The following is a 217,334-nucleotide window of genomic DNA, read 5'->3' as shown; positions in this document are numbered from 1 at the left end:
GCCTGGGCTCGACGGCCTGGATGAAGAGCGTGGTCACCGGCTCCGCGGCTATCGCGCGGTCGCTCGGCTTGTTGGGCCAGGCGCTCGATTACCAGCCCCTGCCGTGGAACACGACCACGCTGGAATTCGCGGTGAGGGAGCCCTTCCCGAGCCGGGCTTCGCAGGCCAGCCTCGTCTACGGCCAGTTCGACAACCAGCGGCCGCTGCGCATCCGTTCGCGCATGCCGGACAACGGCGTGATTTTCTCCGACGGCATAGAAGCGGATTTCCTGCGCTTCACCGCCGGGATGGAGGCAGTCATATCGATCTCTCCTGTGGAGGGCCGGCTCATCACCTAGCCGCCTGCCCTTACTGGTCGCCCAGGCGAATGTTGTGGCGCTGCGCGATCGCTCGCCACACCCGCAGGTCTTCCGCCACCGTCTGCCCGAATTGGGCCGGCGTCTTCAACGGCATGTTGGCCAGATTGAGCTGTAGCAGGCGCTCGCGCACCTCGGGCGCAGCGATCGCAGCGTAGATCTCCCGGTGCAGCACGTCGACGATCGCCGCCGGCGTGCCCTTGGGAACGAACACGCCATACCAGGCGTCGGTGGTGAAGGGGATGCCCTGCTCCGCCAGCGTCGGCAGGTCGGGCGGTGCCGGCATGCGGCGCGACCCGGTCACCGCGATCGCCCTGATCCGACCGGCGCGAATCTGCGCCAGTGAGCTTGTCGCATCGACGAAGGCGATCTTGATCAGGCCGCCCTGCATGTCCTGGTAGATCTGCGACACGGTCTTGTACGGCACATGGCGCAGGTCGATGCCGGCCTCGGCCTTGACGACCTCCATCGCCAGCTGGCCGGTGGACCCGATGCCCCAGGTGGCGTAGTCGTACTTGCCGGGATTCGCCTTGGCCAGCGCCACCAGCTCCTTGATGCTGTGCACCGGCAGGTCGGGGTGCACGATCAGGTGGATGCCGCCTGAAGCGATCTGGGCCACCGGCACCAGATCGGTCAGCACGTCGAACGCCGGCTTGGGCTGTAGCGCCTGGTTGATGACCGTGAACGACGAGCTCGCGAACAGCACGGTGTAACCGTCGCCGGCGGAACGCGCCGCGTCCATCACGGCCAGCGCGCCATTGGCGCCCGGCTTGTTGTCCACGACGACCGGTTGCTTGAGCGCCAGCGCGAGCCGCTCGCCGAACACGCGCGCCAGGACATCCGGGCCGCTGCCGCCCGAGCTGGGCAGCACCAGGCGGATCGGTCGCGACGGCCAGGGGGCGGGCTGGGCACCGGCGCCCATGCCCGTGCCGGACAGCGCCGCGGCCAGGCCGCACAAGAGAGTGCGGCGGCGCACATCGATGGAGGTCTGCATCACTGGCTCCTTTTGTGAAAACGATTTTATAAATGAAAAGTTGGCCGAACTCCTGTCACCGTCGCGATAAGTCACGCTCGTGACAAGCCATTTTATAAAAACGTTTTTATAGTACGGTCACGTTTTTATCGAAGGAGACAACATGGCTCGACTTCCGCCCGTCGACATACAGACGCTGCCCGACGACCTGGCCCAGCTGATCAGGTCCAGGCCGCCGCTGAACCTCTACAAGGTGCTTCCGCACTCCATCCCCACGGCCAGGGGCTTCCTGGCGCTCGGCGTCGCCATCCTCAAGGAAAGCGCGCTGGACCCGCAACTGCGGGAGCTCGTGATCCTTCGGGTCGGCGCGCTCAGCGGCGCCTCCTACGAGGTCCACCAGCACAAGCGACATGCCGCATCGCTGGGCGTGGACGCGCAGCGCATCGGCGCCGCCGTGCTGGAGCGCGACGAAGGCTGCTTCAGCGAATTCGAGCTGGTCGTCATGCGATTCGTCGAGGCCGTGGTGTGGCAGGTCAAGGCGCCGCGCTGGCTCTACGACAAGGTGGCCGAGCGGCTCGGCCCGGCCGAGATCTGCGAACTGCTGCAGACCATCGGCTTTTACATGCTGGTGTCCCGCTTCCTCGAGAACCTGGAGATCGAGATCGAAACCCCCGCGGATGCGCCGCGAAATGCATAAGGAGCCACCCATGATCTCATCCGACCCCAAGGTGCAACTTTTCGGTTCGGCCATTGGCACTGATCCCGGACGCGGGCGCCTGGCGGGCCACACGGTCCTGGTGCTGGGCGCCGGGCAGCGCGATACGCCCGCGGGCGACCCCGTCGTCGGAAACGGACGCGCCATGTGCCTGCTGTTCGGCCGCGAAGGCGCGTCAGTGGCCTGCGCCGACAAGGACGCCGCCTCGGCGGAGGAAACCGCGCGCCTGGTGCGGGCCGAAGGCGGCCACGCGGTCGCCATCACCGCGGACGCCGGCGATCCCGATTTCGCGCGCGCGCTGTTCGCCGAAGCCGCGGAGCAGCTGGGCACCTTGACGGCCGCCGTGGCCAACGTCGGCATCTCCAATGGCAGATCGCTGCGCAACGAGAGCGCCGCCACCTGGAACGAAGTCATGGACGTGAATGTCCGGGCCCATATGCTGCTGGTGCAGCAGGGGCTGGCCGTGCTGGCGGACGGCGGCGCCATGCTGCTGATCTCCTCGCTGGCATCGGTGTCGCCGGCGGGGCGCAACCCGGCCTACGAAACCTCCAAGGCCGCCCTGGCGGCGCTGTGCCGCGCCGGCGCGCTGGAGGGCCAGGAACGCGGCATCCGCGTCAACACCATCGCGCCGGGCTTGCTCGACACCCCGATGGGTCGCGCCGCCAGCGCCCGATCGCCCGGACGGACCGCTCGGCCCCTGCCGTTCCGCAGACAGGGCACCGCCTGGGAGCTGGCCTACACCGCCCTCTTCCTCATCTGCCCCGAGTCGTCGTACGTGAACGCCCAGACCCTCTTCATGGATGGCGGTCTCGGCAGCGGCGTGGGCCTGGCGCCCAGGGAGCAATGAAATGACGCCTGGCTCCTTGCATCCGCGCCGGCGCCTGGTGCTGGCCCAGGCCGCCGCCCTGGGGGCGGGCTTGCTCGGCGGCAAGGCCTTCGCCCAGGAGGCGTACCCCTCCAAGCCGGTGCGGATCATCGTCGGCTTCGGGCCCGGCAGCGCGCCCGATCTGCTGGTTCGCCTGCTCGGGTTCGAGCTGGGAAAACGGATAGGCCAGCCCGTCGTCATCGATAACAAGCCCGGCGCCGCCGCCAACATCGCCGCCGATGCGGTTGCGAAGAGCCCGCCGGACGGGTACACGCTGTTCTACGGCACCAACACCACCCACGCGATCAATCCCTCGCTGTACCCCAAGCTGCCGTTCGACCACATCCGCGACTTCGAGCCCATCATCCTCACCGGCAAGGTGTGGAACGTGCTGCTGGTGAATCCAAACTCCACACTGGGCAATTTCCGCACCTTGGTGGCCATCGCCAAGACCCAGCCCGGCAAGCTGAGCATCGGGTCCAGCGGCAACGGCACCAGTCTTCACCTCACCGCCGAAATGCTCAAGCACAAGCTCGGCCTGGACATGGTGCATGTGCCGTACAAGACCAGCGAGGCCTCGATGATCGATGTGGCCGGCGGCCGTCTCGACATGGTGTTTGCCAACGTGCCGCCCGCCCTGCCCCATATCCAGTCCGGGCGCGTGCGCGCCATTGCGATCACATCGATGGAGCGCTCACCGCAGTTGCCGGCGGTGCCGACCCTGCACGAGTTGGGCCTCAAGGATTTCGAGGTGTCGGGCTGGGGCGGTTTCTTCGCGCCGAGCGGCATCGCCCGGCAGAAGATCGAGCTGTTGAATGGTCACCTCAAGGCGATCCTGCAAGACCCCGCCGTGGCCAACCGGCTGAGCGGCGCGGGCGTCACGCCCCAGACCAGCACGCCGAAAGAGTTCGGGGATTTCGTCAAGGCGGAAACGCTGCGTTGGCGCGAGGTCATCCGCGTCTCGGGTGCGAAGCTCGATTAGCGGCGAGTCTTCTTGACGACCGGCGGAGCCGCGCAGGAATTGCCGACCACGAGCTGGGTCGACAAGGTCACTTTGCGCCGCGGCTCGTCGATGCGCCGCAGCCGCTCCAGCAGCACTTCGGCGGCGGCGCGGCCATGGGCCTCGGCGTCGAAGCGCACTTGGGTCATCGGGGGCCACATCAACTCGGTGGCCTCGCTGCTGCCGATCGAGACGACGGAGATGTCGGCCGGCACCTTCAGCCCGGCCTCGTGGATGGCGCGCAAGGCGCCCGAGACGATCCTGCTGCTCATGCCGATCACGGCGGTGGGCGCCTCACCCATCTGCAGCAGGGCGCGCATGTCGTCGTAGGTGGTGTGGACCTGGTTGCTGATGCCGCGGATCAGCTTGCGGTCCACCGCCAGCTTGGCCGCCTTGTGGGCCTCCAGGTAACCGGCGATGCGCTCGCGCGCCGGCCTCATGCCCATGCCCGGCGTGAACAGCGCGATGCGCGTGTGTCCGAGCTCGGCGAGGTATTTCACGGCGCTCGCAACCCCGGCGCGGTGGTCGATGAGCACATAATCGGCGTCCAGGTCGAAGTCGCGATCCAGCACCACGACGGGCACCCGCGATTCACCCAGGACCTGCGACACCGGCGTGTCGCCATCGCCGACGGTGGCCACGATCATGCCGTCCATCCCGCGCGCTTCGAACAGCTTGATCAGCTCGTTTTCCCGCGCGGCGTCGTAATGGCTGCAGGCCAGCAGAAGCATGAAGCCATCCGCCGCCAATCGCGTTTCGATGGCGGAGACGCAGGCCGCGTAGAGCGGGTTGGTGATGTCGGTCACCAGGCAGCCGATCGTCCGGCTGGTGCCGCTGCGCAGGGACTGCGCCTTCGCGTCGGGCTGGTAGCCGAGCTTGCGGGCTGCGCTCGTGACGCGCGCCACCAGATCGGTGCTGGTGTAGCGGCCGCCGTTGAGGACGCGCGAGACGCTCCCAATGGAGACGCCGGCCTCGCGTGCCACGTCGTGGACCGAGATCTTCTTCGTGGGTTTGGCGGCGGTCTGCTTGTCGTTCATGGAGCTATCGGGTTGGGTGGCACGATTGGCCAAGCACCAGATCGAGCGGCAGCGTGACTTGCCGCGGCGGGCCGGAGTAGTTGTTGTTTATGCGATCAAGCATCAGGTTGGCGGCCGCAGCGGCTGCAGCCATGATGTTAAACCGCAGGCTGGTGAGCGGCGGGTCGGACAGCGCGAACGAATCTTCCGTGCCGATCCCGATCACCGACAGATCGTCGGGAATTCGGCAGCCGCACCGGCGGGCCGCCTTCAGCGCCCCCGACAGGATGCGCGTCCCCAGGGCAATGAGGGCCGTGGGCGGCTCGGGCGACCCCATCATCTCCTCCATTTCCGCCTCGCAGGAGTCGACGGCGGAGTGCAGCATGTGCACCAGGCCAGCGTCCTCCGCGATGCCGGCCGCAGCCAGGCCCTGCCGGTAGCCCAGGAGCTTGTCGCGACCGGGCCGGATCGACGGGCTGGGGCCCAGCATGGCGATGCGGCGGTGTCCCAGCGACGCCAGGTATTGAACCGCGCGGGCCACGCCGTCCTTGTGGTCCAACAGCACCCTGTCGCCGTCGCAGTCGTGATCGCGGTCGAAGAGCACGAGGGGCAGCGTGCAGTCCAGGAACGGCGAACGAGCGGCCGGCTCATCACGTGTGGCGGGCAGGGCAAATACGCCTTCGAGCCGGCGGTTCTCGAACAGGGCGAGCAGCTCGGCCTCCTTGGCGGGCTGCTGGTAGCTGCTGGTCACGAGCAGGTTGAAGCCGGCCACCTGCATGCGCATCTCCACCGCCGAGTACAGCGACGCCAGCAGCGGATTGCCCATGTTCGACACGATGAAGCCGACGGCGCGGCTGCGCCCGGTGCGCAGGTGCCTGGCGCTGAAGTCCGGCTGGTAGCCGGTCCGCTGCACGGCTTCATTCACCCGCGCCCGGACGTTCGCACTGGCATAGCCGGTGGCATTGAGCACGCGCGAAACGGTGGCGATCGACACGCCGGCGGCAGTGGCAACGTCCCTGACTGAAATCTTTGCGCTCATCGTTTACCCGAATGAAAACGTTCCATGCTTTGACATGGATCGGCGGCCTGCCTACTCTCACGTGTCAGCTAATAACGTTTTTATATTTTTCCAGATTCTAGGGCCGTCCGCGTCCCGCAACCAGAGGCACCCCATGAACAAGAGGCAATTTCTCGCTGCCTGCGCGGCCAGCGCCGCCGCCCCCGCAGCCTTCGCGCAAGCCTGGCCGTCCAAGCCCCTGCGGCTCATAGTGCCGTTTCCCGCCGGCGGCGCAGCCGACCTTTTCGCCCGCCTGATCGCCCAGGAGATGAGCCAGAGCCTCGGGCAAGCGGTGGTGGTGGACAACAAGGCCGGCGCCGGCGGGAACATAGGCGCACGCGAGGCGTCGCTGGCGCCTAACGACGGCTACACGCTGTTCCTCGGCACGGTGGGAACCAACGCCATCAACCCAACCTTGTACGGCAACCTGCCCTATGACCCGCGCAAGGCCTTCGTGCCGGTGGCGATGGTCAGTTCACTGCCCAACGTCCTGGTGGTGAACCCCGGCCTGCCGACCAAGAGCGTTGCCGAACTGACCACGCTCGCCAAGAGCAAGCCGGGTCGGCTCAACATGGGCTCTTCCGGCAATGGCAGCAGCATCCACCTGTCCGGAGAGCTGTACAAGCATCTCGCTGGTGTGCACATCGTCCACATTCCCTACCGCGGCGGGGCTTCCGCATTGACCGACCTCATCGGCGGACAGATCGACCTCATGTTCGACAACCTGCCGACTTCACTGCCGCACATCCGCAAGGGCCTGCTGCGTCCGCTGGCGGTGACGGGCAACCGGCGCTCGCCCCAGTTGCCGGAGGTGCCGACGATGATCGAGGCCGGAATACGGGGCTATGAATCCACGGCCTGGGCCGGCCTGTTCGTTCCGGCGGGGACGCCCGGCGGTGTCGTCAGCCGCCTCAACGCCGAGCTCATTCGGGCGGTTGGCACGGAGCGCATCAAGGCGCGCTACCGCGAGCTCGGCGCCGATGCCGCGCCGATGCGTGCCGAGGAGTTCAAGGCATTCGTCGAGGCGGAGTACGACAAGTGGGCCAAGGTCGTGAAGTTGGCGGGAGCGCGGGCCGAATGAAAGACACGCAGTTGGCAAGCAACCGGGAGAGCGCATGCGCCCGATAGATTTCCTGCTTCGAAGTGCCCAGGACGATCCCGGCAGGGTCGCCATCACCGGGCCCGGCGTGTCGCTGACCTACGGGCAGCTGGTGGCACAGAGTTCGGCCCTGGCCGCGGCGCTGCAGGCGTTCGCCCCCGATCCCAGGGCACGCATCTGCGTTTGCGGCGGCAACGACGCCAGCCATATCGTGGCGCTGATGGCGACGTTGATGGCGGGCCGCATCTGGGTGCCGTTGAACCCGCGCGCGGGCCGCGCGGAAATCCAGCGCATCGTCGAATTCACCGAGCCCGCGGTCATCGTGGTGGCGGCCGGGCTGGCTGCCAAGCTGCCGGACAGCGGCGCTCGCACGATCCGATGGTCGGACGAGGGTTCGACCGGCCCCTGCGAGCTCACGGAAGTCATCCGCCGGCATCCCGGCGCCGCGCCCCGGGAGCTGTTCCATCCGGCCGAGGAAACCCAGGCCATCAAGTTCACCGGCGGCACCACGGGCACGCCCAAGGGCGTGATGCAAAGCCTGCGCTCCTGGAACGCCTGCATCGTCTCGCTGATGCATGCCCTGAGGCTGACGCGGGACGACCGCTACCTGGCGGTCGCGCCCATCACCCATGGCACCTCGACCTTCCTGCTGCCCATGTTCGGATGCGGCGGCACGGTGGTGCTGCCCGGCGCCTCGCGTCCGCGCGACATCCTGGACACGCTGGAGCGCGAACGCGTGACGGCGGTGTTCATGCCGCCGACGCTGATCTACAGCCTGCTCGACGACGAGTCCGTCGGCCGCCGTGACTGGACCGCCCTGCGCCATCTGGTGTATTCCGCCGCGCCCATGCGACCGGAAAAAGTGGCGCAGGCGCAGCGGGTCTTCGGGCACATCGAAACGGCATACGGCCAGACCGAGGCGCCCGCCATCATCAGCTTCCTGCGCGCCGACGAGGCCGCCGATCCCGCGCGGATCAACTCGGTCGGGCGGGCGGGCTTGCTCACGCGCATCGCCATCCTCAACCCCTCCGGCGAACTGCTCGCCCCGGGGGAAGTCGGCGAGATCGCCGTGCGCGGCGATCTGGTCATGTCCGGCTACTGGCGCCAGCCGGAGAAGACCTCGGAAACCATGGCCGACGGCTGGCTGCGCACCGGCGACAGCGGCTACCTGGACGAGCAAGGCTACCTGTTCCTCAAGGACAGGGTGCGTGACGTCATCATCACCGGGGGCTTCAACGTCTATCCCGCGGACGTGGAGAACGTTCTCGGTCAGCATCCCGCGGTCTACGACTGCCTGGTTGTCGGCGTCGACGACGCGCATTGGGGCGAGGCAGTGCATGCCGCCGTGCAGTTGCGCGAAGGCGCCACCGTGCCGCAGGGCGAGCTCGTTGCCTGGGTCAAGGCGAAGCTGGACTCGGTGAAAGCGCCCAAGGCCGTCCATCTCTTCGACGAGTTGCCCCGCACCGCCAACGGGAAGTTGTCGCGGCGCGATGCCCGGCAGCAAATCGCCTCGCGACTTCAGCCCCAGGGAACGCCATGAACACCCCACGCAATCGGGTACTGGTCACCGGCGGTTCGGCCGGCATCGGCGCCAGCGTCTGCCGGCTGCTGGACGAAGCAGGCTGGCAAGTGCTCAACTTCGACATCCATTCACCGGTCGATGCGGCCCCCTGCGAATGGACAAGAGTCGACATGGCGGACCAGGACAGCCTGGCACGGGCGCTGCAGACCGCCATCGCGCAGGGCCCCTTGCTCGGCTTGGTCAATAACGTGGCCGCCATCCGGCCGGCAGCGCTGGAGGACACGCGCCTGGCCGACTTCGATTGGCAGGTGGGCGTAGGCGCCAGGTCCGCACTTCAATGCGCCCAGGCCCTGGTGCCGGCCATGCGCGCAGCGGGCCGCGGCCGCATCGTCAACGTGACGAGCCGGGCGGCGCTGGGCAAGGAATTGCGCTCCGGCTACTCGGCCGCCAAGGGCGCGCTGAACGCACTGACCCGGACCTGGGCGCTGGAACTCGGGGCCGCGGGCATCACGGTGAATGCCGTAGCGCCCGGGCCGATCAACACCGAAGCCTTCGCCGCCGCGAATCCCGCCGACAGCCCGCGCACGCGGCAGATCCTGGAAGGCATTCCGGTCAGGCGTCTGGGAACCCCCGACGACGTGGCACGAGCCGTCGCGTTCTTCATGGGCGAGAACAACGCATTCATCACCGGCCAGGTCCTGCATGTCTGCGGCGGCATCACAGTCGGACTCAGCCAGTAACGAAGGAATGGGCATGGCCGTCAAGACCGAAATCGGAACCACCACCGCCTCCGACATCACCGTGCGCGGGCGCAGCCTCTCCGGTGAGATCCTGGGCAAGTATGACTTCGTCGACATGATCTGCTGGCTGAGCTGGGGCCGGATGCCGACGCCGCAGCAGAAGAACATGCTCAACCTGTTGCTGGTGGCCGCGGCGGACCATGGGCTGACGCCCAGCGCCCTGAGCGCGAGGCTGACGTTCATGGGCGCGCCCGAATCGCTGCAGGGCGCGGTCGCGGCCGGGTTGCTCGGGGCCGGCAGCACCTTCCTGGGCACGGTGCAGAACGCCGCCGAGCTCCTGTCCCATGCCGCGGGCGAACTGGAATCGGATCCCAGCGAGCAAGCCCTTGAGCATGCAGCGGCACGCATCATCACGCGGCTGCGCGACGAAAAGAAATCGCTGCCCGGGTGGGGCCATCCCATTCATGTCAACGGCGATCCGCGCGTTCCGGTACTGATCGAAGTCTCCAGCGCCAACGGCTATTTGGGACGGCATTGGCGGCTGGCCCTGGCCATCGAGAGGCAGGTGAGCGAGTTGCGAGGCAGGAAGCTTCCGCTCAACGCCGCCGGCGCCTTCGGCGCCATCGTGGCCGACATGGGCCTGGACCCCATGTTCGGCAGGGGAATTGCGCTGGTGGCCCGGGCCGCGGGACTGGTCGCGCATGTGCTGGAGGAGCGGCGCAACCCCATCGGCCCGGACCTGTGGAACCTGGTTCTGAGCGAGGATCCGCTCAACGAGCTGCCGGCAGCCGTCGCCCGACGACAATAGCCCGGTGAAGATCCAGCTGCTGTCCGACCTCCATCTCGAAGTCCATCCCCACTACCAGCCCCAACCCGCGCCGGGCGCCGAGCTGTTGGTGCTGGCCGGCGACATCGGCTCCTACCAGGCCGGCAGCCTGCTGGCCGGCGACGATTTCGGGCTGGAACGCTTCTCGCCACAGCGGGGCTGGCCGGTGCCGGTGCTGTATGTGCCGGGCAACCACGAATACGACAGCCTGGATTTCGACGCGGCCCACGCGCGCCTGCGCGAGACCTGCGATCGCCTGGGCATCACCTGGCTGGAACGCGAGGTGCTGCGGCTGGGGCCGGTGCGCTTCATCGGCACGACGCTATGGGCCGACTTCGACGCGATGGTGAACGCCGACGATCTCGCCGCGTCCAGCCCGGCGCGCCTGCTCACGAAACGGGAAAAGGCATTCCGCGCCGCCAACTACTACCTGCGCAAGGCCGGCACCACGCGCCACGGCGAACCCATGCTGGCCGAAGGCTGGCGCGAACAGGCGCTGGTTTGCCAGCAATGGCTGCGGCAGGCACTGGCCGAGCCGTTCGATGGCACGACGGTGGTGGTCACGCACTTCGCGCCCAGCCTGCGCAGTTCCGATCCGCGTTACGGGCTCACGCCGGGCACGGCCGGGTTCTGCAATTCGCTCGACGAGTTGCTGCCCCTGGCGCAGCTGTGGCTGCATGGCCATCTGCATTGCCAGCAAGACTACCTGGCCGGCGGCTGCCGCGTCGTCGCCAATACCCTGGGCTACGCCGCCAAGGGCGAGCAGGAAGCGTTTCGCGAGCAGCTGCTGCTCGAGGTGCCGGTGCGCTGAGTCAGCCTGTTGGCCGATTGCGCGGCCGGGAACCTCATGCTAGGCTGAACCGACATCTTCCCTGGAGGCCGCATGAAGATTCTTCTCGCCGTCGACGGCAGCCTATACACCCGCAAGATGCTGGACTACGTGACCTCGAACCGCACCTTGTTCGACGCCAGCCATGAGTACACGCTACTGAACACACAACCTCCGCTGCCGCCGCATGCGCGGTCGGCCGTGGGCGCCAGCATGGCGCAGGAGTATCACCGCGAGGAGGCGGAGAAGGTGATCGAGCCCGCGCTGGCAACGCTCAAGGCCAGCAGCCTGCAGGCCACGTCGGCCTGGAAAGTCGGCTCGGCGGGGGAGACGATCGCCCGCTTCGCCGAAGACGGCAAGTTCGAAATGCTGATCATGGGTACGCACGGCCATGGTGCATTGACGCGCCTGGTCATGGGCTCGGTCACCACGCAGGTGCTCGCGCATTGCGGCGTGCCGGTGCTGCTGATTCGCTAGCGTTACCTTCCCCTACATCTGATCAATGGACTTTACAAGGCCGACGTAGTGCCGCCCGCGCCGACGTGGAACACTCTTCGCAGCAACGGAGGCGATCATGAAAAGCATCTGGACCCCTACCCTGGCATGGCTGGCCGCCGTGACCGCGGCGCTGGTGCTTGCCGTTGCCGCGCCCAACGAGTCCAACGTCATGGGGCGGCTGCCCGAGCTGACCGTGAAGCGGCTAGACCAGCAGCGCATCGTGCTGCCTCGCGGCCTGACGGCCGATCGCACGCTGGTGCTGGTGGCCTACTCCAAGTCCCAGCGCAATGAAATCGAAAGCTGGATTCGGGGGCTGCGGCTCGACCAGGACTCCAGCATCGCCTGGATCAAGATGCCGGTGCTCAACGATCCGGGGGACGAGGATGTGCGCAATGCCGTAGAGCGCAAGTTGCTGGCCCAGCATCCCGCGGACAGCGAACGGTCGCGGATCGTGCCGGTCTTCACCGACCGCCAGGCGTTCATCCGGGCCGCCGGCCTGTCGGGCCCCGAGCATGCTTCGGTTCTGGTGCTCAATCGCGACGGCAAGATCCTGGCGCGCGCCGAAGGCCGGTTCGACGAACAGAAGGCCCAGGCCCTGCGCGAAACCCTGCTGACGCGCGGCGACTAAGCGGGCGCGCTCGCCAGCGCGCCGTTGGCCGCTGCAGTCAGTGCGGCACTCAGCGAATCCAGCACTTCGGATTCGAGGTTCCAGCAATGCCAGTACAGCTGGATCGGCAGCGCATACGCAGGCGCAATGTTCACCAGCTGGCCCTGCTCCAGCAGCCCACGGGCCAACAGTTCGGGCACCACGCTCACGCCCCAGCCCGCGAGCACCGCGCGCACCTGGCCTTCGGAGCTGGGCACGAACAACTGGTTGAGCGAAACCCGCTTCAAGCCGAAGGCCTTGCCAACGAATTCGCTCTGCATGTCGTCCTTGCGGTTGAACGCGATGAACGGCGCTTCGCGGAAGTTGTGCGGACCCAGCCCCTTCGGAAAGTGCTGCCGGGCAAATTCCGCCTGGGCGATGGCGACGTAATTCATGGCGCCCAGCGGCACAACCTTGCAGCCGCGCAGTGCTTGCTTGAGCGTCGTCACGCAGCCCAGCACCTGGCCTTCGCGCAGCCACTCCTGCGTGAAGTCCTGGTCGTCGGCGATGATTTCCATTGGCAGGCCTTCACGGGCCAGTTCGTTGAGCGCCGGCAGCGCCCAGGTGGCGATGCTGTCGGCGTTGATCGCGATCGAAATCCGCTCATCGTCGCGCGCCCCGCCGGTGGAGCTCGGCGCCAGGTCCTTGAGGTCGCGCTCCAGGTCGGCGCGCAGCAGCCGCAGCTGCTTGGTGTGCTTGAGCAGCAAATGCCCGGCCGAGGTTGGCTTGAGCGGGCGGCTGCGCACGATGAGCACCGTTCCTACTTGAGCTTCGAGTGCGCGCAAGCGCTGGGACACGGCCGACTGCGTGATGGACAGGCGCTGCGCTGCACGCTCGAAGCCGCCCTCTTCCACGATGGCGGCCAGGCATTCCAGCGCGTCCGGATCGAAAGTACTCATGGGACCCTCATATAAGCAGATCTGATGTTTTCACTGAGAGTTTAATTTTTCTTTTAATCCGGCACAACTTGGCAGAGACTTGCCGTCATGAAAGTACTCGTCCTCGGCGCCGGCATCATCGGAACCAGCACCGCCTGGCATCTGCTGGAGCGCGGCCATGAAGTGACCGTGGTGGACCGGCAGCCGATGGCCGCCCGGGAAACCAGCTTCGCCAACGCAGCCCAGATTTCGGTGAGCTATTGCGAGCCCTGGGCCAACCGGCAGGCGCCCGCCAAGCTGCTCAAGTGGATGTTCCTCGACGACGCGCCCCTCTTGTTTCGCCCGCAACTGGACTGGCAGCAATGGCGCTGGGGCCTGCAGTTCCTGGCGCAGTGCAATGACGCCGCCTTCGAGCGCAACGTCAAGCAGCTGGTGGCGCTGGGCGCGTACAGCCATGCGGCGCTGAAGGATGTGGTGCGTGCTACCGGCATCGAGTACCAGCGGCTGGAGCGCGGCATCGCCCACTATTACACCGACCAGGCCTCCTTCGACGGCGCCGGCGAAGCAGCGCGGCTGATGCGGAAATACGGCGTCCAGCGCAAGGTGGTGAGCCGCGAGGAACTGCTGGCCATCGAGCCGGCGCTCAAGTCTTTCGCCCACCGCATCGTCGGCGGCACCTACACGGCCAGCGACGAAAGCGGCGACGCGCGCCTGTTCACCGAGCAGCTGGCCCAGCGCTGCGAATCGCGCGGCGTGCAGTTTCTCTACAACCACGACGTGGAGCGGCTGGTGAAAGCCGGCGGCGCCGTCGAGACGGTCTTCGTGCGCGAGCGCGGCAGCGAGAGCGCGCGCAAGCTCAAGGCCGACGCCGTGGTCGTGGCGTGCGGCTCCTATAGCGCGCCTCTGTTGCGCACCGTGGGCGTGGACCTGCCGATCTACCCGGGCAAGGGCTACAGCGCCACCTTCAAGCTGAAGAAACCGGAACTCGCGCCTTACGTCAGCGCCATCGACGACGAAGTCAAATGCGCCATGAGCCGGCTGGGCGACGATTTGCGCGTGGCCGGAACCATCCAGCTCTCGGGCTACGACCTGTCGCTGGATTCGCCGCTGGCCCGGGCGCGCTGCCGCATGCTGGCCAAGCGCGTCGAAGAAGTGCTACCCGGCGTGTGCGATACGCGCAGCGAGGAAGAAGGCGGCAACCCGCGTTTCTGGACCGGCCTGCGCCCCGCGACGCCCACCAACATCCCCTACATCGGCCGCACGAAAGTCGGGCGGCTATGGGTGAACGCCGGCCATGGCACGCTGGGCTGGACCCACGGCGCCGGCTCCGGCAAGGCGCTGGCCGAACTCATCGACGGCCGGCAGCCGGAGATGGACTTCGGTTTCTACGGCGTAGAGGCGCAGCAGCACCGCTTCTCGGCGGCCTGACCTCTCACCGCTGCAGCGCCTCCCACACCTTGAGCGGGGTCAGCGGCATCTGCAGCTGCGCGGCCTGTGCCTTGTGGCCGGCGCGTGCCAGGGCGTCGGCCACCGCGTTGACCAAGCTCGGCGTGGCGCCGATGGTGCCTAGTTCGCCCACGCCCTTGACCCCGAGCGGGTTGTTCAGGCAGGGAATGCTCTGGTCCAACTCGGTGACGAAGTCGCAGGCGAGGATCTCCGCCCGCGGCGCGCAATAGTCCATCAGGCTGCCGGTCACCGGCTGGCCGCTGCCGCGGTCGTACACCATGTGTTCGCACAGGGCCTGGCCGATGCCCTGCACGGCGCCGCCATGCAGCTGGCCGCGAACGATCATCGGGTTAACCACTCGGCCCACGTCATTGACGCTGGCGTAGGCCACCACCTGGATGTCGCCGGTGAGCGGATCCACTTCCACCTCGCTGATGTGGCAGCCATTGGGCCAGCTCGGTCCCGACACCGCCGTGGTGCTGTCCACGTGGATGCGCTGTTCGGGCTGGCGGCCGGCCAGCGCGAACAGGTCGATCTCGAGGTCGGTGCCCTTGACCTGGAATCGCCCCGCCGCATAGTCCAGGTCGCGGGCCGAGGCTTCCAAAGCCTGCGCCGCCAGCTGCCGGGCCTGGTCGAGCGTCTTTTCCGCGCCGACGCGCAGGGCCGAGCCGCCGGTGAAGAGAGAGCGCGAGCCGGCGCTGCCGAAGCCGTTGCCGCGATCGGTGTCGCCCATCACCACCTTGACCTGTTCGATCGGCACGTCGAACACGTCCACCACCAGCTGCGCCAACGAGGTCGCGATGCCCTGTCCCATTTCGTTGACCGCGGAGAACACTTCGATCGTCCCGCCGGCCTGTATGGTGACCGTCACGCTTTCCTCGAGCGCGTTACCGCCCGTCCATTCCAGGAAGGTGGAAATGCCCTGGCCGCGCAACAGGCCACGCGCCTGGCTCTGCGCCGCCCGGCCCTCGAAGCCGCTCCAGTCGGCCAGCACCAGCGCCTGGTCCATGATCTTTTCAAACTGCCCGGTGTCGTAGGTCTGGCCCATGCGGTTCTTGTAGGGCATCTGCTCGGGCCGAATGAAATTGCGCCGCCGCAGCGCGATGCGGTCGATGCCGGTCTGGCGCGCGGCCTCGTCCATCAGGCGCTCCATGATGAAGATGGCCTCGGGCCGGCCCGCGCCGCGATAGGCGCCGGTGGGCGCCGTGTTGGTGAGCACGCCCTTGAAATGGAAATCGATGGCCGGGACGTCGTAGACGCTGGTCTGCACCCACGGGCCGATCAGCAACTGGATCGCCAGGCCGGCGCCCGTCGCGTAGGCGCCGACATTGGCCAGCGAGCGCAGCCTGAGCGCGAGAATCCTGCCGTCGCCGGCCAGTGCGAGCTCGGCGTCGCTTCGCACGTCCCGCCCGTGGCCCGAAGACAGGAATTCCTCGCTGCGATCCGCGATCCACTTGACCGGCTGCTTCAAGGTCCAGGCGCACCAGGCCACCGCCGCATCCTCGGGGTAGATGCCGGTCTTCATCCCGAACCCGCCGCCCACATCGCCCACGGTCACACGCACCTTGTCCCGAGGCAGCCCGAGGATGTCCTTGCACAGGGAGTCGCGCACGCCCGAAGGCATCTGCGTGCTCATGCGCAAGGTCAGGCGGCCGTCCTCGGCGACCCAGGCCAGCACCGAGCGCGGCTCGATCGCCAGGGGGACCAGCCGCTGGTTGTCGATGTGCAGCTTGACCACATGGGCGGCCCGCGCGAAGGCAGCGGCCGTGGCAGCGGGGTCGCCATGGGCCATTTCCGCGGCGATGTTGTCGGGCGCTTCATCGCACAGCGCCGGTGCGCCCGGCGCCGTCGCATCGGCCGGGTCCGTGACCTGGGGCAGCTCTTCGTAGTCGAGCGCCACGGCTTCCGCCGCGTCACGCGCCTGCTGCAGCGTCCGGGCCACGACCAAGGCCACCGCTTCGCCGACGAACCGGACACGCTCATGGGCCAGCACGCGACGCGGCGGCGTGGCGCCGGCCTCGCCGCCCGCGCGCTTGAAGTCGCGGCTGCCGGGGATGGGTTTGACGCCTGCCGCCACCAGCTCCGCACCCGTCAGCACCGCGACCACGCCCGGCATTGCGCTTGCCGACGCGGTGTCGATCGAGACGATGCGGGCATGGGGGTAAGGGGAGCGGACAAACACCAGGCGCAGCTCGCCGGCCGGCATGACGTCGTCGGTGAACTGGCCCAGGCCCTTGAGCAGGCTTTCGTCCCCGAGCCGGCGAACCGCTCGTCCGCTGCCAAAGCGCTGCGCAATATCGGATGTGTCTGAACTCATGTCGAAACCCCCTTGGACGCGAGCAGTTTCGCCGATCTGGTGCCGTTCTGCTTGCGGCGCTACTCGTCCTTTTCGCCCGCCTCGTACAGCGTTTCGCGGCCCATGCGGTCGAGCACGAGCTCGGCTGTCCACGGCAGCATCAAGGAGCCGCAGCGGCTGTCGCGGTAGATGCGCTCCAGCGGCAGGTGCTTCAACATGCTCTGGCCGCCGCAGGTGCGGATGGCCAGCCGCGCGATGTCGTTCGCGCCTTCCATCACGCTGTAGTGAGCGGCATACAGGCGCATGCGCTCGTCCTTGGACGGATTGGGCCCGGCCTCCTGGATCGCGCGCATGAAGAGGCTCTTCATGGCCTCGAGCTGGATGCGCATCTGCGCCACCGCGATCTGCTTGGTCGGGTACATGCGGCGCACGGTCCTGCGCTCGCCGGGGCGCGACGGCTCGCCCGTCGCCTCATTGATTTCGCCGCGCAGGTAGCTCACCGTGAAGTCATAGGCAGCATTGGCCTGGCCGAGGTAGGTGGGCGCCAGCGTGAAGAACATGGCCGGCCAGGTTTGCGCGCCCTTGTAGTAGACGCCGCGCGGCATGAGCTGCTCGTCGTCGGAAACGAACACGTCCTTGAACGTGAGGTTGCGGCTGACGGTGCCGCGCATGCCCAGCGGGTCCCAGTCGCCGCTGATGGCAAAGCCTTCGCTGTCGCCCGGCACGGCCAGGTAGAGCGTGTCGCGCGCGTCGGGATGCTGGTCGCCCTTGTCCTCGGTGCACAGCACGCCGTAGTAGTCGGCCGCGCCCGACAGCGAGGCGAAGATCTTGCGGCCGTTGACGAGCCAGCCGCCTTCGACCTTGCGCGCCGTGGTGCCGAAGGGCGCGCGGCCCGCCGCGGCGGCGCTGCCCTCGGAAAACGGCTGGGCGTAGATCGCGCCATCCCGCACCACGCGCTTGAAGTGCAGTTCGCGCCGGCGGGCGTGCTCGGCGCGCTGCTCGTCGGTCATGGCGATGCCGTCGGCCAACACACCCGTCCACATCGTGGAGCAGATGTGCATGTTGTAGGTGAGCGCCGTGGCGCCGCAGAAGCGCCCGATCTCGGCCGCCACCATCATGTAGCTGGCGTAGTCGGCGCCCAGGCCGCCGTGTGCTTCGGGCACGCACAGCCGCAGCAGGCCGGCCTCGCGCAGATCGTCGTAGTTGGCGAAGGGGAAGCTCGCTGTTTCGTCCCACTGCGCCGCGCGCGGCGCGAAGCGGGTGCGGCCCAATTCATTGGCCAGCGACAGCAGCGAGCGCTGCTTGGCCGTGAACGCAAAGTCACCCACAGCGGGCGTGAAACCGAGGGCGGGCAATGCGTCCATGACAACTCCTTGTTGGGCGCTCAATGCAGCAGGGCGGGCGGCAGCGCCAGGAAGTTCAGCACCAGGCCGTCGAAATCGTCGGGCGCCTCCAGGTTCTGCAGGTGGCCGATGCCGCGCATCTCCATGAAGGTGCTGCGCGGGATCGCGTCGGCCATCTTTTTCATGACGGCCGGTGGTGCGTTGCGGTCGTGCTCGCCGGCGACCAGCAGCGTCGGCACCTGGATCTGCGGCAGATTGGCGCGGCGGTCGAAGGTGAGCATGGCCTCCAGCGCGCGCCGGTAAGTGGAAGCGGGCACCTGGCTCATGCAATGGGTTGCGAGCCGCACGCCCTCGGGCAGCGAGCCCGGCCCGACCATCTGCGGCACCAGCGTTTCAGCCAGTTCCGCCATGCTCTTGCCCGCATCCAGCGGCGCGGTGCGCTGGGCGATGAATTCGCGCTGCCAGTCGCCGTCGGGCTTGCCGAACGAAGGCGAGGTGCCGCACAGGATCAGCTTGTTCACCAGCTCGGGGCGGCGCGCCACCACTTCTTGCGCCACCATGCCGCCCATGCTGTGACCCAGCAAAGTCACGTCGCCGCAGTTGAGGCTCTCGATCAACGCGATGCAGCTTTGCGCCAGGCCCTTGAAGTTGTAGGGCTCGATGGGCGCGCTGTGGCCGTAACCCGGCATGTCCCAGGCCACGGCCCGATAGCCCGATGACGCCAGCGTTTCCACCTGGGGCGCGAAGGCCAGATGGCCGCCACCGATGCCGTGCAGCATGAGCACGGTCGGCCCGCCGCCCAGCACGGTGAAGGTCGGGATGTTCATGCCATCACCTTGCCGGCATTGACCACGGCGACGCCGTCCAGTTCCACCGTGCAGTTGCGCAGCGGCAGGTCGAAGTGTCCGCGCGTGTGGCGGCCCGCCACTTCGTTCGCCCCGGTGCTGTACAGAAAGTTGCCGGCAAAGGCCCGCAGTTCGGTGCCGTTGAAATCGCGCTTGTCGTACAGCGCCATGCTGTCCCAGCGCGCCGCGGCATTCAGCCCGTAGCCGACATGGCTCACGGCATAGGCCTCGCGGTCGCCCCAGGCCGCGATGTAGCTGCGCATCAGGTCGGCATCGAGGCCCTCGCCTTCGATGGCAGTCACGTAGTCGTTCTCGATTCGCAAGGTGATGGGGCGCTCGATGTAGCGCTTGAAGGTGAGGTTGACGTCGCCCTCTGCCAGCACCAAGGTGCCGTTGACACTGTTCGCCGCGGGGAACGCCAGGGCCAGCCCGCCGGGCCAATGGGTCATGGTGCCCGGTCGCGTGGTGTAGCCCCAGTTGCCGCCGCAGGTGGCGCTGGCCAGCGAGATGTTCAGATCGGTGCCCGCCGCGGATGTGACCCGCATGCTGCGCGCCGAGCGCAGGCGCTTGATGTGGTGCTTGACCAGCGGCTCGAGCCCGTCGTCCGGGACCAGCCGGGCCAGCGCCTCGGGGTGTTCGTTGCTGATGTAGATGACGCGGGCCCCGCCGCCCAGGATGGCCGGCAGCTCGGGGGCGTGCATCAGACCTTCGACGGTGCAATCCACGACCAGGGTGCTGGCACCCAGGGCGGATACGACGGGCGCCATCTGCTGCAACGCGGTGGAAGCGCCGGTGGATCGCACGGGCGGGCCCTTGGCCTCGAACAGCGTGGGAACCTGGATGGAAAAGGACTTGCAGCCCATCCTGGCGGCCGCCAGCCGGGCCAGCTCGACCAGCACGGGGCGGCTCTGGCTTTCGCTCAGAACGGCCACGGTGTCGCCGGCCCGCAGCGCGCAGCGCGCCAGCACGGCTTCGAAGGCATCGACCCAGGCGGGCTCCAGGACTTCCTGCAACATGATGTTTTGGTTTCGATCCATAATACATGAAAATTCATGCAAACGGCCATCGTGAATCCACCCCGTAAAGCCCAGCCACCGAGCTTCTCTACGCAGGAGTTCCGCGCCGCGCTGGGCATGTTCGCGACCGGCGTCACCATCGTCACGGCGCGCACCACCGGAGGCAGCGTCATCGGCCTCACGGCCAACTCCTTCAACTCGGTTTCGCTCGACCCGCCGCTGGTGTTGTGGAGCCTGGCTCAGGCTGCGGCATCGTTGCCGGCATTCCGCGGCAACTCCCACTATGCGATCAATGTGCTCGCGGCCGACCAGAAGCTGCTGGCCGAGCGCTTCGCGCTCAAGGGCGCGGACCGCTGGGCTGGAGTGAGCTTCACCGAAGGCATTGCCGGGGCGCCGCTGCTCACGGGTGCCGCCGCCACTTTCGAATGCTTCAACCGCAGCCGCTACGACGAAGGCGACCATGTGATCTTCGTTGGCGAAGTCGAGCGCTGCAGCTGGCGGCCCGGTGCATCCCCGTTGCTGTTCCACGGCGGCCAGTTCTATACCGAACACCCGTTCTAACCATGAGGATTCCACGCTTCGTGGACGAATACCTGGGTTACCTGCTGGGCCAAGCCAATCATGCCCTCTACAAGGACTTCGACGTCCATGTGAGGGCGGCGGGCCTGACTTCGATCGAGTGGCGGGTGCTGGCGACCCTGCACGATGGCGAGCCCCTCACGATCAGCCAGCTGGCCCATGAGGTGCTGTCCAAGCAGCCTACGGTGACCAAGCTGGTGCAGCGCATGAGCGAGCAGGGCTGGGTAACCCTGAAGGCCGACCCGGTCGATCAGCGGCGCACGATGGTGGCCGCCACGCTTGCCGGCAAGCGGCTGGTGCGCCCGCTGGTGGAAAAGGCCCGCGAGCACGAAGCCGCGATGCTCAGGACCCTGGTTCCTTCCGAGAAGGCGGCCCTGAAGAAGCTGCTGGCGAAATTGGCCCGGCGATGATCAGCCGCAAGGACCATCTCGACACGCTTGCCGTCTCGCTGCTGCTGGCCTGCTGCCTGTTCTGGGGTTTCCAGCAGATCCTGATCAAGACCACCGTGGGCGAGGTGCCGCCCTTGTGGCAGGCCGCCCTGCGCTTCATCGGCGCCACATTCCTGCTGTGGCTGTGGTGCCTGGCGCGCGGCGTCAAGCTGTTCGAACGCGACGGCACGCTGCGCGCGGGCCTGCTGGCCGGCGCCTTGTTCGCCGGTGAGTTCAGCTGCATCTACCTGGGGCTGCGCGATACCACCGCCTCGCGCCTCACGGTGTTCCTCTACACCTCGCCCTTCGTGGTTGCGATACTGCTGCCGCGGCTGGTGCCCGCCGAGAAGCTGCGCCCGGTTCAATGGGCCGGGCTGGTGATCGCGTTCATCGCCGTGGCCGTGGCCTTCAGCGAAGGGTTCTCGGGCGGAACGACATCCAGGCAATTGCGCGGTGACGCCCTCGCCCTGGCGGCGGGGGTGCTGTGGGGCCTGACCACGCTGGTGATACGCGCCAGTGCGCTGGCGACTGCCAGCGCGGAGAAGACACTGTTCTACCAGGTGGCCGTCACGGCCCTGGTGGCGCCGCTGCTGTCGCTGGCGTTGGGCGAGACCTGGTCGCTGAGCTACTCGGCCTATGCCTGGGGTTCGCTGGCCTTGCAGACGGCCATTGGCGCCTTCGCCAGCTACCTCGCCTGGATGTGGCTGCTGCGGCACTACCCCGCCACGCAGATGTCGTCGTTCACCTTCCTCACACCGGTGTTCGCCCTGGTGTTCGGGGTCGCCCTGCTGGACGAACCCCTGTCGGTGCAGCTGGTGCTGGCGCTGTGCGGCGTGGCCGCGGGCATCGTGCTGGTCAACCGCAGGGCGCCCGCCCCCGCGCGCCTCAATCGGGCGTGAAGCCGACGGTCTTGACCAGACCCGCCCAGAATTCGGTTTCGGCCTTGAGCATGGCTCCCAGTTCGGCCGGCGCCGTCGGCAGCGGCTCCATGTAGGCACCGGCCAGGCTGTCGATCACCTCCTGCGATGCGAGCGCGCCACGGATGCCGGCATTCAGTTTTTGCACCACCTCGGGCGACGCCTTGGCGGGCAGGAAGAAGCCGAACCATCCGACATAGGCGAGCTCCTTGAAGCCCTGCTCGGACAGGGTCGGCGTCTCGGGCGTGAACTTGCCGCGCTTGCGCCCGCTGGTGGCCAGCAGGCGGATCTTGCCGGCCTTCACGTTGGGCATGAACTCACCGACCGGCCCGACGACGGCGCCGATCTGCCCGCCGATCATGTCGGCCAGGGCCGGCTGCGAGCCGCGAAACGCGACATGGCGCAGATCGACACCCGATGCGCGGCCGAGCGCGGCGCCGATGAAGTGGGCCGCCGAGCCGGAGCCGGCCGAGCCGAAGTTCGCGAGGTCGGGATGGGCCTTGCACCAGGCCGCGAATTCCGGCACCGTCTTGACGCTGGCCGGCACCATCGGCCCGACCGCGAGTGCGTAGTCGAACATCGCCGCCCCGGACACCGGCGCGAAATCGTGGGCCGGGTCATAGGAAAGCTTCTTGTACGTGTACAGGTGCAAGCTCAGTGGCGAGGTGGGCGTCAGCAACACGGTGGCGCCATCGGCGGCGGCCGCCCTCACGGTTTGCACCGCGATCTGTCCGCCCGCACCGGTCTTGTTCTCCACGATCGCTGCCTTGGCGTAGGCCGGCTGCAGCCGGTCGGCGATGCGGCGGCCGGCCAGGTCGATGGTGCCGCCGGGGGCGAAGCCGATGATGACCCTGGTGGTGTCCAGGCCCTGGGCCCAGCCGGGGTTGCCGAGAGCCCCGAACGCGAGCGCTGCAGCGGTTGACTGGACGAGATGGCGGCGGGTTATGCGCATGAATAGTCCTTCGTTGAAAAAAGAGAAAAGGCCGGCTCAGAGGTCGAGCATCAGGCGTGGTGTCTTCGAACGCGAAACGCAGATCAGCATCGAACGCAGGCTGTCGCGCTGCGAAGGTGGATAGACGTAGTCGAGGTGTTCCGGCTCGCCCTCGCACACCGCGGTCTCGCAGGTCCCGCACAGGCCCTCGCGACACGAGAAGGGCAGCTCATGGCCGTTCTGCTCCAGTACCTCGAGGATGCTCTGGCCGGGCGGCACCAGATGGCTTTGCCCGCTGCGCTTCAAGTCGACCCAGAAGCCATCGGCAGCGGATTCCGGCGTGCCGGCGTTGGCGGCGGGCGCCGAAAACCATTCGAAGTGCAGCGCGTCGGCCGGCAGGTGGGCGCCGGCCTGCTGCACCGCCGTCATCAGCGGTGCGGGGCCGCAGCAGTACACCTCGGTGCCGGGCGCGAGTCCGGCCAGCAGCGGTGCCACGTCCAGCGGGCCCGCGGCCTGGTCATCGCAGTGGAAGTGCACCCGCTTGCCGTGCTCGCGCAGCTCTTCGTAGAACGCGAGCCGCTGACGGCTGCGGGCCGCATACACCAGGCGCCAGGACTTGCCCCGCGCTTCGCACCATCGAACCATGGAGAGGATCGGCGTGATGCCGATGCCGCCGGCGATGAAGAGGTAGTCCGTAGCCTGCCGCACCAGCTTGAAGTTGTTGACCGGCTCGCTGCAGCGCAGCTCCATGCCCTGGCGCAGCAGGCCGTGCACATAGTCTGAGCCGCCGCGCCCGCCCGTGGCGCGCCCCACCCCGAGGACGTAGCGATGCCGCTCGCGCCAGTCGCCGGCCAGCGAATAGTGGCGCACCAGCCCGCCGGGCAGGCGCACGGCCAGGTGCGCGCCGGGCTCGAAGGGCGGCAGCTGGCGCCCCGTGGGGTCGACCAGTTCCAGCCGCAATACGTCGCGCGCCTCGGCCTCGACTCGGTTGACGCGCAGAGTCAGTTCGGTCATCGGCTTAAGCCCCTACGCCGGCCTGATGCGGCTTGATCGGAATGGTCGCCGCCTTCTGGCTCGGCTCGGCGGCGCGCTCCTGTGCCGTCAGTTTCTCGAAGGTCCAGCGGAAGTGCGACAAGGCGGCGTCGGCGGCGACGGCCAGCATCTTGAATTCCGGGTCGGCGTCGAGGACCTTCTGCTGGGCCTCGATCAGGTGCTTGTCTTCCATGAAGCCTTCGATCAGGCTCTGGTACAGCGAGCGCGAGATGTTGTGATCGTCGCCCTCGAAGTTGTTGAGGTATGTCCAGAAGAAATGGGTGGTGCTGCGCGTCTCGGGCGTCATGAACTGGCAGTTGCGGTATTCGCGGCTGCCTTCGCGGTTGCCTTTTTCGGAGCCGCTGCCCGCGGGCGAGAACATCGACTCCAGGAAGAAGATGCCGGGGATGTGCATGTTGCCGATGTTGCGGCGGTCCACCGGCTGGTCCTTCTCGGCGGCGGGCAGCACCTTGCGGTGGAACGGCGGGGGCGCGGCGTTCATGTGCCAGCGCTCGACCCGGAAGCCGCGCGGCAGGCGCTCGACCGCCACCGGCTTGGTAACGTAGGCGTATTCCTCCGAGCCGCCCAGCGTCTTGGTGTGCACGAACGCGAGGTGGGCGAAGTCGCTCAGGTTGTCCACGATCAACAGCCAGTTGGCGTCGTAGTGCATGTAGTCGGGAACGCCCTTCCACTGCGGGTCGCGCAGGTAAGGAAAGTCGACGATCTCGGCCGGGTCGGCCTTGGCCGGATCGCCCATCCAGATCCAGACCAGGTGGTCCTTCTCCAGGACCGGATAGCTCTTGACGCCCAGCTTGGGCGGCACGACTTCCTGCCCGGGGATCTGGATGCACTTGCCGGTCGCGTCGAACTTCAGGCCGTGGTACATGCAGCGCACGCAGTCCCCCTCGCGCCGGCCCAGGTGCAGCGGCACCCCGCGATGGCAGCAGCGGTCCTGCAGGGCGACGACCTTGCCGCTCTCGCCCTTGTAGAGGAGCACCGGCTCCTCCAGGATGGTGCGCGCCAGCATCTTGCCGTCGATCAATTCGTGGTCCCAGGCTGCCACGTACCAGCAATTCTTCAAAAACATAAAGTTCTCCCGCGCCCACTGCGGCGCTGCGCTGTTTTGGATGGGACAATCGTAGGAAGGCGAGCCCGCTGGATCAATCACCAGCGCTGGCTTCTGTGTTCCGAATCCTGAACAATGAACTGGGACGACTTCGACGCTTTCTGCCAGGTGGTCGAGCACGGTGGCTTCACCGCGGCGGCACGCGTGCTCGATCGCCCCAAGTCAAGCCTGAGCGCCTCGGTCACGCGGCTGGAGGAGCAGCTCGGCACGCGCCTGTTGGAGCGCACCACGCGCAGCCTGCGCCTGACCGATGCCGGCGAGTCGCTGTATGGCGATATCTCCAAGCCCTTTTCCCAGCTGCGCGAGCTGGCCGTCGACGCCGTCGCCAAAGGTGCGAAGGTGCAGGGCACGCTGCGCATCGCCGCACCCTATGAATTCGGTGCGCACCATCTGGCGGAGGTGGCGTGCAAGATCATGGCGGCCCATCCGCAGCTCAAGGTGCACATCGACGTGGAACACGCCCGCGTCCCGCTGTTCGAGCGCCCCTACGACATCGTGTTCTCTTCCATCGAGCAGACGGTTGCGCCTTCCAGCGTCGTGACGCGAAAGGTGTTCTCGCTAGAGCGCGAGCTGTTCGCGGCGCCCGATCTGCTGGTCCGGTTTCCCGAACTGGCCGGGCCCGAGGATCTCAACGCGCTGCCGCTGCTGGCGGGCGCCGACGACACCGAGTGGGAGTTCAGCGCAGAGGACGGCAGCGCCACGAAGGTAGAAGTGCGCAACCCGCGCATGCGCTCGGGCAATGCGGGGGTGCGGCTGGAAGCGGCGCTCGCGGGTCTGGGGGTGGCGCGCATCACGGCCACCTTCTGCGCGCCCGCCGTTCAGCAGGGCCGGCTGGTGCCTCTACTGCCGGCCTGGCGCTGCGCGCCGCTGCGTATCTACGCCCTGCTGCTGGGCCGCCGCCTGATGCCGGCCAAGGTGCGCGAGTTTATGGATGCACTGGAGGCGCTGCCCACGCACCAGGGATAGCGTCGGTCAAGCCCGGGATGACAACCTCTGGTCCGCCAGGGCCACATACCAGTCCAGGCAACCCGGGTTGGCCATCGTGTCCCTGTTGACCACCTTCTCCAAAGGCTGTCCCAGCAGCAGCTTCTTGATCGGCAGTTCCTGCTTCTTGCCGGACAAGGTGCGCGGAATCTCGGCCACCTGGAATATCTCGTTGGGCACGAAGCGCGGCGACAAGGCCGTCTTGATGGCGCCATTGATCTTGGCCTTCATCGCATCGTCCAGCGCCACGCCCGGGCGCAGCACCACGAACAGCGGCATGTAGCTTTCGCGGCCCAGGTATTCCAGATCGACCACCATCGAGTCCAGCACTTCGGGCAGGGCTTCCACGGCGCTGTACAGCTCGCTGGTTCCCATGCGCAAGCCGTGGCGATTGATGGTGGCATCGCTGCGCCCATAGATGATGCAGCCGCCCGTTGGCGTGATCTTGAGCCAGTCGCCGTGGCGCCAGACGCCGGGGTAGGTGTCGAAATAGCTGGAGAGCAAGCGTGCGTTGCCTTCGTCGCCCCAGAAGTACAGCGGCATGGACGGAATGGGTTGCGTGCAGACCAGTTCGCCAACCTCGTCGATCACGGGCTCCCCGCGCTCGTTCCAGGCCTCGACGGCACAGCCGAGCAATCGGCATTGCATCTCGCCGGGCACCTGCGGCAGTTCGCGGTTGCCTCCGATGAAGGCGCCTGCGAAGTCGGTACCGCCGGAGATGTTGCACCACCAGATGCCGGGCGTTCCGATCTTCTCGAACTGCTGCGTGCCCCAGGCCTGCACCTCGGGGCTGAGCGGCGAACCGGTGGTGCCCAGCGCGCGCACGGACCGCAGATCGCCCAATGCCGCGAGATCGATTCCTGCCTTCATGCAGTTGCTGAAGAACGCCGCGCCGGCGCCAAAGAAGGTCACACCGAGTTCGGCGGCAAAGCGCCACAGCGCCGTCCAGTCGGGCTTGTCCTTGGAGCCGCCCGGGTTGCCGTCGTAGATGCAGCAGGTCGTGCCGTTGAGCAGGCCGCTGACCTGGGCGTTCCACATCACCCAGCCGGTGGAGCTGTACCAGTGAAAGCGCTCGCCCCAACTGTTGGGCTGGTAGCTGCAGCCTATGTCGTTGTGCAGCACCTTGAGCGCCAGGCCCACGATCACGGTGCCGCCGTGGCCGTGCACGATGGGTTTGGGCAGGCCGGTGGTGCCGCTGGAGTAGACGATCCACAGCGGGTGATCGAAGGGCAGCCAAGGCGGCTCGAACGCTTGCACGGCGCCGTCGTCGCGGGCCGTGATCGTCGCCATGTCGGCCCAGGGCGTCAGGGGCTGCAGCGCCGCCTCGTCCACGCCCAGATTGCGGTGCAGAACCAGATGCGTGACGGTCGGCAAGGCGGCGCGCAGCTCGGCCACGACGCCGGTGCGGTCGAAGTCGCGGCCGCCGTAGCTCACGCCGTCGCAGGCGATCAGTACCTTCGGCTCGATCTGCTTGAAGCGGTCCAGCACCGCGTTGGTTCCCATGTCCGGCGCGCAGATGCTCCAGACGCCGCCGATGCTCGCCACCGCCAGGAAGGCCACGATTGCTTCCGGGATGTTGGGCAGGTACGCCGCCACCCGGTCGCCGGGCTGCACGCCTTGCTGCTGCAGATGCAAGGCCAGTGCGGCGACCTGCCGCCGCAGCTGCGGCCAGCTCAGCTCGCGGTGCTCGCCCTTTTCGTTGCGGCTGATGACCGCGGGGAAGCCGGCGGCGTGCGCCTTGTCGACATGGCGAAAGACCTGGTGCGCGTAGTTGAACTGCGCGCCTTCGAACCAGCGCGCGCCGGGCATCTTGGGTTCGGCCAATACGGCCTGGTGAGGCGTCGGCGACTGCAGGTCGAAATACTCCCAGATGCTCTGCCAGAAGCCCGCCAGGTCGGTTGTCGACCAGCGCCACAGCGCGTCGTAGCTGTCGAAGGAAAGGCCGCGACTGTCGCGCAACCAGTCTTGGTAGAGGCGAATTTGGGGAACATGGGGTGCGGTCATCACGCAAGATTAGCAGCGGCGGGGCCTGCGCGCACCCCCCGTCCGGATAGATACTTTTATCGTCACTTGCACTTTCGCACGAGCGTGCTAATATTCTCTCCATGGATGCCAAGACCCAGAAGAGTGAACTGACCCGCGCCGCGATCGTCGGCGCCGGGCTCGATCTGGCGTCCGCCGAAGGCCTGGAGGCAATCACCTTGCAGGCGGTGGCCGACCGCATCGGCCTGTCCAAGAGCGGCGTGTTCTCGCGCATCGGTTCGCGCGAAGCCTTGCAGAAGGCGGTGATCGAGGAATTCGGGCGCCGCTTCCTGGCCGACGTGTTCGTGCCCGCCATGCAGCTGCCCAAGGGCCTGCCGCGGCTGGACGAGATCGTCCAGCGCTGGATCGTGCGCACCCGCGACGTCGAGGCGCGCAACGGCTGCATCTTCTCGGCCGGCGCCTTCGAACTGGACGACCGCGAAGGGCCGCTGCGCGACCTGCTGCACGGTGAAGTGACGCGCTGGCGCAGCGCGCTGCGCCGCACGGCACTGCAGGCGATAGAAGTGGGCCATTTCAAGAGCGACACCGATCCCGAGCAACTGGTCAGCGAGATCAGCGCGCTGATGCTGGGACTGATCCACGACGCGCGCTTCCTGCGCGACAACCGCGCGGCAGAACGGGCCCAGGCCAGCTGGCGCCGGCTGCGCGACACCTACAAGAAATAGAGAACCGAGACATGCTTTCCCTCCCGCAAGTTCGCCCATGTTTCGCACAACCGTGCGAAGAAAGGAACCCGAGATGTTGACCATCCTGATCCTCGCCGCCTGCTACGGCGGCTGGCGCGTCGTTCGCGCCGCACTGCAATCGCTGCGGAACCTGCCGCGCAGCAACGACGACATGATCTTTTTCTGAAGGAAGCGCCATGACCCGCACCGCACTCGAGGCCACCTCGGCCTTCTACCAGGCCAGCCCCGGCATCCGGCTGTTCCGCGTCGCCTTGGGAACCTTCCAGCGGCTCTGGCCTGCGCTGGCGGTTCGCGCCGCCTATCGTTTGTTCGGCACGCCGATGCCGCCCCGCTGGCTCAACCGCCGCGCCCGTTGGGACGCGAAGTGGCGCATAGAAGACTGGCGTTTCGAAAACGGCAGCATTGCCGTCTACTCGCCGGCCGTCGCTCCCCATGCTCCCGTGGCCTTGCTGGTGCACGGCTGGGGCGGCCATGCCGGGCAAATGCTGCCGCTGGCCGAGGCGCTGGCTCAGCAGGGCCTGCGGCCCGTGCTCATCGAGTTGCCGGCGCACGGCCGCAGCGCCGGCTCGGTCAGCAACCTGCCGCAGTTCGCGCGCGCCATCGAGTATGTGGTCGCGCGCCTGCAGCAGCAGGGGCACAGCCTGCGCGTGGTGGTCGCCCACTCGCTGGCGGCCAACGCCACTGCCTATGCGGCCAGCCGCGGCTTGCCGGCCGAGCGCATCGTGCTGCTCGCGCCGCCGGCCTCGCCGCGCGAGTACACGCGCCTGTTCGCCCATGTGTTCGGCCTGTCCGAGACCACGCGGGCCGCGATGCAAAAACGCATCGAGACGCGCGAAGCCGTGCTGATGCCGCAGCTGGAGCCCGAAGCGGTGGGGCCGCGCATCCGCGTGCCCACGCTGGTGGTGCACGACCGCGGCGACAGCATCAACCGCTTCGCCGACGGCATGGCCTATGCGCACGCCATCCGCGGCGCGCAGCTGGTGGCGACCGAAGGCCTGGGCCACCGCAAGATCCTCAAGGACGCCGAGGTGCTCGGCAAGGTCGCAATCTTCGCGGCATAGAGCGCCGCGGACCGAGCTCTTGTGCGGCGCGGATATTGCTCATAGCATCGCTCCACTTTCACAAGAAGGAGCGAGAGATGGGAATGTTCGACTGGACCGAGAAGCCGTCTGAAGTGCTTCGCCAAGGCGGCGTCATAGCACCCGATGAACGCCTGCCCTGGCCGCAAACCGCGGCGATGGGCGTGCAGCACGTGATCGCGATGTTCGGCGCCACGGTGCTGGCGCCCATCCTCATGGGGTTCGACCCCAACATCGCCATCCTCATGAGCGGTATCGGCACGCTGGTGTTCTTCATCATCACCGGCGGCAAGGTCCCCAGCTACCTGGGCTCCAGCTTCGCCTTCATCGGCGTGGTGATCGCGGCCACGGCCTATGCGGGCAAGGGGCCCAACGGCAACATCGGCCTGGCGCTGGGCGGCATCATCGCCTGCGGCATTCTCTACACCGTCATCGGCGCCATCGTGCAGGCCGTGGGCACCGGCTGGGTCGAGCGCCTGATGCCGCCGGTGGTCACCGGGGCCGTGGTGGCCGTGATCGGCCTGAACCTGGCAGGCATCCCGATCAAGAACATGGCGGCCAGCAATTTCGATTCATGGATGCAGGCCGTGACCTTCACCTGCGTCGGCCTGGTCGCGGTGTTCACCCGCGGCATGATCCAGCGCCTCCTGATCCTGGTGGGGCTCATCATCGCCAGCATCGTCTACGCCATCCTGGCCAACGGCCTGGGGCTGGGCAAGCCGCTGGACCTCGCGGGCATCGCCAACGCCGCCTGGTTCGGCGCGCCGGCCTTCGCAGCGCCCGTGTTCGATGCCGGCGCCATGCTGCTGATCGCGCCCGTGGCCATCATCCTGGTGGCGGAGAACCTGGGCCACATCAAGGCCGTCACGGCCATGACCGGCAGGAACCTCGACCAGTACATCGGCCGCGCCTTCATCGGCGACGGCGTGGCCACGGTGATCAGCGGCGGCGCCGGCGGCACCGGCGTCACGACCTACGCCGAGAACATCGGCGTGATGGCCGCCACCAAGATCTATTCGACCGCGGTGTTCGTGGTGGCCGCCGCCATCGCCATCGTGCTGGGTTTCTCGCCCAAGTTCGGCGCGGTGATCCAGGCCATCCCCCTGCCGGTGATGGGCGGCGTGTCGATCGTGGTGTTCGGCCTGATCGCGGTGGCCGGCGCCAAGATCTGGGTCGACAACCGGGTGGATTTCTCGCAGAACCGCAACCTGATCGTCGCGGCCATCACGCTGGTGCTGGGCACCGGCGACTTCACGCTCAAGTTCGGCGGCTTCGCCCTGGGCGGCATCGGCACCGCCACGTTCGGCGCCATCCTGCTCTATGCATTGCTCAACCGCGGCGGCGGAACCGCCGCGCGCCAAGCGACGCCGCAGAAAGCTGCCTAGAATCCGCGCATGCGTATCTGGAAAAAACCGATCTCCGTCGAGGACCTCACCGCCATCCACAAGGACACCGCGGTGGCCCATCTGGGCATCGAATTTCTGGAGGTCGGCGACGACTTCATCCGCGCCCGGGTACCGGTGGACACGCGCACCAAGCAACCCTACGGCCTGCTGCACGGCGGGGTCTCGGTGGTGCTGGCCGAGACGCTGGGGTCCTGCGGCGCCGCCTATTCCTGCGCCGAGGGAAGCCGCGCCGTGGGCCTGGACATCAATGCCAACCACCTGCGCGGCGCCACCCATGGTTGGGTCACCGGTATCACCCGCCCGGTGCATATCGGCCGCACCACCCAGGTCTGGCAGATCGACATGAGCAACGACGCAGGTGAGCTCACCTGCGTGTCGCGCATCACGATGGCCGTGCTGCAGCCGAAGTAGGCCCTACTCGCCCGCCGAGCGCGCCAGCCGCTCGCTCATTCGGAAGCTCGCGCAAGCCGCTCGCTCTTCCAGTACACGTCGTCGCCGCCGTTCATGCGGTTGAGCACGCGCGCCAGCACGAACATCAGGTCGCTCAGCCGGTTGAGATATTGCCTGGGTGTTTCACGCAGGGCCTCGGTCGCGCCCAGTGCCACGACGGCCCGCTCGGCCCGGCGCGCTACGGTGCGGCACACATGGGCCTGCGAAGCCGCGCGCGTGCCCGCCGGCAGGATGAACTCCTCCAGCTTGGGCAGCTGGCCGTTGTAGTGCGCCAGCGCTTCGTCCAGCGCCAGCACGGCCTCGCCCTTGAGCAATTCGAAGCCCGGGATGGACAGCTCGCCGCCCAGGTTGAATAGCTGGTGCTGAATCTCCACCAGCAGGTCAGCGACGCCCTCGGGCGTCGGCTCGCACAGCAACAGGCCGATATGTGAATTGAGTTCGTCCACATCGCCCATCGCGTGCACGCGCAGGCTGTCCTTGGAAACGCGCGTGTTGTCGCCGAGACCGGTGGTCCCGTTGTCGCCCGTGCGCGTGGCGATTTGTGTGAGGCGCTTGCCCATGGTCGGTCCCTTTTGTTTGCCCTGCCACAGATTGTGCGTTACGCGCAGGCACAGGATGTATCGCGGGCAACGTAAGGCAAAAGTGCTGGGCGAGCCGGTGCTCATGGGCTTCAATGCACTTTCCTCAACTTCAGGAGCAACCTCCGATGCATGTGAAGCGACGAATACTCCCCAACTTCGAAACTTGCAGCGTGGCACTGTTCGCCACATTGGCGCTGAGCGGCCACCTCCAGGCCCGCGCACAGATCGCCACCCCTTCAACCCCAACCACCCAATCAACCTCAGCGCCCAACAGCGGCGCCATCCCGCCGAACCGCTGGACACGGGAACAGCTGACCCAGGCCTACAAGCGCGTCGACACCGACGGCGACGGGCGGCTCAGCCGCCAGGAAGCCTCCGTCTTGAGCGGACTCTCGAGCCGCTTCGACCAGATCGATACCAACAAGGACGGCTCGATCTCCAGCGCCGAGTTCGACGAAGCGCTCAAGTAGCGCGTCCTGGTCCTACAAGGTTTGCCGCTTTTGCCGCCTGTGCGCGGCAAGCCGGCACCGCAAGATCGCGGAAAGGAATGCCCATGAATATCCCTTCCGCCTCATCACATCCGTTGCGCCTGGGCTGCACGCTGGCGATCCTCGCCGCCACGTGGCTCGCGATCCAGTCTGCGACCGCACAGACACTCCCGCCCGCCGCACCGGCGCCCGCGCCGGCAGCCCCGGCAGCCCCGGCGGCGCCCGCCGCCCAGCCGCTGCCGGCCGCACGCTGGACCGCGGCGCAGATTCGCGAGGCCTTCGCCATGGCCGACAGCGACAGCAATGGCGAGTTGACTCGCGCCGAGGCGCAGCGCCTGGCCATCCTGCCGCGCAGCTTCGAAGAGATGGACCAGAACAAGGACGGCGTGTTGGTGCGCGCCGAATACGAAGGCGCGTTCCCGCGTTAGCTTAGACTTGGGGCGCTGCCCTGGAGACAAGCAATGAACGCCCCTGCCGCCCTGTCCCATCTGGTTCCCGAGATCCACCAGCGCGAGGTCCCCGCCGCGCTGATCGACGCGCTGAAGGCGCGCTTCGGCACCAACTGTTCGACGGCCATGGCCGTGCGCGAAACACACGGCCGCGACGAGTCCTCGTTCCAGGCGCCGCCACCGGCCGCCGTGGTCTTCGCCGAAAGCACCCAGGATGTGGCCGATGCGGTCCAGCTGGCCAGCCAGTACAGCGTTCCGGTGATCCCGTTCGGCGTCGGCTCTTCACTGGAAGGCCATCTGCTGGCCGTGCAAGGCGGCATCAGCGTGGACGTCAGCCGCATGAACAAGGTGCTGTCCATCAACGCCGAGGACCTGACGGTCACGGTGCAGCCGGGCGTCACGCGCAAGCAGCTCAACGAAGAGGTCAAGAGCACCGGCCTGTTCTTCCCGATCGACCCCGGTGCGGACGCAACCATCGGCGGCATGAGCGCGACGCGCGCCAGCGGGACCAACGCCGTGCGCTACGGCACCATGCGCGAGAACGTGCTCAGCCTGGAAGTGGTGACGGCCAGCGGCGAAGTGATTCGCACGGGCAGCCGGGCCAAGAAGTCCGCGGCGGGCTACGACCTCACGCGCCTCTTGGTCGGCAGCGAAGGCACGCTGGGCGTGATCACCGAAGTGACGGTGCGCCTGTATCCGCTGCCCGAGGCGATCTCGGCCGCGATCTGCTCCTTCCCCAGCATCGAGGCCGCGGTGCGCACCACCATCCAGATCATCCAGCTGGGCGTGCCGATCGCGCGGGTCGAGTTGATCGACCACAACACGGTGCGCATGGTCAACGCGCACAGCAAGCTGGGCCTGCGCGAAGAGCCGATGCTGCTGATGGAATTCCACGGCTCGCCCAGCGGTGTGAAGGAGCAGGCCGAGCTGGTGCAGGAAATCGCCACCGATCATGGCGGCAACGCCTTCGAATGGGCGACCACACCCGAGGAGCGCACGCGCCTGTGGACGGCGCGGCACAACGCCTACTTTGCCGCGATCCAGTCCAAGCCGGGCTGCCGCGCCATTTCCACCGACACCTGCGTGCCGATCTCGCGCCTGGCCGACTGCCTGCTGGACTCGGTGAAGGAAGCCGACGCCAGCGGCCTGCCCTACTTCCTGGTGGGCCACGTCGGCGACGGCAATTTCCATTTCGGCTATCTGATCGATCCGGACAAGCCGGAAGAACGCCAGATCGCCGAGCAGCTCAATCACCAGCTGGTGGCGCGCGCGCTCAGCCTGGAAGGCACCTGCACCGGCGAGCACGGCGTAGGCCTGCACAAGATGGAGTTCCTGGTTACCGAGACCGGCGCCGGCGCGGTGGACATGATGCGCACGATCAAGCGGGCGCTCGACCCGAAGAACATCATGAACCCGGGGAAGATCTTTTCGCTTTGAAACTGTCATCCCGGGCCTGACCCGGGATCCACGCTACGTTATCTCCCACGCCGCATGGATTGCGGATCAAGTCCGCAATGACAGCTCGCCCCGCAGCTTGTCGATCAGCCCGTTGAGTTCTTCCAGCGATCCGAACTGGATCGCCACCTCGCCCATCTCCTCGCTGCGGCCGTTGCGCTTGACGCGCTTTTTTACGCGCACCTCGACTTCTGCCGTGAGCAGGTCCGACAGCTCCTCTTCCACCCGGCGCAGGTCGCGTGACTTCTCGGGCTTGGGCTTGGTCGAGACCAGGTTGAACTCCGCGCCGAGCTTCTTCACCAGGCTCTCGGCCTCGCGCACCGATAGCTTCTTCGCGGCGATCTGATTGGCGGCCGTGATCTGCGAGGCCCGCTCCAGCGCCAGCAAGGCGCGGGCATGGCCCATGTCCAGGTCACCGGCCATGAGCATGGTCTGCACCGGCTCGGCCAGATTCAGCAGGCGCAGCAGGTTGCTGGCCGCGCTGCGCGAGCGGCCCACCGCCTGCGCGGCCTCTTCGTGCGTGAGCCCGAATTCCTTCACCAGGCGCTGCAGGCCATGCGCTTCTTCCAGCGGGTTCAGGTCCTCGCGCTGGATGTTCTCGATGAGCGACATCGCTGCCGCCGCTTCGTCCGGCACGTCGCGCACCAGCACCGGCACGCTGTCCAGCCCCGCCAGTCTGGCGGCACGGAAGCGGCGCTCGCCGGCGATGATTTCGTACTTGCCCGCGTTGGCGCCGCCCCCGAGCCTGCGCACCAGGATCGGCTGCATGATGCCCTGGGCCTTGATGCTTTCGGCCAGTTCGTAGAGGGCGCCCTCGTCCATGCGCGTGCGCGGCTGGTAGACGCCGGGCACCATGTCGCCGAGCAGCAGCGATGCCGGCAGTCCCGGGGCGGTCGAGGAGGTATCGGCGGGCGTTTCGGAGGCGGTGGGGCCGAGCAGGGCTTCGAGCCCCCGGCCCAGGCCCTTGGGTTTTTTCGTGACCATGGGGTCGAGAATCCTTAATCTTTCATCAGGTCTTGCAGCAGCACGTGACCTTCGGGCCAGCTGGCCAGCCCCGAGTCGGCATTGATGTGGCCGCAATCGCCGTAGTCCATGAATTGCGCGCCCCAGGCATAAGCAAAAAGGCGCGCGCGTTCGAATTCGCAAAAAGTGTCGTTGCGGCTGGCCAGCAGCACGGTCGGAAAAGCCAGGGCGCTGAGGTCGATCGGCGACCAGCTGGGAAGTTGTTCGCGGATGTCCGGCTGCTCGACATCGCCGGGCGCGACTAGCAGCGCGGCCTTCACCCGGTGCGTGTTCATCGAGCGTGCCGACCAGGCCGCAGCCAGGATGCAGCCGAGGCTGTGGGCCACCAGCACCGCGGGCTCGTCGCGCGAAAGCACCATCTCCTCGAGCCGCGCCAGCCAGTCGCCGCGCAAGGGCTTGCTCCAATCGTGCTGCTCCACGCGCACATAGCCATGGCGCTTTTCCCACAAACTTTGCCAGTGCTGCGGCCCGCTGTTTTCCCAGCCGGGCAGGATCAAGACGTTGGATGGTTTCATTGCTACAAATTTAATAGCTATATCGCCAGCACTGGCGCGGGCCAGAGACTATGCGACTTACATTTTCTTGATTCGTTCCACCATTTCGTGGGCGAATTCCACGTACGCCTGGCTGCCGCGCGCCCCCGGGTCGAACACCACGCCCGGTAGTCCGTAGCTCGGCGCCTCGGCCAGGCGCACGTTGCGCGGGATCACGGTGTCGAACACCTTCTCGGCAAAATGCGATTTGAGCTGGTCGCTCACCTGCTGCTGCAGGGTGATGCGCGGATCGAACATCACGCGCAGCAGGCCAATGATCTGCAGGTCCTTGTTCATGTTGGCGTGGACCTGCTTGATGGTGTTGACCAGGTCCGTCAGCCCCTCGAGCGCAAAGTACTCGCACTGCATCGGCACGATCACGCCGTGCGCCGAGCACAGGCCATTGAGCGTGAGCATGGACAGCGACGGCGGGCAGTCGATCAGGATGAAGTCGTAATCCTGGGCCGCCGCGCCCAGCGCCTGCTTGAGCCGCTGGTCACGCCGCTCGACGTGCACCAGCTCCACTTCGGCCCCGGCCAGCTCGCGGTTGGCGCCCAGCACGTCGTAGCCGCACTTCTCGCTGCGGGCGCGTGCTTCGGCGACCGAGGCCGATTCCAGCAGCACGTCGTACACGGTCAGCGACAGCTTGCGCTTGTCCACGCCCGAGCCCATGGTGGCGTTGCCCTGCGGATCCAGATCGACCATCAGCACCCGCTGGCCGACCTTGGCAAGCCCAGCCGCGAGATTGACCGTCGTCGTCGTCTTGCCAACTCCGCCCTTCTGGTTGGCAACGCAGAATATTTTGGCGTTCACTTCGAGATCGCCAGTTTGATTCCGAAGCCCAGCAGGAACACGCCTGCCAGCTTTTCCAGGATCCGGCCGATCAAGGGATTGGCGCGCATGCGCTCGGCGAGGCGATGGGTCAGCAGGACCACGATGAGCCCGTAGCTGAAAGTCAATGCGGCGATCGTCGCGGCCATCACGCCGAAGGTGAGCAGGCCCTGGTGCTGGGCCGGGTCCACGAACAGCGGGAAGAACGCCATGTAAAAAACGATGGCCTTGGGGTTGAGCAGCGTGATCAGGCCGGCTTGCTTGAAGTAGTGACGCGGCTCGATGTTGAGCACCGGCTTGGCGCCGGGCTTGGCCAGCAGCATCCGCAAGCCCAGCCATGCCAGATAGGCGGCGCCCAGCCACTGCACCGCGTGGAAGGCTGCCGGATAGGCCGTCAGCAGCGCAGCCACTCCGGCGACCGCCGCCCACATCAGAACCTGGTCGCCGGCGATCACACCCATGGTCGCGGCCAAGCCGCCGGCGATGCCGCCCTTGCTGGTCGAGGTGATCAGCGCCAGGTTCCCGGGGCCGGGGATCAACAGGAAAATGATGATCGCGGCGACGAAAGCGCCGTAGTCTGCTACGCCAAACATGGAATATCCCCCGGGAATCTGAAGGCCGAGTTTACGTTACCCAGCAGCGCGTTTCATCCAGACAATGCAGCGCTCGGCATCCAATCCAGGCACCTCAAGCTGTTCCACGTGAAACAATTCCACGTTGGGCGGCAAGGCTGCGATCTCATCCGCGGGATGCTTGCCCTTCATCGCCAGCCAGACGCCCTGCTCTGCCAAGGCTGCCGACGACCAGACGACGAAATCCGCCAGCGAGGCAAAGGCCCGGGAGGACACCACGTCATAAGGCGCGCTCAGGTTCTCGACCCGGTCGTGCACGCCGCGCAGGTTCGGCAGCGCCAGCGTCGCTGCTGCCTGCTGGACAAAGGCGGCCTTCTTGGCGACCGTATCCACGCAGTCCACCCGGACCTCCGGGCAGCAGATGGCGATGACCACCCCCGGCAGCCCGGCACCCGACCCGACATCCAGCAGCCTGATGGGCCGGCTTTGGGTCTGCCGGCGCAACGGGGCAATCACCGCCAGGCTGTCGAGCAGGTGATGGGTCAGCATTTCCGCCGGCTCGCGCACGGCCGTCAGGTTATAGACCTTGTTCCACTTGCGGATCAGCTCCAGGTAGTCCAGCAACTGGGCCGTCTGCCCATCGGTCAGTGCCAGGCCCAGATCGTTCAGGCCGGAGCGAAGCCCGGCCTCCAGTTCCGCCCTCATCAGGCGGAAACTTTGCCGGCGGGGTCCGCGGCGAACCCTTGCGACCGGCTCTTCTTCAGATGCACCAGCAGCAAGGAGATGGCCGCCGGCGTCACGCCCGAGATGCGCGATGCCAGCCCCAGGGTTTCCGGCTTGTGCTTGTTGAGCTTCTGCCGGATCTCGATCGACAGGGCCGGAATCTGCATGTAGTCGAAGTCGGCGGGCAGCTTGAGGTCCTCATAATGAGCGGCCCGCTCCACCTCGTCCTTTTGCCTCGTGATGTAGCCGGAGTACTTGGCGGCGATCTCGATTTGCTCGACCACGGGCTCCAGCAGCTCACCGAGTGTTTCACGTGAAACGTCCGGATTCGTATACGCCCCGCCGTCCAAGGACATGAGGGCCGAATAGCTGACATCGGGGCGCCGCAGCAGATCGGCCAGGTTGTACTCATGGTCGATGGACCTGCCGAGCACTCGCTCCGATTCCGCCGCCGCCAGATTACGGGGATTGACCCAGATGGAGGCCAACCGCTGTGTTTCACGTGAAACAGCATCGCGCTTGCGGTTGAACATATCCCAGCGGGCGTCGTCCACCAAGCCCATCTGCCGCCCAGCCTCGGTCAGCCGCATGTCGGCGTTGTCCTCGCGCAGCTGCAGCCGGAACTCGGCACGGCTGGTGAACATACGGTAGGGCTCGGTCACGCCCTTGGTGATCAGGTCGTCGACGAGCACGCCCAGATAGGCTTCATCGCGCCGGGGCAGCCAGGACTCGCGGCCCTGGCATTGCAGCGCCGCGTTGATGCCAGCGAACAGGCCCTGGGCCGCCGCCTCTTCGTAGCCCGTCGTCCCATTGATCTGGCCAGCGAAGAACAGGCCGCCGATCGAACGGGTTTCGAAACTGCTCTTGAGCGAGCGCGGATCGAAGTAGTCGTACTCGATGGCATAGCCGGGCCGCAGGATGTGGGCGTTCTCCAGCCCCACCATGGACCGCACCAGGTCGTACTGGATGTCGAACGGCAGGCTGGTGGAAATGCCGTTGGGGTAGTACTCGTTGGTGGTCAAGCCTTCCGGCTCCAGGAAGATCTGATGGCTTTCCTTGTCGGCGAAGCGATTGATCTTGTCTTCCACGCTCGGGCAGTAGCGCGGCCCCACGCCCTCGATCTTGCCCATGAACATCGGGCTGCGGTCGAAGCCGGAACGGATGATGTCGTGGGTGCGCTGGTTGGTGTGGGTGATCCAGCACGGCACTTGCCGCGGATGCATCGCCGCATTGCCCATGAAGCTGAACACCGGCACCGGGTCCAGGTCGCCCGGCTGCTCCTCGCACTTGGAAAAATCGATGGTGCGGCCGTCGATGCGCGGCGGGGTGCCGGTCTTCAACCGGCCCTGCGGCAGCTTGAGCTCCTTCAGCCGGGCCGAGAGCGAAATCGCCGGCGGGTCGCCTGCCCGTCCGCCTTGGTAATTGTTGAGGCCGACGTGAATCCGCCCGTCGAGGAAGGTGCCAGCCGTCAGCACCACGGTCCGGGAGCGGAAGCGAATGCCTACTTGCGTCACGGCGCCAACCACGCGGTCGCCCTCGACCATCAGGTCGTCCACCGCTTGCTGAAACAAGGTGAGGTTGGGCTGGTTTTCCAGCCGGTGGCGGATCGCCGCCTTGTACAGGACGCGGTCGGCCTGGGCGCGGGTGGCGCGCACCGCCGGCCCCTTGGAACTGTTGAGGATGCGAAACTGGATGCCGCCCTCGTCGGTCGCAATCGCCATGGCACCGCCCAGCGCATCGACTTCCTTGACCAGGTGGCCCTTGCCGATGCCGCCGATCGAGGGGTTGCAGCTCATCTGCCCCAGCGTCTCGATGTTGTGGGTCAACAGCAGCGTCTTGCAGCCCATGCGTGCTGAAGCCAGGGCGGCCTCGGTCCCGGCATGGCCGCCGCCGACTACGATGACGTCGAATTCTTGGGGGTAGAGCATTTGGAAGGGCGGACGGCAATAGAACCGCAGGCCAACCCTCGATTTTACCGGCGGCAGGTCTGTCCTGCCCGCAGGGTCTCTGGCGCCGCCGGACGCAGAAATCTTGCGTGCGGTTGTGTTGCAATCGCCTCATGAAACTACTCGTCTTTGCGGGCAGCACCCGCCAGAACTCCTGGAACCGCAAGCTGGCCAAGGTCGTCGCGGTCATGGCGCGATCGGCCGGCGCCGAAGTCACCCACATCGAACTGGCCGACTTCGACGTGCCCATGTACAACGCCGACTTGGAGGCCCGCGGCACACCGGCCGACGTCATGAAGCTCAAGCAGATCGGCTACGAACATCCGGCCTGGATCATCTGCACGCCCGAGTACAACGCCAGTTACCCCGCCCTGCTGAAGAACACCCTGGACTGGATCTCCAGCCCGGTGAAGTCCGATCCCCTCTGGAAGGACGATATGCGTTCGACCCGGGGCAAGGTGGTGGGTGTGCTCAGCGCTTCACCGGGCGGGCTGGGTGGTCTGCGCTCGCAAAGCCATCTCGTGCCCTTGTTGCTCAACCTGCAATGCTGGGTTGCGCCCAAGAACTACGCCCTGGGCCGCGCGGCCGACGCCTTCGATGCCGAGGGGCAACTGGTCAGCGAACAGGCACGCAGCAATGTCCAGGGCGTGATCGACCAGGTGCTCTGGGCGGCGGGCCGGCTAACCGGTGCTGCCCAGCCGCTCCAAAGCTGAGGCCGAGGCGATCTCGATCCGGCCATACCCCAGCACCACGGCGCGAAGCTCGACCAGCACCTTGAGTTCCTTGCTTAGCGTCTGGCGAGTGATGCCCAGCATCATGGCCAGCGCCTCCTGCGACACCGGCACCACCGGCCGCGTGTCCTCAGCCTGCGTGGCGTCGCCATGGGCCAGCAGCAACAACCGCCGCGCCACCCGCGCCCGCGTCGAGCGCAGCGTCGCGTCTTCCACCATGCCGTAGAGCGAGCGCGTGCGCGCGGCCAGCATGCGGCAGATCGCTTGCGAGAAACTGTGGCGCTTCATCAGCTCGTCGAAGGCCGCTCGCGGCAGCGCCAGCACCTCGGCCTCCCCCACCGCCGTGGCGTCATGAGTGCGCGGCTGCTGGTCGATCAGCGAGATCTCGCCGAACCAGTTGCCGGCTTCCAGCACCACCAGAATGGCTTCCTTGCCGTCCTCGCGCAAACTGGAAATCTTGAAGCTGCCCGACACCAGGCCATAGAAAGCGCCCTTGCCCGGCGGCACGCGGTCGCCCTGGCGGAACAGCATCTCGCCCGGGCGCAGCCGCAGCAGCTCGGCTGCACTCAGCATCGCGCGGCGCTCGCGCAGCGGCAGCGCGCCGAACCAGGGGTTGGCGGACAGGCGGGGCAGCAGCTCGAGCGTGGATTTCATAGACGCGTGCGGGACAGAAGCACAGCCACATTGTCAAATTTTTGACAGTTGTCCGTCAAGCCCGGTCCAAGAATGCAGCCATGAACGCACGCGCCAACTTCACCCGCATGCAGGACAGCACCCAGGCCGACTGGCAGGTCATAGGGGGCGAGTTCATGCAGTTCAGCAAGGGCTTGCCGGATCGCGTCATGGCGCATCTGAAGATCCTGGAAGGCGACTACGGCGGCTTCCCGGTCGATCGCTACACCCATTCGCTGCAGACTGCGACCCGCGCCCTGCGCGACGGCCGCGACGAGGAGTATGTGGTGTGCGCGCTGCTGCATGACATCGGCGACACGCTGGGCTCGTTCAACCATCCCGACATCGCCGCCGCCATCCTCAAGCCCTTCGTCAGCGAGGCCAATCACTGGATGGTGCAGCAGCATGGCATCTTCCAGGGCTACTACTTCTTCCATCACATCGGCATGGACCGCGACATGCGTGAGCAATTCCGCAGTCACCCGCATTTCGCCCGCACCGAAGAGTTCTGCGCACTCTACGACAGCCCGGCGTTCGACGCGAAGGCCGAGACGCTGCCGCTGTCCCAATTCGAACCCATGCTGCGCCGCCTGATGGCCCAGCCGCGCAACAGCATCTACAAGTCGGCTCTCGACAACAAGGAACCCGCATGAACATCGCCTCTCTCAAGGAAGTCGTCAGCGCCGAGGAATGGCAGCTGCGCGTGGACCTGGCCGCCTGCTACCGGCTGGTGGCCCTGTACGGCTGGAGCGACCTGGTGTTCACCCACATCAGCGCGCGCCTGCCCGGCCCCGAGCACCACTTCCTGATCAATCCCTACGGGTTGATGTTCGACGAGATCACCGCCTCGTCGCTGGTGAAGGTGGACCAGCAGTGCAACAAGATCATCGACTCGCCCTTCCCGGTCAACCCGGCCGGCTTCGTGATCCACAGCGCCGTGCATGAAGCACGCGAAGACATCCAGTGCGTGCTGCACACCCACACCCGCGCCGGTGTCGCGGTGAGTGCGCAGAAAGGCGGCATCCTGCCGATCTCGCAGCAAGCCACCTTCGTGCTGGCCTCGCTGGCCTATCACGACTACGAGGGCGTGGCCTTCCGCGACGAAGAGAAGCCGCGCCTGCAGGCCGACCTGGGCAATGCCAACTTCCTGGTGCTACGCAACCACGGCCTCCTGGTCACCGGCAAGACCATCGCCGATGCCTTCCTGCAGATGTACACCTTCGAGAACACCTGCCGCATCCAGCTCGATGCACAAGCCGGTGGTGAACTGATCACGGTGAATCCGCAGATCGTCAAGGGCGTGGCCGAGGCGATGAGGGTACAGACCGGCGGCATGGGCGGCGCCTTTGCCTGGCCCGCGCTGATTCGCAAGCTGGATCGCGCGGACCCCAGCTACAAGAACTAAGCCACGCCGACCGCGGCCAGCTCCAGCACCGCCTTGCCGCTGTTCGGCGTCTTGCGCGGCTCGTGCTCCAGCACCGAGATGTCCTTGCGTGTCATCTCGACCGAACCGAAGAAGGTGCTGAAGGCCACGTCCTTGGCGTCGCGGCCCGTGCCGATTCGCACCAGACGATCGACCGGCGCCATGCCCGAAGGATCGAACAGCACCCAGCGCCCGCCGATCCAGGCCTCGAAGGTGGCGTGGAAATCCTGCGGCGGCTCGTCGAACCAGACATAGCCCACGACGATGCGCGCCGGAATGTTCAGCGCCCGGCACATCGTGATGCCCAGGTGCGCGAAGTCGCGGCAGACGCCCGCGCGCTGCACGAACACCTCCTGCGCCGTGGTCGTGGAGTTGGTGCTGCCCGGCCGGTAGGCGATGGAGTCGTGGATCCAGTTGACGATGTCGCGCACCCGCCCTATCCCCGGCGTCTCCTTGCCGAACAGCTGCTGGGCCGCGCTGCACAGCACGTCCGATTCGCAATAGCGCGTGGGCATCAGGTAGTGGAAGATTTCATCCGGCACCTGGCTCACCGGCGTTTCCGGCAGGTGCTCGTCGACATGTTCCGAGTACACCTCGACGTCCGCCTTGTAGTTCACCAGCAGCGGGCCGGGCGGTGCATCGAAGCGGAAGAAGCGGTTGCCGCTGACACCGTCGGTGTACGCATGCAGGGCCACGCCCGAAGACACGGCCAGCCGCTCGCTCACGATCTTCTGCGTGGGCCAATGGGCTGCTTCGATGTTGAAACAGAAATGCGTAGGGCCCGTGACCTCGTATTCGAGGACGGTTTCTACCGTGGAAAGATGCATGACGAGGTACCTCGCCACCATGGTACGGGCACGGCTGCGCCCATCGATCAGCTAGCGGCGCAGCGTGATGTAGGACTGAGCCGTCTGGCGCTTACTTGCCGAACAGGCCACGCAATTTCTCGCCGACCTTGTCGCCCACACCCGCCCCCGCGCCGGTGCCGACGCCCGGCGCGAGCACGGTGCCGATGGCCGCGCCCACCAGCGCACCCTGGCTCAGCGTGACACTCGGCGAATCGAGAGTGCCACCCACCACCAGCGGCACGCCGAGCTTTCCGCCGGCAGCGGCGGACGTCAGGGTGACCGTGACGCGCCCGCTCAGGTCGCGGCTGGGCGCCATCGCCACATTGCCATTGGCGGAGAGCGAACCGGAAGTCGCCACCAGGTTATTGAGCTGGACCGAGCGGCCTTGCGTGACCACGTTGCCGGCCAGCGTGTCCAGCCGCGTCTCGCCGCTGCGGTTCATGCCCACCGTCTTGACCGCCTGCGCCAGGTCGATGCCATGCACGACCGCATTGCGCACCGTGAAGCGGGTCTGGCTTTGCAGCGCATCGGCAATCGCGCCGGGCTCGCGGAACTCGCTGCGCAAGTTGGTTTGCGCCTCCAGCCGGCCGGTCAGCGTCTTGCTGGGCGCGGTGAGCGCCGATACCTCGACATTGGCCGTATCGAATTGCCCCTGCAGGACCGACGCACCCTTGGTGCCGGGTTGCAACCGGAGCTTGCCGACGACGGTGCCACCGCCGATCTCGATTCTCACGGCCCAGTGATCGGGCTGACGTTCCATCGTGGCCTTCGTCCCTTGCAGCCGGCCCTTGCGCACTTCCATGTGCGCAGTCCCCGGCATCCCGTCGTCGTCCAGCGTCGCCTGCGCATCCACGGTCGTGCTCCCACCCTTGGCGTGCACCCAGGTCACTTGCTCCAGCACGGTGCGACGCGGCAGCAGCGCCATGGTCCCGCGCGACTCCTTGGGCGGCGTGGTTCCGGCCTTGGCGCGCTGCGTTTTCTGGAACGCGGCGGCGATCGCAGCCACGGCGCGCTCGGGCACCACCGCGTCGCGCACCAGCAGCGTCTTGATCTCCAGGCGGCCCTGCAGCAACGGCGCCCAGGAGGGCCGCGCCTCGATGCGTTCCAGCGTGAGTGGCGGCTGGCTCTTCACCTGGACCTTGTCCAGGCCCACGGCCGGCAAAGGCCAGACGTCCACCGTGATCCCGCCGACCACGACCGGCACGCCCAGCGTCTCCGAAGCCTGCTGGTTGACGCGGCCGCGAAAATCCTCGCTGCCCACCCAATGCTGCAAGGCCATGGCGACGGCGCCGAGCAGGAGCAGCGGCAAAAGGATGAGGGCCAGAAGCCATTTCGCGAGACGTGTCATGGATGCATTGTCGCGAAACCACGCACGGGCGCCTGCAGGAAATTCCCTCCCCCGCTAGCATCGTGGTTCTGCTGAACGTCCCCAGCGAAGGATCTCTCCCATGAAGCTCTACTACTCGCCCGGTGCCTGTTCCCTCTCCCCGCACATCGCCCTGCGTGAGGCCGGCCTGGCTTTCGAGCCCGTGCTCGCCAGCACCAAGACCCACAAGCTGCCGGATGGCTCGGACTACTACGCCATCAATCCGCTGGGCTACGTTCCCACGCTCGAACTCGACGACGGTACGCGCCTGCGTGAAGGGCCGGCCATCGTCCAGTACATCGCCGACCTGGTGCCCATCAAGAACCTGGCGCCCGCCAACGGCACCTTGCCGCGCTACCGCCTGCAGGAGTGGCTCGCCTTCATAGGCACCGAAATCCACCGCAGCTTTTCGCCGCTGTTCAATGCCGCCATGCCCGAGGAAGCCAAGAAGATCTACCGTGACCGCCTGGCCTCGCGCTATCGTTGGCTCGACGGCGAACTGGCGGGCAAGCCATACCTGATGGGTGATCATTTCAGCGTCGCCGATGGCTACCTGTATGCGGTGACGCGCTGGGCCAAGCCGCCGAACGTGGACCTCGCCGCCTTCGTCAACGTCATGGCTCATCACGAGCGAGTGACTGCCCGGCCGGCGGTGCAGGAAGCGCTCAAGGTCGAAGGCCTGCTCGGCAAGTAGAACGGATCAGAGCGGCCGCTGGCGCCAGGCCAGCAGCGAACCCAGCCACAGCGCGGCGGCCGAAAACACCAGGCCGCGCGCCAACCCGCCGGGGCCGTCGGCGATCCAGCCGACGATCGTGGGCCCGGCGATCTGACCGGCCGCGAACACGATGGTGAAGGCGCTGATGCCCGCTGCCCATTGCGCTGGCGGCAGGTTGTGGCGCACCAAGGCAGTGGTCGAGGCCACCACCGAGAGGAACACCCCGCCGAACACCAGGCCCGACAGCAGCACCAGCGGCCAGGCCGCCGTCAGTGCCGGCACCACCGTCGCCACGCCGAGCAGCCCGCAGAGGATCGCCAGTGCCTGGCCGCCCTGGTAGTGATCGAGCAAGCCGGCCCAGATGCGCGACGAGGCCAGCACTGCCAGGCCCAGCAGCGCATAGAACAGGGTCACGCGCGCCGGCCCCACGCCCTGTTCGCGCAGCAAGGCGATCACGAAGGTCATGTAGCCGATGTAGCCCACGCCGAACATGGTGTAGCCGGCCAGGCCGGGCGCGAATGCACGCCAGCTGAACCGCGCCTTTTGCACCTGCGCCTGCTGCGGCTCGGCCGCATCGCCCAACAGGCGCGGCAGCACGCGCGCCGGCCACATCAGCAAGGCGGTAGCGATAAAGCAGGCCAGCGAGAGCACCCACCAGGCCCAGGCCCAGCCATGCGGCCGCTCGCGCGCCGCTTCGAGCAAGGCCGGCACCAGCAGCGCGGACAGCACGATGCCCAGGCCGGTGCCGCCGTAGTACAGGCCCAGCAGGAATCCGCTGCGTGCCGGGCGCAACGCACCCAGGCGCGCGGCCAGCAATCCGCCGGCGATGAACAGGAAGGCGCTGGCCACGCCGGCAAGCACGCGCTGCGCCAGCAGCGGCGCGGCCTCGGTGAAGAAGCCGCTCAGCCCCATGAACAGGCTCGCCAAGGCCGAACCCGCCACCAGCATCCGCGAGGGACCGTATCGATGCATCAAGCGCGGTGTCAACAGCGCACCGAGCAGGTAGCCCAGCGCATTGGCGGTGTTCATCGCCCCGGCCAGCGTATAGGACCACTGCAGGTCGGCGCGCATCGGCGGCAACAGCAGGCCGTAGGCGAAACGCGTGATCCCCAACGACACCGCGGCGCCAAGTGAGAGCGCTAAGGCAAGTCCCAGCAGGGACGGCGGCGAGGCAACGGGGCGCGGCATGGGCGCAATTGTCGGGCTAGACTTCGCGCCATGCCAAACACCCACCAAATCCTTCTTGCTTCCCTCCTAGGCTTGATGCTGGCCGCGCCCGCCCATGCCGGCCGACCGCTCACCGTGGACGACGCCAGCGTCAACGAAGCCGGCGCCGGCCATGTCGAGGCCTGGTACGCGCGCCTGCCGGGCCGCGCCCACACCTGGACGGTCGCACCCGCCTATGCGCCCATCGACGGGCTGGAGCTGGGCGCGGCAATCTCGCGCGATCGCACGGCCAATGCCACCAGCGGCGCCGTGCAAGCCAAGTGGCGCATCACGCCCTCGCAGGAATCGGGTTGCAACGTCGGCGCAGTGCTGGGCGTAGCGCATACGCGCGGTGCCGGGGGCAACACCCCTTATGTGAACGGCCTCGCCACCTGCAACAGCGGCTGGGGCGCCAGCCATTTCAATCTCGGCGCCGTGCACGCGCCGGGCGAGTCCACCCTGGGCACCTGGGGCATCGCGCACGAACGCGAATTCGGCCGGGTCACGGCCCATGTGGAAGCCTTCGGCCAGCGCCATTCCAAGCCCACCTTCCAGGTCGGCGCACGAATGGAAGTCGCCAAGGGCCTGCAGATCGATGGCACCGTAGGCCGCAGCGACCGCGAGAACCTGGTCAGCGTGGGGCTCAAGCAGTCGTTCTAGAAAGGCGTGGCGCGGCCCGTCCGGCGGCTACCATAGCGCCATGTTCAGCAAGCCGCGCATCCTGATCGTCGAGGACGAATCCGGCATCGCCGACACCATCCAGTATGTGCTGGCTACCGACGGCTTCGCGCCCGTGTGGTGCGCCACGGCGGAGCAGGCCTTGCGCGAGTTCGCGGCCCAGCCGCCAGCACTGGCCATCCTCGATGTGGGCCTGCCCGATCTCAACGGCTTCGAGCTGTTCAAGCAGTTGCGGGCCCTGCCCGGCGGCGACCAGGTGCCCATGCTGTTCCTCACAGCGCGCAGCGACGAGATCGACCGCGTCGTCGGCCTGGAGCTGGGCGCCGACGACTACATCCCCAAGCCCTTCTCGCCGCGAGAACTGGTGGCGCGGGTGCGCACCATCCTGCGCCGCAGCGTTCGGCCCGCCCCCGTGGCGAGCATGGCGCCGCCGGCCGCGCCGGTCCGGCCCTTCGCCCTCGACGAGGAGCGGCGCCAAATCCGCTATTACGGGCGCCTGCTGGAACTCTCGCGCTACGAGTACGGCATCCTGCGGCTGCTGGTGCAAAAACCCGGCCGCGTGTTCAGCCGCGACGAGCTGCTGGACAAGGTCTGGGACGGCAACAGCGACAGCTTCGATCGCACGGTGGATGCGCATATCAAGACGCTGCGCGCCAAGCTCAAGACGGTGGCGCCCCAGCTCGAAGCCATCCGCACCTTGCGCGGCTCGGGCTACGCGCTGAGCGAAGAGCTACCGGCGGTGATTTGAGCAAGCGCAACCGCATCTTCATCGGCATTCTGCTGATCTTTGCGGCGGGGCTGGCGTTCATGTTGTACCGGGTGGTGGCGGACCTGGATCCGCGCTACCGCGAATCGGCCGAGGAATCGCTGGTCGAGACCGCGCAGCTGATGGCCAGCCTGGTCGAGCAGGACGCGCGCAACGGCGCGATCGACACCAGCCGGCTGGGGCCGCTGTTCAAGACGGTGTACGCCCGCAACTTCGAGGCCCATATCTTCAGCGTCACCAAACGGCGCGTCGAATTGCGGCTGTACGTCACCGACCGCAGCGGCCGCGTGCTGTTCGATTCGCTGGGCCACGTCACCGGCGCCGACTTCTCGCAATGGCGCGACATCCGCATGGCCCTGCGCGGCGAGCCCGGCTCGCGCACCACACCGGACGTGGAGAACGACCCGGCCACCTCGGTGATGTACGTCAGCGCGCCGGTGCGATCGAACAACGATGTGATCGGTGCGGTCTCGGTGGGCAAGCCGGTGCAGAGCTTCGGCCAGTTCGTCGAGGCGGCGCGGCGCAAGACGCTCTACGTCGGGCTGATGTCGGTGGCCGGCGTGCTGCTGCTGGCCCTCATCGTCTCGGTCTGGCTGGTGCGCCCCTTCGGCCTGATCGGCGATTACGTGCGCTATGTGCGGGCCCAGCGCCGCTTCAGCCTGCCGCGCCTGGGCCGGCGCGCCCTGGGCGTCATCGGCGCCGCCTACGACGAGATGCGCGATGCCCTGGCCGGCCGCAACTACGTCGCCGACTATGTGCAGACGCTCACGCATGAGGTCAAGAGCCCGCTGTCGGCCATACGCGGCGCCGCCGAACTGCTGCAGGAGCCCGGCATGCCGCAAGAGCAGCGCCAGCGCTTCCTGGCCAACATCACCCGTGAAACCCAGCGCATCCAGGAGATGGTCGACCGCATGATGGAGCTGACGGCGCTGGAGACGCGCCGATCGCTCGAGCATGTGGAGAACGTGGCCCTGCGGCCATTGCTGCAAGAGCTCGTCACCAGCGCCCAGGACGCGGCGACAGCGCGCCAGATTCGCATCGTGCTGCAGGCGGCGGACGATGCCGAGGTGGAGGGCGATCCGTTCCTGCTGCGGCAAGCCGTCAGCAACCTGCTGGACAACGCCATCGATTTCTCGGCAGATGGCGCGCAGGTCAGCGTTTCGCTGGAGCGCACGCCGCGGGCCGCACGCATCCGGGTGCAGGACCAGGGACCCGGCATTCCCGAGTACGCCCAGGACAAGGTGTTCGAGAAGTTCTACTCGCTGGCGCGGCCGCACTCCAGCAAGAAGAGCACGGGCCTGGGCCTGTCCTTCGTGCGCGAAATCGCCTCGCTGCATCAGGGCCGCATCGAGCTGGGCAATGCGCCAGAAGGCGGCGCCGTGGCCGTGCTGTCGCTGCCGCTGGCCATCGCCTGACGCGCGGCCAGGCTTCACACAGACTTCACGAAACTCTCGCTGCACTTCAAATCGGCTTCGCCGTCGCTGGCGATCCTTGGCTCCGTGCACTGTCGCACTGCGCCCTGGAGAGCCCCACATGCAGCCCACCCTTTCACCCGCCCGCGGCCTGGCGCGCTGGCTATGGATAGCCGGCGCCAGCATCGCCGCCACCTGCTTCATCGCCCTGGGGGCGGGGGCCGCCCACGCCCAGGGCAACGATCAGCCGCGCCTGAAAACCGAGAGTCCGTACTTCTTCGTCAAGAGCGACGACCCGACGGTGGACCAGCTGCCGCTGAAGTCCACCAAGGTCGACGTCCGCATCTCGGGCGTGATCGCCGACGTCACCGTGACCCAGCACTACAAGAACGAAGGCCAGCGGGCGATCGAGGCCAAGTACGTGTTCCCGGGTTCGACCAAGGCAGCGGTATATGGCATGAACGTGCGGCTGGGCGACCGCCTCATCACCGCCAAGATCCGCGAAAAGCAGCAAGCCCGCATCGAGTACGACAGCGCCAAGAAAGAGGGCAAGACGGCGGCGCTGCTCGAGCAGCACCTGCCCAACGTGTTCCAGATGAACGTGGCCAACATCATGCCGGGCGACGACGTGATGGTGGAACTCAAGTACACCGAGCTGCTGGTGCCGCAGGCCGGCAACTACCAGTTCGTCTTTCCCACGGTGGTCGGCCCGCGCTACAACAGCCCGCAGTCCAGCCAAGCCCAGTCGCAGTGGGTGAGCAAGCCCTTCTTTCCGGCCGGGCAACCCGGCGGCGCCGCCTTCGACATCCAGGTCGCCATCGCCAGCCCGATCGGCCTGAAGGAAGTGCGCTCGGCCTCGCACACGATCGAGGTGACACAGCAAACCGATGAGCGCGCCGCCGTGGCCTTGCAGCACAGCACCGACGCGCAGAACAACCGCGACTTCATCCTCGACTACCGCCTGGCCGGCGACCGCATCGAATCCGGCGTGATGCTGTTTCGCGGCAACGACGAAAACTTCTTCCTGGCGATGGTCGAGCCCCCCAAGCAGGTGCCGGCCAGCATCATCAGCCCGCGCGAATACATCTTCGTGGTGGACATCTCGGGCTCCATGCACGGCTTTCCGCTGAACACCTCCAAGGCGCTGCTGCGCGAGCTGATCGGCAGCCTCAAGCCGAGCGACAGCTTCAACGTGCTGCTGTTCTCCGGCAGCAACCGCTTCCTGGCGCCGCATTCGGTGCCGGCCACGCGCGCCAACATCGAGCAGGCCATCCACACCATCAACCAGATGGGCGGCGGCGGCAGCACCGAGCTGATCCCCGCGCTCAAGCGCGTCTACGCCGAGCCCAAGGCCGCCGATGTCTCGCGCACCGTGGTGGTGGTGACCGACGGTTATGTGACGGTGGAGCGCGAAGCCTTCGAGCTGGTGCGCAGGAACCTGTCGCAAGCCAACGTGTTCTCCTTCGGCATCGGCTCCTCCGTCAACCGGCACCTGATGGAAGGCCTGGCGCGCGCCGGCATGGGCGAGCCCTTCATCATCACCAAGCCCGAGCAGGCAGCGGCCGAGGCGGCGCGCTTTCGCCGCATGATCGAGTCGCCGGTGCTCACCAGCGTCAAGGCCCGCTTCGAAGGGCTGGACGTGTACGACGTCGAGCCGGTCCAGCTGCCCGACGTGCTGGGCGAGCGGCCGGTCGTGGTGTTCGGCAAATGGCGCGGTGAGGCCCGCGGCCAGGTCGTCATCGAAGGCCAGAGCGCCACCGGCCCGTATCGCAACGCCATCGCCGTCGGCGCCCACATCGGCCAGGACACGGCAGCCCTGCGCTATCTCTGGGCGCGCCATCGCGTCGCCGCCTTGTCGGACCAGGAGTCGCTGGAAGGCGGGGACAGCCATCGCAAGCGCATCACCGATCTGGGCCTGCAATACAACCTGCTGACGCAATACACCAGCTTCCTGGCCGTCGACCACATCGTGCGCAACCTGGCGCCGCAGGACACACCCAGCGTCAACCAGCCGTCACCCATGCCGCAGGGCGTGAGCAACCTGGCCATTGGCGCCGAAGTGCCGGGCACGCCCGAGCCCGAGACCTGGGGCGCGATCGCCGTGCTGCTCTCGGTGCTGGCCATGATGGCGCGCCGCGCCCGCCGTACCGACGCCCGCCGCTTCACCGCCTGAAGGGAAACGCCATGGCCCACTCGTCCCTGCTGAGCGTCCCGGCCTTCGTGCGCTTGGGCATTCGGCTGGATACCGCCCCCTGCGGCATCTGGCTGGCCCTGCTGGCCGCTGCGCTCTGGCCCACCGCCTGGTGGATGGGCCAGCGCATGCTGGATGGCTCCGACGAGCCGCTGGGTGCACTGGCATTGGCCGCCCTGGCGCTGCTGCTCTGGGTGTGCCGGCGGCGGTTGCGCGCCGCGCCGCGTCTGGGGTGGCTCGCGCTCGCGCTGGTGGGGGCTGTGGCCTCCACTGCCGCCCTGGGACAGGTGCCGCCGCTCGTGTCATCGTTGCTCGGCCTGCTGGCACTGGGTGCAGGCCTGGCCGCGTTCCTGCCTTCTACCGTGGCCACTGCCCCGGTGCTCGGCTTGTCGATGCTCTCGCTGCCACTGCTGGCCTCGCTCCAGTTCTACGCCGGCTACCCGTTGCGCGTGATCACCGCCGAGGCCAGCCGCTGGCTGCTGGCTGCCGGTTTCGAGGTGGAGCGCAGCGGCGCCAGCTTGCTGGTCGATGGCCGGCTGGTCATCGTCGATGCGCCCTGCTCCGGCGTGCAGATGCTGTGGCTGGGCTACTTCACCGCCTGCGTGGTGGCCCTGCATGCCGGCCGCCGCAATGCCGGCTTCCTGGCGCGGCTGCCGGCGGTGAGTGCGCTGGTGCTGGCCGGCAACGTGCTGCGCAATGCCGTGCTGGTGGCCTTGGAGGCATCGGGCCGTCACTTGGCGGGTTGGGCGCATGACGCGGTTGGCCTGTTCGTGCTGGCCATCGTGTGCGCCGTCATTGCCCGGGTGATGCACGGACCTTTGGGAGAGCGCGATGTTTGACAACAGCTTCCTGAATCGCGTGCTGTTCAAGTCGCTCTGCGCCTTGCTGCTGCCGGCCTGCATGGTGTGGGGCGCCGTCGCGACCTGGGCCCAGCCGCACCCGGCCGTGACGCGCGCGGCACCCGGCTTCGAGCTGCCATCGCAGTGGCAGGGCCAGCCGTTGCGCCCCCTCGCCCTCAGCGAAGTCGAGCAGCGTTTCGCCCGCCAGTTCCCCGGCACGCTGGCCCGCATGACCGACGGGCGCGAGGTGCTGGTGCTGCGCGCCGTGCACCGGCCCACCCGCATGCTGCATCCGGCCGCCGACTGCTATCGCGGCCTGGGTTATCGCGTCGCCGGCGAGCAGCTTCAACTCGACGGTGAACACCGCTTGTGGCGCTGCTTCGAAGCGATGCGCGCGGGCCAGCGCCTGAAAGTCTGCGAACGCATCGTCGACGCCCAGGGCGCCGGTTTCACCGATGCTTCCGCGTGGTATTGGGCGGCGCTGCTTGGTCAATCGCAGGGTCCGTGGCAAGCTATCACCATCGCGAGTCCACTATGAAAAAACTGGCCATTGTTTGCGCCGCCACCCTCCTGGTCGTCGCCGCGCTCGCGACGGGCGCGTTCTATGCGGCGCGCGCCATCCTCGCGCCGCTGCCAGGCGAATGGTCCGTGCCCCTGAAGTTCGGCCCGCTGGAACTGCAGGCCGGCGTGCCCTCCGTGATTCGCCTCGCCACTTCGCCTTGGGGCGGGCCGCTACTGGATGGACATGAGTTCGCCACCCGCGTCGGCCGGCTCCATCTGGACTGGCAGTCATCGAACAGTACGCTGCTGCTGCGCTGCGCGCCTTGCATCCTGCAACCGCCCGGCCTGGGTGAGGAGAGCCTGCAGCTCGACCAGGTGCTGACCTCGGTGCGGCGCAATGGCGGACGTCTCTACGGCGAAGTGGTTTCTGGCCGCGTGCGCGGCACGTGGGAAGGCCGCCTTGCGCAAGGCGAGCTTCCCCTGCGCCTCTCGATTCCCGGCACGCAGTTGGCCGACGGCTACGCGCTGTTCGCCCGTCACATCCCCGAGGTAACGCAGGCGCAGATCGGTGGCGTCTTTTCCTTGCAAGCCCAGCTCAGCCTGCCGTCGGGCACTTTGACGATAGCGCCGCGCATCGAAGGCTTCGAAGTGAGTGGACTGGGCACGGAAGCCCTGGCCGGCGCGCGCAGCAGTTGCACCACCGGGCGGCGCACCAGCCGGCTCACGCCCGACAGCTGGCTGGCCCGCGCCGCCGTCGCGGCCGAGGACCAGCGCTTCTTCGAGCACCAGGGCTACGACTTGACCGAACTCGCATCGTCGCTCACCCGCAACCAGCAGATGCATCGCATCGAGCGCGGCGGCAGCACCTTGTCGCAGCAGGTGGCCAAGCTGCTGCTCACAGGCGACGAACGCAGCCCTGTGCGCAAGCTGCGCGAGTTGCTATATGCGGTGGAAATGGAGCGCACGCTGGGCAAGCCGCGCATCCTGCGCCTGTATCTGGACAACGCGCCCTGGGGCCCGCGCCTGTGCGGGGCCGAGGCGGCAGCGGTTCACTACTTCGGCGTGCGCGCGCATGAGCTCACACCGGCGCAGGCCGCTTGGTTAGCCGCCATGCTGCACAACCCCGTGATGGAAGCCCAGCGCTGGGCCGACACCGGCCAGATCAACATGGCCCGGGCGCAGTGGGTGGCAATGGGCATGCGCGGCCTCACGCGCAAACAGAAGCTGACGCTGGTCGAGGACATGGCCGCACGAGACTGGCCCGCGACTTGGGCCGAGCCGCCGCCGTTGCCCGCGCCAAGCACCACGCCGCGCAAAGGAAGGCAGGCGGTCGAAGACTGAACGGCCGCTACCTGGGAGTTACTTCTCGATCAGGCTACCGGCACCACGGTCGTGCAGGTTCACCGCTTCGGCTTCGCGTGCCTTGGCCAAATCGGCTTCCCTCTGCGCCTTCATGGTGGCGCGCAGCACGCCGCGGCCAACCGAGGTGACACCCGTCTGCGAACCGGACCGCTGAAAAGCGTTGTCGCGTTGCGCGCGCACCAGCGAGTTCTCCAGCACGATGGCGCCGGTGCTGGAGCGATCTTCAGCAGGAGGCGGGCCGACGTCGGTTATCACAGGGGCTGTCTGGGCAAACACGCTGCCCGTCCCCACCGCCGCCGCGAGTGCAGCGGTCCGCATCAGGTTGGGGTACTTCATGGGCTGCTCCTTCGCAGGTTCAACTTCCATGGTGGCACCTGCCCGGCCATTGCCTGTCGCTAATCCTGCGCATCTGTCGTAGGAATGCTCCCACGGCTTCGCACCTTTACACATCAGCTACGCCCGCGCAATTGGCGGGACACATGGCGCTTCCACACTTCGCATCAACCTGCAAGGTGCAGGCTTTCTCACCGAAAGGACCTACAGATGAAATTCGCACACAACCTGATCGCCGCAGTGACCCTGGCTACGCTCGGCTTGGCCGCCAGCGCGCAGATGGCGCCGCCCGCTCCGGCTGCTGCGCCCGCGACCACGGCCACCACGGCACGCGAAGGCCATGGCCGGTTCGATCCCGCCAAGATGCAGGAACGCATTGCCAAGCGCATGGCTGCGCTCAAGCAGAAGCTGCAACTCAGCAGCGCACAGGAAGGCAGCTGGACCGCTTACGTCGCCGCTATCACGCCCACGCGCATGCAACGGCCCGATCGCGCGGAGTTCGCCAAGCTCAGCACGCCCGAGCGCATCGACCGCATGAAGACTTTGCGCACTGCGCGCATGGCCGAGATGGACAAGCGCGGCGACGCGACGAAGACCTTCTACGCCACGCTGTCGGCAGAGCAGAAGAAGGTGTTCGACGCTGAAACCGCGCGGCGTGGCCACCATGGCCATGGCGGCCACCACCACAGGGGCTAATTACGCCTCTGCGAAGTTACTGCGGGGTGCCGCCCTGGAACACGGACGGCGTGCCCGCAGGCGCCGTGGCCGGCGTGCCGACCGGAACACCGTAGCGGGTATTGCCCATCGACTGGCCGGCCCGCGCCGCGTCAACCTGGGCGCGGTTCATGCCGATCTCGGCCTTCACTTCGGCCCGGCTCTTGCCCACCATGGGGCTGGCAGGATCGGCATTGGGCTTGCCCTGCACGCTGGTGCTGGCCTCGCCGGCCTTGGGTGGAACGCTCGAGGTCGCCGATGCGCCGCTCATGCCATGCGCATCCTGGCGAATGGCGTCCTTCGTGGAAATGGGTACCTCGGTGGCGGGCGAATTGGTCGTCGCAGCATTCGGTGCGCCCATCGTCTGGGTGCTGGCTTCGCCGGCCTTGGGAGGCAGGTCGGAGCTGCCGGCCGCTGGGGTGCTTTGGGCCTGGACGCCGGCGGTGGCCAGCAGGCCTGCCAGCAACACGGAAAGGTAGGCGTTGGACTTGTTCATATTGATTCCTTTGCTTGAAGCTGAGTCATACAGCCCCCGGTGCGGGGGCGTGCGATGCACCTTAGGATGGGCATGAGCGCCCACTTGCGGGACAGTCGCGACGGCGCCTGTAGGACATCGGGCTCCTGCCGCCGCCCATCTGGGCCCTCAGAACAGGGCCGCGTAGCGTAGCTGGAGGAAGTTCTCGCCGGGGTTGGGCTTCTTGATATCGGCGTTGGAAATATGCGCGATGCGCAGGCTCAGCTCTTGCCGGCGCTGGGCACCGAAGCTGCGCCCCACACCGGCCACATCCACGAAATTGAAGCGCGTGCTGAATTGCTTGTCCGAGGTGCGGTAGATCCGATCCATCACCGAGATGCCGATGCCCGCCTCCAGGAACCAGTCCGAGCGTCCCTGCGCGAAGCGATAACGCAGCAGCGGCACCAGCCCCAGCTGCGTGAACGACACGCGATCGCCGACACCACGGCCGCTCCAATGGCTCGCATAGGCCTCGGTGATCGCCGTCAACTCGCCGCCCAACGCCTCGTACCGCCATGACCAGGGCCAGATGAGGCCGGCGGTGGCGCTGTAGGTGTCGTGGTCGGCGATCCCGCCTTGCACGAATGCCCCGCGCGGCACCAGCTCGATGGCATGCGTGCTGAGGGGCAGCGCGCAAGCCCACGCCAGCACCAGGAGGGGTCGGATATTCATGGGGTTGAGTGTCGCCAAAACTGGCGCCGTGTCGCGTCAGGCGTCACCTGCTTGGTAGCAGGGCCGGGTCCTACAAAGTCACCTGGGCGTCAGCCCGTCAGTCACCTTGGCAACCTTCGCGCGGCACCAAGCTTTCTAAGCTGGTGGCTGCGCAAACAGAAGCGAAAGGAAAGACCATGACTACCACCACGCCCACCTCACTGGCTCGGCTGCAGCAACTGGTGCTGGCCATGCCGATGGCGCAGACCTTGGGCCTGCGCTTCACGCGGCTCGAGCCCGGCCGAGCAGAGCTCGAGATTCCGGTGGCCGAGCCTTTCACCTTCAAGCCCGGGCAACTGCAGGCCACACCCGTGTTTGCCATCGCGGACTTCGCAGCCGTGTCGGCGGCGGGCTCGCTGCTGCCGCCCGGCTGGGTCAACGCCACCATCGACGCAACCATCAAGCTCGTGGGACCAGCGCGCGGCCGTGCATTGCGCGCCCGAGGTCGAGTGATCGATGCCGGCAAGCTGCTCACCGTGTGTGCGGCCGAGGTCTATGCGGTGAGCGACGACGGACAGGAGAGCTTGTGCGCCACGCTGCTTGGCACCGCACGCAACATCGACGCCAATGCGCGGCGCGTGACGTAGCGACAAGAAGACTGCCTGCCGTCCTACACCTCTTGCAAAAGCCCGGCAGTACAAGAAAAGTCTCCCTTATCGCGAGACAATTTGATGACCGACACCGTGGCCACCGCCCCGCCGTTGACCGTGATGACGGTCAACATCCACAAGGGCTTCACCTCCTTCAATCGCAAGTTCATCCTGCCTGAACTGCGCGATGCAGTGCGCAAGGTCGGCGCCGACGTGGTGTTCCTGCAGGAGGTGCAAGGCACGCACGAAGAACATGGCAAGAAGGTCAACGGCTGGCCCGAAGCGCCGCACTACGAATTTCTGGCGGACAGCATCTGGCCGCAGTTTGCTTACGGCCGCAACATGGTCTATCCCAAAGGCCACCACGGCAACGCCGTGATGTCCAAGTTCCCCATCGTCCACTACCAGAACCACGACGTGTCGGTGGCCGGACCGGAGAAGCGTGGCCTGCTGCATTGCGTCTTGCGCGTGCCTGGCCAGCCCCAGGACGTGCATGTTATCTGCGTGCACCTGGGCCTGGCGGAGAACCACCGCCAGCAGCAGCTGGACCTGCTGTGCCAGATGGTGCGCGGCGAAGTCCCCGACAACGCGCCGCTGATCGTGGCCGGCGACTTCAACGACTGGCGCCGCCGCGCCAATGCCGTGTTGGAGCGCGAGATCGGCCTGCGCGAAGTGTTCGTCACGGCTTACGGCGAATCGGCCAAGACCTTTCCCGCGCGCTTTCCGCTGCTGTCGCTGGATCGCATCTACGTGCGCAACGCCTCGGTCCATCTGCCGGTGGTGTTGCCGCGCAGGCCCTGGTCCCACCTGTCCGATCACGCCCCGCTGGCCGCGGAAATCCATCTCTAGGAAGAACTCATGCACTCCAGATGGATAGAAGGCAACGACATACGCCTTCTCGAAAACGGCGAGGAGTTCTTCCCGCGCGTATTCGCCTGCATCGCCAACGCCAGTAAGGAGGTGGTGCTGGAAACCTTCATCTTGTTCGAGGACAAGGTCGGCCTGCAGCTGCACCAGGTCCTGATCGCGGCCGCGCGGCGCGGCGTGCAGATCGACCTGACCATCGACGGCTTCGGCTCGCCCGACCTGTCGGACGACTTCATCGGCTCGCTCATCGACGTTGGCGTGCGTATCCATGTGTTCGATCCCGTCAAGCGCCTGCTGGGCTGGCGCGTCAACGTGCTGCGGCGCATGCACCGCAAGATCGTCGTGATCGACGGCGAGGTCGCCTTCGTCGGCGGCATCAACTACTCGGCCGACCATCTGGCCGACTTCGGGCCCGCGGCCAAGCAGGACTATTCGGTGGAGATCCACGGCCCGCTGGTGGCCGAGATCCACCGCTTCACGCACATGGCGCTGGCCCAGGGCCATCGCTACCAGCGCCCGCGCCAGTGGTGGCGCAACCGCAGCAGCGTGCGCAACAACGTGCAGGGCCAGCCGCATGTCGGCACCGCCGCCGCGACGCTGGTGATCCGCGACAACGGCCACCACCAGGGCGATATCGAGAAGCATTACCGCATCGCCATTCGCGCGGCGCGCAAGCGCGTGATCATCGCCAACGCCTATTTCTTTCCGGGCTACCGCTTCATGCGGGAGCTGCGGCGCGCCGCCCGCCGGGGCGTCGATGTGCGCCTGATCCTGCAGGGCGAGCCTGACATGCCCATCGTGAAGATCGCCGCCTCCATGCTCTACCGGACGTTGCTGGGCGCGGGCGTGCGCATCTACGAATACTGCGAGCGGCCACTGCATGGCAAGGTCGCCCTGATGGACGACGAGTGGGCCACCGTGGGATCCAGCAACCTCGACCCGCTGAGCCTGTCGCTCAATCTCGAGGCCAACGTCATCATCCGCGACCGCGGCTTCAACCAGCACCTGCAGGAGCGGCTGGAGCACCTCATGCGCCACAACTGCAAGCAGGTGCAGCGCGAAGATCTCGGCAGCTTGCACGGCCTGGAATTGGTACGCAGCTTCGTGGCTTATCACTTCACCCGGCGCTATCCCGCCTGGGCGTCCTGGCTGCCGCGCCATGTGCCGCGCTTGTTGCCGGCGCTCACCGACCGGCTGCGGCCCGTGCTCAACCACGGCGGCAAGGAGTGAGGCATGGGATCGCGCACCTTGCCCCGCAACGCGATGGCCGGCGAACCCAGCGAACGGCAGGCCCGGCCCTGGTGGCCGTGGACGCGCCGGCTGCTGACGCTGCTGTTCTTCGTTGCGGTGCTGGCTCTGCTGGTGCGTTTCGCACGCAACGTGGATTGGGACGACGTGTTCCAGTCGGTGCGCGACACGCCGCGCCCCGCCCTGCTGGCCGCCATCGGCTTCGCCATGGCCAGCCACCTCCTGTACAGCTGCTTCGACCTGATCGGGCGGCGCTACACCGGGCACGAGCTGGCCACGCGCAAGGTCATGACCGTCAACTTCATCAGCTACGCCTTCAACCTGAACCTGGGCACGCTGGTGGGCGGCGTGGCCTTCCGCTACCGCCTGTATTCGCGGCTGGGCCTCGACTACGGCGAGATCACCCGCATCGTGTCGGTGAGCATGCTCACCAACTGGATCGGCTACCTGCTGCTCGGCGGCTTGCTGTTCCTGCTGACTCCGCTGCAACTGCCGCCGAGCTGGAAGATGGGCAATCACGGCCTGCAATGGATCGGCGCGGCCATGGTGCTCGGCGCCATCGCGTACTTCGTGGCCTGCCTGCGGGCGGGCAATCGGGTCTGGACGGTGCGCGGGCACGAGATCTTCCTGCCCCAGTGGCGCATGGCCGGCCTGCAGCTGGCCATCTCGTGCCTCAACTGGAGCCTGATGGGCGGCGCAGTCTTCATGCTGCTGCAGCGCCAGGTTCCCTACACCGACGTGCTCACGGTCCTGCTGATCGGTGCGATCGCGGGTGTTCTTGCCCACGTGCCCGCGGGGCTGGGCGTTTTCGAGTTCATCTTCGTGGCCTTGCTGTCCCACCAGGTTTCCGAGGGCCGCTTGATCGGCGCGCTGCTGGGCTACCGAGCCATCTACTACATCGTTCCGCTCATGGTGGCGGCTGTGCTCTACCTGGTGATGGAACTTCATGCCAGGAAGCTGAGTCGCCTCAATGCTGAAGGAGTTCCGTGATGGAAGCGCTGCTGGCCAGTGAAACCGACCTCGCGGGCTTCCGCGAGGAGGCCCGCGCGCTGCTGGCCCACCAGGTGCCGCCGGAGAGCGTGCACTGGCAGACCGCCCAGGCCCAGAACAGCGATCAGTTCACCGACCCGGTGGCGGCCCTGGAAAACCGCGGCCGCGGCATTCCCAAGGCGGCATCAGCCATCGTGCCGGCCTCGTTCCTGCGCCTGTGCGAGGTGGTGGTGCTGCACAACGACCCCATCCGCTTCGACCTGCTGTACCGGCTGCTGTGGCGGCTGGTGCATGAACCCGGGCTGCGCAACGACCCGATCGACCCCGACATGCTGCATGCCCACCAGATGGGCCAGGCCGTGCGCCGCGACCTGCACAAGATGAAAGCCTTCCTGCGCTTCCGTCCGGTGCACGATGGCGGCACCGAGCCGATCCAGGTTGCCTGGTTCGAGCCGGCCCATCACATCGTCGAGGCCGTCGCGCCCTGGTTCGCCAAACGCTCGCCGCTGATGCGCTGGGCCATCCTCACGCCCGATCGCAGCGCCGAGTGCGACGGCAAGCAGCTGCACTTCGCGTCGGGCCTGCCACGCGCCGAGGCGCCCGCGCCCGAAGCCGACGAGGAAATCTGGCGGGCCTGCTACTACAAGGTGTTCGGCACCCGGGCGATCGCCGCAACGCAGGAGGATGGAGCCATGGATGCCGGATCGAGTCCGGCATGACAAGCCCCGTTAGACGAACACGCCGTCTTGATACGCCGCGCCGAAGTACACATTCACGCTGGCGATGCGGTCGCCGATGAAGGTCATGAACTCGGTGTTGCGGAAGGTCTTGCCGCCTTCGGTGGCGCACAGGTAGGTCACGAAGGCCTGCTGGCCATCGACCACGATGTTCTCGATCTTCTGGTCGCGGCTGGCATCGCGGTTGGGCCAGCAACGCTCGAAGTAGGTCGCTTTGTCGATGCCGTCGTCGTTGGGGCTGGTGAATTTGAAACCATCAGCCAGCAGCGTTTCCGCCATTTCGCGGTTCTCGCTCTCGTAGGCGCCGAAGTAGGCGCGCACGACGTTCGTCAGTTTGGTATCTTGCATGGGAGATTTTACCGCCTTCAGTTGCCGGCCTTGCTTTGGGCATCGATGTCCCCTACACCGGTGCGTGAACGCTTCACGACCCGTTTGACGGCGCGCTTGCCCTTGGTCACCGCACTGCGTTCGTCCTTGGCCAGGCTCTGGTCGCGCGCGGGCTTGATATCGCGCTGAAGCAGATCGGCGCTGCTTTCCACCGCAATACCGCCTTGCGGCGGTCCTGCCATGGCGCCTTGGCCCGCTTGCGCGCCAGCCATCGACGGCCGCCCTTCGAAGGCTGCAGCTGCGCCCGTGCTCTGGCCATGGGCCACGGACAGCGTCAGCAACAAGGCTGCGAGGACCACGGCCACCGCGATCCAGTGGTGCGGACTGTGATTGAACTTCATGGCGAACTCCTGTGAAGCGTTGCCTTATTCAGTGTGCGGCGACGCCCCAAAGGGGAGCAGGTGCATTTGGCAACAGATTCTGTAGGACAGCTCTGTCGCCCGACTGCTAAGATTCGCCGCTTTTTGGCTCAGCTTAGAAAAGTTTTTCCTTCAATGACTGTTGCCCTCGCAGGACGCGCTCCTGCCACGTTCGAAATCAAAAGTGCGAACCTGCCCCTGGTCTCGCTGCTGCTGAAATCGGCCGATCTGCGCGCGCTGTCCGCGGAGCTGCAGGCCCGCTTCGGCGACATCCCGGATTTCTTCGACAACGACCCGCTGGTGCTGGACCTCTCGCCATTGCAAGCCGAGGCCGACGCGGCCATCGACTTTGGCGCCTTGCTGCCCATGCTGCGCGGCTATCGCGTGCTGCCGGTGGCGGCGCGCGGCGGCAACGCTGCGCAGATGGCGGCGGCGTTGGCGGCGGGCCTGGCGGCAGCGCCGGAGGCCGTGGTTGCACCCAAGCGTAACGAGAAGGCGTGGATTGCGGATCAAGTCCGCAATGACAAGCCTGCGGCTCCTCCCGCGCCCGGGGCTGAAACACTGGCCACGGCCCTGGTCATCGACCGGCCGCTGCGATCGGGCCAGCAGATCTACGCGCGCGGCCGCGACCTGGTCGTGCTGAGCATGGTCAACCCCGGCGCCGAAGTCATCGCCGACGGCCATATCCACGTTTACGCACCGCTGCGCGGCAAGGCCATTGCCGGCGCGCGCGGCAACACCGAGGCGCGGATCATTTCCCTGTGCCTGGAACCCGAACTCATTTCCATCGCCGGGGTGTACCGCACCAGCGAAGTGCCCCTGCCCGCCGACGTCCTGTCCAAGCCCACCCAGGTGCGGCTGGTCGGCGGCGCCGAGGGCAAGCTGGTGATGGACCCTCTCAAGTAATCAACAAGGATCAACCCATGGCAAGAATCATCGTCGTCACTTCCGGCAAGGGCGGTGTGGGCAAGACCACCACCAGCGCCAGCTTCGCCTCCGGCCTGGCCCTGGCCGGCCACAAGACCGCCGTGATCGACTTCGACGTCGGCCTGCGCAACCTCGACCTCATCATGGGCTGCGAGCGCCGGGTGGTGTACGACTTGATCAACGTGATCCAGGGCGAGGCCAATCTCAACCAGGCCTTGATCAAGGACAAGCAGTGCGACAACCTGTTCGTGCTGGCCGCCTCGCAGACCCGCGACAAGGAAGCGCTGTCCAAGGACGGCGTGGAGAAGGTGCTGAAGGACCTTTCCGGGATGGGCTTCGAATACATCGTCTGCGATTCGCCCGCGGGCATCGAGACCGGCGCCCTGATGGCCATGCACTTCGCCGACGAGGCCCTGGTCGTCACCAACCCCGAGGTCTCCTCGGTGCGCGACTCCGACCGCATCCTGGGCATGCTGGCCAGCAAGACCAAGCGCGCCATCGACGGCAAGGAAGCCGTGAAGGAGCATCTGCTCATCACCCGCTACAACCCCAACCGCGTGGACCAGGGCCAGATGCTGTCGCTGGAAGACATCCAGGACATCCTGCGCATCAAGCTGATCGGCGTCATCCCCGAGAGCGAGTCGGTGCTGCAGGCCTCCAACCAGGGCACGCCTGCCGTCCACATGAAGGGCAGCGACGTTTCCGAGGCCTACAAGGACGTGATCGACCGCTTCCTGGGCCAGGACAAGCCGATGCGCTTCGTCGATGCCCAGAAGAACGGCTTCCTGAAGCGCCTGTTCGGAGGCAAGTGACGCAATGGGAACCTTCCTATCCTTTCTGCTGGGCGAAAAGAAGAAGACTGCCACCGTCGCCAAGGAGCGGCTGCAGATCATCCTGGCCCACGAGCGCAGCGGCCGCAACGCCGCCCAGCCCGACTACCTGCCGGCCCTGCAGCGCGAGCTGGTGGCCGTGATTTCCAAGTACATCAAGATCGGCCCGCAGGACATCAAGGTCAACGTCGATCGCCAGGACAACCTGGAAGTGCTGGAGGTCAAGATCGAGCTGCCAGACCATAAGTGAGTCCCCGCACTTGACAGGAAACCGGCCTCCGAAGATAAACGGAGGATGGCCGACTCCATCATCGTGCGCGTCACCCACCGTTACAACGTCCCGGCCGAGAAGGTCTTCGACGCCTGGATGACGCCCGCTCAGGCCGGGCGCTTCCTGTTTGCCACCCGCACCGGCAACATCCTCCATTGCGAGATCGACCCGCAGATAGGCGGCCATTTCACCGTGACCGACCGCAGGCCCGACGCAGACGGCTACGAAAGTTTCTTCGACGCCCAGCATCGCGGCACCTACGTGGAGATCAGCCGCCCGCACCGCCTGGTGTTCGACTACAGCGTCGAGCCCTTTTTCGACCAGACCACGCGGGTGACCATCGACGTCGTGCCCATGGGCCCGCACATCAGCGAACTGGTCCTCACCCACGACCTGGGCGACAACGACGACGCCCGCGCCAACGAGGCGCGCACCCGCCAGGGCTGGACCAGCATGCTCCAGCAGCTCGATAAGGTGCTCACGGCCCGCAGCTGGGGCCTAGGGTTCAAGACGCCAGGAAACGCCTGACCTCGTCCACGGTACGGGACGGGTCTTCCTCGTGGGGCACATGCCCCAGATCCTCGAACACCACCAGCCGGGCGCCGGCGATGTCGCGCACGAAGCGCTGGCCGAACTCCAGCGGCATCAAGCGGTCCTTGCCGCCCCACAGCACCAGCGTGGGCGCCTGGATCTGCTTGAGCAGCCCCACGTTGCCGGTGTAGCCCTGTTCGATGCGCCGGCTCAGCGCCTTGCGGTTGCCCCGGCGCAGCGTCATGTCCGAATACAGGTCCACCAGTTCCGGCGTCACCTTGGAGGGATCGCCATAGACACTGCGCAGGGTGCTTTCGACCACGCCGCGCGGCAGCGTGTACCGCGAAAGCAACCGCAGCCCCGGCGTGGCGGCGATGCGAAAGCCCAGGGGAATCGACTGGGGCGTGGTCATTGATTCGGGCGGATAGCCGCTGGCATCGACCAGGATCAGGCGATCGACGCGATCCGGCATGGCCGCCGCCGCCGACCAGGCAATCTGCCCACCGAGCGAATTGCCGGCCAGCACGAAGCGCTGCACGCCCAGCTTGTCCATGACCGCGCGCACGAACTGCACATAGGCCTCGGTGGAGTAGTCGTTCTCGGGGTTGGGGCCGGTCAAGCCGAAGCCGGGCAGGTCGAACCGGATCACGCGGCGCTTGTCGCGCAGGGCCTGGGTCCAGCCCTCCCAGGTGTGCAGGCTGGCCGAGGTGCCATGCAGCAGCACGATGGGCACCGGATCGTTGTGCGGGCCCTCGTCGCGCAGGTGCACGTTCAGGCCGTTCACTTCCAGGAAGCGCGATGGCGGCCGGGCCCAGCGCGGTTTGAGTTGATCGACAGGCTGGTCGGGCGCCCAGGTGGCGACAACGGCGATGGAGCCGAAGAACAGCACGCCGGCCAGCACGAGGAGCAGGGCACGAACCAGCAGTTTCACGAGTGCCGTTTGGCGGCTAGCCAAGTTTCCAAGCCAACCTGCAGCGCAGGCAGGTCCTCGGATATCGATTTGTAAAGCACTTCGTGATCGACCTGCTCATACCCATGCGCAAGGATGTTCCTCAACCCGATGATCTGGGTCCATGGGATATCTGGCATCTGCGCGGACTCGGTCGGATCAATGCGCTTGGCCGCTTCCCCAACATTGATGAAAAGTCTTTCGACCGCAAGGCATAAGACCCGGTCCGCCACGAACTCGTCGAGGGCCTTGCCATGAACGACCTCACGGAGCTCCCGGACGAACTGCAACATGTCTGCAAGGTAGGCCGGCGTGCGATCCATTGCGCTATTGGAACAAGGGCCGGAGCTGCGGCTCAATCTGTTCCCGCCGGAAAGGGTTGCGCAGTATCGACGGGAATGCCAGATCAACTCTCCGACCATCGAACGCGCTCGACAGCTCCTCTTGCATCGCCACCAAGCCAAACCCACTTGGCGCCTCACCAGGGATGAATTCCACGAGGAGGTCGACGTCACTGTCGGGGCGCTCGTTGCCCACGGCCGCCGAGCCAAAAAGACTCATCCGCCGCACGTGATAGCGGGTGCAAATCTCCGCAATGCGGTTGTGTTGGGCGGGCGCGATGTCCATTTGTCAATTATGCAGGGGTTCCGCTGCACGGATCACTCTCACGTCCCTGCGAGATTTTCTGCGAGATGCGAGACGCGGCCAAGTCTTTGTTCCACCAGTGGAATAAGCAGCGGTGCGGCAACTTTCTGCGAGATTCATTGCGCCTTTTCTGAGGCGCCGTACTCCTGCCGTTGTTTCCATTTCCGAAACAGCGTGTCCACGAATCCGCTTCTTGTGCCTGAGGTTATCCCGCCCATCTGCTATTCACCACTAACCACACCCAGAAGGGAAGACACCATGAACCGCAACATCGCCTCCGTACTCGCTATCACCGCTGCAGTCTTCGCCGGCAACGCACTCGCCGACGACATCACCATCGACAACACGCCCTTCGTCGGCGGCAAGACCCGCGCTGAAGTGCAGGTCGAACTGGCGCAATTCAAGCGCGCCGGCACCAGCCCCTGGTCCACCCAGTACAACCCGCTGGCCAAATTCAAGAGCACCAAGTCGCGCGCCGACGTAGTGGCCGAATACACCGCAGCCCGCGACGAAGTGGCAGCGCTCAACGGTGAAGACAGCGGCTCGGCCTACCTGGCCCAGTTCGCCGGCCGCCAAGTGAGCCCGACCACCACGCTGGCCGGTCAACCGCACACTGCCCAGTAAGCTCCGAGTAAGCCCCGAGCTCTTCCAGCTATAGCAAAGCCGCCCCTGTGGGCGGCTTTTTTGCGTCCATACAACAAAGTAGTAACAACGGGCCTGGCAGGGGCCTTTTTGTCATCCTGCCGACAGTTTCGGCCTCACGCGGCGCGCACAATCCCCGTCCAGCATCACGACAAAAATGCAGCAGGCAGGGAGCCAGTCATCACCACCACCGGAGTGACATGCAATACGTTCAAGATTCGTTTGATGCAGGAACCGTAGTCGCCGCTTGCCTGAGCCCAGGCATCCTGGGCCAGCTCGAGCCGGTGTTGCGCCGCTTGCTGGCGGGGCAACAGCTGTTCGTGAAACAGCTGGACGGCACGTACAAGCCCAAGGGCTGCGCCCTGGGCCTGGCGCGCTCGTTCGAATTTTCAGACCTGCACGCGCCCGCGCCCAGAAGCCAGGGCTGACGCGCTTAGTGGCCGATGCCGGCGGCGCCGCGGCGCGCCTGGTTCTGGTTGTCACCGCCGATATTTGATTCACGATCGTGCCGGCTCTTCGGCGTACGCTTGCCCTCGTTCTTCTGCGTGGGCTTCTGTTCTCCCACCTTGTTGAAATCGTTCTCGACCTTGCCGCTCTGCGGCGCTTGCTTGTCTTGCGGGTTCTGACTCTTCGGCATGCTGGGACTCCTTGAAAGTTAAGGGATAGCTCATTTGGCGGTGGCCATTGCGGCCGCACTGTCGGACAGCTTCGCCTATCGCCCTACTCTTTCCCCGGCTCAACCATCAGCATCGCCTCGATCTTGTTGCCATCGAGATCGCGCACGAACGCCGCGTAGTAATGCTTGTCGTACTCGGGTCTGGCGCCCGGCGCGCCATCGTCCTTGCCGCCCAGCTCCAGCGCCTTGGCGTGGAAGGCGTTCACTTCGGCCTTCGAATTGGCCAGGAACGAGATATGCACGCCGTTGCCCACGCTGGCCTTTCCGCCATCCTGTGGGTTCTGGATCCAGAACTCGGGAAACTTGCGCCCGTAGCCCGCTCCGCCGGGGAACTCCATCACGCAGCGGATCTGCAAGGTGGGCAGCAGCGCGTCGTAGAAGGCCTTGGCCCGCCGGAAGTCGTTGGTGCCCAGCGAGACATGCGAGATGACGCTTTCGGGAAGATTGGAGCTGGTCGCCATGATGGGCTGCCTCTCGTAAAAAGATGGGGCCACAAAGATAGTGCAGCAGCCGGCCCAAGCGCAAGCTCGGCGCCAGCCCTGCTGACAAATTCAGGACGCAGCCAGGTGCGCTTCGATCGCCCGCGGCACGGCGTGGCGCGTGCAGGCCTGCAGCTTCATCAGCAGCGCGTGCCGCGGCTCGGGCACGCCGAAGCGAGAACGCAGGTCGGTGCGGATCTGCCCGAGCAACGCCGCCGCCGTTTCGGCATCCGCCATCGCCCGGTGAGCCCGGCCGGACGACGGCAGCGCGTGAAACGACGCCAACGAGCCCAGCTTGTAGTTGGGCGCCTGCGGATAGAGCCGGCGCGACAGCAGCATGGTGCAAGCGAACGGCTCGCTGGCCGGGCGGTCGGCCCGCTCGAGCTCCGCCATCCAGAAGCGCCGGTCGAACGAAGCGTTGTGCGCCACCATCGGCCGCCCGCCGACGAACCGGCTGGCCTCGGCCATCACCGTCTCGGCCTTGGGCGCCGTGGCGATCATGGCGTTGCTGATGCCGGTATAGGCCTCGATGAAGGCCGAGATGCGCACGCCCGCGTTCATCAGGCTCTGAAAGCGATCGACCACCCGATCGCCCTCCACCAGTACCACGGCAATCTCCGTCGCGCGGTCGCCCATCGCCGGCGACAGGCCGGTGGTCTCGAAGTCGATAACGGCGACTGCTGTCAAAACGCGCCTGTCATGGCTGTCATTCCGGGGTTGGCTGTCATTCCGGACTCGATCCGGAATCCATCTTCCGCCTCGCCGCCAACTCCCTGAACCCCGTCGCCACATCCAGCTCCCGCCGGAACTCCCAACCCGGCAACAGCGCGATCACCACCTCGGCCGTGGTGCGCACGATGCAGCCCGGCATGATGTGCCCGCCCTTCACCTCGCCATTGGCATCCGCCACGCTGCCATGCAGGTGTGCGCCGTCGGCACTGAGCGTGCCCGACAGCATCAACAGCTCCAGCGGCCCGTTGATGTCGCTGCCGCCCGGCTTGTCGGCATAGCGCAGCATCGCCTGCGACAGGCTGCCCACGGCCGACACGATGCAGGCCGCCGCGATGCCATGCTCGCGCGACAGCGCGGCGAAGGCCGACTCGAGCGCAGCGCGCAGGTCATCCCCCGGAGAGAGTCTAAGAACGTGCACCTTCATGCCTTCAGTACCCCATCGGCCTCACCCCGATCAGCGGCCCATGCAGCAACAGCGCAAACACCGACCATGCCACCAGCCCGACGGCAATCGCAATCGATGTCCCCACCGCAGTCCCCGGCGGGTACACCGTGCCGGCAATCCGATCACGCTCACGCGCCGCCCGAAAGCTCAGCACTGCCCAGATCAGGAAGGCGCCGAACAGCAGCACCCCGGCCGCGATGCCCGTGGCCAGCAGGTGGGCCAGCGCCCAGACCTTCACCGACAACACCTGCGGATGGTGCAGCCGGGCCTTGAAGGAGTTGTTCGGCACATAGGCCGAGACGAACAGGATGAAGGCGAAGACCGTGAGCAAGGCCGTCACGTGCTTCATCCAGCCCGGCGATGTCCACAGCACCATCGTCTCCTGGCGCGCCAGCTTGTAGCCATAGACGAGCACGATGAAACCGATGATGGAAACCAGGGCGTACAGGCCCTTCCACCGCAATGGCCCGAGCCTGGCGATCATGGAGCCGCGCCAGTCGTCCGCGAAGATGCGGGTGGAGTGGACGCCCAGGAAAAGGACCAGTCCCAGGATCAGCAAGGCCATGCGGCACCCCCAGAGAGTCAAGGTGCAGCGATTATGGCTGCGTCAGGCCTGGCGCGACGGTGCGACGGGACGCCTTCCTACATCCATTCCACCGGCGGCGACCCACACTCACCTCTAGACTGAGCAGCAGCCCGGTCGCTACCCGATCCAGGAGATCACCATGGCTTACGCCATCGCCGCCGATACGCAGATGCCGCCGCATAAGGAAAGGACCGAGCACCAGATGCCCGCGCCGACCCATCGGCCGGCGTCGGGGCGCACCACTGCCCAGGGCCGCAAGGTGGAGAAGCCCAGGGACTGCAGCCCGCCGGGGCCCAGCGGCCAGCCCGGCCAGACGCAGGACGACCGGAAGCACACCAACAAGTAAGCGCGCTGCGGGAACGGCGTCCGCTACAGTTCCCCCATGCACAAGAAAGCGCTGGTCCTTTTCTCGGGCGGGCAAGACTCCGCCACCTGCCTGGCCTGGGCACTGGACCGCTACGAACAGGTAGAGACCATCGGCTTCGACTACGGCCAGCGCCATCGCGTGGAACTCGACTGCCGCCAGACCGTGCTGGACAAGTTGCGCAGCCGCTTCCCGCAATGGGCGCCGCGGCTAGGCCAGGACCACATGCTCGACCTGGGCCTGCTCGGCCAGGTCAGCGACACCGCACTCACCGACGACAAGGCCATCGCCTTCGAAAAGAGCGGCCTGCCCAACACCTTCGTGCCCGGCCGCAACATCATGTTCTTCACCTTCGCCGCGGCCATCGCCTACCGGCGCGGCATCAGCGTGCTGGTGGGCGGCATGTGCGAGACCGACTATTCCGGCTACCCCGATTGCCGCGACGACACCTTGAAGGCGCTGCAGGTCACGCTAGGCCTGGGGCTGGACCAGCGCTTCGTGATCGAGACGCCGTTGATGTGGATCGACAAGAGCCAGACCTGGGAGATGGCGGAGAAGCTGGGTGGGGCTGCGCTGGTGGAGTTGATCCGGCTGGAGACGCACAGCTGCTATCTGGGGGATCACAGCACGCTGCATGCGTGGGGGTATGGGTGTGGGGGGTGTCCGGCTTGTGAGTTGCGAGCCAAAGGCCATGAGAAGTACCGCGCGGGCGTGTGACGCTACTGCGGCGCCGCAATGCCGTCATGCCGGACTTATATGGATGCCTCCCGGATGGCAAGGAGTAGTTGTGTAGAGTTGTGAAGAAGACGGCTGCTGACTTATATCCGGCCTTGTTTGCGTAGCTGGTCCCAGGTTGTCTCCGGGCTGGCTTGCTGGCCCCGATGCGTATTCGCGGGCAAGCGCCTCATCTTGATGGCGGACTTTTCATCCTGTCCGGCATACAGGCTTGGCTTGCCCTGGTCTGACCTTTCTTCACATCACCGCACGACTTGCTGCCTTGCCAGCTTTCAAAGGCTGGCCATTGTTCTTTCGTTCATTGAGCGTGGCTGATCGATCGATTCGCCTACCCCTGGTGGTCGCCCGCCTGGGGCCTGACGCTTTGGTGGTCCCGCTGGTAATCCTGTTGCTTGGCCGTCAGCGCCCAGATGGTGCGCGCCATCTTGGCCGCCTGCGCCACGGTCACCACGTTGGCTGGCCTGCGCTGCGAGAGTTCTTGGAGCCATGGCCCGGGCTGCTTGGCATGTGTGAGCACGCTCCTGGCGCCGTGAATGAGCAAGGTGCGCAAATAGGTGTCGCCGCGTTTTGAGATGTTGCCCAGGCGGACCTTGCCGCCCGTGCCGCGCTGGTTGGGTACCAGCCCGAGCCAGGCGCAGAACTCGCGCCCTGATTTGAAGGCGCTGGCTTCGCCCATCGTGGCAATGGCGGCCGTCGCCGAGAGCACGCCCACGCCAGGAATCTGGGCGATGCGCCGCATTTTCGGGTCGGCTCTGAGGTGCAGCGCCAGGCGCTTGTCGACGCGCGCGATGTCTTCGCCCAGCGCCTTGATGCGCTGCAATTGCTCGCGCAGGCTGTCCGCGACCATCTGCGGCAATTGACCGCTCAAGCGCTCCAGCGCCGGCTCAAGCTCACTGAGCAACGCGCGCTGACCTTTGGCAAAGATGGCCCCGAACTCGTAGAGCAGCCCGCGCAAGGCGCTGCTTTGCATGTTGCGCATCTTCATGAGCAACTCGCGCTGGCGGTGCAGCGTGAGCGTGGCTTGCTGCTCGGCTGTCTTGATGCCCACGAATTTGATGTCGGGTTGCTGCACGGCCAGCCAGATCGCACGCGCGTCCGTCGCATCGGTCTTGTTGCCTGTCACAAAGGGACGCACGATCTTGGCGTGCAGCAGCCGTACGGTGTGACCCAGCGCGCTGAGCTGGCGCGCCCAGTGATGCGCTCCGCCGCACGCCTCCATGGCAACCAGGCAGGCCGGCTTGTTGGCAAAGTGCTGGAGCACCTTGGCACGCTTGAGCTGCACATTCATGATCTCGCCGGTGCACATGTCCACCGTGTGCAGCTGAAACACCTGCTTGGCAATGTCCAGCCCCACGACTTGCAGCCCGTTCATGGTGCCGATGAGTTGTCCTGCCTGCATGCCTGGATTACGATTCATGACGGATCCTCTACGGTGTTAGTGAAGACCGTGGTCTATCACCCTTGGGCACTTTGATGCCGTATCCGTCAGAGGATCCCCCTCCTTTCCTGATCGACGGTTGTTTCGCTCCCAGGTCTCCAACTCACTCCTTGTGGGAGGGAGGCATCCATAGCATCTTGAGGAGCCTGCCCCGGACTCTGATCCGGGGGCATCCATCTTCGTCCTCAATCGTCCTCAAGCCAGGTGATCGTACCGCCCGACCTGTTGCAACTCCATTGTCACCGGCATCTCGACGCAGCGGTCCTTGATGCCGGCGGTGAACGCTTTGAACGACTCCAGCTGTGTAAGCGGATTTCCCGCCGGGTTGTCGAAGGCCGACAGGTGCACGAAGCTCACGCCATCGGCCTGCTTGAACACTTGGTAGCGCATGCCCGCAGGCTTGTCGCGCCCAAGCTGTATGAAGACCTGCTTGATCAGGTCCTCGTTATCGGCGACGGATTCGGGTTTGAGCTTGTAGTGGACCATCACGGTTTTCATGACTGGGCTCCTTCGACGTTGACCACGGTACTCCCCTGGCACGCCCGCGGCTTTCAGGCGGCAATCGCCGGCGCAGGGGTACTCAACCTTCAGGAAGTCCCAATTGCCGCATGGCTGTTGCGACACGCTGGCGCATCGGGCTGTCGCTGCTGCACATGGACAGGTATGAGACAACGTCAGTCCCGGCACCTCGCCGAGAAGCTTGCCTAAAGTCTCCTTGCCCTCGTCGATCCGGCCAAGCTCTGCATCGGCGAATTCCATCATCAGCCCGCTGTACATCTGCTTGACGATGCGACCCTTGTGGAATGAGAGCAGTTGCCATTGCGCCTGTCCTGCCCACCGCAGCAGGCGACGTACGTAGATAGAAAAGGAATCGCTGCGATGAATCCGGCAAAGCGTTGGCTGCCCAGCCGAAGCGCCGCATAGCTGGCGACGTCCAGGGTGTGCGTGAGCGAAGGCCAGGTGATGGCAGGGGCACTGGAGGCCAGAACAGCAAAGGCCAGCGTCGCCGCGTATGCGCCCAAGCGACTGCCGTCAGTGCCCCAATGCTCGACGCATGCGACCAAGGAATCTTGCAAGCCCTTTTGGCGCGAGCTGATGCTCCCAAACCCGCAGAACGGTCCAGCCTTGCCCTCGGAGCGTATAGGACACGCGGCGGTCGCGCGCCTTGTTTCGACGAACCTTTGCAGCCCAATACGTCGCATTAGACGTGGGCTCGCGGTAACACTTCAAGCAACCATGCCAAAAGCATCCGTCTACGAAGACGCACACCCGCTGCTTGCGGAATACAAAATCCGGCTTGCCGAATAACGGCTGTTTCCTGCGCCACCCCGTCATGCCGTTCGCACGAAACACCTCGATTAACTTCAACTCAGTCGTTCTGTTCCCATGCGATTTGATCCGCCCCATCAGTGATGAGCGAGTGGCTGCGTCGAACACGTCGGCCATGGCGGCTACTTCGGATGAGCCTTCAGCAGGCCGAGTAGTGAAACAACTCGGGGGCCTCTGAAATGCGCTGCGGCATCCTTGCCGAATCGAACAACGGCGGACCCATCAAACTCACGAATCGCACGCAAGGTCTTCTTTCTTGACCAGACAACGTCCTCCCAGTCGCGTTGAGACGCAACATCGAACATCGCATGCACCTCGCCGGGCGATGGCGATGGATAGCCAATCGACGCAAGATCCAGATTGCTCAGTACGCGGCAACCTGGGACTGTCATTCGCCACAAGCCGCCCGAAAGAGCCCCGCCGCGAGGTCCAAGCAATAGGTGGCGTACGTCCGGCAATTCGGCCTGGAGCCTCCACGCGCCTGCTGCCGGGCCAAGGGGAACGATTGCGAGTTTGTTTGCTTGAATCCATGCGAGCTGATCCTTGTCGTAGCCGCAAGCAACCATAACCATGTGTTCGGCGGGAGGCAAGGCCCTATAGCCATCGCCAAAGTTATCGAGCTCTGGCATAGGAAACCCACCGAGATGGGCCGATTTCGTCGTTGAACGATACGACTCCATGAGATGGAAGCTTCCACGCTCCTGGGCTGTCGTTCGATCGCACAGATGGGCCAGAGTTTCATCGAGAAACAATGCCAGTCGATCCATTCCCTGGGCTCGACCACTACTGTCGGGCGAGACACCAAAAGCACCAAGACCAGGCAGGATTTCATGAAATCCTTCGAATCGCACTGGAAGTGATGATGCTTGCCCAGGATACAAAACGTATGCCCCCTGCGACCGTTTGATTGCGTCGCGATACGCGTGCATCTTCAACAAGTCCTGCCGCTTGTAGTTGCCGTCAGCCTCGTCATCTGCGTCTTCAGCACTGGCAGCGCCGAACAAGCCCTCTATGTTTTCAACCCGATACTTCGCGTCGAAATGAATATGAACCAGAAGCTCTTCGCGTTCAGCCTTCTGTTCGTCGATTCCCTGGGGCCAAAAAGTCAATGTGTAGTCTGGATGCAGGGCGCGAGTCCAACTCCCGCCGGCGGCGCGGCCCTTGGTCGGACCGAAGCGCTTGTTGTAGGAAAACCGAGCGTTCAGCTTTCGATTACCGCCATCAACAACGCCGACAAAAGGACCCAACTCGATGCGCTTACAAAGTCGCAGGTTGGGAGAGCCTTCATCGAGGCCCTCGATCAGCTCCTCGACGGCGGGTCGGTTGCCGCCGGCGCATCTATGATAGAACCAATCTAGCAGCTCGAAAAACAGCCAGTATTCGTAGAGACTCGCCACATCGCGTTGACCCGCCTTAAATACATCGTCCCCGCCCTCCCACGAGAGCTCGGCCGCGGTCCTGAACCTCAGCCACCACCTAAGGACCTCCCGGTAGCCGGCTTTCCGCTGCAGAACGGGGCTTCCGAATGGCGGAAGGTTCATTAGCCCGACTTCCCGAAAGAGCGAACGCCCAAGCCACTCTTCAATCTGGCCGGCGAGGCGCTTGGCCAAAGCAGCGGATGCTCCCCAGCCCTTGCACGACTCGAAAACGACTTGGGCGTGTGTCAGGAACGCACGGAACTCGCCGAGGGCAAACTTTACAAAGCGGTTTTCGGCCGTGTCGAGGTCGCGAGACTTGTGCGGCAAGGAAACCCACTCGGCCACGGTCTCCAAGCCGCTGGTAGCTCGCAGGGGGTGGCCGGCCGGGATGGCTCGTCGCGGATTGTTCGACACCAGCTGGCGTATGGCAAGCGGCGTCCAACGAATCGGGCGGTCGGTAGAGACCGAATCAACGACGGTGGTGAGCCTCTCATTCGGGTAAGTCAAGATTCGCTGCATGGCCGACGAGAAGTCAGAGCTGTCAAGCGTCTCACGCAATAATTCGAGTTGTAGTTGAAGCCAACCCTCGTCGGTGCGCCCTTCGAATGATGATTGAAATCCGACTTTTGCTGACGAGCGACAGTCGGCGACCAGCCCCGCAATTTCCTCAGCCAGTCGGCGAAGCATGCCTCGGTATTCAGTGCGGTAGTCCAGCTTGAGAGAGCGGACGTCGATCAGTGCCGACGCGACGGGGCCTTTGTCGTCGTCTACCGGCCCTTGAACCAGTTCCAGAAGAAGCGTGCCGCAAAACGTGCGGGTCTCTATCAAGCCGGCATCAGGCCCACCGCTCGCGCCTAGGCTTCGGCGTCTAGTTGACAAACTGCAACGGAGCCGTAGGTCCTCTTCATTTTCCGGAAGGACTTCGTATTCGTAGCGCTCCGACTCTCTGAGTTGCACCGTCGTTTCGCCGTGCTCGCGCGCTTCAACATCCTCGATTTCAACAAGGGGGGCTGAACCATCGCTCGTTGCCTCCTTGGATGGCGTTAGCCTGACTCGCGCGAGCACGACGCCCGACGATGATCGGAACGAGATCGCGTGCTCCGCTAGCGCGCGCACAATTCACGCCTCAGCGAACGACGCAAATCCGTTGTCATTGAGCAGGCGCCACATTCGGCTGATCTTTTCCGCGCTCACGGCGTATGGCGCCCCATCTGGAACTACCGACGACGGCTCGGCTAGCTTCTCCGTCGATTTAGCCGCAGCTTCTGCGGCCGCGAACGCATCTCCGCCCCGAGCGGCAGCGTCGGCCACACAGAGGAACCAAAGCTTCTTAAGCAGCGGCGCAAGCTTGGCTCGTGATCCGTGGAGTTTGGGAAGAAACTTCTGCGCGACCAAACAATCGAACGCCCTCGCAAACCAAAGCGGATCGGCGTCCGCATGCGCTCCAAGCCCCTTGTAAAAATGAATGAAACGGGCGGCTTCGTGTGCAACGCGATATCCGAACTCGGCTCCGTTCCCACGCAAAGCATTAAAGAACAAAAGCATTTCTGCCTCGTATTGTCCCTTCAGCGGCGGTGCAAAGTTTGGAACTTGAGACCTCGCGCCCGCGACGAACGCTGGACCGAACGCTGCGCCCTTGCCGGCGATCATTGACAGATTTGGCTTGCTGGGATTTGCGAGGAAGGCCGCGAGCTCATCTGCTTCCATGCGGAACTCAATCACGCTGGCCCGGTCCAGCACCTTAGGCGAAAACATGTAAGTGGTCTCGTCCACGTTGACGGTTCCAATGATGAACAAGTTCTTGGGGAGCTCAATCTCATTCGGAACGACCACTCCTTGGGACTTTCGCGATGGGTCCTTATGCAGATTGATCTTTTCGTCAGATTCCAGGACAGATAGAACGTCAGCGAAGTAGCGTTCCACGTGAGAAAGGTTCATCTCGTCCAGGATCAGGACATACGGAGCCTCTGGATCGCCCAGGGCACGAAGCACGAGGTCCAGAGCGGGCTTGGATACGTAACTCTTTTCGTCTAAGCCGTTGGCGTACCCGAGAATGTTTTCATTGCCTGTCCAGTCCGCCCCAATAGACACGACCTCGTAGCATTTGGCCGGTGCAGCTTCAGATACTGTTCGGGTAATCCATGCGGCGAATGCTTGGGCAAGCTTGGTCTTGCCAGAGCCTGCGAGACCGGTGGCGATCAGAAAGCGCTTAGATAACAGGCTCGCAAAGAAACGATGGGCCTCATCAACATCGATACGCAACTCGGCTACGTCTGCGTCATCTTTGAACTGTTTAACAATCTTCGAAATGTCGATGCTGCCCTTCGTGCCCGAAGCGGCGGTTGCCGCTGCCGTGGCGGCAAGAGCTGCTGCCGAACCCGTCGGAGCGGGTGGCACGTAAGTGAACATGGGTGCCAAGGCTGGATACGCCGCGACCGTGTCTTTGCCAAATCGGGGATGGATCGAATTTAAACCGTAGACGAGTGCCTCAATCTTCTGATGAGGCTCAGCCGTCTTGATCATTTGGACGGTTTGGTTGCTGTGGGTGTCTACTCCGAGAACAGGGATGTCGGAAGCCCAAAAATAAGCGTTTGGAGCGATCGCCAAGAGTTCCTTCTTGGTGACTGATGCAGGCAATGCCACCTTTACCTCCAAACTCACGACCCAGGAGTCGTTGTAGCCGGGGCCTCCAGACTTGTTCGTGACCGTGCCTAGAGCGCGTACTCCTCGTACCCAGTCGGTGGGAGAGCCCTGATTGTTGTCGGAGCCTAAGCAGATGAATGCATAGTCACCGGTCTCCAGCTCTTGCGGAACCTGGCTGCATTTGACATCAAAGGTGAGCGGCACCGCGGGCGACGCGGTTAAGGCGTTGATCGCCTTTATGTCCGCCACGCTGTCTTTGCCCAGTCGAATGATTGCGAATTTGGGCATGCCCATCCTTCCTATCTACTTTTTTGAGCGAGTGGCTCGCGTTTGTCGCTGGAATGTTTTAGCGACGCCTTCATAGCTAGTCGCGTCAAAGCCGTCGCCAATGGGTCGAACAATTGGCGTTCTTGGCTTTCAACTCGACGCAAGATTCCAGTCGCGGCATTCGGGCTCAGAAAGTAGCGAGAGGACGGTTTAACCTTATCAAGAGAATCAACCACTCGCGAATGTATGGGTTTCTTCGGTGCAGGCGAGACGGGCGACATATGGCAAAGGCCCCCAAACATAACCCCGCCGTTGTTCCACTTAATCTTCGGGGCGTCGTCGTGGTCCGCAAAGGTTTCTATTTGGACTGTTGAGGCCTTCGCGGACGCAAAATCTGGCACGCGCTTCTTGGCGTACTCAATGGCGGCTTTTACGGGTTCCAAGCCCTCGGCCTTCGATTTTGTTGCTTTAAGTTCCGTCGCAATGCGCCTCGCAACCCACTCCACGACCGGGACCGACACCGCGTTGCCGATTGCGTGGTAGCGCATGGTGTCGATCGCGTCATCGCTCAAATGGAAGTCTTCATGTGGAAGGGTCCATCCTTCGGGGAAGCCTTGCAGCTTTTCGCATTCAGTCGGCGTAAGCCTGCGAACTTCGTCGTGGTATGAGATGTAGGAGCGGCTCCAGTCTGTGCCTGTGTGTCGGCCCGAGGTTGCCGCAAGACAAAATGCCACTTCCGGCACATGGGCGCCAGTCTCTTCGCAACGGGTAGGACGCAAGAACCCCAGTCGGGCGCTTTCTGGAGTTGTCGTGCACCCTGGCTCATACAGCACATTCAACGCGCTTCTCGCGGAATTCTTCCAAGCGCAGATGTAAACCCGCGGTCGCGATTGGGGAGCCCCAAAGTAGCGAGTGTTGAAGATGCGCCAAGCGACTCCATAGCCGAGAAGCTGAAATGTTTGAAGGATAACGGCGAAATCGCGGCCGTCATGGGAGCTCAATAATCCCGACACGTTCTCCATAAGAACAACGGTAGGCATCTTTTGCTTGACGAGCTCCGCGAATGGATAAAACAACCCGGTGTTCTTACCCTTCAGCCCGTCGCGTCCAAGCCAACCGCGCGCGACAGATACGTCTTGGCAAGGGAAACCGCCGCACCAGACGTCGGCATCTGGAATTTCGGCGGCGGTTACTTCCAAAATATTCGGGACGCAAGGAACGCTCGGCCAGTGCCGTCGCAGAACGCTAGTGCAGAAGCTGTTGAGCTCGCAATGAAATGCGGGCGAAATACCTGCCCGCTCGAATCCGAGATCGAAGCCGCCGATCCCTGCAAAGAACGAATTCAGCCTTGGCTTTGTCAATTTTGTCCGTATTGCCTCAACCGAGGTTAGCTGAGCAGCTCGCGCTTTGTTGTTTGCCATCTGAAAATTGGAAATTGCATTACACCGACGTCCCCGCTAGCTAAGCAGGCTCTTACGGCCGCGCTGCAAGAGCGCCTCCATCTTTCGAGCAACGGCAGGGCTAGGGCACTGTATTTTTGCACAGCAAAAACGAGCAGCCAAGCATTTTTCGAACTCAGTCCGTTCAGTGGCGGGTCGAGGGACCTCCCGCACTGAACGGCTGTAGCTGTTGGACGCTTGCGTCGGTAATGCGTCCCAGCGGCTACATTCGGGCTATATGGCCACAAAGATAAAGGATTTGCTGAAATTTTCATAGCAGCAAACCCTTGTGGACTCTCGCTCCTCCAGGAACCTAAGGACTAACAGTCCATATCATGGCACTCGGCTAGTCAGCGTTCGGCTCGGCCGGCTCACCGCCATCCACTGCTAAACGTCAATATTCGCCGCCCTCAACGCATTGGTCTCAATAAAGTCCCGCCGCGGCTCTACCTCATCCCCCATCAGCATCGTGAACACGCGATCGGCCTCGATCGCATCGTCGATCTGCACGCGTAGCAGGCGGCGCACGGTGGGGTCCATCGTCGTTTCCCACAGCTGCTGCGGGTTCATCTCGCCCAGGCCCTTGTAGCGCTGCCTGGCGGTGGCGGATTCGGCCTGGGTGATCAGCCAGCGCATGGCCTGGCGGAAGTCGCTGACCTTTTCTTCCTTCTGGCGCTCGCCTTCGCCGCGGGTCACCTTGGCGCCCTCGTGCAGCAGGCCGCGGAAGGTGTTGGCGGCTTCGGCCAGGGCGGCATAGTCGGCGCCGTGCACGAAGTCCTGCGTGATCACGCTGCTCTTGATGTTGCCGTGATGGCGGCGGCTGATGCGCAGGATGGGCTTGTCGGTGCGCACGTCGAACTCGCCGGCCACTTCGGCCGGGGCGGCGTTGCTGGCCTTGTCCAGCTCCTGCAGCTTCTCCTGCAGCGCCACGGCCGAAGCCTCGGCGTCCAGCACGGTGTCCAGGTTCAGGCGCACGCCGTCGGCAATCGCGCGCAGCGCCTCGGCGTCCATGAAGCCGGTGAGCCGCTTGATCACGGCCTCGGCCACCTGGTGCTTGCGCGCCAGTTCGGCCAGCGTGTCGCCGGTGATCACGGTGGTTCCGTCGGGGCCGGTCTGCACGCTGGCGCCGTTCAACGCAATGCGCAGCAGGAAGGTATCCAGCTCGCTCTGGCCTTGCAGGTACAGCTCTTCCTTGCCGGCCTTCACCTTGTACAGCGGCGGCTGCGCGATGTAGATGTGGCCGCGCTCCACCAGCTCGGGCATCTGGCGATAGAAGAACGTCAGCAGCAGCGTGCGGATGTGCGCGCCGTCCACGTCGGCGTCAGTCATGATGATGATGCGGTGGTAGCGCAGCTTGGCCACGTTGAAGTCGTCGGCGCCGTTGTTGCCGCCCGCGCCCGTGGCCTTGCCAATGCCAGTGCCCAGCGCGGTGATCAGTGTCAGAATTTCGTTGCTGGTGAGCAGCTTCTCGTAACGCGCCTTCTCCACGTTCAGGATCTTGCCGCGCAGCGGCAGGATGGCCTGGAACTTACGGTCGCGGCCCTGCTTGGCGCTGCCGCCGGCGGAGTCGCCCTCGACGATGTAGATCTCGCACATCGCCGGGTCTTTCTCCTGGCAGTCGGCCAGCTTGCCGGGCAGGCCCATGCCGTCCAACACGCCCTTGCGCCGCGTCATCTCGCGCGCCTTACGGGCCGCTTCGCGGGCGCGCGCCGCCTCGATGATCTTGCCGACGATGATCTTGGCGTCGTTGGGGCGCTCCTGCAGGTAGTCGCCCAGCGTACGGGCGATCACGTCTTCCACCGGGCCGCGCACTTCGCTGGAGACCAGCTTGTCCTTGGTCTGGCTGGAGAACTTGGGCTCGGGCACCTTCACGCTCAGCACGCAGGTCAGGCCCTCGCGCATGTCGTCGCCTGTCACTTCCACCTTGGCCTTCTTGGCCAGCTCGGTGTCGTCGATGTACTTGTTGATCACGCGCGTCATCGCGGCGCGCAGGCCGGTGAGGTGGGTGCCGCCGTCACGCTGCGGGATGTTGTTGGTGAAACAAAGCACTTGCTCGTTGTAGCCGCTGTTCCACTGCATCGCCACTTCGACGCCGATGTTGGTGTTCTGGTCCGACTGGCGGTCGCCCATGGCGTGGAACACGTTGGGGTGCAGAACAGTCTTACCCTTGTTGATAAAGGCCACGAAGCCCTTCACGCCGCCGGCGCCTGAGAAGTCGTCTTCCTTGCCGGAACGCTCATCGAGCAGACGAATCCTGACTCCGTTGTTCAGGAAGCTCAGCTCGCGCAGGCGCTTGGAGAGGATCTCGTAGTGGAAGTCGGCGTTCTCCTTGAATATCTCGTTGTCGGGCAGGAAGTGCACTTCGGTGCCGCGCTTGTCGGTCTCGCCCAGGATCTGCATGGGCGAGACTTCGACGCCGTCGATCTTCTCGATGATGCGGTTCTGCACGAAGCCACGGCTGAACTCGAGCACGTGCACCTTGCCTTCGCGCCGCACCGTCAGGCGCAGCATCTTCGAGAGGGCGTTCACGCAGCTCACGCCCACGCCGTGCAGGCCGCCCGAGACCTTGTAGCTGTTCTGGTTGAACTTGCCGCCGGCGTGCAGTTCCGTCAGGGCGATTTCGGACGCCGAGCGTTTGGGCTCGTGCTTGTCGTCCATCTTGATGCCGGTCGGGATGCCGCGGCCGTTGTCGACCACGCTGATCGAGTTGTCGCTGTGGATGGTGACGAAGATGTCGTCGCAGTGGCCGGCCAGCGCTTCGTCGATGGAGTTGTCCACCACCTCGAACACCAGGTGGTGCAGGCCGGTGCCGTCCGAGGTGTCGCCGATGTACATGCCCGGACGTTTGCGCACGGCTTCCAGGCCTTCCAGGATCTGGATCGACGACTCGCCATAGGCAGCGCTGGCGCCGGCCTGGTTGGTGTCGATCGTGGGCTGGAAATTGGAGCTTTCCTCACCGGCGGGGCCGGTGTTCACATTGTTTTCTTCGGACATGGACAGACTTTTCTCAAACTCTTGAAGTACCAAACCCGCCTCAATGGCGGGTCTGGTGTTCTTGTCTGTCATGCCGGACTTGATCCGGCATCCATGAATTCATGGATTGCGGGTCGAGCCCGCAATGACAGCCAGGGGCATCAAATTCTCATTGGCATAACCACGTACTTGAACGTCGAATTCTCGGGGATCGTGATGAGCGCCGAGCTGTTGGAATCGGCCAGTTCCAGCTTCACCATTTCCTGGTCCATGTTGGCCAGTGCGTCGATGAGGTAGGTGACGTTGAAGCCGATTTCGATGGCGTCGCCGCCATAGTCGATGTCGAGCTCGTCCACCGCTTCTTCCTGCTCGGCATTGTTGGAGGCCACCCGCAGGCTGCCCGGCTCGATGTTCAGGCGCACGCCCTTGAACTTCTCGCTGGTCAGGATGGCGGTGCGCTGCAGGCTGGCCAGCAGCGGCGCGCGGCCCAGGGTCACGTGGTTCTTGTGGTTCTTGGGGATCACGCGGTTGTAGTCGGGGAACTTGCCCTCGACCAGCTTGGTGACGAACTCCATGCCGCCGAAGCTGAATTTGGCCTGGTTGCTCGCGAATTGCATCTCGATCGCGCCCTCGGCATCGGACAGCAGGCGCTGCATCTCCAGCACCGTCTTGCGCGGCAGGATCACTTCTTGCCTGGGTACTTCGACGTCGAGCGTGGCGTTGGCAAAGGCCAGGCGGTGACCGTCAGTGGCGACCAGGCTCAATTGCTTGCCTTCGGCGACGAACAGGATGCCGTTGAGGTAGTAGCGGATGTCGTGCACCGCCATCGCGAAGGACACCTGGTTCAACAGGTCCTTCAAGGTCTTTTGCGGCACGCTGAACACCGGGCCGAAGCTGGCGGCTTCCTGCACCAGCGGAAAGTCTTCGGCCGGCAGCGTCTGCAGCGTGAACTTGCTCTTGCCGCCTTTGAGGATCAGCTTGTTCTGGCTCGATTCCAGGCTCACGGTCTGGTCGTTCGGCATGGTGCGCAGGATGTCGATCAACTTGCGGGCGCCCACGGTGGTGGTGAAGTTGCCGCTGTCGCCATCGAGTTGCGCGGTGGTGCGGATCTGGATCTCGAGATCGCTGGTGGTCAACTGCACCGAGCTGCCCGTCTTGCGAATCAGCACGTTGGCCAGGATCGGCAGCGTGTGCCTGCGCTCCACGATGCCCGCAACCGATTGCAGAACCGAGAGCACTTTGTCTTGCGTTGCCTTCAGGACGATCATGTCTTTCCTCTTCTCTTTCTCTTTATTTCTTTAATTCAAAATAGTAGTAGTAGTAAGGGGCAGGCCCTTCTGTGGACAACCGCTATTTTCCCCTTTTTTATCAAGCACTTGCCCGATTAAAAACACTGTGTGTGGGTGTGCTTCCGTGCTGTCGTCCCAGCAGGGATAACTTCCGGCCTGGGCCTTCCCGTGTGGATAACTGTCGAGTTGTGCCGGAACGCTCCACAGGCTTGTTAGCTAGGGCCATCATCAGCCTTTGAGCGTCTGTTCCAGCACGTGCAGCTGCTGGTTCAGTTCGGTCATTTGCTGGCGCTCGCCGCCGATCTTGCGGACCGCGTGCAGCACCGTGGTGTGGTCGCGGCCGCCAAACAGCTCGCCGATCTCCGGCAGGCTCTTCTGGGTCAGTTCCTTGGCCAGGTACATGGCAATCTGGCGCGGGCGGGCGATCGAGGCCGGGCGCTTCTTGCTGTACATGTCGGCGACCTTGATCTTGTAATAGTCGGCCACGGTCTTCTGGATGTTCTCCACGCTGATCTGGCGGTTCTGGATCGACAGCAGGTCGCGCAGGGCTTCCCGGGCCAGCTGGATCGAGATTTCCTTCTGGTTGAAGCGCGAATAGGCCAGGATCTTGCGCAGCGCCCCTTCGAGCTCGCGCACGTTGGAGCGCACGTTCTTGGCCACGAAGAAGGCCACTTCCTCGGGCATTTCGGCGCTTTCGGCCCGCGCCTTGTTGATCAGGATGGCCACGCGCATTTCCAGCTCGGGCGGCTCGATGGCCACCGTCAGGCCGGAATCGAAGCGCGACACCAGGCGCTCGTGGATGTCGGTCAGGCCCTTGGGATAGGTGTCCGAGGTCATCACGATGTGCGACTTCTTGGCCAGCAGCGCCTCGAAGGCGTTGAAGAATTCTTCCTGCGTGCGGTCCTTGTTGGCGAAGAACTGCACGTCATCGATGAGTAACAGGTCGAGCGAGTGGTAACGCTCCTTGAACTCGTCGAAAGTCTTGCGCTGGTAGGCCTTGACCACATCCGAGACGAACTGCTCAGCGTGGATGTAGAGAACTTTACTTCCCGGCCGGTCGGCCAGGAGTTTGTTGCCCACGGCGTGCATCAAGTGGGTCTTGCCCAGGCCGACGCCGCCGTAGATGAAAAGCGGGTTGTAAAGCTGGCCCGGCATGCCCGAGACATGCATGGCGGCGGCGCGGGCCATGCGGTTGGCCGTGCCCTCCACCAGCGTTTCGAAGGTCAGGGCCGTGTTCAGGCGGTTCTTGAAGGCGATACTGGCCGCGTCGTCGCTGATGTCGGCCGGCTCCGGTGGCGCACCCATCTCGTTGGCCGCTGGCGTGGAGTAAGTCCTGGCGGTCGGTTCACGGAGAGCAAGCGCTAACTCAAGCTGCACCGGCTGGCCGTAGAGCTTTTCCAGCAGGCTGGCGATGCGGTTGGAATACTGGGCCCGCACCCAGTCGAGCTTGAAGCGGTTGGCCACGAACACCGTGACCTTGGAGAAATCGTCGGAAACCTGGGCCACCAGGGGCTTGATCCAGGTGTTGAACTGCTGCTCGGGGAGTTCCTGGGCCAGCTGGTCGATGCAGGCCTGCCACAGGCTGTCGCCGGCGCCCAGGCCGGCGTTGGCCGCCAGGCCATTGTGTTGCCCCTCGCTCATTATTGGCTGTTGCCTCTTGTGGATATATTCATTCTGGGAAGGGCGCGATTCTAGATTATCAAAGCCTTATCCACAAAGACGATTTCGCCATGAAGCAGGGTATAAGCGCTGGATGAAGCATCAGGTACGGCATGACAAGAAAGGCCTATGTCCTTGCCGCCATTAGGAATTTCCATGATAATCATGGGTTTCCCTGAGAACGAACATGAAACGCACCTACCAACCCTCCAAAGTGCGCCGCGCACGCACCCACGGCTTTCTGGTCCGCATGAAGACCCGCGGCGGCCGTGCCGTCATCAACGCACGCCGCGCCAAGGGCCGCAAGCGCCTGGCTGTCTAAGCCGCCTGCACGTCCAGTGCAGCGGTTGAAGACCCGGGTGCAGTTCCAGGCCGTGATGGCGGGCCGCACAGTCGTCTCCAAGACCGCGCACTTCGCGTTGCATCGCATGGAACTGGACGCGCCGCCCGCGGCGCCCACCGAACCAGGGCCTGGGTCCAAAGGATCCAAGGCCCTGTTTGCTGTGCGCGAGCCGTGGATCGGCGCCTTGATTCCCAAGCGCTGGGCCAAACGAGCCGTCACCCGCAATGCCATCAAACGCCAGATCTATACCGTGAGCCAAACCGTCGAGCCCCCGCTGCCAGTCGCCGCCCATGTGGTGCGGCTGCGGGCCGGCTTCGACCGCAAGCAGTTCGAAAGCGCCACCTCCGATGCGCTCAAGCGCGCGGTGCGCGGCGAACTGCAAGAGTTGTTCGCCCGGGCGGCACCATGATTCGCGCCGCGCTGATCGCCCTGGTCAAGGGCTATCGCCTGTTGCTCAGCCCCTGGCTGGGCTCGAGCTGCCGCTTCACCCCCACCTGTTCCGCCTATTCGCTGCAGGCGCTACAAACGCATGGCGCGGCGGCTGGCACTTACCTGACGCTGGGGCGCCTGGCGCGCTGCCACCCCTGGTGCGACGGCGGGCACGACCCCGTGCCTGAAGTGGCCCCCACGCTTCGCTGCCCCCCGAGGGGGCCGTCGGCGCCTAAGGGCGGCCTGTCGGCGCCTATCGAAAAGCCGCGCCTGTTCACCCATTTGCTCTCACCTCATTCCAAGAAGAAGACTTCATGAACGACATTCGCCGCACCATCTTGTGGGTGATCTTTGGTTTCTCCATGGTGATGCTGTGGGACCAGTGGCAGATCTATAACGGCCACAAGCCGACTTTCGGATTCGGCCAGCCCGCACAGCCGGCTGCCACGGCCCCGGCCGGCGCTTCCAGCGTTCCGGTCAGCAGCGTTCCTTCCGCCGTTCCTGCCGTCACCGGCACCCAGCCGGTCGGCGCGCCCCCGGCCACGGCCGCCGCACCGTCGACGGTCGGCGAGAAGATCACCGTCACCACCGACCTGGTGCGCCTGACCTTCAACACCGAAGGCGGCTCGCTGGTGCGCACCGAGTTCCTGAAGCAGATCGCCGACGACAAGACGTCCACCTTCGTGCTGCTGGATGACCGCCCCGCCTACAAGTACGTGGCCGAATCCGGCCTGATCGGCGGCGACTTCCCCAATCACAAGACGGTGATGGCCTTCAGCGGCGAGCGCGAGCTGAAACCCGGCGCCAACGAGCTGGTGCTGCGCTTCGAGTCGCCCGAGAAGGGCGGCGTCAAGCTGGTCAAGACCTACACCATCAAGCGCGGCGCCTACGACGCCAACGTGCGCCACGATGTGGTGAACACCGGCACCGCGCCGGTGGCGCCGAAGCTGTACTTGCAGCTGGTTCGCGACGGCAACAAGCTGCCCGGTGAATCGTCGTTCTATTCCACCTTCACCGGCCCGGCCGTGTACACCGAGGCCAAGAAGTTCACCAAGGTCGATTTCAGCGACATCGAAAAGGGCAAGGCCGAGGTCGACAAGCACTCCACCAACGGCTACGTGGCCATGGTGCAGCACTATTTCGCCAGCGCCTGGATCCTGCCGGACGGCATCGGTCGCGACCTGTTCGTGCGCAAGGTCGACACCAACCTGTATGCGGTCGGCATGATCGCGCCGCTCGATCCCGTCGCGCCCGGTGCCACCAAGGCCGTGGAAGCGAAGTTCTTCGCCGGCCCGCAGGTGGAAACGATGCTGGAGCAGATCACGCCCGGCCTGGACCTGGTCAAGGATTACGGCTGGCTCACCATCCTGTCCAAGCCGCTGTACTGGCTGCTGGACCAGCTGCACAAGGTGCTGGGCAACTGGGGCTGGGCCATCATGGCGCTGGTGCTGATCATCAAGATCGCCTTCTACTGGCTGCAGGCCAAGGGCTACGAGAGCATGGCCAAGATGAAGGCCATCAATCCCAAAGTGATGGCGATGCGCGAGCGCTACAAGGACAAGCCGCAGGAGATGCAGCAGGAGATGATGCGCATCTACCGCGAGGAAAAGGTCAACCCCATGGGCGGCTGCCTGCCGATCATGGTGCAGATCCCGGTGTTCATCGCCCTGTACTGGGTGCTGCTGTCCAGCGTGGAAATGCGCGGCGCGCCCTGGGTGGGCTGGATCAAGGACCTGGCCGCGCCCGATCCGTTCTTCATCCTGCCGCTGGTGATGACGTTCACCACGCTGTTGCAGACCGCGCTGAATCCGACGCCGCCGGACCCGATGCAGGCCAAGCTGATGTGGTTCATGCCGCTGGCGTTCTCGGTGATGTTCTTCTTCTTCCCGTCCGGCCTGGTGCTGTACTGGATCACCAACAACGTGCTGTCGATCGCCCAGCAGTGGATCATCAACACGCGAATGGGCGTTCCGCCGGAGTTCAATCTGCCGAAGTTCAGGTAAACGGCTGTCATTGCGGGCACGACAATAAGGGATGCTCCCGCGCCACGACCAGCCGATTGCCGCCATCGCCACCGCCCCCGGCCGCGGCGCGGTCGGAATCGTGCGGGTATCGGCGCCTTCGGTCGCGGCGGTTGTCGAAGCGGTCTGCGGCCGGGCGCTGAAGCCGCGCGAAGCCACCTACCTGCCCTTCCTGGCCGCCGACGGCAGTACCATCGACCAGGGCCTGGCGATCCATTTCCCGGCGCCCCACTCCTACACCGGCGAAGACGTGCTGGAACTGCAGGCCCATGGCGGGCCGGTGGTGCTGCAGCTGCTGCTGGCGCGCTGCCTGGAAGCCGGCGCGGGCATTGACCTGCGGGTGGCCGAGCCCGGCGAATTCACCCAGCGCGCCTTCCTCAACGACAAGATCGACCTGGCCCAGGCCGAGGCCATCGCCGACCTGATCGACGCCAGCACCGAAGCCGCGGCGCGCAGCGCCAGCCGCTCCATGTCGGGCGAGTTCTCGCGCGAGATCCATACGCTGCGCGACGCGCTGATCCACCTGCGTATGCTGGTCGAGGCCACGCTGGATTTTCCGGAAGAGGAAATCGACTTCCTGAAGAAAGCCGATGCCCAGGGCCAGCTCGAGCGGCTGCAGCAGACGCTGGCGCGGGTGATGCAGCGGGCGCGCCAAGGCGCGCTGCTGCGCGAAGGCATCAAAGTGGTGATCGCGGGCCAGCCCAACGCCGGCAAGAGCTCGCTGCTCAATGCGCTGGCCGGCGCCGAGCTCGCGATCGTGACGCCGATTCCCGGAACCACGCGCGACGTGGTGAGCCAGACCATCCAGATCGAGGGCGTGCCGCTGCACGTGATCGACACGGCGGGGCTGCGCGACAGCCAGGACCATGTCGAAAAAATCGGCATCGAGCGCGCCTGGGGCCAGATCGCCGGCGCCGATGCCGTGCTGTTCCTGCACGACCTCACGCGTTGGCAAGCCGCCGACTACGCCGAAGCCGATCGCGCGATCGGTCAGGGCCTGGCCGAAAAGCTGCCCCGGGCCGTGCCGGTGATCGACGTGTGGAACAAGCTCGACGCCGCGGCCGCTCCCGAGGGCGCTGACCAGGGCGTGCGCCTGTCCGCCAAGACCGGTGCCGGCCTGGATGAGCTGCGCCGCAGGCTGCTGGAAGTGGCGGGCTGGCAGTCGGCGCCGGAAGGCGTGTACATCGCCCGCGAACGCCATGTGCAGGCGCTGCGCCGGGTGGACACGCACTTGATGGAAGCGGCGGCGCACCTGGCGGCCCAGGCCCAGTCGCTGGACCTGCTGGCCGAGGAACTGCGGCTGGCGCAGAACGCGTTGAACGAAATCACCGGCGAGTTCACCTCCGACGACCTGCTCGGGGTGATCTTTTCGAGTTTTTGCATCGGCAAGTAGCAGCTCGTATCAGGTGTAAGAGCCGGTTAAGTCCCCACTCGCGGGTGGCCCGGCCGCACGATACTGTCGAGCATCATGAATGCTCCGCTGCGCGGCCCCGTCAAGTTCGATATCCAAGGCCTGGTTCAGGCTATCGCCCGCAATCATTCCGTCGATGCTTTCTCGCCCACCCTGACGGCTTTTCAGTGGGAAGTGCTGAGCAGCTACACGCAGCCCTTCGCCATGCGGCAGGGCCAGGTGCTGATCGAACGCAAGGCGCTGGACCGCACGCTCTACCTGGTGGAGTCGGGCGGGCTGACCGTCCACTACGAAGACGACAAGGGCCGGCTGCGCATGGCGCTGGTCGAGGCCGGTTCGGCGGTGGGTGAAGGCGCCTTTTTCACGCGGCAGCCGCGCAACGCGACGGTTCAGGCCGCCTCGCCGAGCAAGGTCTGGTGCCTGACGCCCATCCGGTTCACCGAGCTCAGCAATCGCAATCCGGCCGTGGCGCTGGAAATTGCCATGGCCCTGGGGTCCCTGGTGGCGCGCCGGCTGGTCAACAAACCCAAGCGGATCGCGGTCACCTGAACCGTAACTAGGCTTTTTCCGGGGCCACAATTACACTGTTGCGGTAGAGGAACCAAAGACCTATGTTCCGCTTTGCCTCGTCCATAAGCAAGAAAGCCCGCCATGTCACTGTTCAGCTGGATGTTCACGGCCCGAAAACCGGCCAGAGACCCTGAGAGTTCGGGCCTGTCCCGGGTGGACCCGACCCGGCCCGCAGCCAAGCGCGGCCCCGGCAACGACGACGCGGCCAACAACGGGCAGCCAGCCAACCGCAAGAGCGAGCGCATGGCGCGGCGCGAACTGCTGTATTCGGTGGTGCGCGAAGCCATGACGCGGGCCGGTGTGTTGTCGGCCAGCTACAAATTCAAGGTGCTGTCGCTGGACGCCCGCGGCCGCCAGTTCCTGGTGATGGTCGATCTGGCCCGCAACTACGGCGGCGAAACCTCGCGCCTGGCCGAGATCGAGGCCCTCGTCGCCCAGGGCGCCAAGTCCCGTTACGACATCCTGGTCAGCGCCGTGTACTGGCGCATGAACGAACATGTGGCCGTCGGCGACCCCAACGCCCAGCTCCAACAACGGCCCGGCGACTCGAAACCGGCGCCGCTGGAGTCCGCCGTCGATTCGCAGCCGGCGGTGCTGGAGTCGGGCCCCGCGCCGCTGGAGGCCGCCCCCGAGGCGCGCAAGCCCTCCCGCTACGACCCGATCCAGGCCGACGAGGTGGCAGCGTTCAAGCGGGCACTGGCCAGCGGCGTCGCCAATCCGGCTGCCGCCGCTGCCGCCGCAGTGGGCGTGCCGCATGGCGCCAGCGCCCGGGCCTTCGACGGCTCCAGCCGGAGCGGGCCGCAAAGCTACACGCTCTTGACCGGTTTCGAAGACACCGAATTGCCCGACGCGCTGGACCGGCGCGCGCCGGAACTGAGCGGCACCCAGTACGGCGACCTGAACTGACGCCTGCTCGATGAACGTCGAGCAACTGGTCACCGCGATCGGCGCACTCGACGCAAGCGACGCTTTGCAGTGCAAGCTGACGCTGCAGGAATGGAAGTCGCTGGCGCCCTACCTGTCGATGCGTTTCCTCAAGGCCGGCGATCCGCTGATGCACGAGGGCGAATGCGAGCGCGAGTTGTTCATCCTGGCCGACGGCGGGCTGGAGGTCACCGTTGCGGGCAACATCGTCGCCACGCTGGGGCCCGGCTCGGTGGTGGGCGAAGGCGCCTTTTTCTCGGGCGCGCCGCGCAGCGCCACCGTGATGCCCACCCAACCGGGCGTCGCCTGGGGCCTGAGCTGGGAGAAGTTCGAGGCCATGAGCCAGAAGCATCCCAAGCTGTCCGTTGACCTGGTCAAGGGCCTGGCCTCGGTGATGGCGATCCGCATGCGAGCAGCGCTGCTGGTAGGCCACTTCGTCTAGGCGCGCTCCGGCGCGTCAACCCCGCAGCAGCTTTTCTTCGGCCACGGCCAGTGTTTCGGGCCGCCCCGACAGCACCAGCGTGTCGCCGTCCGCCAGCGGCGGATCGGTGTCCGGATCGACCGGCTTGCCGTTGCTGCGGCGCAGGCTGACCACGCGCACGCCCAGCGCGTGCAGGGCCATGTGGCTGAGCTCCCGGCCGAGCGCCTCCGCACCCAAGGGCAGCGTGACCGTGGCCAGGCGCTCGTTCTGCAGTTCGTCCACGGTGTCGTCGTCGGCGCCGTGGAAGTAGCCGCGCAACAGGCTGTAGCGTTCGTCGCGCTGGTCCTGCACGATGCGGATCACGCGGCGCATGGGCACGCCCACCAGGGCCAGCGCATGGCTGGCCAGCATCAGCGAACCTTCCAGCGCCTCGGGCACGACCTCGGTGGCGCCGGCGGCCTGCAGCTTTTCCAGGTCGCGGTCGTCCTGGGTGCGCACGATCACCGGCACCTGGGGCGCATGGCCGCGCACATGGGCCAGCACCTTGATCGCGCCCGGAACCTCCAGGTAGGTGACGACCACGGCGCTGGCGCGCGCCAGGCCGGCCGCTGCCAGGGCCTGCAACCGCGCCGCATCGCCGAACACCACGGAGTCGCCCGCCGCAGCCGCCTGGCGCACCCGGTCCGGATCCAGGTCGAGCGCCATATAGGGAATGCCTTCGCGCTCGAGCATCCGCGCCAGGTTCTGGCCGCAGCGGCCATAGCCGCAGATGATCACGTGCTTGTTGGCGTTGATCGACTTGCGCGCGATGGTGGTCATCTGCAGCGACTGCTGCAGCCACTCGCTGGCGACCAGCTTCAGCACGATGCGGTTGCTGTACATGATGATGAAGGGCGTGGCCAGCATCGACAGCACCATGCTGGCCAGGATGGGGTTGAGCAGCGCCGGCGGCACCAGCTGGTTCTGGTTGGTCAGGGTCAGCAGCACGAAGCCGAACTCACCGGCCTGCGCCAGGTACAGGCCAGTGCGCAGCGACACGCCCGTGGACGCGCCCAGAATGCGCGCCAGCACCGTCACCAGCCCCAGCTTGAACAGCACGGGCATCGTCATCAGCACCAGCACCAGGCCCCAGCGCTCGGCCACCAGCCGCCAGTCCAGCATCATGCCGATGCTGATGAAAAACAGGCCCAGCAGCACGTCGTGGAAGGGCCGGATGTCGGTTTCCACCTGGTGCTTGTATTCAGTCTCGGAGATCAGCATGCCGGCGATGAAGGCACCCAGCGCCAGCGACAGCCCCGCCATTTCGGTGAGCCAGGCCAGCCCCAACGTGACCATCAGCAGGTTCAGCACGAACAGCTCTTCGCTCTTGCGCCGCGCGACGATGGTGAGCCACCAGCGCATCACCCGCTGGCCGCCCACCAGCAGCAGCGCGATGAGGGCCGCGGCCTTGAGCGCAGCCACGCCCAGCGCCGCGAACAGCATCTCGGGCGGGCTGTTCAAGGCCGGAATCAGCACCAGCAAGGGCACCACCGCCAAATCCTGGAACAGCAGCACGCCCATCACCCGCTTGCCGTGCTCGGCTTCCAACTCCAGCCGCTCGGACAGCAGTTTGACCACGATGGCAGTGCTGCTCATCGCCACCGCGCCCGACAGCGCGAGCGCGGTGCGCCACTCCATGCGCCACAGCTTGGGCACCATCGCCGACAGGTACAGCGAGCCCAGCGTGATGACCAACATGGTCAGCACCACCTGCAGCATGCCCAACCCGAACACATGCGTGCGCATCGCGCGCAGCTTGGGCAGGTTGAATTCCAGGCCGATCACGAACATGAGAAAGACCACGCCGAACTCGCCCAGGTGGCGCAGCCCCTCGGGGTCGTCGCCCAGCGCCAGCGCATTCGGCCCGATCGCCACGCCCACCACCAGATAGCCCAGCATCGGCGGCAGTTTCAGCGAACGGCATGCCACCACGCCCACCACTGCGGCTACGAGGTATAGCAGTGTGAGTTCGAGCGTGGACATCCCAGCATGCTACCAAGGGAACCCGCAAGGCCTCTATAGAATCGCCCCATGGTCTCTCGGCAAGCTCACGACAAGTCTTATGACGCAGCCCAGGCGCTGCGGCTGGCAATGGAAACCTTCGACATCGAAGCCGCTGCGGTGCTGGGCTTGAAAACCCGCACCAACGAAGCCTTCCCTCGCGCCGTGGAGCTGATCCTGGGCGTGCGCGGCCGCGTGGTGGTGATGGGCATGGGCAAGAGCGGCCACATCGGCCGCAAGGTCGCCGCCACCCTGGCTTCCACCGGCACGCCGGCGATGTTCGTGCATCCCGCCGAGGCCAGCCACGGCGACCTGGGGATGATCAAGGACGTCGACCTGGTGCTGGCCATCTCCAATGGCGGCGAAAGCGAAGAGATCACCGTCATCCTGCCGGTGCTCAAGCGGCTGGGCGTGCCCCTGATCGCCATCACCGGCGCCTTGAAATCGACGCTGGCCAAGCACGCGGAGATCGTGCTGGACAGCGGCGTCGAAAAAGAAGCCTGCCCCCTCAACCTCGCGCCGACGGCCAGCACGACGGCCCAGCTCGCGCTGGGCGATGCGCTGGCGGTGGCCCTGCTCGATGCACGCGGCTTCAAGCCCGAGGACTTCGCGCGCTCGCATCCGGGCGGCGCGCTCGGCCGCAAGCTGCTGACCCTGCTGGCCGACGTGATGCGCTCGGGGGATGCCGTGCCCAGGGTCGCGCCCGACACTTCGGTCAGCGACCTGATGCGCGAGATGGGTGCCAAGGGCCTGGGCGCCTCGGCCATTACCGACGGCGACGGCCGGGTGCTCGGCATCTTCACCGACGGCGACCTGCGCCGCCTGATCGAAAAGGGCGTGGACTTGCGCGGCCTCACGGCGCGCGAGGTGATGCATTCCGGGCCGCGCACCATCCGCCAGGATTCGCTGGCCGTGGAGGCCGCCGAACTGATGGAAAAGCACCGCATCACCAGCGTGCTGGTGGTCGACGCCGACGACAAGCTGTGCGGCGCCGTGAACAGCAACGACTTGATGCGCGCGAAGGTGATCTAAACCATGCCGCTGCCGGCGCTGAGCTTCCCGCCCGAGCTGCTGCTCGCGGCCCAGGGCGTGCGCGTCGCGTTCTTCGACGTCGATGGCGTGCTGACCGATGGCGGGCTGTACATGTCGGAGCACGGCGAAACGCTCAAACGCTTCCATATCCTGGACGGCCTGGGGCTGAAGCTGCTGCAAAAGGCCGGCATCACGCCCGTGGTGATCACCGGCCGCGACTCGAAGCCGCTGCGCGGGCGCCTGCAGGCGCTGGGCTTGGCCCATGCGCACTACGGCACCGAGGACAAGCGCCCCGCTGCCGAGAAAACCTTGAAGGAGCTGGGCCTGGACTGGGCCCAGGCCGCTGCCATCGGCGACGACTGGCCCGACCTGCCGGTGTTGCGCCGCTGCGCCTTCGCCTGCGCGCCCGCCAATGCACATGCCGAGGTGAAGGCTTGCGCCCACCACGTCACGACGGCGGCCGGGGGCCATGGCGCGGCGCGGGAGTTCTGCGATCTGCTGCTGGTGGCCAGCGGCCGTTATGCCGGGCTGCTGGAAGCCTACGCTTGAGTGCCGTGCTGCCCGGACCCCATGGCCTGAGGCTGGTGCGCAGCGCCTGGGAGCGGGTGTCGGTATACCTGCCGATCATCCTGATGGGCCTGATGGCCCTGGGTACCTATTGGCTGGCCCGCAACACGCCGACGCTGGGCACGGTAGAAAGCCGGCGAGCGGAAGTGCACGAGCCGGACAATCTGATGCGGCGGTTTTCGATCAAGACCTTCGACCCGTCGGGCCGCCTGAAGAGCGAGGTCTTCGGCACCGAGGCACGCCACTACCCGGACACCGACACCGTCGAAATCGACCAGCCGCGGATCCGTTCCTTCAACGTGCGCGGCGAACTGACGGTGGCCACGGCCCGCCTGGCGATCAGCAACGCGGACGGCACCGAAGTGCAGCTGATCGGCGATGCCGTCGTGACGCGCGAAGCCGTGAAGGGCAAGGACGGCAGCATCCGGCCGCGAATGCAATTTCGCGGCGAGTTCCTGCATGCCTTCCTGGACAGCGAACGCGTGGCGTCGCACAAGCCGGTAGAACTGACCCGCGGCGAGAATCGCTTCACCGCGGACAGCCTGGAATACGACAACCTGGAGCAGGTGATGGATCTGCGCGGCCGGGTGCGGGGCACGCTGTTGCCCGGAGCCGGCCGCTAGGCCAGGGAGCGACAGCATCGACAAGCTCGTCTTCATCACGGGCGCATCCAGCGGCATAGGCCAGGCCCTGGCCTGGCGCTATCACCAGGCCGGCTGGCGGCTGGCGCTGGCCGCCCGCCGCACCGGCGAGATCGAGAACTGGGCCCGCGCGCAGGGGCTGGGCCCCGACCGGTACGCGGTCTACGCCGCCGACGTGGCCGACACGCAGAGCATCGCCGCCGCCGGCCAGGCCTGCCTGGCCCGGCAGGGCGTGCCCGACGCGGTGATCGCCAACGCGGGCATCAGCGTCGGCGTGGACACGGCGGTGCGCGAAGACATCGACGTGATCGCCCGGACTTTCGCCACCAACAACGTGGGCCTGGCGGCCACCTTCCATCCGTTTGTGGAGGCTATGGTCAGCCGCGGCTCGGGCGCCCTGGTGGGCATCGGCAGCGTTGCCGGCATCCGCGGGCTGCCGGGCCATGGCGCCTACTGCGCCAGCAAGGCCGCGGTGATCAGCTATTGCGAAAGCCTGCGCGGCGAACTGCGGCCGTCGGGAGTCAAGGTGGTGACGATCTGCCCCGGCTACATCGACACGCCGCTGACCCGGCAGAACCGCTATTCCATGCCCTTCCTGATGCAGCCGCAGGACTTCGCCGAGCGCGCCTTCCGCGCCATCGAAGCGGGCGCTAGCTATCGAGTTATCCCATGGCAGATGGGTGTGGTGGCCAAGCTGCTGCGCATGCTGCCCAATCCCATCTACGACAAGCTGCTGGCCGGACGGCCGCGCAAACACCGCCAGAGCCAGCAATAAAAAGTTGCGCCATGGCCGAGTGAAGTCTCCTTGACTTTGATTTAAGTTTAATTGAATTTAAATCAATTCAACGAGACCCACCCATGGCTTCCCGGGCTTACAACAACCAGACGCGGCAGCAGCTGCAGACCGAACTCAAGCAGCGCATCGTCGAGGCGGCCGTCCAGATGCACGCGCAAAAGGGCGGCCTCGGCACCAGCTACGCGGACATCGCCCAGGCCGCCGGCGTCTCGCTGCCCACGGTTTACAAGCACTTCCCCCAGCTCGACACGCTGTTCCAGTCCTGCACCGCGCATGTGGCGCAGGCTGCGCCGGCCCTGCCCGTGGACAGCATCCTGGCCGCGCCGGATCTGGCCTCCGCGGCGCTGCAGCTGGTGGACGCGATGGACCAGCTCAACGCCTACTTCGAACCCTGGCTCGTCTGGCGCGACCATGGACGCAACCAGTTCCTGGCGGAGCTGGGCGCCCAGCGGCGCCAGCAACTCACCGGGCTGTGCGCCGCGATCCTGGCCAGGCACGGCCTGACCGGCGGCGCCGCCCTGTGGGAATCGCTGCTGCACTTCGAACTCTGGCACCGCCTCGTGCGCGGGCACCAGCTGCCGCGCGCCGAGGTGCGCCGCTCCCTTCATCAACTGTTGCTGGCAGTAGCCGGACCGCTGCCTGCAACATCGTCGTCCGCGGGTCCGACATGAAAGAGATCTCATGAACGCCCCTCGAGCCTCCATCAACCTGATCGCTCCCGACACCTACCGCATCAGCGTCGCCATGCCGCCAGATTTCATTCCCGGCGGCTTCTCCTTCAACCAGTACCTGGTGGTCGACGACAAGCCGCTGATTTTTCACACCGGTCCGAAGAAACTGTTTGGCCTGGTCAGCGAGCAGATCGAAAAAGTCATTCCGGTGGCGCAGCTGCGGTACATCGCGTTCTCCCATGTCGAGGCCGACGAGTGCGGCAGCCTGCCGGATTTCCTGGCACGCGCGCCACAGGCTCGGCCGGTGTGCAGCCACGTCGCCGCCCTGGTGTCGGTGAGTGACCTGGTCGACGTCGAGCCGTTGGGCATGCAGGACGGAGAGGTGCTCGATCTGGGCAAGCACAAGCTCGTGTGGCAGTCCACACCGCACTTGCCGCACGGTTGGGAGTGCGGCTACTTTTTCGACCAGACCACCGGGACCCTGTTCTGCGGCGATCTGTTCACCCAGCCGGGGATGGGGGAAGAGCCCCTGGTCAGCGGCGACATCCTGGGCCCCAGCGAAGCCTTTCGCGGCCAGATGGACTACTTCTCGCACAGTGTCAACGCGCCCACGCTGATCGAAAAGCTGGCCCAGCTCAAGCCCAGGGTGCTGGCCTGCATGCACGGCAGCGCCTGGTCTGGTGATGGCGCCTCCTTGTTGCGCAACTTGGGCCAGGCCCTCGCGCACTGAAACTGAACTGCCCATGAAAAAAGCCCGCCGGCCGGCGGGCTTTTGCATTCAACGCTGGGGATCAGGCTTCAGTAGCCGCCGCGGTTGCCACCGCCGCCGCCGCCACGCGGGCCGGAGCCGTAGGGGCTGCGGAATCCGCCATCGCCCCCACCGCCGCCGCGGCCGCCGTAGCCACCGCCGCCGCCTTCACGACGGCCACCGCCGCCACCACTTCCGCCGCCGCCACCGTATCCACCACCACCGCCACCGCCACCGCCGCCATAACCACCGCCGCCACCACCACCGCCATAACCGCCGGTACGGGGCGGGCGCGATTCCATGGGACGTGCTTCGTTGACAACCACGCTGCGGCCACCCAGGGGCTGGCCGTTCATGCCGGTGATCGCTGCCTGAGCTTCAGCGTCACTGGCCATTTCCACAAAACCGAAGCCCTTGGAGCGGCCGGTGTCGCGTTCCATCATCACCTTGGCGCTGGTCACCGCGCCGAATTGCCCGAATGCCTGTTCCAGGTCGCTGTCGCGCACGGAGTAAGGCAGATTACCCACGTAAAGTTTGTTGCCCATCGATTGGGACTCCTAAAAAAAGACGACTGACGTTAGCGATGGAGTCCCGAAAACGCATTCAACTGAACCTGAGCGACGCGAAAAGTGACCTGTTCACCGCATACCTTGCGTGCAACTACATACCCACGCTTTTCCATTATGAACAGATATTGAGCGGGCGTGGAGGGCTGGCACAGCCTTGCCGCATGGCAAAAACCCTAAAGCGATCGGGCATGAAAAAAGGGCCCTTAGGCCCTTTTTCTGCATGAAGCAGCAGCAGGTTTTAGTAACCGCCGCGGCCGCCACCGCCGCCGCCTTCACGACGGCCACCGCCGCCGCCGCCACCGTAGCCACCACCGCCGCCGCCACCACCGTAGCCGCCGCCGCCACCACCACCGCCGAAGCCGCCGGTACGGGGGGGACGCGATTCCATGGGACGAGCTTCGTTGACCACGAGGCCACGGCCGCCGATTTGCTGGCCGTTCATGCCTTCAATGGCAGCCTTGGCTTCCGCCTCGTTGCTCATTTCGACAAAGCCGAAACCCTTGGAACGGCCGGTGTCGCGCTCCATCATGACCTTGGCGCTGGAGACGGTGCCGTACTGGCTGAACGCCTGCTCCATGTCACTGTCGCGGTACGAATAGGGCAGGTTGCCCACGTAAAGTTTGTTGCCCATTAAAAGGACTCCTCGAGAAATTAACGCTACTAGCGATGGAGTCCGAAAAACGCAAGCTACAAACCACGCGAAACCGACCATTCACCGCAAACCTATGTGCCAGCTCGCGCGGGCACCCTCGTATTATGGGCTATCTTGGCCCCTCGTGCCTGCTTTTGCATCTTCCGTCCCATTATTAATGGTGTAGCCCCGCCAGCTCTGCAGTGCATTGCGCATTGTCAGCAGCTGCCGCTCGAACACCGGGCAGGCTTTGCAGGCCGCCAGATGCAGCCGCAAAGCCAGCCGTTCCGCCACCGGCAGCGCGCGGTCTTCCCGCGCCACCAGCAGGGCGGAGACTTCCTTGCAGGTTCGACGCAGGATCATGGGGCGGCGCGATTTCCAAACCAGTTCAGTTCCAGGCACTCGCGCAGCCGCAGGCGGGCGCGGTGCAGCTGGACGTAGAGGTTGGTCGGCGTGAGCTGGAGTTCCTTACAAATTTCCTCAACGGAGAGCTCCAGCCATTCGCGCATCAGGAACACCCGGCCCATGGTGGCGGGCAGTTTCTCGGCGCAGGCCTCGAGCACGGCAAAAAACTGGCGTGAACTGAGCTCCTGCTCGGGATCGCCCCAATCGGCGGGCCGGGCGGCGAAATGGCCGTCGGCCTGGAACATCAGGGCCTCCAGCTCCTCGCTGCCGTCGCTCTCGTCATCTGCCAGGCAGACCTCGCGCTGGCGCTGGCGCAGGATATCGATCACCTTGTGCTTGAGGATGCCCACCAGCCAGGTCTTGAGCTGGCTGCGGTTGCCGAACGATTGCGGCTTGGACAGGGCGGCCAGCATGGTTTCCGACACTGCATCCTCGGCCCAGGCGTCGCTGCGCAGCTGCAGCCGGGCGTACCGCAGCAGGTAACCCCGGTGTTCGGCCAGCTGGCTTTCGATGGTCAGTGTGGGCATATGCAAGAGGAAATCATCGCACGACTTGCCCCGGTACAATCGCGGCTGTCATTGGGGAGTAGCCTCCCTTCAGCTTCGAGAGGGGCCTGCGTCAACAGACTTGGATTCGCATCCATGGCGCAGGCGGTTTCCGGACTTGGCGAGACCTTTGACTGCGCAGCCTCCGTTTTTGGCCGGGGATGCTGTGCGGTCAATGTGTGCTCGTTCCGGCCTGGACGCCTTTCATGGAAGCTTTCCTCGTCTCCACGGGTATCGTCGCCCTCGCCGAAATCGGCGACAAAACCCAACTGCTCTCGCTGCTGCTGGCCGCCCGCTTCCGCAAGCCCTGGCCCATCGTGCTGGGCATCCTCGTCGCCACCCTGGCCAACCACGCATTGGCCGGCGCCGCCGGCGCCTGGGTCACCACGGTGGTCGGGCCGCAGGTGCTGCGTTGGGTGCTGGGCGGCTCCTTCATCGCCATGGCCTCGTGGATGCTGGTCCCCGACAAGCTCGACGACGCAGGGGCCGACAAGGTGCCGCGCCTGGGCGTGTTCGCCACCACGGTGATCGCGTTCTTCCTGGCGGAGATGGGCGACAAGACCCAGGTCGCCACCGTGATGCTGGCGGCGCAGTACAAGGCCTGGCTGGCGGTGGTGGCCGGCACCACGCTGGGCATGATGCTGGCGAACGCGCCGGTCGTGTGGCTGGGCGATCGAGTCTTGCGCCGCGTGCCCATCCGTGTGGTGCACCGCGTGTCCGCCGCGATTTTCGCGGCGTTGGGGATCGGGGCGCTGGCGGGATGGGCTTGATATACTGACGCCACAGCGCCGATTTGCTCCAGCTTGCGGGCGCTCAATAAATTCAGCTAAAGACAGCCTGCCCGAACCCGGCCTCGCCTCTTTAGCGACGCCGGGTTTTTTGTTTTCATGACGCTTGTTGCCGTTTCGCAGTCGATGGAGTTCAGCGAGCCGCTTGCCTTGCAAAGCGGCGCGTCGATTCGCGGTTATTCGCTGGCCTACGAAACCTATGGCCGCCTCAATGCCGACAGGAGCAACGCGGTCCTGGTCTGCCACGCGCTGAATGCCTCGCACCATGTGGCGGGGGTTTACGCCGGCCAGGACAAGTCCGAAGGCTGGTGGGACACCATGATCGGCCCCGGCAAGCCGGTGGACACCGACCGCTTCTTCGTCATCGGCGTCAACAACCTGGGCTCTTGCTTCGGCTCGACCGGGCCGATGCACATCCATCCCGACACGGGCAAGGTGTATGGCGCCGACTTCCCCGTGGTCACGGTGGAGGACTGGGTCAATGCCCAGGCGCGACTGCTCGACGGCCTGGGCATCCAGGCACTGGCCGCCGTCATGGGCGGCAGCCTGGGCGGCATGCAGGCGCTGTCCTGGACCTTGCAGTATCCCGAGCGGGTGCGTCACGCCGTCGTGGTGGCCAGCGCGCCCAACCTCACCGCCGAGAACATCGCCTTCAACGAAGTGGCGCGCCGTGCCATCGTGACCGACCCCGACTTCCACGGCGGGCATTTCTACCAGCACGGCGTGATACCCAAGCGCGGCCTGCGCATCGCCCGCATGATCGGCCACATCACGTACCTGTCCGACGACGTGATGAACGAGAAGTTCGGCCGGCAGCTGCGCGAAGGAATCGACCTGCGCTACACCACGCAGGACGTGGAGTTCCAGATCGAGAGCTACCTGCGCTACCAGGGCGACAAGTTCAGCGACTACTTCGACGCCAACACCTACCTGCTGATCACGCGCGCCCTCGACTATTTCGATCCGGCCCTGCGCCACAACGGCAAACTCGCCCGGGCGCTGGCCGTGGCCAAGGCAAGATTCCTGCTGGTCAGTTTCACCACCGACTGGCGCTTCGCGCCCGCGCGCAGCCGCGAGATCGTCAAGGCCCTGCTGGACAACCGGTGCGACGTGAGCTACGCCGAGATCGACGCCCCGCACGGCCACGACGCCTTCCTGCTGGAAGATGCGCGCTACCTGGGCGTGGTGCGCTCTTACTTTGAGCGGATCGGCAAGGAGGTGAACGCATGAGCGATCGGGCCACGATGCAGTCGATCGCCGGCTTGGTGCCGCCCGGTTCGCGCGTACTCGACCTGGGCTGCGGCGACGGCGCCATGCTGGATTACCTCCAGCGCGAGCGCGGCTGCAGTGGCTACGGCATCGAGATTGCCGACGAGAACGTGCTGGCCTGCGTCAAGCGCGGCGTCAACGTGATCCAGCTCAACCTCGACGAAGGCCTGTCGATGTTCGACGACGCATCGTTCGACGTGGTGCTGCAGATTGATACCCTGCAGCACCTGCGCAACACCGAGACCATGCTGGTCGAAACGGCGCGCGTCGGCCGCATCGGCGTGGTGGCGTTTCCGAATTTCGCGCACTGGCCCAACCGGCTTTCCATCGCGCGCGGCCGGATGCCGGTGACCAAGCGCCTGCCCTACCAGTGGTACGACACACCCAACATCCGTGTCGGCACGTTCAAGGACTTCGAAGTGCTGGCGACCAAGAACCGGCTGGCCATTCTGGACAGCTATGGCCTGCAGGAAGGGCGCGAAATTCGTTTCCTGCCGAATGCCCGCGCCGGCACAGCAGTCTTCAAGATCGAGCGGGGCTGACCCGCCGGCTCAGTGCGTCAGTGCACCATCCGCTCGCGCATCGCGGCGCTGTAGTCCTTGTCGGTGAACAGCGTCCACAGCGCCAGCGCCACGACGATCACGCCGGTGATCACCATGCTGAGCATGGCGTTGCGATTGCCGCTGAAGCCCAGGACCCAGGGCGACACGACCAGCCAGACCCCGAGGCCCGCTTCGGTCCACTCCTCCCACGCCCTCGGCACGAAAGCCGCCCCCAGCGCCGTAGCGACCAGCAAGGCGCCTACGATCACCGCATTCGACATGGCCATGGACGAACCATCGAAGCCCAGGGCCCAGGGCGAAATGATCACCCAGATGCCGAGGACCGCGTTGACCAGGTCCTGCCAATGTTTGGGTTGCTGCATGGTTCACCTCCTGTCGCCGGCTGATGCCGGAAAGAGTTGGATCGAATCGCCTTGCGTCGAGTTCCCGGTCAGCGGCCGGGCTGCGGGACGATCCGCAGATAGGGCTTCGGCGCCTTCCAGCCTTCCGGGAACAGCTTCTTGGCATCGTCGTCGGAGACCGAGCCGGCAATGATCACGTCTTCGCCCTGCCGCCAGTTGACGGGGGTCGCGACCCGGTGCTTCAGGGTGAGCTGCATCGAGTCGAGCACCCGCAGGATCTCGTCGAAGTTGCGACCGGTGGTCATGGGGTAGGTCAGCATCAGCTTGACCTTCTTGTCGGGGCCGATGACGAAGACCGAGCGCACGGTCTGGTTCTGGACCGGTGTGCGGCCTTCCGAACTGCCGGGCTCTTCGGCCGGCAGCATGTTGTAGAGCTTGGAGACCTTCAGTTCCGGGTCGCCGATCATCGGATAGTTGGGCAGATAGCCCTGTGTCTCCTCGATGTCCTTGGCCCAGGTGCGGTGGTTGTCGACCGGGTCTACGCTGAGGCCGATGAGCTTGGTATTGCGCTTCTTGAATTCCGGTTCGATCTTGGCCATGTAGCCCAGCTCGGTGGTGCACACCGGGGTGAAATCCTTGGGATGCGAAAACAGGATGGCCCAGCTGTCGCCTATCCATTCGTGAAACTTGATGGGGCCCTGCGTGGTCTCGGCCGTGAAGTCCGGTGCGACATCATTGATGCGTAGCGACATGATCACTCCTTGGTTGGCTGGCATGTAGAGACGGGTCTTCAATATAGGCCGTGATCGCACGCGTACCAAGTGCGCTAATATTCGGCCATCGGGAATACAGCCTCCCGGGTCTTCACAGATAGACGGTGTCCCGTCCAAGCGCTGGCAGCTTCACCTTTGGAGTTTTCCGTGGACACCGCATCGCATTCCATTTCCCCTGAACAGTTCCTGGCCTTGCTCGGCAACGCCGACGCCCCCTTGGTGCTCGACGTGCGGCGCGAGGAACGCTTTCGCGAGAGCGAACGCATATTGCCGGGCGCGCGGCGTTGTGCGCCCGAGCAGGTCGCCCCCTTTGCCGCGGCCAACAGCCCGGGGCTGGCCATCGTCTACTGCGTACATGGGCTGGAAGTCGGTGAGCAGGCAGCGGCCCAGTTGCGCGCGGCGGGTTGGAACGCCCGCTACCTGCAAGGCGGCATCGAGGGCCTGATCGAACACGGCTTGCCCACCATCCGCAAGCGCGCGGACCTGGGAGTCACCGGCGAGAGGCCGTCGCGCTGGATCACGCGCGAGCGGCCCAAGATCGACCGCATCGCCGGCCCTTGGCTGGTACGCCGTTTCATCGATCCGGCCGCGGAATTTTTCTATGTGCCGACGGAGCAGGTCTTCGCCGAAGCGGCGCGGCTAAAGGCGGTGCCCTACGACATTCCCGGCGCCCCAATTTCCCACGAGTGGGAGCGCTGCAGCTTCGACGCTCTGCTGGGCGCCTTCGAGTTGCAGGAGCCGGCGCTGGCTACGCTCGCGACCATCGTGCGCGGCGCCGACACCGACCGGTTGTCCCTGGCGCCGCAGGCCGCCGGCCTGCTGGCGGTGTCGCTGGGTCTATCGCGACTGCATGCCGATGACGACCAGGCGATGCTGGCCGCCGCGATGCCGCTGTACGACGCCCTGTACGAGTGGTGCCGCAGCGCTCAGGGCGAAACGCACAGCTGGCGCGTGCACACGCCGCCGGCGGCAGCCCAATGAGGGCGGTGAGTTTTGGTGAGGCGCTGCGGTTCTGGCTCAAGCTCGGCTTCATCAGCTTCGGCGGGCCGGCCGGGCAGATCGCGATCATGCACCGCGAACTGGTGGAGCAAAGGCGCTGGATCTCGGAGCGGCGCTTCCTGCACGCGCTCAACTACTGCATGCTCCTGCCCGGCCCCGAGGCGCAGCAGCTGGCCACCTACATCGGCTGGCTGATGCACCGCACCTGGGGCGGCGTCGTGGCGGGTGCGCTGTTCGTGCTGCCCTCGCTGTTCATCCTGATCGGGCTGAGCTGGATCTATGTGGCCTTCGGCGAGGTGAGCTGGGTAGCGGGGATCTTCTACGGCATCAAGCCCGCCGTCGCCGCCATCGTGCTGCAGGCCGTGTGGCGCATCGGCGGGCGCACGCTGAAGAGTCCGCGCCAGGTGCCGCTGCTGTGGGCGATCTCCGTGTTGAGTTTCGTCGCCATCGCGGTGCTGAAAATTCCTTTTCCGTGGGTGGTGTTGGCTGCGGCGATCACCGGTGCGCTGGGCGGCAAATACCTGCCCGCGCAATTCGCGGCCGGCGGCGGACATGGTGCTGCCAATACCGAGGGCGAGACGCACGGTCGGGGCGGCTTCATCATCGACGATGCGACGCCGACGCCCGCCCACGCCTTGTTCAGGAAATCGCGCCTGGCCAGGGTCGTCCTGGTCGGGGCCTTGCTGTGGGCGCTGCCGATGGCCCTGCTGGTGGGGGCGCAGGGATGGGACAGTGCACTGGCCCAGATGGGCTGGTTCTTCACCAAGGCCGCGCTGCTGACCTTCGGCGGCGCCTACGCCGTGCTGCCCTATGTGTACCAGGGGGCGGTGGAGCAGTTCCACTGGCTCACCGGGCCGCAGATGATCGATGGACTGGCGCTGGGTGAGACCACTCCCGGCCCGCTGATCATGGTGGTGGCTTTCGTCGGCTTCGTCGGCGGCTGGACCCGCCAGGTGCTGGGGCCCGACATGCTGTTCGCGGGCGCGGCGCTGGCCGCGGTCGTGGTGACCTGGTTTACCTTCCTGCCATCGTTCCTGTTCATCCTGGCGGGCGGCCCGTTGGTGGAGTCGACCCACGGCAACCTGAAGTTCACCGCCCCGCTCACGGCGATCACCGCCGCCGTGGTCGGCGTGATCGCCAGCCTGGCGTTGTTCTTCCTGGTGCACATCGCGCAGCGCGCCGATGGACGCATCGACTGGGTGGCGCTGGGCCTGGCCGCCGCCGCCGCCGTCGCCCTGCTGCGCTACAAGCTGGGCGTGATCCCGGTGATTGCCGGCTGCGCGCTGGCGGGTCTCGCATTACGCCTTGCGGGCTGGGCCTGAACCGGTATCCTTGTCATACCACTTCGTTTTTCGTATGACAACTCAATTCACCCCGGTCACCAGCGGCGCCAGGCTTTCCGATCAGGTCGCCCAGCAGCTGGCCGCGCAGATTTCCGCGGGCCGGCTGGCCGCGGGTGAGAAGCTGCCGCCCGAATCGCGGCTGGTGGAACAGTTCGAGGTCAGCCGCACGGTGGTGCGCGAGGCGGTGTCGCGCCTGAAGTCGCTGGGGCTGGTCGATTCGCGCCAGGGCAGCGGCGTCTTCGTGAGCGCCAGCCCGCCCTACGCGCCCTTGAATTTCGATTCGCGCCACGGCGAGTCGCGCGAGGCCGTGATCCAGATGGCCGAGGTGCGCCGCGCGCTGGAGGCCGAAGCCGCCGGCCTGGCGGCGCAGCGCCGCACCGCACAGGATGTGAAGCGGTTGAAGCAAGCGGTGCAGGTCCTGGAGCGCGCCGTGAAAAGTGGTGGCGACGGCGTGGAGGAAGACCTGAAGTTCCACCAGGCCATCGCCGCCTCGACCCACAACCCCTTCCTGATCGGCACGCTGGAGTACCTGTCGCAGTTCATGCGCGGCGCCATCGGCGTGACCCGGGCCAACGAGGCGCGCCGAGTCGACTTCGCGGCACAGGTGCGCGACGAACACGCGGCCGTGGTGACGGCGATCGAGGCCGGCGACGCGGCGAAGGCCCGGGCGGCGGCCTCGCGCCACATGAACAACGCGATCCGCCGCATCGAAAGCGCGGACCCGGCGTTCTGGCGCCAGGAAGGCGCGCGCCTGGCGGTGCCGTTGGTGGCGCGGCGCTAGGGCTGCTCGCCGAACTGCTGCAGCACCACGTCGATGAACGCCTGCGCCGCGGCCGGCATGGCGCGGTCGCGCAGCCGCAGCAGGCACAGGTCACGCTTGACCACCGGGTCCACCAGCGGCCGATACTGGATCCGCTCGCGGCGCCGCAACTGCCGGGCATAGGCGGGCAGGATGCTCACGCCCAGGCCGGCATCGACCAGGGCCGTCGCGGTCGAAATAGAGGCCACCTCGTACTGGGTGCGCACCCGCGCGCCGCCGGCCGCCAGCGAGCTTTCCACCAGCAGCTGCAAGGCGTTGTCCCGGGCGAAGCCGATGACCGGCACATCGGCCAGCTCGCGCCAGGGCACGCTTTTGCGGCGCGCCAGCGGGTGGCCCTCGGGGCACGCGAGCATCAGCTCGTCGTCCATCAGCACGTCCACGACGAACAGCCCGCGCTGTCCGCCCTCGAGCGGGCCGATGCCGATGTCGGCCTCGCCGTCCTGCACCAGGCGGCGTATCTGGTTGGGCGGTGCGTCGTCGCGCATCACGACCAGCACGTCGGGGTGCTCCGCACGGTAGCGGACCAGCAGCGCCGGCAGCAGGGTGGAGGCGAACGTCGGCGAGACCGCGATCACGATGCGCCCGCGCGCCCGCTCGGCGTGCGAGCGGGTGGTGGCGACGGCGTTGTGCAGGTCGGTCAGCATCTTCTCGGCCTGCGGCAGGAAGTCGCGCCCCGAATCGGTCAGCTTGACGCTGCGGGTGGTGCGCTCGAACAAAGAGACGCCGATCTCCTGTTCCAGGGTGCGCACCAGCATCGACAGCGCGGACTGGGTCAGGTGCAGGCGGACGGCGGCCGCCGAGAAGCCGCTGAGCTGGGCCACGGCGACGAAAGCCCGTAGCTGGCGAACCGTCACATTCATTCAATATTTTGATGAGTTCATCAGTTTTGATCGATTGTATTCCTAAGCGGCTTGGCCGAGACTGGCATCCATTCCCACTCACCCAACGAGCCAGACAAATGCTTAATCCCGGATACCTGATTGAAGACAGCTTCGACGTGCTGGTCGCCGGCGCCGGCGTCACCGGCATCTGCGCGGCCCTGGCCGCCGCCCGCCAGGGAGCGCGCACGGTGCTGCTCGAGCCCCGCCCCTTCATCGGCGGCAATGCCGCGACAGGCCTGTGCATCCACACCTACAAGACCAAGGACGGCCGCCAGGTCGTGCACGGCCTGGCCCAGGAAATCGTCGACCGCCTGATCGAGCAGGGCGGCGCAGTGGGCCATGTGCCGCTGCCCGACGGCTACGTGCATTCGGTGACGCCGGTCGACGCCGACCTGTTCCGCATGGAGACGACGGCGATGCTGGCCCGCGAGGGCGTCACCATCCTCTACAACACGGCGCTGATCGATGCCGATGCGCGCGACGGGCGCGTCGATCGCGTGTTGGTGTGCAGCAAGAGCCGCCTCGGCTACCTGAAGGCCAAGGTCTTCGTCGATGCCACCGGCGATGCCGACCTGGCCACCCGGGCCGGCGCGCCGGTGCGCACCGGCTGGGCCGGCTCTGGCGCCATGCAGCCGGTATCGATGATGATGCGCGCCGTCTCCGTCGACAATGCCAAGGCCTGCGCGGCACTGGCCGAGAAGCCGCCGGCCTGGGCTCGCAAGAAGGGCGTGGCCGAGCCGATCCCGGTGTATTTCCACGGCACCTTCACGCGCTGGAACGCCATCCTGCGCGAGCTGGGCGTGTACGACCACGACGACCACCAGTTCTGGACCAACACGGTCTGGCCCGACCAGCTCAACTTCAACGGCAGCCGCATGGCCAACATCGACGGCAACGACCCGCTGGCGCTGTCCCGCGCCACCGTCGAGCTGACCGCCCAGCTGCAAAAGCTCGGCGCCTTCCTGCGGGCCAACGTGGACGGCTTCCAGCGCGCCTCGTTCCTGCCGAACGCCTTCGTCGGCGTCCGCGAAACACGCAATGTGACGGGGCTGTACGAATTGAACGAGAACGACATCCGCATCGGCGCAAAATTCCACGACACCGTCGGGCAAGGCTGCTTTCCGGTCGATATCCACCATCCCGACGGCAAGTCGCAGGAACATATCGACATCGGCGGCGACGGGGCCTATGACATTCCGTATCGCACGCTGGTGCCCAAGGGGACCGAGAACCTGCTGGTCGCGGGCCGGTGCATCTCGGTCAGCAACTACGCCCACGGAGCGACCCGTAACATGGCGCCGTGCATGACCACCGGCGAAGCGGCCGGCATCGCAGCCGCGCTGTCGGCGCGAGGCGGCAACGCCTGCGCCGACCTGCCGATGAACAAGCTGCAGCCGGCGCTGTTGGCGGCCGGTGTGTTCCTGGGCGAGGCCGCCGACGAGCGCCGCGCAGCCTGAACTTCAACTTCAACGGAGAGACATGCCATGACCATCAAACAAGCTGTAAACCGCCGGGTGCTGATGCGAGTGCTGGCCGCCGTGTCGCTGGCGACGGCGACGTGGGCCGCCCAGGCCCAGGCCTTCCCCAACAAGCCGCTTCGCTTCGTGGTGCCCTACCCGCCCGGCGGCGCTTCGGATGTGACCGCGCGGCTGATCGCCGACAAGCTGGGCCCGCTGATCGGCCAATCCGTCATCGTCGAGAACCGCCCCGGCGCCAACGGCATCATCGCCCTCGAGGCGGTGGCCAAGGCGCCCCCCGACGGCTACACCATCCTGATGGGCAACGTGGGCCCGAACGCCATCAATGCCGGCCTCTACCCCAAGCTGCCGTTCGACCCGATCAAGAGCTTCGCGCCGATCACGCTCACCAGCACGGTGCCCATCGTGCTGCTGGTCAACCCGGCGTCGCCGGCGACGACGACGCAGCAACTCATCGCGCTGGCCAAGGCGAATCCCGGCAGCGTGAAGTTTGCCTCGGGCGGTCCCGGATCCGCGACGCACCTCACCGGCGAGATGTTCAAGGACATGGCGGGAATCAACATCGTGCACGTGCCGTACAAGGGCGATGTGCCGGCCATGACCGACGTCATCGGCGGCCACGTCACCTTCACCTTCGCCACCTCGATCGCGGCGGCGCCGCATATCGCGAGCGGCCGGCTGCGCGTGCTCGCCACGGCGTCCAAGGCCCGGCCCAAGTCGCTGGCCCAGTACCCGACGGTGGCCGAAGCCGGCGTCAAGGATTTTGAGTCCACGTCCTGGGGCGGTGTCCTGGCACCGGCCGGCACGCCGGCCCCGGTGATCGCCATGCTGCATGACCGCCTTGGCAAGGTGCTGGCGATTCCGGAAGTGCGCGAAAAGCTGGAGAAGATGGGCGTGGAAGTCGTCGGCAGCACGCCGGAGGAATTTGCCGCCTACCTGCAGGCGGAGATCGGCAAATGGTCGGCCGTTATCAAGGCTGCCGGCGTGACGGTCGAGTAGTACACCGCAACGTACGGGGAGCTGCCGCGCTCCCCGGGCCGCGCCGCCCAAGTTGTATGATAACCATATGAATATTGCGCGGGGCGCGAACAGAATGGAACACAAGATCGGCGTGATCGGGCTTGGCGCCATGGGCGCGGGCATGGCCGGGGCCTTGCGGCGCTCCGGGTTTGAGGTCCATGCGGTCGACGCCAGGGCCGGAGCGGCCCAGGCCTTCGCCGCCGAGGGCGGCGTGGCGTGCACTTCACCGGCCGAGCTGGCTCGACACTGCGACGTCATCGTCAGCGTGGTGGTGAATGCGGCGCAGACCGAGAGCGTGCTGTTCGGCGACGGCGGTTGCGCCGACGCGATGAAGCCGGGCAGCGTCTTCGTGATGTGTTCGACGGTCGATCCGGCCTGGTCGGCCGCGCTCGAGTCGCGGCTGGCGCAGCGCGGCATCCTCTACCTCGACGCGCCGATCTCCGGCGGGGCGGCCAAGGCCGCCGCCGGCCAGATCACGATGATGACCTCGGGCCGGCCCGAGGCCTACGAAAAATGCGGCGGTGTCCTGGACGCCATGGCCGCCAAGGTCTATCGCCTGGGCGAGCAGGCCGGCGCCGGCAGCAAGGTCAAGGTGATCAACCAGCTGCTGGCCGGTGTGCATATCGCCGCCGCCGCCGAGGCGATGGCGCTGGGCCTGCGCGAGGGCGTGGACCCGGCGGCCCTGTACGAAGTCATCACCCACAGCGCGGGCAACAGCTGGATGTTCGAGAACCGCATGGCGCATGTGCTGGCCGGCGACTACACGCCGCTGTCGGCGGTCGACATCTTCGTCAAGGACCTGGGGCTGGTGCTCGACATGGCCCGCGCCAGCAAGTTTCCGCTGCCGCTGTCGTCCACCGCGCACCAGATGTTCATGCAGGCATCGACTGCGGGCTTCGCCAAGGAAGACGACAGCGCCGTCATCAAGATTTTCCCGGGCATCGAACTGCCGCCGTCCCAGCCGGCAGGCCCTACCGAAGGACTGAAGCAATGAACATTCTCATCACAGGGGGCTGCGGCTTTCTCGGCGCCCGCCTCGCCCGCGCCTTGCTCGCGCAAGGCAAGCTGGCCTTGGCCGGCTCCGCCGCCCGAACCATCGAAACGGTGACGCTGGCCGACCGCGCGGCGCCGCCGGCCGATCTCGCCGCCGACCCGCGTGTCCGCTTCGTGGGCGGCGATCTGCATGAACAGGTTCGCAGCGGCGCCATCCCCGCCGCCGGCACCGACGTGGTGTTCCACCTGGCCGCCGCCGTGAGCGGCGAATGCGAGGCCGACTTCGACCTGGGCATGCACAGCAACCTGGATGCCACTCGCGCCCTGCTGGACGCCTGCCGCGCCATGGGCAGCCAGCCGACCTTCGTGTTCGCCAGTTCCCTGGCCGTTTTCGGCAACCTGCCCGGCCAGCCGCTGCCCGAACGGATCGAGGACTTCACGCTGCCGACGCCGCAAAGCAGCTATGGCATCCAGAAATTCATCGGCGAGCAACTGATGGCCGACTACGCGCGCAAGGGCTTCATCCGCGGCCGCAGCGTGCGCCTGATGACGGTGAGCGTGCGCCCGGGCAAGCCCAATGGCGCGGCCTCCAGCTTCCTGTCCGGGATGATCCGCGAACCGCTGGCCGGCGAGAAGTCGGCCTGCCCGGTGCCGCCGGAAACGCCGGTGGCGCTGGCCTCGCCGACCCGCACCATCGAGGGCATCATCCGCGCCGCCGAGGCGACCGACGCCGAGTGGGGCCCGCCCACCGCCGTCAATCTGCCCTCCCTGCGCACCACCGTGGGCGGGATGGCGAAAGCGCTCGAGCAGGTGGCCGGCAAGGCCGCCACCGATTTGCTGGAATGGGCGCCGGACCCGGCCATCCAGCGCATCGTCAAGACCTGGCCCGGCAAGGTGGAGTTCGCCCGGGCGCAAGCGCTGGGCCTGCAGGCGGATGCGGACTTCGTTTCGGTGGTGCGTGACTACATTCGCGAGAACCCCGGCGCCGTGAAGCTGGCGGTGCGCTGATGGCAGGAATCGCTATAGGCTGTATCGCCGACGACTTCACCGGCGCGACCGACCTCGCCAACAACCTGGTGCGCGCCGGCATGCGCGTGGTGCAGTCGATCGGCGTGCCCTCGCGGCCGCTGGATGTCGCCGCCGATGCGGTGGTGGTCGCGCTCAAGTCGCGTACCAACGCGCCCCACGATGCCGTGACGCAATCGCTGGATGCGCTGCGCTGGCTGCAAGCGCAAGGCACGCAGCAGATTTACTTCAAGTACTGCTCCACTTTCGACAGCACGGCCCAGGGCAACATCGGCCCGGTGACCGAAGCCCTGATGGACGCGCTGGACACGGACTTCACCATCGCCACGCCCGCCTTTCCGGACAACCAGCGCACCGTGTTCAAGGGCCACCTCTTCGTCGGCGACGTGCTGCTCTCCGACTCAGGCATGCGCAATCATCCGCTCACGCCGATGACCGATTCCAACCTCGTGCGGGTCATGCAGGCGCAGTGCCGGCGCAAGGTCGGCTTGATCGACTACAAGACCGTCGCCGCGGGCGAAGCAGCGGTGCGGGCCAGGATCGCCCAGTTGCGCGCCGATGGCGTGGCCATCGCCATCGTCGATGCGCTCGGCAACGATGATTTGCTGCGCCTGGGTCCGGCACTCAAGGGCATGCCGCTGGTCACGGCGGGCTCGGGCGTGGCCATCGGGCTGCCTGCCAACTTCGGCATCCAGGCCTCGGCCGCATCGAGTGCGCTGCCGGCCGCCGGCGGGATGCAAGCCGTCGTGTCCGGGAGCTGCTCGACCGCCACCAACGCGCAGGTGCGGGCCTTCATCGCCGCCGGGCGTCCGGCCTTCGCGCTCGATCCCCTGCGGGTTGCCGCAGGCGAGGATCTGGTGACGCAAGCCCTGGCCTGGGCGAAGCCGCTGCTGCCCCAGGGCCCCGTGCTGGTTTACTCGACGGCGCAAGCCGAGGCCGTGAAGTCGGTGCAGGACCGCCTCGGCGCGCAGCAGGCGGGTGCGCTGGTCGAGCAGGCCATCGCCGCGATCGCGCGCGGCCTGGTTGAACTGGGCGTGCGGCAACTGGTGGTGGCCGGCGGCGAAACGTCCGGCGCCTGTGTGCAGGCGCTGGGGATCGACCAGCTGCAGATCGGCCCGCAGATCGCTCCGGGAGTGCCCTGGTGCTGGGGCCGCGACGGCGACGGCCGGGCCTTGCACATCGCCTTGAAATCGGGCAACTTCGGGGCCGACGACTTCTTCGGCAAAGCCTTTACGATGCTGCAATGAACGAATCGCAGGCCCGCGAAGAAATCTGCCGCGTCGGCAAGAGCCTGTTCGACCGCGGCTACGCCCACGCGACCGCCGGCAACATCAGCGTGCGGCTGGACGATGGTTTCCTCATCACGCCGACCGACGCCTGCCTGGGCTTCCTCGACCCGGCCGGCCTGGCGCAGCTGGACCCGCAGGGCCGCCAGGTCTCGGGCGCCCCGGCCAGCAAGACGCTGACGCTGCACCGGGCCATCTACCAAGCCGCCGCGCCGTTCGCGCCGGCGACCCGTTGCGTCATCCATACCCACAGCAGCCACTGCGTCGCCCTCAGCCTGGAAGCAAAAGAGGCCGAGCTGCTGCCGCCCATCACGCCGTACTTCGTGATGAAAGTCGGCCATGTGCCCCTGGTCGGCTACCAGCGGCCGGGCGCGCCGGCAGCGGCCGACGAAGTGGCCCGGCTGATCGCGCACTACGGCGACAACGGCCGGTCTATCCGGGCCGTGATGCTGCAGCGGCTGGGCCCCAACGTCTGGCACGATACGCCGGCAGCGGCGATGGCCGTGCTGGAAGAACTGGAAGAAACCGCGCGGCTGATGCTGATTGCACCCGGTGCCTGCCAGCCGCTGACGGAATCTCAAATCGATGAACTGCGCCGTACTTTCGGCGCTCGCTGGTAACCACGACCATGCCTCAATTCGCCGCCAATCTTTCCATGCTCTACCCCGAGCTCGGCTTCCTCGACCGCTTCGAGGCCGCTGCCCGGGACGGCTTCAAGGCCGTGGAATTCCTGTTTCCTTACGAGCATGAACCGCGCGAGCTCGCGGCGCGGCTCAAGGCCCATGGCCTGCAGCAGGTGTTGTTCAACATGCCGCCCGGCGACTGGAACAAGGGCGAGCGGGGCCTGGCCTGCCGGCCCGGGCGCGAAGCCGAGTTCCGCGAAGGCGTGGGCAAGGCGCTGGCCTACGCCGAGGCGCTGGCCTGTCCGCGCGTCCACGTGATGGCCGGGCTGTTGCCGGCGGGCACCGAGCGCGAAGCGGTGCGGCCTACCTACGTGAACAACCTGCGCTGGGCCGCGGCGCAGGCGGACAAGCAGGGCGTGCAGCTCTTGATCGAGCCGATCAACACCCGCGACATCCCCGGCTTCTTCCTCAATCGCCAGGACCATGCGCACGAACTGATCGCCGAGATCGGCGCGGCCAACGTCCAGGTGCAGATGGACCTGTACCACTGCCAGATCGTGGAGGGTGACGTGGCGATGAAGATCCGCCAGTACCTGCCCACCGGGCGGGTCGGCCATTTCCAGATCGCGGGTGTGCCCGAGCGCCACGAACCCGACATCGGCGAGATGAACTACACCTACCTGTTCAAGGTGATCGACGAGGTCTCGCAGCAGTGCGGCTGGACAGGCTGGGTCGGCTGCGAGTACCGCCCGGCGCGCGGCTCGCAACCCGGCGGCAGCTCGGCGGGCCTCGGCTGGTTCCAGCCCTGGCGCGCCTGAGTTCAGCCCTGGCGTTTCAGGATGCTGATCTTGCCGTCGGCCTCGAGGAACGCGCAGCGCATATCTTTCAGGTCGCAGTCCGCCTCGCGCATCGCCTCTTCGACATCCGCCTCGGGGACGCGCTGTCCCTTGAGGACATCCTTGTAGATCACCCCATCGCGGCCAATCAACGTCGGCTTGCCCTCCAGGGCTTCATCCACCCGCCGGCTGTGAGCCGACAGCCAGGCCGCGCCCATGTTGAGAGTGATCAGCGTGGCTGCGGCGATGAGCCCGCCGAGCAGCGACTCGTCGCCGCCGGTGAGCGAGGCCGACACGGTCTCCGACAGCAGCATCACCACGATCAGGTCGAACGGCGTGAACTGGCCGATCGTGCGCTTGCCGGAGAAGCGCACCATGACCATCAGGCAGACATACACGGCGGCGGTGCGCAAGACGAATTCCCACCACGGATGCCCCATGTCGAACATAACGAGTCCTTTCGCCCGGCGGCGGGACTCACAGGGCCAGGATGTCCTTACCGTCGAGCAGTTGTTCCACCTTGGCGGCCGAGTTACCCACTTGGGCTACCGCCCGGCGCAATTGGTCTTCGCTGCACCCGAATCGTTTTCGCCACCAGCTGACTTCTCGCGGATCGTTGAGGTCGATCAGGCCGCGGTCGGCGGGAACGGATTCGAAGACATAAGCCATGGCCTTGTGCTCCCATTTTTTATCGTACACAGGGGATTGGGCGCCTTCCGCGCGGCGCGCCGTGACCGCCGGATACGAAACAGGCTGTAATCCGGTTCCTACCGGCCGCTACAAGTTTGATAGCGTGCTGCGCCGCACTCTCAATCCGGCTCAGGCAAGCCGCCGGATGAGCTCCATGGCGGCGGCTGGCGCCCGCTCCTTGGCGCCGTTGATGAAGTAGATGAATGCCTCGCGCGCCGGGCCCTTCGCGGCCCATGCGTGCGCGCCCTGGGCCCATTGGTCCAGTACCTCCGGCGGATAGCCCGTTTCGCGCTCCGCCTCGCTGCGCATCAGGCGGATGTAGGCCAGGTCACCCTGCGCATCGACGATGGACGGAAACTTCTCCGAGTCGGTATGCACCGTAGTGCAGTCATAGCGGCGCGCCAGGTCGACGTACGCCGGCGTGTCGAAGCTGGGATGGCGCACATCCAGCACATGGCGCAGTTTCAGCCCGTCCACCTGCGCGGGCAGCAGCGCCAGAAACGCCTCGAAATCCGCGGGGTCGAACTGCTTGGTCGGCATGAACTGCCAGACGATGGGACCCAGCTTGCTTCCCAGCTCGCTGATGCCGCTGCCGACAAAACGCTGTATCGATTCGCCCGCCGTTCCCAGCTCGCGCCGGTTGGTGGCGAAGCGATTGGCCTTGAGCGAAAAGACGAAACCGTCGGGCGTTTCGTCGCGCCATTTGGCGAAGGTGGGCGGCTTGAAGGTGCTGTAGTAGGTGCCGTTGACCTCGATGGCGGTGAGCTGGCGGCTCGCATACTGCAGCTCCTTGCTGCGCGCAAGCCCCGATGGAAAGAAATTGCTGCGCCACGGCTCGTAGGTCCAGCCCCCCACGCCGACGCGGATGCGCCGGTGCGAGCTGGCAACGCTGTCCTGGCTTGTCGGATCGCCCATCTTTGCTTTTCCTCGAGTAGCCGCACTCTAGCGCGACTTGCGGCCGGCGCGTAAAGTGGCGCCATGAACCTACCCATCCACCGCGAACTTCCCCCCGGCGTGCTGGACAGCACGGCCGCGCTTGCCCACGCCACCGAGCAGTGGGACCGCGATATCGTAAAACAGCTCACCGACTACATCGCCATCCCCGCCAAGTCGCCCGGCTTCGACAAGGACTGGGTCCAGCACGGCCATTTGGAGACCGTGCTGCGCAACGCCGCCGCCTGGGTCGAGGCGCAAAAAATCGAAGGCCTCACGCTCGAGATCGTCCGGCTGCCCGGCCGCACGCCGGTGCTGTTCTTCGAAATCGCTGCGACGCGCGCGGCCAGCACGCAGACCGTGCTGATGTACGGCCACCTGGACAAGCAGCCGGAGTTCACTGGCTGGCGCTCCGACCTGGGACCATGGACGCCCAAGTACGAGGATGGCAAGCTCTATGGCCGCGGCGGCGCCGACGACGGCTACGCGGTCTATGCCAGCATCGCCGCCGTGCAGGCGCTCAAGGCCCAGAAGGTGGCGCACCCGCGCATCGTCGGCCTGATCGAGACCTGCGAGGAATCCGGCTCCTACGATCTGCTGCCCTACGTGGACGCGCTGCGCCCGCGCCTGGGCGAGGTGGCGCTGGTGATCTGCCTGGACTCCGGCGCGGGCAACTACGACCAGCTCTGGCTCACGACTTCGCTGCGCGGCATGGCCAGCGGCACGCTCAAGGTCGAAATCCTCACCGAAGGCGTGCACTCCGGCGACGCCTCGGGCCTGGTGCCCTCGAGCTTTCGCATCATGCGCCAGGTACTCGATCGGCTGGAAGACAGCAAGAGCGGGCGGCTGCTGCCGGCGAGCTTCCATTGCGAAATGCCGGCCGAGCGGTTGGCACAGGCGAAAGCCACTGCCGCGATCCTGGGTGAAGAGGTCTACAAGCGTTTCCCCTGGGCCCACTACGATTGCGGCGGCTCCACGGCGTTTGCGCTGCCCACCACCACCGACCCGGTGCAAGCGCTGATCAACCGCACCTGGACCCCGACGCTGTCGGTCACCGGCGCCGAAGGCTTTCCTTCGCTGCAGGACGCGGGCAATGTGCTGCGGCCCTACACGGCCTTCAAGCTGTCGCTGCGCCTGCCCCCGCTGGTCGATGCCGCCCAGGCCGTACAGGAGTTGAAGACCCTGCTCGAAGACAACGCGCCCTACCAGGCCAAGGTGACCTTCGAGAGCAATGGCGGCGCCACCGGCTGGAACGCCCCCACTACCGCGCCCTGGTTCGAGCAGGCCCTGAACCAGGCTTCGCAGGCGCATTTCGGCGCGTCCTGCGGCTTTATCGGGCAGGGCGGCACGATCCCGCTGATGAACATGTTGAGCACCGGCTTTCCGCAGGCACAGATGATGGTGTGCGGCGTGCTGGGCCCCAAGAGCAACGCTCACGGCCCCAACGAGTTCCTGCATGTGCCGTACGCCAAGAAGCTGACGGCCGCGGTGGCACAGGTGATCGCGCAACTGCCTTGAATTCGGAATTTGTGAACTGCCGCACAGGAATTGTGCGACGCAGTTCACGCGGGTTCTCGCCAGTCGCCAAGGTTCTACCGTTGGTCCGCCGACGGGTTGCATTGAGGTGGCATGCCAGCGATCATGGCTTGTCATGAATCCAGCCACGACCGAGTCCACCCTCTCCACGTTCACTGCGAGCGACGGGGATAACCTCGCGATGCAGGATTGGCCTTTGCCCGAAGGCGTGGCCCTGCGCGGTGTGGTGGTGCTGGTGCACGGCCTGGGCGAGCACGCGGGACGCTACGACCATGTCGCGAGCCGCCTGAACAGCTGGGGCTTCGCCGTTCGCGGCTACGACCAGTACGGCCATGGCGAATCCGACGGCGTGCGCGGCGCCCTCCCGGTGGACACGCGTCTGGTCGACGACCTGGCCGACGTGATCGACAGCACGCGCACCCGCATGGGCGGCCGCATACCCCTCATCGTGCTGGGGCACAGCATGGGCGGACTGGTCGCGGCCAGCCTGGTGGCGCTGGGACAGGTCCACGTCGATGCGCTGGTGTTGTCATCTCCGGCGCTCGATCCCGGCTTGAACACCTTCCAGAAATTCCTGCTGGCAACCTTGCCGCGCATCGCGCCCAACCTCACCGTCGGCAACGGGCTGGACCCCAATTTCATCTCGCACGATCCGGCGGTGGTCGCAGCCTACAAGGCCGACCCGCGCGTGCATGACCGCATCTCCAGCCGGCTGGCGCGGTTCATCGCCGACGGCGGTCCGAAGGTCGTCGAGCACGCGCCGCACTGGACCGTGCCCACGCTGCTGATGTATGCGGGCGCCGACCGGCTGGTCAAACCCGACGGCAGCCGCGCCTTCGCCGCGGCCGCGCCGCAGCAGGTGCTCACCGCCCAGTGCTTCCAAGGCCTGTTCCACGAGCTTTTCAACGAGCTCGAAAGCGAACCGGTGTTCGAGCGCCTCAGGCAGTGGCTGGACGCGAAGTTTTGAGGCTCAGCCAGATCAAGCTGGCGCCGGTCAGCAGCACCGGAATCAACGAGCCGTAGTTCAGCAGCGCCCAGCCCCGGGTCGTCACCAGCGCCCCGGAAGCGAACGAGCTGAGCGCCAGGGTCGCGAAAACGAAGAAGTTCAGCGCGCCCTGGGCCCGGTCTCTCTCGTCCGGACCATAGGCCGAGAGCGAGAGCGTGGTGCTGCCGGTGAACAGGAAGTTCCAGCCCACGCCCAGCAGGAACAGCGCCACCAGGAACTGGTGCAGCTCCACCCTCGAGAGCGCGACCAGGATGCAGCCCAGGTTCAAAACGACGCCTATTCCCATGATGGGCAGGGCGCCGAAGCGCTTGATCAGGCTGCCGGTGAAAAAGCCCGGCGCGAACATGCCGATCACATGCCACTGCAGCACGAACGCCGCGTCGGAAAACGGCAGCGCGCACTGCTGCATGGCGATCGGCGTGGCGGCCATCAACAGGTTCATCACGCCGAAGCCGAGCGCGCCCGCTGCGGCCGAGACGGAAGGTGACGTTGTTGGTGAGGAACAGGCCCTGGCAGATCGCCAGCAACCACAGGTTGCGGTTCATGCTCGCCACAGGTTGCGGTTCATCGCCCCAGTGTAAGAGCGGCCAGCACGGCCAGCGGCGCGGTCTCGGCGCGCAGCACCCGCGCGCCCAGGCTCGCCGGCCGGAAGCCTTGGGCCAGCGCGCCCTGCTCTTCGTATGCCGTGAGGCCGCCTTCCGGCCCGGAGAGCAGCAGCACCGGTGCGCCGCCCGCCGCGGCCTCCACCAAGGGCCGCGCCTGGGCGGACAGGGACAGCACCAGCCGCGCCGCCTGCTCCGGCGGCGTTGCCAACCAGCGCCCCAGGTCCATGACCTCGTGGATCAGCGGCAGGCGGTTGCGCCCGCATTGTTCGCAGGCGGCGATGGCGATGCCCTGCCAGTGCGCCCGCTTCTTCTGCGCGCGTTCGCTGTTCAGCTTGAGCACGCTGCGCTCGGCGACCAGTGGCTGGATGGACGCCGCGCCCAGCTCGGTGGCCTTCTCGACCAGCCAGTCCATGCGTTCGTTGGCCGGCATGCCCACGGCCAGATGCACTTCGCGCGCAGTTTCGCGCTCCAGCGCCAGATGCGACGCGACCTGCACGCGCACCTCGCTCCTGCCCATGTGCTCGACCACCGCCTCGAACTCGCCGCCCTCGCCGTTGAAAAGCGTGATCGCCGCACCGGGCTGCAGCCGCAGCACCTGCACATGGCGCGCGGCACCGGCGGGAAGGTCAAGCGATTGGCCCGTGGCCAGTGGCGCCGGGCAGTAGAAGCGGGGCATTCGCGCCGGCCCTAGACCCGGCCGAACGCGTAGCCGGTCTGGTCCTGCGTGCCTTCGATCTCATCCAGCAGGCGCAGCAAAGGCGCGAGTTCGCGATACCGCCCGGCCGTGGCGCGGATGTAAGCGATGAAGCGCGGGGTGTCGGCCAGGTATTTGGGCTTGCCGTCGCGCAATGTCAGCCGCGCGAAGATGCCGGCCACTTTCAGGTGCCGCTGCAGGCCCATCCATTCCACGCCCCGGTAGAACTCGCCGAAGTCGGGACTAATGGGCAAGCCGGCTTTCAAGGCCTTCTGCCAATAGCGCACGGTGATGTCCAGCACGAATTCCTCGTCCCAGCTCAGGAATGCATCGCGCATGAGGCTGGCGATATCGTAAGTGATGGGTCCGTACACCGCGTCCTGGAAGTCCAGCACGCCCAGGCGCGTTTCCACGGAGGCGCGTTTCGCCGCCGGGCCGCCCCAAGGCGAAACAGCCCCCTCGGGGGGCAGCGAGGACACGCCAGTGCCGAGCGTGGGGGCCACATTCTCGGGCATCATCAGGTTGCGCGGCATGAAGTCGCGGTGGACATAGACGCTGGGTGCGGCGAGGTTGCGTTCGATGATCAGCTTGAAAACGCTGTCCAGCGTCTCGCGCAGCCGGCCTTCGACCTTGACGCCGCGGTGGCGCTCCAGGTACCAGTCGGGAAACAGCGCCAGCTCGCGCGCCAGCAGCGCCTCGTCGTAAGGGGGCAGCACGCCGGGTTGCGAAGCGGCCTGCCATGCCACGAGGGCATCCACCGCGCGCAGGTACAGGCCCTGGTTGGACGGCGGATTGTCGGGGTCCACGACCTCGATCATGGTGCGCGTGCCCAGGTCGTCCAGCAGCATGAAGCCCAGCGCCTGGTCCCATTCCAGTACCCGCGGCACGTTCAGGCCGGCCTGGGCCATCAACCCGGCAACCTTCACGAACGGGCTGCAGTCTTCCTTCTCGGGCGGCGCGTCCATGATGATGCGGCTGCCCGCGTCGGTATCGATGCGCAGGTAGCGGCGGAAACTGGCATCGGCCGAGGCCGGCCGCAGGCTGCCGGGCCGCAGCCGGTGCGCCACGGCAATGCCGTCCAGCCAGCGATGGAAAGCCGCCTGGCGTTGTGGATCGTCCCAGCTGACGAGGGCGGCGGAGGTAAGGGGAGGGGCTGCAGGTGCGCTCATGGATAATCCATTCTACAAATCCAGCCCCGCCGGCCGGATGCCTGCTGCCGCGGGAGCCTACAGCACTTGATATACGACTTGAAACCCGAGGGGTTCCGCGCCCGCTTTGCCTTGACCCCGGTTGCGCTGGTGGCGTGCACTTTGCTGTACGCCGGCGCGGCCCGTGGCCAGGAGCAGCAGCCCCTGGTGCTCAAGCCCAGCACTTCGCTGCGCGAGGACATCCCCGCAGCGGCGCGCGAACAGCTGCCGACCTATCTTTCGGGCCAGCGGGTTTTCGGGCGCACCGACCTGGAAACCGTGATCGAGGGCGACGCCCAGTTGCGCCGCGGCTCCACAGTGATCCACGCCGACCGGCTGGAGTACTCGCAGCCCGACGACTTGGCCAAGGCGCGCGGCAATGTGCGCATCAACCGCGCCGGCGATATTTTCGAAGGCCCGCTGCTCGAACTGAAGGTCGAGGCCTTCGAAGGCTTCTTCAACCAGCCGCGCTACCGGTTCCTGCGCAACGACGCCTACGGCGAGGCCGAGCGGGTCGACTTCATCGACGACAAGCGCGCGATCGTGCGCAGGGCGACCTACACCACCTGCCAGCGCAGGCCGGGCCCGAGCTGGATGCCCGACTGGATCCTGCGGGCCGCCAGCATCCGGCTGGACAACGAGGAAGAGGTCGGACAGGCCGAGGGCGCCGTGCTGAGCTTCATGGGGCTGCCCATCCTGCCGGTGCCGTCGCTGAGCTTCCCGCTGTCGGACAAGCGCAAGTCGGGCCTGCTGCCGCCCACCATCGGGCTGGACAACCTGAACGGCCTCGAGCTGACGGTGCCGTACTACTGGAACATCGCGCCGAATCGCGACGCGACCTTCTATCCGGCGCTGATGACCAAGCGCGGCGTCGACCTCGGTGGTGAGTTCCGCTACCTGGAGCGCGATTACAACGGGACGGTGCGTGCCAACTACATGCCCGATGACCGGCTGCGTCACCGCGACCGCTGGGGTTACGCGCTCAAGCACGACGGCATCATCGGCGCCGGCTCGCCCATGGGCCCGTTGGGCCTGAACCTCAATCTCAATCGCGTCAGCGACGACAACTACTGGCGCGATTTTTCCCGCACCACTGCATCGCTCACCCAGCGCCTGCTGGCCAACGACGGCGTGCTGTCCTGGGGCCGGGGGGACTTCTCATTCACGGCGCGCGCATTGAAGTGGCAGACCCTGCAGGACGTGAGCTCGCCCATCGTGCCGCCGTACGACCGTCTGCCCCAGCTGGTCGGGCGCTACACCCGCGGCAATCTGGTCGGCGGGCTGGAGAGTTATGTCGAGACCGATTACACCAAGTTCGAATCGGATCGCTTGCTCAACGGCCAGCCCAATGCCCAGCGCGCTTTCACGATGGCCCAGCTGAGCCGGCCCTGGCAGGCGCCGGGCTGGTTCATCACACCCAAGCTCCAGCTGCATGCCACCCAGTACCAGTTCGACGGCCCGCTGCTCAATGGCACCCGGTCGGCGACGCGAACGGTCCCCACCGCCAGCCTGGACAGCGGGCTGGTGTTCGAGCGCGATGTACGCTACTTCGGCCGCAGCTTTCGCCAGACCCTGGAGCCTCGAGCCTTCTACGTCTATACGCCGTTTCGCGACCAGGGCCTGCTGCCCAACTACGATTCCGCCCGCAACGATTTCAACTTCGCGACCATTTACACCGAGAACGCGTTCGGCGGCCACGACCGCATCTCCGACAACAACCTGCTCACGCTGGGCGCCAGCACCCGCCTGCTCGACCCGGACACCGGCGCCGAGGCGGCGCGGTTCGGCGTCGCGCAGCGCCTGCGGTTCAAGGACCAGCGCGTCACGCTGCCGGGCGAAACGCCGGTCAGCGAGCGCCTGTCGGACGTGCTGGTCGGCACCTCCGTCAACTGGACGCCGGAATGGAGCTTCGACTCCACCGTTCAGTACAACCCCAAGACCCGGCGCTCCATCCGCACCACCGTCGGCGGGCGCTACAGTCCCGGGAACTACCGGGTGGTCAACGCGGCCTACCGCATGCAGCGCGGCTCCAGCGAGCAGCTCGACATCGGTTGGCAATGGCCCCTCAACGACCTGTGGGGCGACAAGGGCCAGAATCTGGGCCCCGGCCGCGGCGAGGGCGAAGGCCGCTGGTACAGTGTCGGTCGCCTGAACGTGAGCCTGAAGGACCGGCGCCTGGTCGATTCGATTCTGGGCCTGGAATACGACGCCGGCTGCTGGCTGGGCCGTATCGTGGTCGAGCGCCTGCAAAGCAGCACCAATTCCTCGAACAAACGCATCCTGTTCCAACTCGAATTCGTGGGCTTCACCCGGCTGGGCTCGAACGCCTTGCAGACGCTCAAGGACAATATTCCCCGTTACCAGTTCCTGCGCGAGCAGGTCACCACGCCCAGCCGCTTCAGCAACTACGACTAGCACATCAGTGATCACCATGAACCAACGCGCCTCTGTCCTGTGGCTGGCCTGTGCGGCGCAAGCCCTGGCCCTGCACCTACCCGCCGCCGCGCAAGGCCTGCGGGTCGCTCCGCCGCAGCCGGGGGGGCGCCCGGCCGCACGCCCGGACGGCAGCCCTCGCTCGGCCGATTACATCGTCGCCGTGGTCAATTCGGAGCCCATCACCAACAACGAGGTGCGCAGCCGGATGACCCGGTTCGAGCGCCAGTTCGCGCAGCAGGGCCAAGCCGTGCCGCCGCGAGCCGAATTCGCCCGCCAGGTGCTGGAACGGCTGATCGCTGAGAAGGCCCAGCTGCAGCACGCGCGCGAGGCCGGGATCAAGGTCGACGAGGCCCTGGTGGACCAGGCCGAGCAGAACCTGGCCAAGCAGAACCAGGTCGAGGTCGCCGAGTTGCGCCGCCGCCTCACCGCCGACGGCCTGACGCTGCCGCAGTTTCGCGAGGAGTTGCGCAACCAGCTGGTGCTCACGCGCCTGCGTGAACGCGAACTCGAATCGCGGGTGAAGATCACCGACCTGGACGTGGACCAGTTCCTGCGCGAACAGCAGCAGGCGAGCACCGATCCGGCATCGCAGGAAATCAACCTGGCCCATATCCTGGTGGCCGTTCCCGAAAACGCCAACGAGGCGCAGATCGCGAGCCTGCGGGCCAAAGCCCAGCGCGTGCAGGAACGCGCCCGCGCCGGCGAGGACTTCGCCAATCTCGCCCGGGAGGCCTCGGATTCGCCAGGCGCTGGCGCCAGCGGCGGGCAGGTGGGCCTGCGCACGGCAGACCGCTATCCGCCGCTGTTCGTGCAGGCGATCCAGAACCTGGCCGAGGGCGGGGTCAGCGAGATCGTGCGCTCGGGCGCCGGCTTCCACGTGATCAAGGTGATCGAAAAACGCAAGGGCGGCATACCCGGCACCGTGGTGCAGAACCATGCGCGCCACATCCTGCTGCGCCCCGGCCCGCAGTTGAGCGAGACGGCGGCGGTCCAGCGGCTGGCGGAGTTCAAGAAGCGGGTCCAGGCCAACCAAGCCGACTTCGCGCAGCTGGCGCGTGAGTTCTCGCAGGATGCCAGCGCGCGCAGCGGCGGCGACCTCGGCTGGTCCAATCCCGGGATGTTCGTGCCGGAGTTCGAGGACGCGGTCAACAGCCTGGCGCCCGGGCAGATTGCCGACCCCGTCATCTCGCGTTTCGGCGTGCACCTGATCCAGTTGCTGGAGCGTCGCCAGTCCAAGCTGAGCGAGCGCGAGCAACGCGAGATCGCCCGCAACCTGGTGCGCGACAAGAAGCTCGACGAAGCCTACGCGCAGTGGGCGCAGGACGTGCGCGGCCGTGCCTACGTTGAGTTTCGCGAGCCTCCGCAATAAATGAATATGGCCCCCGCTTGAAGCACATCCCGCGCAAGCGATTCGGCCAGCATTTTCTGGCCGACCAGGGCATCATCGACGCCATCGTGCGCGCCATCGATCCGAAGCCCGGCCAGGCGATGGTCGAAATCGGGCCGGGCCTGGGCGCCATGACGCAGCCCCTGGTCGAGCGCCTGGGCCGGCTGGCGGTCGTCGAACTGGACCGCGACCTGGCGGCCCGCTTGCGTGGCCATGCCCAGCTGGTGGTGACCGAGGCCGACGTGCTCAAGGTGGACTTTGCGCAGCTGGCGCAGTCGCTGGGGGCATTGAAGACACGAGTCGTCGGCAACCTGCCCTACAACATCTCCACGCCCATCCTGTTCCACCTGCTGGGTTTCGTGGACAGCATCGAAGACCAGCACTTCATGCTGCAAAAGGAAGTGATAGACCGCATGGTGGCGCGGCCGGCGACCAGCGACTACGGCCGCCTGTCGGTGATGCTGCAATGGCGTTACGAGATGGAGGACGTGCTGTTCGTGCCGCCCGAATCCTTCGATCCGCCGCCGCGCGTCGACAGTGCCGTGGTGCGCATGGTGCCCCGAGCCGAGCCGGCGCCCGTGGATGAGAAGCTCTTGTCGGAGCTGGTGCAGGTCGCTTTCAGCCAGCGCCGCAAGATCCTGCGGCACACGCTGGGCAAATGGCTGGAGCAAAGAAATTTCAGCGGCGAGTGCGATCTGCAGCGCCGCGCCGAGGAAGTGCCGGTGGCCGAGTATCTGGCCCTGGCCGCGGCGATCCGGCAATAAAAAAGCCCGTCGCAAGGACGGGCTTTCTTCATGTCATTGCGGACCTGATCCGCAATCCACGTCAGGCGGCGGCGAGCCAGTACCCGGCGTTAAACGGGCTGCTCATGCGCAGCGCCAGGGGCGATACGTCCACCAACTTGTCGGTGGGCATCTTCTCGCCGGTTTCAGTGGTGGCCGCGACGTGTGGAACTGCGTCGGTGCCCTGAGCCTCGTTCGCCCGTTCTGCTTGGCTGGTGTGTGCAGAACGGGCTACAGAAAAGAATAGAAACACCTGAACGGTATTTTTCGCTCTGCCCAGTAATCCGCGGTGTCGCGGAAGATGTCCAGTAGCTGTTCGCGCGCTTCCTTGTCGAACTTGGCGTTGGCAGGGATCTGCTCGAGCACCACGATGAAGCCGGGCTGCGGGCCCGATTTATGCACCGGGTCCGTCATGCAGTCGTATAGGGCGTCGAAGTTCTTACCGAAATGGGCAGGCAGGATGAACTGCTGCGCGATCAGGTCCAGCACGTCCTGCTTGCTCTGGGCATTGGCCAGGTTGGCATACAGGAAGTGTTGGCCCAGCGAGCGCGCGGCATCCTGCAGGTCCTGGACCCGGAAGGCCCGGATCGACTGCACGATGTTGGTCCGCACGCCCTTGAGCGCGTTTTCGGTTGTTTCTCGACGAAGTGGCATGTCCATCTCCGCGTCTCTTTCCATAGTCACAAATTCGTCCCGCTTCATTGGGTGTTCACTCCACGATCTTTCGAAAGCTGGCGTAGTGGTCAGCGGTGTAAAAACAAGCGTGCGGCGCCCTTTGGGGACCTCCACACACGATTCGCCGGGCGCCCCGGTCGCGCGATCCTGGGGTGGCCACGGTGTACTCGCGGTAAAAACCACGCCTCTCGGGCGGGAGCAATCGCTCCCGGTTGCCGAACACCGCGCCATCCTTGTCATACGGGAACGGTCCGCCCTGGCGGATCAGTTCATAGGTTTCTCGGCCTTGCCTGGGCAGCTCAGCAACGCCGATGATGGCGATGACGGCTGATCTGCCTTCGGTGGGGCGGTCCGCCAGTGACCTGGCTTGCGCCAGGGGGCCGGTGATCGCAACTGCCAACAGAATGCTAGTTAGCGCAAACTTGACAGTCGCAATGCGCGCCATAAACGGACCTCAGGACCTGGGGTAAACCCGCAAAAATTCCAGGCGGTAGTGTGACGTATCCGCCCCTAAAACGCAAGCGGCTGCCCAAAATTTGGGCAGCCGCAAGGGCCTTTCCCGGCCGCGAGCCGGGCGCCGAAGTTAGTGCCAGCTCCCTAAAATGGCCTTTATCGTGCCGCGTTTGCGTCGGCCACGGTCAGCGCTGCCATGTTCACGATACGCCGTACTGTCGTGCTGGCGGTCAGGATGTGCACCGGCTTGGCAGCGCCGAGCAGCACCGGGCCGATGGCGATGTTGCCGCCTGCGGCCGTTTTGAGCAGGTTGTAAGAAATATTGGCTGCATCGATATTCGGCAGTACCAGCAGGTTGGCATCGCCGGTCAGGCTGCTGTGCGGCATGATCACATTGCGGGCGGCGCCGTCCAGCGCGATGTCGCCATGCATCTCACCGTCGACTTCCAGCCAGGGCGCCTGGGTGCGCAGCAGTTCCAGCGTCTCGCGCATCTTCACGGCGCTGGGCTGATTGCTGGAACCGAAGTTGGAGTGCGAGAGCAGCGCGGCCTTGGGCTTCAGGCCAAAGCGCATCATCTCCTCGGCCGCCATCACGGTGATCTCGGCCAGCTGGATGGCCGTCGGGTCGTAGTTGACGTGGGTGTCCACCAGGAACACCTGGCGGCCCGGCAACAGCAGCCCGTTCATGCAGGCATACGTGCAGACGCCGGTGCGCTTGCCGATCACCTGGTCGATGTATTGGAGGTGCAGGGCCGTGGTCCCCCAGGTGCCGCAGATCATGCCGTCCACTTCGTCCTTGTGCAGCAGCATCGCGCCGATCAGGGACAGGCGCCGGCGCATCTCGATCTTGGCCATCTGCGCCGTCACGCCCTTGCGCTCGGTCATGCGGTGATACGTCTGCCAGAAGTCGCGGTAGCGGTGGTCCTGCTCGACGTTGACGATGTCGTAGTCCAGCTCCTCCTTCAGCCGCAGGCCGAACTTCTCGATGCGCTGGGCAATGATGGCCGGCCGGCCGATCAGCGTGGGACGGGCGATGCCTTCGTCGACGATGATCTGCGCCGCGCGCAGCACGCGCTCTTCTTCGCCTTCGCACAGCGCCACGCGCTTTTTCAGCGCGGCCTTGGCGGCTGCGAAGATCGGCTTCATCATGGTGCCGGAGGCATAGACGAAGCTTTGCAGTTTCTCGCGGTAGGCGTCCAGGTCCTTGACGGGCCGCAGGGCCACGCCGCTGTCGGCGGCCGCCTTGGCCACCGCCGGCGCGATCTTCATCATCAGGCGCGGATCGAAGGGCTTGGGAATCAGGTACTCGGGGCCGAAGGCCAGCTGCTGGCCCGCGTAGGCTGCGGCCACCACTTCGCTTTGCTCGGCCTGGGCCAGCTCGGCGATCGCGTAGACGGCGGCGATCTCCATCTCCACCGTGATCGTCGTGGCGCCCGAATCCAGCGCACCGCGGAAGATGTAGGGGAAGCACAGGACGTTGTTGACCTGGTTCGGGTAGTCGGTGCGGCCGGTCGCCATGATGGCGTCGCTGCGCACGGCCTTGACTTCTTCGGGCGAGATTTCCGGATTGGGGTTGGCCAGCGCCAGGATGATCGGGCTGGCCGCCATCTTCTTGACCATCTCGGGCTTGAGCACGCCGGCGGCCGACAGGCCCAGGAAGATGTCCGCGCCTTCGATGACCTCGGACAGGGTTCGCGCCAGGGTCTTCTGGGCGAACGGGATCTTGTCCTCGTCCATCAGCTCCTTGCGGCCTTCGTAGACCACGCCGGCCAGGTCGGTCGCGTAGATGTTCTCGCGCGGCATCCCCAGCTTCACCAGCAGGTTCAGGCAGGCCAGCGCCGCGGCGCCCGCGCCGGAGGTGACGAGCCGGACGTTCTTGATGTCCTTGCCCACAACTTTCAGGCCGTTGATGATGGCCGCGCCCACGCAGATGGCCGTGCCATGCTGGTCGTCGTGGAACACCGGGATCTTCATGCGGTCACGCAGCTTGCGCTCCACGTAGAAACAATCCGGCGCCTTGATGTCTTCCAGGTTGATGCCGCCGAAGGTGGGCTCGAGCGACGCGATGATGTCAACCAGCTTGTCCAGGTCGTGCTTCTCGTTGATCTCGATGTCGAAGACGTCGATGCCGGCGAACTTCTTGAACAGCACGCCCTTGCCTTCCATCACCGGCTTGGAAGCCAGCGGGCCGATGTCGCCCAGGCCCAGCACGGCAGTGCCATTGGTGATGACGGCCACCAGGTTGCCCCGGCTGGTGTACTTGAAGGCGTTGTTCGGGTCCTTGACGATCTCCTCGCAGGGCGCGGCAACGCCGGGCGAATAGGCCAGCGCCAGGTCGTGCTGGTTGATCAACTGCTTGGTGGCGTGGATCGCGACCTTGCCGGGTGTCGGGAACTCGTGGTATTCGAGGGCGGCCCGGCGCAGCTCGGCGCGTTTTTCGTCGGTGTTCACCGCGTGGATGGGGGGCATGTTTGTAGTCTCCTGGGCGCAGCTTAAACCTTGACAGCGGCCGCGTCGGTTCTTCGGGGCCTGCGATTGTAGACCCGAGGCCGGGGGAAACCCTAGTACGGGATTCTGCGTAGCGCGCAGGCATCAGCCCTTCACGCATACCACCTGTTTGAGGGTGTGCGCCACCTCCACCAGGTCGCTCTGCGCCGCCATCACGGCGTCGATGTCCTTGTACGCGGCCGGCGTTTCGTCGATCACGTCCTTGTCCTTGCGGCACTCCACGCCCTCAGTGGCCGCGCGGTGGTCGGCCAGCGTGAAGCGGCGCTTGGCTTCGCCGCGGCTCATGGCTCGCCCCGCGCCGTGCGAGCACGACTCGAAGCTTTCCGGGTTGCCCTTGCCGCGCACGATGTAGCTGCGCGCGCCCATGCTGCCGGGGATGATGCCCAGCTCGCCCTTCTTGGCGCTCACCGCGCCCTTGCGCGTGACGTACACCTCCTGGCCGAAGTGGCGCTCCTTCTGCACATAGTTGTGGTGGCAGTTCACCGCCTCGATGTGGCTCTGGAAGTTCTTGCGGATCACCGTCTTCGCAGCCTCGATCACGCGGCGCAGCATCACCTCACGGTTGAGTTGCGCGAACTTCTGCGCCCAGCCGACGGCGCGCACGTAGTCGCCGAAGTAGCGAGAGCTTTCCTCGAAGTAAGCCAGGTCGCGATCCGGCAGGTTGGCGTTGTTGCGGATCGCATCCTGCTTGGCCAGTTCGATGAACATCGTGCCGATCGCGTTACCCACCCCGCGCGAGCCGGAGTGCAGCATGAACCAGACGAAGTTTTGCTCGTCCAGGCAGACCTCGATGAAGTGGTTGCCGGTTCCCAGCGTGCCCAGGTGGGCGCGGTTGTTCGTCTTGGCCAGCTTGGGGTAGTCGCGGCACAGCTCGGTGAAATCCGGTTCGAGCTGCGCCCAGGCCGTGTCCACGGCGCCAGGCACCTTGTTCCAGGCGCCGGGATCGCGCGCGCCCGGGGCGCGGCCGTGCGGCACCGCGCGCTCGATGGCCGAGCGCAGCGGCGCCAGGTTGTCCGGCAGGTCTTGCGCCGTCAGCGTGGTCTTGCAGGCGATCATCCCGCAGCCGATGTCGACACCGACCGCGGCCGGGATGATGGCCTTGAAGGTGGGGATGACCGAGCCAACGGTGCAGCCGATGCCGAAGTGCACGTCCGGCATGGCCGCGACATGCTTGAAGACGATGGGCAGGCGCGCGGCGTTGGCCAGCTGGCGCCTGGCTTCGTCTTCCATCGGCACGCCGCGGGTCCACATCTTCACCGGCACGCCGCCCGGCACTTCTTCCTCGATGTAATTGGTTTCCACGATGTTTCCTTTCGCAAGGAGGAGGTGCCGATGCACCTCCTCCCCAACTCGCACCACACGGTGCTTTCATTGTGTGCCGAACGGCCTGCTGTGAGCCACTTATCGGAGCTTCACCAGCCCGTTGAGCACGGAGTCCAGACCTCCGAACACGGAGATCTTGTCGATGCGCTCGGCCACCCGCTCCAGCGTCTCCAGCTCCTTCAGGCGCAGGGCGACGGGGTTGTCCTCCATCACCTTGGCCGTGTTGAGCAGGGAGCGCGTGGCGGCGGTTTCCTCGCGGCGGCGGATCACGTTGGCTTCGGCCGATTTCCCGGCCTCCACGACCTGGGCGAGGATGGTCTTCATCTCGCCGGGCAGGACGATGTCCTTCACGCCCACGCCGTCGAGCTCCAGCCCCCAGGCCGACAGGCGGCCGCGAACGTAGCCGGTCACGACCTCGTCGATCACCGTCTTGTTCTCCAGCAGCTCATCGAGCGTGCGGGTTCCCACGGCGGCGCGCAGCCCGAACTGCAGCTCGCGATACAGGTGCTCCGCGGGCTTTTGCAGCTGGGTGAAGGCCTTGAGCACATCGGTGTAGCGCCAGGTCGCCGACAGGTTCAGCCGCAGGCTGACCTTGTCGCGGGTCAGGATCTCCTGGCCCGTCACTTCCAGCGCCTGCAGCCGCAGGTCCACCAGTTCCACCGCGACGTTGCGGTTGAACTTCCAGAACGCATACGAGCCGGCCACCAGCAGCCGCTCGACCTTGCCGTCGATGGTCAGTACACCCGCCGAGTGCTCGGGCACTTGCACCTGCAGCACGCCGGCCAGCCCGGTAACGCAGCGCTGGCGCAGCTGGGTCTGCGTCAGGCGCGCAGTGGTCTCCGCGGGCACTTCGGCCGTGGCGGCGATGTCGATCACCTCGACCTGCACGTCGACGAGGCCCTTCCAGTACAGGCGCCGCGTTGCGGGCGCCAGCACCTCAACCAGCACGCCGTTCTCGCTGCGCAGGCCGACCTGGGTTTCGCCCAGCTCCACCCGCACGAACTCGGCCGCAACCACCGCGGGCTCGCTGGCCATCAGGTAGTCGGCCAGGCCGTGGGTGAAAGCGGCTTGCTCCAGCGCGAAGGTTTCCACGCGCAGCTGGTCGACCAGCGCGACGAGCATGTAGCGGCCAGGCCGCAGCACGCGCTCGAAGTCGCCGTTGCGCAGCAGGATGCCGCGCTCGTTCTTTTTGACAGTGACACGCTTGAATTTCATGATGTTCTCCTTGTTGTTGTGTCTTCGAATAAATAGGGGCCGTACAGGGGTGGCGGCGGGTGCCGGGTGCATGGAACCGGGCAACAGGACGCGCCAAGGCAAGCCGGGCCTGCCTTGGCTGGACCTGGGCGCGGAACCCGGCGGGCCCGGCACGCGAAGCCGCCACCGCTGACAGGCGGCGGGTTTCACTTGCGCGGAGCACCGTACGCGACGGCCCCCGCACTCGATCCACTCACCGCCTGCATCCGGCGGGGTCTTTCGACCGTTTGCGATTTGGAGCGGGAGTCGAACCCGCGACAGGTCTGTGATGAGCAGACTGCTCTACCAGGCTGAGCTATCCAATCCATGGTGGCGATCCGGGAGTTGAACCCGGCCCGTCGAGGGGGTAACCCACATCGCCCGTATCTACCGTCTCCAGCGGCGCGGCACGCGGCACACCAACAGGCAATAAGCCCGGGCTGCCGCACCGGCGGGGCGGGCATGCCCGAACCCCTGACCTGTGAGCGTTCGCCTTCAGCGGAAGACTCTGGGGCTGAACCGGGATCAGTTCAGCCGCGATCCTTTGGGCAGGCGCGAAGCCAGCCGGTCGTGAGCTGGGTTGTCATCCCGGACTTGATCCGGGATCCACATTGGCGCGCCCACATGGATGCCGGATCAGGTCCGGCATGACAGCCCTTACCACTCGCCGCTTTGGCGAACGCGCTGATCCAGATCGCGCAAATCCGGCACTGGGCGGCGAGCCACGGTTCGGGCCATTTGAGCAAGCCGGCGCGCGACGGCTTGAACCACCGTGCGGCGCGCGCGGACTGGCGACTGGCGTATGAGTTGTTTGCGCATGGTGATTCCTTTCTGCGTTGGTTGAATAAATCCACTTCGGCTGTGTCCATCCGCGAGCGGCAGGCCTGGCCTGCCGGGTTGTCTCGCTGCACATGGGGCGCGACCCCGTGCACATCCCGCCGCGCCGCAACCGGGCGCGAGCCGGCGGTGCCGCATGGGCACACCCGAAGTGGGGCGGACTTGAGCGTGTTGCCGCTCAGCCGCCACTTCTTTTTTGCGGGGACTAACGCCGGCCAGAACCGGCTTGCCCCGCGGCAAGTTGTTAAGGAACAGTCACCGCCGCAAGAGCGATGTGGCGGCGCGATGGCCGCGAAAAAACAAAAAGGCCCGGATCCTTTCGGATTCCGGGCCTCTCGAGTAAAGAGAGATAGAGGCGAGCGCTACGCGCTTCCTCCGCCCGGATGGTCCTGGTCCTCGCTGGCCAAGCCGATGAAGGCCGGCTGCATGTCGGATGCAAGGTGCAATGCAAACAGGTGGCGACCCCGCGCATAGGCGCAGGCGAACGCAGCCCCGCCCTGTGCGGGGCGCTTGCTGGTTGCGGCGATGCGGTTGGTCACGATGGGTCCTGGTTGGATTCGATAAAAAGGTTGAACGGTTGGCGCCGGATTTCCGACGACAGGGACGCACTGTAAAGAGTCTTTACTCAGATGTCAACGGGCGGCACAATCGGCCGCCCGTTGCATCCCATCCACATCGTGTCCAACCTCACCCTCGTTCGCCGGCGCAATGCCTTGGCGCTGTTCCAGGAGTTCGCCGGCTCGGCCATCACCGAAGGCGTGGCGCCCAAGGGGTTGGAGCAGAGCTTCGCGGCGCGGGCGCAGATCTCACCCAGTATGTGGAGCCAGATCAAGTCATCGCGGCCTATCGGCGACAAGCTCGCGCGCCAGCTCGAGCATCACGGCGGCAAGCCTGCGGGCTGGCTGGACGAGGATCACGGCGAGCCCGCCCCGCCCGACACGGCCGAGGAGCGCTTCGTGACTCTGGCGCGCGCCGCCTGGCAGGCGAGCAACGCGCGGCAGAAACGCGAGCTGTCGCGCCTGCTCAAGCAGGCAGCCGGGTCCGAGCTTGAGTAGTGGCTGGCAGTCTGCGGGGGCGCCGGGTATCATGACCCGGCACAACAGCGAGGAGCCCCCATGGCACTGATGGACTTCATCAAGAAACAGTTCATAGACGTCATCCAGTGGACGGAAAGCGACGAGGGCACGCTGGCCTGGCGCTTCCCGATGGCCGGCATGGAGATCCAGTACGGCGCCTCGCTCACCGTGCGCGAATCGCAGATGGCGGTGTTCGTCAACGAAGGCAAGGTGGCCGACGTGTTCGGCCCCGGCATGTACAAGCTGACGACGCAGACCATCCCGGTGCTCACCTACCTCAAGAACTGGGACAAGCTCTTCGAGTCGCCCTTCAAGAGCGACGTCTATTTCTTCAGCACCCGCCAGCAGGTGGACCAGCGCTGGGGAACGCCCCAGCCGATCACGATCCGCGACAAGGACTTCGGCGCGGTGCGCCTGCGCGCCTTCGGCAACTACAGCTACCGCGTCGCCGATCCCAAGCTGTTCCACAGCCAGATATCGGGCACGCGCGAGGTCTACACCGTGGCCGAGCTCGATGGCCAGCTGCGCGGCATGATCCTGCAGCATATCTCGGACGCCATCGCCGAAAGCGGCATCCCCTTCCTCGACCTGGCCGCCAACCAGATCGAATTCGCCCGCGCACTGGCCGCCGAGATCGGGCCGGCGTTCGAAGCCATCGGCCTGAAGCTCGAAGGCATGACGGTGCAGAACCTGTCGTTGCCGGAGGAGCTGCAGAAGCTGCTGGACCAGCGCATCGGCATGGGCATGGTCGGCAACGACATGGGCAAGTTCATGCAGTACCAGACTGCGCAGGCCATCCCCGAAATGGCCAAGGGCGCGGCCAGTGGCGGCGGCGGCGTGGCCGGCGATGCGATGGGACTGGGCGCCGGCATCGCCATGGGCCAGGTGCTGGCGCAGAACCTGCAAAAGGGCCTGCAAGGCAGCGCCGCGCAGGAGGCTCCCGCCGCTGCGGCCGCCGTGAGGCCGGACGACGTGATGGCCACCCTGGAAAAGCTGGGTGAGCTCAAGGCCAAGGGCATCCTCACGCAGGAAGAGTTCGACGCCAAGAAGGCTGAACTGCTCAAGAAGCTCGTCTAAGCCAGCTTGGTGGCCGAGACGAACCCCCAGCGCGCCTACCGGGCCGCGTGTCCCGGCTGCGGCGCGCCGGTGGAATTCCGCAGCGCGCAATCGACCCATGCGGTGTGCAGCTTTTGCCACAGCACCGTGGTGCGCGACGGCGAGACGCTGGCCCGGGTGGGCAGGATGGCCGAGCTGTTCGACGACCACAGTCCCCTGCAACTGCTTGCCAGCGGGCGCTGGCAAGGCAAGCCCTTCACCCTGGTGGGTCGCCTGCAATACAACAGCGCCAGCGGGACCTGGACCGAGTGGAACGCATTGTTCGATGACGGCTCGGTGGGCGTGCTGGGCGAGGACAACGGCGCCTATGTGTTCTCCCTCCCGGCCGCCACGCAACGGGCCATCCCGCAGGCCTCGCAGTTCCGCGTCGGCGCGACCACGGCCATCGACGGCAAGCCCTTCAGCGTGGCCGCCAATGAGCAGGTGGCGCTGGTCTCGGCCGAGGGCGAGCTGCCCAAGCTGCCGCCGCTGGGGCAGGCGTTCGCGGTGGTGGAGCTGCGCAGCGCCGACGGCGAAGTACTGAGCATCGACTACGGCGGCGAGTCGCCGGCACTGGCACGCGGCCGCTCTGTATTGCTCGACGAGTTGCAGCTCACGGGGCTGCAAGAAGGCAGCACCAAGGAAGAAAAGGCGCGGCAGTTCGCCTGCCCGCAGTGCGGCGCCCAGGTGGAAGTGGCGCTGTCCTCCAGCAAGAGCATCACCTGCCGCTCCTGCAACAGCCTCATCGACCTCACCCAGGGGCTGGGCGGTGCGCTGCGGCACGCGGTGCAGGACGAGCCGGTCCAGCCGGTGATTCCGCTGGGGACCACCGGCCAGCTGCAGGGTGTGCATTGGCAGGTGGTGGGCTACCAGCACCGCATGGGCCATGAGCCCGAGGACCCGGACGAACATTTCGGCTGGGAAGAGTACCTGCTGTACAACCGCAAGCGCGGCTTCATCTTCCTGGTGGATTCGCAGGAAGGCTGGAGCGTCGTCAAGCCCACGACCGGCGCGCCGGCGTTCTCGGCCGGGGCGCAGACGGCGACCTACCTGGGCACCAGCTACAAGCTGCAGTACAGCTACAACGCCGAGACCACCTATGTGGCGGGCGAGTTCTACTGGCCGGTGGAGCGCGGCCAGAAAACCTTCAACCGCGACTTCGCCAAGGGCGCCAGCCTGCTGTCGATGGAAGAGTCGCCCAGGGAAGTCACCTGGTCCAGCGGCAGCAAGATCGACAGCGACGCCGTGGCCAAGGCGTTCAAGCTCGATGACAAGAAAGAGCAGCTCAAGCGCGGCGACGCGGGGCCCACCAGCGCGGGGGGCGCAGGCATGGGCTGCGGCACCATCATCCTGCTGTTCGTCATCATCCTCGTCTTCCTGCTGCTGGTGCGCGCCTGCATGGACGACGAAGGCGGGACCGGCTCCGGTATTTCTTCCGGCCGAAGCAGCAGCGGCTCGTACGGCGGTTATTCAAGTGGCGGCAGCCACAAGTAGCGAAGTGCATCGACAACCATTTTTCAGGAGAACATCATGGGCATTGAGTGGCTGAAACCGAGCGCCTTCTTCGGCTCCATCCTGTACGCGCTGATCGGCGTGGCGGTCTTCTGGTTGAGCTTCGTCCTCATCGACAAGCTCACCCCGTACAACCTGTGGGAAGAGCTGGTCGAAAAACAGAACCTGGCGCTGGCCATCGTGGTCGGCTCCATGGCGCTGGGCTTGTCGATCATCGTGGCGGCCGCCGTGGTCGGATGAAACCGTGACGGTCCTGGAACAGGCGCGGCCCGCGCAGGCCGCGCCATCGCCGCGCCCGGTCGAGGTGGCCCTGCTCGCCTCGGTCTTCGTGGTCGCCGCCTGCGGCCTGGTCTACGAACTGGCGGCGGGCGCCCTGGCTTCGTACGTGCTGGGCGACTCGGTGCTGCAGTTTTCCACCATCATCGGCACCTACCTGTTCGCCATGGGGGTGGGTTCCTGGCTCTCCCGTTTTTTCGAGCGCCAGTTGCCGGCGCACTTTCTTCGCATCGAGCTGCTGGTGGCGCTGGTCGGCGGCTCGCTGCCCGCCCTGCTGTTCATCGCCAATGCCTATGTTCCCGGGGCCTTTCGCGGACTGCTCTACGGGCTGGTGCTGCTGGTCGGCATCCTGGTCGGCCTGGAGATCCCGCTGGTGATGCGCATCCTCAAGCGCAATGTCGCGCTCAAGGACCTGGTGTCGCAGGTTCTCACCTTCGACTACCTGGGCGCGCTGGCGGTGTCCGTCGCCTTCCCGCTGCTGCTGGTGCCGCAACTGGGCCTCGTGCGAACCGGCTTGCTGTTCGGCCTGATGAATGCGGCGGTGGCGCTGTGGGCGCTCTGGCTGTTTCGCCATGAGCTGCGGCGGCTGCGCGCGCATGTGCTGGCATGCGGCGCGACCCTGATCCTGCTGGGGGCCGCGTTTGCCGGCGCCCATCACATCAGCACGCTCGCCGAGGACAGGTTCTACCAGGACCCCATCGTCTTCGCCGCCACTTCGCCCTACCAGCGCATCGTGGTGACGAAGGGGCGCGCCGGGCACCGGCTTTTCTTGAACGGCAACCTGCAGTTCGCCGAGCGTGACGAGTACCGCTATCACGAAGCGCTGGTGCATCCGGCGATGGCGGCGCATGGCGCACCGCGCAAGGTTGCCGTGCTTGGTGGCGGCGACGGCATGGCGGTGCGCGAGGTGCTGCGCTACCCCGGGGTGGAGAGCATCACGCTGGTCGAGCTCGACCCGAACATGACGCGGCTTTTCTCCACGCACGAAACGCTGGTGGGCCTGAATGGCGGATCGCTGGCCTCGCCCAAGCTGAAGATCGTGAACACCGACGCCTTCCAGTGGCTGCAGCAGACGCAGGAGATGTTCGACGTCATCGTGGTGGACTTCCCCGACCCCACCAACTTCTCGATCGGCAAGCTCTACACCAGCTCGTTCTATGCCCTGCTGGAGCAGCGGCTGGCGGCCAGCGGCTACGCCGTGATCCAGACCACGTCGCCGCTGGTCGCACGCCGCAGTTTCTGGACCGTGGTGGCCACCGTCGAATCGGTGGGGCTGAAGGCGACGCCGTATCACGCGCATGTGCCCAGTTTCGGCGAGTGGGGCTTCGTCATCGCCGGCCGCAGGCCGTATCGCCAGCCCGCGGAATTGCCGCCGGGCCTGAAATTCCTGGGCCTGCCCAGCCTGCCGCCCATGTTCGATTTCCCGCGCGACATGGCCCGCGTGCCCGCCGAAGTGAACCGCCTGTCCAACCAGGTCCTGGTGACGACCTACGAGCAGGAATGGGGCAAGGTGCAGCAGTGATCTCGCGCCGCACCGCGCTCGCCGGCCTGGGCCTGCCGCTGCTGGGTTGCGACAGGCCCGCCGCCATCACCGGTGCTTTGCAAGGCGCGAGTGCCGAAAGGGGGCACCTGTTGCGCGAGCGCGGATCGTGGCCCGCGCCGGCATCCGCAGGCCGGGTGCGCGTGCTCATCGCGGGCGGCGGCGTGGCGGGCCTGGCGGCGGCGCGGGCGCTGCGGCGACGCGGCATCGAAGACTTCGCCTTGCTCGAACTCGAGGACGCCGCCGGCGGCAACAGCCGCAGCGGCGAGGTCGCTGGCATTGCCTGTCCCCTGGGCGCGCATTACCTGCCGCTGCCGGGCGATGACGCGCCGGAAGTGCAGGACCTGCTGCAGGAACTGGGCTTGCGCCGGCGCGAGGCCGGCCGCTGGATCTACGACGAGCGACACCTGTGCCACGCGCCGCAGGAGCGGCTCTTCTTCGACGGCAGCTGGCAGGAAGGCTTGCTTCCGGTGCAGGGCGTGGCGCCGGCGACGCTGTCGCAGTACCAGCGCTTTGCCGCACGCATCGAGCAGGCGAGCCGCGCTGCCCGCTTCACCATTCCCGCACCGCGGACGCCATCGGCCAGCCACAGGGCCCTCGATGCGATCACCTTCGCCGCCTGGCTCGATGGCGAGGGCCTGGGCGACAAGCACCTGCGCTGGTACCTGGACTACTGCTGCCGCGACGACTATGGCGCCGGCATCGGCACCGTGTCGGCCTGGGCCGGCATCCACTACTTCGCCAGCCGCCATGGCTTCCAGGCGCCCGGTGCACAAAACGTGGAGCGCGAGGGCGTGCTGACCTGGCCGGAAGGCAATGGCTGGCTCACCCGCCGGATGGCGGCCGGGCTGGGCGAACGCTTGCGCCTGGGCCGCGTCGTGACGCGCATCGCCCAGGGCCGGCACACCGTCGAAGTGGACGCCTGGAACGCCGCCACGCAAGGGCTCGAACGCTGGCAGGCGGATCACTGCATCGTCGCGCTGCCGCTGTTCGTTGCGGCCCGCGTGGTGCAAGACGCGCCCGCCCTGCTGCGCGAGCGCGCGAAGCAGACCCGCTACGCGCCCTGGGCCGTCGCCAACCTGCACCTGCGCGAGCCCTTGAAAGACCGGCCCGGCGCGCCGCCTTCGTGGGACAACGTGATCTACGGGGCCCAGGGCCTGGGCTACGTCGATGCCAGGCATCAGAGCCTGGACCCGCGGCCCGGGCCGACGGTGCTGAGCTGGTACTGCGCCCCGGGCGAAGCAGCCCGCAAGCAGCTGCTGTCGCGCACCTGGCGTGACTGGCAAGCCGAAGTCATATCCGAGCTCTCCGCGCCGCATCCCGACCTGGCAGCCAAGCTCGCACGGATCGAAGTCGCGCGCTACGGCCATGCCATGGCCATTCCGGTGCCGGGCGTGCTGGCTCAGGTCGCGTTGGGCGCACCGCGAGCCGGCCGTCTGGCCTTCGCCCACAGCGACTGGGCCGGCTACTCGATCTTCGAGGAGGCTTTCACGGCCGGCCATCGGGCGGGCCTGGGTGTGGTTTGACGCGATGGCGCTATATGGCGCAAAATGCGCCATAAAGGAAAACGCCCATGCCCGACGCCCCGCCCTTCGTTTCGGTCAAGCTGCCCGCTGCCTTGGTGAACCAGGCGCGTGAGGCGGCCCAGACCATGCGCCGTTCCGTGGCCAGCCAGATCGAGTACTGGGCGACGCTGGGCAAGGCGCTGGAGCATGCGGGCCTCACCACCGGCGACAGCCAGGCCCTGATCGCGCGCCAGGAGCGCGCGCAGTACTCGGTGGGTGTGCCGGCGCCCTTGTCGCCCGAGCTCGATGCCTTGCACAGCCATGTGCTGGCGGTCGCCAAATCGGGCTCGCTCAACGAGCGCACCCGCGCGGTGGTCGAAGCCAAGCGGGCCAAGCCGGCCCAACCCGCTAAACCCGCCAGGCCTCGCAAGGCAAGCTGAAGCCGCGGATGCCGGTGCTGCATCTCATTGCCGGGCCGGATGGCGCCGGCAAGTCCACGCTTTACCGCAGCCTGATCGCGCCGCGTTATCCGGGGCTGCCGTTAGTCACGGCCGACGCTGCCCGCAGCGCGCTGGTGGCGCAAGGCAAGGACTTCGCCACCAAGACTGTGTTCGCGCACCCGTCCAAGCTGGAACTGCTGGCGCAGGCGCGAGCGAAGGGCTTTGCCACCGTGCTCTATGTGGTCTGTGTCGAAGAGCCCAGGCTGCTGCTCGGGCGCGTGCGCCAACGGGCAATGGACGGCGGCGAGGACGTGGCGCCGCATAAGATCATCACTCGCTATTCGCGGACGCTGGCCCTGCTCCGGGAAGGGGTGGCGTTCGCCGATCTGTCGCTGCTGTTCGATGGCGGCGATGTGCAGAACGGTGGACCGGCGCTGCTGGCCAGCATCGCGGCGGGCCGCATGCATCTGCACACGGCCTTGCGCCCGCGTTGGGCGGAGAAGTTGCTGGGTTTCGCCGAGGGCTAGCGGCTTCAGCCGCGCATCAAGGCCTCGATCTCGTCGGGCTTGACCGGCACGCCGCGCGAAATCAGATCACAACCGCTTTCGGTCACGATCGCGTCGTCCTCGATGCGGATGCCGATATGGTGGAACCTCTCCGGCACGCCTTCGGCCGGGCGCACGTAGATCCCGGGCTCGATGGTCAGCACCATGCCGGGCTTGAGGACGCGGCTGGGCCGGTTCTTGATGATCTCGCCCGACAGCGGGTCCTTGCGCTCGCTCACTTCGCCCACCTGCGAGGGCTCCACATAGCTGCCGCAGTCGTGCACGTCCATCCCCAGCCAGTGGCCGGTGCGGTGCATGTAGAACTGGAAGTAGCTGCGGTTGTCGATCACGTCCTGGACGCTGCCGACCTTGTTCTTGTCCAGCAACCCGACGTCGAGCATGCCCTGGGCCAACACCTTCACCGTCGCCTCGTGCGGGTCGATGAAGCGGGCGCCCGCCCGGGTGGCGGCGACCGCGGCCTCCTGCGAGGCCAGCACCAGCTCGTACAGGGCGCGCTGCGGGCCGCTGAACTTGCCGTTGGCGGGGAAGGTGCGGGTGATGTCGCTGGCATAGCTGTCCAACTCGCAACCGGCGTCGATCAAGACCAGTTCGCCGTTGCGCACGGGGGCGGTATCCGAGCGGTAGTGCAGCACGCAGGCGTTGGAGCCCGCGGCCACGATGGAGTTGTAGGCCGAGCTTTGGGAGCCGCCCAAGCGGAATTCGTGCATCAATTCCGCATCGAGGTGGTACTCGCGCACGTCCTTTCCCTCTCGCAACATGCGAGCCGACAGCTTCATGGCGCGAACATGGCCGCGCGCGCTGATCTGCCCGGCGCGGCGCATGATGTCCTGTTCGTGCGCGTCTTTCACCAGGCGCATCTCGTCGAGGATGGCGCACAGGTCGCGCTGCTGTTCGGGGCACAACGCACCGTAGCGCACGCGGGCGCGGACCTGGTTCAGCCAGCCGCCGACGCGGGCTTCCAGCCCTTCGTGGATCGCGAACGGATACCAGACCGCGTCGCGGTTTTCCAGCAGCTTGGGCAACTGCGCGTCGAGTTCGGCCACCGAATGCGCGGCGTCGACGCCTAGCGCCGCCGGTGCCGCCTCGGGGCCCAGCCGGTACCCGTCCCAGATTTCGCGCTCCAGATCCTTGGGCGCGCAAAACAGCGTGCTCTTGCCGTCGCCGGTGATCACCAGCCAGGCATTGGGCTCGCGAAAGCCGGTGAGGTAGTAGAAGTAGCTGTCGTGCCGGTAGAGGAAGTCGCTGTCGCGGTTGCGCGGGCGCTCCGGTGCGGTGGGAATCAGGGCGATGCCGTCCTTGCCCAGTTGGGAGGCGACGCGGGCGCGGCGCTCGGCGTAGATCGAATTGCTCATGTTGCGTTCAGTTGGGCCAGCCGGTCGGGGGTGCCTACATCGGTCCAGGGCCCGGTGTAGATCTCGGCAGTGACCTCGCCATTGTCCATCGCCGTGCGTAGCAATGGGGCCAGCGGGGCTTTGAGGCCGTGCGGATTGCCGGCGGGCAGGCCGGCGAGCAAGGCCTTGCGATAGATGCCGATGGTGGAAAATGTGTAGCGGGTATCGGCCCGGTTCAGCGCCACGCCGTCCGGCTGCAACCCGAAGTCGCCTTTCGGGTTGTGCTGCGGATTGGGCACCAGGTAGATATGGGCCAGCTTGCCGCCGGCGGTGAAATGGTCCATGGCCGCGCGGGTGAATTCGAACTCGGGCACATAGACATCGCCGCCGACCACCCAGAAGGCGTCGTCCAGCAGGGGCAGGGCCCGGGCAATGCCGCCCGCGGTTTCCAGCGCGCCGCCGAAATCGCGGCCCTCGTGGGAATAGCGGATGCGCGGTCCGTCCTCGGCCAGCGAGGCCGCGGCGAAATGATCCTCGATCTGATGCCCGAGCCACGCCGTATTGATGACCAGATCGCGCCAGCCGCCGCGCCCCAAAGCATCGACGTGGTACTGGATCAGCGGCTTGCCGCGCACCTTCAGCAGCGGCTTGGGACAGTGGTCGGTGAGCGGCCGCATGCGCTCGCCGCGGCCCGCCGCCAGGATCATGGCCTGGGCCCCTGTCATTTCACGAGCCCCCACGGTTGCCGCTGCGCGGCTGCCCTGCCCCCCGAGGGGGCCTTTGCGCCTAGGGGCGGCCCGTCGGCGCTCATTCGCCGTCCCCGCGGTCCAACGATCTCTGCTCGGTCCACTCGGGCTGGAAGCGATCCACCAACGCCGCCATCAGGCCGCGCGCCTTGGCCGAATGATCGGCGCCGAAGTTGCAGACATAGACGTCCACCGTCACCGCCCGCTGCTCGGGCCAGGTGTGCAGGCAGATATGCGATTCGGCCAACAGGACCGTCGCCGTGACGCCGCCGGCTTCGTCACCCACACCGGGAAAAGTATGGAAGAGTTTGTCGACCGGCTGCAGGCCGACCGCTTGCACGGCCTGCAGGCACCAGTCGCCCAGTTGCGTTGCATCGGTCAGCCATGCATGGTCGCAGCGGCATTTGTACAGGTCGGCGGTCAGGTGGAGCCCTTGCATGCCATCACTGTAGACGAAGAGCGGTACGGAACCCGAACAAAACGGGTCCCCAGCCCCAGCCGGTAAAATGCCGGGTTTCCCCTGATTACACCCCCCGGAGCAGCCCTGATGGCCAATGATTCACAGATGGCGAACGCGATTCGCGCGCTCGCCATGGACGCAGTACAACAAGCCAATTCGGGACATCCGGGCGCGCCCATGGGCATGGCCGATATCGCGGTCGCGTTGTGGGGCCGCCACCTCAAGCACAACCCCACCAATCCGCATTGGTTCGACCGCGACCGTTTCGTGCTGTCCAACGGCCACGGTTCGATGCTGATTTACGCGCTGTTGCACCTGACTGGCTACGACCTGCCGATCGATGAGCTGAAGAATTTCCGCCAGTTGCACAGCAAGACGGCGGGCCACCCCGAGGTGGGTGTCACGCCGGGCGTGGAAACCACCACCGGCCCGTTGGGCCAGGGCATCAGCAATGCCGTGGGCATGGCGCTGGCCGAGAAGCTGCTGGCCGCCGAGTTCAACCGCGACGGCCACACCGTGGTCGATCATCACACCTACGTGTTCCTGGGCGATGGCTGCCTGATGGAAGGCATCAGCCATGAGGCCTGCGCCCTGGCCGGCGCCTGGAAGCTGGGCAAGCTGATCGCCATCTACGACGACAACGGCATCTCCATCGACGGCCAGGTCGAGCCCTGGTTCATCGACGACACGCCAGCCCGCTTCAAGGCCTACGGCTGGAACGTCATCGGCCCGGTCGACGGCCACGACATCGCCGCCATGGACCGCGCCATTGCCGACGCCCGCCGCAGCGCCGACAAGCCGGCCCTGATCGTCGCCGACACACACATCGGCAAGGGCAGCCCGAACCGCGCCAACACCGCCAAGGCGCATGGCGAGGCACTGGGCCTGGAAGAAGTCAGGCTCACGCGTGAAGCCATGGGCTGGCCGCACGAACCCTTCGTGGTGCCGCAAGCGGTGTACGACGACTGGGACGCCAAGGCCAAGGGCGCCGCCGCACAGGCCGAGTGGGACAAGCGATTCGCCGCCTACCGCGCCGCCCATCCGGAACTGGCTAGCGAGTTCACCCGTCGCATGAAGGGCGAGCTGCCGAGGAATTTCGCGCAGATTACGGTGGACGCGGCCGTCGCTGCCCATGCCAAGGCCGAGACCGTGGCCTCGCGCAAAGCCTCGCAACTGGCGCTGGAAGCCTTCACCGCGGCACTGCCCGAGATGCTGGGCGGCTCGGCCGACCTGACCGGCTCCAACCTCACCAACACCAAGAGCACGCCGGCGCTGCGCTTCGACCTGGCCGGCGACGTCAAGCGCACCGAAGACGGCAAGATCGGCCGCCACATCAACTACGGCGTGCGCGAGTTCGGCATGGCCGCGGTGATGAACGGCATCACGCTGCACGGCGGCTATATCCCCTACGGCGGCACCTTCCTCACCTTCAGCGACTACAGCCGCAACGCCATCCGCATGGCGGCGCTGATGAAAAAGCGCGTGATCCATGTGTTCACGCACGACTCCATCGGCCTGGGCGAGGACGGTCCCACCCACCAGTCGATCGAGCACGCGGCCAGCCTGCGTCTGATCCCCAACCTGGACGTCTGGCGTCCCTGCGACACGGCCGAGACGGCGGTGGCCTGGGCCGTCGCCCTGCAGAACATGAATCGGCCGACGGCGTTGCTGCTGTCGCGCCAGAACCTGCCGTACGCGCCCAAGGCCGGCCTGGAAGACATCAGCAAGGGCGGCTATGTGCTGGCCGATGCGGCCGAGGTCGGCCTGGACAAGAAGCCCCAGGCCGTGATCATCGCCACCGGCTCCGAAGTTCAGCTCGCGCTCAAGGCGCAGGAACAGCTGGCGGCGCAGAAGATAGCGGTGCGGGTGGTTTCCATGCCCAGCACCACGACCTTCGACCGCCAGAATGCCATCTACAAGAACGACGTGCTGCCGGTCGGCATCCCGCGCATCGCCGTCGAGATGGGCGTGACCGACTACTGGTGGAAATACGGCTGCGCGGCCGTGGTCGGCATCGATACTTACGGCGAATCGGCGCCGGCCAATGTCCTGTTCAAGCATTTCGGCTTCACGCCGGAAAACGTCGCGGACACCGTGCGCGCCGTCCTCGCCAAATGATTTCCTAACTCTTCTCAGTCGGAGCAATCACCATGACCATCAAAATCGGCATCAACGGCTTCGGCCGCATCGGGCGCAACGTGCTGCGCTCGGCAGTCCAGAATTTCAGCGACATCGAGGTCGTCGGCATCAACGACCTGCTGGAGCCCAGCTACCTGGCCTACATGCTGCAGTACGACTCGGTGCATGGCCGCTTCAAGGGCGACATCGCGGTGGACGGCAACACGCTGGTGGTCAATGGCAAGAAAATCCGCCTGACGCAGGAACGCGATCCGGCCAACCTGAAGTGGAATGAAGTCGGCGCCGACATCGTCATCGAGTCCACCGGCCTGTTCCTGGACAAGGACTCGGCCAGCAAGCACCTGGCCGCCGGCGCCAAGAAGGTCATCATCTCCGCGCCCAGCAAGGACGACACGCCGATGTTCGTCTTCGGCGTCAACGACAAGACCTACAAGGGCGAGGCGATCATCTCCAACGCCTCGTGCACTACCAACTGCCTGGCGCCCCTGGCCAAGGTGCTCAACGACAAGTGGGGCATCAAGCGCGGCCTGATGACCACCGTGCACGCCGCCACCGCGACGCAGAAGACTGTGGACGGCCCGAGCAACAAGGACTGGCGCGGCGGCCGCGGCATCCTGGAAAACATCATCCCTTCCTCCACCGGCGCGGCCAAGGCGGTGGGCGTGGTGATCCCCGAGCTGAACAAGAAGCTGACCGGCATGAGCTTCCGCGTGCCGACCTCCGATGTGTCGGTGGTCGACCTGACGGTGGAGCTGGTCAAGGAAGCGACCTACAAGGAAATCTGCGCCGAGTTCAAGGCGCAATCCGAAGGCGCCCTGAAGGGCGTGCTGGGCTACACCGAGGACAAGGTGGTGGCCACAGATTTCCGCGGCGACGCCCGCACCTCGATCTTCGACGCCGACGCCGGCATCGCGCTGGACGGCACCTTCGTCAAGCTGGTGTCCTGGTACGACAACGAATGGGGCTACTCGAACAAGTGCCTGGAGATGGTGCGGGTGGTCGCGAAGTAGCATGATGAGGGCCCATGAGCGCTTCCTCCGAATCGCAAGCGTGGCCCTCCCTTCCGCTCGAGGCCTGGAGTGAGAGTTGCGCGACCTTGCACATGTGGACGCAGATCGTCGGCAAGATCAGGATCGCGCAATGCCCCTGGACCAACCATTCCTGGCATGTCACGCTGTACGTGACGGCCAGGGGACTGACGACCTCACCGGTCCCGTACGGCAGCTCGACGTTCGAGATTGACTTCGATTTCGTCGACCACCAGCTGATCGTGCAGACCAGCGACGGCCGCGCTGCCCGCATGGCACTGGAGCCGCAATCGACGGCTGCGTTCTACGCCAGGCTCATGGATGAGATGCGCAAGCTGGGCCTGGACGTGCAGATCCATCACAAACCGAACGAAGTTCCCGATCCCATCCGTTTCGACGAGGACCAGGTCCACTGCGCCTACGACGCAGACTACGTCAATCGTTTCTGGCGGATCCTGGTGCAAGCCGACCGGGTCTTCAAGGAATTCCGCGGCCGCTTCATCGGCAAGTGCAGCCCGGTGCATTTTTTCTGGGGCGGGCCGGACCTGGCCGTCACGCGGTTTTCGGGACGGCGGGCTCCGGAACATCCGGGCGGCATCCCCAGCCTGCCGGACTGGATCACTCGCGAGGCCTACTCGCACGAAGTCAGCAGCTGCGGCTTCTGGCCCGGCGGGGGCGCCGTGCCGTACCCCGCGTTCTACTCCTACGCCTATCCGGAACCGGCTGGTTTCGCGGCGGCGGCCGCTCGGCCCGGCGCGGCGTTCTATAGCAACGAATTGCGGGAATTCATTCTCCCCTACGACGCCGTGCGGCAGGCGGACTCGCCCGATCGGGTCCTGCTCGAGTTCCTGCAGACGACCTACGAGACGGCCGCCGATCTGGGCCGGTGGGATCGCGGGTTTTTGGAGCGCGATTCCAGCGCCAAGACTTCAGCCTAGCTCAGCGGCGGTACGTGTCCCTACCCAGCGCAGCAGCGTGCGCCACAGTTCGTCCGGCTCGATGGGTTTGCTCACGAAGTCGTTCATCCCGGCGTCCAGGCAGCGCTGGCGGTCCTGCGCCATCGCGTTGGCGGTCATGGCCACGATCGGCAGCGCATCGAAGCGGCCGAGCTTGCGGATTTCGATGGTCGCCTCCAGGCCGTCCATGACCGGCATCTGCATATCCATGAGGACGATGTCGTAGGGGTTGGCCTGGACCATGTCGATGGCGATGCGGCCGTCGGCGGCGATGTCGACCACCAGCCCCGCATCCATGAGGATTTCGGAGGCGACGATCTGGTTGATATCGTTGTCTTCGACCAGCAGGACGCGCGCCCCCTGAATCGACGCGAGTATCGTTTTTGCTTCGACCGACTCATCCCGGGTGGGGGCCGTGCTGGCGCGCTGCATGCCCAGGGCATTCATCGTCGTGTCGAACAGCACGGAAGGGCAGATCGGCTTGGCCAGCACATCGTGCACGCCGACGGCCTCGCTTTCCTTGAGCATTTCTGCCCGGCCATAGGCCGACACCATCACGATATGGGGCCGGACAGCTTCGCGTTCTTGAGCAGGAGCGCCAGGGCCGGGCCCTGCATCAGCTGGATCTGGTGGCGCTTGGCAAAAGCCTGCGCCTGGGCGCTGAGGTCCCCCAGCGCCACATACAGGCAGTTGCTGGCGCCGCGCGTCTGCGCCGCATCGCGCAGCGCCTGCAAGGCCTCCTCGCCGTGCCGCGCCGCCTTCCAGCGCCGCGCGGCGACGAGCGTGGTCGCACCTTCGCGCGTGAGCGCAAAGTCGGCCACTCCCTGCATGCGTTCCACGCGATAGCCCTGTTGGGTGAAGCCTTCCTCCAGCAGGGCGGAGAATTCCGGCCAGTTCATGGTGCCCACGGCCCCGAGTATTTCCTCGGACCGCCGGGCACTGGGTCGCCGCAGCTGCTGCCACAGGGCGACCAGGCCGACGACGGCAAACGGCACCGCGCCCATGGCCCCGAGCACGCGGTACTGTTCCGGCAACAGCGCGAAGGCCGCCGTCACGAACGCGGCGACGATGAGCATGCTGATCCACCACGGCGACCGCAGCAGCACCGCGAACAGCGAGTTCGGGGCCATCTTGAATTTCATGGCTTTTCCTCGCGCCCATCCGGATGCCGCGCAAACCGCGGCGTGTCCAGCCCGTGAACCGGTGCGCTGTCGGGCCAGGGCCACCCGCCGAACTGGGTGCGCCGGTAGTCCTGCATGGCCTGCATGATCTCGGCCTGCGTGTTCATCACGAACGGGCCGTACTGGGCCACCGGCTCGCCGATCGGGCGGCCCTGCAGCAGCAGGAACTCCGCCTGCGCATCGCCGTTGACGAGCTCCGCCGGCACATCGGCCTGGATCTCGATCGCCGAAGGGCCGGTCACCCGCTGGCCGCCGACGGTCACGGCGTCGCCCTTGAAGAAGTAGAGATTGCGCCTGGTGCCATCGCCCTTGGCCGGCGGCAGCGTCCAGCGCGCGCCCGGCGCCATGCGGACGGTCCAGATGGCGACGTCGGCATCCGGCTGCGCGGCCCAGGAATCGGGCGGCGGCGGCAACGGCTGCCCGGCGCCCGCCAGCGGGCCGGCAACGGTCGAAATCTCGGTTTCCCGTCCGGCCTCATCCTGGGCCACCAGTCGCGGAATGTCCTTGCCCCAGAACATGGTGAAGTGCGCGGGCACCATCTTGTTGCGCGCGGGCAGGTTCAGCCAGATCTGGAACAGCTCCAGCGGGTTGTCCTTGTCGGTCTCCAGCAGCGGGAACATTTCGGAATGCACCACGCCGCCGCCGGCAGTGAGCCATTGCGCGTCGCCCTGGCCGAAGCGCGCCGCGGCACCCAGCGAGTCGGAATGGTCGATCAGGCCCTTGCGCACCACCGTCACGGTTTCGAAGCCGCGGTGTGGATGGCCCGGAAAGCCGGGCACCGTATCGCCGTGGTACATGCTCCAGCCGTCCTTGCGGCTGAAGTCCTGGCCGATCTCCCGGCCGGCCAGCGATGCGGCAGGGGCCATCTGGCCGTTGCCCTTGGGATAGGCATCGTCGTGGTAGGCGCAGAACAGGAAGGGATCTGCGGTTTCCCAGGGAAAGCCCAGGGGCTTGATCTGGAGGACGGGACTGCTCGGCATCGGGGTGCTCCTGTTCAAAAAGGGACGATCCCTTGATATGGGGTCGCCCGCCCGGCCCTAAAGGCCGGCGGGCGGGACGCACCGGCCTATGCGCAGGACAATCGCCGCCCGGCCTCAGTGGTGATGCCCGTGCGCGCCATGCACGTGGCGATGCGCGATCTCTTCCTCGCTGGCCGCGCGCACACCCGTCACCTTGATGGCGAAGCGCAGCTCCTTGCCCGCCAGCGGATGGTTGCCGTCGAGATGCACGGTGTCGCCCTTGATCTTCATCACGTGGAAGACATGCGGATGGCCCTCGTCGGTGTGGCCCTCCAGCTGGCCGCCGACCTTCACGCCGGGCGGGAATTCCTTCTTGGGGATGGTGCGCACCAGCGATTCGTCGCGCACGCCGAACGCGTCTTCGGGCTTGAGCTGCAGCGTCACTTCGAAGCCGGACTCGCGCCCCTCCAGCGCGGCCTCGATCTTGGGCAGGGTGTTCTCGTAACCCCCATGGAGGTAGACCATCGGGTCCTTGCTTTCCTCGATGAGTTTGCCGTTGGCGTCGGCGACCTTGTAGCGCAGGGTCACCACGGTGTCTTTTTCGATTTTCATGGCTCGATTTTGCCCGGGAAAAGTGCGTACAGTCTGGGGCATGTCCGATACCGTTTCCGAATCCGTCCCATCCGCACCGCAGAAACCCAAGCCCAAGGCGCCCCGGGCGCAGCGGCCCGCGCATCAGGTGCTGGAGCGCCTGTTCCAGCTTTATCCCAAGATGTTCGGGGCGCGTTTCCTGCCCTTGAAGCTGGGTGTGTTCCAGGAATTGCTGGCGCTGCACCCTGATGAGTTCAAGAAGGAAGATCTGAAGGTCGCGCTGGGCGTTCACGCCCGTTCCACCCGTTACCTCGAAAGCGTTGCCGCCGGCAACAAGCGCCACGACCTGAACGGCTTGCCGGTGGAAGATGTCGCGCCCGAGCATGTGCATCACGCCATCATGGAAGTGTTCCGCCGGCGCCAGGCCCGTTCCAAGGAGGACCTCCGGCCGTGGTTGCGGTCGCGCCTGGTCGAGGCCATCCAGGCCAGCGGCCTGGGACGCGAGGACTATATGGCGCGCGTCCACGCGCAGGACGAGCTGTCGGTTTCCGCCTTGGGCGAAGCCTTCGCGCAGATCGGCGAGGAGGCGGCCAAACGCGAGGCGCTGCGGCGCGCCTACGAGGCCAGCGGCCGCAGCGTCGAGGAGTTCGCCGAGATGTACGGCATGGACCCGGCCACGGTCCGGCTCAGCCTGGGCTAGAGCTGGAGCGAGGCCTCGCCGATGGCCTCGAAGCGGGCCGTCACGAGGTCGCCGGCATGGGCCGGCAGCATCCCGCACCAGGTGCCCGTCGTGACCACCGTTCCGCGCGGCGCCGCGTGACCATCGCGCGTGGCGTGGCGCAACCACGCCGGCAGCACCCAGGCCGGATCGCCCATCGATTGGCTGCCCTTGAATGTCACGGGTGAGCCGGCGCCGATGTGCACGGCCACCGCTTGCGCTGCCCAGTCCCGCGCCGCGAAAGGAATCCATTCGCCCAGCACCAAGGCGCCATGCGATTGCAGATCGGCGAGCTTCAGCAGCGCCGGCGCCTGCACGCCTTGCAGCCAGCGCGAGTCGACCAGTTCAATAGACACCGTCATCGCATCGACCAGCGAGCGCGCCGCGTCTGGCGTGACCTCGGCAGCCTTGAGCGGCGTGACGTCGCGGCCGAGCCGCAGGGCGATCTCGACTTCGATCAGGCGGATGTTGCAGGGCCAGCGCCGCGCATCGGCGGGGCTGGGCCAGACGCCCTCGGCCGGCAGCGGCGCGTGGGTGGCCGTGGCCTCGCGCGACGGACCGCCGGATTTCCAGTAACGGGGAAAGGCCGCGTCGGGACCGTGCAGCGCCTGGGCGACCAGGCCTTGCACGGCGTAGGCATCGGCCGCGTCGCGCAGGGCGTCGATGAAGGTGGAGGCGTCACAGGCCCGGCGCTGTTGCCGGGCCTGGACCAGGGCCTGCGTTACCTCGATCTGGTGGGCTTGCCCCATCGCTCAGCCGTCCACGCGGACGTTGGCTTCCTTGGCCACCTTCGCCCATTTGGCGATTTCGGAGCGGACCAGCTCGGCGAACTTCTCGGACGAGCCGCCGCCGTCCTCGACGCCGAAAGCTTCGAACTTCTCGCGCACGTCGGCCAGCGTCAGCACGGCGTTGATGTCCTTGTTCATCTTCGCGGCGATCGGCGCGGGCAGTTTGCCGGGACCGGAGATGCCGTACCAGTTGAAGGTCTCGAAGCCGGCGAAACCTTGCTCCTGCATCGTGGGCACGTTCGGATAGGCCGTGACGCGCTTGGCGCGGGTCTGGGCGACGGCGATCACCCGGCCGCTTTTCACATGGGGCGTGGCGGCGGTCATGGTTTCGAAGCTGTACTGGATCTGTCCGCCGACGAGGTCGGTGAGCAGCGGGCCGCTGCCCTTGTACGGCACATGCAACGCGTCGACCTTGGCGCGCAGCTTGAACAGCTCGAGCGCGAAATGCTGGGCGGTGCCGGGACCGGCGGAGCCGAAGGTGACCTTGCCCGGCTGCGCCTTGCACAGGGCCACCACTTCCTGCACCGTCTTGGCCGGCTGCATGGCGCCGGCAATCAGCAGGTTGGGCGTGAGGCCCAGCAGCGCGACGGGAACGAAGTCGCGTTCCGGGTGATAGCGCAGCTTGGGCAGCACGGCGGGGGCCAGCGCGTGGCTGTTGATGGTGGTCAGCAGCAGGGTGGTGCCGTCGCTGGCCTGCTGGGCCACGTATTCGGCGGCCAGCGTGCCGGAGGCGCCGGCCTTGTTCTCGATCACCACCGGCTGCTTCCACAAATCGCCCAGCTTCTGGCCGACGACGCGGGCCAGCGCGTCGGCGCCGCCGCCGGGCGGAAAGCCGACAACGATGCGGATCGGTCCGCTGGGCCAGGATTGGGCGCGCAGCGTGGGCACGGCGAAGGTGGTCGCTGCGAGTCCCGCAGCCTGGATGAAATGACGACGTTGCATGAGATGTCTCCGTTGGATGGTCGTTGGGTGTTTCGGTTCAAAGGGTGGGCCAGCGGCCGGCCCAGGGATGGGCGGCCTCGTAGGCAGCGCCGAGGTCTAGGAGTTGATCGTCGGCCCCGTAGGCGCCGATCAGTTGCATGCCGATGGGCAGGCCCTCGCGCGAAGGCGCGCAAGGCAGGGCCAGCCCCGGCAGCCCGGCCGCGTTGACCCAGCCGGTGTAGACAGCGTGGCCACGCGGGCCGACTTCGTGTCCGTCGATGTGGGTCGGGTAGGCCGCTTCGGCGGCCCAGGGCAACGCGGCGACCGAGGGCATCACGATGACATCGATCTTCTCGAACAGTGCCGTGGTATCGCGCCGCAATTGCCTCACATGTTCCATGATCTGCCAGAGCCGTGCGGCCGGCAATCCGCGGCCCTGTTCGGCCATGTCGCGGTACTTCTGCGATGCCTGCGCTGCCCACTGCGGATGCCGTTGGAACAGGTGGGCGAGACCGATCTGGCCGATTTGCGGCCAGGCCTCGCCATAGAAATCCAGATTCAGCGGCAGCGCGCCACTGTCGACATGGTGGCCCAGCGCGGCGAGTTGTTGCACGGCCTGGCCCACGCTGTGCGCGACCTGCGGATCCAGCGGGGCAGTGCCGAAGCGTTCGACGTAAAGAATGCGCAGCGGCGTTGTCATCCCGGGCTTGACCCGGGATCCATCTTCGCGCGCCACTATGGAGGCATTTGCATAGGCGGCCGCCATCGACGACCGGTCCACGGACGACGGGCCGCGCATGACGTCGAACAGCAGCCGGGCATCCGCCACCGTGCGCGCCAGCGGACCTATCACTTCGAAGTCCAGCAGCAGGCTGGGCAACACGTGCTCGCGCGGCACGGCACTCAGCGATGGCTTGAGGCCTACCAAGCCCGTGTGCGCGGCTGGCCGTCGGATCGAGCCACCGCCGTCCTGCCCGATCGCCAGCGGCGCGATGCCGCTGGCGACCGCGGCCACGGCGCCGCCGCTGGAGCCGCCGGGCGTGAGCGCCGGGTCCCAGGGATTGCGCGTGACGCCGAACAGCGGATTGGCCGTGTAGCCCTCCAGCGCGAATTCGGGCACGTTGGTCTTGCCGATGATCAGCGCGCCCGCCGCCCGCGCCCGGCCGACCGCCAGCTCGTCGTGGCCGCACCGGTCATCGCGCAGGCCCGGCGTGCCCCAGGTGGTGGGCTGGTCGGCGGTGAACAGGCTGTCCTTCACTGTCAGCGGAATGCCGTCGAGCGCGGACAGCGGCCGGCCCTGCGCATGGCGCTGGGCCGATGCCGTGGCTTCCTCGATGAACGCCGGATCGCGCCGGGCGATAACGGCGTTGATCTTGGGATTTACCGCCTCCAGCCGCCCCAGGCAAGCCTGCGCCACTGCCAGCGGCGTCAGGCTGCGCTCGCGGTAGCGCCGCTGCAATTCGGTGGCGGGCAGCCGCCACAGGTCTTCGCTCATGCTGTGAGGCCTTTCCATCACATGTGCGCCGGCAACCAGGTCACCAGCTGAGGCACCATCATGATCAGCAGGGTGAACAGGATCATGATGACCGCATAAGGCAGCGCGCCCCAGATCGCGTCCTCGATACCTCCGTTGTCCGGCCGGATGCCGTGCACCACGAACAGGTTCATGCCCACCGGTGGCGTGATCAGCCCCAGCTCGCACATCAGCACGATGAAGATGCCGAACCAGATCGGGTCCACGCCCAGGGCAATGGCGATGGGGTAGGTGATCGGGATGGTGGCCACTTGCATCGAGAGCACGTCCATGAACATGCCCAGGATCAGGTAGAACACGATCAGCGCCAGGATCAGCCCGGTGGCCGACAGGCCCAGTCCCGCCACCCATTTGGTCATCGCCTCGGCCACGCCGGTCAGGCTGATGGTGAGGTTCAGGATGAAAGCCGCCGCGATGATCAAGAGGATCATGCCGCTGACGCGCGCCGTGGAGATGAAACAGGTGCGCAGCAGTTCGCGATTGAGCTTGCCCGAATGCCAGGTGAAACCCAGGGCCGCGATCACGCCCAGGGCGGCGCTCTCGGCGGCGGTGGCGATGCCGAAGTACAGGCTGCCCATCACGATGCCGAACACCACTAGCGGAGGAATCAGGTGCACCAGCGAGCGGATGCGCTCGGGCAGCGGCACCATGGGTTCGCGGATGGCGTTGCCGCTGGCCAGGCTGGAGATCAGGATCCACAGCATGAAGCAGCCGGTGAGCAGCAGGCCCGGGATGATGCCGGCGATGAACAGCTTGCCGATCGAGTTGTTGGTCAGCGACCCGTACACGATCATGTTCACGCTGGGCGGGATCAGGATGCCCAGCGTGCCGCCGGCCGCCAGCGAGCCCAGCGAGGCGCGCATCGGGTAGCCGCGCTTCATCAGCGATGGCAGGGCCACCGTGCCGACGGTCGCCGCTGTCGCCACCGACGACCCGGAGGTCGCGGCGAACAGCGCGCAACTGCCGATGTTGGTGTGCAGCAGGCCGCCGGGCAGGCGTCCCAGCCAGGCCGACAGCGCGATGTACATGCGGTCGGCGATGCCCGATCGCAGCAGCAGCTCGCCCAGCAGCACGAACAGCGGGATGGAGGTGAGCAGGGCCTCGTTCTGCACGCCCCAGATCACCGGCGCGATCGAGTCCATGAAGGGCACGCCGTAGGCTGCAATGCCGCCCACGATGCCGACCACCGCCATCGACACGGCGATCGGCATGCCGACCAGCATCATCCCCAGCATCGCCACGAAGGCGAATGAAATTATCATCACGTTCATGGCTTGGCTCCTTCGCTCGCCTGGCGCACGGCCAAGTCGTCGAGCTCTTCCTTCAGTTCTTCCTTGGCGCTCTTGGGATGGAAGTCGTGGTTCAGCGTGTCGATACGTCCGCCGAACAACAGGGCGCTGGCTCGCGCCGCATAGCCGGTGGCCAGCAGGGCGAAGATCACCAGGCCGGCATACCACACGCTCTGCGGCCAGATCAGCGGCGTCGCCCAGGGCGTCTGCGCCGTGCTGCGGTACTGCAGGGTGTCGCCCAGGACCTTGAATGCCACGTAGGCGATGAAGATCGCGAACACGGCCAGCGATACGATGGACACCCAGTTCAGCCAGGCCTGCGCCCGGCGCGAGAACTTCTCGTGGAACACGTCGACGCGGATATGGTTGCGTCCCATCAGCGCCAGGCTGAAAGCAATGGTGGAGCCCACGGCCAGCGCATAGCCGCCCAATTCGTCGGCGCCTTGCAGCGAGACGTTGAACAGCTTGCGCGCCGCGGTTTCTATCGTCACCACCGTGGCCAGGCCCAGAAAGATCAGGCCGAACACCGTGGCCAGCGCGTTCTCGATGCGGTCTTTCATGGAGACTTGTTTGCTCGACGTCGCCGCCCGACCGGAGGGCGGCGAAAGGACGTCGGCTTGTCGGGCGGCGGCGTTCATTTCTGCCCCAGCGCCGGGCCGACGGTGGCTTGCCACTTTTGCGAGCAGCCGGGGTTGGACTTGTCGCAGACCTCGGCCCAGACCGGCAGCGATACTTTCGTCACGGCGCTGCGGATCAGGTCACCGTCGCCGGCCGTCACGGCCACGGGCGTCAGCTTGAACTTCTTGCCAGTGGTGCACGGATCCTTGCCGGTGTTGCAATTCAGCGCGTCCTGGAACAGCTCTTCGGAGTAGGTCCAGATTTCGTCAGTGAGCTTGTCGAAAGCGGTCTTCAGCTTGGCTTGCTGGTCGGGCTTGAGCTGGTTCCAGGATTTCATGGAGATCGCGTAGCCGTTCAGCGCCATTTGGAAGCCCAGCGGCAACTGGTGGGTCGTCACCTCAGGCCAGCCGGCGGAGTTGGCCGAGCTCGGGCCGGTGATCGCGCAATCGACGACGCCCAGCGACAGCGACTGGTGCGTGTCGGCGAAGGACACCGGCACCGGCGTGCCGCCGACCATTTCGATGAACTTGGCCAGGTTCTGGTCATAGACCCGTACCTTCATGCCCTTGATGTCAGCGAGCTTGGCGATCGGCTTCTTGCAGAACAGGATCTGCGGGCCGAAGGGCCAGACGCCCAGCAGCTTGACGCCGAACTGCTGCTGCAGCCGGGCGTCGACGGTGTCGAAGTAGGCCTTGGCGACCTTGCGGCCGGTGGCGTAGTCGGGGCTGGCGCCAACCAGGTCCAGGCCCAGCAGCGTGGGCTCGTCGCGCGAATTCTGCGACACGCGCAGCGAGACGATGTCGAACAGGCCGGCCTTCATCACGCGCAGCTGCTCGGTGTCCTTGAGGCCCAGGGTGTCGATCGGCTTGTAGTCGACATCGATAGGCAGGCCGGTGCGGGCCGCGAAATTCTCGAAGAACGGCTGCTCCTTGTTCTTCTGGATCAGGCCGGTCGCCAGCGGCTGGCCGATCGCCTTGAATTTCAGGCGCTCCTGCGCCTGGGCAGGTGCGGCCAGCAGCGCGCAGGCGAGCGCCGCGCAGGCCAGCAGGCCGGAGGGGTTGAGAAGGGTTTTCATGCGGGAGGCTCCTTGTAGTGAGGGAGGTGGCGGGAACGACAGGGGGAAATCAGTGGTCAGGTGCCGCAGCCAACGCGCGCGCCAGCGGCTCGGACAGGCCCCTGTTGGCCTTGACGGGTGGCGGCGCGAAGCTGCCTTTGCGTGCGCAGCCGGGCTGCAGGGTGACGAGGCTTTGGGCATGGCAGACGGCGCTGGAGACGCCGTCCACCACGGGGACCGGAAGGCGGCCGCGCAGGCCGCGGGCCAGGCCGGCCAGCGGCGCGCCGGCCAGGATGATCACGTCGGCGCCGTCTTCATCGACGGCGCGCTCGCACAGCGCCTGCAGGCGCGTGCTGTGATCCTGCTGCACGGCACCTATGTCGGCCAGTGGCTGGTCGAGCGCGCGGATGCTGGCCAGCCGCCCGGCCAGGCCGTTGGCTTGCACCACCTCGCGGTACCAGGCCTGGATGCGCTGCGAAATCGCGATGATGGAAAAGCGGTGGCCCAGCAGGCAGGCGCTGGCCAGCGCCGATTCCGTCAGGCCCAGCACCGGCACCGGCAAGAGCTCGCGAATGCCGGCCAGGCCCGGGTCGCCGAAGGCGGCGACGATCACGGCGTCATGTTGCGGGCCGTGCTCGGCGGCCAGCCCGGCTGCCGCATAAGCGCCGATCAAGGCTTCCAATCGCGTTTCGATGTAGGCCACGCCGAACGGCGCCGTGAGCACCGTGAGCTCGGTGCCTGGCGCGGCGCTGCGCTGGGCCTCCATGCGTATGAGCTCGCTCACGCTCTCGGAGATGTTGGGGTTGATCAGCAGGATGCGCATGTCGGTCCTTCAGCTGCGGCGTGGCGCGATGGAGGGCGTGCCGCAGGGCAGGAAGCGGCCGCGGCCGGCGCGGCTTTGCAGGCTCTTGCCATCCCATACGACTTCACCGCGGCTGAGCGTGAGGCCGGGCCAGGCCTTCAGGTGCATGCCTTCGTAGGGCGTGTAGTCCACGGCGTGGTGCAGCTGCGAATTGCGGATGGTCACTTCGCGCTCATCCCAGATCACCAGGTCGGCGTCGCTGCCGATGGCGATGGTTCCCTTGCGCGGATGCAGGCCGTAGGCCTTGGCCGGATTGGTGGCCGTGAGCTCGACGAAGCGATTGATGGTCATGCGGCCGGCCAGCACGCCTTCGGAGTACAGCAGCGGCAGCCGGGTTTCCAGCCCCGCGATGCCGTTGGGGATGTGGCGGAACGGCACTTCCGCGCCGCCAGGCTTCTTGCCGGCGGGATCGTCGTAGTTGAAGGGCGCATGATCCGAGGAGAAGACCGTGAACAGCCCGTCGTTCAAGCCGTTCCAGATCAGTTCCTGGTTGGCCTTGTCGCGCGGCGGCGGGCTGCAGATGCAGCGTGCGCCCTGGTAGCTGTCGTCGATGCCGAGGTCCTCGGCCGTGAGAAAGAGGTATTGCGGGCAGGTCTCGGCGAAGATGGTGAGGCCCTGGGCGCGGGCCCAGCGGATCTGCTCGATCGCTTCCTTGCCGGAGACGTGAACGATCAGGATCGGCACGTCCACCAGTTGCGACAGGGCGATGGCCCGGTGCGTGGCCTCGCGCTCCACCAGCATCGGCCGGGAATGGGCGTGAAAGCGCGGGGCGGTGCGGCCGAGGGCCTCCAGGCGCTTGGTCAGCCACTCGATGCAGTCGGCGTTTTCCGCATGGACCATCGCCAGCGCGCCGTGGCGGCGCGCGACGTCGAACACGTCGAGCATCTGACCGTCGTCCAGCTTGAGGTCGTCGTAGGTCATGTAGACCTTGAACGAGGTGTAGCCCTCGGCGATCAGCGCCGGCAGTTCCTCTTCCAGCACCTGGGGCGTGGGGTCGCTCACGATCAGGTGGAAGGCGTAGTCCACATGGGCCCGGCCTTCGGCGCGGCCGTGATAGTCCTGCACGGCGGCCCGCAGCGACTGGCCCTTGGCCTGGGCCGCGAAGGGAATGACGGTGGTGGTCCCGCCGCAGGCGGCGGAGCGGGTGCCGCTGTCGAAGTTATCGGCCATGCGCGCCGGTCCTTCCATCGGCTGATCGAGATGGCAATGCGCGTCGACGCCGCCCGGGGTGACGACGCGGCCGGCGGCATCGATCTCGCGGGCTCCGCCCTCCAGACCGCTGCCCAGCTGGGCGATGCGACCGCCACGGATGCCGATGTCGCAGTCGAAGGTGTCGCTGGCGGTGGCGACACGGGCGTTGCGGATGAGCAGGTCAAAGGCCATGGCCGGAACCCATCTGCACCACGTCGGTGCCGGCTCTGCCCATAATCAATGCAGACAGTATTGTTGACAAAACGCCATCGGCGTTGTTTTGGTGCGCGAGGAGCATGGCGGTCATCTTTCCTTGGCGGATCGCAAAATCCAGGCCATGTGAGCCCGGATAGCGGTGGGTTACTTCGGTGATGAATGATCGGCCAAGAACAAAAGGATTCAGTTAGTGTTTACACTGATGTTGACAGTTTCATCCAAATCTTCGTTAATCGGGTTGCCGGCCTTCCCTCATACTGGAGGCCTGTTCCGACCTTTTTCCTCTGGAGCGTCCTGAATGTCCCGACCTGTCCGCCTGGGTGTGCTGACACCTTCGTCCAATACCGCGCTGGAGCCGCTGACCAGCGCGCTGGTCGGCGGCCTGCCGGGTGCGAGCGTCCATTTCTCGCGCTTCAAGGTCACCGAGATCGCCCTGGACGACCGGGCGCTGGGCCAGTTCGACGACAGCAAGATCCTGGCGGCGGCCGAACTGCTGGCCGACGCCAAGGTCGATGCGATCGGCTGGAGCGGTACCTCGTCCGGCTGGCTGGGGTTCGATGCCGACTTGCGGCTGTGCGAGCGCATCCGCGAACGCACCGGAATCCCGGCCACCACGGCGGTGCTGGCGCTCAATGAGCTGCTCGCGCTGCACGGCGTCAAGCGCCTGGCCTTCGTCACGCCGTACACCGACGACGTGCAGGCCCGCATCGTTGCCAACTACCGCGCGCTTGGAATCGACGTGGTCGCCGAGCGCCACCTGGGCATCCGCGTCAACCACGATTTCGCCCAGGTCGATCCGCAAAACCTGCTGGCGTTGATGCGCGAGGTGGCGGAGCACAAGCCCCAAGCCATCACCACGTTCTGCACCAACCTGCGCGCCGCTGCCATGGCGCAGCAGGTCGAGCGCGAACTGGCCATTCCGCTGCTGGACACCGTGAGCACCACGGTGTGGGGCCTGCTGCGCATCGCCGGTGTGCCCACCGAGCAGGTGACGGGCTGGGGGGAGTTGTTCCAGTGGCGCTGACCCCCGCACGGCCCGGCGCGCTCGATAGAATGCAGGCGCCCTCCCACAGCCATTCCCATAGCCACTCCGACACCATGCCCGCCACCGCGCGCAAGCCCGCCGCCACCCGCATCGAGCGCGAGAACACCGTCGACGAGATCTACGAGCGGATCTACGTCGCCATCCTCGAGCATCGCCTGCAGCCCGGCACCAAGCTGGGCGAGGAAAAGCTGGCGGACATCTTCGGCGTCAGCCGGGCGCGCGTGCGCGAGGTGCTGGCGCGCCTGGCCCACGAGCAGATCGTCGAGCTCTATCCGCAGCGCGGCGCCTTCATCGCCAAGCCCTCGATCGAGCAGGCGCGCGACGTGTTCGAGGCGCGCCGACTGATCGAGCCGGCGGTGCTGCGGCGGCTGATCGATACCCACACGCCGGAGAAGATCGCGCGGCTGCGCCAGCACCAGGAACTGGAGGCCGACGCGCGCCGGCGCAACGACAAGCGCGCCGTGATCCGGCTCTCCGGCGAGTTCCACACCCTGGCCGCGGAACTGGCCGGCAACTCGGCGCTGGCGCGCAGCATGCGCGAGCTGTGCATGCTGACCTGCCTGACCATCTTCCTCTACGACGCACCGACGGCCAGCAGCTGCCGCAATGACGAGCATCAGCTCATCATCGACGCGGTCGCCAAGCGCGACCGGGCGCGGGCCGAAAAGCTGATGCTGGACCACCTCGATCACATCGAGAGCAGCCTCAAGCTCGACAACACCAACGGCGACGTGGACCTCGAGGCCATCTTCAAGGGCTGAACCCCCTGCGCAGGGACCCGGGTACCCGCACGTGTAAGCGAGCGGGCGGGCTCGTTCGCGCGCCCTGCCGCTAATTATGCATACAAATGTTCCGGCAACTTCAGCCGCAGAGCGTATTTACCTCTGAGGATAGTGTGCCTACAGTCTCGGATATTGCATACAAAACCAAGGAGCGTTTCCATGCAGAGCCTGAACTTCCATCCCGCCGGCCGACATTTCCTGCAGATTCCCGGCCCCAGCCCGGTGCCCGACCGCCTGCTGCGCGCCATGAGCTATCCCACCATCGACCACCGGGGGCCGGAGTTCGGGGCGCTGGGTCGCCGGGTCCTCAGCGGCATTCGGGGCATCTTCAAGACCGAGCATCCGGTCGTGATTTACCCGGCGTCCGGCACCGGCGCCTGGGAGGCCGCGCTGGTCAACACCCTGAGCGCGTGCGACCATGTGCTGATGTTCGAGACCGGCCATTTCGCCACGCTGTGGCAGAAGATGGCGCTGCGCCTGGGCCTGCAGCCCGAGTTCCTGGGCTTGCCCGGCACCGAGGGCTGGCGCCGCGGCGTGCAGGCCGACATGATCGAGGAGCGGCTGAGGGCCGACGCGCAGCATTCGATCAAGGCCGTCTGCGTGGTCCACAACGAAACATCCACCGGTGTCACTTCCGACATCGCCGGCGTGCGGCGCGCCATCGATGCGGCCCGCCACCCGGCCTTGCTGATCGTCGACACGATCTCCGGCCTGGCCTCGGCCGACTACCGCCACGACGAATGGGGCGTGGACGTCACCGTGAGCGGTTCGCAAAAGGGCTTGATGCTGCCGCCCGGCATCAGCTTCAACGCACTCTCGCCGCGGGCACTGGAAGCGAGCAAGAACTCCAAGCTGCCCAAGTCGTTCTGGGAATGGGACGAGATCGTGGAGATGAACCAGACCGGTTACTGGCCCTACACGCCCAACACCAACCTGCTGTACGCATTGGCCGAGTCCATCGACATGCTGATGGAAGAAGGCCTGCCGCAGGTGTTCGCCCGCCACGACCGATTGGGCGAGGCCTGCCGCCGCGCCGTGCGGGCCTGGGGGCTGGAAATCCAGTGCGCCGATCCGGCCGTCTACTCGCCGGTGCTGACCGGCGTGATGATGCCCGCAGGCGTGGACGCCGACGCGGTGCGCCAGCTCATCTACAAGAACTTCAACATGTCGCTGGGCGCGGGCTTGGGCAAGGTGAAGGGCAAGATGTTCCGCATCGGCCACCTGGGCGACTGCAATGACCTGACGCTGATGGCCGCGCTCGCGGGCTGCGAGATGGGATTGAAGCTGGCCGGGGTGCGGCTGCGCGAAAGCGGCACTGCGGCGGCGATGGACTACCTCGGCGCCACGGCAGCTGATTCGACGCGCCGGCCCGGCTGAGCCCCGGCATCTCCGGCCAGCCCCTGCAGCTCGCGCGCGAGTTTGCCGAAGCGCTGCCGGTACTGTGCGGGCGTCATGCCCACCTTGCGCCGGAACAGGCGGCTGAAAAAGCTGCTGTCGCTGTAGCCCACGTCGAAGGCCACCGCCTCGACCGGCGTGTCGCCTGATTCCAGCAGCTGCTTGGCCTCCTCCAGTCGCACGTGGTGCACGTATTCCAACGGCGACATGCCGGTGGCCTGCGCGAAGCGGCGCTTGAAGCTGCGCTCGGGCAGCTGCGACAGCGTCACCATGTGCGCGACCGGGGCCTCGCGCATGTAGTTCGCGGAAGCCCATTCCTGGCAGCGCGCGATCGCAGGATCGGCGGCTTGGTTGCCGTGGGTGAGCGAGGCGTAGGCGATCGGGCTGGCGCTGCTCAGGTCCATCAGGTTGATGCGTGCGACGTGCATCGCCTCTTCGGGTCCGGCGAAGCGCGCCACCAGGGCCAGCACCAGCAGATGCCAGGAAACGCCGCTGCCGGCCATGAGGATGCGGCCGTCCGCAGCAGTGACGAGCCCGCGCTCGGGGTGCCAGCGCGTGCGCGGATGCTCGCGCCGCAGGTGCTCGCAATAAGCCCAGTGCGAGGTCGCGTCGAGCCCATCCAGCAGCCCCGTGCGCGCCAGGATCACGGCGCCGGAACAGGCGGATGCCAACAGCGCGCCACCCGTGTAGCTGGCCAGCAGCCACTGCACCGCAGAATCGAACCGATCGCCCACGTCGGTCCCCGGCGGCACCATCACGTCGCCGACGACGACCACCTCGGGATGGGAGCATTGCGCGAAGCTGGCTTCGGGCGTGATCCACACACCGTTCGCGGCCTCGAAGGGTTTGCCATCCGGACTCACGACCAGGGGGCGGAACGGCGAGTCGGCAGGCACGCCGCCATGCAGCATGGTCCAGTCCCGCCGCACGCTGGCGAGCGCGTCGTAGAACCCGTACAGCGTCGCCGCGCTGGCGTCCGGGAGGCCCAGGAGCGCGACAGTGATGGGCTCAGCCGAGTGGCGCATTGGCAGGAATGGCCGGTATGTTGCAGGAATGACCTTAGTTTAGGCGCTGCATCCATTTCACACTCATCTCCCCGCACCCCGATTCATCCATCTTCTGCAAAGGACGACCGAAATGAAAGACCACCTGGGCCTCACATTGTCCGGCGCCAACGACGCCGGCCTGCGCGCCTACAACCAGGCGCAGGACGAGTTCAAATGTTTCATCGGCGATCCGGCGGCTGCCGTCGAGCAGGCTATCGCCGCCAGCCCCGAGATGACCATGGCCTGGCTGTTCAAGGCCTGGCTCTACCTGCTGGGCACGGAGCCCGCAGGCTTGGCGGTAGCGCGCGAAGCTTGCGACATGGCCCGCCGCCTGCCCGCCAATGCGCGCGAGCGACGCCATCTGGAGGCCGCAACGCTGCTGGCGCACGGCCACTGGTACGAGGCCGGCCGCACGCTGGAAGATCTCAGCCTGGATGAGCCGCGGGATCTGCTGGCCTTGCAGGCCGGCCACCAGATCGACTTCTTCACCGGCGATTCGCGCATGCTGCGCGACCGCATGGCCCGGGCGCTGCCGGCCTGGCAGCACGGCAGCTATGGCTTTCACGCCGTGCTGGGCATGTACGCCTTCGGCCTGGAAGAAACCGGGGACTACGACGCTGCCGAGAAGCAGGGCCGCCGCGCCGTTGAGCTCGAACCGCGCGACAGCTGGGCGTGGCACTCGGTGGCGCATGTCCAGGAAATGAAGAACCAGCCCGAGGCCGGCATCGAGTGGTTGCAGCCGAACTCGGCCGTGTGGTCCAACGGCAGCTTCCTGGCCGTTCACAACTGGTGGCACCTGGCGTTGTTCCACCTCGAGGTCGGCCAGACCGAGGAAGTGCTGCGGCTGTACGACCAATCCATCGGTGGCCCAGGCTCCAGCGTGGTGCTGGACATGCTCGATGCGAGTGCCATGCTGTGGCGGCTGCAACTGCGCGGCGTCGATGTCGGTGACCGCTGGCAGCCCCTGGCCGAGCGCTGGCATGCCGTGCTGGTGCCGGGCCTCTACGCCTTCAACGACATGCACGCGATGATGGCCTATGCAGGCGCGGGTCGCGACGCCGAACAGCAGGCCATGCTGGAAGCGCAACGCGAGGCGCTGCAGCGCGACGACGACAACGCCGTGTTCACCCGCGAGGTCGGCTTGCCGGTGGCCCAGGCCATCCGGGCGTTCGCGGCGCGCGACTTCGCGCGCAGTGCGCAGCTGCTGCGCGCCATCCGCAGCCGCGCCAGCCGCTTTGGCGGCAGCCACGCGCAGCGGGACGTGATCGACCTGACCTTGCTGGAAGCGGCGCAGCGTGGCGGGCAGGAAGCGCTGGCCTCGGCCCTGGCTTTCGAGCGCCTGTGCCTGCGCCCGCGCAGTTCCACCGTGCGCCCGCTGGCGCTGGCGGCCTGATCAGCCTTCGTCCTTGACCCGGTATTGCGACGCCAGCTGCGCCTGCACCGACGGCGGCACCTGCTCGTAATGGCTGAAGGCCAGGGTGTAGCGGCCCTGGCCGCCGGTCAGCGCATTCAGGCGCGACTGGTAGGCCGCCAGTTCCGACAACGGCGCCTGCGCCAGCACCGCCAGGCCGTTGGGCGCCGCGGCGGTGCCGCTGACCTGGCCGCGCCGTGAGGCCAGGTCGCCGGTGATGTCGCCGATGTTCTGCTCCGGCGCCGCGATCTCCACGTTGACGATGGGTTCCAGCACGCTGGGCCGCGCCGCCTGCACCGCCGCCACCAGCGCCTTGCGCCCCGCCGTGATGAAGGCGATCTCCTTGCTGTCCACGCTGTGGTGCTTGCCGTCGTAGACGATGACGCGCAGGTCGACGACCGGATAGCCGGCGACCACACCCGCCTCCAGCGCCTGGCGCACACCCTTCTCCACGGCCGGCATGAAGTTGTAGGGGATCGCCCCGCCCTTGACCTGGTCGACGAACTCGAAGCCGGCGCCGCGCGGCAGCGGCTCCACCCGCAGGAACACCTCGCCGAACTGGCCGGCGCCCCCGGTCTGCTTCTTGTGGCGGTGGTGGCCCTCGGCCGGCGCCGTGATGGTCTCGCGGTAGGCGATGCGCGGCGGGCGCGTGTTCACCTCGCAGCGGTGCACCTCGGTCAGCCGGTCCAGCAAGGTTCGCAGGTGCAACTCGCCCAGGCCGTAGACCACGCTCTCGTTGGTGGCGGCCACATGCTCCAGGCGCAGGCAGGGGTCCTCGCTGACCAGCTTTTGCAGGATGTCGTGCAGCCGCTGCTCGTCGCCGCGGCGCTTGGGCTCGATCGCCAAGCCGTGCACCGGCACCGGAAAATCCAGCGGCGCCAGGTGCACGCGGTCGTCATCGGGCGAGTCGTGCAGCACGGCGTCGAAGTGCAGTTCTTCCACCTTGGCGATGGCGCACAGGTCGCCCGGCAAGGCCCGCGACACCTCGGCGAAGTCCTTGCCCTGCAGCGTGAACAGATGGCCCACCTTGAAAGGGCGGCGCGCATCGCCCACATAGAGCTGGCTGCCCGCCGTCAGGGTTCCCTGGTGCACCCGCAGCACGCCCATCTTGCCGACATAAGGGTCCTGCGCGATCTTGAAGACATGGGCCAGCACATGGCGGCTGGGATCGGGCTCGGCGCGCAGGGGCTGGGCCTCGGCGCCCTCGCCCTTGAGGAACTTGGGCGGGTTGCTTTCCGTCGGATCGGGCAGCAGGCGCGCGATCACGTCCAGGAGCTCGGGCACGCCGGCGCCGGTGCGCGCGGAGACAAAGCAGATCGGGATCAGGTGCCCTTCCCGCAAAGCCTGCTCCAGCGGAGCGTGCAGTTCCTGGGGGTCCACGTCGCCATCGTTCAAGTAGCGCTCGACGAAGGCGGCGTCGACCTCCACCACCTGCTCCACCAAGGCGCGGTGCGCCTGCGCCACCGAGGAGAAATCGGTTTCGCCGCCGTCCTGCGTCATGTTGAAGAAGCAATCCACCACGCGCGCCCCGCGCTGCGCCGGCAGGTTCAGCGGCAGGCACTCGCGGCCGAACGCGGCCTGGATCTGTCCCACCAGCGCTTGCAGGTTGACGCCCTGGGCATCGATCTTGTTGACGATGATGATCCGGTCGCGCTCGCGCTGCGCCGCCCACTGCATCATCCGTACGGCCATCGGCTCGACACCGGTGGTCGCGCTGATCACCACGGCCGCGGTTTCCACCGCCTCCAGTGCCGGCAGGGATTGGCCGAGAAAGTCAGGCGCGCCGGGGGTGTCGATCAGATGGGCCTGGATGCCGCCGTGCTTGAAATGGACCAGTGAGGAGTTGAGCGAACGCTGGGCCCGGCGTTCCAGCGGATCGTGGTCGCTCACGGTGGAGCCACGCTCGACGCTGCCCGGCGCACCCAGCGCTCCAGCTTTCCACAGCAGGGCCTCGACCAGGCTGGTCTTGCCCGCCGTCGCCGGGCCCACCAGGGCCAGGGTGCGTAGCGCGGCGATCTCGGCGGGTGTGGGCATCGTGATCTCCTTGGCGGGAAAAACGAAGAAGCATGTTAAGCCAGCCAAGCAGGCTGTGGCTCAGCCGGTGGTTCTTGTCCGAAGGTCGCCCAAGGTGTTGTCCTACACCACGTGAGTACTTGCTCGCTATCCTGGGCGCATGGCACCGGAAAAAGAGCGAAAACCACCTCGTGAAGAATTCGAGGTGGCCTACTACACCAAAGAGCTGGGCCGTCCCTTGCAGCGCAAACTGTTGCAGCGACGCCTGAACGACCTCTCGGAAAGTCACATCACCGCCGCCAGCCATGGCGACGAGCCGTCATGGGAGGGCTACGGCCCGCCCCCGCCCGAAGACAGGGCCGGCTAAAGCTAGCCCATCCGCAAGGCCAAGACGCCGGCCACGATCACGGCCGTGCCGACTGCGCGCCGCAGGTTGAAGGCTTCCTTCAGGAACCAGGTGCCGAGCAGAACCGCGAACAGCACCGAGGTTTCGCGCAATGCCGCCACGGTAGCCACGGGCGCTTGCGTCATGGCCCACAGGGCCAAGCCGTAAGAGCCTTTGGAGGCGAGCGCCCCGCCCATCGCAAAGGGCCAGCGCGCTCGCGCATAGGGCCAGGCAACGCTCCGCCCACGCCGGGCTAGTACCAGCAGTGCAAACGGCCACCCGCTCAAGGCAAACAGCGCCAGCACGTACTGCAGAGGATTGCCGCTTGCCCGCACGCCCAGTGCATCGACCACCGTGTACAGGGCGATGATCGCCGCGTTGGCCAGCGCGAAGCCCACGGCCTTGGGCTGTGCGAGCGCCTCGCGCGAGAGGCCCATCGCGGTGACGCCCGCGCATACGCCCAGCACTCCGGCCCAGGCCCAGGAGCTCAGCGTTTCGCCCAGCGCCAGGCTGGCTGCGAGTGCCACCAGCAAGGGCGCCGTGCCACGCATCAGCGGATAAGCCAGGCCCAGGTCGCCATGGCGCAAGGCGCCCGCCAGGGTGATGAAGTAGCCGACGTGGATGGCCACCGAGGCCAGGATGTACGGCCAGGCCTCGGCCGGGGGCCCGCCTACCGCCAGCGCCGCGGGGAGTGCTATGAGCGCGCCGGTGCCGTGCATCACGGCTGTGTCCAGCTCCTGGTCCGGACTGGCCTTGATGACCGCGTTCCAGCTCGCGTGCAACAGGGCGCCCAGCAGCACGGCGGCGGCGACCATCCAGGTCAGTGTCATGCGATGAGGGGCGCGGGAGCCATGGTGTGCGGAGTATGTCTCGGCTAGAGAGCACGGTTTCACCACACGAGCTGAAACTTTTCGCGTAGGCTGCTCAAAAGGAGAAGCGCAACATGGCAACCAAGGTCCACCCCGCCCTGGCGGCGATCCGCAAATCCGGTGCCGCCAAGGTCAAGGTCGCCTGCAGCGACATCGACGGCGTGCTGCGCGGCAAGTACCTGCACAAGGACAAGTTCGAGGGTGCGGCCGACCCGGGGCCCGGCGGCGGCTTTGGTTTCTGCGATGTGGTCTTCGGCTGGGACTGCACCGATGTCACCTACGACAACGCCCAGGTGACGGGCTGGCAGCACGGCTTTCCTGACGCCCTGGCGCGGCTGGACCTGAACACCCACCGGAAGGTGCCCTGGGACGGCGGGGTGGATTTCTTCCTGGGCGAGTTCATCAATACCGACGGCACACCGTACGCCGTGTGCCCGCGCCAGACCTTGAAGCGCGTGTTGAAGCGCGCCGAGAAGCTCGGCTTCCAGGTGATGACCGGCATGGAATACGAGTGGTTCAATTTCCTGGAAACGCCGCAGAGCTGGGCGGCCAAGAAGGGCGTCGGCCCGGAAACGCTGACGCCGGGAATGTTCGGCTACTCGCTGCTGCGGGTGAACCAGAACCGCGAGTTCTTCAACGCCATCATGGACGAGATGCTGGCCTTCGGCGTGCCGATCGAGGGGCTGCACACCGAAACCGGGCCGGGCGTTTACGAAGCCGCCATCGCTTTCAGCGAAGCGCTGGAGCAGGCCGACCGCGCCATCCTGTTCAAGACCGGCGCCAAGGAAATCGGCGCGCGCTTCGGCATCATGCCCAGCTTCATGGCCAAGTGGAGCGCGCAATACCCGGGCTGCAGCGGCCACATCCACCAGAGCCTGTCGGATGGCAAGGCCAACCAGTTCTACGACGCCAAGAGCCCGCGCAAGATGAGCAAGCTGTTCGAGAGCTACCTGGCGGGCCAGGTGCACTGCCTGATGGAGTTCGCGCCCATGTTCTGGCCGACCATCAACAGCTACAAGCGCCTGGTGGACGGCTTCTGGGCGCCGGTCAAGCCGACCTGGGGCATGGACAACCGCACGGCCAGCTTTCGCGTGATCGCCGGCAGCGCCAAGGCGACCCGGCTGGAAACGCGCTGCCCCGGCGCCGACGTCAATCCCTACCTGGCCATGGCGGCCGTGATCGCGGCGGGCCTGTACGGCGTGGAGAAGGGGCTCAAGCTCACCGCGCCGCCGATCACCGGCACCAACCAGGGCGCGGAGAACATCCCGCGGGCCCCGCGCACCCTGGTGGAAACCACCCGCAATTTCAGCAACTCCAAGATTGCCCGGGATTTTCTGGGCGATACCTTCGTCGAACATTTCGCCGCCACCCGCGACTGGGAATGGCGCCAGTGGCTGGACGGTGTGACCGACTGGGAGTTGAAACGGTATTTCGAGGTCATCTGATGAACATCCGCCGCTTGTCCCCCGACGACGCACCCGGCTACCGCACGCTGCGGTTGCGCGCGCTGTGGGAGTTGCCGCAGGCGTTCACCTCCAGTTATGAAGAAGATGAAAAGCTGCCGCTCGAGGCTTCCGAGAAAAGACTGGGCAGCCATCACAACAGGTTCTGGGGTGCTTTCGAGGGCGACGAGCTGTGCGGCATGGTCGGCCTCGAGTGCGAAACCCGGGCCAAGAATCGCCACAAGGCCAAGGTCGTCGGCATGTACGTGGCGCACGAGCAGACCGGCCGCGGCATGGGCGGCGCCTTGATGAAAGCCTTGATCGACGATGCCCGGGCCTCGCGCCTGGAATTGCTGGTGCTGACGGTGACCGAAGGCGACAGCGCCGCCCTGCGCCTGTACCAGCGCAGCGGCTTCCGCTCGTTCGGCATCGAGCCGCGCGCGATCAAGGTCGACGGCCACGCCTATCCCAAGAATCACATGTACCTGGAACTGCCCCCATCATGAGCATCACCGGTTTCTCGTTTCCCACCGCCATCCGCTTCGGCCCCGGCGCGCGCCGGGAGGTGGCGCAGCATCTGCTGGCGCAGGGATTGAAGCGTCCGCTGATCGTCACCGACAGGGCCCTCGGCGCCTTGCCCGTGCTGGCCGAATTCAAGAGCCATCTCGCCGGCCTGGAGGCGGCGGTGTTCGCCGGAGTGTTCGGCAACCCCACCGCCAGCCAGGCCATGGAGGGCGCGGCCGCCTTCAAGGCCCATCGCGCCGACTGCGTCATCGGCTTCGGCGGTGGCGCTGCACTGGACGTGGCCAAGGTGGTCGGCATCGCCGCCACGCACGAGGGCCACATCATCGAGTACGCCTGGGACCATCCCCGGGTGCGGGCCATCGAGCGCGAGCTGCCGTATTTCGTCGCGCTGCCCACGACCGCGGGCACCGGTTCCGAAGTCGGCCGCTCCGCCGTGATCAGCGAAGACGACACGCACCTGAAGCGCATCGTCTTCAGCCCCAAGGTGCTGGCCAAGATCGTGTTCGCCGATCCGGAGCTCACCCTCGGCCTGCCGCCGCACGTCACAGCGGCAACCGGCATGGACGCACTGACCCACAACATCGAGAGCTACCTGTCGCCGGCCTACCACCCGCTGTGCGACGGCATCGCCTTGGAAGGAACGCGCATCGCCGCCCGGGCATTGCTCACCGCGGTGAGCGAGCCGTCCAACCTGCAGGCGCGCGGCGACATGATGATGGCCTCGATGATGGGCGCCATCGCCTTCCAGAAGGACCTGGGTGCGGTTCATTCCTGCGCCCATGCGCTGGGGGCGGTGTGCGACCTGCACCATGGCCTGGCCAACGCACTCATGATCGACACCGTGCTGGCGTGGAACTGGGAGGCCGCGCCGGAGAAGTTCGACGAGCTGGCCCATGTCTGCAAGGTGTCGGGCGGCGGCGAGGAGTTCGTGCCCTGGCTGCGCGCGCTCAAGTACCGCGCCGGCATCTCGGGAAAACTGGAGGAGCACGGCGTCAAGCGCGAGCAGATCCCGCGGCTGGTGGAGATCGCGGTGGCCGACATCTGCCACCAGACCAATCCCCGGCCCTGCACGGCGGCGGATTTCCGGCGGCTGTTCGAAGAAGCGATGTAGAGGTATGGGGATGAACAGCGCTGCCCGCTTGAAGATCGGTATCTCGGCCTGCTTCATGCACGCCGATCCGGCACGACCTCTATTCACCGGCAAGACCCTGCAGTACGTCGAACAGTCGATCGCGCACTGGGTCATGTCCACCGGTGCGCTGGCGGTGATGATCCCCAGCCCGACGGGCGCGACGCAGCGCGGCGACGTCACGCTGGACCATTACGCGCAATGGCTCGATGGCCTGGTGCTGCACGGTGGGGCAGACGTTTCGCCGCTGAGTTACGGCGAGCAGCCGCTGCAGGAGAAATGGGCCGGCGACAAGATTCGCGACGAATACGAGATGGACCTGGTCGCGGCCTTCGAGCGGCACGGCAAGCCGGTGTTCGGCGTTTGCCGTGGACTGCAGCTGTTGAACGTCGCCTATGGCGGCACGCTGTACCAGGACATTGCGACCCAGCTGCCGCAGGCCTTGCAGCATCGCGACGCCTCGACCTACGACCTCAACTTTCATACCGTCGAAATCAAACCGGATTCGCGGCTGGGCACGCTGTACCCCGCTGGCGGCAAGGTCAAGGTCAACAGCATCCATCACCAGGCCATCAAGGACCTGGCGCCCGGCTTCGAGGTCGAAGCGACCAGCAACGAGGATGGATTGATCGAGGCGATCCGGCGCAGCGACGCGCACAAGCCGTACCTGGCGGCCGTGCAGTGGCATCCCGAATTCCATCAGCAAGGCTCCGACACCATCGACGACGCCGCGCTGCTCGACGACTTCCTTTCGGCCGCCGCGGCCGTGAAGCAGGCAAAGCGAACCCCATGAGCCAACTCGCCATCCACAACCCGGCCAACGGCGAGAAGATCGCCGAGGTTCCGGCCGACGGTGCGGCTTCTGTCGCGGCCAAGGCGCGCCAGGCGCGTGCCGCGCAACCGGCGTGGGCGGCGCGACCCTTGTCGGAACGCAAGGCCTGCATCACGCATTTCCGCGCAGGCGTGGTGCGCGACCTGGAGTCGCTGGCCGTGACGATGACGCGGGAAACCGGCAAGCCCATCAAGATGTCGCGCAACGAGCTCAACGGATTGCTCGGACGCATCGATTTCTTCCTGGCTGAAGTGGACAGGGCCATCGCCACCGAGACCGTGTTCGACGAAGGCGGCATGAAAGAGCGGATCGAGCATGTGCCGCTGGGCGTGGTGGGCAACATCTCGGCCTGGAACTACCCCTGGTTCGTCGGCTGCAACGTGGTCGTGCCGGCGCTGCTGGCGGGCAACGCCGTGCTCTACAAGCCGTCCGAGTACGCGACGCTCACCGGGCTGGAGATCGCCCGGCTGCTGCACCAGGCCGGGGTGCCGCAGGACGTGTTCGTGCCGCTGGTAGGAACGGGCGCGGTCGGCGCCGCGCTGCTCGAGCAGGACATCGACGGCCTGTTCTTCACCGGCTCCTACGCGACCGGCGCGCGCATCGCGCAGGCGGTGGGCTCGCGCTTCATCAAGCTGCAGCTGGAGCTGGGCGGCAAGGACCCGACTTACGTCTGCGACGACGCGGATCCCCAGATCGCCGCGGCGTCATTGGCCGACGGCGCGATGTACAACACCGGCCAGAGCTGCTGTTCGGTCGAGCGCATCTACGTGCACGAGAAGATCCACGACGCCTTCGTCACCGCGTTCGTGCAGGAGGTCAAGGGCTTCAAGGCGGGCGACCCGATGAGCGAGGACAGCTACATCGGCGCCATCACGCGCGCGCCGCAACTGGACGTGTTGGACGCGCAGGTCGCCGACGCCAAGGCCAAGGGCGCCAAGCTGCACACCGGCGGGCAGCGGCTGCCCGGTCCCGGCAACTGGTATCCGCCCACGGTCTTCAGCAATGTGAATCACGGCATGGAGCTGATGAAGGAAGAGAGCTTCGGCCCCATCATCGGCATCCAGAAGGTCGCGGGCGACGAGGAGGCAGTGCGCCTCATGAACGACAGCCGCTACGGCCTCACGGCCGGCGTCTACACGCCCAACGGGGAGCGTGCGCATGCCGTGCTGGACCGCGTCAACGCCGGCAGCCTGTACTGGAACTGCTGCGACCGGGTCAGCCCGCGTCTGCCCTGGAGCGGCTTCGGCGATTCGGGCGTGGGCCTGACACTGTCGAAGTACGGCATCCAGGCCTTCACGCGGCCCAGGGCCTGGCACTTGCGGCGGGCGTGAAGTCCTCTGCGCCCTAGGCGCTGACGGCCAACCTGTCGATGTCGAGCGTGGTCGTGCGCCGCAGCTCGCGCCGGTATTTCTTGTCGTCGAAAGGCGTGGCCCGGTGCATGGTCGTGCGGTTGTCCCAGATCACGAAATCGCCGACCTTCCATTCATGGCTGTAGACGAAGCGGGGCTGGGTGGCGTGCTCGGTCAGGTCCCGCAGCAACAGCCGTGCTTCCGGCACCGGCCAGTCGACGATGTGCTGTGCGTGCGACGCCAGGTAGAGCGAGCGGCGCTCGATCCCCGGGATCTTGCGCACCAGCGGATGGACGGCGCCCTTGAGAAGCTCCCTTTCCCCCGGTGCGAACTCGAAGCCCAGCACTTCGCGGGAGTAGGCGATGGAATGGTGCACTCGCAGGTCCTCGATGACCGCCTTGGTTTCGTCGTCCAGCTCGTCATAGGCGGTGCGCATGTCCGCGAACTCGGTGTCGGCGTGCACCGGCGGAACCACGCGTGCCGACAACATCGAGTACCGGCCTGCCGGATCCACGAACGAAGCGTCGGTGTGCCAGAGCCGGTTGGCCAATGAACTCATGCGGCGCCTGTCGCTGGCGGCCAGCAGTTCGCCGTCCTTGCCGACGTTGGAGATGTCCGACAGCGCCTCGTTGCCGAACCGGTTCTTTTCGAGCACCGCCGTGGAAGTCTTGGCATGAAGCGTGCCGTCGAAGCGTTCCGCGAAAGCGAGCTGTTCGTCGTCCGTGAACGACTGGTTGCGAAACACCAGCACGCCGTACTGGTCCATTCCGCGCCGGATCTGTTCCAGCGCCGCGGCGTCCGCGGTGCGCAGGTCGATCTCGCTGGCCTCCCCGACAAAGAAGGGGTGCAGCTGGGTGAATTTGAGTGCCATGGATGGAGATTCCTTGTTCGATGCCGCAGCCGTACCCGGCCGTCATTCGGCCTTGATGTTGCCGTCCTTGATGACCTTCGCCCACTTGCGTATTTCGGCGCGTGTGAAGGTATCCAGTTCCGCCGACGTTCCGCCACCGGGCAGGGCGCCCATGTCTTCGATCTTCTGGCGCACGTCGGGCATCGCGAATATCCTGGCCATCTCGACCTGCAGCCTGGAGACGATGTCCGGCGGGGTGCCGGCCGGGGCCAGCAAGGCGCCCCAGGTAAAGGCTTCGAAGGCGGGCAGCCCGCTCTCGACCAGCGTCGGCACGTTCGGCCAGGAGGCCAGGCGCTCCTTGTTGCCCGTGGCCAGTACCTTGAGCTTGCCCGACTTGACGTGGGGGCCGGCGGACAGGACGCTGTCGAACAGGACCGAGCACACGCCGCCGATGGTGGCCGTGAGAGCCGGTCCGCTGCCGACATAAGGTATGTGGGTCATCTCGACGCCGGCCATCGACTTGAACAACTCCGCCGCCAGATGCGAGGGCGAGCCCAGCCCGATGGAACAGTAGTTGGCCTTGGATTTGTTGTCGCGCGCCCAGGCCACGAATTCCTGCGCGGTATTGAACGGCGCCGAAGCGGGGACCACCATCAGCAGCGGGTTGATGGACATCAAGGTCACCGGTGCGAAATCGCGGACCGGGTCGTAGGGGATTTTCGGGAACAGGCTGACGTTGATCACGTGCGGGCCGGCGCCGGTCGACAGCAGCGTGTACCCGTCAGGCGCGCTCTTGGCGGCCAGGTCGCTGCCGATCATGGCCGCGCCGCCGGCGCGGTTGTCGACCACGACCGGCTGCTTCAGGCTGTCCGAGAGCTTCTGGCCGATCAGGCGGGTGAGCAGGTCGGTGGTGCCGCCGGGCGGGTAGGGCACGATGATACGGATGGGCTTGTCCGGGTAAGCCGCCTGGGCCGTGACGGCGAACAGGGCGGCCACCACCAGCAATGCTTTGCGAATCGATGAGTTCATCAGGGTCTCCTGAGGCGTTTTTCAAAGGCGGCGGTCGCCGACGTACGCTATTGAAGCAGCGGCTAACGATAAGAACAATCGCTTTATGCTTGTCGATTGAGTAGCCTGGCCGCATAATCGATGCGCGATGAAAAACAACGTCACGCTTCGACAGATCGAAGGATTCCTGCTTGCTGGCGAGCTGCTTTCGTTCAGCCGGGCCGCGGAAGCCCTGCACATCACGCAGTCGGCCTTTTCCCAGCTGGTGCGTGAACTGGAAGCGGCCCTGGGTGTGCGCCTTTTCGACCGCACCACCCGGCGCATCGCCTTGACCGAGGCGGGGGTGATCCTGCATGCCAAGATGAAGCGGGGCGTGGTCGCCATCGACGACGCTTGCGAAGAAGCCCGCGCGATTGCCCGTGTGGAGCATGGCCATATCACCGTCGGCACGCTGGCGTCGCTGGCGGTGGGCGTGGTGACGCGGGCACTGGGCGAGTTGCGCAAGAGCTTTCCCGGCGTCAAGGTGAGCATGCGCGAGGATTACAACGGCCCGCTGCTGGAGCGGGTCGCTCAGGGCGAGGTGGATTTCGCCGTGTGCGCCCACAGCAGTGCCGCCAGCGGGCTGCATTTCGAGCATCTGTTCGATGACGAGCTCGTCGCCGTCATGAGCCGCACCGATCCGAAGGCCGACGTTGCGGTCCTTCGCTGGTCTGCCCTCAAGGATGAATCGCTGGTGATGCTGGTGCGCGACTCCAGCACCCATGAGCAGATTGCGACGGCCCTGGCGGCCAATCACATCACCCGCGAGGCCGACTACGAGGTGGCCAACATGTTCACCGCCCTGAGCATGGTCCGCGCCGGCTTCGGCGTGACCTTCATCCCGGCGATGGTGCTCGGCGATGTCAACATGGCCGGACTGGCCTGGAAGCGCCTGCAGCGCCCCGCCCCGATGCGCCGCATCGGCATCTGCCGCCGCGGCGACCGCAGCGCTTCACCTGCCGCGGCGAAGTTCGAGGATCTGCTGCGCGCCGAGGTGAAGCGAGCGCGCCTGCGCATATAGCGGGTTACGGGCGAGAAGCGGTTGCACTTGCAGGCCCGTGTCCTACATACATGTGAGCTGTGAAGCACAGACTCAGTGATGCGCACCTGCGCCCCGAAACCGAGATGGACTACTTTCAAAAATGGCGCCGAGCCGACCAGACTGCTTTTGCGGCGGAAAGAGCCGTGTTCGCGGCTTCGATGGAAATGATCGAAAGGGACGGCTTGGGCCCATCGGCCGCAGATCAGACAAGGTCGAAGGAATTGAGAAAAGTAGCCAACGGCTATTTTGATCTTGCAATGGTGGAGATGCGCGACTGGGCGCGGGAATTCCGCCACTGAGGCTGTTCAGCTGGGCACGTCCCGCGCGAGTCAGCCGGGGACGGCTGCGCGCACGGCCCAGGACCGCGCGATCAACGAGAGGGAGCCGTCCGACCGCAGCGGAAGGCGTGCCCTTATCCGATCGCGCAAATCCACCCGCGCTTTTTCATCGAGTGCCATGGCGTATGCAGGCGCCGGTCCCTGGCCACCGAGAAATGGCCGCCAGTACTCGTCGAAGCTCGCGAATGGGGTCGTGATGTCGATGCTCGTCACTTCAGTGCCGCTCAGGCCTGCACTGGCGAAAAGCTCTTCCAGTGCGTCGGGCCGGCACAGCGGAAAGCGCGCGCCTTCGTCCGCTTTCGCTGCGGCAGGATCGATCTCGATGGCCGCATCCCAGAAGTGGCGCATCAGTTCCATCTTTCCCGAATAGTCCCAGACGTAGGCCGCGATCGTGCCCCGGGGCGCTGCGACGCGCGCCATTTCGCGCAGGGCGGCGCGTCCATCGGGAACAAAGTTCAGCACCAGCCCAGAAACGACCACGTCCATCACGCCGTCCTCGAGCGGGATCTGCTCTGCGGTGCCGCGGCGAAGCAATACCCGGCCGGCCAACTGGTCCTTGGCTTTCTGCAGGAAACCTTCCGAAGGCTCGACACCCGCCACAGACAGCGGGGAACAGTCCTCCAGGATCGCCGCGCTGAGCGCTCCAGTGCCGCATCCGACATCCAGCCAGCGCAGGTGGGGCGGAACGTTCAACCATGAAAGAAACCGCGGCGCGACCTGCCGACTCCAGCGGCCTACGTACTGCTCGTAGGGATCACCTTGCTCCCAGGTATCCGATACCGGCGATGTCGCCATGACCGTTACTTCGCCTTCGGCCTTCCATACTTCGCCGTGAAACTCGCTTTCCCGATCGAATTCGCATTGACCATGAATCCCGCCAGTGCCGCCGTCGCATCGGGGGGGATGTCCAGCTTGTCGGTCTTGAGTGCATGCACGGTGAAGATGTAGCGGTGCGGCTTGTCGCCTTCCGGCGGGCAGACGCCGCCCCAGCCGGCGACGCCGTAGTCGATGCGTACATGCTTGGCTCCCTGCGGCAAGTTGGCGCCGCTCACGTTGCCGGCGTCGGGCTTCAGCTCGGTCACTGTGGCGGGGATGTTGATCACGAACCAGTGCCACCAACCGGACCCGGTTGGCGCGTCGGGGTCGTACACCGTCACGGCGAAGCTCTTGGTGTCCTTGGGCGCGTCGCTCCACTTCAGGGCCGGCGACTTGTTCTCGCCCGAGCAGCCGAAGCCATTGAACTCGAACTTCTTGTCGATCAGGGCGTTGGCCTTGATGTCGGGGCTGGACAGGGCGAAGCTGGCGGCTTGGGCCAGGGTGGCGGTGCCCATCAGGGCGGCGGCGATCAGAGTCTTGCTCATGCGGTGCTCCTTGGGGATGGGAACCGAATGATGCTCTGGCGATGGATTGCGGGTCAAGCCCGCGTCGACAGTCAGCCGGCGGGCTTGCTGGGCGCGAACTGCTTGGGGTCGTAGAAGAACTGCTCCTGTGCGATCCGCTCGCCTTCCCAGCGCTGATGCGCCAACTCTTCGATGCGGCCGACGCCGCCGTCCTTCCAGGCGAACTCGAAGATCCAGCGGACGACGACATGGTCGCCGTTCAGGAACGCCGGTCGCACACAGGTCGAGCGGACGGACGACGAACGCGCCAGCGCGGCGGCTTCATGGGCGACGAGCGTGTCGCGGCCCTTGCGCGGCCGTGCCATGTTCTCCTGCATCGAGGCGTCCTCGGTGTAGAACTCCTGGATGGCTTCGACATGCGCGTTCTGTTCAACGCGGGCGATGAAGCGTTCCAGTGTTTCCAGCGAAGGCATGGCGCGTCAGCTTACCTGGCTGAGGTGCTTGCCGACAACCCCCGCCAGCTCGAACATCGTGACCTGCGGCTTGCCGAAAACCGGCAGCAGCTTGGCATCGGCGTTGATCGAACGCTTGTCCTTGGTGTCCTGCAAGCCGTTGGCCTTGATGTAGTCCCACAGCCTCTTGATGACCTCGGTGCGCGCCACCGGTTCGGCGCCGATCACGGCGGCCAGCTCTGCACTGGGCTTGAGCCCGGCGCCGGTCTTGCGCGGCGCCTTGGGTGCGGCGGCTTTCTTGGCGGGCGCCTTTTTCGCGGCGGGCTTGGCAGCAGCCTTTGCCGCCTTGGCGACCGGCGCGTACTTGGCGGCCGGCTCCTTCGCCGCGGGCGTCTTGCCCGCGGCGCCCTTGCGCGGCGGGAACTTGGACGGCGCGAACTCGAAGTTCACCTTGCCCGCTTCCTTGTCCCAGGCCAGGAAGGCCTTGAACGCCCGGCGGGTGCGCATGGACACGAACTTGTCGAGCAGGTCGGTCTTGCCGGTTTGCAGCAGCTTGCTCATCTGCTCGCGCTCGACCGGCTGCTGCAGGATGACCTGGCCGCTCTTGAAGTCGCAGGTCGGCGTCGGTTGCTCGGCCGTGGGCACGGCCTTCTCGCAGATGTAGTTCTTGCCGTATTCGAAGACACGCGCGCCGCATTTCGGGCAGGGGCCCAGCGGCTGCTGTTCGCTGAAATCGACGATCTCGCCGGTCTCGGCCGCATTCTTGTCGTCGCCGAAATCGAATTCGAGCTTCCAGTTCTTCTCTTCCTCGTTGTACTTGAGCACGATCTCGGACGTGAAAGGCCAGCCGGCCTTGGAGCGGAAGCCCTCCAGCGGCCCGATCTTCTTGTCGCGCAGCAACTGCTCGACTTCGCGCGCGTCGAAGGTGCGGCCCGCCGGCGTCTTGCCGAACGAGAAGCCGCAGGCATCTTCGCCCGTGCCGCTCTTGCCGGTGCAGGTGAAGCGCTTGTAGTTTTCCTTGACCACGCCGCCGCAATTGGGGCAGGGCGTGGACAAGGTGGCGTAATCGCCCGGCACCGTGTCGCGGTCGTATTCCTTGGCCTTCTTCACGATGCGCTTGGTCATCTCGGCGATCTCGAGCATGAAGGCTTCGCGCGACAGCCCGCCATGTTCCATCTGGGCCAGCTTGTATTCCCAGTCACCGGTGAGCTCGGGCCGCGACAGCTCCTCCACGCCCAGGCCGCGCAGCAGCGTCATCAGCTGGAACGCCTTGGCCGTGGGAATGAGTTCGCGGCCCTCGCGGAACATGTACTTCTCGTTGATCAGGCCTTCGATGATGGCGGCGCGCGTGGCCGGCGTGCCCAGGCCCTTCTCCTGCATGGCTTCGCGCAGCTCGTCGTCTTCCACGAACTTGCCGGCGCCCTCCATCGCGCCCAGCAGCGTGGCTTCCGAGTACCGGGCCGGCGGGCGCGTCTTCAGGCCCTTGGGTTCCACGGTTTCGGTGCGGACCATCTCGCCGGGCTTGACCGGCACCAGGCTCTGGCCCTTGTCGCCTTCCTTGGCGTCGGCCACTTCGTCGGCGGCTTCCTTGCCCCAGATCGCCAGCCAGCCGGGCTTGACCAACACCTTGCCTTCGGTCTTGAAGCTGTGGCCCACGGCCTGCGAGACGCGGGTGGTGACCAGGAATTCGGCGCTGGGAAAGAACACCGACAGGAAGCGCTTGACCACCAGGTCGTACAGCCGCTGCTCGGCATCCGACAGGCCGCTGGGCGCCTGCAGCGTCGGGATGATGGCGAAGTGATCGCTGACCTTGGCGTTGTCGAAAATCCGCTTGCTGGGCTTGACGTAGTTCTCGTCCATCGCCTGCTGGGCGTACGGCGCCAGGTGCCCCATGCCGCTGGTCGCCAGCATGCCCATGGTCTGCTTCACGACCGGCACGTAATCCTCGGGCAGGGCCCGCGAGTCGGTACGCGGGTAGGTCAGTGCCTTGTGCCGCTCGTACAGGCTTTGCGCCAATGCCAGCGTGGTCTTGGCCGAGTAGCCGAAACGGCCGTTGGCCTCGCGCTGCAAGGACGTCAAGTCGAACAGCGCCGGCGACGCCTGGGTGGTCGGCTTGGACTCTTCGGTGACGGTCGCGGCCTTGCCGCGCACGGCGTCGGCGATGGCCAGCGCCTCGCGCTCGGTCCAGACCCGGTCGGCCTTCTGCTCGGGGTCGTCGGGGTTCTTCTTCCACTTGGGGTCGAACCACTTGGCCGGGTACTCGCCCGCCTCGGCCAGGAACGACGCATGGATTTCCCAGTAGTCGCGGCTGATGAACTTGCGGATCTGCTCTTCGCGCTCGACCACCACCGCCAGCGTGGGGGTCTGCACCCGCCCGACGGTCGTGAGGAAAAAGCCGCCATCGCGCGAGTTGAAGGCCGTCATGGCCCGCGTGCCGTTGATGCCGACCAGCCAGTCGGCCTCGGAGCGTGAACGGGCGGCGTCGGCCAGGCCGGCCATCTGCTTGTCGCTGCGCAGCGCATCGAAGCCGTCGCGGATCGCCTGCGGCGTCATCGATTGCAGCCACAGCCGCTTGACCGGCTTGCCCAGCGGCTTGGCGCCGCCCGCGTATTGCTCGATCAGGCGGAAGATCAGCTCACCCTCGCGCCCGGCGTCGCAGGCGTTGACGAGGTCGGTGACGTCCTTGCGCTTGGCCAGTCTCACCACGGCGTTCAGGCGCGACTTGGTCTTGTCCACGGGCTTCAAGTCGAAGTAGGGCGGGATGACGGGCAGGTGGGCAAAGCTCCACTTGCCGCGTTTCACGTCGAACTCTTCCGGCGCCTGGATCTCGACCAAGTGGCCCACGGCGCTGGTGACGACGTACTTCTCGCTCTCGAAGTACTCGTCGTGCTTGTCGAACTTCCCGGCCACGGGCGTGAGCGCGCGCACGATGTCCTGTGCCACGGACGGCTTCTCGGCAATTACCAAAGTCTTAGTCATGCTGACTCTTCTATCCTTATTCCGGGGCCATCGGTCAAATGGGGCCGCGGCATCCTTACAATCGTCGCTTCTCGCGCGCGTATACGCGCACGCACGCACGCGCACGTGTGCATATTCAAATTAACAGAGTTTTTGGCGATGGCAGAAAAAGCAGTGAATGGCGCGGACCCCTCCCCCGGGGAAATCATGGCGAAGTCCGGCGCCCAGGCGAATCCTTCCCGGCGCATCCAGGTCCGCCGCTCCGGTGTCCACGGCAAGGGGGTATTCGCGGTGCAGAGGATTGCCGAAGGCGAAACCATCATTGAATATGTGGGCGAGGTGATCAACTGGAAGGAGGCCCTGCGCCGCCATCCGCACGACCCCAAGGACCCGAACCATACCTTTTATTTTCATGTCGACGAAGAGCGGGTGATCGACGCGAAGGTCGGCGGCAATTCCTCGCGCTGGATCAACCACTCCTGCGACCCGAATTGCGAGGCCGACGAAGAGGAAGGCCGGGTCTTCATCAAGGCCCTGCGCAATATCAAGCCGGGCGAAGAGCTCAACTACGACTACGGCCTCATCATCGATGAGCCGTACACCAAGAAACTCAAGGCCGAGTATCCCTGCTGGTGCGGCGCCAAGCTGTGCCGCGGCACCCTGCTGGCGCCCAAGCGCAGGCAACGGAAGTAACCCAGTGAACTGGCCGGCCGAAGCTGTCTGGGAGGGGGTGTCCCCTCTTCTGCCGGGCTTCACGGTCGAGATACTGCCCGAAATCGACTCCAGCAATACCGAGCTCATGCGCCGGGCCCGGGCCGGGCGCATGGAGCCGGTCCTGCTGGTGGCTGAGCAGCAGACGGCGGGCCGCGGCCGGCTGGGGCGCGGCTGGCGCAGCGGCGCCGGCGATTCGCTGACATTTTCCTTGGGGCTGCCGCTGGCGCCGGCCGACTGGTCGGGCCTGTCGCTGGCCGTGGGGGTGAGCCTGGCCGAAAGCCTGCATCCGCGCATCCAGCTCAAGTGGCCCAACGACCTGTGGCTGGCCGATCGCAAGCTGGCGGGCATCCTGATCGAAACCGCGAGTTCCGGCGAAGGCCGCGAGGCGCGGCGCTACGCCGTGATCGGCGTCGGAATCAATATCGCCGCGCCGCAGGCCACCGGGCTCTCCACCGCCCCGGCCTGGGTGCGCGAAGTGCTGCCCGAGGCGCAAGCCGGCGAGACGCTGCTGCGCATCGCGGTTCCGCTGGTGCAGGCGGTGCAGGCCTTCGAGGCCCTGGGCTTCGCACCGTTCCAGGCCCGCTTCGACGCCCGTGACGCACTGCGCGACCGCGCCGTCATCCTCAGCGACGGCACCCAGGGCACGGCCCACGGCATCAGCGAGGGCGGGGCCTTGCTGGTGCATACTGCGGCCGGCATGAGTACCGTCACCAGTTCCGAAGTGAGCGTGCGGCCCGCCGCCTGAGTCAATGCTGCGACTCGCGCTCTTGATCCTGCTGTTCGCCAACGCCGCCTATTTCGCCTGGTCGCAAAGGCTGCTGGCGCCATGGGGCTTTGCGCCGGCGCAGCAATCCGAGCCGCATAGGCTGGCCCAGCAGATCAAGCCGCAGACACTCACCGTGTTGCCGGCCGAGGAGGCCAGGCGGCTCGAGGCGAACGGCGCAGGCAGCAACGGAAAGCCTGCCGAGTGCCTGCAGGCCGGGGTGTTCGACGAGGCGCAGCTCGCCAGCCTGCGCCAGGCGCTGGGGGCGTGGCCGGCCGGCTCCTGGGGCCTGGAGCCCTCCGTCGAGCCGGCGCGCTGGATCGTCTACATGGGCAAGTACCTGACCGCGGAGAACGTCGCCCGCAAGAAGGGCGAGCTGCGCCAGATCGGCATCTCCTTCGAGACCCTTTCCAATCCTTCGCTCGAGCCGGGCCTGTCGCTGGGCGGCTTCGCCACCCAGGCGGCCGCCGCGCAGCAGCTGGAGGCCTTGGCCGAGCGCGGCGTGCGCACAGCCAAGGTGGTGCAGGAGCGGCCGGAAGTGCGCGGCCAGCTGCTCAAGCTGCCGGCCGTCGACGACGGCCTGCGGCCGCGGCTGGAAGATCTGAGGCCGGTCCTGGGCGGCAAGAACCTGCGGCCCTGCCGCTGAATCCTGAAGGAAATCGCGATGCCCCTGAAGCTGTATTTCGCCCCCGGCGCCTGCTCATTCGTGCCGCACACGCTGCTGGAAACCGCGGGCGAGCCGTTCGAGCCGGTGCTGGTCAAGCTGCACAAGGGCGAGAACTACACGCCCGAATACAAGGCCATCAACCCACGCAGCCAGGTGCCGGTGCTGGTGGACGGCGACGAAGTGATCACCCAGATCGTGGCCATCGTCAATCGGCTCGACGACCGCTTTCCGCAGTGCAACTTCCTGCCGCGCGAGCCGATGGCGCGCACGCGCGCGCTGGAAACCCTGGCCTGGATGAACAACACCGTCCATACGACCTTCACGCACGTGTTCATGCCGCACAAGTTCGCCGGCACGCCCGAGGCCCAGGCCGAGGTCAAGGCCTTCAACGCCGCGCTGTACGGGCCGATGCTGGGCGAGATCGACGCGATGGCCCGCAAGGCGGCGGACGAGGGCAAGCCCTACCTGGGGGGCGAGCACTTCGGCCCGCTCGATGCCTATGCGCTGACCTTGCTGCGCTGGGGCGGCTTCGCCGGGCACGACCCGCAGGGCTATGCCAGCCTGTGGGCGCTGGTGCAGCGCATCGCCCTGCTGCCGCCGGTGGCCCGGGCGATCGAGCGCGAGCGCCTGCAGCTGAACGTCTACAAGGCCGCTGCCTGAGCCTGCGCGGCGGCGTAGTCGGCCGCCGCCTGCTCGTTCAACACGAAGCGCACGGTGACCCGCGTGCCGGGCGGCACGCGGCCCGGATGGCTGTCCTCGAGCTTGATGTCGGCGTTGTGCTGGTTCGCAATCTCCAGCACGATGGGCAGGCCCAGGCCGGAGCCGTCCACGTTCGTCCCCAGCGCCCGGTAGAAGGGCTGGAACACCAGCTCCCGTTCGCCCTCGGGGATGCCGGGCCCCGAATCCTCCACCTGCAGCACCAGCACATGGCCGAACGGATCGGCCAGCACCCGTGCCGTGATGACGCCGGGATGCTCGCTGCTGGAAGGGGTGTAGTTGATCGCGTTGTCCAGCAGGTTGCGGATCATTTCCTTGAGCAAGGTGGGATTGCCTTCCAGCTGAACGCCCGGTGTGCCGGGCTGGGCGCCGTCGTAGCCCAGGTCGATGTGCTTGTCCATGCTGCGCGGCACCGAGTCCTGCACCGCTTCCATGGTCAGCTGGGCCAGGTCGCAGGGCTGGGGAGCGATGGTCTGGCCGCTGCTTTCGGCGCGGGCCAGGGCCAGCAGCTGGTTCACGGTGTGGGTGGCCCGGATGCTGGAGCGGCCGATCTGCTTGAGCGACTGCTTCAGCTCCTCGGCGTTGAAGGCTTCGCGCTGCGCCAGGTCGGCCTGCATGCGCAGGCCCGCCAGCGGTGTCTTGAGCTGGTGCGCGGCGTCCGCCAGGAAGCGTTTTTGCGTCGCGATCGAATCCTTCAGGCGCGTCAGCAGGTCGTTGACCGACGACACCAGCGGCGCCACTTCCAGCGGCACCGTCTTGTCGTCCAGCGGACTCAGGTCGTCGGGCTTGCGCGCGCGGATGCGCTCTTCCAGCTGCGACAGCGGCTTGATGCCGCGCACCAGCGCCAGCCAGACCAGCAGCACGGCCAGCGGCAGGATCACGAACTGCGGCAGCATCACGCCCTTGATGATTTCGGTGGCCAGCACCGAGCGCTTCTCGCGGGTTTCGGCCACCTGCACCAGCGATGGCTGCGCCCCCGGCAGGTCGAGCTTGACCCAGGTGTAGGCCACGCGCACGTCCAGCCCGCGCATCTCGTCATCGCGCAGCCGCACCTCGCCCACGCGCGGGAGCTCGTCATCGGGCGGATGCGGGAAGTCCCGCTCGCCGCTGAGGAATTCGCTGTTCGGTCCCAGCACCTGGTAGTACACCAGGTCCGAATCGTCGGCGCGCAGGATCTCGCGCGCCGGCTGCGGCAGGTTGAACGCGACCCGATCGTTCTGCACCGTGACCAGCTGCGCCAGGACCTGCACGTTGTATTCGAGCGCGCGGTCGAAGGGCTTGCCGGCGATGTTCTGGGCGACCAGCCAGGTCAGCGCCAGGCTGACCGGCCACAGCAGCAGCAGGGGCGTGAGCATCCAGTCCAGGATCTCGCCGAACAGCGAGCGCTGCTCACGCTGGAAGATCTTCAAGGGCTACCCTGGGATTTTCTCAAGGCAGTACCCCAGGCCGCGTACCGTGGCGATGCGGATCGGACCCTTCTCGATCTTCTTGCGCAGGCGGTGGATGTAGACCTCGATCGCGTTATTGCTCACCTCTTCGCCCCATTCGCACAGGCGCTCCACCAGCTGGTCCTTGCTCACCAGGCGGCCGGCGCGCTGCAGAAGCACTTCCAGCAGGCCCAGCTCGCGCGCGGACAGCTCGATCATCTTGCCGTCGATGGTGGCCACGCGGCCGGCCTGGTCGTACACCAGCGGGCCATGCTTGATCGTGCTGCTGGTGCCGCCCATGCCGCGGCGCGTCAGCGCGCGCACCCGCGCCTCGAGTTCCTGCAGGCTGAAGGGCTTGGCCATGTAGTCGTCGGCGCCGTAGTCCAGTCCCTTGACCCGCTCCTCGATGGCGTCGGCGGCGGTGAGGATCAGCACCGGCAAAGAGGAGCCGCGCCCGCGCAGCTTGCGCAGCACTTCCAGGCCATGCATCTTGGGCAGCCCCAGATCCAGGATCAGGAGGTCGAATTCGTTGTTCGTCATGAGGGCGGCGTCGGCTTCGGTGCCGCTGGCCACATGGTCCACCGCGGCGCCGGAGGCGCGCAAGGTGCGCAGCAGCCCGTCGGCCAGCACCTGGTCGTCTTCTGCAATGAGAATCCGCATCGCTGTCTCCTCTTGTTTCAACTCATTTTAGGCTCGCCGGTGGCGGCGGACATACCGAGGTTCGCCTCGTGGGCAGCGACGGCTGGGCTAGCCTCGATCGCCGGCGTAGGCCTCCAGCCCCAGTGTTACCACGGTGGCCACGTCGGCGCCGACTTCGCTGCGGAACTCGGCTTCGGCCTGGACCACGGCTTCCTTGAACGCCTGCAGCCAGGCCAGGCCGGTGGGCGTGAAACGCACCAGCCGGGCGCGCGTGTCATGCGGGTCGGGTTCGCGCACCACCAGCCCCCAGGCTTCGCACTGGTCGACCAGGTCGCCCATGGCCTGCTTGCTCATGCCGGCGCGCTGCGCCAGGTCGGTGAGACGCGAGCCCTCCAGCGCCAGGTGGCGGGTGATGTGGATGTGGGCGGCACTGACCTGAGAGCGGGCGGCCAGGTTGGACAGGGCCAGCGGCACCTCGATGTTGTGCGCCATCAGGCTGAGCACCCTCTCGTCGAAGCGGCGCACTGCATGGCCCAGCAAGCGGCCCAGATGCGTCAGGCGCCAGCCGTCGTGCGCAGAAGCAGATTCGATCATTTGGAGATCGTAAGGCAAACTGACGAAAAATCTCGTTTACTTCTTTCAAGGCTGCACGTTACAGTACTGGTCAAGCATCCAGCCTGTAGATAAGAACACTGGATAAAGACAAGCCAACCTGTTGAATCACAAGGAGATTTCTCACATGGACGTCCAAGTCAAAGGTACCCGGATCGCTGCCGACAGCGAAAAATCCAAGGCGCTGCAAGCCGCCCTGGCCCAGATCGACAAGCAATTCGGCAAGGGCACGATCATGCGCCTGGGCGAAGGCGAGAAGCTCGAGGACATCCAGGTGGTCTCCACCGGTTCGCTGGGCCTGGACATCGCCCTGGGCGTGGGCGGCCTGCCGCGTGGCCGCGTCATCGAAATCTACGGCCCGGAATCCTCGGGCAAGACCACGCTCACGCTGCAGGTCATCGCCGAAATGCAGCGCCAGGCCGGCCAGTGCGCCTTCATCGATGCCGAGCACGCGCTGGACGTGCAGTACGCCCAGAAGCTGGGCGTGAACCTGTCGGACCTCCTGATCAGCCAGCCCGACACCGGCGAGCAGGCCCTGGAAATCTGCGACAGCCTGGTGCGCTCCGGCGCGGTGGACCTGATCGTGATCGACTCGGTGGCTGCGCTCACGCCCAAGGCCGAAATCGAGGGCGAGATGGGCGATTCGCTGCCCGGCCTGCAGGCCCGCCTGATGAGCCAGGCGCTGCGCAAGCTCACCGCCACCATCAAGAAGACCAACTGCATGGTGATCTTCATCAACCAGATCCGCATGAAGATCGGCGTGATGTTCGGCAGCCCCGAAACCACCACCGGCGGCAACGCGCTGAAGTTCTACGCCTCGGTGCGCCTGGACATCCGCCGCACCGGCACCATCAAGAAGGGCGAGGAGTCGATCGGCAACGAGACCAAGGTCAAGGTGGTCAAGAACAAGGTCGCGCCTCCGTTCAAGACGGCCGAGTTCGACATCCTGTTCGGCGAGGGCATCAGCCGCCACGGCGAAATCATCGACATGGGCGTCAATGCCCGCATCCTGGAGAAGTCCGGGGCCTGGTACGCCTACAACGGCGAGAAGATCGGCCAGGGCCGCGACAACGCGCGCGAGTTCCTGCGCGAGAACCCGGAACTGGCGCGCGAAATCGAGAACAAGGTGCGCGAGTCGCTGGGCATTCCGCTGCTGCCGGCGGACGTCGAAGCAGCCGAATAACCATGCGGGGGCCCCAGCTCTCCCTCAAGGGGCGGGCCCTGCGCCTGCTCAGCGGCCGCGAGCATTCGCGCGCTGAGCTGGAGCGCAAGCTGGCGCCGCACGAGGAAGAGCCCGGCCAGCTCAGCCGGGTGCTGGACGAGCTGCAGGCCAAGGGCTTCATCGACCACCAGCGGGTGGCCGATTCGGTGGTGCACCGGCGCGGCGCCAAGCTGGGCGCGATGCGCATCCGCCAGGAGTTGCAGGCCAAGGGCCTGGATGCCGAGCTGGTGGCCCAGGCGGTGGCCGGGCTCAAGTCGACGGAAGTCACGCGTGCACTGGAAGTGTGGCGCCGCAGGTTCGACGCGCCGCCCGCCGACGCGGCAGAGCGTGGCAAGCAGGCGCGCTTTCTGGTGGCCCGGGGTTTCGACGGAGAAGTGATCCGCCGGGTGCTCTCCCCGGCGCGCGAAGAAGCCTAAGGCCTAGAGCCCCAGCATCAACTTGAGGTTCTGCACGGCGGCGCCGCTGGCGCCCTTGCCCAGGTTGTCCAACCGGGCGATCAGCACGGCCTGGCGGTATTCCTCGTTGGCATACACGCGCAATTCCATCTTGTTGGTGTCGTTGAGCGCCAGCGGGTCGATCTTGCCGCCCTCGGTCGGCGCTTCCACCGTCACCCACTCGCTGCCGGCGTAATGCTTGGCCAGCGCGTCGTGCAGATCGGCTGCCTTGGGTTGGCCCGGCAGCGTGTCCAGGTGCAGCGGCAACTGCACCAGCATGCCCTGCTTGAAATTGCCCACGGCGGGAATGAAGATCGGCCGGCGCGTGAGGCCGGTGTACTTGACGATCTCGGGCAGGTGCTTGTGCTTCAGGCCCAGGGCATAGACCTCGTGGGCCGGGGCCTCGCCTTTTTCGTACGCTTCGATCATGCTGCGGCCGCCACCCGAGTAGCCGCTGATCGACGGCAGCGCCAGGGGAAAGTCGCGCGGAATCAGCCCGGCGTCCACCAGGGGGCGGATCAGCGCGATGGCGCCGGTCGAATAGCAGCCGGGGTTGCTGACCCGCCGGGCTTTGGCCACGGCCTCGCGTTGGCCCTTGGCGAGCTCTGGAAAGCCGAAGACCCAGCCTTCGGCGGTGCGGTGGGCGGTCGACGCATCGATGATGCGGGGCCCGCGGCCGTTGGCCTTTTCGATCCCGTCGACGACGGCCACCGATTCCCGCGCCGCATCGTCGTGCAGGCACAGGATGACCAGGTCCACGCCAGCCATCAGATCCCGCTTGGCGGCCGCGTCCTTGCGCAGCTCGGGCGCAATGCTCACGAGCTCGATCTGCGGCATCTTCTCGAGCCGTTCCCGAATCTGCAGGCCGGTGGTGCCGGCCTCGCCGTCAATAAAGACTTTGGGCATCTTTTTTCCTGTGGAATCCACGTACGCCACTGTAAGCGAGGCGAGGGGATTGGTGCATTGCAGCATGATACAGTTGCAGGCTGCTTTTTGCAGCCGGCTCGCCAAAGCCGCGGCCCCGTCGTTGGGCACCACCCCACCCGTTCCTCGAGAGACCCCTCATGAAGATTCACGAGTACCAAGGCAAGGAAATCTTGCGTAATTTCGGGGTGCCTGTGCCCCGCGGCATTCCGGCATTCACGGTGCAGGAGGCGGTGGAAGCCGCCCAGAAGCTCGGCGGCCCCGTCTGGGTGGTGAAGGCCCAGATCCATGCGGGCGGCCGCGGCAAGGGCGGCGGCGTCAAGCTGGCCCGTTCGGTGGACGAGGTCAAGAAGTTGGCCGGCGAAATCCTGGGCATGCAGCTCAAGACGCACCAGACCGGCCCCGAGGGCCAGAAGGTCCGCCGCCTGCTCATCGAGGACGGCGCCGACATCAAGAAGGAATACTACGTTTCGGCCGTGACCGACCGCGCCACGCAGAAGGTCGCCTTCATCGTGTCCAGCGAAGGCGGCATGGACATCGAGGAAGTGGCGCACGCCACGCCCGAGAAGATCATCACCGACTTCGTCGATCCGGCCATCGGCCTGACCGAGGCGCAGGGCAAGAAGCTGGCCGCCGGCATCGGCGTTCCCGAGGCGTCCCAGGCCCAGGCCGTGGACGTGCTGCAGAAGCTCTACAAGATCTACATGGACACCGACGCGTCGCTGGTCGAGATCAACCCCCTGATCCTCGAAGGCAACGGCAACATCAAGGCGCTGGACGCCAAGTTCAACTTCGACTCCAACGCGCTGTTCCGCCATCCCGAGATCGTCGCCCTGCGCGACCTGGATGAGGAAGACGCGGCCGAGGTCGAGGCCAGCAAGTTCGACCTGGCCTACATCAGCCTGGACGGCAACATCGGCTGCCTGGTCAACGGCGCCGGCCTGGCCATGGCCACCATGGACACCATCAAGCTGTTCGGCGGCGAGCCCGCCAACTTCCTCGACGTGGGCGGCGGCGCCACCCCCGAGAAGGTGACCGAGGCCTTCAAGATCATGCTGAAGAACAAGAACGTCGAGGCCATTCTGGTCAACATCTTCGGCGGCATCATGAAGTGCGACACCATCGCCACCGGCGTGATCGCCGCCTGCAAGGCGGTGAACCTGCAGGTGCCGCTGGTGGTGCGCATGAAGGGCACCAACGAGGTCCAGGGCAAGAAGCTGCTGGCCGAGTCGGGCCTGCCGATCATCAGCGCCGACACCATGGCGGAAGCGGCCCAGAAGGTTGTTGCCGCAGTTGCCAAATGACCTTGCGGGACAGATCTTTAGCTCTGTCCCCAACTGACTAGGAATCAAATATGTCGATCTACATCAACAAAGACACCAAGGTCATCACCCAGGGCATCACTGGCAAGACCGGCCAGTTCCACACCGAGAAATGCCAGGAATACGCCAACGGCAAGGCCGCCTACGTGGCGGGCGTGAACCCGAAGAAGGCCGGCGAGTCGATCTTCAGCATCCCGATCTTCGGCTCGGTCAAGGAAGCCGCCAAGCAGACCGGCGCCACCGTGTCGGTGATCTATGTCCCGCCGGCCGGCGCCGCAGCCGCGATCTGGGAAGCCGTCGAGGCCGACCTGGACATGGCGATCTGCATCACCGAAGGCATCCCGGTCAAGGACATGCTGGAAGTGCGCAACAAGATGAAGGCCAAGGAAGCCAAGGGCGGCAAGAAGACGCTGCTGCTGGGCCCCAACTGCCCCGGCCTCATCACGCCCGACGAGATCAAGATCGGCATCATGCCCGGCCATATCCACCGCAAGGGCCGCATCGGCGTGGTGTCGCGTTCCGGCACGCTGACCTATGAAGCGGTTGCCCAGCTGACCGAGATCGGCCTGGGCCAGTCCAGCGCCGTGGGCATCGGCGGCGACCCGATCAACGGCCTGAAGCACATCGACGTGATGCAGGCGTTCAACGACGATCCGGAGACCGACGCCGTCATCATGATCGGCGAGATCGGCGGCCCGGACGAGGCGGACGCGGCGCGCTGGTGCAAGGCCAACATGAAAAAGCCCGTGGTCGGCTTCATCGCCGGCGTCACGGCGCCCCCCGGCAAGCGCATGGGCCATGCCGGCGCGCTGATCTCCGGCGGCGCCGACACGGCCGAAGCCAAGCTCGCCATCATGGAAGAGTGCGGTTTCAAGGTGACGCGCAATTTCTCGGAACTGGCCAAGCTCCTGAAGGCGCAGCTCTAGCGCGGATTGTTGCGGTTACCCACAACAGCGGGCCGGTTGTCCTGAGGGACAATCGGCCTTTTGCTTCAATCGTCGCCACGAACGCTACAGCATGGAAGACTTCCTCGCAGCCTCTTTCTGGATCGCCGTCGGCCAGATCATCCTGATCGACATCCTGCTGGGTGGCGACAACGCCGTCGTGATCGCGCTGGCATGCCGCGGCCTGCCGAAAAAGCAGCGCAAGCTGGGCATCATCTATGGCACGGCCGGGGCCATCGTGCTGCGGGTGATCCTGATCGCATTCGCGCTGGCCCTGCTGGCGGTTCCCTACCTGAAAGTCGTGGGCGGGCTGCTGCTGATCTGGATCGGTGTGAAGCTGCTGGTACCGCACGAGGACGAGGGCCACGCCAACATCAACACCAGCGACAAGCTGTGGGGCGCAGTCAAGACGGTGATCGTGGCCGACCTGGTGATGAGCGTGGACAACGTGCTGGCCATCGCGGGCGCCGCCGAGAGCGCCGGCAAGCACCAGTTGCCGCTGGTGATCTTCGGCTTGCTGGTGAGCATTCCCATCATCGTGGCGGGCAGCCAGATCGTCCTGAAGCTGATGGACCGTTTCCCGATCATCATCACCCTGGGTGCGATGCTGCTGGGATGGATCGCCGGGCAAATGATGTACACCGACCCCGCCGTCAAGGCCTACTTGCCGGATGCCAAGGCCTGGGAGTACGCCGCCGCGGCCGCAGGGGCCCTGCTGGTCCTGCTGATCGCCAAAGTCGTCCAGGCGCGCCGCCCCGCGGCTCCCGAATCCGCTTGAGGCCGCACTCCCTTAATTGCAACAAAATGTAGTCCGCCCGTGACAAAGTCCCTTGTCCGGGCGATTGGCCTCTGTTAACGTCCAGCTAGAAGGCCTGCAACCCTTTTCCTAGGCTTGGCGGGCACGGATGCTGTGCAAAATCACAGCATTGAACGGTTCTCTGGACGAGGGGCGGGGCAGTGAGCACATCTTCATCGGCAAAACGTGGCCAGTTCTGGCGCGCGGATTGGTTCGTCGCTGTACTGATCGTGATGACCGTCGTCATCCTGAATCAGGCGACGGACCTCATCGGCACGCTGGAGCGCCGCTTTTATGACTTCGGCAGCACCAGCAGCGGGCGCCAGCCGTCCGACCGGATCGCCGTCATTGCCATCGACGACCAGAGCATCGCCAACATCGGGCGCTGGCCCTGGCCGCGCGACGTGCATGCGCAACTGATCGACCAGTTGTCGGCGGCCAAGGCCAAGACCATCGTTCACACCACGTTCTTCTTCGAGCCCCAGACCGATCGTGGCCTGGTCTTCATCCGCAAGATCAAGGAAGCCCTGGGGCCGGTGACGGAGGGCCAGGGCGGCTCGGCCGAGCAACTGGGCAAGGTGATCGCCGAGGCCGAACAGACCCTGGACACCGATGCCAAGCTGGCCGCCAGCATGGCGCGCGCGGGCAACGTGCTGCTGCCCTCGATCTACGAACTGGGTGAGCCGCAGGGCAAGGCCGACCGGCCGTTGCCGGCGTATGTTCTTAAAAGCGCAGTGGACGAGAAAAACGGCTTCTCGATGCCGGCGGTGCGCGGCCAGTATCCGTTCGAGCTGCTGGGCAACGCGGCCGGCGGCGTCGGCCACCTGAACCAGCTTCATGACGTGGACGGCTCGGTGCGCGACGACCCGCTCCTGGTCAACTATTACGGCAAGGCCGTGCCCTCGATGGCGCTGCTGGCGGCGGCGCGCAGCCTGAACCTGGGCCCGGGCGACATCAAGTTGAATGACGGCGAGTCGGTACAGATCGGCAAGCTGCGCGTCAAGACCGACGACATGGCCCGCATGCTGCCGCAGTTCTACAAGGGCAAGGACGGCAAGCCGGCCTTCGCCGTCGATTCGTTCTACGACGTCCTGAGCGGCAAGATACCGGCCGCCAAGTACACCGACAAGATCGTCCTCATCGGCGCCACGGCCAACGGCGTAGGCACCACCTTCGCCGTGCCCGGCTATGCCGGCCTGTCGCCCGCCGAGATGATGGCGCATATCACCTCCAGCATCCTGGGCGAGCACTTCATCGTGCAGCCGGCCTGGGGCGGCTGGGCCGGGTTGGCCGTGTTCCTGCTGGTGGCGGCCTACCTGATTGCGCTGCTTCCGCGGCTGTCGGCCGGCATGGGCGCTGCCGTCACGCTGGGACTTTTCGCCCTGCTGATCGGCAGCGAGTTCGTGCTGCTCTCCAGCGCCTCGGTCTGGCTGAAATTCGTGTTGCCCGCGGCGCTGCTGGTGATCGGCCACCTGGCGCTGACGACCAAGCGCTTCCTGGTCACCGAGGCCGGCAAGCTCAAGTCCGACGACGAGTCGGCCGAAACCAACCGCATGATGGGCCTGGCATTGCAGGGGCAGGGCCAGCTGGATGCGGCCTTCGACCGCTTCCGCCGCGTGCCCATGAGCGATGCGATCATGGACAACATGTACAACCTGGCGCTGGATTTCGAGCGCAAGCGCCAGTTCAACAAGGCGCAGGCGGTGTACGAGCACATGGCCGCCTGGAACAAGGACTTCAAGGACCTGCAGTCCAAGCTCAATCGCGCCAAGAACCTGTCGGAAACCGTCATCCTCGGCGGCGGCGGTGCCCACCCCGGCGGGACCATGCTGCTGGATGGCGGCGCCGTCGAAAAACCCATGCTGGGCCGCTACCAGGTCGAAAAGGAACTGGGCAAGGGTGCGATGGGCGTGGTCTATCTCGGCAAGGATCCCAAGATCGGCCGCGTGGTGGCGATCAAGACGATGGCGCTGTCGCAGGAGTTCGAAGGCGAGGAACTGACCGATGCGCGCGAGCGGTTCTTCCGCGAAGCCGAGACCGCCGGCCGGCTGCAGCACCAGAACATCGTGACCATCTTCGATGCCGGCGAGGAGCACGACCTGGCCTACATCGCGATGGAATTCCTCAAGGGCAAGGACCTGGTGGCCTTCTGCAAGGACGGCCAGCTGCTGCCCATGCCCAAGGTGCTGTCCATCGTGGCGCGCGTCGCCGAGGCGCTCGCCTACGCCCACCGCCAGAACGTGGTGCACCGGGACATCAAGCCGGCCAACATCATGTACGAGCTCGACAGCGATACCGTCAAGGTGACCGACTTCGGCATCGCGCGCATCACCGACTCGAGCAAGACCAAGACCGGGCTGGTGCTGGGCACGCCCAGCTTCATGTCGCCCGAACAGATCGCCGGCAAGAAAGTCGACGGGCGCTCGGACCTCTATTCGCTGGGCGTTATGCTGTTCCAGATGTTGACGGGCGTGCTGCCTTTCCGCGGCGACTCGATGGCCGAGCTGATGTACAAGATCGCCCAGGAAGAGGCCCCGGACATCCGCGTCATTCGCAAGGACATCTCCGAGCGCCTGGCCAACGTGGTGGCGCTTTCGCTTTCCAAGCGTTCGGAAACCCGCTATCAAAATGGTGACCAGTTCGCGGCCGACCTGCGCTCGGTCCTCGGCGAGCTGTCGGGCGTGGCGCCCACGCAGACGGCGGTGGCCCCGGCTGCGGTGCCGAAGGCTGGCGCATCGTTCGAGGCGACTGTGGCCGCCGCTGCGATGCCTGCGGCTGCTTCGCCCGGCTATGATGCGACCCAACAAAGCGCGGGCGGCGACACCGGCGTCTTCGAAAAAACCGCGGTGATCAGGCCGGGGGCGCCTGGCTCCCCTGCATCTGGGGGCGGAACCGATGTGGAAGCTTGACCCGGCACTTATGAACTACGAGTTTTGCACACGCACCGACCCGGGTCTCGCGCGCGAGAACAACGAGGATTCGATCGCCTTGGACGAGGCGACCCGCCTGGGAGTCCTGGCCGACGGCATGGGTGGCTATAACGCGGGCGAAATCGCCAGCGGCATGGCCACGACCTTCATCAAGTCCGAGTTGGGCCGCTGGTTGTCGCAGGCCGGCCGTCATGCGAACGCCCGCGAGGTGCGCCGCGCGATGGAAATCTGCGTGGACAATGCCAACCGCTCCATCTTCAACGCCGCCAACTCCAACCCGCAGTACAGCGGGATGGGAACGACGCTGGTGCTGGGGGTGTTCCAGGACGAGCGGCTCATGCTGGGACATATTGGCGATTCGCGCTGCTATCGCCTGCGCGCGGGCGATCTCGCCCAGATCACCAAGGACCATTCCCTGCTGCAGGAGCAGCTGGACGCGGGGCTGATCACGCCGGAGCAGGCGGCCACCTCCAGCAACAAGAACCTGGTGACGCGGGCGCTGGGTGTCGAGGACGCGGTGTTGTTGGAAGTCAACGAACACAGGGTCGAACCGGGCGATATCTACATGATGTGCTCCGACGGCCTGTCGGACATGGTGGATGATGATGGCATCGCGAAGATTCTGGGCGGCGACGTGCCACTGGAGCAGAAAGCGGCGCAGCTGATAGACGCCGCCAACGCCAACGGAGGCCGCGACAACATCTCGGTGTTGTTGGCCCAGGTCAGCACGGATTCGAAAAAGCGCGGCTTGTTGTCCAGATGGCTGGGATGAGTCTTTGGTATTAGTTTCCAGATAATGAGTTATACAGACAGGAGCCGACCATGCCGAAAATGATCGTTTCGATCGACGGTGTCGTCATCAAGGAAGTGCAGTTGACCAAGGACCGTACGACGTTGGGTCGCCGGCCCTACAACGACATCGTGATCGACAACCTTGCCGTCAGCGGAGAACACGCCGTCCTCCAAATGACCGGCAACGAGGTCTACCTTGAGGACCTCAATAGCACCAACGGCACCTACGTCAATGGCAAGGCCGTGAAGAAGCAGCTGTTGCAGAACAGCGACACGGTCGAAATCGGCAAGTACAAGATCAAGTACATCAACGAGGTCGCCGGTCCGACCTTCGAAAAGACCATGATCCTCAAGGCCGGGGCCGTCATGCCCCCGCCGCCCGCCCGCGCCGACGCGGGAGCGGCGCCGACGGCCGCCGTCGACCTGGCGGGCGTCAAAGCCACCATCAAGGTGCTGTCCGGCGCGGCTGCCGGGCGCGAGGTGCCGCTGGTCAAAGTCGTGACCACCATCGGCAAGCCCGGCGTCGCCGTGGCGGCGATCACCAAGCGGCCCCACGGCTTCGTGGTGGCGCATGTCGAAGGCGGCAACAAGCCAACCCTCAACGGCGCGGCCATCAGCGCCGAGCCGGTGACCTTGAAGAACGGCGACCTTCTCGAGCTGGCCGGCACGCAGATGCAGTTTGTCCAGGCCTGATTGTCCCGGCGCGCACGCGCCGGGATCACGATAAGCGAGGTTCCAGCCCCTTATGGGCTTGCTGCTGAAACATTGGTCCCGCATCGCGGTCACGCTGATCCCCGTGCTGTTTGCCCTGCTGCATGCCAGCGGAGTGCTGCCCATCGGGGTGCTGCAGCGACTGGACGACATCATCTACGACGCGCGTCTGCGGGCGACGATGCCCCGGACGATGGACGAGCGCATCGTCATCGTGGACCTCGACGAAAAGAGCCTGGCCGAGGTCGGACGCTGGCCCTGGGGGCGCAACCGGATGGCCGAACTGGTCGACGAGCTGTTCGACCGGCAGAAGATCGCCCTGGTCGGTTTCGACATCGTTTTCGCCGAGCCCGATGACAGCTCGGGCCTCAAGCGCCTGCGCCAACTGGCCCAGGCGGAACTGAAGGACCAGCCCGGCTTCACCGAGAAACTCGGCCAGCTGCAGGCCAGCCTCGACTACGACGCCGCGTTCGCCAGGTCGCTGCAAAAGCGCCCCGTGGTCATGGGTTACTACCTGACCAACGACAAGGACGGCCGCACCTCCGGCCTGCTGCCCGAGCCGGTGATGCAAAAGGAAAACCTGCGCGGACGGCCCATCCGATTCACCAGCTGGAACAGTTACGGCTCCAACATCGAGCAGCTCGCCAAGGCTGCGCCGCTGGGCGGCTTCTTCAATTCGATCGTGGACCCGGACGGGGTGGTGCGCTCGGTGCCGCTGCTGGCCGAATACAAGGATCAGTACTACGAGTCGCTGGCGCTGGCGATGTTCCGGGCGCTGACGGGCATGCCGTCCGTGGAGCCGCAATTCCCGCCCGAGCGCTTCCTGTCCCGATACCACGGCCTGGACGGCATCCAGCTGCGCCAGGGTGACAAGAGGTTGTCGGTGCCGGTGGCCGACTGGGTGACCACGCTGGTGCCTTTTCGCGGCCCGGGCGGGGTGAGCGGCGGCTCGTACCGCTATGTGTCGGCAGCCGATGTATTGGCCAAGCGGCTGGCGCCGGAAAGCCTGAAGGGCAAGATCGTGCTGGTCGGGACCACGGCGCCCGGCCTGCTGGACATCCGGGTCACGCCGGTAGGCGAGGCCTACGCAGGGGTGGAAACCCACGCCAACCTGATCTCCGGCTTGATGGACGACCGCATCGCGGTGAAGCCTGACTATGCCCTCGGCTACGACGTCGCGATACTGGCGCTGGCCGGGCTGACCCTGGCATTCGCCTTGCCGCTGCTGTCCGCGCCGCGTGCAGTCTTGCTCAGCCTGGTCGTCATCGCGGCCGTGGTGGCGCTGAATTTCTTCCTCTACCTGGGGGCCGGGCTGGTCATGCCGCTGGCAGCTGCCCTCGTCATGGCATTGACCGCATTCGCCCTGAACATGAGTTACGGCTACTTCGTGGAAAGCCGGGGCAAGCGCGAGCTGGCCAACCTGTTCGGCACCTACGTGCCGCCGGAGCTGGTGGACGAGATGGTCAAGGACGCCGCCAGCTACAGCATGAAGGCCGCGAGCAAGGAGCTCACCGTGATGTTCTGCGATATGCGGGGCTTCACCAAGATGTCGGAACAGATGGAGCCGACCAAGCTGCAGGAACTGCTGAATTTCGTGTTCAGCCGCCTGACGGACCTGATTCGTGCCAACAAGGGCACCATCGACAAGTACATGGGCGATTGCGTCATGGCCTTCTGGGGCGCGCCCGTGGACATTCCCAACCACGCGCACATGGCCGTGAAAACGGCGATGGAGATGGCCGGCGCCGTGCGCAAGATCAACGACGAACACCGGGCCCAGGGCATCCCCGAGATCGGCATCGGCATCGGCCTGAACACCGGCACCATGTGCGTGGGCGACATGGGCTCGGACATCCGGCGCGCCTATACGGTGATCGGTGACTCGGTCAACCTGGGTTCGCGCCTGGAAGGCCTGTCCAAGATCTACGGCGTGGACATCGTGGTCAGCGAGAGCACCCGCAAGCTGGCGCCCGAATTTGCCTGGCAGGAACTGGACCGGGTCCGGGTCAAGGGCAAGGAGCAGGCTGTGGCCATCTTCTGGCCGGTGGCACCCGCCAACCGGCTGGAGAAGGCTTCCCAGGACGAACTCAAGACCTGGGCCGCCTTCCTGAAGGCCTACCGGGCCCAGGACTGGGAGCAATGCGACGTGCTGATGCTGAATCTGCAGCGCATGAATGCCAAAAAATACCTTTACGAATTGTATTCAGAGCGTGTAGCCTCGATGAGGTTGCTCCCTTTCGACCCGGGGTGGGACGGCGCAACCAATTTCGAAACAAAGTAAGGGATCCTGATGAAGGTGCGCGTGCTGGGCTGTTCCGGAGCGATCGCGAAGGACTGTCGAACCACGTCGTTCCTGATCGACGGGGACGTGCTGGTCGACGCCGGCACCGGCGTGGGCGACCTGACGCTGCCCGAGATGAAGGCCATCGGCCATGTGCTGTTGACGCATTCGCACCTGGACCACGTGGCCGCCTTGCCGCTGATGATCGACGCCATCGCCTCGCAGCTGACCAAGCCGGTCAAGGTCTATGCGCTGCCCGGCACCATCGCGGCCCTGAAGGCGCATGTCTTCAACAACGTGATCTGGCCGGACTTCAGTCGCATCCCCACGCCCGAAGCGCCCTTCATCAGCTTTCATGAAATCCAGGTCGGCCAGACGCTGGACATCGCCGGCAAGCTGATCGAAGTCCTGCCAGCGGTCCACACCGTGCCCGCCGTGGGCTACGCCGTGACCTCGGGCAAGGGCTGCTGGGTATTCACCGGGGACACCGAGCGCAATCCGGCCTTCTGGCGGCGCATCAACCAGCTGAACGTGGCGGCGCTGGTGATCGAAACCGCCTTCAGCAACCGCGAAAAGGATCTGGCCAAGCGCAGCCTGCACTTGTCGCCCCATGCGCTGGCCGAGGAGCTGGATTGCATCGACAAGGGAAAATCCTTTCCCATCTTCATCACCCACACCAAGCCGGCCGAAACCGAGCTGATCATGACCGAGATCCAGAAGTTCGACCAGACGCAGCCGTTCGGCCCGAACGTCGCCCACGACATCCGGTGGCTGCGCGCGGGCCAGGAGTTCGAGCTATGAGGGGCGGCGCATGAGCCGCCGGGCCGTTCCCAAGGCGAATACCGCAGCGCGCAGCGCGGAGTTCTCCCAATGAGTGCGGTGCTCAGGCCCGAAAGGGACAGCGAGCAGGCCTTCTTCGATTCGCAGCAATTGCCCCCGGAAAAGCGGGGCGTCTCGTTCGAGGCCCTGTTCTACCGCCAGCTGCAGCAGGTCAGCACCCGGATCCACGAGACCGAGAACATCGACCAGATCATGCTGGAGGCCAGCCAGGACATCTGCAAGCTGTTCAACGCCGACCGGCTCACGCTCTATGCCATCAACGAAGACCGCACGTCCATCGTGTCGAAGGTCAAGACCGGCCTCAACACCAGCAAGGACCTCAAGCTTCCCATCAGCGCCCAGAGCATCGCGGGCTACGCGGCCTACAGCAAGCAGCTGATCAACATCGCCGACGTCTACGACGACGAGGCGCTCAAGCGAATCCACCCCACCCTGAGCTTCCTGAAGGAAGTGGACAAGCGCTCCGGCTACCGCACCAAACAGATGATGGTGCTGCCTATCCTGGACGGTCACAACCTGCACGGCGTGCTGCAGGTCATCAACAACAAGAGCGACCAGCCTTTCGGCGAGCTCGAGGTCGAGGGCGCCACCCAGTTGTGCAGGACGCTGGCCACGGCGATCCGGCAACGCATGCAGCGGGCCGACGACGGCCAGCGGGTCAGGGCGACCAAATACGATGGCCTGATTGCGGCCGGCGTGATGACCGCCGACGAACTCCAGCTGTGCATCCAGCAAGCCCGCGAGGAAGCAAAGCCGGTCGAGCACATGCTCATGGCGAGCTTCCAGATTCGCCCGTCGCAGATCGGGCCGTCGCTCGCCAAGTTCTTCGGCGTGCCGTACGAGCCTTTCGACGCAGGCCGCATACGGATGGAGGCACTGCAAGGCCCGCTCAAGCGCGACTTCGTCGAGGAACAGGGCTGGCTTCCGCTGGAAGAATCGCCCGAGGGCCTGGTGGTCATGTGCATGGACCCGGAAGCCGTGCGCGGATCGCGCATCGTGCCCCAGGTGTTCCCGCGCTTTGCCAAGTTCTCCTACCGGGTGACGACCCAGACCGAATTCGAGGAAACGCTGGCCCAGTTGTACGGCGCCGAGGACGGCGCATCGATCGACGAGCTGCTGGCCGACCTGAGCGCGCCAATGGACGACGAGGGCGGTGACGACACGGGGCTGGAGTCCGCCGCCGCCGACAACGAACTGGTGAAGTTCGTCAACAAGGTCATCATCGACGCCTACAACCAGAAGGTCTCGGACATCCACATCGAGCCCTTGCCCGGCAAGGCCAAGACCGGTATCCGGTTCCGCATCGACGGCACGCTGCAGCCGTATGTCGAAGTCCCTTCGCATTTCCGCCAGGCCATGGTGACCCGGTTGAAGATCATGTGCGACCTGGACATCTCCGAGAAGCGCAAGCCGCAGGACGGCAAGATCAAGTTCAAGAAGTTCGGTCCGCTGGACATCGAGTTGCGGGTGGCCACCATCCCCTCGGCCGGCGGGGTCGAAGACGTGGTGATGCGTATCCTGGCGGCGGGCGAGCCCATCCCGCTGGAAAAGCTCGGGCTGACGCCGCACAACAAGGAGCGCCTGGAAAAGACCGTGAGCAAGCCTTACGGCCTGTTCTACGTGTGCGGCCCCACCGGTTCGGGCAAGACCACCACGCTGCACTCGATCCTGAAGTTCCTGAACACACCCGACACCAAGATCTGGACCGCCGAAGACCCGGTCGAAATCACGCAAAAGGGTTTGCGCCAGGTCCAGATCAACCGGAAGGCGGGGATCGACTTCGCCCTGATCATGCGGGCGTTCCTGCGCGCCGATCCCGACATCATCATGGTCGGCGAATCGCGGGACAAGGAGACCGTCTCGATGGGCGTGGAGGCTTCGCTCACCGGCCACCTCGTGTTCTCCACCCTGCACACGAACTCCGCGCCCGAGTCGATCACCCGGCTGCTGGACATGGGCATGGACCCGTTCAACTTCGCCGACGCGCTGCTCGGCATCCTCGCGCAGCGCCTGGCGAAAAAACTGTGCGACTGCAAGGAGGAGTACGCGCCGGACGTCGACGAGGTCAAGCTGTTCGTCGCGGAATACGCCGAAGAGCTGCGCCATTCGTCGGCCTGGAAATCCGATTACGCCGGCGAGGCCAAGAAGCTCTACGACAGCTGGGTCAAGGCCTATGGCCAGGACGGACGGCTGAAGTTCTACAAGGCCGTGGGCTGCGTCAAGTGCAACAAGACTGGCTACAAGGGCCGGATCGGCCTGCATGAACTGCTGATCGCCGACGACCACATCAAGCGGCTGATCCAGGAGCGGGCCCGGGTGGCCGAGCTTTTCTCGGCCTCGGTCGAAACCGGCATGCGCACCCTGAAGATGGACGGCATGGAAAAGATCATGCTGGGGCTGACCGACTTGAAGCAGGTGCGATCGGTCTGCATCAAGTAGCTCAAGTAGACTTTACTGTGTAACAAAAATGTCGCGCCAACAGCCGCCGCGGCCGATTTTTGCAAGCTTCGCGCACGGCAAACCCTGATAAAGTAATACTTTGCCGCTCATAATGGATTTGGCACAGCGTTTGCCATATTGCTGAGCTTCTTCTCAACAGGAGGTTTCCATGAAGCTGCAAACAATCAAGCGTCAAGTGCAAAAGGGTTTCACCCTGATCGAATTGATGATCGTGGTCGCGATCATCGGTATTCTGGCGGCCGTTGCGCTGCCCGCTTACCAGGACTACACGGTGCGTGCGCGCGTATCCGAAGTCATCCTGGCGGCATCCACCTGCCGCACGACCATCACCGATGCGTATACCAACGCGACCTCCACCAACATTGCTTCCATCCTGCCCGGTACCTGCACCATCACGCCGACCAAGATGGTTGCTTCCGGCAGCTCCGACGCCAACGGCGTGATCACCATCACGGGCAGCGAAGGCGCCCTGGGCGGCAGCATCACCTCCAGCGCCCGCGCCATCTCGCTGAAGCCGTACATCAACGGTACCGCTGCGGACGGTACCGCCGACGGCCAGAAGACCATCACCGAGTGGAAGTGCGGCCCCGCAGCCACAGAGCCGATGCCGACGAAGTACCTGCCGGGTTCGTGCAAGACGACCTGATCACAATCCGTTGTGACAAGGGCCCGGCTTGCCGGGCCCTTTTGTTGTGGTGCTCAAGAAGACTTTAGTGCGCGACAAAAATGTCGCGCGCCGAGAGCGCAACCATTTTTTGCTACGTTGCTGTGCAGCAAATAGAGCGAAACGAATACTTTAGAAGCGCAAAGAGCCCTGGCACAGCAGTTGCGTTACAGCTGAGCTTCTTTCCTAATTAACTCCCGGAGGTTCCATGAAGCTGCAAACTATCAAGCGCCAAGTGCAAAAGGGTTTCACCCTGATCGAATTGATGATCGTGGTTGCGATCATCGGTATTCTGGCCGCCGTTGCGCTGCCCGCTTATCAAGACTACACGGTGCGCGCTCGCGTGTCCGAAGTCGTCCTGGCGGCGTCGACCTGCCGCACGGCCATCACGGATGCGTATACCAACGCGACCACTGCGAACATCGCCTCAATTCTGCCCGGCACCTGCACGATCACGCCGACCAAGATGGTCGCTTCCGGCGGTTCCGACGCCAACGGCGTGATCACCATCACGGGCAGCGAAGGCGCCCTGGGCGGCAGCATCACTTCCAGCGCCCGCGCCATTTCGCTGAAGCCCTACATCGGCGCTGCTGCTGCGGACGGTACCGCCGACGGCCAGAAGACCATCACCGAATGGAAGTGCGGCCCCGCGGCTACCGAGCCGATGCCCGCCAAGTACCTGCCGGGTTCGTGCAAGACGACCTGATCACGATCCGTTTGTGACAAGGGCCCGGTTTGCCGGGCCCTTTTTGTTTTTTTCTCACCCCGGTCCTCGGATGACGCTTCTTAACTTCAAAGACAAGTCCCTTGCCCCGGTGTGGTGTGCCTTTGCCACCCTGCTGATAGCCACAGCCTGGCTTTTGCCCAACCATACCCAGCCCTGGCTCCAATTTCATTCGGATGCCTGGATGGCTGCCGTGCTGGCAGTCATAGGCTGCGTAGTGCTGCTGAACACCGGCAAGCTCGCGATAACCGGCCTGGATCTGCTGGTTGCACTGGCCGCGGTGCTGCCGTTCGCCCATTTCCATCTGGGCCTCCTGCCCTTTGCCGGCCAAGCCTGGCTGTCAACCGCCTACCTTCTTGGTTTCCTGATCGCCCTGGTCGTCGGCCGGCAATGGCAGGCCTGGCGGCCGATCCGGATGGGCAACATTCTTTTTGGCGCTTTCCTTGCCGCATCGCTGGTGTCCGTGGGACTTCAGATCTATCAATGGCTCGGGATGACCAGCGAGGCCGACTTCTTCGACATCTGGGTTTTCGGGCTCGCCCAAAGCCGGCCTTACGCCAACCTGGGCCAACCCAACCAGTTGGCAACCCTGCTGCTGTGGGGATTACTGGCTTGCGGCTGGAGCGCCTACCAGCGCCATGTCAGGCCCGCGTTCGCCTTCGCCGTCGCCGCTTTTCTCGTGCTCGGTCTGGCCTTCACGCAGTCGCGCACGGGATTTCTTGGCCTGTGCGCCATCGTGGCCGCCGCGTGGTGGTGGCGGGCCCTTTTGCCGCAGCGCCAAGCCGCTGTTTACGTATCGGCCTTGATCCCAATTTATTTCTTGCTGCTGCTGGCGATTCACTGGGCCAGCATAGCTTTGCTCCTGGCGGACCCCACATCGATTGCCACGCGGACCATGGGCGAAATGCGGCCTGCCGTTTGGGGGATGCTGCTCGATGCTGCTGCGCAGCGACCCTGGCTCGGCTATGGCTGGAACGAGGTACTCTCCGCACATCTGGCCGTCGCGGAAAACCACCCGGATTTTCCGGTCCTGTTTGCCCATGCGCACAATCTTCCGCTGGACCTCATCATCTGGTCGGGCTTTCCGGCCGGCTTGGCTGTCACCGCGGCTCTGCTGGCCTGGGCTTGGACGGCGCAACGGCGCATTCGCGAGCCGGCCCAGGTACTGCTGTTCCTGGTATTGGTCGTCGTGATGCTGCACGCCATGCTCGAGCTTCCCCTGCAATACGGCTACTTCCTCTTGCCGGCGGGACTTGTCGCCGGCGCGCTATCTGCGGAGTTGAAGATCTGGCATCTCGGCGCCGCGAGCCGTGGCGCGCGCCATGCGGCGTTGGTGCTATTGGGTGCCGTGACGCTGCTTCTGGCGCTGATCATCTACGATTACTTCGAGGCCGAGGCTTCCACTGTGGATGTGCGCATGAAGCTGGCGCGGATCTGGAGTCCCGTTCCCCCGACTCCACCGGATGTGATCGTCTTGACGCAACTTCGGTCGATGCTCGCGTTCGGATTGACGGAGCCCGCCGCGGGCCAGTCAGCGCAAGCGCTGGAGCAGGCCCGCGACGTCACCGCCCATTGGATCACCTACCCCAATATGTCGAGGCTCATTCGCCTGCTTGCATTGAACGGCCACACCGCTGAGGCTCGCTGCTGGATGTCCAAGGCAATGATCGTGCTGCCGACGGAAGGTCGCCGGCGGCTGATCTCGGAAATGCAGACTTTCCGGAAGCAACAGCCCCAACTGGCGAACATTCGCTGGCCCACGACGGTGGAAAACAGCGCATGCGCCGATCTGAGGCAAGCCAGGTTGGGCCCATGGCCGCAGCTGGGCAAATAGGGGCTTCCTGTGCTTCTTCGCCAACCCGGGTTTGCGCTGCTCGCAGCCGTCGCGATCGCGCTCCCGGCTCTTAATCCTTTCGTCCCGGGGCCCAGCACCCAGACCGCGCCGTTACTGGTGAGCTGGCTGTGCTGTGCCGTCCTTATCGCCTGCTTTCAACCGGGGTGGGTCAAGCCCGCTGTGCTGGGCTGGCTCGGCGCCGCTCTCCTCAGCAGCGTGATCGGCCTGTGCCAATACTTTGGCTTGGCCCACTATTTCAGCCCCTGGATGAGTGTGGCGGAACCGGGCGAGGCTTTCGCGAACTTACGCCAGCGCAATCACTTCGCCAGCCTGACCAATATCGGCGTGGCAGCCCTGCTGTGGTGGCTGCGAGATCGCTGGATGCGTGGGGTCTCGGGAAAGTACACGCTCGCGGCGTCCTATCTCGGCCTGGTCCTCTTGGTGGCCGGCAACGCCGCCTCGATCTCTCGCGTTGGATTCATCCAGCTCCTGCTGTTGGTGGTGTTGGCGGGCGCCTGGAAAGGGCCTCACCAGCTCCGGCTTTTCAAGACGGCTTTGTTCGGCCTCGTGGCGTACGTGCTGGCCGCCGTCGTGCTGCCCATCTTGCTAGAGCGCTTCCTTGGTATCGCCGCAGGGAACGCGTTCTCCCGCATGGCGCAGCAGGAGGGATGCTGGAGCCGGCGAGCCCTCTGGAGCAACGTGCTGCACCTCATCGCTCAAAAACCCTGGCTGGGTTGGGGGTGGGGGGAATTGGACTACGCGCACTACGCCACGCTTTATCCGGGGGAGCGCTTTTGCGCACTTCTGGACAACGCGCACAACCTGCCCTTGCACCTGGCCGTCGAACTGGGAATCCCTCTTGCGGCCATCATCTGCGGCGGTCTCTTCTGGGCAGCCGTGGCCGCGGCGCCGTGGCGGGCCACGCAACCGGAACATCAACTCGCCTGGATGATCCTGGTCGTCATCCTGCTGCACAGCATGGTCGAGTACCCCCTGTGGTATGGCCCGTTCCAGATCGCGGCGGGGCTTGCGGTGTTGTTCCTGTTGCCGCTTAGGAGCGATTCGGCCATACGGGCCGCAATGGCCGTTCGGCTGCCCGCCGCCGCCCTGGTCGCCGCCTGCGTGCTTTACGCCTTGTGGGACTACTCCCGCGTGGGCCAGATCTATCGTCCCTACGAGGAGCGCAGCGCCTACTATCGCGACGACACCCTCGCGAAATTGCAAGGTTCATGGCTTTTCCGCAGCCAGGTGCTGTTTGCCGAGCTGAGCGTCACGCCGCTGACTCCAGCGAATGCTCCGCATATGGTCAATCTCGCGCGCGACCTGCTGCATTTTTCGCCCGAACAGCGCGTCATCGAAGTGTTGATCGAGGCTTTGACGATGACGCAGAAATACGAAGAAGCGCTATGGCACGCCGCACGGTACCGCGCCGCGTATCCGAGCGATTTCGCCGCCTGGACCGAAAAAAATCGCCTGCCGCTGAAACTGTCCCCGTGACGCCTCAGGGCGCAACGTAGCTGCCGCTGCGGCCTCCATGCTTCTCGAGCAGGCTCACTGCGGTGATGACCATGCCGCGGTCCACGGCCTTGCACATGTCGTAGATGGTCAGCAGGCCGACCTGCACTGCGGTGAGGGCCTCCATCTCCACACCCGTCGGTCCTACCGTTTCCACGCGGGCGGTGCAGCTGACGAAACAAGACGGGGAGTCCTGGCCGGCAGCGTGGGTTTCGAAGTCAATGACAATCCGGGTGATGGGAAGCGGGTGGCACAGGGGAATCAGGTCGCTCGTTTTCTTGGCCCCCTGAATTGCCGCAATCCTCGCGATCCCCAGCACATCACCCTTGCTGGCCGTGCCGCTTGCGATCAAGGCCAGGGTGGATGGTTGCATCTCGATACGGCCGCGCGCGATCGCGATCCGGTGGGTCGGCTTCTTGCCGGCTACATCCACCATGTGAGCTTGACCTTGTGGATCGAAATGGGTGAGTAGACTCATGGCTCGAAAAAAATAGAATCAGGGCCGTCACAAAGCCGAGGGCAGCCGATGTTAACCATGGAGCATCATACGAGCATGATCAACTGGACGGAACGAGCACGGGCGGCGGGGATTCACTTCGGCCTGAGTGCCCTGATCGCGGGCGCGGCGGGGCTCTTGGTTTTTGGATTGTGGTACCCCTATCCCTACCGGGAGATTTCGGGCGGGCGCGAACTCTTTCTCCTGGTGGTGAGCGTGGACGTGATCCTCGGGCCGCTCATCACCCTGGCCATCTTCGACCGGCGCAAGCCGTGGCGCGAACTGCGGATGGATCTCGCCATGGTGGTGGCCATCCAGCTCGCGGCGCTGGGCTACGGGATGTGGACGGTGTCCGTTGCCCGGCCCGTACACCTGGTGTTCGAGTTCGACCGGTTCCGCGTGGTTCATGCCATCGACGTGGACGAAGGATTGCTCGCCAAGAAGCCGGCGAACGTCCAGGCCATGCCGCTGGCCGGCCCGACGCTTCTGGCGGTACGGCCATTCAAGAACGCCGCGGAACACGCCGAGGCCACGATGGCGGCGCTCGGGGGCGTCGAGCTCGCGGCTCGCCCTGACTTGTGGCAACCCTACCCGAGCGCGAAAGCGGAAGTGCTGAAGGCCGCCAAGCCGGTGAGCCAGCTCAAGACGCGGTTCCCCGCGCAGGCCGCGAGCGTGGATGCGGTACTGCAAAAGGCCGGGCGCAAGGCGGAGGCCATGGCGTACTTGCCGCTGGTTGGGCGCAAGGACTTCTGGACTGCCTTCGTCGATCCCGCCACCGCCGACGTGGTAGCGTTCATGCACCTGGATTCGTTCTGATGAAGTATTCGCCGCCGCATCGCAAACTTCCAGCGCGCTTACGGCGTGCCGCGGCGGCAGTGCTTTGCCTGGCGATGGCGGCGGGCGCCGTGGCGCCCAGCCAAGCTCAACTTCCCACCCTCGGCGACACCAGCGAAATGAACGCGGGCACCGAGCGCAAGCTGGGCGAACGCATCGCGCGCGAGCTGTACCGCGATCCGGACTACATCGACGATCCCGTCCTGGACGAATACGTGCAGGACATCTGGCAGCGGCTGCTGGCCGCCGCCCGCACGCGCGGTGAACTCACGGCGGAACTCGACCAGCGCTTCGCCTGGCAGGTGCTGCTGGGCAAGGATCGCAGCATCAATGCCTTTGCCCTGCCGGGCGGCTGGCTGGGCCTGCACCTGGGCCTGATCAATGCGACGGCCACGCGCGACGAATTGGCTTCGGTGCTGGCGCACGAACTCAGCCACGTGACCCAGCGCCATATCTCGCGCCTGATGACCCAGCAAAGCCGCCAGACGCCCTGGGTCATAGGCGCCATGATCCTGGGCGCCCTGGCCGCCAGCAAGAGCCCGGACGCCGGCAACGCGGTCGTCGTGGGCGGGCAGGCCCTGGCCATGCAGAACCAGCTCAATTTCTCGCGCGACATGGAGCGCGAGGCCGATCGGATCGGTTTTGGCGTGATGACCCAGGCCGGCTTCGAGGCCCAGGGCTTCGTCAGCATGTTCGACAAGCTGCAGCAGGCCGCGCGGCTGAACGACAACGGCAACTTCCCCTACCTGCGCACCCATCCGATGAACACCGAGCGCATCGCCGACATGCAGGCGCGCCAGCAGCTGGCGGCGCGTCCCGGGGCGGCAGCCGCGCCGGATCTCGTGCACGCCATGATGGCGGGGCGTGCTCGGGTCCTGTCCAATCCCGGGGTCGATGCGCTGCGCGGCTACGTCACGGAAGCGCAGGCCGTGCAGGCCGGCACGGGCCGGGCGCGCCAGGCCGGCGCCCTGTACGCCGCGGCGCTGGCAAGCGCCAAGCTGCGCGATGCCGCGGGGGCGAGCAAGTTCGCGAGCAGGCTCGCCGATCTGGCCGCGGGCGATGCGAAGGCGGCGCGCTTGTCGGCATTGCTCGCCGCCGAACTCACGTTGGCGGCCGGCGATACGGCGCGCGCAGCCGCCCTGGCCGACACGTCCTCGACGGCACGTCCCGAGTTGATCCTGTCGTCGCAGGCGCGTACCGCCAGCGGCCGGGCTGCGGATGCGGCGCAGCGCTTGCAGACATGGGTGGCGCTCCATCCGCGCGATGCCCAGGCCTGGCAGCTGCTGGCGGCGGCCTACACGGCGCAAGGTCAGGCGCTGCGGGCCATCCGCGCCGAAGCCGAGGCGCAGGTGGCGCATCTGGACTACCAGGCGGCCATGGACCGGTTCAAGGCGGCGCAGGATTTGGCGCGCAAGGCCGGCCCGGGCACCAGCGACCACATCGAAGCATCCATCATCGACACCCGCGCCAGGCAGGTGGAATCACTTCTTCGCGAACAGGCCCTCGAGCGCTGACTCGATCACCAGCCCGATCAGCGAATAGATCAGCGAGCCGACCAGTGCGGCGACGAAGCCGCGCACATGAAAGCCGTCCAGCACGCCGGCCGCGGCCCAGAACATCAAGGCGTTGATGATGAAAAGGAACAGCCCCAGCGTGACCACGGTGACCGGCAGCGTCAGCACCACCAGGATCGGCCGCACCACCGTGTTGAGCAGCCCGATGATGAACGCCGCGATCATCGCCGCCGCGAAACTCTTGACCTCGACACCGCTGTACACGTAGGCGACGAAGAGCAGCGCCGAGGCGCTGAGCAGCCATTTGGCAAGGAGTTTGAGCATGGCCGGCAGCATAGCACCGGCTCAACCGCGGCAGGCCGGCACCGCCCGGCCGGGCCGTACGCGCTATCATGCCCTCCCCTTGCTGCTCCTTACATGGCCGGAATCCACATCACCGACGTCGAAGCCGCCATCAACTTCTGGCGGGAAAAAAAGCCTTCCCCGGACGGAGTGACGCTGGCGCCCGAGTTGCGCGCGCTCGCCGAGGTCTATGCCCTCATGATCTTCTATCACGAGGATGAGGCGGACGAAAAGGGCTTCCCGCCGGCGGCCTATGCGGCCTGGAAAGCCTGGTACGACACCACGCCCGACACGCCGTGCATTGCGATCTGTTCCACCAGCCAGGGCGACGAGATGTGCAAGGGTTGCGGGCGCAGCTTCGAGGAGGTGCAGCGCTGGCCCGAGATGACGCCCGCCGAAAAGCGCCAGACCTGGCGCCGCATCACCTTGCACGGCGACGCCTGGCGCTTCAACAAGTATTCAGAGCGGGCCGTCGAAGGCCCGGCGCCGCAGCCCGCACCCGACGAAAAAAAACGCTGATGCTGCGACTGACCCAGGCGCCCAACATCGCGATCGCCGCGCTCTGGGTCGATGCGCTGCGGCATGCCGGCATCGAAGCCTCCATGCAGCGCTATTTCCTGGGCGCGGCGGCGGGCGAGCTGCCTCCCGACCAGTGCCTGCCGGAAGTCTGGTTGATCCACGACGAGCAGGAAGCCCAGGCCCGAAGCGTGCTGCAGGAGCTGACGAACCTGCCGCAGCGGCGCTGGTTGTGCCTGTGCGGCGAGATGGTCGAAGGCGGCTTTGAGCAATGCTGGAACTGCGCCAGGCCGATGCCACTTTGAAAAGAGCTTGAGCGCCGGGTGCTCACTTCCAGCGCAGCGGCTCGAGGTCCACGGTGCCTGAACCGTCGCTGAGCATCAGCGTTCCTTCCTGCACCGTGGCCTGCAGTTGCATGCTGCGTTGGGCCAGCGCTGCCAGGGCCTGCGAGGCTTGGGTGGGCACGCGAAAAACACTCAGGTTGTTCAGGCGGGTGAGCTTGTTCTCGATGCCGCGCCACCACACTTCGGCCGCATGGTGAAAGCAATACACGCAAACCTGATCGGCCTTGCTGCAGGCCTTGGCGATGGGCTTGTCCTCGGGCTGGCCGACCTCGATCCACAGGCGGGTCTGCCCGGTGAAGTCGCGCAGCGAGACGTCGGGATCGTCCGGGTTCGACAGGCCGGCGCCGAAGGCCAGCGTGGCATCGCCGCCGCAGTCGGTCTGCACCCGGTGCGCGTTGAAGGCCAGCGCGGCCAGCCGGATCATCATCCGCTCGTCGGTCTCGCTGGGATGGCGGGCCAGCGTCAACGTGTGATCCGCGTAGTACGCGTGGTCGATATCGGCGATCGAGAGGTTCGCCTTGAAGATCGTGGATTTGAGTGCCAAGTCAGGCTCGCTTCGCGAGCTCGGCGGCCTTGCCGATATAGGACGCTGGCGTCATGGCCAGCAGCCTGTCTTTTTCGGCCTGCGGGATTTCCAGCGAGCGGATCAGGCGATGCAGGTCTTCCGCGCGCACGGTCTTGCCGCGCGTCACTTCCTTGAGCTTCTCGTAGGCGCCTTGCACGCCGAAACGGCGCATCACGGTCTGGATAGGCTCGGCCAGCACTTCCCATGCGCCATCGAGGTCGGCGGCCAGGGCCTCCTCGTTGAGCTCGAGCTTGGCCAGGCCGATGCCCATCGAGTGGTAGGCCAATGCGGCGTAGCCCAGCGCCACGCCCATATTGCGCAAAACGGTGGAATCGGTGAGGTCACGCTGCCAGCGCGAGATCGGCAGCTTCTCCGAGAGATGGCGCAACAGCGCGTTGGCCAGCCCCAGGTTGCCCTCGGCGTTCTCGAAATCGATCGGGTTGACCTTGTGCGGCATGGTCGACGAGCCGATCTCGCCTTCGCGCAGGCGCTGCTTGAAGTAGCCCAGGCTGATGTAGCCCCACATGTCGCGTGACCAGTCGGTGAGGATGGTGTTGGCGCGGGCGACGGCATCGAAAAGCTCGGCCATGTAGTCGTGGGGCTCGATCTGGATGCTGTACGGCTGGAATACCAGGCCCAGGCCCAGCGGTTCGGGCGTTTCCACGACCTTGCGGCTGAAAGCCTCCCAGTCGAAATCGGGCCAGGCCGACAGATGGGCGTTGTAGTTGCCCACGGCGCCATTCATCTTGCCCATTAGCGGGACGCCGGCGACCTTCTCGCGCGCCGCCGCCAGCCGCACCACCACGTTGGCGACTTCCTTGCCGACCGTGGTCGGGCTGGCGGTCTGTCCGTGCGTACGGCTGAGCATGGGGACTTGGGCGTAGGCGTGGGCCATCTGGCGCAGCTTGGCGATCAAGGCGTCCAGGGCCGGCAAGATCACCTGGTCGCGCCCGCCCTTGAGCTGGAGCGCGTGGCTGGTGTTGTTGATGTCCTCGCTGGTGCAGGCGAAATGCACGAACTCGCTGGCGGCCTTCAGCTCGGGCCGGGCCTCGAATTTCGACTTGACCCAGTACTCCACGGCCTTCACGTCGTGGTTGGTGGTCTTCTCGATCTCCTTGATGGCCATGGCGTCGGCTTCGGAGAAATTCTTCACCAGCCCCAAAAGATAGGTGCGGGCACCGGGGCTGAGCGGCTTGAACTCGGAAAAACCGGCGTCGCTCAAGGCGATGAACCAGCAGATCTCGACCTGCACGCGCTTGTGCATATAGCCTTGCTCACTCATGAGCGGGCGCAGCGGCGCCAGGCGGGCCGCGTAACGGCCGTCCAGCGGCGACAACGCGGAAATCGTGGAAGGGGTCATCCTACAATTGTAGGCGGGGGCTGTGCGCCGTCCTGGTGCGCGGCGCTGTCGTGCACTTGCGACAAAACCTGCCGGTTTCGCGGGCGGCTCCCGGCAGAGCGAAGCGGGCAACAGGCGCTGGCTAAAATGAAAGCCACGCGATAACTCGAACATCCCCGAAGAGAGCCACCCCATGAAACTGATCGGATCCACCGCCAGCCCCTACGTGCGCAAGGTGCGCATCGTCATGGCCGAAAAAAAGTTGGACTACCAGTTCGTGACCGAGGATGTGTGGTCGCCCGAAAGCACCATCGCCCAATCCAATCCGCTGGGCAAGGTGCCCTGCCTGGTCATGGAAGGCGGTGAAGCCCTGTTCGATTCACGCGTCATCGTCGAATACCTGGATACCCTGTCTCCGGTGGGCAAGCTGATTCCGGCGATGGGCCGTGAACGCGCCGAGGTCAAGACCTGGGAAGCGCTGGCCGATGGGGTGCTGGATGCTTCCATCCTGGCCCGCTTGGAAGCAAACTGGTCCGGACGCAACAAAGCGCAACGCAGCCAGGCCTGGATTGACCGCCAGCTGTCCAAAGTGCATGCCAGCCTCAAGGCCATGAGCCAGGGCCTGGGCGAAAAGCCCTTTTGCGCCGGCATCTACCTCAGCCTGGCCGACATCGCCGTGGGCTGCGCATTGGGTTACGTGGACTTCCGCTTCGGCGAGATCGATTGGCGCGGCAGCTACCCCAACCTCGCGAAACTGCATGAAAAGCTCTCGCAGCGCCAGAGCTTCGCCGACACCAAACCTGCGTAAGTCCTGGCCGCACGTAACAACGTGCAGTGCGGCCCCATGAATAAAGATGCTGCGAAGCGCCCCGAAACGAAGGAGGGAGGGAGGGAGGAGGAGAAGAGTCGCTCCAGGATTGCATCCGGGCTCAACTACTCCCGGAAGGCTTCGCAGCAATAACCAAATTCTTCAGGCTTGGGATGCCCCGCCTTGTGCCAGATAGAGTGGGGGCGCAGGCGCCCGGTTCCAGCCCTGTGGGCCGTTGCGAGGTAAATTTTTGTGAACCGCGCCTGCCCCGTATTTGATGTTTTGTTTTGCACAAAAGGGCAACGAGGCCGGTTTGTCAAGGCTTTTTCACGCAGCCGCGTAAAATGGGGCGACCAAGAAAGCCCCAAATGCTCTACCCCGAACTGTTCAAACAACTCGAATCCGTCCGTTGGGACATGGACAAGGACATTCCCTGGGCCTCATTTGACGCGTCAAAACTGTCGGACGAGCAGGCCCAGACGATCAAGATGAACGCCATCACCGAGTGGTCGGCCTTGCCCGCCACCGAGATGTTTCTGCGTGATAACAAGGACGACAGCGATTTCTCGGCCTTCATGTCGATCTGGTTCTTCGAGGAGCAGAAGCACTCACTGGTGCTCATGGAATACCTCAAGCGCTTCCGTCCGGAACTCGCCCCCACCGAAAAAGAACTGCACGAAGTGCGCTTCGAGTTCGAGCCGGCCCCGGCCCTGGAAACCCTGATGCTGCATTTTTGCGGCGAGATCCGCCTGAACCACTGGTACCGCCGGGCCAGCGAGTGGCACACCGAACCCGTCATCAAGCATATCTACACCACGCTGTCGCAAGACGAGGCCCGCCATGGCGGCGCCTACCTGCGTTACATGAAGCGTGCCATCAACAATTTCGGCAACGAAGCCAAGGCCGCATTCACGAAGGTCGGCGTGCTGATGGCCAGCGCCCGGCGCACGGCCCAGGCCCTGCACCCCACCAACCTGCACGTCAACAAGAACCTGTTCCCGCGCGACACCATCCAGTCGCGCCTGCCCAACCCCGAGTGGCTCGAGCACTGGCTGGACAAGCAGATCAACTTCGACGCCGTGTGGGAAAACAAGGTGATCGATCGCATCCTGCACAACATGAGCCTGCTGATGGACCGCAGCTTCAAGAGCGTGCAGGAACTCAACCGCTACCGCAAGGAAGTGGCGGCGGTGCTGGCCCAGAGCGGCAACCAGGCCGGTCCGGCGCCCAAGGCGGCGTGACACCCCGGTTTCTCGAGAAGATCGCTGCGCGCGCTGACGCCGCGCAGCGGGTCGCCGCGCTGCCGCAGCCCGTGGTCTTCACCAACGGCGTGTTCGACGTCCTGCATCGCGGCCATGCCGTCTATCTGGCACAGGCGCGCGAGCTGGGCGCCAGCCTGGTGGTGGCGCTCAACACCGATGCGTCGGCGAGGCGCCTGGGCAAGGGCCCGGACCGTCCGTTGAACAACGAGCAGGACCGCGCCGTGCTGATGGCGGCCTTGGAAAGCGTCAGCCTGGTCACCTGGTTCGACGAGGACACGCCGCTGGCGCTGATCGATGAACTCAGGCCGGCCGTGCTGTGCAAGGGCGGCGACTACGACATGCGCAAGCTGGCGGAAACGGCGCTGGTCGAGGGCTACGGTGGCAAGGCCCTGGCCATCCCCTTCGTCGAAGGCTATTCGACCACCGAGCTGGTTCGCCGCATCCGCAGCAACGCCTGAAAGCGCTGCGCCAGCGCTCCGCACGCGGCGCCCCACAGCGTTCCCGTCAGGTGCGCCCCGTACACCAGGTTGGCGCCCCAGCTCGGATCGAACGCCACCGGCTGGAACCAGGCCCGCTCCGCCAGCAGTTTCAGTCCCAGCGCGGCGAACAGCAGCGGCGACAGCGCCTTGTACTCCGCCCGGGTGGCCATGTACATGCCCAGCACCGCAGCCGCGGCGTGGATGGGCCCACCCAGGCCGCCATAACTGGCGATTTGCGGCCATGCCAGCAAGCTGACGGCTCCCAGCGGCCAGGCCGCCAGCAGCGCGATCGCCGCCGCCCGCCCGGCGCCCAGCGCC

At 66.0% G+C, this 217,334-nt stretch carries 230 protein-coding genes, 1 tRNA gene, 1 pseudogene and 1 riboswitch (2 of these 233 cut by a window edge); of the genes and pseudogenes, 130 read left to right on the top strand and 102 right to left on the bottom strand.

The annotated features are described in order from the left end of the window. A protein-coding gene (locus tag HNE04_RS06545) for a diacylglycerol kinase catalytic domain-containing protein (RefSeq protein ID WP_328700270.1) crosses the window boundary here: on the top strand, window positions 1-338 show its 3' end. Its footprint begins 625 nt before the window's first position; 338 of the gene's 963 nt are visible here — the last part of the coding sequence; its start codon lies beyond the left edge, outside the window; it ends in the stop codon at window positions 336-338. Between the two features lie 10 nt (window positions 339-348). Here HNE04_RS06545 and HNE04_RS06540 read toward each other — a convergent pair whose 3' ends face one another. Continuing rightward, window positions 349-1,350, bottom strand: a complete 1,002-nt coding sequence (locus HNE04_RS06540; RefSeq protein ID WP_172217707.1) for a Bug family tripartite tricarboxylate transporter substrate binding protein — start codon at window positions 1,348-1,350, stop codon at window positions 349-351. 142 nt (window positions 1,351-1,492) lie between these two features. Between HNE04_RS06540 and HNE04_RS06535 the strand changes: the two genes are divergently transcribed. From HNE04_RS06535 to HNE04_RS06525, 3 genes are read left to right on the top strand one after another with little or no spacing between them, the layout of a single operon-like run. Then, window positions 1,493-2,026: a carboxymuconolactone decarboxylase family protein gene (locus HNE04_RS06535; RefSeq protein WP_172217706.1), complete on the top strand. Its 534-nt coding sequence runs from the start codon at window positions 1,493-1,495 to the stop codon at window positions 2,024-2,026. 10 nt (window positions 2,027-2,036) lie between these two features. Then, a complete protein-coding gene (locus HNE04_RS06530) occupies window positions 2,037-2,891 on the top strand; it encodes an SDR family NAD(P)-dependent oxidoreductase (RefSeq protein ID WP_172217705.1) in 855 nt (284 codons plus the stop codon). A gap of 1 nt (window position 2,892) precedes the next feature. Beyond that, window positions 2,893-3,891, top strand: coding sequence for a Bug family tripartite tricarboxylate transporter substrate binding protein (locus tag HNE04_RS06525; RefSeq protein ID WP_172217704.1), 999 nt, complete (start codon window positions 2,893-2,895; stop codon window positions 3,889-3,891). Here the strand turns inward: HNE04_RS06525 and HNE04_RS06520 are convergent. Beyond that, window positions 3,888-4,946, bottom strand: a complete 1,059-nt coding sequence (locus tag HNE04_RS06520; protein WP_172217703.1) for a LacI family DNA-binding transcriptional regulator — start codon at window positions 4,944-4,946, stop codon at window positions 3,888-3,890. The two genes, HNE04_RS06525 and HNE04_RS06520, sit on opposite strands and share 4 nt — an antisense overlap. 4 nt (window positions 4,947-4,950) lie before the next feature. After that, window positions 4,951-5,964, bottom strand: coding sequence for a LacI family DNA-binding transcriptional regulator (locus tag HNE04_RS06515; protein ID WP_172217702.1), 1,014 nt, complete (start codon window positions 5,962-5,964; stop codon window positions 4,951-4,953). 133 nt (window positions 5,965-6,097) lie between these two features. Between HNE04_RS06515 and HNE04_RS06510 the strand changes: the two genes are divergently transcribed. The 7 genes from HNE04_RS06510 to HNE04_RS06480 all read left to right on the top strand — a co-directional run bounded on the left by HNE04_RS06510 (window position 6,098) and on the right by HNE04_RS06480 (window position 12,124). Beyond that, window positions 6,098-7,063: a tripartite tricarboxylate transporter substrate binding protein gene (locus HNE04_RS06510; protein ID WP_172217701.1), complete on the top strand. Its 966-nt coding sequence runs from the start codon at window positions 6,098-6,100 to the stop codon at window positions 7,061-7,063. Window positions 7,064-7,097: 34 nt separating this feature from the next. Beyond that, a complete protein-coding gene (locus HNE04_RS06505; RefSeq protein WP_172217700.1) occupies window positions 7,098-8,621 on the top strand; it encodes a class I adenylate-forming enzyme family protein in 1,524 nt (507 codons plus the stop codon). Further along, window positions 8,618-9,343, top strand: coding sequence for an SDR family oxidoreductase (locus HNE04_RS06500; protein ID WP_172217699.1), 726 nt, complete (start codon window positions 8,618-8,620; stop codon window positions 9,341-9,343). The genes HNE04_RS06505 and HNE04_RS06500 overlap by 4 nt, the downstream gene beginning before the upstream one ends. Before the next feature lie 13 nt (window positions 9,344-9,356). Further along, window positions 9,357-10,151 (top strand): citryl-CoA lyase, encoded by a 795-nt coding sequence (locus tag HNE04_RS06495; protein WP_172217698.1) that lies wholly within the window; start codon window positions 9,357-9,359, stop codon window positions 10,149-10,151. 4 nt (window positions 10,152-10,155) lie between these two features. Then, the gene (locus tag HNE04_RS06490; protein ID WP_172217697.1) at window positions 10,156-10,980 is read left to right on the top strand and encodes a metallophosphoesterase; all 825 of its coding nucleotides are present in this window, start codon (window positions 10,156-10,158) and stop codon (window positions 10,978-10,980) included. 72 nt (window positions 10,981-11,052) lie between these two features. Continuing rightward, entirely contained in the window at window positions 11,053-11,475 is a 423-nt protein-coding gene (locus HNE04_RS06485) for a universal stress protein (protein WP_172217696.1), read from the top strand. A gap of 97 nt (window positions 11,476-11,572) precedes the next feature. Further along, window positions 11,573-12,124, top strand: a complete 552-nt coding sequence (locus tag HNE04_RS06480) for a hypothetical protein (protein ID WP_172217695.1) — start codon at window positions 11,573-11,575, stop codon at window positions 12,122-12,124. Here the strand turns inward: HNE04_RS06480 and HNE04_RS06475 are convergent. Continuing rightward, window positions 12,121-13,041 carry a LysR family transcriptional regulator ArgP gene (locus tag HNE04_RS06475; protein WP_172217694.1) on the bottom strand — a complete coding sequence of 307 codons (921 nt, stop codon included), beginning with the start codon at window positions 13,039-13,041 and terminating at the stop codon, window positions 12,121-12,123. The genes HNE04_RS06480 and HNE04_RS06475 overlap by 4 nt on opposite strands. Before the next feature lie 87 nt (window positions 13,042-13,128). Between HNE04_RS06475 and HNE04_RS06470 the strand changes: the two genes are divergently transcribed. After that, window positions 13,129-14,448 carry a D-amino acid dehydrogenase gene (locus HNE04_RS06470; protein WP_172217693.1) on the top strand — a complete coding sequence of 440 codons (1,320 nt, stop codon included), beginning with the start codon at window positions 13,129-13,131 and terminating at the stop codon, window positions 14,446-14,448. Between the two features lie 4 nt (window positions 14,449-14,452). Here the strand turns inward: HNE04_RS06470 and HNE04_RS06465 are convergent, their stop codons facing one another. The 4 genes from HNE04_RS06465 to HNE04_RS06450 are packed head-to-tail and all read right to left on the bottom strand — an operon-like array spanning window position 14,453 to window position 19,966. Next, window positions 14,453-16,783, bottom strand: coding sequence for a xanthine dehydrogenase family protein molybdopterin-binding subunit (locus tag HNE04_RS06465; protein WP_172217692.1), 2,331 nt, complete (start codon window positions 16,781-16,783; stop codon window positions 14,453-14,455). A gap of 59 nt (window positions 16,784-16,842) precedes the next feature. After that, entirely contained in the window at window positions 16,843-18,126 is a 1,284-nt protein-coding gene (locus HNE04_RS06460; RefSeq protein WP_407926591.1) for an acyl-CoA dehydrogenase family protein, read from the bottom strand. 20 nt (window positions 18,127-18,146) lie between these two features. Next, the gene (locus tag HNE04_RS06455; RefSeq protein ID WP_172217691.1) at window positions 18,147-18,932 is read right to left on the bottom strand and encodes an alpha/beta fold hydrolase; all 786 of its coding nucleotides are present in this window, start codon (window positions 18,930-18,932) and stop codon (window positions 18,147-18,149) included. Then, on the bottom strand, window positions 18,929-19,966 hold the full coding sequence (locus HNE04_RS06450) for a peptidase M29 (protein WP_172217690.1): 1,038 nt from the start codon (window positions 19,964-19,966) through the stop codon (window positions 18,929-18,931). Before HNE04_RS06450 ends, HNE04_RS06455 begins: the two co-directional genes overlap by 4 nt. Window positions 19,967-20,002: 36 nt before the next feature. On the opposite strand from HNE04_RS06450, the gene HNE04_RS06445 reads away from it, so the two are divergent. Genes HNE04_RS06445 through HNE04_RS06435 form a run of 3 tightly spaced genes read left to right on the top strand, consistent with a single transcriptional unit; the run spans window position 20,003 to window position 21,872 of the window. Next, window positions 20,003-20,527, top strand: coding sequence for a flavin reductase family protein (locus tag HNE04_RS06445; protein WP_172217689.1), 525 nt, complete (start codon window positions 20,003-20,005; stop codon window positions 20,525-20,527). 2 nt (window positions 20,528-20,529) lie between these two features. Then, window positions 20,530-20,955 (top strand): MarR family winged helix-turn-helix transcriptional regulator, encoded by a 426-nt coding sequence (locus HNE04_RS06440; RefSeq protein ID WP_172217688.1) that lies wholly within the window; start codon window positions 20,530-20,532, stop codon window positions 20,953-20,955. Next, a complete protein-coding gene (locus tag HNE04_RS06435) occupies window positions 20,952-21,872 on the top strand; it encodes a DMT family transporter (protein ID WP_172217687.1) in 921 nt (306 codons plus the stop codon). Before HNE04_RS06440 ends, HNE04_RS06435 begins: the two co-directional genes overlap by 4 nt. Here HNE04_RS06435 and HNE04_RS06430 read toward each other — a convergent pair. The 3 genes from HNE04_RS06430 to HNE04_RS06420 are packed head-to-tail and all read right to left on the bottom strand — an operon-like array spanning window position 21,859 to window position 24,940. After that, complete coding sequence (locus HNE04_RS06430; RefSeq protein ID WP_172217686.1) at window positions 21,859-22,842, bottom strand: Bug family tripartite tricarboxylate transporter substrate binding protein; 984 nt, start codon at window positions 22,840-22,842, stop codon at window positions 21,859-21,861. The two genes, HNE04_RS06435 and HNE04_RS06430, sit on opposite strands and share 14 nt — an antisense overlap. A 36-nt stretch (window positions 22,843-22,878) precedes the next feature. Then, window positions 22,879-23,835, bottom strand: a complete 957-nt coding sequence (locus HNE04_RS06425) for a PDR/VanB family oxidoreductase (protein ID WP_172217685.1) — start codon at window positions 23,833-23,835, stop codon at window positions 22,879-22,881. Between the two features lie 4 nt (window positions 23,836-23,839). Next, window positions 23,840-24,940: an aromatic ring-hydroxylating dioxygenase subunit alpha gene (locus tag HNE04_RS06420; protein ID WP_172217684.1), complete on the bottom strand. Its 1,101-nt coding sequence runs from the start codon at window positions 24,938-24,940 to the stop codon at window positions 23,840-23,842. A 114-nt stretch (window positions 24,941-25,054) separates the two neighbouring features. Here HNE04_RS06420 and HNE04_RS06415 point away from each other — a divergent pair, with 114 nt between their 5' ends. Next, complete coding sequence (locus tag HNE04_RS06415; protein WP_172217683.1) at window positions 25,055-25,945, top strand: LysR family transcriptional regulator; 891 nt, start codon at window positions 25,055-25,057, stop codon at window positions 25,943-25,945. A gap of 6 nt (window positions 25,946-25,951) precedes the next feature. On the opposite strand, the gene HNE04_RS06410 is transcribed toward HNE04_RS06415, so the two are convergent. Next, window positions 25,952-27,967: an acetoacetate--CoA ligase gene (locus tag HNE04_RS06410; RefSeq protein WP_172217682.1), complete on the bottom strand. Its 2,016-nt coding sequence runs from the start codon at window positions 27,965-27,967 to the stop codon at window positions 25,952-25,954. Window positions 27,968-28,068: 101 nt separating this feature from the next. On the opposite strand from HNE04_RS06410, the gene HNE04_RS06405 reads away from it, so the two are divergent. The 4 genes from HNE04_RS06405 (at window position 28,069) to HNE04_RS06390 (ending at window position 31,588) form a co-directional block, all read left to right on the top strand. After that, on the top strand, window positions 28,069-28,671 hold the full coding sequence (locus tag HNE04_RS06405) for a TetR/AcrR family transcriptional regulator (protein WP_172217681.1): 603 nt from the start codon (window positions 28,069-28,071) through the stop codon (window positions 28,669-28,671). 197 nt (window positions 28,672-28,868) lie between these two features. Continuing rightward, a complete protein-coding gene (locus tag HNE04_RS06400) occupies window positions 28,869-29,753 on the top strand; it encodes an alpha/beta hydrolase (RefSeq protein WP_172217680.1) in 885 nt (294 codons plus the stop codon). 77 nt (window positions 29,754-29,830) lie between these two features. Beyond that, window positions 29,831-31,156 (top strand): solute carrier family 23 protein, encoded by a 1,326-nt coding sequence (locus tag HNE04_RS06395; RefSeq protein ID WP_172217679.1) that lies wholly within the window; start codon window positions 29,831-29,833, stop codon window positions 31,154-31,156. A 9-nt stretch (window positions 31,157-31,165) separates the two neighbouring features. Next, window positions 31,166-31,588: a hotdog fold thioesterase gene (locus tag HNE04_RS06390; protein WP_172217678.1), complete on the top strand. Its 423-nt coding sequence runs from the start codon at window positions 31,166-31,168 to the stop codon at window positions 31,586-31,588. Window positions 31,589-31,623: 35 nt separating this feature from the next. Here the strand turns inward: HNE04_RS06390 and HNE04_RS06385 are convergent, their stop codons facing one another. After that, window positions 31,624-32,187 (bottom strand): cob(I)yrinic acid a,c-diamide adenosyltransferase, encoded by a 564-nt coding sequence (locus HNE04_RS06385; RefSeq protein ID WP_172217677.1) that lies wholly within the window; start codon window positions 32,185-32,187, stop codon window positions 31,624-31,626. A gap of 191 nt (window positions 32,188-32,378) precedes the next feature. Between HNE04_RS06385 and HNE04_RS06380 the strand changes: the two genes are divergently transcribed. The 3 genes from HNE04_RS06380 (at window position 32,379) to HNE04_RS06370 (ending at window position 34,582) form a co-directional block, all read left to right on the top strand. Beyond that, window positions 32,379-32,678: an EF-hand domain-containing protein gene (locus tag HNE04_RS06380; protein ID WP_172217676.1), complete on the top strand. Its 300-nt coding sequence runs from the start codon at window positions 32,379-32,381 to the stop codon at window positions 32,676-32,678. A gap of 83 nt (window positions 32,679-32,761) precedes the next feature. Next, on the top strand, window positions 32,762-33,124 hold the full coding sequence (locus tag HNE04_RS06375; RefSeq protein ID WP_172217675.1) for an EF-hand domain-containing protein: 363 nt from the start codon (window positions 32,762-32,764) through the stop codon (window positions 33,122-33,124). A 33-nt stretch (window positions 33,125-33,157) separates the two neighbouring features. Next, entirely contained in the window at window positions 33,158-34,582 is a 1,425-nt protein-coding gene (locus tag HNE04_RS06370) for an FAD-binding oxidoreductase (protein ID WP_172217674.1), read from the top strand. Between the two features lie 66 nt (window positions 34,583-34,648). Here the strand turns inward: HNE04_RS06370 and HNE04_RS06365 are convergent, their stop codons facing one another. From HNE04_RS06365 to mnmG, 6 genes are read right to left on the bottom strand one after another with little or no spacing between them, the layout of a single operon-like run. Continuing rightward, a complete protein-coding gene (locus HNE04_RS06365; RefSeq protein WP_172217673.1) occupies window positions 34,649-35,584 on the bottom strand; it encodes a ParB/RepB/Spo0J family partition protein in 936 nt (311 codons plus the stop codon). Window positions 35,585-35,598: 14 nt separating this feature from the next. Beyond that, on the bottom strand, window positions 35,599-36,138 hold the full coding sequence (locus HNE04_RS06360; RefSeq protein ID WP_172217672.1) for an RBBP9/YdeN family alpha/beta hydrolase: 540 nt from the start codon (window positions 36,136-36,138) through the stop codon (window positions 35,599-35,601). A gap of 57 nt (window positions 36,139-36,195) precedes the next feature. Further along, window positions 36,196-36,969 (bottom strand): ParA family protein, encoded by a 774-nt coding sequence (locus HNE04_RS06355; RefSeq protein ID WP_172217671.1) that lies wholly within the window; start codon window positions 36,967-36,969, stop codon window positions 36,196-36,198. Beyond that, window positions 36,966-37,580: a LysE family transporter gene (locus HNE04_RS06350; RefSeq protein WP_172217670.1), complete on the bottom strand. Its 615-nt coding sequence runs from the start codon at window positions 37,578-37,580 to the stop codon at window positions 36,966-36,968. Before HNE04_RS06350 ends, HNE04_RS06355 begins: the two co-directional genes overlap by 4 nt. A 36-nt stretch (window positions 37,581-37,616) precedes the next feature. Continuing rightward, window positions 37,617-38,264, bottom strand: a complete 648-nt coding sequence (rsmG, locus tag HNE04_RS06345; protein ID WP_172217669.1) for a 16S rRNA (guanine(527)-N(7))-methyltransferase RsmG — start codon at window positions 38,262-38,264, stop codon at window positions 37,617-37,619. Then, window positions 38,264-40,210, bottom strand: a complete 1,947-nt coding sequence (gene mnmG, locus HNE04_RS06340; RefSeq protein WP_172217668.1) for a tRNA uridine-5-carboxymethylaminomethyl(34) synthesis enzyme MnmG — start codon at window positions 40,208-40,210, stop codon at window positions 38,264-38,266. Before mnmG ends, rsmG begins: the two co-directional genes overlap by 1 nt. Window positions 40,211-40,341: 131 nt before the next feature. Here mnmG and HNE04_RS06335 point away from each other — a divergent pair, with 131 nt between their 5' ends. Continuing rightward, the gene (locus HNE04_RS06335; protein WP_172217667.1) at window positions 40,342-40,941 is read left to right on the top strand and encodes an NADPH-dependent FMN reductase; all 600 of its coding nucleotides are present in this window, start codon (window positions 40,342-40,344) and stop codon (window positions 40,939-40,941) included. On the opposite strand, the gene HNE04_RS06330 is transcribed toward HNE04_RS06335, so the two are convergent. Continuing rightward, window positions 40,909-41,613 carry a Crp/Fnr family transcriptional regulator gene (locus tag HNE04_RS06330; RefSeq protein ID WP_172217666.1) on the bottom strand — a complete coding sequence of 235 codons (705 nt, stop codon included), beginning with the start codon at window positions 41,611-41,613 and terminating at the stop codon, window positions 40,909-40,911. The genes HNE04_RS06335 and HNE04_RS06330 overlap by 33 nt on opposite strands. Window positions 41,614-41,693: 80 nt before the next feature. Between HNE04_RS06330 and HNE04_RS06325 the strand changes: the two genes are divergently transcribed. Beyond that, window positions 41,694-42,284 (top strand): HD domain-containing protein, encoded by a 591-nt coding sequence (locus tag HNE04_RS06325; RefSeq protein WP_172217665.1) that lies wholly within the window; start codon window positions 41,694-41,696, stop codon window positions 42,282-42,284. After that, complete coding sequence (locus HNE04_RS06320; RefSeq protein ID WP_172217664.1) at window positions 42,281-43,036, top strand: class II aldolase/adducin family protein; 756 nt, start codon at window positions 42,281-42,283, stop codon at window positions 43,034-43,036. The genes HNE04_RS06325 and HNE04_RS06320 overlap by 4 nt, the downstream gene beginning before the upstream one ends. Here the strand turns inward: HNE04_RS06320 and HNE04_RS06315 are convergent. Next, window positions 43,033-43,881, bottom strand: a complete 849-nt coding sequence (locus HNE04_RS06315) for a transglutaminase-like domain-containing protein (RefSeq protein WP_172217663.1) — start codon at window positions 43,879-43,881, stop codon at window positions 43,033-43,035. The two genes, HNE04_RS06320 and HNE04_RS06315, sit on opposite strands and share 4 nt — an antisense overlap. A 91-nt stretch (window positions 43,882-43,972) precedes the next feature. Beyond that, a complete protein-coding gene (locus HNE04_RS06310; protein WP_172217662.1) occupies window positions 43,973-45,250 on the bottom strand; it encodes an AsmA family protein in 1,278 nt (425 codons plus the stop codon). A 100-nt stretch (window positions 45,251-45,350) separates the two neighbouring features. Between HNE04_RS06310 and gstA the strand changes: the two genes are divergently transcribed. After that, window positions 45,351-45,962, top strand: a complete 612-nt coding sequence (gstA, locus tag HNE04_RS06305) for a glutathione transferase GstA (RefSeq protein WP_172217661.1) — start codon at window positions 45,351-45,353, stop codon at window positions 45,960-45,962. A 6-nt stretch (window positions 45,963-45,968) separates the two neighbouring features. Here gstA and HNE04_RS06300 read toward each other — a convergent pair whose 3' ends face one another. Continuing rightward, window positions 45,969-47,171 carry a YbfB/YjiJ family MFS transporter gene (locus HNE04_RS06300; RefSeq protein WP_172217660.1) on the bottom strand — a complete coding sequence of 401 codons (1,203 nt, stop codon included), beginning with the start codon at window positions 47,169-47,171 and terminating at the stop codon, window positions 45,969-45,971. Between the two features lie 30 nt (window positions 47,172-47,201). Between HNE04_RS06300 and HNE04_RS06295 the strand changes: the two genes are divergently transcribed. The 7 genes from HNE04_RS06295 (at window position 47,202) to HNE04_RS06265 (ending at window position 54,917) form a co-directional block, all read left to right on the top strand. Next, a complete protein-coding gene (locus HNE04_RS06295; RefSeq protein ID WP_172217659.1) occupies window positions 47,202-47,849 on the top strand; it encodes a hypothetical protein in 648 nt (215 codons plus the stop codon). A 40-nt stretch (window positions 47,850-47,889) separates the two neighbouring features. After that, window positions 47,890-48,615: a two-component system response regulator CreB gene (gene creB / locus HNE04_RS06290; RefSeq protein ID WP_172217658.1), complete on the top strand. Its 726-nt coding sequence runs from the start codon at window positions 47,890-47,892 to the stop codon at window positions 48,613-48,615. Next, complete coding sequence (gene creC / locus HNE04_RS06285; protein ID WP_172217657.1) at window positions 48,612-50,048, top strand: two-component system sensor histidine kinase CreC; 1,437 nt, start codon at window positions 48,612-48,614, stop codon at window positions 50,046-50,048. Before creB ends, creC begins: the two co-directional genes overlap by 4 nt. A gap of 118 nt (window positions 50,049-50,166) precedes the next feature. Continuing rightward, on the top strand, window positions 50,167-52,218 hold the full coding sequence (locus HNE04_RS06280; protein WP_172217656.1) for a VIT and vWA domain-containing protein: 2,052 nt from the start codon (window positions 50,167-50,169) through the stop codon (window positions 52,216-52,218). A gap of 11 nt (window positions 52,219-52,229) precedes the next feature. Next, window positions 52,230-53,075 (top strand): exosortase Q, encoded by an 846-nt coding sequence (gene xrtQ, locus HNE04_RS06275; RefSeq protein WP_172217655.1) that lies wholly within the window; start codon window positions 52,230-52,232, stop codon window positions 53,073-53,075. After that, complete coding sequence (locus HNE04_RS06270; RefSeq protein WP_172217654.1) at window positions 53,068-53,613, top strand: hypothetical protein; 546 nt, start codon at window positions 53,068-53,070, stop codon at window positions 53,611-53,613. Before xrtQ ends, HNE04_RS06270 begins: the two co-directional genes overlap by 8 nt. Then, on the top strand, window positions 53,610-54,917 hold the full coding sequence (locus HNE04_RS06265) for a biosynthetic peptidoglycan transglycosylase (protein ID WP_172217653.1): 1,308 nt from the start codon (window positions 53,610-53,612) through the stop codon (window positions 54,915-54,917). The genes HNE04_RS06270 and HNE04_RS06265 overlap by 4 nt, the downstream gene beginning before the upstream one ends. An 18-nt stretch (window positions 54,918-54,935) precedes the next feature. On the opposite strand, the gene HNE04_RS06260 is transcribed toward HNE04_RS06265, so the two are convergent. Continuing rightward, on the bottom strand, window positions 54,936-55,274 hold the full coding sequence (locus HNE04_RS06260; protein ID WP_172217652.1) for a hypothetical protein: 339 nt from the start codon (window positions 55,272-55,274) through the stop codon (window positions 54,936-54,938). A 207-nt stretch (window positions 55,275-55,481) separates the two neighbouring features. Between HNE04_RS06260 and HNE04_RS06255 the strand changes: the two genes are divergently transcribed. Next, complete coding sequence (locus tag HNE04_RS06255) at window positions 55,482-55,967, top strand: Spy/CpxP family protein refolding chaperone (RefSeq protein ID WP_172217651.1); 486 nt, start codon at window positions 55,482-55,484, stop codon at window positions 55,965-55,967. A 16-nt stretch (window positions 55,968-55,983) separates the two neighbouring features. On the opposite strand, the gene HNE04_RS06250 is transcribed toward HNE04_RS06255, so the two are convergent. Beyond that, window positions 55,984-56,481 (bottom strand): hypothetical protein, encoded by a 498-nt coding sequence (locus tag HNE04_RS06250; protein ID WP_172217650.1) that lies wholly within the window; start codon window positions 56,479-56,481, stop codon window positions 55,984-55,986. Between the two features lie 147 nt (window positions 56,482-56,628). Further along, on the bottom strand, window positions 56,629-57,171 hold the full coding sequence (locus tag HNE04_RS06245) for an acyloxyacyl hydrolase (RefSeq protein WP_172217649.1): 543 nt from the start codon (window positions 57,169-57,171) through the stop codon (window positions 56,629-56,631). A gap of 176 nt (window positions 57,172-57,347) precedes the next feature. On the opposite strand from HNE04_RS06245, the gene HNE04_RS06240 reads away from it, so the two are divergent. From HNE04_RS06240 to HNE04_RS06220, 5 genes are all read left to right on the top strand, one after another. Beyond that, entirely contained in the window at window positions 57,348-57,797 is a 450-nt protein-coding gene (locus tag HNE04_RS06240; protein ID WP_172217648.1) for a PaaI family thioesterase, read from the top strand. An 84-nt stretch (window positions 57,798-57,881) separates the two neighbouring features. Beyond that, window positions 57,882-58,649 (top strand): endonuclease/exonuclease/phosphatase family protein, encoded by a 768-nt coding sequence (locus HNE04_RS06235; protein WP_172217647.1) that lies wholly within the window; start codon window positions 57,882-57,884, stop codon window positions 58,647-58,649. A 9-nt stretch (window positions 58,650-58,658) separates the two neighbouring features. Then, window positions 58,659-59,897, top strand: coding sequence for a cardiolipin synthase ClsB (clsB, locus tag HNE04_RS06230; protein ID WP_172217646.1), 1,239 nt, complete (start codon window positions 58,659-58,661; stop codon window positions 59,895-59,897). Between the two features lie 3 nt (window positions 59,898-59,900). Beyond that, window positions 59,901-60,905 carry a lysylphosphatidylglycerol synthase domain-containing protein gene (locus HNE04_RS06225; protein WP_235964819.1) on the top strand — a complete coding sequence of 335 codons (1,005 nt, stop codon included), beginning with the start codon at window positions 59,901-59,903 and terminating at the stop codon, window positions 60,903-60,905. Then, entirely contained in the window at window positions 60,905-61,624 is a 720-nt protein-coding gene (locus HNE04_RS06220) for a TIGR03915 family putative DNA repair protein (RefSeq protein WP_172217645.1), read from the top strand. Before HNE04_RS06225 ends, HNE04_RS06220 begins: the two co-directional genes overlap by 1 nt. A gap of 9 nt (window positions 61,625-61,633) precedes the next feature. Here the strand turns inward: HNE04_RS06220 and HNE04_RS06215 are convergent, their stop codons facing one another. Together HNE04_RS06215 and HNE04_RS06210 are read right to left on the bottom strand one after the other, a co-directional pair. Beyond that, a complete protein-coding gene (locus HNE04_RS06215) occupies window positions 61,634-61,990 on the bottom strand; it encodes a nuclear transport factor 2 family protein (RefSeq protein WP_172217644.1) in 357 nt (118 codons plus the stop codon). A gap of 17 nt (window positions 61,991-62,007) precedes the next feature. After that, window positions 62,008-62,370, bottom strand: coding sequence for a hypothetical protein (locus HNE04_RS06210; protein WP_172217643.1), 363 nt, complete (start codon window positions 62,368-62,370; stop codon window positions 62,008-62,010). A 153-nt stretch (window positions 62,371-62,523) separates the two neighbouring features. Between HNE04_RS06210 and minC the strand changes: the two genes are divergently transcribed. The 4 genes from minC to HNE04_RS06190 are packed head-to-tail and all read left to right on the top strand — an operon-like array spanning window position 62,524 to window position 64,944. Continuing rightward, the gene (minC, locus tag HNE04_RS06205; RefSeq protein WP_172217642.1) at window positions 62,524-63,294 is read left to right on the top strand and encodes a septum site-determining protein MinC; all 771 of its coding nucleotides are present in this window, start codon (window positions 62,524-62,526) and stop codon (window positions 63,292-63,294) included. A 17-nt stretch (window positions 63,295-63,311) separates the two neighbouring features. After that, window positions 63,312-64,127 carry a septum site-determining protein MinD gene (minD, locus tag HNE04_RS06200; RefSeq protein WP_172217641.1) on the top strand — a complete coding sequence of 272 codons (816 nt, stop codon included), beginning with the start codon at window positions 63,312-63,314 and terminating at the stop codon, window positions 64,125-64,127. Between the two features lie 4 nt (window positions 64,128-64,131). Further along, complete coding sequence (minE, locus tag HNE04_RS06195) at window positions 64,132-64,395, top strand: cell division topological specificity factor MinE (RefSeq protein WP_172217640.1); 264 nt, start codon at window positions 64,132-64,134, stop codon at window positions 64,393-64,395. Between the two features lie 45 nt (window positions 64,396-64,440). Beyond that, the gene (locus tag HNE04_RS06190) at window positions 64,441-64,944 is read left to right on the top strand and encodes an SRPBCC family protein (protein ID WP_172217639.1); all 504 of its coding nucleotides are present in this window, start codon (window positions 64,441-64,443) and stop codon (window positions 64,942-64,944) included. Here the strand turns inward: HNE04_RS06190 and HNE04_RS06185 are convergent. Genes HNE04_RS06185 through HNE04_RS06175 form a run of 3 tightly spaced genes read right to left on the bottom strand, consistent with a single transcriptional unit; the run spans window position 64,922 to window position 66,523 of the window. Next, entirely contained in the window at window positions 64,922-65,878 is a 957-nt protein-coding gene (locus HNE04_RS06185) for an alpha/beta fold hydrolase (RefSeq protein ID WP_328700269.1), read from the bottom strand. The two genes, HNE04_RS06190 and HNE04_RS06185, sit on opposite strands and share 23 nt — an antisense overlap. Beyond that, a complete protein-coding gene (locus tag HNE04_RS06180; RefSeq protein WP_172217638.1) occupies window positions 65,875-66,219 on the bottom strand; it encodes a HepT-like ribonuclease domain-containing protein in 345 nt (114 codons plus the stop codon). Before HNE04_RS06180 ends, HNE04_RS06185 begins: the two co-directional genes overlap by 4 nt. Window positions 66,220-66,223: 4 nt before the next feature. Then, entirely contained in the window at window positions 66,224-66,523 is a 300-nt protein-coding gene (locus tag HNE04_RS06175) for a nucleotidyltransferase family protein (protein WP_172217637.1), read from the bottom strand. Between the two features lie 276 nt (window positions 66,524-66,799). Here HNE04_RS06175 and HNE04_RS06170 point away from each other — a divergent pair, with 276 nt between their 5' ends. Both HNE04_RS06170 and HNE04_RS06165 read left to right on the top strand, forming a co-directional pair. Continuing rightward, complete coding sequence (locus HNE04_RS06170; RefSeq protein WP_172217636.1) at window positions 66,800-67,165, top strand: DUF4148 domain-containing protein; 366 nt, start codon at window positions 66,800-66,802, stop codon at window positions 67,163-67,165. 218 nt (window positions 67,166-67,383) lie between these two features. Next, complete coding sequence (locus HNE04_RS06165; protein WP_172217635.1) at window positions 67,384-67,611, top strand: hypothetical protein; 228 nt, start codon at window positions 67,384-67,386, stop codon at window positions 67,609-67,611. A gap of 5 nt (window positions 67,612-67,616) precedes the next feature. Here the strand turns inward: HNE04_RS06165 and HNE04_RS06160 are convergent, their stop codons facing one another. From HNE04_RS06160 to HNE04_RS06140, 5 genes are all read right to left on the bottom strand, one after another. Beyond that, the gene (locus HNE04_RS06160) at window positions 67,617-67,820 is read right to left on the bottom strand and encodes a hypothetical protein (RefSeq protein ID WP_172217634.1); all 204 of its coding nucleotides are present in this window, start codon (window positions 67,818-67,820) and stop codon (window positions 67,617-67,619) included. A gap of 83 nt (window positions 67,821-67,903) precedes the next feature. After that, window positions 67,904-68,320, bottom strand: coding sequence for a VOC family protein (locus tag HNE04_RS06155; RefSeq protein WP_172217633.1), 417 nt, complete (start codon window positions 68,318-68,320; stop codon window positions 67,904-67,906). A gap of 90 nt (window positions 68,321-68,410) precedes the next feature. Further along, a complete protein-coding gene (locus HNE04_RS06150) occupies window positions 68,411-69,025 on the bottom strand; it encodes a 3'-5' exonuclease (protein WP_172217632.1) in 615 nt (204 codons plus the stop codon). Window positions 69,026-69,062: 37 nt separating this feature from the next. Beyond that, window positions 69,063-69,494, bottom strand: a complete 432-nt coding sequence (locus HNE04_RS06145) for a PPC domain-containing DNA-binding protein (protein WP_172217631.1) — start codon at window positions 69,492-69,494, stop codon at window positions 69,063-69,065. 4 nt (window positions 69,495-69,498) lie between these two features. Further along, complete coding sequence (locus HNE04_RS06140; RefSeq protein WP_172217630.1) at window positions 69,499-70,080, bottom strand: NnrU family protein; 582 nt, start codon at window positions 70,078-70,080, stop codon at window positions 69,499-69,501. Window positions 70,081-70,240: 160 nt separating this feature from the next. Between HNE04_RS06140 and HNE04_RS06135 the strand changes: the two genes are divergently transcribed. Then, on the top strand, window positions 70,241-70,447 hold the full coding sequence (locus tag HNE04_RS06135; protein WP_172217629.1) for a hypothetical protein: 207 nt from the start codon (window positions 70,241-70,243) through the stop codon (window positions 70,445-70,447). Window positions 70,448-70,483: 36 nt separating this feature from the next. Further along, window positions 70,484-71,182: a 7-cyano-7-deazaguanine synthase QueC gene (gene queC, locus HNE04_RS06130; protein WP_172217628.1), complete on the top strand. Its 699-nt coding sequence runs from the start codon at window positions 70,484-70,486 to the stop codon at window positions 71,180-71,182. A gap of 346 nt (window positions 71,183-71,528) precedes the next feature. On the opposite strand, the gene HNE04_RS06125 is transcribed toward queC, so the two are convergent. The 10 genes from HNE04_RS06125 to HNE04_RS28275 form a co-directional block, all read right to left on the bottom strand. Continuing rightward, window positions 71,529-72,572, bottom strand: a complete 1,044-nt coding sequence (locus HNE04_RS06125) for an IS110 family RNA-guided transposase (protein ID WP_172217794.1) — start codon at window positions 72,570-72,572, stop codon at window positions 71,529-71,531. A gap of 261 nt (window positions 72,573-72,833) precedes the next feature. Beyond that, on the bottom strand, window positions 72,834-73,400 hold the full coding sequence (locus tag HNE04_RS06120) for a hypothetical protein (RefSeq protein ID WP_172217627.1): 567 nt from the start codon (window positions 73,398-73,400) through the stop codon (window positions 72,834-72,836). 270 nt (window positions 73,401-73,670) lie between these two features. Next, window positions 73,671-74,084 (bottom strand): very short patch repair endonuclease, encoded by a 414-nt coding sequence (locus HNE04_RS28495; protein WP_172217626.1) that lies wholly within the window; start codon window positions 74,082-74,084, stop codon window positions 73,671-73,673. Between the two features lie 5 nt (window positions 74,085-74,089). Then, window positions 74,090-76,501, bottom strand: coding sequence for a DUF2357 domain-containing protein (locus tag HNE04_RS06110; RefSeq protein ID WP_172217625.1), 2,412 nt, complete (start codon window positions 76,499-76,501; stop codon window positions 74,090-74,092). Window positions 76,502-76,504: 3 nt separating this feature from the next. Continuing rightward, entirely contained in the window at window positions 76,505-78,316 is a 1,812-nt protein-coding gene (locus HNE04_RS06105; protein ID WP_172217624.1) for an McrB family protein, read from the bottom strand. 11 nt (window positions 78,317-78,327) lie between these two features. Beyond that, complete coding sequence (locus tag HNE04_RS06100; RefSeq protein WP_172217623.1) at window positions 78,328-79,716, bottom strand: DNA cytosine methyltransferase; 1,389 nt, start codon at window positions 79,714-79,716, stop codon at window positions 78,328-78,330. A 405-nt stretch (window positions 79,717-80,121) separates the two neighbouring features. Continuing rightward, on the bottom strand, window positions 80,122-82,728 hold the full coding sequence (gene gyrB, locus HNE04_RS06095; protein ID WP_172217622.1) for a DNA topoisomerase (ATP-hydrolyzing) subunit B: 2,607 nt from the start codon (window positions 82,726-82,728) through the stop codon (window positions 80,122-80,124). A gap of 140 nt (window positions 82,729-82,868) precedes the next feature. Continuing rightward, window positions 82,869-83,975 (bottom strand): DNA polymerase III subunit beta, encoded by a 1,107-nt coding sequence (gene dnaN / locus HNE04_RS06090; RefSeq protein ID WP_172217621.1) that lies wholly within the window; start codon window positions 83,973-83,975, stop codon window positions 82,869-82,871. 249 nt (window positions 83,976-84,224) lie between these two features. Next, complete coding sequence (dnaA, locus tag HNE04_RS06085) at window positions 84,225-85,637, bottom strand: chromosomal replication initiator protein DnaA (RefSeq protein WP_172217620.1); 1,413 nt, start codon at window positions 85,635-85,637, stop codon at window positions 84,225-84,227. A gap of 50 nt (window positions 85,638-85,687) precedes the next feature. Beyond that, the gene (locus tag HNE04_RS28275) at window positions 85,688-85,822 is read right to left on the bottom strand and encodes a hypothetical protein (RefSeq protein ID WP_268904872.1); all 135 of its coding nucleotides are present in this window, start codon (window positions 85,820-85,822) and stop codon (window positions 85,688-85,690) included. Between the two features lie 20 nt (window positions 85,823-85,842). Here HNE04_RS28275 and rpmH point away from each other — a divergent pair, with 20 nt between their 5' ends. From rpmH to HNE04_RS06045, 8 genes are all read left to right on the top strand, one after another. Continuing rightward, window positions 85,843-85,977 (top strand): 50S ribosomal protein L34, encoded by a 135-nt coding sequence (gene rpmH, locus HNE04_RS06080; protein ID WP_027101598.1) that lies wholly within the window; start codon window positions 85,843-85,845, stop codon window positions 85,975-85,977. 16 nt (window positions 85,978-85,993) lie between these two features. Further along, complete coding sequence (locus HNE04_RS06075) at window positions 85,994-86,407, top strand: ribonuclease P protein component (RefSeq protein WP_172217619.1); 414 nt, start codon at window positions 85,994-85,996, stop codon at window positions 86,405-86,407. Continuing rightward, a complete protein-coding gene (gene yidD, locus HNE04_RS06070; protein WP_172217618.1) occupies window positions 86,404-86,745 on the top strand; it encodes a membrane protein insertion efficiency factor YidD in 342 nt (113 codons plus the stop codon). Before HNE04_RS06075 ends, yidD begins: the two co-directional genes overlap by 4 nt. Beyond that, window positions 86,742-88,430, top strand: a complete 1,689-nt coding sequence (gene yidC / locus HNE04_RS06065; RefSeq protein ID WP_172217617.1) for a membrane protein insertase YidC — start codon at window positions 86,742-86,744, stop codon at window positions 88,428-88,430. The genes yidD and yidC overlap by 4 nt, the downstream gene beginning before the upstream one ends. A 31-nt stretch (window positions 88,431-88,461) precedes the next feature. After that, on the top strand, window positions 88,462-89,841 hold the full coding sequence (mnmE, locus tag HNE04_RS06060) for a tRNA uridine-5-carboxymethylaminomethyl(34) synthesis GTPase MnmE (RefSeq protein ID WP_172217616.1): 1,380 nt from the start codon (window positions 88,462-88,464) through the stop codon (window positions 89,839-89,841). 75 nt (window positions 89,842-89,916) lie between these two features. Next, entirely contained in the window at window positions 89,917-90,408 is a 492-nt protein-coding gene (locus HNE04_RS06055; RefSeq protein ID WP_172217615.1) for a Crp/Fnr family transcriptional regulator, read from the top strand. Between the two features lie 102 nt (window positions 90,409-90,510). Further along, on the top strand, window positions 90,511-91,335 hold the full coding sequence (locus HNE04_RS06050; RefSeq protein WP_172217614.1) for a hypothetical protein: 825 nt from the start codon (window positions 90,511-90,513) through the stop codon (window positions 91,333-91,335). Between the two features lie 10 nt (window positions 91,336-91,345). Then, entirely contained in the window at window positions 91,346-91,795 is a 450-nt protein-coding gene (locus tag HNE04_RS06045; RefSeq protein ID WP_172217613.1) for a Crp/Fnr family transcriptional regulator, read from the top strand. A 15-nt stretch (window positions 91,796-91,810) separates the two neighbouring features. On the opposite strand, the gene HNE04_RS06040 is transcribed toward HNE04_RS06045, so the two are convergent. After that, complete coding sequence (locus HNE04_RS06040; protein WP_172217612.1) at window positions 91,811-93,796, bottom strand: cation:proton antiporter domain-containing protein; 1,986 nt, start codon at window positions 93,794-93,796, stop codon at window positions 91,811-91,813. Between the two features lie 48 nt (window positions 93,797-93,844). On the opposite strand from HNE04_RS06040, the gene HNE04_RS06035 reads away from it, so the two are divergent. From HNE04_RS06035 to HNE04_RS06010, 6 genes are all read left to right on the top strand, one after another. Continuing rightward, window positions 93,845-94,846, top strand: a complete 1,002-nt coding sequence (locus tag HNE04_RS06035) for a KpsF/GutQ family sugar-phosphate isomerase (protein ID WP_172217611.1) — start codon at window positions 93,845-93,847, stop codon at window positions 94,844-94,846. A 3-nt stretch (window positions 94,847-94,849) separates the two neighbouring features. Further along, the gene (locus HNE04_RS06030) at window positions 94,850-95,395 is read left to right on the top strand and encodes a KdsC family phosphatase (RefSeq protein WP_172217610.1); all 546 of its coding nucleotides are present in this window, start codon (window positions 94,850-94,852) and stop codon (window positions 95,393-95,395) included. Between the two features lie 5 nt (window positions 95,396-95,400). Continuing rightward, on the top strand, window positions 95,401-96,036 hold the full coding sequence (gene lptC / locus HNE04_RS06025; RefSeq protein ID WP_328700277.1) for an LPS export ABC transporter periplasmic protein LptC: 636 nt from the start codon (window positions 95,401-95,403) through the stop codon (window positions 96,034-96,036). A gap of 16 nt (window positions 96,037-96,052) precedes the next feature. Beyond that, a complete protein-coding gene (locus tag HNE04_RS06020) occupies window positions 96,053-96,829 on the top strand; it encodes an SDR family oxidoreductase (RefSeq protein WP_172217792.1) in 777 nt (258 codons plus the stop codon). An 83-nt stretch (window positions 96,830-96,912) separates the two neighbouring features. Then, complete coding sequence (locus tag HNE04_RS06015) at window positions 96,913-97,521, top strand: TetR/AcrR family transcriptional regulator (protein ID WP_172217609.1); 609 nt, start codon at window positions 96,913-96,915, stop codon at window positions 97,519-97,521. Between the two features lie 10 nt (window positions 97,522-97,531). Next, entirely contained in the window at window positions 97,532-98,251 is a 720-nt protein-coding gene (locus tag HNE04_RS06010) for an FprA family A-type flavoprotein (protein WP_172217608.1), read from the top strand. Window positions 98,252-98,319: 68 nt separating this feature from the next. On the opposite strand, the gene HNE04_RS06005 is transcribed toward HNE04_RS06010, so the two are convergent. From HNE04_RS06005 to HNE04_RS05990, 4 genes are all read right to left on the bottom strand, one after another. After that, a complete protein-coding gene (locus tag HNE04_RS06005) occupies window positions 98,320-98,814 on the bottom strand; it encodes an RNA recognition motif domain-containing protein (protein ID WP_172217607.1) in 495 nt (164 codons plus the stop codon). A 262-nt stretch (window positions 98,815-99,076) separates the two neighbouring features. Then, a complete protein-coding gene (locus tag HNE04_RS06000; RefSeq protein ID WP_172217606.1) occupies window positions 99,077-99,469 on the bottom strand; it encodes an RNA recognition motif domain-containing protein in 393 nt (130 codons plus the stop codon). A gap of 123 nt (window positions 99,470-99,592) precedes the next feature. Next, complete coding sequence (locus tag HNE04_RS05995) at window positions 99,593-99,832, bottom strand: zf-HC2 domain-containing protein (protein WP_172217605.1); 240 nt, start codon at window positions 99,830-99,832, stop codon at window positions 99,593-99,595. Continuing rightward, on the bottom strand, window positions 99,829-100,401 hold the full coding sequence (locus HNE04_RS05990; RefSeq protein WP_172217604.1) for a sigma-70 family RNA polymerase sigma factor: 573 nt from the start codon (window positions 100,399-100,401) through the stop codon (window positions 99,829-99,831). The genes HNE04_RS05995 and HNE04_RS05990 overlap by 4 nt, the downstream gene beginning before the upstream one ends. A 36-nt stretch (window positions 100,402-100,437) precedes the next feature. Beyond that, a riboswitch (yybP-ykoY riboswitch) is annotated at window positions 100,438-100,622 on the top strand. A 3-nt stretch (window positions 100,623-100,625) separates the two neighbouring features. On the opposite strand from HNE04_RS05990, the gene HNE04_RS05985 reads away from it, so the two are divergent. The 3 genes from HNE04_RS05985 (at window position 100,626) to metW (ending at window position 103,018) form a co-directional block, all read left to right on the top strand. Next, window positions 100,626-101,189 carry a TMEM165/GDT1 family protein gene (locus HNE04_RS05985; RefSeq protein ID WP_172217603.1) on the top strand — a complete coding sequence of 188 codons (564 nt, stop codon included), beginning with the start codon at window positions 100,626-100,628 and terminating at the stop codon, window positions 101,187-101,189. A gap of 117 nt (window positions 101,190-101,306) precedes the next feature. Next, the gene (metX, locus tag HNE04_RS05980; RefSeq protein WP_172217602.1) at window positions 101,307-102,437 is read left to right on the top strand and encodes a homoserine O-succinyltransferase MetX; all 1,131 of its coding nucleotides are present in this window, start codon (window positions 101,307-101,309) and stop codon (window positions 102,435-102,437) included. Beyond that, window positions 102,434-103,018, top strand: a complete 585-nt coding sequence (gene metW, locus HNE04_RS05975; protein ID WP_172217601.1) for a methionine biosynthesis protein MetW — start codon at window positions 102,434-102,436, stop codon at window positions 103,016-103,018. Before metX ends, metW begins: the two co-directional genes overlap by 4 nt. 17 nt (window positions 103,019-103,035) lie before the next feature. Here metW and HNE04_RS05970 read toward each other — a convergent pair whose 3' ends face one another. Together HNE04_RS05970 and HNE04_RS05965 are read right to left on the bottom strand one after the other, a co-directional pair. Continuing rightward, complete coding sequence (locus tag HNE04_RS05970; protein ID WP_172217600.1) at window positions 103,036-103,401, bottom strand: SPW repeat protein; 366 nt, start codon at window positions 103,399-103,401, stop codon at window positions 103,036-103,038. 68 nt (window positions 103,402-103,469) lie between these two features. Then, window positions 103,470-104,132: a peroxiredoxin gene (locus tag HNE04_RS05965; protein ID WP_172217599.1), complete on the bottom strand. Its 663-nt coding sequence runs from the start codon at window positions 104,130-104,132 to the stop codon at window positions 103,470-103,472. 168 nt (window positions 104,133-104,300) lie between these two features. Between HNE04_RS05965 and HNE04_RS05960 the strand changes: the two genes are divergently transcribed. The 3 genes from HNE04_RS05960 to HNE04_RS05950 are packed head-to-tail and all read left to right on the top strand — an operon-like array spanning window position 104,301 to window position 107,276. Further along, window positions 104,301-105,134 (top strand): chromate resistance protein ChrB domain-containing protein, encoded by an 834-nt coding sequence (locus HNE04_RS05960; RefSeq protein WP_172217598.1) that lies wholly within the window; start codon window positions 104,301-104,303, stop codon window positions 105,132-105,134. After that, a complete protein-coding gene (chrA, locus tag HNE04_RS05955; protein WP_172217597.1) occupies window positions 105,131-106,474 on the top strand; it encodes a chromate efflux transporter in 1,344 nt (447 codons plus the stop codon). Before HNE04_RS05960 ends, chrA begins: the two co-directional genes overlap by 4 nt. Before the next feature lie 34 nt (window positions 106,475-106,508). Further along, entirely contained in the window at window positions 106,509-107,276 is a 768-nt protein-coding gene (locus HNE04_RS05950; protein ID WP_172217596.1) for a FadR/GntR family transcriptional regulator, read from the top strand. On the opposite strand, the gene HNE04_RS05945 is transcribed toward HNE04_RS05950, so the two are convergent. Next, entirely contained in the window at window positions 107,273-108,175 is a 903-nt protein-coding gene (locus HNE04_RS05945) for a LysR family transcriptional regulator (protein WP_172217595.1), read from the bottom strand. The genes HNE04_RS05950 and HNE04_RS05945 overlap by 4 nt on opposite strands. A gap of 98 nt (window positions 108,176-108,273) precedes the next feature. Here HNE04_RS05945 and HNE04_RS05940 point away from each other — a divergent pair, with 98 nt between their 5' ends. From HNE04_RS05940 to otnI, 7 genes are all read left to right on the top strand, one after another. Further along, entirely contained in the window at window positions 108,274-109,653 is a 1,380-nt protein-coding gene (locus HNE04_RS05940) for an FAD-dependent oxidoreductase (RefSeq protein WP_172217594.1), read from the top strand. Between the two features lie 27 nt (window positions 109,654-109,680). Then, window positions 109,681-110,673: a Bug family tripartite tricarboxylate transporter substrate binding protein gene (locus tag HNE04_RS05935; protein ID WP_172217593.1), complete on the top strand. Its 993-nt coding sequence runs from the start codon at window positions 109,681-109,683 to the stop codon at window positions 110,671-110,673. Window positions 110,674-110,767: 94 nt separating this feature from the next. Beyond that, window positions 110,768-111,688 (top strand): L-threonate dehydrogenase, encoded by a 921-nt coding sequence (gene ltnD, locus HNE04_RS05930; protein WP_172217592.1) that lies wholly within the window; start codon window positions 110,768-110,770, stop codon window positions 111,686-111,688. Beyond that, window positions 111,685-112,695 (top strand): D-erythronate dehydrogenase, encoded by a 1,011-nt coding sequence (denD, locus tag HNE04_RS05925; RefSeq protein ID WP_172217591.1) that lies wholly within the window; start codon window positions 111,685-111,687, stop codon window positions 112,693-112,695. Before ltnD ends, denD begins: the two co-directional genes overlap by 4 nt. Then, entirely contained in the window at window positions 112,695-113,960 is a 1,266-nt protein-coding gene (otnK, locus tag HNE04_RS05920; RefSeq protein ID WP_172217590.1) for a 3-oxo-tetronate kinase, read from the top strand. The genes denD and otnK overlap by 1 nt, the downstream gene beginning before the upstream one ends. After that, window positions 113,957-114,619 carry a class II aldolase/adducin family protein gene (locus HNE04_RS05915; RefSeq protein WP_172217589.1) on the top strand — a complete coding sequence of 221 codons (663 nt, stop codon included), beginning with the start codon at window positions 113,957-113,959 and terminating at the stop codon, window positions 114,617-114,619. The genes otnK and HNE04_RS05915 overlap by 4 nt, the downstream gene beginning before the upstream one ends. An 8-nt stretch (window positions 114,620-114,627) precedes the next feature. Further along, window positions 114,628-115,440, top strand: a complete 813-nt coding sequence (otnI, locus tag HNE04_RS05910) for a 2-oxo-tetronate isomerase (RefSeq protein WP_172217588.1) — start codon at window positions 114,628-114,630, stop codon at window positions 115,438-115,440. A gap of 2 nt (window positions 115,441-115,442) precedes the next feature. Here otnI and HNE04_RS05905 read toward each other — a convergent pair whose 3' ends face one another. The 3 genes from HNE04_RS05905 to HNE04_RS05895 all read right to left on the bottom strand — a co-directional run bounded on the left by HNE04_RS05905 (window position 115,443) and on the right by HNE04_RS05895 (window position 117,063). Further along, window positions 115,443-115,907: a DUF421 domain-containing protein gene (locus tag HNE04_RS05905; RefSeq protein WP_172217587.1), complete on the bottom strand. Its 465-nt coding sequence runs from the start codon at window positions 115,905-115,907 to the stop codon at window positions 115,443-115,445. A gap of 28 nt (window positions 115,908-115,935) precedes the next feature. Then, window positions 115,936-116,157 (bottom strand): DUF3606 domain-containing protein, encoded by a 222-nt coding sequence (locus tag HNE04_RS05900; protein ID WP_328700268.1) that lies wholly within the window; start codon window positions 116,155-116,157, stop codon window positions 115,936-115,938. Window positions 116,158-116,277: 120 nt separating this feature from the next. Then, complete coding sequence (locus HNE04_RS05895) at window positions 116,278-117,063, bottom strand: DUF72 domain-containing protein (RefSeq protein ID WP_172217586.1); 786 nt, start codon at window positions 117,061-117,063, stop codon at window positions 116,278-116,280. 63 nt (window positions 117,064-117,126) lie between these two features. Between HNE04_RS05895 and HNE04_RS05890 the strand changes: the two genes are divergently transcribed. Together HNE04_RS05890 and HNE04_RS05885 are read left to right on the top strand one after the other, a co-directional pair. Continuing rightward, window positions 117,127-118,599, top strand: a complete 1,473-nt coding sequence (locus HNE04_RS05890) for a M20 family metallopeptidase (protein WP_172217585.1) — start codon at window positions 117,127-117,129, stop codon at window positions 118,597-118,599. A 133-nt stretch (window positions 118,600-118,732) separates the two neighbouring features. Then, window positions 118,733-119,584 (top strand): alpha/beta hydrolase, encoded by an 852-nt coding sequence (locus tag HNE04_RS05885; RefSeq protein WP_172217584.1) that lies wholly within the window; start codon window positions 118,733-118,735, stop codon window positions 119,582-119,584. On the opposite strand, the pseudogene HNE04_RS05880 reads toward HNE04_RS05885, so the two are convergent. The 3 genes and pseudogenes from HNE04_RS05880 to HNE04_RS05870 form a co-directional block, all read right to left on the bottom strand. After that, window positions 119,556-120,101 (bottom strand): annotated as a pseudogene (locus tag HNE04_RS05880) (MFS transporter); the annotation flags it as partial. The gene HNE04_RS05885 and the pseudogene HNE04_RS05880 overlap by 29 nt on opposite strands. Window positions 120,102-120,187: 86 nt before the next feature. Further along, window positions 120,188-120,904, bottom strand: coding sequence for a 16S rRNA (uracil(1498)-N(3))-methyltransferase (locus tag HNE04_RS05875; RefSeq protein ID WP_172217583.1), 717 nt, complete (start codon window positions 120,902-120,904; stop codon window positions 120,188-120,190). 11 nt (window positions 120,905-120,915) lie between these two features. Further along, entirely contained in the window at window positions 120,916-122,091 is a 1,176-nt protein-coding gene (locus tag HNE04_RS05870; protein WP_172217582.1) for an aminoglycoside phosphotransferase family protein, read from the bottom strand. Window positions 122,092-122,169: 78 nt separating this feature from the next. Between HNE04_RS05870 and HNE04_RS05865 the strand changes: the two genes are divergently transcribed. Genes HNE04_RS05865 through rsmA form a run of 3 tightly spaced genes read left to right on the top strand, consistent with a single transcriptional unit; the run spans window position 122,170 to window position 126,696 of the window. After that, on the top strand, window positions 122,170-124,524 hold the full coding sequence (locus tag HNE04_RS05865) for an LPS-assembly protein LptD (RefSeq protein WP_407926590.1): 2,355 nt from the start codon (window positions 122,170-122,172) through the stop codon (window positions 124,522-124,524). A 16-nt stretch (window positions 124,525-124,540) separates the two neighbouring features. Then, window positions 124,541-125,914 carry a peptidylprolyl isomerase gene (locus tag HNE04_RS05860; RefSeq protein ID WP_172217581.1) on the top strand — a complete coding sequence of 458 codons (1,374 nt, stop codon included), beginning with the start codon at window positions 124,541-124,543 and terminating at the stop codon, window positions 125,912-125,914. Between the two features lie 17 nt (window positions 125,915-125,931). Next, window positions 125,932-126,696 (top strand): 16S rRNA (adenine(1518)-N(6)/adenine(1519)-N(6))-dimethyltransferase RsmA, encoded by a 765-nt coding sequence (gene rsmA, locus HNE04_RS05855; RefSeq protein WP_172217580.1) that lies wholly within the window; start codon window positions 125,932-125,934, stop codon window positions 126,694-126,696. Window positions 126,697-126,757: 61 nt separating this feature from the next. Here rsmA and HNE04_RS05850 read toward each other — a convergent pair whose 3' ends face one another. The 8 genes from HNE04_RS05850 to HNE04_RS05815 form a co-directional block, all read right to left on the bottom strand. Then, a complete protein-coding gene (locus HNE04_RS05850; RefSeq protein ID WP_172217422.1) occupies window positions 126,758-126,967 on the bottom strand; it encodes a hypothetical protein in 210 nt (69 codons plus the stop codon). Further along, the gene (locus tag HNE04_RS05845; protein ID WP_172217579.1) at window positions 126,946-127,374 is read right to left on the bottom strand and encodes a barstar family protein; all 429 of its coding nucleotides are present in this window, start codon (window positions 127,372-127,374) and stop codon (window positions 126,946-126,948) included. Before HNE04_RS05845 ends, HNE04_RS05850 begins: the two co-directional genes overlap by 22 nt. 49 nt (window positions 127,375-127,423) lie before the next feature. Beyond that, on the bottom strand, window positions 127,424-127,834 hold the full coding sequence (locus HNE04_RS05840; protein ID WP_172217578.1) for a ribonuclease domain-containing protein: 411 nt from the start codon (window positions 127,832-127,834) through the stop codon (window positions 127,424-127,426). Window positions 127,835-127,998: 164 nt separating this feature from the next. Further along, window positions 127,999-130,311: an NADP-dependent malic enzyme gene (locus tag HNE04_RS05835; RefSeq protein WP_172217577.1), complete on the bottom strand. Its 2,313-nt coding sequence runs from the start codon at window positions 130,309-130,311 to the stop codon at window positions 127,999-128,001. A gap of 123 nt (window positions 130,312-130,434) precedes the next feature. Further along, complete coding sequence (locus HNE04_RS05830) at window positions 130,435-131,601, bottom strand: RtcB family protein (RefSeq protein WP_172217789.1); 1,167 nt, start codon at window positions 131,599-131,601, stop codon at window positions 130,435-130,437. A gap of 150 nt (window positions 131,602-131,751) precedes the next feature. Continuing rightward, complete coding sequence (locus HNE04_RS05825; RefSeq protein ID WP_207717461.1) at window positions 131,752-132,888, bottom strand: slipin family protein; 1,137 nt, start codon at window positions 132,886-132,888, stop codon at window positions 131,752-131,754. A 269-nt stretch (window positions 132,889-133,157) separates the two neighbouring features. Next, window positions 133,158-133,232, bottom strand: a tRNA-Met gene (locus HNE04_RS05820). An 873-nt stretch (window positions 133,233-134,105) separates the two neighbouring features. Further along, entirely contained in the window at window positions 134,106-134,282 is a 177-nt protein-coding gene (locus tag HNE04_RS05815) for a hypothetical protein (protein WP_172217576.1), read from the bottom strand. A 138-nt stretch (window positions 134,283-134,420) separates the two neighbouring features. Here HNE04_RS05815 and HNE04_RS05810 point away from each other — a divergent pair, with 138 nt between their 5' ends. Genes HNE04_RS05810 through HNE04_RS05775 form a run of 8 tightly spaced genes read left to right on the top strand, consistent with a single transcriptional unit; the run spans window position 134,421 to window position 141,714 of the window. Then, window positions 134,421-134,798, top strand: a complete 378-nt coding sequence (locus HNE04_RS05810) for a hypothetical protein (RefSeq protein WP_172217575.1) — start codon at window positions 134,421-134,423, stop codon at window positions 134,796-134,798. A 60-nt stretch (window positions 134,799-134,858) separates the two neighbouring features. Further along, entirely contained in the window at window positions 134,859-135,896 is a 1,038-nt protein-coding gene (locus HNE04_RS05805; protein WP_172217574.1) for an SPFH domain-containing protein, read from the top strand. 9 nt (window positions 135,897-135,905) lie between these two features. After that, complete coding sequence (locus tag HNE04_RS05800; RefSeq protein WP_172217573.1) at window positions 135,906-137,408, top strand: DUF4178 domain-containing protein; 1,503 nt, start codon at window positions 135,906-135,908, stop codon at window positions 137,406-137,408. Between the two features lie 36 nt (window positions 137,409-137,444). Next, window positions 137,445-137,666, top strand: coding sequence for a DUF350 domain-containing protein (locus HNE04_RS05795; protein ID WP_172217572.1), 222 nt, complete (start codon window positions 137,445-137,447; stop codon window positions 137,664-137,666). Between the two features lie 4 nt (window positions 137,667-137,670). Further along, the gene (locus HNE04_RS05790) at window positions 137,671-139,224 is read left to right on the top strand and encodes a polyamine aminopropyltransferase (RefSeq protein WP_328700267.1); all 1,554 of its coding nucleotides are present in this window, start codon (window positions 137,671-137,673) and stop codon (window positions 139,222-139,224) included. Next, window positions 139,203-140,768 carry an FAD-dependent oxidoreductase gene (locus HNE04_RS05785; RefSeq protein ID WP_172217571.1) on the top strand — a complete coding sequence of 522 codons (1,566 nt, stop codon included), beginning with the start codon at window positions 139,203-139,205 and terminating at the stop codon, window positions 140,766-140,768. The genes HNE04_RS05790 and HNE04_RS05785 overlap by 22 nt, the downstream gene beginning before the upstream one ends. 47 nt (window positions 140,769-140,815) lie before the next feature. Continuing rightward, window positions 140,816-141,187: a TA system antitoxin ParD family protein gene (locus tag HNE04_RS05780; protein WP_172217570.1), complete on the top strand. Its 372-nt coding sequence runs from the start codon at window positions 140,816-140,818 to the stop codon at window positions 141,185-141,187. Window positions 141,188-141,195: 8 nt separating this feature from the next. Further along, complete coding sequence (locus tag HNE04_RS05775) at window positions 141,196-141,714, top strand: hypothetical protein (RefSeq protein ID WP_172217569.1); 519 nt, start codon at window positions 141,196-141,198, stop codon at window positions 141,712-141,714. 5 nt (window positions 141,715-141,719) lie between these two features. Here the strand turns inward: HNE04_RS05775 and HNE04_RS05770 are convergent, their stop codons facing one another. The 3 genes from HNE04_RS05770 to speD all read right to left on the bottom strand — a co-directional run bounded on the left by HNE04_RS05770 (window position 141,720) and on the right by speD (window position 144,269). Next, window positions 141,720-143,105 (bottom strand): aminopeptidase P N-terminal domain-containing protein, encoded by a 1,386-nt coding sequence (locus HNE04_RS05770; protein WP_172217568.1) that lies wholly within the window; start codon window positions 143,103-143,105, stop codon window positions 141,720-141,722. Then, window positions 143,102-143,809: an N-acetylmuramate alpha-1-phosphate uridylyltransferase MurU gene (gene murU, locus HNE04_RS05765; protein ID WP_235964818.1), complete on the bottom strand. Its 708-nt coding sequence runs from the start codon at window positions 143,807-143,809 to the stop codon at window positions 143,102-143,104. Before murU ends, HNE04_RS05770 begins: the two co-directional genes overlap by 4 nt. 82 nt (window positions 143,810-143,891) lie before the next feature. Next, window positions 143,892-144,269, bottom strand: coding sequence for an adenosylmethionine decarboxylase (gene speD, locus HNE04_RS05760; RefSeq protein ID WP_172217567.1), 378 nt, complete (start codon window positions 144,267-144,269; stop codon window positions 143,892-143,894). A 108-nt stretch (window positions 144,270-144,377) separates the two neighbouring features. Here speD and tkt point away from each other — a divergent pair, with 108 nt between their 5' ends. The 3 genes from tkt to HNE04_RS05745 are packed head-to-tail and all read left to right on the top strand — an operon-like array spanning window position 144,378 to window position 148,395. After that, window positions 144,378-146,408, top strand: coding sequence for a transketolase (gene tkt, locus HNE04_RS05755; protein WP_172217566.1), 2,031 nt, complete (start codon window positions 144,378-144,380; stop codon window positions 146,406-146,408). 32 nt (window positions 146,409-146,440) lie between these two features. Then, a complete protein-coding gene (gap, locus tag HNE04_RS05750; protein WP_172217565.1) occupies window positions 146,441-147,439 on the top strand; it encodes a type I glyceraldehyde-3-phosphate dehydrogenase in 999 nt (332 codons plus the stop codon). Window positions 147,440-147,453: 14 nt separating this feature from the next. After that, the gene (locus tag HNE04_RS05745) at window positions 147,454-148,395 is read left to right on the top strand and encodes a DUF5996 family protein (RefSeq protein WP_172217564.1); all 942 of its coding nucleotides are present in this window, start codon (window positions 147,454-147,456) and stop codon (window positions 148,393-148,395) included. Here HNE04_RS05745 and HNE04_RS05740 read toward each other — a convergent pair. From HNE04_RS05740 to HNE04_RS05725, 4 genes are all read right to left on the bottom strand, one after another. Continuing rightward, the gene (locus HNE04_RS05740; RefSeq protein ID WP_172217563.1) at window positions 148,387-148,968 is read right to left on the bottom strand and encodes a response regulator; all 582 of its coding nucleotides are present in this window, start codon (window positions 148,966-148,968) and stop codon (window positions 148,387-148,389) included. The genes HNE04_RS05745 and HNE04_RS05740 overlap by 9 nt on opposite strands. Continuing rightward, window positions 148,968-149,555 carry a restriction endonuclease gene (locus tag HNE04_RS05735; RefSeq protein WP_172217562.1) on the bottom strand — a complete coding sequence of 196 codons (588 nt, stop codon included), beginning with the start codon at window positions 149,553-149,555 and terminating at the stop codon, window positions 148,968-148,970. Before HNE04_RS05735 ends, HNE04_RS05740 begins: the two co-directional genes overlap by 1 nt. Continuing rightward, the gene (locus tag HNE04_RS05730) at window positions 149,552-150,574 is read right to left on the bottom strand and encodes a pirin family protein (RefSeq protein WP_172217561.1); all 1,023 of its coding nucleotides are present in this window, start codon (window positions 150,572-150,574) and stop codon (window positions 149,552-149,554) included. The genes HNE04_RS05735 and HNE04_RS05730 overlap by 4 nt, the downstream gene beginning before the upstream one ends. A 114-nt stretch (window positions 150,575-150,688) precedes the next feature. After that, window positions 150,689-151,165: an FKBP-type peptidyl-prolyl cis-trans isomerase gene (locus tag HNE04_RS05725; RefSeq protein WP_172217560.1), complete on the bottom strand. Its 477-nt coding sequence runs from the start codon at window positions 151,163-151,165 to the stop codon at window positions 150,689-150,691. 40 nt (window positions 151,166-151,205) lie between these two features. Here HNE04_RS05725 and HNE04_RS05720 point away from each other — a divergent pair, with 40 nt between their 5' ends. Next, window positions 151,206-151,844 (top strand): ProQ/FINO family protein, encoded by a 639-nt coding sequence (locus HNE04_RS05720; RefSeq protein ID WP_172217559.1) that lies wholly within the window; start codon window positions 151,206-151,208, stop codon window positions 151,842-151,844. On the opposite strand, the gene HNE04_RS05715 is transcribed toward HNE04_RS05720, so the two are convergent. The 9 genes from HNE04_RS05715 to HNE04_RS28270 form a co-directional block, all read right to left on the bottom strand. Then, window positions 151,841-152,611 (bottom strand): fumarylacetoacetate hydrolase family protein, encoded by a 771-nt coding sequence (locus HNE04_RS05715; RefSeq protein ID WP_172217558.1) that lies wholly within the window; start codon window positions 152,609-152,611, stop codon window positions 151,841-151,843. The genes HNE04_RS05720 and HNE04_RS05715 overlap by 4 nt on opposite strands. 3 nt (window positions 152,612-152,614) lie before the next feature. Next, complete coding sequence (locus HNE04_RS05710) at window positions 152,615-153,592, bottom strand: Bug family tripartite tricarboxylate transporter substrate binding protein (protein WP_172217557.1); 978 nt, start codon at window positions 153,590-153,592, stop codon at window positions 152,615-152,617. 37 nt (window positions 153,593-153,629) lie between these two features. Then, on the bottom strand, window positions 153,630-155,066 hold the full coding sequence (locus HNE04_RS05705; RefSeq protein ID WP_207717458.1) for an amidase: 1,437 nt from the start codon (window positions 155,064-155,066) through the stop codon (window positions 153,630-153,632). A 17-nt stretch (window positions 155,067-155,083) separates the two neighbouring features. Continuing rightward, on the bottom strand, window positions 155,084-156,376 hold the full coding sequence (locus tag HNE04_RS05700; RefSeq protein WP_172217555.1) for a TRAP transporter large permease: 1,293 nt from the start codon (window positions 156,374-156,376) through the stop codon (window positions 155,084-155,086). After that, the gene (locus HNE04_RS05695; protein WP_172217554.1) at window positions 156,373-156,954 is read right to left on the bottom strand and encodes a TRAP transporter small permease subunit; all 582 of its coding nucleotides are present in this window, start codon (window positions 156,952-156,954) and stop codon (window positions 156,373-156,375) included. Before HNE04_RS05695 ends, HNE04_RS05700 begins: the two co-directional genes overlap by 4 nt. Before the next feature lie 74 nt (window positions 156,955-157,028). Next, on the bottom strand, window positions 157,029-158,087 hold the full coding sequence (locus HNE04_RS05690; RefSeq protein WP_172217553.1) for a TRAP transporter substrate-binding protein: 1,059 nt from the start codon (window positions 158,085-158,087) through the stop codon (window positions 157,029-157,031). 49 nt (window positions 158,088-158,136) lie between these two features. Then, on the bottom strand, window positions 158,137-158,889 hold the full coding sequence (locus tag HNE04_RS05685) for an aspartate/glutamate racemase family protein (RefSeq protein ID WP_172217552.1): 753 nt from the start codon (window positions 158,887-158,889) through the stop codon (window positions 158,137-158,139). A gap of 9 nt (window positions 158,890-158,898) precedes the next feature. Beyond that, a complete protein-coding gene (hydA, locus tag HNE04_RS05680; protein WP_172217551.1) occupies window positions 158,899-160,311 on the bottom strand; it encodes a dihydropyrimidinase in 1,413 nt (470 codons plus the stop codon). Continuing rightward, window positions 160,301-160,426 carry a hypothetical protein gene (locus HNE04_RS28270; RefSeq protein WP_268904866.1) on the bottom strand — a complete coding sequence of 42 codons (126 nt, stop codon included), beginning with the start codon at window positions 160,424-160,426 and terminating at the stop codon, window positions 160,301-160,303. Before HNE04_RS28270 ends, hydA begins: the two co-directional genes overlap by 11 nt. A 207-nt stretch (window positions 160,427-160,633) precedes the next feature. On the opposite strand from HNE04_RS28270, the gene HNE04_RS05675 reads away from it, so the two are divergent. The 3 genes from HNE04_RS05675 to HNE04_RS05665 all read left to right on the top strand — a co-directional run bounded on the left by HNE04_RS05675 (window position 160,634) and on the right by HNE04_RS05665 (window position 163,539). Next, window positions 160,634-161,359 carry a maleate cis-trans isomerase family protein gene (locus HNE04_RS05675; protein ID WP_172217550.1) on the top strand — a complete coding sequence of 242 codons (726 nt, stop codon included), beginning with the start codon at window positions 160,634-160,636 and terminating at the stop codon, window positions 161,357-161,359. A 74-nt stretch (window positions 161,360-161,433) separates the two neighbouring features. Beyond that, a complete protein-coding gene (locus HNE04_RS05670; RefSeq protein ID WP_235964816.1) occupies window positions 161,434-162,141 on the top strand; it encodes a GntR family transcriptional regulator in 708 nt (235 codons plus the stop codon). 180 nt (window positions 162,142-162,321) lie between these two features. Next, a complete protein-coding gene (locus HNE04_RS05665; protein WP_172217549.1) occupies window positions 162,322-163,539 on the top strand; it encodes a pyridoxal-phosphate-dependent aminotransferase family protein in 1,218 nt (405 codons plus the stop codon). Here the strand turns inward: HNE04_RS05665 and HNE04_RS05660 are convergent. Further along, window positions 163,494-164,582 (bottom strand): GlxA family transcriptional regulator, encoded by a 1,089-nt coding sequence (locus tag HNE04_RS05660; protein WP_172217548.1) that lies wholly within the window; start codon window positions 164,580-164,582, stop codon window positions 163,494-163,496. The genes HNE04_RS05665 and HNE04_RS05660 overlap by 46 nt on opposite strands. 112 nt (window positions 164,583-164,694) lie before the next feature. Here HNE04_RS05660 and HNE04_RS05655 point away from each other — a divergent pair, with 112 nt between their 5' ends. After that, the gene (locus HNE04_RS05655; protein ID WP_172217547.1) at window positions 164,695-165,996 is read left to right on the top strand and encodes a tetratricopeptide repeat protein; all 1,302 of its coding nucleotides are present in this window, start codon (window positions 164,695-164,697) and stop codon (window positions 165,994-165,996) included. On the opposite strand, the gene fusA is transcribed toward HNE04_RS05655, so the two are convergent. Then, window positions 165,997-168,048 (bottom strand): elongation factor G, encoded by a 2,052-nt coding sequence (gene fusA / locus HNE04_RS05650; protein ID WP_172217546.1) that lies wholly within the window; start codon window positions 168,046-168,048, stop codon window positions 165,997-165,999. 139 nt (window positions 168,049-168,187) lie between these two features. Here fusA and HNE04_RS05645 point away from each other — a divergent pair, with 139 nt between their 5' ends. Further along, a complete protein-coding gene (locus tag HNE04_RS05645; protein ID WP_172217545.1) occupies window positions 168,188-168,394 on the top strand; it encodes a hypothetical protein in 207 nt (68 codons plus the stop codon). A gap of 2 nt (window positions 168,395-168,396) precedes the next feature. Here HNE04_RS05645 and HNE04_RS05640 read toward each other — a convergent pair whose 3' ends face one another. Further along, complete coding sequence (locus HNE04_RS05640; RefSeq protein WP_172217544.1) at window positions 168,397-169,242, bottom strand: DMT family transporter; 846 nt, start codon at window positions 169,240-169,242, stop codon at window positions 168,397-168,399. 113 nt (window positions 169,243-169,355) lie between these two features. Here HNE04_RS05640 and HNE04_RS05635 point away from each other — a divergent pair, with 113 nt between their 5' ends. From HNE04_RS05635 to HNE04_RS05615, 5 genes are read left to right on the top strand one after another with little or no spacing between them, the layout of a single operon-like run. Next, window positions 169,356-170,726, top strand: a complete 1,371-nt coding sequence (locus HNE04_RS05635; protein ID WP_172217543.1) for a glutamine synthetase family protein — start codon at window positions 169,356-169,358, stop codon at window positions 170,724-170,726. Next, complete coding sequence (locus tag HNE04_RS05630; protein WP_172217542.1) at window positions 170,726-171,229, top strand: GNAT family N-acetyltransferase; 504 nt, start codon at window positions 170,726-170,728, stop codon at window positions 171,227-171,229. The genes HNE04_RS05635 and HNE04_RS05630 overlap by 1 nt, the downstream gene beginning before the upstream one ends. Beyond that, window positions 171,226-172,359, top strand: a complete 1,134-nt coding sequence (locus HNE04_RS05625) for an iron-containing alcohol dehydrogenase (RefSeq protein WP_172217541.1) — start codon at window positions 171,226-171,228, stop codon at window positions 172,357-172,359. Before HNE04_RS05630 ends, HNE04_RS05625 begins: the two co-directional genes overlap by 4 nt. A gap of 10 nt (window positions 172,360-172,369) precedes the next feature. Further along, window positions 172,370-173,170: a gamma-glutamyl-gamma-aminobutyrate hydrolase family protein gene (locus tag HNE04_RS05620; protein ID WP_172217540.1), complete on the top strand. Its 801-nt coding sequence runs from the start codon at window positions 172,370-172,372 to the stop codon at window positions 173,168-173,170. Beyond that, window positions 173,167-174,540: an aldehyde dehydrogenase family protein gene (locus HNE04_RS05615; RefSeq protein ID WP_172217539.1), complete on the top strand. Its 1,374-nt coding sequence runs from the start codon at window positions 173,167-173,169 to the stop codon at window positions 174,538-174,540. Before HNE04_RS05620 ends, HNE04_RS05615 begins: the two co-directional genes overlap by 4 nt. 13 nt (window positions 174,541-174,553) lie before the next feature. Here HNE04_RS05615 and HNE04_RS05610 read toward each other — a convergent pair whose 3' ends face one another. Next, window positions 174,554-175,429: a TauD/TfdA dioxygenase family protein gene (locus tag HNE04_RS05610; protein ID WP_172217538.1), complete on the bottom strand. Its 876-nt coding sequence runs from the start codon at window positions 175,427-175,429 to the stop codon at window positions 174,554-174,556. 42 nt (window positions 175,430-175,471) lie between these two features. Beyond that, complete coding sequence (locus HNE04_RS05605) at window positions 175,472-176,437, bottom strand: Bug family tripartite tricarboxylate transporter substrate binding protein (RefSeq protein ID WP_172217537.1); 966 nt, start codon at window positions 176,435-176,437, stop codon at window positions 175,472-175,474. Between the two features lie 127 nt (window positions 176,438-176,564). Between HNE04_RS05605 and HNE04_RS05600 the strand changes: the two genes are divergently transcribed. Both HNE04_RS05600 and HNE04_RS05595 read left to right on the top strand, forming a co-directional pair. Then, window positions 176,565-177,476 (top strand): LysR family transcriptional regulator, encoded by a 912-nt coding sequence (locus tag HNE04_RS05600; RefSeq protein ID WP_172217536.1) that lies wholly within the window; start codon window positions 176,565-176,567, stop codon window positions 177,474-177,476. 59 nt (window positions 177,477-177,535) lie between these two features. Next, window positions 177,536-177,796 (top strand): hypothetical protein, encoded by a 261-nt coding sequence (locus tag HNE04_RS05595; RefSeq protein ID WP_172217535.1) that lies wholly within the window; start codon window positions 177,536-177,538, stop codon window positions 177,794-177,796. A 30-nt stretch (window positions 177,797-177,826) separates the two neighbouring features. On the opposite strand, the gene HNE04_RS05590 is transcribed toward HNE04_RS05595, so the two are convergent. The 4 genes from HNE04_RS05590 to HNE04_RS05575 form a co-directional block, all read right to left on the bottom strand. Further along, the gene (locus tag HNE04_RS05590; RefSeq protein ID WP_172217534.1) at window positions 177,827-178,630 is read right to left on the bottom strand and encodes a class I SAM-dependent methyltransferase; all 804 of its coding nucleotides are present in this window, start codon (window positions 178,628-178,630) and stop codon (window positions 177,827-177,829) included. Between the two features lie 5 nt (window positions 178,631-178,635). Continuing rightward, on the bottom strand, window positions 178,636-179,196 hold the full coding sequence (locus HNE04_RS05585) for a YbhB/YbcL family Raf kinase inhibitor-like protein (protein WP_172217533.1): 561 nt from the start codon (window positions 179,194-179,196) through the stop codon (window positions 178,636-178,638). 71 nt (window positions 179,197-179,267) lie between these two features. Continuing rightward, the gene (locus HNE04_RS05580) at window positions 179,268-179,648 is read right to left on the bottom strand and encodes a nuclear transport factor 2 family protein (RefSeq protein WP_172217532.1); all 381 of its coding nucleotides are present in this window, start codon (window positions 179,646-179,648) and stop codon (window positions 179,268-179,270) included. Between the two features lie 6 nt (window positions 179,649-179,654). Then, complete coding sequence (locus tag HNE04_RS05575) at window positions 179,655-182,606, bottom strand: DNA topoisomerase III (RefSeq protein WP_172217531.1); 2,952 nt, start codon at window positions 182,604-182,606, stop codon at window positions 179,655-179,657. A gap of 186 nt (window positions 182,607-182,792) precedes the next feature. Here HNE04_RS05575 and HNE04_RS05570 point away from each other — a divergent pair, with 186 nt between their 5' ends. From HNE04_RS05570 to HNE04_RS05555, 4 genes are read left to right on the top strand one after another with little or no spacing between them, the layout of a single operon-like run. Further along, window positions 182,793-183,278 (top strand): SET domain-containing protein, encoded by a 486-nt coding sequence (locus HNE04_RS05570; protein ID WP_172217784.1) that lies wholly within the window; start codon window positions 182,793-182,795, stop codon window positions 183,276-183,278. A 37-nt stretch (window positions 183,279-183,315) separates the two neighbouring features. Next, entirely contained in the window at window positions 183,316-184,044 is a 729-nt protein-coding gene (locus HNE04_RS05565; protein WP_328700266.1) for a biotin--[acetyl-CoA-carboxylase] ligase, read from the top strand. Between the two features lie 4 nt (window positions 184,045-184,048). After that, complete coding sequence (locus tag HNE04_RS05560; RefSeq protein ID WP_172217529.1) at window positions 184,049-184,708, top strand: SPOR domain-containing protein; 660 nt, start codon at window positions 184,049-184,051, stop codon at window positions 184,706-184,708. Window positions 184,709-184,726: 18 nt separating this feature from the next. Further along, window positions 184,727-185,389 carry a glutathione S-transferase family protein gene (locus tag HNE04_RS05555; protein ID WP_172217528.1) on the top strand — a complete coding sequence of 221 codons (663 nt, stop codon included), beginning with the start codon at window positions 184,727-184,729 and terminating at the stop codon, window positions 185,387-185,389. On the opposite strand, the gene HNE04_RS05550 is transcribed toward HNE04_RS05555, so the two are convergent. The 3 genes from HNE04_RS05550 to HNE04_RS05540 form a co-directional block, all read right to left on the bottom strand. Continuing rightward, window positions 185,371-186,855: a sensor histidine kinase gene (locus HNE04_RS05550; protein WP_172217527.1), complete on the bottom strand. Its 1,485-nt coding sequence runs from the start codon at window positions 186,853-186,855 to the stop codon at window positions 185,371-185,373. The two genes, HNE04_RS05555 and HNE04_RS05550, sit on opposite strands and share 19 nt — an antisense overlap. A gap of 3 nt (window positions 186,856-186,858) precedes the next feature. Beyond that, window positions 186,859-187,533 carry a response regulator gene (locus HNE04_RS05545; RefSeq protein ID WP_172217526.1) on the bottom strand — a complete coding sequence of 225 codons (675 nt, stop codon included), beginning with the start codon at window positions 187,531-187,533 and terminating at the stop codon, window positions 186,859-186,861. An 87-nt stretch (window positions 187,534-187,620) separates the two neighbouring features. After that, the gene (locus HNE04_RS05540; protein ID WP_172217525.1) at window positions 187,621-188,106 is read right to left on the bottom strand and encodes a MarR family winged helix-turn-helix transcriptional regulator; all 486 of its coding nucleotides are present in this window, start codon (window positions 188,104-188,106) and stop codon (window positions 187,621-187,623) included. Window positions 188,107-188,251: 145 nt separating this feature from the next. Here HNE04_RS05540 and recA point away from each other — a divergent pair, with 145 nt between their 5' ends. Next, window positions 188,252-189,307 carry a recombinase RecA gene (recA, locus tag HNE04_RS05535; protein WP_172217524.1) on the top strand — a complete coding sequence of 352 codons (1,056 nt, stop codon included), beginning with the start codon at window positions 188,252-188,254 and terminating at the stop codon, window positions 189,305-189,307. A gap of 2 nt (window positions 189,308-189,309) precedes the next feature. After that, window positions 189,310-189,762 (top strand): recombination regulator RecX, encoded by a 453-nt coding sequence (gene recX / locus HNE04_RS05530; RefSeq protein ID WP_172217523.1) that lies wholly within the window; start codon window positions 189,310-189,312, stop codon window positions 189,760-189,762. Between the two features lie 3 nt (window positions 189,763-189,765). Here the strand turns inward: recX and argC are convergent, their stop codons facing one another. Next, window positions 189,766-190,686, bottom strand: a complete 921-nt coding sequence (argC, locus tag HNE04_RS05525; protein ID WP_172217522.1) for an N-acetyl-gamma-glutamyl-phosphate reductase — start codon at window positions 190,684-190,686, stop codon at window positions 189,766-189,768. Window positions 190,687-190,844: 158 nt separating this feature from the next. On the opposite strand from argC, the gene sucC reads away from it, so the two are divergent. The 13 genes from sucC to HNE04_RS05460 all read left to right on the top strand — a co-directional run bounded on the left by sucC (window position 190,845) and on the right by HNE04_RS05460 (window position 208,499). After that, the gene (sucC, locus tag HNE04_RS05520; protein WP_172217521.1) at window positions 190,845-192,008 is read left to right on the top strand and encodes an ADP-forming succinate--CoA ligase subunit beta; all 1,164 of its coding nucleotides are present in this window, start codon (window positions 190,845-190,847) and stop codon (window positions 192,006-192,008) included. Between the two features lie 50 nt (window positions 192,009-192,058). Further along, window positions 192,059-192,952, top strand: coding sequence for a succinate--CoA ligase subunit alpha (gene sucD / locus HNE04_RS05515; protein ID WP_172217520.1), 894 nt, complete (start codon window positions 192,059-192,061; stop codon window positions 192,950-192,952). Between the two features lie 91 nt (window positions 192,953-193,043). Continuing rightward, window positions 193,044-193,748, top strand: a complete 705-nt coding sequence (locus HNE04_RS05510) for a TerC family protein (RefSeq protein ID WP_172217519.1) — start codon at window positions 193,044-193,046, stop codon at window positions 193,746-193,748. A 179-nt stretch (window positions 193,749-193,927) separates the two neighbouring features. Further along, window positions 193,928-196,675 (top strand): CHASE2 domain-containing serine/threonine-protein kinase, encoded by a 2,748-nt coding sequence (locus HNE04_RS05505; RefSeq protein ID WP_328700265.1) that lies wholly within the window; start codon window positions 193,928-193,930, stop codon window positions 196,673-196,675. A gap of 10 nt (window positions 196,676-196,685) precedes the next feature. Then, complete coding sequence (locus HNE04_RS05500; protein ID WP_172217518.1) at window positions 196,686-197,468, top strand: Stp1/IreP family PP2C-type Ser/Thr phosphatase; 783 nt, start codon at window positions 196,686-196,688, stop codon at window positions 197,466-197,468. Between the two features lie 50 nt (window positions 197,469-197,518). Then, window positions 197,519-198,181, top strand: coding sequence for an FHA domain-containing protein (locus tag HNE04_RS05495; protein ID WP_172217517.1), 663 nt, complete (start codon window positions 197,519-197,521; stop codon window positions 198,179-198,181). A gap of 52 nt (window positions 198,182-198,233) precedes the next feature. After that, window positions 198,234-200,480: a CHASE2 domain-containing protein gene (locus HNE04_RS05490; RefSeq protein WP_172217516.1), complete on the top strand. Its 2,247-nt coding sequence runs from the start codon at window positions 198,234-198,236 to the stop codon at window positions 200,478-200,480. 9 nt (window positions 200,481-200,489) lie between these two features. After that, window positions 200,490-201,281 (top strand): 3',5'-cyclic-nucleotide phosphodiesterase, encoded by a 792-nt coding sequence (locus tag HNE04_RS05485; protein ID WP_172217515.1) that lies wholly within the window; start codon window positions 200,490-200,492, stop codon window positions 201,279-201,281. A 69-nt stretch (window positions 201,282-201,350) separates the two neighbouring features. Further along, entirely contained in the window at window positions 201,351-203,759 is a 2,409-nt protein-coding gene (locus HNE04_RS05480) for a GspE/PulE family protein (RefSeq protein WP_172217514.1), read from the top strand. 169 nt (window positions 203,760-203,928) lie between these two features. Next, the gene (locus tag HNE04_RS05475) at window positions 203,929-204,426 is read left to right on the top strand and encodes a pilin (protein WP_172217513.1); all 498 of its coding nucleotides are present in this window, start codon (window positions 203,929-203,931) and stop codon (window positions 204,424-204,426) included. Between the two features lie 226 nt (window positions 204,427-204,652). After that, on the top strand, window positions 204,653-205,150 hold the full coding sequence (locus HNE04_RS28265; protein WP_172217512.1) for a pilin: 498 nt from the start codon (window positions 204,653-204,655) through the stop codon (window positions 205,148-205,150). Window positions 205,151-205,352: 202 nt separating this feature from the next. Further along, window positions 205,353-207,002, top strand: coding sequence for a PglL family O-oligosaccharyltransferase (locus HNE04_RS05465; protein ID WP_172217511.1), 1,650 nt, complete (start codon window positions 205,353-205,355; stop codon window positions 207,000-207,002). Between the two features lie 180 nt (window positions 207,003-207,182). Then, a complete protein-coding gene (locus HNE04_RS05460; RefSeq protein ID WP_328700264.1) occupies window positions 207,183-208,499 on the top strand; it encodes a PglL family O-oligosaccharyltransferase in 1,317 nt (438 codons plus the stop codon). A 4-nt stretch (window positions 208,500-208,503) separates the two neighbouring features. Here the strand turns inward: HNE04_RS05460 and moaC are convergent, their stop codons facing one another. Next, on the bottom strand, window positions 208,504-208,995 hold the full coding sequence (gene moaC / locus HNE04_RS05455; protein WP_172217509.1) for a cyclic pyranopterin monophosphate synthase MoaC: 492 nt from the start codon (window positions 208,993-208,995) through the stop codon (window positions 208,504-208,506). 75 nt (window positions 208,996-209,070) lie between these two features. On the opposite strand from moaC, the gene tfpZ reads away from it, so the two are divergent. Together tfpZ and HNE04_RS05445 are read left to right on the top strand one after the other, a co-directional pair. After that, window positions 209,071-209,829 carry a TfpX/TfpZ family type IV pilin accessory protein gene (tfpZ, locus tag HNE04_RS05450; RefSeq protein ID WP_172217508.1) on the top strand — a complete coding sequence of 253 codons (759 nt, stop codon included), beginning with the start codon at window positions 209,071-209,073 and terminating at the stop codon, window positions 209,827-209,829. Beyond that, window positions 209,829-211,361 carry a M48 family metalloprotease gene (locus HNE04_RS05445; RefSeq protein WP_407926589.1) on the top strand — a complete coding sequence of 511 codons (1,533 nt, stop codon included), beginning with the start codon at window positions 209,829-209,831 and terminating at the stop codon, window positions 211,359-211,361. The genes tfpZ and HNE04_RS05445 overlap by 1 nt, the downstream gene beginning before the upstream one ends. On the opposite strand, the gene HNE04_RS05440 is transcribed toward HNE04_RS05445, so the two are convergent. Continuing rightward, on the bottom strand, window positions 211,329-211,685 hold the full coding sequence (locus HNE04_RS05440; protein WP_235964815.1) for a phage holin family protein: 357 nt from the start codon (window positions 211,683-211,685) through the stop codon (window positions 211,329-211,331). The two genes, HNE04_RS05445 and HNE04_RS05440, sit on opposite strands and share 33 nt — an antisense overlap. 93 nt (window positions 211,686-211,778) lie before the next feature. Here HNE04_RS05440 and HNE04_RS05435 point away from each other — a divergent pair, with 93 nt between their 5' ends. Both HNE04_RS05435 and HNE04_RS05430 read left to right on the top strand, forming a co-directional pair. Next, window positions 211,779-212,222 (top strand): DUF3717 domain-containing protein, encoded by a 444-nt coding sequence (locus HNE04_RS05435; RefSeq protein WP_172217506.1) that lies wholly within the window; start codon window positions 211,779-211,781, stop codon window positions 212,220-212,222. Further along, on the top strand, window positions 212,222-212,524 hold the full coding sequence (locus tag HNE04_RS05430) for a putative signal transducing protein (protein ID WP_172217505.1): 303 nt from the start codon (window positions 212,222-212,224) through the stop codon (window positions 212,522-212,524). The genes HNE04_RS05435 and HNE04_RS05430 overlap by 1 nt, the downstream gene beginning before the upstream one ends. Before the next feature lie 22 nt (window positions 212,525-212,546). On the opposite strand, the gene HNE04_RS05425 is transcribed toward HNE04_RS05430, so the two are convergent. Next, window positions 212,547-213,107 carry a YaeQ family protein gene (locus HNE04_RS05425; protein ID WP_172217504.1) on the bottom strand — a complete coding sequence of 187 codons (561 nt, stop codon included), beginning with the start codon at window positions 213,105-213,107 and terminating at the stop codon, window positions 212,547-212,549. Between the two features lies 1 nt (window position 213,108). Then, on the bottom strand, window positions 213,109-214,488 hold the full coding sequence (gene purB, locus HNE04_RS05420; RefSeq protein WP_172217503.1) for an adenylosuccinate lyase: 1,380 nt from the start codon (window positions 214,486-214,488) through the stop codon (window positions 213,109-213,111). 172 nt (window positions 214,489-214,660) lie between these two features. On the opposite strand from purB, the gene HNE04_RS05415 reads away from it, so the two are divergent. From HNE04_RS05415 to HNE04_RS05405, 3 genes are all read left to right on the top strand, one after another. Beyond that, on the top strand, window positions 214,661-215,275 hold the full coding sequence (locus HNE04_RS05415; protein ID WP_172217502.1) for a glutathione S-transferase N-terminal domain-containing protein: 615 nt from the start codon (window positions 214,661-214,663) through the stop codon (window positions 215,273-215,275). A gap of 368 nt (window positions 215,276-215,643) precedes the next feature. Then, window positions 215,644-216,516 (top strand): ferritin family protein, encoded by an 873-nt coding sequence (locus HNE04_RS05410; protein WP_172217501.1) that lies wholly within the window; start codon window positions 215,644-215,646, stop codon window positions 216,514-216,516. Next, complete coding sequence (locus tag HNE04_RS05405; protein WP_172217500.1) at window positions 216,513-216,995, top strand: adenylyltransferase/cytidyltransferase family protein; 483 nt, start codon at window positions 216,513-216,515, stop codon at window positions 216,993-216,995. Before HNE04_RS05410 ends, HNE04_RS05405 begins: the two co-directional genes overlap by 4 nt. Here HNE04_RS05405 and HNE04_RS05400 read toward each other — a convergent pair. After that, window positions 216,950-217,334: the 3' portion of a rhomboid family protein gene (locus HNE04_RS05400; RefSeq protein ID WP_172217499.1), read on the bottom strand. 233 nt of this gene lie beyond the right edge of the window; the window shows 385 of its 618 coding nt (coding positions 234-618); its start codon lies beyond the right edge, outside the window; it ends in the stop codon at window positions 216,950-216,952. The two genes, HNE04_RS05405 and HNE04_RS05400, sit on opposite strands and share 46 nt — an antisense overlap.

It is taken from the genome of Caenimonas soli (assembly GCF_013155545.1).
GTDB classification, from domain to species: domain Bacteria; phylum Pseudomonadota; class Gammaproteobacteria; order Burkholderiales; family Burkholderiaceae_C; genus Ramlibacter; species Ramlibacter soli.
Note: the sequence above shows the minus strand (reverse complement) of the source record. Positions and strands in the feature narration are given on the sequence as shown.

Excerpts from the sequence above, each read along its gene's own strand:
- HNE04_RS06540 (WP_172217707.1), bottom strand. The coding sequence starts at position 1,350 with ATGCAGACCTCCATCGATGTGCGCCGCCGCACTCTCTTGTGCGGCCTG.
- HNE04_RS06535 (WP_172217706.1), top strand. The coding sequence starts at position 1,493 with ATGGCTCGACTTCCGCCCGTCGACATACAGACGCTGCCCGACGACCTG.
- HNE04_RS06530 (WP_172217705.1), top strand. The coding sequence starts at position 2,037 with ATGATCTCATCCGACCCCAAGGTGCAACTTTTCGGTTCGGCCATTGGC.
- HNE04_RS06525 (WP_172217704.1), top strand. The coding sequence starts at position 2,893 with ATGACGCCTGGCTCCTTGCATCCGCGCCGGCGCCTGGTGCTGGCCCAG.
- HNE04_RS06520 (WP_172217703.1), bottom strand. The coding sequence starts at position 4,946 with ATGAACGACAAGCAGACCGCCGCCAAACCCACGAAGAAGATCTCGGTC.
- HNE04_RS06515 (WP_172217702.1), bottom strand. The coding sequence starts at position 5,964 with ATGAGCGCAAAGATTTCAGTCAGGGACGTTGCCACTGCCGCCGGCGTG.
- HNE04_RS06510 (WP_172217701.1), top strand. The coding sequence starts at position 6,098 with ATGAACAAGAGGCAATTTCTCGCTGCCTGCGCGGCCAGCGCCGCCGCC.
- HNE04_RS06505 (WP_172217700.1), top strand. The coding sequence starts at position 7,098 with ATGCGCCCGATAGATTTCCTGCTTCGAAGTGCCCAGGACGATCCCGGC.
- HNE04_RS06500 (WP_172217699.1), top strand. The coding sequence starts at position 8,618 with ATGAACACCCCACGCAATCGGGTACTGGTCACCGGCGGTTCGGCCGGC.
- HNE04_RS06495 (WP_172217698.1), top strand. The coding sequence starts at position 9,357 with ATGGCCGTCAAGACCGAAATCGGAACCACCACCGCCTCCGACATCACC.
- HNE04_RS06485 (WP_172217696.1), top strand. The coding sequence starts at position 11,053 with ATGAAGATTCTTCTCGCCGTCGACGGCAGCCTATACACCCGCAAGATG.
- HNE04_RS06480 (WP_172217695.1), top strand. The coding sequence starts at position 11,573 with ATGAAAAGCATCTGGACCCCTACCCTGGCATGGCTGGCCGCCGTGACC.
- HNE04_RS06475 (WP_172217694.1), bottom strand. The coding sequence starts at position 13,041 with ATGAGTACTTTCGATCCGGACGCGCTGGAATGCCTGGCCGCCATCGTG.
- HNE04_RS06470 (WP_172217693.1), top strand. The coding sequence starts at position 13,129 with ATGAAAGTACTCGTCCTCGGCGCCGGCATCATCGGAACCAGCACCGCC.
- HNE04_RS06465 (WP_172217692.1), bottom strand. The coding sequence starts at position 16,783 with ATGAGTTCAGACACATCCGATATTGCGCAGCGCTTTGGCAGCGGACGA.
- HNE04_RS06460 (WP_407926591.1), bottom strand. The coding sequence starts at position 18,126 with ATGGACGCATTGCCCGCCCTCGGTTTCACGCCCGCTGTGGGTGACTTT.
- HNE04_RS06455 (WP_172217691.1), bottom strand. The coding sequence starts at position 18,932 with ATGAACATCCCGACCTTCACCGTGCTGGGCGGCGGGCCGACCGTGCTC.
- HNE04_RS06450 (WP_172217690.1), bottom strand. The coding sequence starts at position 19,966 with ATGTTGCAGGAAGTCCTGGAGCCCGCCTGGGTCGATGCCTTCGAAGCC.
- HNE04_RS06445 (WP_172217689.1), top strand. The coding sequence starts at position 20,003 with ATGCAAACGGCCATCGTGAATCCACCCCGTAAAGCCCAGCCACCGAGC.
- HNE04_RS06440 (WP_172217688.1), top strand. The coding sequence starts at position 20,530 with ATGAGGATTCCACGCTTCGTGGACGAATACCTGGGTTACCTGCTGGGC.
- HNE04_RS06435 (WP_172217687.1), top strand. The coding sequence starts at position 20,952 with ATGATCAGCCGCAAGGACCATCTCGACACGCTTGCCGTCTCGCTGCTG.
- HNE04_RS06430 (WP_172217686.1), bottom strand. The coding sequence starts at position 22,842 with ATGCGCATAACCCGCCGCCATCTCGTCCAGTCAACCGCTGCAGCGCTC.
- HNE04_RS06425 (WP_172217685.1), bottom strand. The coding sequence starts at position 23,835 with ATGACCGAACTGACTCTGCGCGTCAACCGAGTCGAGGCCGAGGCGCGC.
- HNE04_RS06420 (WP_172217684.1), bottom strand. The coding sequence starts at position 24,940 with ATGTTTTTGAAGAATTGCTGGTACGTGGCAGCCTGGGACCACGAATTG.
- HNE04_RS06415 (WP_172217683.1), top strand. The coding sequence starts at position 25,055 with ATGAACTGGGACGACTTCGACGCTTTCTGCCAGGTGGTCGAGCACGGT.
- HNE04_RS06410 (WP_172217682.1), bottom strand. The coding sequence starts at position 27,967 with ATGACCGCACCCCATGTTCCCCAAATTCGCCTCTACCAAGACTGGTTG.
- HNE04_RS06405 (WP_172217681.1), top strand. The coding sequence starts at position 28,069 with ATGGATGCCAAGACCCAGAAGAGTGAACTGACCCGCGCCGCGATCGTC.
- HNE04_RS06400 (WP_172217680.1), top strand. The coding sequence starts at position 28,869 with ATGACCCGCACCGCACTCGAGGCCACCTCGGCCTTCTACCAGGCCAGC.
- HNE04_RS06395 (WP_172217679.1), top strand. The coding sequence starts at position 29,831 with ATGGGAATGTTCGACTGGACCGAGAAGCCGTCTGAAGTGCTTCGCCAA.
- HNE04_RS06390 (WP_172217678.1), top strand. The coding sequence starts at position 31,166 with ATGCGTATCTGGAAAAAACCGATCTCCGTCGAGGACCTCACCGCCATC.
- HNE04_RS06385 (WP_172217677.1), bottom strand. The coding sequence starts at position 32,187 with ATGGGCAAGCGCCTCACACAAATCGCCACGCGCACGGGCGACAACGGG.
- HNE04_RS06375 (WP_172217675.1), top strand. The coding sequence starts at position 32,762 with ATGAATATCCCTTCCGCCTCATCACATCCGTTGCGCCTGGGCTGCACG.
- HNE04_RS06370 (WP_172217674.1), top strand. The coding sequence starts at position 33,158 with ATGAACGCCCCTGCCGCCCTGTCCCATCTGGTTCCCGAGATCCACCAG.
- HNE04_RS06365 (WP_172217673.1), bottom strand. The coding sequence starts at position 35,584 with ATGGTCACGAAAAAACCCAAGGGCCTGGGCCGGGGGCTCGAAGCCCTG.
- HNE04_RS06360 (WP_172217672.1), bottom strand. The coding sequence starts at position 36,138 with ATGAAACCATCCAACGTCTTGATCCTGCCCGGCTGGGAAAACAGCGGG.
- HNE04_RS06350 (WP_172217670.1), bottom strand. The coding sequence starts at position 37,580 with ATGTTTGGCGTAGCAGACTACGGCGCTTTCGTCGCCGCGATCATCATT.
- rsmG (WP_172217669.1), bottom strand. The coding sequence starts at position 38,264 with ATGAGGGCGGAACTGGAGGCCGGGCTTCGCTCCGGCCTGAACGATCTG.
- mnmG (WP_172217668.1), bottom strand. The coding sequence starts at position 40,210 with ATGCTCTACCCCCAAGAATTCGACGTCATCGTAGTCGGCGGCGGCCAT.
- HNE04_RS06335 (WP_172217667.1), top strand. The coding sequence starts at position 40,342 with ATGAAACTACTCGTCTTTGCGGGCAGCACCCGCCAGAACTCCTGGAAC.
- HNE04_RS06330 (WP_172217666.1), bottom strand. The coding sequence starts at position 41,613 with ATGAAATCCACGCTCGAGCTGCTGCCCCGCCTGTCCGCCAACCCCTGG.
- HNE04_RS06325 (WP_172217665.1), top strand. The coding sequence starts at position 41,694 with ATGAACGCACGCGCCAACTTCACCCGCATGCAGGACAGCACCCAGGCC.
- HNE04_RS06320 (WP_172217664.1), top strand. The coding sequence starts at position 42,281 with ATGAACATCGCCTCTCTCAAGGAAGTCGTCAGCGCCGAGGAATGGCAG.
- HNE04_RS06315 (WP_172217663.1), bottom strand. The coding sequence starts at position 43,881 with ATGCATCTTTCCACGGTAGAAACCGTCCTCGAATACGAGGTCACGGGC.
- HNE04_RS06310 (WP_172217662.1), bottom strand. The coding sequence starts at position 45,250 with ATGACACGTCTCGCGAAATGGCTTCTGGCCCTCATCCTTTTGCCGCTG.
- gstA (WP_172217661.1), top strand. The coding sequence starts at position 45,351 with ATGAAGCTCTACTACTCGCCCGGTGCCTGTTCCCTCTCCCCGCACATC.
- HNE04_RS06300 (WP_172217660.1), bottom strand. The coding sequence starts at position 47,171 with ATGCCGCGCCCCGTTGCCTCGCCGCCGTCCCTGCTGGGACTTGCCTTA.
- HNE04_RS06295 (WP_172217659.1), top strand. The coding sequence starts at position 47,202 with ATGCCAAACACCCACCAAATCCTTCTTGCTTCCCTCCTAGGCTTGATG.
- creB (WP_172217658.1), top strand. The coding sequence starts at position 47,890 with ATGTTCAGCAAGCCGCGCATCCTGATCGTCGAGGACGAATCCGGCATC.
- HNE04_RS06280 (WP_172217656.1), top strand. The coding sequence starts at position 50,167 with ATGCAGCCCACCCTTTCACCCGCCCGCGGCCTGGCGCGCTGGCTATGG.
- xrtQ (WP_172217655.1), top strand. The coding sequence starts at position 52,230 with ATGGCCCACTCGTCCCTGCTGAGCGTCCCGGCCTTCGTGCGCTTGGGC.
- HNE04_RS06270 (WP_172217654.1), top strand. The coding sequence starts at position 53,068 with ATGTTTGACAACAGCTTCCTGAATCGCGTGCTGTTCAAGTCGCTCTGC.
- HNE04_RS06265 (WP_172217653.1), top strand. The coding sequence starts at position 53,610 with ATGAAAAAACTGGCCATTGTTTGCGCCGCCACCCTCCTGGTCGTCGCC.
- HNE04_RS06260 (WP_172217652.1), bottom strand. The coding sequence starts at position 55,274 with ATGAAGTACCCCAACCTGATGCGGACCGCTGCACTCGCGGCGGCGGTG.
- HNE04_RS06255 (WP_172217651.1), top strand. The coding sequence starts at position 55,482 with ATGAAATTCGCACACAACCTGATCGCCGCAGTGACCCTGGCTACGCTC.
- HNE04_RS06250 (WP_172217650.1), bottom strand. The coding sequence starts at position 56,481 with ATGAACAAGTCCAACGCCTACCTTTCCGTGTTGCTGGCAGGCCTGCTG.
- HNE04_RS06245 (WP_172217649.1), bottom strand. The coding sequence starts at position 57,171 with ATGAATATCCGACCCCTCCTGGTGCTGGCGTGGGCTTGCGCGCTGCCC.
- HNE04_RS06240 (WP_172217648.1), top strand. The coding sequence starts at position 57,348 with ATGACTACCACCACGCCCACCTCACTGGCTCGGCTGCAGCAACTGGTG.
- HNE04_RS06235 (WP_172217647.1), top strand. The coding sequence starts at position 57,882 with ATGACCGACACCGTGGCCACCGCCCCGCCGTTGACCGTGATGACGGTC.
- clsB (WP_172217646.1), top strand. The coding sequence starts at position 58,659 with ATGCACTCCAGATGGATAGAAGGCAACGACATACGCCTTCTCGAAAAC.
- HNE04_RS06225 (WP_235964819.1), top strand. The coding sequence starts at position 59,901 with ATGGGATCGCGCACCTTGCCCCGCAACGCGATGGCCGGCGAACCCAGC.
- HNE04_RS06220 (WP_172217645.1), top strand. The coding sequence starts at position 60,905 with ATGGAAGCGCTGCTGGCCAGTGAAACCGACCTCGCGGGCTTCCGCGAG.
- HNE04_RS06215 (WP_172217644.1), bottom strand. The coding sequence starts at position 61,990 with ATGCAAGATACCAAACTGACGAACGTCGTGCGCGCCTACTTCGGCGCC.
- HNE04_RS06210 (WP_172217643.1), bottom strand. The coding sequence starts at position 62,370 with ATGAAGTTCAATCACAGTCCGCACCACTGGATCGCGGTGGCCGTGGTC.
- minC (WP_172217642.1), top strand. The coding sequence starts at position 62,524 with ATGACTGTTGCCCTCGCAGGACGCGCTCCTGCCACGTTCGAAATCAAA.
- minD (WP_172217641.1), top strand. The coding sequence starts at position 63,312 with ATGGCAAGAATCATCGTCGTCACTTCCGGCAAGGGCGGTGTGGGCAAG.
- minE (WP_172217640.1), top strand. The coding sequence starts at position 64,132 with ATGGGAACCTTCCTATCCTTTCTGCTGGGCGAAAAGAAGAAGACTGCC.
- HNE04_RS06190 (WP_172217639.1), top strand. The coding sequence starts at position 64,441 with ATGGCCGACTCCATCATCGTGCGCGTCACCCACCGTTACAACGTCCCG.
- HNE04_RS06180 (WP_172217638.1), bottom strand. The coding sequence starts at position 66,219 with ATGGATCGCACGCCGGCCTACCTTGCAGACATGTTGCAGTTCGTCCGG.
- HNE04_RS06175 (WP_172217637.1), bottom strand. The coding sequence starts at position 66,523 with ATGGACATCGCGCCCGCCCAACACAACCGCATTGCGGAGATTTGCACC.
- HNE04_RS06170 (WP_172217636.1), top strand. The coding sequence starts at position 66,800 with ATGAACCGCAACATCGCCTCCGTACTCGCTATCACCGCTGCAGTCTTC.
- HNE04_RS06165 (WP_172217635.1), top strand. The coding sequence starts at position 67,384 with ATGCAATACGTTCAAGATTCGTTTGATGCAGGAACCGTAGTCGCCGCT.
- HNE04_RS06160 (WP_172217634.1), bottom strand. The coding sequence starts at position 67,820 with ATGCCGAAGAGTCAGAACCCGCAAGACAAGCAAGCGCCGCAGAGCGGC.
- HNE04_RS06155 (WP_172217633.1), bottom strand. The coding sequence starts at position 68,320 with ATGGCGACCAGCTCCAATCTTCCCGAAAGCGTCATCTCGCATGTCTCG.
- HNE04_RS06145 (WP_172217631.1), bottom strand. The coding sequence starts at position 69,494 with ATGAAGGTGCACGTTCTTAGACTCTCTCCGGGGGATGACCTGCGCGCT.
- HNE04_RS06140 (WP_172217630.1), bottom strand. The coding sequence starts at position 70,080 with ATGGCCTTGCTGATCCTGGGACTGGTCCTTTTCCTGGGCGTCCACTCC.
- HNE04_RS06135 (WP_172217629.1), top strand. The coding sequence starts at position 70,241 with ATGGCTTACGCCATCGCCGCCGATACGCAGATGCCGCCGCATAAGGAA.
- queC (WP_172217628.1), top strand. The coding sequence starts at position 70,484 with ATGCACAAGAAAGCGCTGGTCCTTTTCTCGGGCGGGCAAGACTCCGCC.
- HNE04_RS06125 (WP_172217794.1), bottom strand. The coding sequence starts at position 72,572 with ATGAACGGGCTGCAAGTCGTGGGGCTGGACATTGCCAAGCAGGTGTTT.
- HNE04_RS06120 (WP_172217627.1), bottom strand. The coding sequence starts at position 73,400 with ATGATGGAATTCGCCGATGCAGAGCTTGGCCGGATCGACGAGGGCAAG.
- HNE04_RS28495 (WP_172217626.1), bottom strand. The coding sequence starts at position 74,084 with ATGGCCGACGTGTTCGACGCAGCCACTCGCTCATCACTGATGGGGCGG.
- HNE04_RS06105 (WP_172217624.1), bottom strand. The coding sequence starts at position 78,316 with ATGCCCAAATTCGCAATCATTCGACTGGGCAAAGACAGCGTGGCGGAC.
- HNE04_RS06100 (WP_172217623.1), bottom strand. The coding sequence starts at position 79,716 with ATGGCAAACAACAAAGCGCGAGCTGCTCAGCTAACCTCGGTTGAGGCA.
- gyrB (WP_172217622.1), bottom strand. The coding sequence starts at position 82,728 with ATGTCCGAAGAAAACAATGTGAACACCGGCCCCGCCGGTGAGGAAAGC.
- dnaN (WP_172217621.1), bottom strand. The coding sequence starts at position 83,975 with ATGATCGTCCTGAAGGCAACGCAAGACAAAGTGCTCTCGGTTCTGCAA.
- dnaA (WP_172217620.1), bottom strand. The coding sequence starts at position 85,637 with ATGAGCGAGGGGCAACACAATGGCCTGGCGGCCAACGCCGGCCTGGGC.
- HNE04_RS28275 (WP_268904872.1), bottom strand. The coding sequence starts at position 85,822 with ATGATTATCATGGAAATTCCTAATGGCGGCAAGGACATAGGCCTTTCT.
- rpmH (WP_027101598.1), top strand. The coding sequence starts at position 85,843 with ATGAAACGCACCTACCAACCCTCCAAAGTGCGCCGCGCACGCACCCAC.
- yidD (WP_172217618.1), top strand. The coding sequence starts at position 86,404 with ATGATTCGCGCCGCGCTGATCGCCCTGGTCAAGGGCTATCGCCTGTTG.
- yidC (WP_172217617.1), top strand. The coding sequence starts at position 86,742 with ATGAACGACATTCGCCGCACCATCTTGTGGGTGATCTTTGGTTTCTCC.
- mnmE (WP_172217616.1), top strand. The coding sequence starts at position 88,462 with ATGCTCCCGCGCCACGACCAGCCGATTGCCGCCATCGCCACCGCCCCC.
- HNE04_RS06055 (WP_172217615.1), top strand. The coding sequence starts at position 89,917 with ATGAATGCTCCGCTGCGCGGCCCCGTCAAGTTCGATATCCAAGGCCTG.
- HNE04_RS06050 (WP_172217614.1), top strand. The coding sequence starts at position 90,511 with ATGTCACTGTTCAGCTGGATGTTCACGGCCCGAAAACCGGCCAGAGAC.
- HNE04_RS06045 (WP_172217613.1), top strand. The coding sequence starts at position 91,346 with ATGAACGTCGAGCAACTGGTCACCGCGATCGGCGCACTCGACGCAAGC.
- HNE04_RS06040 (WP_172217612.1), bottom strand. The coding sequence starts at position 93,796 with ATGTCCACGCTCGAACTCACACTGCTATACCTCGTAGCCGCAGTGGTG.
- HNE04_RS06035 (WP_172217611.1), top strand. The coding sequence starts at position 93,845 with ATGGTCTCTCGGCAAGCTCACGACAAGTCTTATGACGCAGCCCAGGCG.
- HNE04_RS06030 (WP_172217610.1), top strand. The coding sequence starts at position 94,850 with ATGCCGCTGCCGGCGCTGAGCTTCCCGCCCGAGCTGCTGCTCGCGGCC.
- HNE04_RS06015 (WP_172217609.1), top strand. The coding sequence starts at position 96,913 with ATGGCTTCCCGGGCTTACAACAACCAGACGCGGCAGCAGCTGCAGACC.
- HNE04_RS06010 (WP_172217608.1), top strand. The coding sequence starts at position 97,532 with ATGAACGCCCCTCGAGCCTCCATCAACCTGATCGCTCCCGACACCTAC.
- HNE04_RS06005 (WP_172217607.1), bottom strand. The coding sequence starts at position 98,814 with ATGGGCAACAAACTTTACGTGGGTAATCTGCCTTACTCCGTGCGCGAC.
- HNE04_RS06000 (WP_172217606.1), bottom strand. The coding sequence starts at position 99,469 with ATGGGCAACAAACTTTACGTGGGCAACCTGCCCTATTCGTACCGCGAC.
- HNE04_RS05995 (WP_172217605.1), bottom strand. The coding sequence starts at position 99,832 with ATGATCCTGCGTCGAACCTGCAAGGAAGTCTCCGCCCTGCTGGTGGCG.
- HNE04_RS05990 (WP_172217604.1), bottom strand. The coding sequence starts at position 100,401 with ATGCCCACACTGACCATCGAAAGCCAGCTGGCCGAACACCGGGGTTAC.
- HNE04_RS05985 (WP_172217603.1), top strand. The coding sequence starts at position 100,626 with ATGGAAGCTTTCCTCGTCTCCACGGGTATCGTCGCCCTCGCCGAAATC.
- metX (WP_172217602.1), top strand. The coding sequence starts at position 101,307 with ATGACGCTTGTTGCCGTTTCGCAGTCGATGGAGTTCAGCGAGCCGCTT.
- metW (WP_172217601.1), top strand. The coding sequence starts at position 102,434 with ATGAGCGATCGGGCCACGATGCAGTCGATCGCCGGCTTGGTGCCGCCC.
- HNE04_RS05970 (WP_172217600.1), bottom strand. The coding sequence starts at position 103,401 with ATGCAGCAACCCAAACATTGGCAGGACCTGGTCAACGCGGTCCTCGGC.
- HNE04_RS05965 (WP_172217599.1), bottom strand. The coding sequence starts at position 104,132 with ATGTCGCTACGCATCAATGATGTCGCACCGGACTTCACGGCCGAGACC.
- chrA (WP_172217597.1), top strand. The coding sequence starts at position 105,131 with ATGAGGGCGGTGAGTTTTGGTGAGGCGCTGCGGTTCTGGCTCAAGCTC.
- HNE04_RS05950 (WP_172217596.1), top strand. The coding sequence starts at position 106,509 with ATGACAACTCAATTCACCCCGGTCACCAGCGGCGCCAGGCTTTCCGAT.
- HNE04_RS05945 (WP_172217595.1), bottom strand. The coding sequence starts at position 108,175 with ATGAATGTGACGGTTCGCCAGCTACGGGCTTTCGTCGCCGTGGCCCAG.
- HNE04_RS05940 (WP_172217594.1), top strand. The coding sequence starts at position 108,274 with ATGCTTAATCCCGGATACCTGATTGAAGACAGCTTCGACGTGCTGGTC.
- HNE04_RS05935 (WP_172217593.1), top strand. The coding sequence starts at position 109,681 with ATGACCATCAAACAAGCTGTAAACCGCCGGGTGCTGATGCGAGTGCTG.
- ltnD (WP_172217592.1), top strand. The coding sequence starts at position 110,768 with ATGGAACACAAGATCGGCGTGATCGGGCTTGGCGCCATGGGCGCGGGC.
- denD (WP_172217591.1), top strand. The coding sequence starts at position 111,685 with ATGAACATTCTCATCACAGGGGGCTGCGGCTTTCTCGGCGCCCGCCTC.
- otnK (WP_172217590.1), top strand. The coding sequence starts at position 112,695 with ATGGCAGGAATCGCTATAGGCTGTATCGCCGACGACTTCACCGGCGCG.
- HNE04_RS05915 (WP_172217589.1), top strand. The coding sequence starts at position 113,957 with ATGAACGAATCGCAGGCCCGCGAAGAAATCTGCCGCGTCGGCAAGAGC.
- otnI (WP_172217588.1), top strand. The coding sequence starts at position 114,628 with ATGCCTCAATTCGCCGCCAATCTTTCCATGCTCTACCCCGAGCTCGGC.
- HNE04_RS05905 (WP_172217587.1), bottom strand. The coding sequence starts at position 115,907 with ATGTTCGACATGGGGCATCCGTGGTGGGAATTCGTCTTGCGCACCGCC.
- HNE04_RS05895 (WP_172217586.1), bottom strand. The coding sequence starts at position 117,063 with ATGGGCGATCCGACAAGCCAGGACAGCGTTGCCAGCTCGCACCGGCGC.
- HNE04_RS05890 (WP_172217585.1), top strand. The coding sequence starts at position 117,127 with ATGAACCTACCCATCCACCGCGAACTTCCCCCCGGCGTGCTGGACAGC.
- HNE04_RS05885 (WP_172217584.1), top strand. The coding sequence starts at position 118,733 with ATGAATCCAGCCACGACCGAGTCCACCCTCTCCACGTTCACTGCGAGC.
- HNE04_RS05875 (WP_172217583.1), bottom strand. The coding sequence starts at position 120,904 with ATGCCCCGCTTCTACTGCCCGGCGCCACTGGCCACGGGCCAATCGCTT.
- HNE04_RS05870 (WP_172217582.1), bottom strand. The coding sequence starts at position 122,091 with ATGAGCGCACCTGCAGCCCCTCCCCTTACCTCCGCCGCCCTCGTCAGC.
- HNE04_RS05860 (WP_172217581.1), top strand. The coding sequence starts at position 124,541 with ATGAACCAACGCGCCTCTGTCCTGTGGCTGGCCTGTGCGGCGCAAGCC.
- HNE04_RS05845 (WP_172217579.1), bottom strand. The coding sequence starts at position 127,374 with ATGGACATGCCACTTCGTCGAGAAACAACCGAAAACGCGCTCAAGGGC.
- HNE04_RS05840 (WP_172217578.1), bottom strand. The coding sequence starts at position 127,834 with ATGGCGCGCATTGCGACTGTCAAGTTTGCGCTAACTAGCATTCTGTTG.
- HNE04_RS05835 (WP_172217577.1), bottom strand. The coding sequence starts at position 130,311 with ATGCCCCCCATCCACGCGGTGAACACCGACGAAAAACGCGCCGAGCTG.
- HNE04_RS05830 (WP_172217789.1), bottom strand. The coding sequence starts at position 131,601 with ATGTGGACCCGCGGCGTGCCGATGGAAGACGAAGCCAGGCGCCAGCTG.
- HNE04_RS05825 (WP_207717461.1), bottom strand. The coding sequence starts at position 132,888 with ATGAAATTCAAGCGTGTCACTGTCAAAAAGAACGAGCGCGGCATCCTG.
- HNE04_RS05805 (WP_172217574.1), top strand. The coding sequence starts at position 134,859 with ATGGCACTGATGGACTTCATCAAGAAACAGTTCATAGACGTCATCCAG.
- HNE04_RS05795 (WP_172217572.1), top strand. The coding sequence starts at position 137,445 with ATGGGCATTGAGTGGCTGAAACCGAGCGCCTTCTTCGGCTCCATCCTG.
- HNE04_RS05785 (WP_172217571.1), top strand. The coding sequence starts at position 139,203 with ATGGGGCAAGGTGCAGCAGTGATCTCGCGCCGCACCGCGCTCGCCGGC.
- HNE04_RS05780 (WP_172217570.1), top strand. The coding sequence starts at position 140,816 with ATGCCCGACGCCCCGCCCTTCGTTTCGGTCAAGCTGCCCGCTGCCTTG.
- HNE04_RS05775 (WP_172217569.1), top strand. The coding sequence starts at position 141,196 with ATGCCGGTGCTGCATCTCATTGCCGGGCCGGATGGCGCCGGCAAGTCC.
- HNE04_RS05770 (WP_172217568.1), bottom strand. The coding sequence starts at position 143,105 with ATGAGCAATTCGATCTACGCCGAGCGCCGCGCCCGCGTCGCCTCCCAA.
- murU (WP_235964818.1), bottom strand. The coding sequence starts at position 143,809 with ATGACAGGGGCCCAGGCCATGATCCTGGCGGCGGGCCGCGGCGAGCGC.
- speD (WP_172217567.1), bottom strand. The coding sequence starts at position 144,269 with ATGCAAGGGCTCCACCTGACCGCCGACCTGTACAAATGCCGCTGCGAC.
- tkt (WP_172217566.1), top strand. The coding sequence starts at position 144,378 with ATGGCCAATGATTCACAGATGGCGAACGCGATTCGCGCGCTCGCCATG.
- gap (WP_172217565.1), top strand. The coding sequence starts at position 146,441 with ATGACCATCAAAATCGGCATCAACGGCTTCGGCCGCATCGGGCGCAAC.
- HNE04_RS05745 (WP_172217564.1), top strand. The coding sequence starts at position 147,454 with ATGAGCGCTTCCTCCGAATCGCAAGCGTGGCCCTCCCTTCCGCTCGAG.
- HNE04_RS05740 (WP_172217563.1), bottom strand. The coding sequence starts at position 148,968 with ATGGTGTCGGCCTATGGCCGGGCAGAAATGCTCAAGGAAAGCGAGGCC.
- HNE04_RS05735 (WP_172217562.1), bottom strand. The coding sequence starts at position 149,555 with ATGAAATTCAAGATGGCCCCGAACTCGCTGTTCGCGGTGCTGCTGCGG.
- HNE04_RS05730 (WP_172217561.1), bottom strand. The coding sequence starts at position 150,574 with ATGCCGAGCAGTCCCGTCCTCCAGATCAAGCCCCTGGGCTTTCCCTGG.
- HNE04_RS05725 (WP_172217560.1), bottom strand. The coding sequence starts at position 151,165 with ATGAAAATCGAAAAAGACACCGTGGTGACCCTGCGCTACAAGGTCGCC.
- HNE04_RS05720 (WP_172217559.1), top strand. The coding sequence starts at position 151,206 with ATGTCCGATACCGTTTCCGAATCCGTCCCATCCGCACCGCAGAAACCC.
- HNE04_RS05715 (WP_172217558.1), bottom strand. The coding sequence starts at position 152,611 with ATGGGGCAAGCCCACCAGATCGAGGTAACGCAGGCCCTGGTCCAGGCC.
- HNE04_RS05710 (WP_172217557.1), bottom strand. The coding sequence starts at position 153,592 with ATGCAACGTCGTCATTTCATCCAGGCTGCGGGACTCGCAGCGACCACC.
- HNE04_RS05705 (WP_207717458.1), bottom strand. The coding sequence starts at position 155,066 with ATGAGCGAAGACCTGTGGCGGCTGCCCGCCACCGAATTGCAGCGGCGC.
- HNE04_RS05700 (WP_172217555.1), bottom strand. The coding sequence starts at position 156,376 with ATGAACGTGATGATAATTTCATTCGCCTTCGTGGCGATGCTGGGGATG.
- HNE04_RS05695 (WP_172217554.1), bottom strand. The coding sequence starts at position 156,954 with ATGAAAGACCGCATCGAGAACGCGCTGGCCACGGTGTTCGGCCTGATC.
- HNE04_RS05690 (WP_172217553.1), bottom strand. The coding sequence starts at position 158,087 with ATGAAAACCCTTCTCAACCCCTCCGGCCTGCTGGCCTGCGCGGCGCTC.
- HNE04_RS05685 (WP_172217552.1), bottom strand. The coding sequence starts at position 158,889 with ATGCGCATCCTGCTGATCAACCCCAACATCTCCGAGAGCGTGAGCGAG.
- hydA (WP_172217551.1), bottom strand. The coding sequence starts at position 160,311 with ATGGCCTTTGACCTGCTCATCCGCAACGCCCGTGTCGCCACCGCCAGC.
- HNE04_RS28270 (WP_268904866.1), bottom strand. The coding sequence starts at position 160,426 with ATGACCGCCATGCTCCTCGCGCACCAAAACAACGCCGATGGCGTTTTG.
- HNE04_RS05675 (WP_172217550.1), top strand. The coding sequence starts at position 160,634 with ATGTCCCGACCTGTCCGCCTGGGTGTGCTGACACCTTCGTCCAATACC.
- HNE04_RS05670 (WP_235964816.1), top strand. The coding sequence starts at position 161,434 with ATGCCCGCCACCGCGCGCAAGCCCGCCGCCACCCGCATCGAGCGCGAG.
- HNE04_RS05665 (WP_172217549.1), top strand. The coding sequence starts at position 162,322 with ATGCAGAGCCTGAACTTCCATCCCGCCGGCCGACATTTCCTGCAGATT.
- HNE04_RS05660 (WP_172217548.1), bottom strand. The coding sequence starts at position 164,582 with ATGCGCCACTCGGCTGAGCCCATCACTGTCGCGCTCCTGGGCCTCCCG.
- HNE04_RS05655 (WP_172217547.1), top strand. The coding sequence starts at position 164,695 with ATGAAAGACCACCTGGGCCTCACATTGTCCGGCGCCAACGACGCCGGC.
- fusA (WP_172217546.1), bottom strand. The coding sequence starts at position 168,048 with ATGCCCACACCCGCCGAGATCGCCGCGCTACGCACCCTGGCCCTGGTG.
- HNE04_RS05645 (WP_172217545.1), top strand. The coding sequence starts at position 168,188 with ATGGCACCGGAAAAAGAGCGAAAACCACCTCGTGAAGAATTCGAGGTG.
- HNE04_RS05640 (WP_172217544.1), bottom strand. The coding sequence starts at position 169,242 with ATGACACTGACCTGGATGGTCGCCGCCGCCGTGCTGCTGGGCGCCCTG.
- HNE04_RS05635 (WP_172217543.1), top strand. The coding sequence starts at position 169,356 with ATGGCAACCAAGGTCCACCCCGCCCTGGCGGCGATCCGCAAATCCGGT.
- HNE04_RS05630 (WP_172217542.1), top strand. The coding sequence starts at position 170,726 with ATGAACATCCGCCGCTTGTCCCCCGACGACGCACCCGGCTACCGCACG.
- HNE04_RS05625 (WP_172217541.1), top strand. The coding sequence starts at position 171,226 with ATGAGCATCACCGGTTTCTCGTTTCCCACCGCCATCCGCTTCGGCCCC.
- HNE04_RS05620 (WP_172217540.1), top strand. The coding sequence starts at position 172,370 with ATGAACAGCGCTGCCCGCTTGAAGATCGGTATCTCGGCCTGCTTCATG.
- HNE04_RS05615 (WP_172217539.1), top strand. The coding sequence starts at position 173,167 with ATGAGCCAACTCGCCATCCACAACCCGGCCAACGGCGAGAAGATCGCC.
- HNE04_RS05610 (WP_172217538.1), bottom strand. The coding sequence starts at position 175,429 with ATGGCACTCAAATTCACCCAGCTGCACCCCTTCTTTGTCGGGGAGGCC.
- HNE04_RS05605 (WP_172217537.1), bottom strand. The coding sequence starts at position 176,437 with ATGAACTCATCGATTCGCAAAGCATTGCTGGTGGTGGCCGCCCTGTTC.
- HNE04_RS05600 (WP_172217536.1), top strand. The coding sequence starts at position 176,565 with ATGAAAAACAACGTCACGCTTCGACAGATCGAAGGATTCCTGCTTGCT.
- HNE04_RS05590 (WP_172217534.1), bottom strand. The coding sequence starts at position 178,630 with ATGGCGACATCGCCGGTATCGGATACCTGGGAGCAAGGTGATCCCTAC.
- HNE04_RS05585 (WP_172217533.1), bottom strand. The coding sequence starts at position 179,196 with ATGAGCAAGACTCTGATCGCCGCCGCCCTGATGGGCACCGCCACCCTG.
- HNE04_RS05580 (WP_172217532.1), bottom strand. The coding sequence starts at position 179,648 with ATGCCTTCGCTGGAAACACTGGAACGCTTCATCGCCCGCGTTGAACAG.
- HNE04_RS05575 (WP_172217531.1), bottom strand. The coding sequence starts at position 182,606 with ATGACTAAGACTTTGGTAATTGCCGAGAAGCCGTCCGTGGCACAGGAC.
- HNE04_RS05570 (WP_172217784.1), top strand. The coding sequence starts at position 182,793 with ATGGCGAAGTCCGGCGCCCAGGCGAATCCTTCCCGGCGCATCCAGGTC.
- HNE04_RS05560 (WP_172217529.1), top strand. The coding sequence starts at position 184,049 with ATGCTGCGACTCGCGCTCTTGATCCTGCTGTTCGCCAACGCCGCCTAT.
- HNE04_RS05555 (WP_172217528.1), top strand. The coding sequence starts at position 184,727 with ATGCCCCTGAAGCTGTATTTCGCCCCCGGCGCCTGCTCATTCGTGCCG.
- HNE04_RS05545 (WP_172217526.1), bottom strand. The coding sequence starts at position 187,533 with ATGCGGATTCTCATTGCAGAAGACGACCAGGTGCTGGCCGACGGGCTG.
- HNE04_RS05540 (WP_172217525.1), bottom strand. The coding sequence starts at position 188,106 with ATGATCGAATCTGCTTCTGCGCACGACGGCTGGCGCCTGACGCATCTG.
- recA (WP_172217524.1), top strand. The coding sequence starts at position 188,252 with ATGGACGTCCAAGTCAAAGGTACCCGGATCGCTGCCGACAGCGAAAAA.
- recX (WP_172217523.1), top strand. The coding sequence starts at position 189,310 with ATGCGGGGGCCCCAGCTCTCCCTCAAGGGGCGGGCCCTGCGCCTGCTC.
- argC (WP_172217522.1), bottom strand. The coding sequence starts at position 190,686 with ATGCCCAAAGTCTTTATTGACGGCGAGGCCGGCACCACCGGCCTGCAG.
- sucC (WP_172217521.1), top strand. The coding sequence starts at position 190,845 with ATGAAGATTCACGAGTACCAAGGCAAGGAAATCTTGCGTAATTTCGGG.
- sucD (WP_172217520.1), top strand. The coding sequence starts at position 192,059 with ATGTCGATCTACATCAACAAAGACACCAAGGTCATCACCCAGGGCATC.
- HNE04_RS05510 (WP_172217519.1), top strand. The coding sequence starts at position 193,044 with ATGGAAGACTTCCTCGCAGCCTCTTTCTGGATCGCCGTCGGCCAGATC.
- HNE04_RS05500 (WP_172217518.1), top strand. The coding sequence starts at position 196,686 with ATGAACTACGAGTTTTGCACACGCACCGACCCGGGTCTCGCGCGCGAG.
- HNE04_RS05495 (WP_172217517.1), top strand. The coding sequence starts at position 197,519 with ATGCCGAAAATGATCGTTTCGATCGACGGTGTCGTCATCAAGGAAGTG.
- HNE04_RS05490 (WP_172217516.1), top strand. The coding sequence starts at position 198,234 with ATGGGCTTGCTGCTGAAACATTGGTCCCGCATCGCGGTCACGCTGATC.
- HNE04_RS05485 (WP_172217515.1), top strand. The coding sequence starts at position 200,490 with ATGAAGGTGCGCGTGCTGGGCTGTTCCGGAGCGATCGCGAAGGACTGT.
- HNE04_RS05480 (WP_172217514.1), top strand. The coding sequence starts at position 201,351 with ATGAGTGCGGTGCTCAGGCCCGAAAGGGACAGCGAGCAGGCCTTCTTC.
- HNE04_RS05475 (WP_172217513.1), top strand. The coding sequence starts at position 203,929 with ATGAAGCTGCAAACAATCAAGCGTCAAGTGCAAAAGGGTTTCACCCTG.
- HNE04_RS28265 (WP_172217512.1), top strand. The coding sequence starts at position 204,653 with ATGAAGCTGCAAACTATCAAGCGCCAAGTGCAAAAGGGTTTCACCCTG.
- HNE04_RS05465 (WP_172217511.1), top strand. The coding sequence starts at position 205,353 with ATGGCTGCCGTGCTGGCAGTCATAGGCTGCGTAGTGCTGCTGAACACC.
- moaC (WP_172217509.1), bottom strand. The coding sequence starts at position 208,995 with ATGAGTCTACTCACCCATTTCGATCCACAAGGTCAAGCTCACATGGTG.
- tfpZ (WP_172217508.1), top strand. The coding sequence starts at position 209,071 with ATGATCAACTGGACGGAACGAGCACGGGCGGCGGGGATTCACTTCGGC.
- HNE04_RS05445 (WP_407926589.1), top strand. The coding sequence starts at position 209,829 with ATGAAGTATTCGCCGCCGCATCGCAAACTTCCAGCGCGCTTACGGCGT.
- HNE04_RS05440 (WP_235964815.1), bottom strand. The coding sequence starts at position 211,685 with ATGCTCAAACTCCTTGCCAAATGGCTGCTCAGCGCCTCGGCGCTGCTC.
- HNE04_RS05435 (WP_172217506.1), top strand. The coding sequence starts at position 211,779 with ATGGCCGGAATCCACATCACCGACGTCGAAGCCGCCATCAACTTCTGG.
- HNE04_RS05430 (WP_172217505.1), top strand. The coding sequence starts at position 212,222 with ATGCTGCGACTGACCCAGGCGCCCAACATCGCGATCGCCGCGCTCTGG.
- purB (WP_172217503.1), bottom strand. The coding sequence starts at position 214,488 with ATGACCCCTTCCACGATTTCCGCGTTGTCGCCGCTGGACGGCCGTTAC.
- HNE04_RS05415 (WP_172217502.1), top strand. The coding sequence starts at position 214,661 with ATGAAACTGATCGGATCCACCGCCAGCCCCTACGTGCGCAAGGTGCGC.
- HNE04_RS05410 (WP_172217501.1), top strand. The coding sequence starts at position 215,644 with ATGCTCTACCCCGAACTGTTCAAACAACTCGAATCCGTCCGTTGGGAC.